209 protein-coding genes, 12 pseudogenes and 1 riboswitch (1 of these 222 running past the window's edge) are annotated in these 224,443 nt (G+C 71.6%); of the genes and pseudogenes, 116 read left to right on the top strand and 105 right to left on the bottom strand.

Going from position 1 to position 224,443, the window contains the following annotated elements:
* Positions 1–654, top strand: partial view of a fucose isomerase gene (locus QFZ74_RS00505; RefSeq protein ID WP_307618778.1) — the end only. The gene continues 987 nt to the left of window position 1, outside the view; 654 of the gene's 1,641 nt are visible here — the last part of the coding sequence; the start codon falls outside the window, past its left edge; the stop codon is at positions 652–654.
* 170 nt (positions 655–824) lie between these two features.
* Positions 825–1,496, top strand: a complete 672-nt coding sequence (locus tag QFZ74_RS00510) for a 1,4-alpha-glucan branching protein (RefSeq protein WP_307618780.1) — start codon at positions 825–827, stop codon at positions 1,494–1,496.
* 20 nt (positions 1,497–1,516) lie between these two features.
* On the opposite strand, the gene QFZ74_RS00515 is transcribed toward QFZ74_RS00510, so the two are convergent.
* Positions 1,517–2,413, bottom strand: a complete 897-nt coding sequence (locus tag QFZ74_RS00515; protein ID WP_307618781.1) for a PhzF family phenazine biosynthesis isomerase — start codon at positions 2,411–2,413, stop codon at positions 1,517–1,519.
* A 233-nt stretch (positions 2,414–2,646) separates the two neighbouring features.
* Here QFZ74_RS00515 and QFZ74_RS00520 point away from each other — a divergent pair, with 233 nt between their 5' ends.
* Entirely contained in the window at positions 2,647–4,128 is a 1,482-nt protein-coding gene (locus QFZ74_RS00520; RefSeq protein WP_373462329.1) for an MFS transporter, read from the top strand.
* Positions 4,129–4,141: 13 nt separating this feature from the next.
* On the opposite strand, the gene QFZ74_RS00525 is transcribed toward QFZ74_RS00520, so the two are convergent.
* From QFZ74_RS00525 to QFZ74_RS00535, 3 genes are read right to left on the bottom strand one after another with little or no spacing between them, the layout of a single operon-like run.
* On the bottom strand, positions 4,142–5,350 hold the full coding sequence (locus QFZ74_RS00525) for a CHAT domain-containing protein (protein ID WP_307618782.1): 1,209 nt from the start codon (positions 5,348–5,350) through the stop codon (positions 4,142–4,144).
* Between the two features lie 21 nt (positions 5,351–5,371).
* The gene (locus tag QFZ74_RS00530; protein ID WP_307618783.1) at positions 5,372–7,345 is read right to left on the bottom strand and encodes a hypothetical protein; all 1,974 of its coding nucleotides are present in this window, start codon (positions 7,343–7,345) and stop codon (positions 5,372–5,374) included.
* Positions 7,346–7,376: 31 nt separating this feature from the next.
* On the bottom strand, positions 7,377–8,345 hold the full coding sequence (locus QFZ74_RS00535) for a hypothetical protein (protein WP_307618784.1): 969 nt from the start codon (positions 8,343–8,345) through the stop codon (positions 7,377–7,379).
* 80 nt (positions 8,346–8,425) lie between these two features.
* Between QFZ74_RS00535 and QFZ74_RS00540 the strand changes: the two genes are divergently transcribed.
* Both QFZ74_RS00540 and QFZ74_RS00545 read left to right on the top strand, forming a co-directional pair.
* A complete protein-coding gene (locus QFZ74_RS00540; RefSeq protein ID WP_307618785.1) occupies positions 8,426–8,788 on the top strand; it encodes a hypothetical protein in 363 nt (120 codons plus the stop codon).
* Positions 8,785–9,666: a hypothetical protein gene (locus tag QFZ74_RS00545; protein ID WP_307618786.1), complete on the top strand. Its 882-nt coding sequence runs from the start codon at positions 8,785–8,787 to the stop codon at positions 9,664–9,666. The genes QFZ74_RS00540 and QFZ74_RS00545 overlap by 4 nt, the downstream gene beginning before the upstream one ends.
* Before the next feature lie 86 nt (positions 9,667–9,752).
* Here QFZ74_RS00545 and QFZ74_RS00550 read toward each other — a convergent pair whose 3' ends face one another.
* From QFZ74_RS00550 to QFZ74_RS00560, 3 genes and pseudogenes are all read right to left on the bottom strand, one after another.
* Positions 9,753–11,255 carry an FG-GAP repeat protein gene (locus QFZ74_RS00550; protein ID WP_307618787.1) on the bottom strand — a complete coding sequence of 501 codons (1,503 nt, stop codon included), beginning with the start codon at positions 11,253–11,255 and terminating at the stop codon, positions 9,753–9,755.
* Positions 11,256–11,399: 144 nt separating this feature from the next.
* Positions 11,400–11,777, bottom strand: a pseudogene (locus tag QFZ74_RS00555) (methyltransferase type 11); the annotation flags it as partial.
* Positions 11,778–11,808: 31 nt separating this feature from the next.
* Positions 11,809–12,711, bottom strand: coding sequence for an aminoglycoside phosphotransferase family protein (locus QFZ74_RS00560; protein WP_307618788.1), 903 nt, complete (start codon positions 12,709–12,711; stop codon positions 11,809–11,811).
* 61 nt (positions 12,712–12,772) lie between these two features.
* On the opposite strand from QFZ74_RS00560, the gene QFZ74_RS00565 reads away from it, so the two are divergent.
* Complete coding sequence (locus tag QFZ74_RS00565) at positions 12,773–12,898, top strand: hypothetical protein (RefSeq protein ID WP_307618789.1); 126 nt, start codon at positions 12,773–12,775, stop codon at positions 12,896–12,898.
* On the opposite strand, the gene QFZ74_RS00570 is transcribed toward QFZ74_RS00565, so the two are convergent.
* Together QFZ74_RS00570 and QFZ74_RS00575 are read right to left on the bottom strand one after the other, a co-directional pair.
* Complete coding sequence (locus QFZ74_RS00570; RefSeq protein ID WP_307618790.1) at positions 12,879–13,280, bottom strand: PPOX class F420-dependent oxidoreductase; 402 nt, start codon at positions 13,278–13,280, stop codon at positions 12,879–12,881. The genes QFZ74_RS00565 and QFZ74_RS00570 overlap by 20 nt on opposite strands.
* Positions 13,281–13,542: 262 nt before the next feature.
* Entirely contained in the window at positions 13,543–14,460 is a 918-nt protein-coding gene (locus QFZ74_RS00575; RefSeq protein WP_307618791.1) for a serine hydrolase, read from the bottom strand.
* A gap of 388 nt (positions 14,461–14,848) precedes the next feature.
* Between QFZ74_RS00575 and QFZ74_RS00580 the strand changes: the two genes are divergently transcribed.
* The 4 genes from QFZ74_RS00580 to QFZ74_RS00595 all read left to right on the top strand — a co-directional run bounded on the left by QFZ74_RS00580 (position 14,849) and on the right by QFZ74_RS00595 (position 19,393).
* Positions 14,849–15,424, top strand: coding sequence for a hypothetical protein (locus QFZ74_RS00580; protein ID WP_307618792.1), 576 nt, complete (start codon positions 14,849–14,851; stop codon positions 15,422–15,424).
* A complete protein-coding gene (locus tag QFZ74_RS00585) occupies positions 15,421–16,584 on the top strand; it encodes a hypothetical protein (protein WP_307618793.1) in 1,164 nt (387 codons plus the stop codon). Before QFZ74_RS00580 ends, QFZ74_RS00585 begins: the two co-directional genes overlap by 4 nt.
* A gap of 68 nt (positions 16,585–16,652) precedes the next feature.
* Positions 16,653–17,918 (top strand): MAB_1171c family putative transporter, encoded by a 1,266-nt coding sequence (locus tag QFZ74_RS00590; RefSeq protein WP_307618794.1) that lies wholly within the window; start codon positions 16,653–16,655, stop codon positions 17,916–17,918.
* A gap of 32 nt (positions 17,919–17,950) precedes the next feature.
* On the top strand, positions 17,951–19,393 hold the full coding sequence (locus QFZ74_RS00595; protein ID WP_307618795.1) for an NAD(P)/FAD-dependent oxidoreductase: 1,443 nt from the start codon (positions 17,951–17,953) through the stop codon (positions 19,391–19,393).
* Between the two features lie 119 nt (positions 19,394–19,512).
* Here the strand turns inward: QFZ74_RS00595 and QFZ74_RS00600 are convergent, their stop codons facing one another.
* Both QFZ74_RS00600 and QFZ74_RS00605 read right to left on the bottom strand, forming a co-directional pair.
* Positions 19,513–20,055, bottom strand: coding sequence for an MOSC domain-containing protein (locus QFZ74_RS00600; protein WP_307618796.1), 543 nt, complete (start codon positions 20,053–20,055; stop codon positions 19,513–19,515).
* A gap of 117 nt (positions 20,056–20,172) precedes the next feature.
* Positions 20,173–20,328 carry a hypothetical protein gene (locus tag QFZ74_RS00605; RefSeq protein WP_307618797.1) on the bottom strand — a complete coding sequence of 52 codons (156 nt, stop codon included), beginning with the start codon at positions 20,326–20,328 and terminating at the stop codon, positions 20,173–20,175.
* A gap of 125 nt (positions 20,329–20,453) precedes the next feature.
* Between QFZ74_RS00605 and QFZ74_RS00610 the strand changes: the two genes are divergently transcribed.
* Both QFZ74_RS00610 and QFZ74_RS30365 read left to right on the top strand, forming a co-directional pair.
* Complete coding sequence (locus QFZ74_RS00610; RefSeq protein WP_307618798.1) at positions 20,454–21,029, top strand: IS607 family transposase; 576 nt, start codon at positions 20,454–20,456, stop codon at positions 21,027–21,029.
* Positions 21,022–21,195, top strand: a pseudogene (locus QFZ74_RS30365) (IS200/IS605 family accessory protein TnpB-related protein); the annotation flags it as partial. The gene QFZ74_RS00610 and the pseudogene QFZ74_RS30365, both read left to right, overlap by 8 nt.
* Before the next feature lie 102 nt (positions 21,196–21,297).
* On the opposite strand, the gene QFZ74_RS00620 reads toward QFZ74_RS30365, so the two are convergent.
* Positions 21,298–21,666 carry a hypothetical protein gene (locus tag QFZ74_RS00620; RefSeq protein WP_307618800.1) on the bottom strand — a complete coding sequence of 123 codons (369 nt, stop codon included), beginning with the start codon at positions 21,664–21,666 and terminating at the stop codon, positions 21,298–21,300.
* 359 nt (positions 21,667–22,025) lie between these two features.
* On the opposite strand from QFZ74_RS00620, the gene QFZ74_RS00625 reads away from it, so the two are divergent.
* Both QFZ74_RS00625 and QFZ74_RS00630 read left to right on the top strand, forming a co-directional pair.
* Positions 22,026–22,466: a VOC family protein gene (locus QFZ74_RS00625; protein ID WP_307618801.1), complete on the top strand. Its 441-nt coding sequence runs from the start codon at positions 22,026–22,028 to the stop codon at positions 22,464–22,466.
* Positions 22,467–22,885: 419 nt separating this feature from the next.
* Positions 22,886–24,970 carry a SpoIIE family protein phosphatase gene (locus tag QFZ74_RS00630; protein WP_307618802.1) on the top strand — a complete coding sequence of 695 codons (2,085 nt, stop codon included), beginning with the start codon at positions 22,886–22,888 and terminating at the stop codon, positions 24,968–24,970.
* A 93-nt stretch (positions 24,971–25,063) separates the two neighbouring features.
* On the opposite strand, the gene QFZ74_RS00635 is transcribed toward QFZ74_RS00630, so the two are convergent.
* Together QFZ74_RS00635 and QFZ74_RS00640 are read right to left on the bottom strand one after the other, a co-directional pair.
* Positions 25,064–25,306, bottom strand: a complete 243-nt coding sequence (locus QFZ74_RS00635; RefSeq protein ID WP_307618803.1) for a hypothetical protein — start codon at positions 25,304–25,306, stop codon at positions 25,064–25,066.
* Between the two features lie 89 nt (positions 25,307–25,395).
* Positions 25,396–25,947, bottom strand: coding sequence for a MarR family winged helix-turn-helix transcriptional regulator (locus QFZ74_RS00640; protein WP_307618804.1), 552 nt, complete (start codon positions 25,945–25,947; stop codon positions 25,396–25,398).
* 65 nt (positions 25,948–26,012) lie between these two features.
* On the opposite strand from QFZ74_RS00640, the gene QFZ74_RS00645 reads away from it, so the two are divergent.
* Together QFZ74_RS00645 and QFZ74_RS00650 are read left to right on the top strand one after the other, a co-directional pair.
* Entirely contained in the window at positions 26,013–26,738 is a 726-nt protein-coding gene (locus QFZ74_RS00645; RefSeq protein WP_307618805.1) for an SDR family NAD(P)-dependent oxidoreductase, read from the top strand.
* 86 nt (positions 26,739–26,824) lie between these two features.
* Entirely contained in the window at positions 26,825–27,652 is an 828-nt protein-coding gene (locus tag QFZ74_RS00650) for an SAM-dependent methyltransferase (RefSeq protein WP_307618806.1), read from the top strand.
* A gap of 25 nt (positions 27,653–27,677) precedes the next feature.
* Here QFZ74_RS00650 and QFZ74_RS00655 read toward each other — a convergent pair whose 3' ends face one another.
* From QFZ74_RS00655 to QFZ74_RS00670, 4 genes are all read right to left on the bottom strand, one after another.
* The gene (locus tag QFZ74_RS00655) at positions 27,678–28,520 is read right to left on the bottom strand and encodes a GNAT family N-acetyltransferase (RefSeq protein ID WP_307618807.1); all 843 of its coding nucleotides are present in this window, start codon (positions 28,518–28,520) and stop codon (positions 27,678–27,680) included.
* Between the two features lie 153 nt (positions 28,521–28,673).
* Positions 28,674–30,029 carry an MFS transporter gene (locus tag QFZ74_RS00660; RefSeq protein WP_307618808.1) on the bottom strand — a complete coding sequence of 452 codons (1,356 nt, stop codon included), beginning with the start codon at positions 30,027–30,029 and terminating at the stop codon, positions 28,674–28,676.
* Between the two features lie 195 nt (positions 30,030–30,224).
* A complete protein-coding gene (locus QFZ74_RS00665; protein ID WP_307618809.1) occupies positions 30,225–30,932 on the bottom strand; it encodes a FadR/GntR family transcriptional regulator in 708 nt (235 codons plus the stop codon).
* A gap of 225 nt (positions 30,933–31,157) precedes the next feature.
* Positions 31,158–31,625: a phospholipase A2 gene (locus QFZ74_RS00670; protein ID WP_307618810.1), complete on the bottom strand. Its 468-nt coding sequence runs from the start codon at positions 31,623–31,625 to the stop codon at positions 31,158–31,160.
* Positions 31,626–31,964: 339 nt separating this feature from the next.
* Between QFZ74_RS00670 and QFZ74_RS00675 the strand changes: the two genes are divergently transcribed.
* The gene (locus QFZ74_RS00675) at positions 31,965–32,732 is read left to right on the top strand and encodes an enoyl-CoA hydratase/isomerase family protein (RefSeq protein ID WP_307618811.1); all 768 of its coding nucleotides are present in this window, start codon (positions 31,965–31,967) and stop codon (positions 32,730–32,732) included.
* Positions 32,733–33,017: 285 nt separating this feature from the next.
* Here the strand turns inward: QFZ74_RS00675 and QFZ74_RS00680 are convergent, their stop codons facing one another.
* Positions 33,018–33,242 carry a hypothetical protein gene (locus QFZ74_RS00680; RefSeq protein ID WP_307618812.1) on the bottom strand — a complete coding sequence of 75 codons (225 nt, stop codon included), beginning with the start codon at positions 33,240–33,242 and terminating at the stop codon, positions 33,018–33,020.
* 41 nt (positions 33,243–33,283) lie between these two features.
* On the opposite strand from QFZ74_RS00680, the gene QFZ74_RS00685 reads away from it, so the two are divergent.
* On the top strand, positions 33,284–33,814 hold the full coding sequence (locus QFZ74_RS00685; protein WP_307618813.1) for a dihydrodipicolinate synthase family protein: 531 nt from the start codon (positions 33,284–33,286) through the stop codon (positions 33,812–33,814).
* A gap of 8 nt (positions 33,815–33,822) precedes the next feature.
* On the opposite strand, the gene QFZ74_RS00690 is transcribed toward QFZ74_RS00685, so the two are convergent.
* Positions 33,823–34,380, bottom strand: a complete 558-nt coding sequence (locus QFZ74_RS00690; RefSeq protein ID WP_307618814.1) for a carboxymuconolactone decarboxylase family protein — start codon at positions 34,378–34,380, stop codon at positions 33,823–33,825.
* 100 nt (positions 34,381–34,480) lie between these two features.
* Here QFZ74_RS00690 and QFZ74_RS00695 point away from each other — a divergent pair, with 100 nt between their 5' ends.
* Positions 34,481–34,822 carry a helix-turn-helix domain-containing protein gene (locus QFZ74_RS00695; protein WP_307618815.1) on the top strand — a complete coding sequence of 114 codons (342 nt, stop codon included), beginning with the start codon at positions 34,481–34,483 and terminating at the stop codon, positions 34,820–34,822.
* A gap of 19 nt (positions 34,823–34,841) precedes the next feature.
* Here QFZ74_RS00695 and QFZ74_RS00700 read toward each other — a convergent pair whose 3' ends face one another.
* From QFZ74_RS00700 to QFZ74_RS00720, 5 genes are all read right to left on the bottom strand, one after another.
* A complete protein-coding gene (locus tag QFZ74_RS00700) occupies positions 34,842–35,309 on the bottom strand; it encodes an HIT family protein (RefSeq protein WP_307618816.1) in 468 nt (155 codons plus the stop codon).
* An 80-nt stretch (positions 35,310–35,389) separates the two neighbouring features.
* A complete protein-coding gene (locus QFZ74_RS00705; RefSeq protein WP_307618817.1) occupies positions 35,390–35,866 on the bottom strand; it encodes a (2Fe-2S)-binding protein in 477 nt (158 codons plus the stop codon).
* Positions 35,867–35,874: 8 nt separating this feature from the next.
* Entirely contained in the window at positions 35,875–38,172 is a 2,298-nt protein-coding gene (locus tag QFZ74_RS00710) for a molybdopterin cofactor-binding domain-containing protein (protein ID WP_307618818.1), read from the bottom strand.
* Positions 38,173–38,411: 239 nt separating this feature from the next.
* Positions 38,412–38,876, bottom strand: a complete 465-nt coding sequence (locus QFZ74_RS00715) for a DUF5990 family protein (protein ID WP_307618819.1) — start codon at positions 38,874–38,876, stop codon at positions 38,412–38,414.
* Between the two features lie 53 nt (positions 38,877–38,929).
* Complete coding sequence (locus tag QFZ74_RS00720) at positions 38,930–40,384, bottom strand: WGR domain-containing protein (protein ID WP_307618820.1); 1,455 nt, start codon at positions 40,382–40,384, stop codon at positions 38,930–38,932.
* Positions 40,385–40,533: 149 nt separating this feature from the next.
* Between QFZ74_RS00720 and QFZ74_RS00725 the strand changes: the two genes are divergently transcribed.
* Positions 40,534–40,947 carry a RidA family protein gene (locus tag QFZ74_RS00725; RefSeq protein ID WP_373462330.1) on the top strand — a complete coding sequence of 138 codons (414 nt, stop codon included), beginning with the start codon at positions 40,534–40,536 and terminating at the stop codon, positions 40,945–40,947.
* Between the two features lie 1,117 nt (positions 40,948–42,064).
* Positions 42,065–43,009 (top strand): CAP domain-containing protein, encoded by a 945-nt coding sequence (locus QFZ74_RS00730; RefSeq protein ID WP_307618822.1) that lies wholly within the window; start codon positions 42,065–42,067, stop codon positions 43,007–43,009.
* Positions 43,010–43,091: 82 nt separating this feature from the next.
* On the opposite strand, the gene QFZ74_RS00735 is transcribed toward QFZ74_RS00730, so the two are convergent.
* Positions 43,092–43,247 (bottom strand): DUF6131 family protein, encoded by a 156-nt coding sequence (locus QFZ74_RS00735; protein ID WP_307623995.1) that lies wholly within the window; start codon positions 43,245–43,247, stop codon positions 43,092–43,094.
* Between the two features lie 271 nt (positions 43,248–43,518).
* Complete coding sequence (locus QFZ74_RS00740; protein ID WP_307618823.1) at positions 43,519–44,214, bottom strand: type 1 glutamine amidotransferase domain-containing protein; 696 nt, start codon at positions 44,212–44,214, stop codon at positions 43,519–43,521.
* Between the two features lie 301 nt (positions 44,215–44,515).
* On the opposite strand from QFZ74_RS00740, the gene QFZ74_RS00745 reads away from it, so the two are divergent.
* The 3 genes from QFZ74_RS00745 to QFZ74_RS00755 are packed head-to-tail and all read left to right on the top strand — an operon-like array spanning position 44,516 to position 46,205.
* On the top strand, positions 44,516–45,379 hold the full coding sequence (locus QFZ74_RS00745; protein WP_307618824.1) for a Rieske 2Fe-2S domain-containing protein: 864 nt from the start codon (positions 44,516–44,518) through the stop codon (positions 45,377–45,379).
* Between the two features lie 51 nt (positions 45,380–45,430).
* Positions 45,431–45,643: a DUF2945 domain-containing protein gene (locus QFZ74_RS00750; protein ID WP_307618825.1), complete on the top strand. Its 213-nt coding sequence runs from the start codon at positions 45,431–45,433 to the stop codon at positions 45,641–45,643.
* A gap of 31 nt (positions 45,644–45,674) precedes the next feature.
* Positions 45,675–46,205, top strand: a complete 531-nt coding sequence (locus tag QFZ74_RS00755; protein ID WP_307618826.1) for a DUF488 family protein — start codon at positions 45,675–45,677, stop codon at positions 46,203–46,205.
* Here the strand turns inward: QFZ74_RS00755 and QFZ74_RS00760 are convergent.
* On the bottom strand, positions 46,180–46,590 hold the full coding sequence (locus tag QFZ74_RS00760) for a hypothetical protein (protein ID WP_307618827.1): 411 nt from the start codon (positions 46,588–46,590) through the stop codon (positions 46,180–46,182). The two genes, QFZ74_RS00755 and QFZ74_RS00760, sit on opposite strands and share 26 nt — an antisense overlap.
* A gap of 203 nt (positions 46,591–46,793) precedes the next feature.
* On the opposite strand from QFZ74_RS00760, the gene QFZ74_RS00765 reads away from it, so the two are divergent.
* Positions 46,794–47,990, top strand: a complete 1,197-nt coding sequence (locus tag QFZ74_RS00765) for an AI-2E family transporter (RefSeq protein WP_373462457.1) — start codon at positions 46,794–46,796, stop codon at positions 47,988–47,990.
* Positions 47,991–48,019: 29 nt separating this feature from the next.
* On the opposite strand, the gene sbnA is transcribed toward QFZ74_RS00765, so the two are convergent.
* The 5 genes from sbnA to QFZ74_RS00790 all read right to left on the bottom strand — a co-directional run bounded on the left by sbnA (position 48,020) and on the right by QFZ74_RS00790 (position 57,206).
* Positions 48,020–49,114, bottom strand: coding sequence for a 2,3-diaminopropionate biosynthesis protein SbnA (sbnA, locus tag QFZ74_RS00770; protein ID WP_307618829.1), 1,095 nt, complete (start codon positions 49,112–49,114; stop codon positions 48,020–48,022).
* 32 nt (positions 49,115–49,146) lie between these two features.
* Complete coding sequence (gene sbnB, locus QFZ74_RS00775) at positions 49,147–50,217, bottom strand: 2,3-diaminopropionate biosynthesis protein SbnB (RefSeq protein WP_307618830.1); 1,071 nt, start codon at positions 50,215–50,217, stop codon at positions 49,147–49,149.
* On the bottom strand, positions 50,214–51,218 hold the full coding sequence (locus QFZ74_RS00780; protein WP_307618831.1) for a TauD/TfdA family dioxygenase: 1,005 nt from the start codon (positions 51,216–51,218) through the stop codon (positions 50,214–50,216). Before QFZ74_RS00780 ends, sbnB begins: the two co-directional genes overlap by 4 nt.
* Before the next feature lie 71 nt (positions 51,219–51,289).
* On the bottom strand, positions 51,290–54,586 hold the full coding sequence (locus tag QFZ74_RS00785; RefSeq protein WP_307618832.1) for an amino acid adenylation domain-containing protein: 3,297 nt from the start codon (positions 54,584–54,586) through the stop codon (positions 51,290–51,292).
* A gap of 13 nt (positions 54,587–54,599) precedes the next feature.
* On the bottom strand, positions 54,600–57,206 hold the full coding sequence (locus QFZ74_RS00790) for a Pls/PosA family non-ribosomal peptide synthetase (RefSeq protein ID WP_373462331.1): 2,607 nt from the start codon (positions 57,204–57,206) through the stop codon (positions 54,600–54,602).
* 335 nt (positions 57,207–57,541) lie between these two features.
* Here QFZ74_RS00790 and QFZ74_RS00795 point away from each other — a divergent pair, with 335 nt between their 5' ends.
* From QFZ74_RS00795 to QFZ74_RS00805, 3 genes are all read left to right on the top strand, one after another.
* The gene (locus tag QFZ74_RS00795) at positions 57,542–57,979 is read left to right on the top strand and encodes a Fur family transcriptional regulator (protein WP_307618833.1); all 438 of its coding nucleotides are present in this window, start codon (positions 57,542–57,544) and stop codon (positions 57,977–57,979) included.
* 50 nt (positions 57,980–58,029) lie between these two features.
* Positions 58,030–60,267 (top strand): catalase/peroxidase HPI, encoded by a 2,238-nt coding sequence (gene katG, locus QFZ74_RS00800; protein WP_307618834.1) that lies wholly within the window; start codon positions 58,030–58,032, stop codon positions 60,265–60,267.
* Positions 60,268–60,489: 222 nt separating this feature from the next.
* Positions 60,490–62,904, top strand: coding sequence for a SpoIIE family protein phosphatase (locus QFZ74_RS00805; protein ID WP_307618835.1), 2,415 nt, complete (start codon positions 60,490–60,492; stop codon positions 62,902–62,904).
* A 46-nt stretch (positions 62,905–62,950) separates the two neighbouring features.
* On the opposite strand, the gene QFZ74_RS00810 is transcribed toward QFZ74_RS00805, so the two are convergent.
* Complete coding sequence (locus tag QFZ74_RS00810) at positions 62,951–63,532, bottom strand: thioredoxin domain-containing protein (RefSeq protein WP_307618836.1); 582 nt, start codon at positions 63,530–63,532, stop codon at positions 62,951–62,953.
* A gap of 285 nt (positions 63,533–63,817) precedes the next feature.
* Here QFZ74_RS00810 and QFZ74_RS00815 point away from each other — a divergent pair, with 285 nt between their 5' ends.
* The 4 genes from QFZ74_RS00815 to QFZ74_RS00830 all read left to right on the top strand — a co-directional run bounded on the left by QFZ74_RS00815 (position 63,818) and on the right by QFZ74_RS00830 (position 69,993).
* Positions 63,818–64,951, top strand: a complete 1,134-nt coding sequence (locus QFZ74_RS00815; RefSeq protein ID WP_307618837.1) for a PP2C family protein-serine/threonine phosphatase — start codon at positions 63,818–63,820, stop codon at positions 64,949–64,951.
* Between the two features lie 60 nt (positions 64,952–65,011).
* On the top strand, positions 65,012–65,989 hold the full coding sequence (locus QFZ74_RS00820; protein WP_307623997.1) for an NADPH:quinone reductase: 978 nt from the start codon (positions 65,012–65,014) through the stop codon (positions 65,987–65,989).
* Between the two features lie 240 nt (positions 65,990–66,229).
* The gene (locus QFZ74_RS00825; RefSeq protein ID WP_307618839.1) at positions 66,230–67,171 is read left to right on the top strand and encodes a Dyp-type peroxidase; all 942 of its coding nucleotides are present in this window, start codon (positions 66,230–66,232) and stop codon (positions 67,169–67,171) included.
* Between the two features lie 185 nt (positions 67,172–67,356).
* On the top strand, positions 67,357–69,993 hold the full coding sequence (locus QFZ74_RS00830) for an ATP-dependent Clp protease ATP-binding subunit (RefSeq protein ID WP_307618840.1): 2,637 nt from the start codon (positions 67,357–67,359) through the stop codon (positions 69,991–69,993).
* A gap of 105 nt (positions 69,994–70,098) precedes the next feature.
* Here the strand turns inward: QFZ74_RS00830 and QFZ74_RS00835 are convergent, their stop codons facing one another.
* The 8 genes from QFZ74_RS00835 to QFZ74_RS00870 form a co-directional block, all read right to left on the bottom strand.
* Entirely contained in the window at positions 70,099–70,587 is a 489-nt protein-coding gene (locus QFZ74_RS00835) for a GreA/GreB family elongation factor (protein WP_307618841.1), read from the bottom strand.
* A gap of 351 nt (positions 70,588–70,938) precedes the next feature.
* On the bottom strand, positions 70,939–72,075 hold the full coding sequence (locus QFZ74_RS00840; RefSeq protein WP_307618842.1) for a GNAT family N-acetyltransferase: 1,137 nt from the start codon (positions 72,073–72,075) through the stop codon (positions 70,939–70,941).
* A gap of 103 nt (positions 72,076–72,178) precedes the next feature.
* A complete protein-coding gene (locus tag QFZ74_RS00845) occupies positions 72,179–73,117 on the bottom strand; it encodes a PfkB family carbohydrate kinase (protein WP_307618843.1) in 939 nt (312 codons plus the stop codon).
* A gap of 68 nt (positions 73,118–73,185) precedes the next feature.
* Positions 73,186–74,424: a cytochrome P450 gene (locus QFZ74_RS00850; protein WP_307618844.1), complete on the bottom strand. Its 1,239-nt coding sequence runs from the start codon at positions 74,422–74,424 to the stop codon at positions 73,186–73,188.
* 12 nt (positions 74,425–74,436) lie between these two features.
* The gene (locus QFZ74_RS00855; protein WP_307618845.1) at positions 74,437–75,828 is read right to left on the bottom strand and encodes an NAD(P)/FAD-dependent oxidoreductase; all 1,392 of its coding nucleotides are present in this window, start codon (positions 75,826–75,828) and stop codon (positions 74,437–74,439) included.
* Positions 75,818–76,093, bottom strand: a complete 276-nt coding sequence (locus tag QFZ74_RS00860; RefSeq protein ID WP_307618846.1) for a ferredoxin — start codon at positions 76,091–76,093, stop codon at positions 75,818–75,820. Before QFZ74_RS00860 ends, QFZ74_RS00855 begins: the two co-directional genes overlap by 11 nt.
* A 159-nt stretch (positions 76,094–76,252) precedes the next feature.
* Positions 76,253–76,423 (bottom strand): hypothetical protein, encoded by a 171-nt coding sequence (locus QFZ74_RS00865; protein ID WP_307618847.1) that lies wholly within the window; start codon positions 76,421–76,423, stop codon positions 76,253–76,255.
* Between the two features lie 83 nt (positions 76,424–76,506).
* Complete coding sequence (locus tag QFZ74_RS00870; RefSeq protein WP_307618848.1) at positions 76,507–77,181, bottom strand: class I SAM-dependent methyltransferase; 675 nt, start codon at positions 77,179–77,181, stop codon at positions 76,507–76,509.
* 159 nt (positions 77,182–77,340) lie between these two features.
* On the opposite strand from QFZ74_RS00870, the pseudogene QFZ74_RS00875 reads away from it, so the two are divergent.
* A pseudogene (locus tag QFZ74_RS00875) lies at positions 77,341–78,451 on the top strand (PP2C family protein-serine/threonine phosphatase); the annotation flags it as partial.
* A 305-nt stretch (positions 78,452–78,756) separates the two neighbouring features.
* Positions 78,757–79,332, top strand: a complete 576-nt coding sequence (locus tag QFZ74_RS00880) for a histidine phosphatase family protein (RefSeq protein ID WP_307618849.1) — start codon at positions 78,757–78,759, stop codon at positions 79,330–79,332.
* A 69-nt stretch (positions 79,333–79,401) separates the two neighbouring features.
* Here the strand turns inward: QFZ74_RS00880 and QFZ74_RS00885 are convergent, their stop codons facing one another.
* Both QFZ74_RS00885 and QFZ74_RS00890 read right to left on the bottom strand, forming a co-directional pair.
* The gene (locus QFZ74_RS00885; RefSeq protein WP_307618850.1) at positions 79,402–80,169 is read right to left on the bottom strand and encodes a CbtA family protein; all 768 of its coding nucleotides are present in this window, start codon (positions 80,167–80,169) and stop codon (positions 79,402–79,404) included.
* A gap of 21 nt (positions 80,170–80,190) precedes the next feature.
* Entirely contained in the window at positions 80,191–80,412 is a 222-nt protein-coding gene (locus QFZ74_RS00890; RefSeq protein WP_307618851.1) for a CbtB-domain containing protein, read from the bottom strand.
* 59 nt (positions 80,413–80,471) lie between these two features.
* Positions 80,472–80,554: riboswitch (cobalamin riboswitch) on the bottom strand.
* 170 nt (positions 80,555–80,724) lie between these two features.
* On the opposite strand from QFZ74_RS00890, the gene QFZ74_RS00895 reads away from it, so the two are divergent.
* Both QFZ74_RS00895 and QFZ74_RS00900 read left to right on the top strand, forming a co-directional pair.
* A complete protein-coding gene (locus QFZ74_RS00895; protein ID WP_307618852.1) occupies positions 80,725–81,612 on the top strand; it encodes a hypothetical protein in 888 nt (295 codons plus the stop codon).
* Positions 81,613–81,637: 25 nt separating this feature from the next.
* Positions 81,638–82,504 carry a fructosamine kinase family protein gene (locus tag QFZ74_RS00900; RefSeq protein WP_307618853.1) on the top strand — a complete coding sequence of 289 codons (867 nt, stop codon included), beginning with the start codon at positions 81,638–81,640 and terminating at the stop codon, positions 82,502–82,504.
* A gap of 9 nt (positions 82,505–82,513) precedes the next feature.
* On the opposite strand, the gene QFZ74_RS00905 is transcribed toward QFZ74_RS00900, so the two are convergent.
* Both QFZ74_RS00905 and QFZ74_RS00910 read right to left on the bottom strand, forming a co-directional pair.
* The gene (locus QFZ74_RS00905; RefSeq protein ID WP_307618854.1) at positions 82,514–84,883 is read right to left on the bottom strand and encodes a helix-turn-helix transcriptional regulator; all 2,370 of its coding nucleotides are present in this window, start codon (positions 84,881–84,883) and stop codon (positions 82,514–82,516) included.
* A complete protein-coding gene (locus tag QFZ74_RS00910) occupies positions 84,880–85,299 on the bottom strand; it encodes a hypothetical protein (protein ID WP_307618855.1) in 420 nt (139 codons plus the stop codon). The genes QFZ74_RS00905 and QFZ74_RS00910 overlap by 4 nt, the downstream gene beginning before the upstream one ends.
* Positions 85,300–85,487: 188 nt before the next feature.
* Between QFZ74_RS00910 and tgmA the strand changes: the two genes are divergently transcribed.
* Positions 85,488–85,679, top strand: a complete 192-nt coding sequence (tgmA, locus tag QFZ74_RS00915) for a putative ATP-grasp-modified RiPP (RefSeq protein WP_307618856.1) — start codon at positions 85,488–85,490, stop codon at positions 85,677–85,679.
* Between the two features lie 14 nt (positions 85,680–85,693).
* Entirely contained in the window at positions 85,694–86,671 is a 978-nt protein-coding gene (gene tgmB / locus QFZ74_RS00920) for an ATP-grasp ribosomal peptide maturase (protein ID WP_307618857.1), read from the top strand.
* A 60-nt stretch (positions 86,672–86,731) separates the two neighbouring features.
* On the opposite strand, the gene QFZ74_RS00925 is transcribed toward tgmB, so the two are convergent.
* Positions 86,732–86,941 (bottom strand): hypothetical protein, encoded by a 210-nt coding sequence (locus tag QFZ74_RS00925; protein ID WP_307618858.1) that lies wholly within the window; start codon positions 86,939–86,941, stop codon positions 86,732–86,734.
* Between the two features lie 139 nt (positions 86,942–87,080).
* The gene (locus QFZ74_RS00930) at positions 87,081–87,563 is read right to left on the bottom strand and encodes a hypothetical protein (RefSeq protein ID WP_307618859.1); all 483 of its coding nucleotides are present in this window, start codon (positions 87,561–87,563) and stop codon (positions 87,081–87,083) included.
* A 286-nt stretch (positions 87,564–87,849) separates the two neighbouring features.
* Between QFZ74_RS00930 and QFZ74_RS00935 the strand changes: the two genes are divergently transcribed.
* The 10 genes from QFZ74_RS00935 to QFZ74_RS00980 all read left to right on the top strand — a co-directional run bounded on the left by QFZ74_RS00935 (position 87,850) and on the right by QFZ74_RS00980 (position 96,568).
* Entirely contained in the window at positions 87,850–88,071 is a 222-nt protein-coding gene (locus QFZ74_RS00935; protein WP_307618860.1) for a DUF397 domain-containing protein, read from the top strand.
* A gap of 194 nt (positions 88,072–88,265) precedes the next feature.
* Positions 88,266–89,186 (top strand): helix-turn-helix transcriptional regulator, encoded by a 921-nt coding sequence (locus QFZ74_RS00940; RefSeq protein WP_307618861.1) that lies wholly within the window; start codon positions 88,266–88,268, stop codon positions 89,184–89,186.
* A gap of 97 nt (positions 89,187–89,283) precedes the next feature.
* A complete protein-coding gene (locus QFZ74_RS00945) occupies positions 89,284–90,384 on the top strand; it encodes a PP2C family protein-serine/threonine phosphatase (RefSeq protein WP_307618862.1) in 1,101 nt (366 codons plus the stop codon).
* Between the two features lie 211 nt (positions 90,385–90,595).
* Positions 90,596–91,072, top strand: coding sequence for a hypothetical protein (locus tag QFZ74_RS00950; protein ID WP_307618863.1), 477 nt, complete (start codon positions 90,596–90,598; stop codon positions 91,070–91,072).
* 165 nt (positions 91,073–91,237) lie between these two features.
* A complete protein-coding gene (locus QFZ74_RS00955) occupies positions 91,238–92,734 on the top strand; it encodes an ATP-binding protein (RefSeq protein WP_307618864.1) in 1,497 nt (498 codons plus the stop codon).
* Positions 92,731–93,156, top strand: coding sequence for a roadblock/LC7 domain-containing protein (locus QFZ74_RS00960; protein ID WP_307618865.1), 426 nt, complete (start codon positions 92,731–92,733; stop codon positions 93,154–93,156). Before QFZ74_RS00955 ends, QFZ74_RS00960 begins: the two co-directional genes overlap by 4 nt.
* A complete protein-coding gene (locus QFZ74_RS00965) occupies positions 93,153–93,515 on the top strand; it encodes a DUF742 domain-containing protein (protein ID WP_307618866.1) in 363 nt (120 codons plus the stop codon). Before QFZ74_RS00960 ends, QFZ74_RS00965 begins: the two co-directional genes overlap by 4 nt.
* Positions 93,487–94,095: an ATP/GTP-binding protein gene (locus QFZ74_RS00970; RefSeq protein ID WP_307618867.1), complete on the top strand. Its 609-nt coding sequence runs from the start codon at positions 93,487–93,489 to the stop codon at positions 94,093–94,095. Before QFZ74_RS00965 ends, QFZ74_RS00970 begins: the two co-directional genes overlap by 29 nt.
* The gene (locus tag QFZ74_RS00975; RefSeq protein WP_307618868.1) at positions 94,092–95,336 is read left to right on the top strand and encodes a cytochrome P450; all 1,245 of its coding nucleotides are present in this window, start codon (positions 94,092–94,094) and stop codon (positions 95,334–95,336) included. The genes QFZ74_RS00970 and QFZ74_RS00975 overlap by 4 nt, the downstream gene beginning before the upstream one ends.
* On the top strand, positions 95,327–96,568 hold the full coding sequence (locus QFZ74_RS00980; RefSeq protein WP_307618869.1) for a cytochrome P450: 1,242 nt from the start codon (positions 95,327–95,329) through the stop codon (positions 96,566–96,568). Before QFZ74_RS00975 ends, QFZ74_RS00980 begins: the two co-directional genes overlap by 10 nt.
* Positions 96,569–96,724: 156 nt before the next feature.
* On the opposite strand, the gene QFZ74_RS00985 is transcribed toward QFZ74_RS00980, so the two are convergent.
* On the bottom strand, positions 96,725–98,254 hold the full coding sequence (locus QFZ74_RS00985; RefSeq protein ID WP_373462332.1) for a helix-turn-helix domain-containing protein: 1,530 nt from the start codon (positions 98,252–98,254) through the stop codon (positions 96,725–96,727).
* Positions 98,255–98,359: 105 nt separating this feature from the next.
* Here QFZ74_RS00985 and QFZ74_RS00990 point away from each other — a divergent pair, with 105 nt between their 5' ends.
* The 3 genes from QFZ74_RS00990 (at position 98,360) to QFZ74_RS01000 (ending at position 101,348) form a co-directional block, all read left to right on the top strand.
* The gene (locus tag QFZ74_RS00990) at positions 98,360–98,980 is read left to right on the top strand and encodes an L-threonylcarbamoyladenylate synthase (RefSeq protein ID WP_307618870.1); all 621 of its coding nucleotides are present in this window, start codon (positions 98,360–98,362) and stop codon (positions 98,978–98,980) included.
* Between the two features lie 235 nt (positions 98,981–99,215).
* Positions 99,216–99,971: a dienelactone hydrolase family protein gene (locus QFZ74_RS00995; protein WP_307618871.1), complete on the top strand. Its 756-nt coding sequence runs from the start codon at positions 99,216–99,218 to the stop codon at positions 99,969–99,971.
* Between the two features lie 228 nt (positions 99,972–100,199).
* Entirely contained in the window at positions 100,200–101,348 is a 1,149-nt protein-coding gene (locus tag QFZ74_RS01000; protein ID WP_307623999.1) for a glycoside hydrolase family 64 protein, read from the top strand.
* A 61-nt stretch (positions 101,349–101,409) separates the two neighbouring features.
* Here the strand turns inward: QFZ74_RS01000 and QFZ74_RS01005 are convergent, their stop codons facing one another.
* The gene (locus QFZ74_RS01005) at positions 101,410–103,734 is read right to left on the bottom strand and encodes a M4 family metallopeptidase (protein ID WP_373462458.1); all 2,325 of its coding nucleotides are present in this window, start codon (positions 103,732–103,734) and stop codon (positions 101,410–101,412) included.
* Positions 103,735–104,097: 363 nt separating this feature from the next.
* Here QFZ74_RS01005 and QFZ74_RS01010 point away from each other — a divergent pair, with 363 nt between their 5' ends.
* Complete coding sequence (locus tag QFZ74_RS01010) at positions 104,098–105,600, top strand: metallophosphoesterase (RefSeq protein WP_307618873.1); 1,503 nt, start codon at positions 104,098–104,100, stop codon at positions 105,598–105,600.
* A 27-nt stretch (positions 105,601–105,627) separates the two neighbouring features.
* On the opposite strand, the gene QFZ74_RS01015 is transcribed toward QFZ74_RS01010, so the two are convergent.
* Positions 105,628–106,599, bottom strand: a complete 972-nt coding sequence (locus QFZ74_RS01015) for a TauD/TfdA family dioxygenase (RefSeq protein WP_307624000.1) — start codon at positions 106,597–106,599, stop codon at positions 105,628–105,630.
* 173 nt (positions 106,600–106,772) lie between these two features.
* Here QFZ74_RS01015 and QFZ74_RS01020 point away from each other — a divergent pair, with 173 nt between their 5' ends.
* Entirely contained in the window at positions 106,773–107,603 is an 831-nt protein-coding gene (locus QFZ74_RS01020; RefSeq protein ID WP_307618874.1) for an aldo/keto reductase, read from the top strand.
* A gap of 83 nt (positions 107,604–107,686) precedes the next feature.
* Positions 107,687–108,292: a DNA polymerase ligase N-terminal domain-containing protein gene (locus QFZ74_RS01025; RefSeq protein ID WP_307618875.1), complete on the top strand. Its 606-nt coding sequence runs from the start codon at positions 107,687–107,689 to the stop codon at positions 108,290–108,292.
* A gap of 28 nt (positions 108,293–108,320) precedes the next feature.
* Here the strand turns inward: QFZ74_RS01025 and QFZ74_RS01030 are convergent, their stop codons facing one another.
* Both QFZ74_RS01030 and QFZ74_RS01035 read right to left on the bottom strand, forming a co-directional pair.
* A complete protein-coding gene (locus QFZ74_RS01030) occupies positions 108,321–108,788 on the bottom strand; it encodes a peroxiredoxin (RefSeq protein WP_307618876.1) in 468 nt (155 codons plus the stop codon).
* Positions 108,785–109,165, bottom strand: coding sequence for a DoxX family protein (locus QFZ74_RS01035; protein ID WP_307618877.1), 381 nt, complete (start codon positions 109,163–109,165; stop codon positions 108,785–108,787). The genes QFZ74_RS01030 and QFZ74_RS01035 overlap by 4 nt, the downstream gene beginning before the upstream one ends.
* Before the next feature lie 135 nt (positions 109,166–109,300).
* On the opposite strand from QFZ74_RS01035, the gene QFZ74_RS01040 reads away from it, so the two are divergent.
* From QFZ74_RS01040 to hemC, 4 genes are all read left to right on the top strand, one after another.
* Positions 109,301–109,930, top strand: coding sequence for an HAD-IA family hydrolase (locus tag QFZ74_RS01040; RefSeq protein ID WP_307618878.1), 630 nt, complete (start codon positions 109,301–109,303; stop codon positions 109,928–109,930).
* 98 nt (positions 109,931–110,028) lie between these two features.
* The gene (locus tag QFZ74_RS01045; protein WP_307624001.1) at positions 110,029–111,009 is read left to right on the top strand and encodes an RNA ligase family protein; all 981 of its coding nucleotides are present in this window, start codon (positions 110,029–110,031) and stop codon (positions 111,007–111,009) included.
* A gap of 106 nt (positions 111,010–111,115) precedes the next feature.
* Positions 111,116–111,892 (top strand): NPP1 family protein, encoded by a 777-nt coding sequence (locus QFZ74_RS01050; protein WP_307618879.1) that lies wholly within the window; start codon positions 111,116–111,118, stop codon positions 111,890–111,892.
* A 36-nt stretch (positions 111,893–111,928) separates the two neighbouring features.
* A complete protein-coding gene (gene hemC / locus QFZ74_RS01055) occupies positions 111,929–112,870 on the top strand; it encodes a hydroxymethylbilane synthase (protein WP_307618880.1) in 942 nt (313 codons plus the stop codon).
* 16 nt (positions 112,871–112,886) lie between these two features.
* Here hemC and QFZ74_RS01060 read toward each other — a convergent pair whose 3' ends face one another.
* Entirely contained in the window at positions 112,887–113,411 is a 525-nt protein-coding gene (locus QFZ74_RS01060) for a hypothetical protein (RefSeq protein ID WP_307618881.1), read from the bottom strand.
* Between the two features lie 359 nt (positions 113,412–113,770).
* Here QFZ74_RS01060 and QFZ74_RS01065 point away from each other — a divergent pair, with 359 nt between their 5' ends.
* Together QFZ74_RS01065 and QFZ74_RS01070 are read left to right on the top strand one after the other, a co-directional pair.
* A complete protein-coding gene (locus QFZ74_RS01065; protein ID WP_307618882.1) occupies positions 113,771–114,562 on the top strand; it encodes an RNA polymerase sigma factor SigF in 792 nt (263 codons plus the stop codon).
* 132 nt (positions 114,563–114,694) lie between these two features.
* On the top strand, positions 114,695–115,495 hold the full coding sequence (locus tag QFZ74_RS01070) for a VOC family protein (protein WP_307618883.1): 801 nt from the start codon (positions 114,695–114,697) through the stop codon (positions 115,493–115,495).
* Positions 115,496–115,509: 14 nt separating this feature from the next.
* On the opposite strand, the gene glgX is transcribed toward QFZ74_RS01070, so the two are convergent.
* Complete coding sequence (gene glgX, locus QFZ74_RS01075; protein ID WP_307624002.1) at positions 115,510–117,639, bottom strand: glycogen debranching protein GlgX; 2,130 nt, start codon at positions 117,637–117,639, stop codon at positions 115,510–115,512.
* Positions 117,640–117,662: 23 nt separating this feature from the next.
* Positions 117,663–118,166: a pep a2 gene (locus QFZ74_RS01080; RefSeq protein ID WP_307618884.1), complete on the bottom strand. Its 504-nt coding sequence runs from the start codon at positions 118,164–118,166 to the stop codon at positions 117,663–117,665.
* Positions 118,167–118,513: 347 nt separating this feature from the next.
* Between QFZ74_RS01080 and QFZ74_RS01085 the strand changes: the two genes are divergently transcribed.
* The 10 genes from QFZ74_RS01085 (at position 118,514) to QFZ74_RS01130 (ending at position 133,427) form a co-directional block, all read left to right on the top strand.
* Complete coding sequence (locus QFZ74_RS01085) at positions 118,514–118,813, top strand: DUF5133 domain-containing protein (RefSeq protein WP_307618885.1); 300 nt, start codon at positions 118,514–118,516, stop codon at positions 118,811–118,813.
* 94 nt (positions 118,814–118,907) lie between these two features.
* Positions 118,908–120,902 carry an alpha-1,4-glucan--maltose-1-phosphate maltosyltransferase gene (locus tag QFZ74_RS01090; protein ID WP_307618886.1) on the top strand — a complete coding sequence of 665 codons (1,995 nt, stop codon included), beginning with the start codon at positions 118,908–118,910 and terminating at the stop codon, positions 120,900–120,902.
* Positions 120,899–122,617 (top strand): maltose alpha-D-glucosyltransferase, encoded by a 1,719-nt coding sequence (treS, locus tag QFZ74_RS01095; protein WP_307618887.1) that lies wholly within the window; start codon positions 120,899–120,901, stop codon positions 122,615–122,617. Before QFZ74_RS01090 ends, treS begins: the two co-directional genes overlap by 4 nt.
* Positions 122,618–122,649: 32 nt before the next feature.
* Positions 122,650–124,014 (top strand): maltokinase, encoded by a 1,365-nt coding sequence (locus QFZ74_RS01100; RefSeq protein ID WP_307618888.1) that lies wholly within the window; start codon positions 122,650–122,652, stop codon positions 124,012–124,014.
* Between the two features lie 5 nt (positions 124,015–124,019).
* Positions 124,020–126,227, top strand: a complete 2,208-nt coding sequence (glgB, locus tag QFZ74_RS01105; RefSeq protein ID WP_307618889.1) for a 1,4-alpha-glucan branching enzyme — start codon at positions 124,020–124,022, stop codon at positions 126,225–126,227.
* A gap of 114 nt (positions 126,228–126,341) precedes the next feature.
* Positions 126,342–128,264: a long-chain fatty acid--CoA ligase gene (locus tag QFZ74_RS01110; protein ID WP_307618890.1), complete on the top strand. Its 1,923-nt coding sequence runs from the start codon at positions 126,342–126,344 to the stop codon at positions 128,262–128,264.
* Between the two features lie 93 nt (positions 128,265–128,357).
* The gene (locus QFZ74_RS01115; protein ID WP_307624003.1) at positions 128,358–128,795 is read left to right on the top strand and encodes an ATP-binding protein; all 438 of its coding nucleotides are present in this window, start codon (positions 128,358–128,360) and stop codon (positions 128,793–128,795) included.
* 148 nt (positions 128,796–128,943) lie between these two features.
* On the top strand, positions 128,944–130,317 hold the full coding sequence (locus QFZ74_RS01120; protein WP_307618891.1) for an NAD(P)/FAD-dependent oxidoreductase: 1,374 nt from the start codon (positions 128,944–128,946) through the stop codon (positions 130,315–130,317).
* A 76-nt stretch (positions 130,318–130,393) separates the two neighbouring features.
* On the top strand, positions 130,394–132,715 hold the full coding sequence (locus tag QFZ74_RS01125) for an FUSC family protein (protein WP_373462333.1): 2,322 nt from the start codon (positions 130,394–130,396) through the stop codon (positions 132,713–132,715).
* 256 nt (positions 132,716–132,971) lie between these two features.
* Entirely contained in the window at positions 132,972–133,427 is a 456-nt protein-coding gene (locus QFZ74_RS01130; RefSeq protein WP_307618893.1) for a cyclic nucleotide-binding domain-containing protein, read from the top strand.
* Between the two features lie 24 nt (positions 133,428–133,451).
* Here QFZ74_RS01130 and QFZ74_RS01135 read toward each other — a convergent pair.
* Together QFZ74_RS01135 and QFZ74_RS01140 are read right to left on the bottom strand one after the other, a co-directional pair.
* A pseudogene (locus QFZ74_RS01135) lies at positions 133,452–133,631 on the bottom strand (MFS transporter); the annotation flags it as partial.
* 77 nt (positions 133,632–133,708) lie between these two features.
* Entirely contained in the window at positions 133,709–134,452 is a 744-nt protein-coding gene (locus QFZ74_RS01140; protein ID WP_307618894.1) for a TetR/AcrR family transcriptional regulator, read from the bottom strand.
* A 175-nt stretch (positions 134,453–134,627) separates the two neighbouring features.
* On the opposite strand from QFZ74_RS01140, the gene QFZ74_RS01145 reads away from it, so the two are divergent.
* The 3 genes from QFZ74_RS01145 (at position 134,628) to QFZ74_RS01155 (ending at position 136,631) form a co-directional block, all read left to right on the top strand.
* On the top strand, positions 134,628–135,848 hold the full coding sequence (locus QFZ74_RS01145; RefSeq protein WP_307618895.1) for a saccharopine dehydrogenase family protein: 1,221 nt from the start codon (positions 134,628–134,630) through the stop codon (positions 135,846–135,848).
* A gap of 103 nt (positions 135,849–135,951) precedes the next feature.
* On the top strand, positions 135,952–136,212 hold the full coding sequence (locus QFZ74_RS01150; RefSeq protein ID WP_307618896.1) for a WhiB family transcriptional regulator: 261 nt from the start codon (positions 135,952–135,954) through the stop codon (positions 136,210–136,212).
* A 68-nt stretch (positions 136,213–136,280) separates the two neighbouring features.
* Positions 136,281–136,631 (top strand): DUF488 domain-containing protein, encoded by a 351-nt coding sequence (locus QFZ74_RS01155; RefSeq protein WP_307618897.1) that lies wholly within the window; start codon positions 136,281–136,283, stop codon positions 136,629–136,631.
* A 1-nt stretch (position 136,632) separates the two neighbouring features.
* Here the strand turns inward: QFZ74_RS01155 and QFZ74_RS01160 are convergent, their stop codons facing one another.
* The 4 genes from QFZ74_RS01160 to uvrB form a co-directional block, all read right to left on the bottom strand.
* A complete protein-coding gene (locus tag QFZ74_RS01160; protein ID WP_307618898.1) occupies positions 136,633–138,306 on the bottom strand; it encodes an FAD-binding dehydrogenase in 1,674 nt (557 codons plus the stop codon).
* A gap of 19 nt (positions 138,307–138,325) precedes the next feature.
* A complete protein-coding gene (locus QFZ74_RS01165) occupies positions 138,326–138,967 on the bottom strand; it encodes a TetR/AcrR family transcriptional regulator (RefSeq protein ID WP_307618899.1) in 642 nt (213 codons plus the stop codon).
* A gap of 108 nt (positions 138,968–139,075) precedes the next feature.
* Entirely contained in the window at positions 139,076–139,843 is a 768-nt protein-coding gene (locus QFZ74_RS01170; RefSeq protein ID WP_307618900.1) for an SDR family oxidoreductase, read from the bottom strand.
* Positions 139,844–140,041: 198 nt separating this feature from the next.
* Complete coding sequence (uvrB, locus tag QFZ74_RS01175; RefSeq protein ID WP_373462334.1) at positions 140,042–141,979, bottom strand: excinuclease ABC subunit UvrB; 1,938 nt, start codon at positions 141,977–141,979, stop codon at positions 140,042–140,044.
* A gap of 137 nt (positions 141,980–142,116) precedes the next feature.
* Here uvrB and QFZ74_RS01180 point away from each other — a divergent pair, with 137 nt between their 5' ends.
* Together QFZ74_RS01180 and QFZ74_RS01185 are read left to right on the top strand one after the other, a co-directional pair.
* Positions 142,117–142,677, top strand: a complete 561-nt coding sequence (locus tag QFZ74_RS01180) for a TetR/AcrR family transcriptional regulator (RefSeq protein ID WP_307618901.1) — start codon at positions 142,117–142,119, stop codon at positions 142,675–142,677.
* A gap of 61 nt (positions 142,678–142,738) precedes the next feature.
* Complete coding sequence (locus QFZ74_RS01185; RefSeq protein WP_307618902.1) at positions 142,739–143,485, top strand: MBL fold metallo-hydrolase; 747 nt, start codon at positions 142,739–142,741, stop codon at positions 143,483–143,485.
* A 31-nt stretch (positions 143,486–143,516) separates the two neighbouring features.
* On the opposite strand, the gene QFZ74_RS01190 is transcribed toward QFZ74_RS01185, so the two are convergent.
* Positions 143,517–144,389, bottom strand: a complete 873-nt coding sequence (locus tag QFZ74_RS01190) for a universal stress protein (RefSeq protein WP_307618903.1) — start codon at positions 144,387–144,389, stop codon at positions 143,517–143,519.
* Positions 144,390–144,513: 124 nt separating this feature from the next.
* Between QFZ74_RS01190 and QFZ74_RS01195 the strand changes: the two genes are divergently transcribed.
* The 6 genes from QFZ74_RS01195 to QFZ74_RS01220 all read left to right on the top strand — a co-directional run bounded on the left by QFZ74_RS01195 (position 144,514) and on the right by QFZ74_RS01220 (position 150,624).
* Positions 144,514–144,864 carry a UBP-type zinc finger domain-containing protein gene (locus QFZ74_RS01195; protein ID WP_307618904.1) on the top strand — a complete coding sequence of 117 codons (351 nt, stop codon included), beginning with the start codon at positions 144,514–144,516 and terminating at the stop codon, positions 144,862–144,864.
* A 227-nt stretch (positions 144,865–145,091) separates the two neighbouring features.
* Positions 145,092–146,330 carry a serine hydrolase gene (locus QFZ74_RS01200; RefSeq protein ID WP_307618905.1) on the top strand — a complete coding sequence of 413 codons (1,239 nt, stop codon included), beginning with the start codon at positions 145,092–145,094 and terminating at the stop codon, positions 146,328–146,330.
* A 90-nt stretch (positions 146,331–146,420) separates the two neighbouring features.
* On the top strand, positions 146,421–147,098 hold the full coding sequence (locus QFZ74_RS01205) for an AIM24 family protein (protein WP_307618906.1): 678 nt from the start codon (positions 146,421–146,423) through the stop codon (positions 147,096–147,098).
* An 87-nt stretch (positions 147,099–147,185) separates the two neighbouring features.
* Complete coding sequence (locus QFZ74_RS01210; protein ID WP_307618907.1) at positions 147,186–148,145, top strand: threonine/serine dehydratase; 960 nt, start codon at positions 147,186–147,188, stop codon at positions 148,143–148,145.
* 137 nt (positions 148,146–148,282) lie between these two features.
* Positions 148,283–149,872: a serine/threonine-protein kinase gene (locus QFZ74_RS01215; protein ID WP_307618908.1), complete on the top strand. Its 1,590-nt coding sequence runs from the start codon at positions 148,283–148,285 to the stop codon at positions 149,870–149,872.
* A gap of 92 nt (positions 149,873–149,964) precedes the next feature.
* Complete coding sequence (locus QFZ74_RS01220) at positions 149,965–150,624, top strand: DUF2238 domain-containing protein (RefSeq protein ID WP_307618909.1); 660 nt, start codon at positions 149,965–149,967, stop codon at positions 150,622–150,624.
* On the opposite strand, the gene QFZ74_RS01225 is transcribed toward QFZ74_RS01220, so the two are convergent.
* The 5 genes from QFZ74_RS01225 to QFZ74_RS01245 form a co-directional block, all read right to left on the bottom strand.
* A complete protein-coding gene (locus tag QFZ74_RS01225; protein WP_307618910.1) occupies positions 150,609–151,094 on the bottom strand; it encodes a DUF6328 family protein in 486 nt (161 codons plus the stop codon). The two genes, QFZ74_RS01220 and QFZ74_RS01225, sit on opposite strands and share 16 nt — an antisense overlap.
* 93 nt (positions 151,095–151,187) lie before the next feature.
* On the bottom strand, positions 151,188–152,171 hold the full coding sequence (locus QFZ74_RS01230; RefSeq protein ID WP_307618911.1) for an aldo/keto reductase: 984 nt from the start codon (positions 152,169–152,171) through the stop codon (positions 151,188–151,190).
* A gap of 115 nt (positions 152,172–152,286) precedes the next feature.
* Positions 152,287–152,661: a VOC family protein gene (locus QFZ74_RS01235; protein WP_307618912.1), complete on the bottom strand. Its 375-nt coding sequence runs from the start codon at positions 152,659–152,661 to the stop codon at positions 152,287–152,289.
* A 253-nt stretch (positions 152,662–152,914) separates the two neighbouring features.
* Positions 152,915–153,595, bottom strand: a complete 681-nt coding sequence (locus QFZ74_RS01240; RefSeq protein ID WP_307618913.1) for a ribonuclease H — start codon at positions 153,593–153,595, stop codon at positions 152,915–152,917.
* 42 nt (positions 153,596–153,637) lie between these two features.
* Positions 153,638–154,432, bottom strand: coding sequence for a VOC family protein (locus QFZ74_RS01245; protein ID WP_307618914.1), 795 nt, complete (start codon positions 154,430–154,432; stop codon positions 153,638–153,640).
* Between the two features lie 240 nt (positions 154,433–154,672).
* On the opposite strand from QFZ74_RS01245, the gene QFZ74_RS01250 reads away from it, so the two are divergent.
* The 5 genes and pseudogenes from QFZ74_RS01250 (at position 154,673) to QFZ74_RS01270 (ending at position 159,217) form a co-directional block, all read left to right on the top strand.
* Positions 154,673–155,680, top strand: a complete 1,008-nt coding sequence (locus QFZ74_RS01250) for a zinc-binding alcohol dehydrogenase family protein (protein ID WP_307624005.1) — start codon at positions 154,673–154,675, stop codon at positions 155,678–155,680.
* A 414-nt stretch (positions 155,681–156,094) separates the two neighbouring features.
* A pseudogene (locus QFZ74_RS01255) lies at positions 156,095–156,169 on the top strand (hypothetical protein); the annotation flags it as partial.
* A gap of 53 nt (positions 156,170–156,222) precedes the next feature.
* Complete coding sequence (locus QFZ74_RS01260; protein WP_307618916.1) at positions 156,223–157,275, top strand: family 2 encapsulin nanocompartment cargo protein terpene cyclase; 1,053 nt, start codon at positions 156,223–156,225, stop codon at positions 157,273–157,275.
* Between the two features lie 50 nt (positions 157,276–157,325).
* A complete protein-coding gene (locus QFZ74_RS01265; RefSeq protein ID WP_307618917.1) occupies positions 157,326–158,207 on the top strand; it encodes a geranyl diphosphate 2-C-methyltransferase in 882 nt (293 codons plus the stop codon).
* A 125-nt stretch (positions 158,208–158,332) separates the two neighbouring features.
* Complete coding sequence (locus tag QFZ74_RS01270; protein ID WP_307618918.1) at positions 158,333–159,217, top strand: aminoglycoside phosphotransferase family protein; 885 nt, start codon at positions 158,333–158,335, stop codon at positions 159,215–159,217.
* Between the two features lie 55 nt (positions 159,218–159,272).
* Here the strand turns inward: QFZ74_RS01270 and QFZ74_RS01275 are convergent, their stop codons facing one another.
* Positions 159,273–159,758 (bottom strand): VOC family protein, encoded by a 486-nt coding sequence (locus tag QFZ74_RS01275; RefSeq protein ID WP_307618919.1) that lies wholly within the window; start codon positions 159,756–159,758, stop codon positions 159,273–159,275.
* Between the two features lie 331 nt (positions 159,759–160,089).
* On the opposite strand from QFZ74_RS01275, the gene QFZ74_RS01280 reads away from it, so the two are divergent.
* Positions 160,090–160,959, top strand: a complete 870-nt coding sequence (locus tag QFZ74_RS01280) for an RNA polymerase sigma factor SigF (protein ID WP_307618920.1) — start codon at positions 160,090–160,092, stop codon at positions 160,957–160,959.
* Positions 160,960–161,111: 152 nt separating this feature from the next.
* Here QFZ74_RS01280 and QFZ74_RS01285 read toward each other — a convergent pair whose 3' ends face one another.
* On the bottom strand, positions 161,112–161,564 hold the full coding sequence (locus tag QFZ74_RS01285; protein WP_307618921.1) for an ATP-binding protein: 453 nt from the start codon (positions 161,562–161,564) through the stop codon (positions 161,112–161,114).
* Between the two features lie 544 nt (positions 161,565–162,108).
* Here QFZ74_RS01285 and QFZ74_RS01290 point away from each other — a divergent pair.
* Complete coding sequence (locus QFZ74_RS01290; protein ID WP_307618922.1) at positions 162,109–162,282, top strand: hypothetical protein; 174 nt, start codon at positions 162,109–162,111, stop codon at positions 162,280–162,282.
* On the opposite strand, the gene QFZ74_RS01295 is transcribed toward QFZ74_RS01290, so the two are convergent.
* The 3 genes from QFZ74_RS01295 to QFZ74_RS01305 all read right to left on the bottom strand — a co-directional run bounded on the left by QFZ74_RS01295 (position 162,255) and on the right by QFZ74_RS01305 (position 166,399).
* The gene (locus QFZ74_RS01295; RefSeq protein WP_307618923.1) at positions 162,255–164,600 is read right to left on the bottom strand and encodes an FHA domain-containing protein; all 2,346 of its coding nucleotides are present in this window, start codon (positions 164,598–164,600) and stop codon (positions 162,255–162,257) included. The genes QFZ74_RS01290 and QFZ74_RS01295 overlap by 28 nt on opposite strands.
* 123 nt (positions 164,601–164,723) lie before the next feature.
* Entirely contained in the window at positions 164,724–165,143 is a 420-nt protein-coding gene (locus QFZ74_RS01300; RefSeq protein ID WP_307624006.1) for a hypothetical protein, read from the bottom strand.
* Between the two features lie 263 nt (positions 165,144–165,406).
* Positions 165,407–166,399, bottom strand: a complete 993-nt coding sequence (locus QFZ74_RS01305; RefSeq protein WP_307618924.1) for an aldo/keto reductase — start codon at positions 166,397–166,399, stop codon at positions 165,407–165,409.
* A gap of 110 nt (positions 166,400–166,509) precedes the next feature.
* On the opposite strand from QFZ74_RS01305, the gene QFZ74_RS01310 reads away from it, so the two are divergent.
* Both QFZ74_RS01310 and QFZ74_RS01315 read left to right on the top strand, forming a co-directional pair.
* Positions 166,510–167,427 carry a LysR substrate-binding domain-containing protein gene (locus QFZ74_RS01310; protein ID WP_307618925.1) on the top strand — a complete coding sequence of 306 codons (918 nt, stop codon included), beginning with the start codon at positions 166,510–166,512 and terminating at the stop codon, positions 167,425–167,427.
* A 27-nt stretch (positions 167,428–167,454) separates the two neighbouring features.
* On the top strand, positions 167,455–167,964 hold the full coding sequence (locus QFZ74_RS01315; RefSeq protein ID WP_307618926.1) for a DUF664 domain-containing protein: 510 nt from the start codon (positions 167,455–167,457) through the stop codon (positions 167,962–167,964).
* 6 nt (positions 167,965–167,970) lie between these two features.
* On the opposite strand, the gene QFZ74_RS01320 is transcribed toward QFZ74_RS01315, so the two are convergent.
* From QFZ74_RS01320 to QFZ74_RS01335, 4 genes and pseudogenes are all read right to left on the bottom strand, one after another.
* On the bottom strand, positions 167,971–169,041 hold the full coding sequence (locus tag QFZ74_RS01320; protein WP_307618927.1) for an adenosine deaminase: 1,071 nt from the start codon (positions 169,039–169,041) through the stop codon (positions 167,971–167,973).
* Between the two features lie 40 nt (positions 169,042–169,081).
* Positions 169,082–169,476: pseudogene (locus tag QFZ74_RS01325) on the bottom strand (VOC family protein).
* Between the two features lie 157 nt (positions 169,477–169,633).
* Positions 169,634–170,572 carry a M56 family metallopeptidase gene (locus QFZ74_RS01330; RefSeq protein ID WP_307624007.1) on the bottom strand — a complete coding sequence of 313 codons (939 nt, stop codon included), beginning with the start codon at positions 170,570–170,572 and terminating at the stop codon, positions 169,634–169,636.
* A gap of 16 nt (positions 170,573–170,588) precedes the next feature.
* The gene (locus tag QFZ74_RS01335) at positions 170,589–170,957 is read right to left on the bottom strand and encodes a BlaI/MecI/CopY family transcriptional regulator (protein ID WP_307618928.1); all 369 of its coding nucleotides are present in this window, start codon (positions 170,955–170,957) and stop codon (positions 170,589–170,591) included.
* Between the two features lie 215 nt (positions 170,958–171,172).
* On the opposite strand from QFZ74_RS01335, the pseudogene QFZ74_RS01340 reads away from it, so the two are divergent.
* Positions 171,173–171,281: pseudogene (locus QFZ74_RS01340) on the top strand (aminoglycoside phosphotransferase family protein); the annotation flags it as partial.
* Here QFZ74_RS01340 and QFZ74_RS01345 read toward each other — a convergent pair.
* A pseudogene (locus tag QFZ74_RS01345) lies at positions 171,280–171,558 on the bottom strand (decarboxylase); the annotation flags it as partial. The pseudogenes QFZ74_RS01340 and QFZ74_RS01345 sit on opposite strands and share 2 nt — an antisense overlap.
* Between QFZ74_RS01345 and QFZ74_RS01350 the strand changes: the two are divergent.
* The 3 genes and pseudogenes from QFZ74_RS01350 to QFZ74_RS01360 all read left to right on the top strand — a co-directional run.
* Positions 171,556–171,865: pseudogene (locus tag QFZ74_RS01350) on the top strand (MFS transporter); the annotation flags it as partial. The pseudogenes QFZ74_RS01345 and QFZ74_RS01350 sit on opposite strands and share 3 nt — an antisense overlap.
* Positions 171,866–171,985: 120 nt before the next feature.
* Positions 171,986–172,444: a pyridoxamine 5'-phosphate oxidase family protein gene (locus QFZ74_RS01355; protein ID WP_307618929.1), complete on the top strand. Its 459-nt coding sequence runs from the start codon at positions 171,986–171,988 to the stop codon at positions 172,442–172,444.
* 244 nt (positions 172,445–172,688) lie between these two features.
* The gene (locus QFZ74_RS01360) at positions 172,689–173,315 is read left to right on the top strand and encodes an RNA polymerase sigma factor (protein WP_307618930.1); all 627 of its coding nucleotides are present in this window, start codon (positions 172,689–172,691) and stop codon (positions 173,313–173,315) included.
* A 68-nt stretch (positions 173,316–173,383) separates the two neighbouring features.
* Here the strand turns inward: QFZ74_RS01360 and QFZ74_RS01365 are convergent, their stop codons facing one another.
* On the bottom strand, positions 173,384–174,412 hold the full coding sequence (locus tag QFZ74_RS01365; protein ID WP_307618931.1) for a cytochrome d ubiquinol oxidase subunit II: 1,029 nt from the start codon (positions 174,410–174,412) through the stop codon (positions 173,384–173,386).
* Complete coding sequence (locus tag QFZ74_RS01370; protein ID WP_373462459.1) at positions 174,413–175,843, bottom strand: cytochrome ubiquinol oxidase subunit I; 1,431 nt, start codon at positions 175,841–175,843, stop codon at positions 174,413–174,415. It lies immediately after the preceding gene.
* A 283-nt stretch (positions 175,844–176,126) separates the two neighbouring features.
* Between QFZ74_RS01370 and QFZ74_RS01375 the strand changes: the two genes are divergently transcribed.
* Both QFZ74_RS01375 and QFZ74_RS01380 read left to right on the top strand, forming a co-directional pair.
* A complete protein-coding gene (locus tag QFZ74_RS01375; RefSeq protein WP_307618933.1) occupies positions 176,127–177,644 on the top strand; it encodes an SDR family oxidoreductase in 1,518 nt (505 codons plus the stop codon).
* A 100-nt stretch (positions 177,645–177,744) separates the two neighbouring features.
* A pseudogene (locus QFZ74_RS01380) lies at positions 177,745–177,871 on the top strand (deoxyribodipyrimidine photo-lyase); the annotation flags it as partial.
* A gap of 32 nt (positions 177,872–177,903) precedes the next feature.
* On the opposite strand, the gene QFZ74_RS01385 reads toward QFZ74_RS01380, so the two are convergent.
* Both QFZ74_RS01385 and QFZ74_RS01390 read right to left on the bottom strand, forming a co-directional pair.
* Positions 177,904–178,929 carry a MerR family transcriptional regulator gene (locus QFZ74_RS01385; protein WP_307618934.1) on the bottom strand — a complete coding sequence of 342 codons (1,026 nt, stop codon included), beginning with the start codon at positions 178,927–178,929 and terminating at the stop codon, positions 177,904–177,906.
* A 70-nt stretch (positions 178,930–178,999) separates the two neighbouring features.
* Positions 179,000–179,767 carry a metalloregulator ArsR/SmtB family transcription factor gene (locus QFZ74_RS01390; RefSeq protein ID WP_307624008.1) on the bottom strand — a complete coding sequence of 256 codons (768 nt, stop codon included), beginning with the start codon at positions 179,765–179,767 and terminating at the stop codon, positions 179,000–179,002.
* A gap of 173 nt (positions 179,768–179,940) precedes the next feature.
* Here QFZ74_RS01390 and QFZ74_RS01395 point away from each other — a divergent pair, with 173 nt between their 5' ends.
* A complete protein-coding gene (locus QFZ74_RS01395) occupies positions 179,941–180,204 on the top strand; it encodes a GlsB/YeaQ/YmgE family stress response membrane protein (RefSeq protein ID WP_307624009.1) in 264 nt (87 codons plus the stop codon).
* Between the two features lie 73 nt (positions 180,205–180,277).
* On the opposite strand, the gene QFZ74_RS01400 is transcribed toward QFZ74_RS01395, so the two are convergent.
* The gene (locus tag QFZ74_RS01400; RefSeq protein WP_307618935.1) at positions 180,278–181,132 is read right to left on the bottom strand and encodes a GNAT family N-acetyltransferase; all 855 of its coding nucleotides are present in this window, start codon (positions 181,130–181,132) and stop codon (positions 180,278–180,280) included.
* Between the two features lie 208 nt (positions 181,133–181,340).
* The gene (locus QFZ74_RS01405) at positions 181,341–182,036 is read right to left on the bottom strand and encodes a chaplin (protein ID WP_307618936.1); all 696 of its coding nucleotides are present in this window, start codon (positions 182,034–182,036) and stop codon (positions 181,341–181,343) included.
* Between the two features lie 336 nt (positions 182,037–182,372).
* Here QFZ74_RS01405 and QFZ74_RS01410 point away from each other — a divergent pair, with 336 nt between their 5' ends.
* The 3 genes from QFZ74_RS01410 to QFZ74_RS01420 all read left to right on the top strand — a co-directional run bounded on the left by QFZ74_RS01410 (position 182,373) and on the right by QFZ74_RS01420 (position 187,267).
* Positions 182,373–184,052, top strand: coding sequence for an alpha/beta hydrolase (locus QFZ74_RS01410; RefSeq protein ID WP_307618937.1), 1,680 nt, complete (start codon positions 182,373–182,375; stop codon positions 184,050–184,052).
* 19 nt (positions 184,053–184,071) lie between these two features.
* The gene (locus QFZ74_RS01415) at positions 184,072–185,514 is read left to right on the top strand and encodes an FMN-binding glutamate synthase family protein (RefSeq protein ID WP_307624011.1); all 1,443 of its coding nucleotides are present in this window, start codon (positions 184,072–184,074) and stop codon (positions 185,512–185,514) included.
* A 361-nt stretch (positions 185,515–185,875) separates the two neighbouring features.
* A complete protein-coding gene (locus QFZ74_RS01420) occupies positions 185,876–187,267 on the top strand; it encodes a SpoIIE family protein phosphatase (RefSeq protein WP_307618938.1) in 1,392 nt (463 codons plus the stop codon).
* 12 nt (positions 187,268–187,279) lie between these two features.
* On the opposite strand, the gene QFZ74_RS01425 is transcribed toward QFZ74_RS01420, so the two are convergent.
* Positions 187,280–188,773: a hypothetical protein gene (locus QFZ74_RS01425; RefSeq protein WP_307618939.1), complete on the bottom strand. Its 1,494-nt coding sequence runs from the start codon at positions 188,771–188,773 to the stop codon at positions 187,280–187,282.
* Between the two features lie 297 nt (positions 188,774–189,070).
* On the opposite strand from QFZ74_RS01425, the gene QFZ74_RS01430 reads away from it, so the two are divergent.
* Positions 189,071–190,210 (top strand): aminoglycoside phosphotransferase family protein, encoded by a 1,140-nt coding sequence (locus QFZ74_RS01430; RefSeq protein ID WP_307618940.1) that lies wholly within the window; start codon positions 189,071–189,073, stop codon positions 190,208–190,210.
* Positions 190,211–190,506: 296 nt separating this feature from the next.
* The gene (locus QFZ74_RS01435; protein ID WP_307618941.1) at positions 190,507–192,480 is read left to right on the top strand and encodes an N-acetylmuramoyl-L-alanine amidase; all 1,974 of its coding nucleotides are present in this window, start codon (positions 190,507–190,509) and stop codon (positions 192,478–192,480) included.
* Positions 192,481–192,500: 20 nt separating this feature from the next.
* Here the strand turns inward: QFZ74_RS01435 and QFZ74_RS01440 are convergent, their stop codons facing one another.
* From QFZ74_RS01440 to QFZ74_RS01450, 3 genes are all read right to left on the bottom strand, one after another.
* A complete protein-coding gene (locus QFZ74_RS01440) occupies positions 192,501–192,998 on the bottom strand; it encodes a hypothetical protein (protein WP_307618942.1) in 498 nt (165 codons plus the stop codon).
* Positions 192,999–193,342: 344 nt separating this feature from the next.
* The gene (locus QFZ74_RS01445; RefSeq protein ID WP_307618943.1) at positions 193,343–193,585 is read right to left on the bottom strand and encodes a DUF397 domain-containing protein; all 243 of its coding nucleotides are present in this window, start codon (positions 193,583–193,585) and stop codon (positions 193,343–193,345) included.
* A gap of 97 nt (positions 193,586–193,682) precedes the next feature.
* Positions 193,683–194,546, bottom strand: a complete 864-nt coding sequence (locus QFZ74_RS01450) for an alpha/beta fold hydrolase (protein ID WP_307618944.1) — start codon at positions 194,544–194,546, stop codon at positions 193,683–193,685.
* 162 nt (positions 194,547–194,708) lie between these two features.
* Here QFZ74_RS01450 and paaK point away from each other — a divergent pair, with 162 nt between their 5' ends.
* Entirely contained in the window at positions 194,709–196,004 is a 1,296-nt protein-coding gene (paaK, locus tag QFZ74_RS01455; protein WP_307618945.1) for a phenylacetate--CoA ligase PaaK, read from the top strand.
* Positions 196,005–196,079: 75 nt separating this feature from the next.
* Here paaK and QFZ74_RS01460 read toward each other — a convergent pair whose 3' ends face one another.
* Positions 196,080–197,510, bottom strand: a complete 1,431-nt coding sequence (locus tag QFZ74_RS01460; RefSeq protein WP_307624012.1) for an LVIVD repeat-containing protein — start codon at positions 197,508–197,510, stop codon at positions 196,080–196,082.
* Between the two features lie 205 nt (positions 197,511–197,715).
* Here QFZ74_RS01460 and QFZ74_RS01465 point away from each other — a divergent pair, with 205 nt between their 5' ends.
* Positions 197,716–198,393 carry a DUF305 domain-containing protein gene (locus tag QFZ74_RS01465; RefSeq protein ID WP_307618946.1) on the top strand — a complete coding sequence of 226 codons (678 nt, stop codon included), beginning with the start codon at positions 197,716–197,718 and terminating at the stop codon, positions 198,391–198,393.
* A 27-nt stretch (positions 198,394–198,420) separates the two neighbouring features.
* Here the strand turns inward: QFZ74_RS01465 and QFZ74_RS01470 are convergent, their stop codons facing one another.
* The gene (locus tag QFZ74_RS01470; protein WP_307618947.1) at positions 198,421–199,923 is read right to left on the bottom strand and encodes an acyl-CoA synthetase; all 1,503 of its coding nucleotides are present in this window, start codon (positions 199,921–199,923) and stop codon (positions 198,421–198,423) included.
* Positions 199,924–200,032: 109 nt separating this feature from the next.
* Between QFZ74_RS01470 and QFZ74_RS01475 the strand changes: the two genes are divergently transcribed.
* Both QFZ74_RS01475 and QFZ74_RS01480 read left to right on the top strand, forming a co-directional pair.
* Positions 200,033–202,432, top strand: a complete 2,400-nt coding sequence (locus QFZ74_RS01475; protein WP_307618948.1) for a penicillin acylase family protein — start codon at positions 200,033–200,035, stop codon at positions 202,430–202,432.
* A gap of 138 nt (positions 202,433–202,570) precedes the next feature.
* Positions 202,571–204,364 carry a serine hydrolase gene (locus QFZ74_RS01480; protein WP_307618949.1) on the top strand — a complete coding sequence of 598 codons (1,794 nt, stop codon included), beginning with the start codon at positions 202,571–202,573 and terminating at the stop codon, positions 204,362–204,364.
* Between the two features lie 103 nt (positions 204,365–204,467).
* Here the strand turns inward: QFZ74_RS01480 and QFZ74_RS01485 are convergent, their stop codons facing one another.
* Both QFZ74_RS01485 and QFZ74_RS01490 read right to left on the bottom strand, forming a co-directional pair.
* Positions 204,468–206,072, bottom strand: a complete 1,605-nt coding sequence (locus QFZ74_RS01485) for an NAD(P)/FAD-dependent oxidoreductase (protein ID WP_307618950.1) — start codon at positions 206,070–206,072, stop codon at positions 204,468–204,470.
* Between the two features lie 161 nt (positions 206,073–206,233).
* Positions 206,234–206,608: a ferredoxin gene (locus QFZ74_RS01490; RefSeq protein WP_307618951.1), complete on the bottom strand. Its 375-nt coding sequence runs from the start codon at positions 206,606–206,608 to the stop codon at positions 206,234–206,236.
* Between the two features lie 117 nt (positions 206,609–206,725).
* Between QFZ74_RS01490 and QFZ74_RS01495 the strand changes: the two genes are divergently transcribed.
* Positions 206,726–207,091: a DUF6479 family protein gene (locus QFZ74_RS01495; protein WP_307618952.1), complete on the top strand. Its 366-nt coding sequence runs from the start codon at positions 206,726–206,728 to the stop codon at positions 207,089–207,091.
* A gap of 43 nt (positions 207,092–207,134) precedes the next feature.
* Here QFZ74_RS01495 and QFZ74_RS01500 read toward each other — a convergent pair whose 3' ends face one another.
* Positions 207,135–207,611 (bottom strand): RpiB/LacA/LacB family sugar-phosphate isomerase, encoded by a 477-nt coding sequence (locus QFZ74_RS01500; RefSeq protein WP_307618953.1) that lies wholly within the window; start codon positions 207,609–207,611, stop codon positions 207,135–207,137.
* A 134-nt stretch (positions 207,612–207,745) separates the two neighbouring features.
* Positions 207,746–208,375 carry a LysE family translocator gene (locus QFZ74_RS01505; protein ID WP_307618954.1) on the bottom strand — a complete coding sequence of 210 codons (630 nt, stop codon included), beginning with the start codon at positions 208,373–208,375 and terminating at the stop codon, positions 207,746–207,748.
* Between the two features lie 266 nt (positions 208,376–208,641).
* On the opposite strand from QFZ74_RS01505, the gene QFZ74_RS01510 reads away from it, so the two are divergent.
* Entirely contained in the window at positions 208,642–210,096 is a 1,455-nt protein-coding gene (locus tag QFZ74_RS01510) for a cytochrome P450 (RefSeq protein ID WP_307618955.1), read from the top strand.
* Between the two features lie 147 nt (positions 210,097–210,243).
* Positions 210,244–210,804 (top strand): DUF664 domain-containing protein, encoded by a 561-nt coding sequence (locus tag QFZ74_RS01515; RefSeq protein WP_307618956.1) that lies wholly within the window; start codon positions 210,244–210,246, stop codon positions 210,802–210,804.
* Between the two features lie 12 nt (positions 210,805–210,816).
* On the opposite strand, the pseudogene QFZ74_RS01520 reads toward QFZ74_RS01515, so the two are convergent.
* Positions 210,817–211,193 (bottom strand): annotated as a pseudogene (locus tag QFZ74_RS01520) (response regulator transcription factor).
* A 256-nt stretch (positions 211,194–211,449) separates the two neighbouring features.
* On the opposite strand from QFZ74_RS01520, the gene QFZ74_RS01525 reads away from it, so the two are divergent.
* Entirely contained in the window at positions 211,450–211,638 is a 189-nt protein-coding gene (locus tag QFZ74_RS01525; RefSeq protein WP_307618957.1) for a hypothetical protein, read from the top strand.
* 126 nt (positions 211,639–211,764) lie between these two features.
* Here QFZ74_RS01525 and QFZ74_RS01530 read toward each other — a convergent pair whose 3' ends face one another.
* From QFZ74_RS01530 to QFZ74_RS01545, 4 genes are all read right to left on the bottom strand, one after another.
* A complete protein-coding gene (locus QFZ74_RS01530) occupies positions 211,765–212,106 on the bottom strand; it encodes a hypothetical protein (protein ID WP_307618958.1) in 342 nt (113 codons plus the stop codon).
* Positions 212,107–212,221: 115 nt separating this feature from the next.
* On the bottom strand, positions 212,222–212,665 hold the full coding sequence (locus QFZ74_RS01535) for a hypothetical protein (RefSeq protein ID WP_307618959.1): 444 nt from the start codon (positions 212,663–212,665) through the stop codon (positions 212,222–212,224).
* A gap of 33 nt (positions 212,666–212,698) precedes the next feature.
* Positions 212,699–213,391, bottom strand: a complete 693-nt coding sequence (locus tag QFZ74_RS01540; protein WP_307618960.1) for a hypothetical protein — start codon at positions 213,389–213,391, stop codon at positions 212,699–212,701.
* A gap of 13 nt (positions 213,392–213,404) precedes the next feature.
* Complete coding sequence (locus tag QFZ74_RS01545) at positions 213,405–213,821, bottom strand: hypothetical protein (RefSeq protein ID WP_307618961.1); 417 nt, start codon at positions 213,819–213,821, stop codon at positions 213,405–213,407.
* Positions 213,822–213,918: 97 nt separating this feature from the next.
* Between QFZ74_RS01545 and QFZ74_RS01550 the strand changes: the two genes are divergently transcribed.
* Entirely contained in the window at positions 213,919–214,863 is a 945-nt protein-coding gene (locus QFZ74_RS01550; RefSeq protein WP_307618962.1) for a hypothetical protein, read from the top strand.
* A complete protein-coding gene (locus QFZ74_RS01555; protein ID WP_307618963.1) occupies positions 214,860–216,539 on the top strand; it encodes a hypothetical protein in 1,680 nt (559 codons plus the stop codon). The genes QFZ74_RS01550 and QFZ74_RS01555 overlap by 4 nt, the downstream gene beginning before the upstream one ends.
* A gap of 17 nt (positions 216,540–216,556) precedes the next feature.
* On the opposite strand, the gene QFZ74_RS01560 is transcribed toward QFZ74_RS01555, so the two are convergent.
* Complete coding sequence (locus QFZ74_RS01560) at positions 216,557–217,066, bottom strand: NUDIX hydrolase (RefSeq protein ID WP_307618964.1); 510 nt, start codon at positions 217,064–217,066, stop codon at positions 216,557–216,559.
* A gap of 104 nt (positions 217,067–217,170) precedes the next feature.
* Here QFZ74_RS01560 and QFZ74_RS01565 point away from each other — a divergent pair, with 104 nt between their 5' ends.
* Entirely contained in the window at positions 217,171–217,260 is a 90-nt protein-coding gene (locus QFZ74_RS01565) for a hypothetical protein (RefSeq protein ID WP_307618965.1), read from the top strand.
* 459 nt (positions 217,261–217,719) lie between these two features.
* On the opposite strand, the gene QFZ74_RS01570 is transcribed toward QFZ74_RS01565, so the two are convergent.
* Positions 217,720–218,361 carry a TetR/AcrR family transcriptional regulator gene (locus QFZ74_RS01570; RefSeq protein ID WP_307618966.1) on the bottom strand — a complete coding sequence of 214 codons (642 nt, stop codon included), beginning with the start codon at positions 218,359–218,361 and terminating at the stop codon, positions 217,720–217,722.
* Positions 218,362–218,442: 81 nt separating this feature from the next.
* Between QFZ74_RS01570 and QFZ74_RS01575 the strand changes: the two genes are divergently transcribed.
* The gene (locus QFZ74_RS01575; protein ID WP_307618967.1) at positions 218,443–219,996 is read left to right on the top strand and encodes an FAD-dependent monooxygenase; all 1,554 of its coding nucleotides are present in this window, start codon (positions 218,443–218,445) and stop codon (positions 219,994–219,996) included.
* A 120-nt stretch (positions 219,997–220,116) separates the two neighbouring features.
* A pseudogene (locus QFZ74_RS01580) lies at positions 220,117–220,329 on the top strand (MerR family DNA-binding transcriptional regulator); the annotation flags it as partial.
* 39 nt (positions 220,330–220,368) lie between these two features.
* Here QFZ74_RS01580 and QFZ74_RS01585 read toward each other — a convergent pair.
* Positions 220,369–220,758 carry a VOC family protein gene (locus QFZ74_RS01585; RefSeq protein ID WP_307618968.1) on the bottom strand — a complete coding sequence of 130 codons (390 nt, stop codon included), beginning with the start codon at positions 220,756–220,758 and terminating at the stop codon, positions 220,369–220,371.
* A 233-nt stretch (positions 220,759–220,991) separates the two neighbouring features.
* Here QFZ74_RS01585 and QFZ74_RS01590 point away from each other — a divergent pair, with 233 nt between their 5' ends.
* Positions 220,992–221,876 carry a LysR family transcriptional regulator gene (locus QFZ74_RS01590; RefSeq protein ID WP_307618969.1) on the top strand — a complete coding sequence of 295 codons (885 nt, stop codon included), beginning with the start codon at positions 220,992–220,994 and terminating at the stop codon, positions 221,874–221,876.
* A 346-nt stretch (positions 221,877–222,222) separates the two neighbouring features.
* Here QFZ74_RS01590 and QFZ74_RS01595 read toward each other — a convergent pair whose 3' ends face one another.
* The 3 genes from QFZ74_RS01595 to QFZ74_RS01605 all read right to left on the bottom strand — a co-directional run bounded on the left by QFZ74_RS01595 (position 222,223) and on the right by QFZ74_RS01605 (position 224,375).
* Complete coding sequence (locus QFZ74_RS01595) at positions 222,223–222,705, bottom strand: SPW repeat protein (RefSeq protein WP_307624013.1); 483 nt, start codon at positions 222,703–222,705, stop codon at positions 222,223–222,225.
* A gap of 188 nt (positions 222,706–222,893) precedes the next feature.
* Entirely contained in the window at positions 222,894–223,616 is a 723-nt protein-coding gene (locus QFZ74_RS01600; RefSeq protein ID WP_307618970.1) for a YqjF family protein, read from the bottom strand.
* Positions 223,617–223,712: 96 nt separating this feature from the next.
* Positions 223,713–224,375 (bottom strand): class I SAM-dependent methyltransferase, encoded by a 663-nt coding sequence (locus QFZ74_RS01605; protein ID WP_307618971.1) that lies wholly within the window; start codon positions 224,373–224,375, stop codon positions 223,713–223,715.
* Positions 224,376–224,443 lie beyond the last annotated feature (68 nt).

Genomic DNA, 224,443 nt, shown 5'->3' on the forward strand with positions numbered 1-224,443 from the left:
AACAACGTCCAGCGGCCGCCGGTCCGCAGCCGCGACGGTGCGCGCGAGCTGTACGCGGGCGCTCCGCTCCCCCACTTCAACGAGGTGGACGAGGGCGTGGCCGTCGACGCCCTCGTGACCAATCGGGTGTGGACCGCGATGGGGCTCGACCCCGCCACCACCCTCCACGACATCCGCTGGGGCGAGCAGTACGGCGACGACTTCGTCTGGGTGTTCGAGATATCCGGCGCCGTTCCCGCCTCGCACAACGGCGGATACGAGAAGTCGTACAGCATGCGCCAGCCGCCCATGTACTTCCCGCTCGGCGGCGGCACGCTGAGCGGGGTGTCGAAGCCGGGCGAGATCGTCTGGTCGCGGGTGTTCATCATGGACGGCGCCCTGCACGTCGACCTCGGCCGCGGGACCGTGCCGGAGCTTCCTCCGGAGGAGACCCGGCGCCGCCTCGACGCCACGACGCCGCAGTGGCCGATCATGCACGCGGTGCTGCACGGCGTCGACCGCGACCAGTTGATGGCACGCCACAAGGCCAACCACCTCAACGTCGCCTACGGTCCGGACGCGCGGACTGCGGACAAGGCCCTTGTGGCGAAGGCCGCGATGTTCGACGCGCTCGGGGTGCGCGTGCATCTGTGCGGTGACGTGCCCCTCGGCTGAGGACGCCGACCGGCGGCCCTGGCGAGACGACCGGCTGGCCTGACGTGACGACTGGCAGACCTGACGTGACGACCGACGTGCCTGGCGTGCGGACCGGCGCGCCTGACGCCCTGTCGGGCACGCCGATTAGGGTGGCCACGCTACGCAGGCTGACAGAAGGGTTGCCGGTCATGGCCATGATCCACCGCACGACGATGAACCCCACCAAGCTGGAGCTTCTTCAACCGTGGCTGCCCGCGCAGCCCTGGTACGTCGGCCAGGGCGGGCGTCCGGTGCTGAGCAGGGTCGGCGGTTTCCGGCTCGACGACCCCGAGGGCGAGGTCGGCATCGAGTTCATGGTGGTCGCCGACGAGTCCGGTGACGAGCCGGTCGCGTACCACGTCCCGCTCACGTACCGCGCGGCACCGCTCGACGGAGCGGATGACGCTCTGCTCGGGACGTCCGAGCACGGGGTCCTCGGGACCCGTTGGATCTACGACGGCACCCACGACCCGGTCCTCGTCGCCACACTGTTCGCTCTCCTCCAGGGCGACGCCGAACCACAGGCCCAGGGAGTGTCCGACACCCCGGATCCGTCCGTGACCTGGCACTTCGCCCCCGCCGGCGGTCGCCCCTCGCTCAAGTCCTCGATCACGACCCACGGGAGCGAGGGCACGGAGCTGCGCTTGGAGACGATCGCCGACGGCGAGGCCGGCAAACTGATCGCCCGGGTGACGCGCGTGCTGCGCCCCGACGCCGGTGCGCCGGGTGCCGTCGGGCAGGTCACCACCGGCTGGCGCCTGCCCGACGGCACGGAGCAGCGCGGCGCCTTCGTCGTCGTACACGACGCATCGGCGGCATAGCGCGCACGCCGGGCCCTGCCCTAGACGGTGATCGGCACCGCCTGCCCCGTGACCCGTGTCCGCGCGTCCTGCGGATCCACGTCGATCCGCAGGACGCTGGGGCGGCCCATGTCCTCGCCCTGGCGGATCACGACCGTGGCGGGAGGGGTGACAAGGCCCAGCGTGCGGAGGTATCCGCCGAAAGCCGCGGCCGCCGCTCCGGTCGCCGGGTCCTCCACGACGCCCCCGACCGGGAACGGGTCGCGGGCGTGGAATCGCTCCGGCGACTCGCGCCACACGAGGTGGACGGTGGTCCAGCCGTGACGCCGCATCACCTCGGCGAGGCCTTCGAAGTCGTAGTCGAGGTCGGCCAGACGCGCTCGGGACGCCGCGGCGAGCACCAGGTGGTCGTTCCCGCCGAACGCCACGTGCGGCGGGAGGGCCGGGTCCAGGTCACCGGGAGCCCAGCCGAGGGCCGTGAGCACCGCGTCCGACTCGGTGCTCAGGGCGGGGCGGGAGCGGGTCGGGACGCTGGTGAGGGTGGCCAGCACCGCGCCGGCGCCGTCCACCCTGGTGGCCACGGGGATCTCGCCCGCGGGCGTGTCGAGGACGATCTCGCCGGGGCCCAGTCGTTCGGCGAGGGCCACGGCGAGAGCCACGGTCGCGTGCCCGCAGAAGGCCACTTCGGCGAGCGGGCTGAAGTAACGGACGCGGAAGCGGCGCGACGCCTCGTCGTGATCGGTGACGAAGACCGTCTCCGAGTAGCCGACCTCGGCGGCGATGGTGAGCATCGCCGCGTCGTCGAGCGCCGAGGCGTCCAGCACGATCCCGGCAGGATTGCCGCCCGCCGGGTCGTGGGTGAAGGCGGCGTAGCGCAGGGGCTCGGCAGGCGGCCGCGGGAAGGTCACGGGACTCGTCCCGCTCACGTCGGTGGTCATGGTGCGTCAGGCTGCCACCTGGCGCCCATCACGTCCACCTTCCGTCCTCCCCGCCGAGCCCATCGGCCCAGGACGGCAACGGCCCGGCCGTCGGCCCGAGTTCGGCCGTCGCCGCATCGGTCGGCGCAGGAGGTGCCGGCCCCGATCAGCAGCGCGTCGTCCTTATCGGAGAGCCACCCTGATCTAGCATGTTGATCACTCGGGGATTCCGTGGTCAGAACGGAGTTGGCGGCGTGCCCTTCGCGGAGTCGGAGCCGGATTCGGTCGACGGTGGCGACGGCGGTGGCGGCGGCCCCGGATCTCCTGAGCCGAGTGCGGACGGGCGGCGCCCCGCCGCCTCTTCGGCACCGCTACTGGCCGTGTGCGCCGGGTACTTCATGGTCATCCTGGACGTCACGATCATCAACGTGGCGGTCCCCGTCGTCGGCCGTGACCTGTCGGCCTCGCTCACCGGCATCCAGTGGATCACGGACGGATACACCCTGGTCTTCGCCGGGCTCCTGATGACCGGTGGCGCGCTGGGCGACCGGTTCGGTAACCGGCGCGTCTTCTGCGCGGGCGTGGTGGTGTTCACGCTGGCCTCCGCCGCGTGTGCCTTCGCGCCGAGCGCCTCCTTCCTCGTCGGCGCCCGGCTCGTCGAGGGGCTCGGCGCGGCGCTGATCGTCCCCGGCTCGCTCGCCCTGCTCCAGGAGGCCTATCCGGCACCGGCGGCACGCTCGCGCGCCTTCGGGCTGTGGGGCTCGATGGCCGGCATCGCCGCCTCCGCCGGGCCCCTGCTCGGCGGCCTGCTGGTCTCGACGGTCGGCTGGCGCTGGGTCTTCCTCATCAATCTGCCGGTCGGAGTGGTCTGTCTGGCCCTGACGCTGCGGTACGTCGCTCCGTCGCCGCGTCACGCCGACCGGTCCCTGGACTGGCCGGCCCAGTGCGCCGTGTTGGCGGCGGTGGCCCTGCTGACGGCGTCCCTGAACGAGGCCGGACGGCGCGGCTGGTCCGACCCCGCCGTGCTCGCCGGGCTGGGCCTGACCGTGGTGGCCGCCGCCGCGTTCGTGCTGCGCGAGCGGCTGGCCCGGTGCCCGGCTCTGCCGCCGCGTCTGCTGCGCCGACGCGCGATGAGCGGCGCGGCCGCCGCGGGCCTGCTGTTCAACTTCGGCTTCTACGGCATGGTGTTCACCGCCAGCCTGGACTTCCAGCACCAGCGCGGCCTCAGTGCCCTCGAAACGGGGCTGGCCCTGTTCCCGGCGGTGGCGGTGACCATGTTCGCCTCCGTTCTGTCCGGGCGGCTGAGCCGTCGCACGGGGGACCGCCCACTCGTGGTCACCGGCATGCTCCTGGGCGCCGCGGGCCTGGCCGGCTGGGCGGCGGCCGGCTCCGAGCCCGCGTACCCGCTGCTGGTGGCGCCGATGATGGCCGCCGGGTTCGGTACGTCCTTCGCGCTCACCGGCGCGACCGCCACCGTGATGGGTGCCGCTCCCCCGGCGTACGCGGGAGCCGCCTCCGCCCTGTTCAACACGGCCCGCCAGATCGGCAGCGCGACCGGCGTGGCCCTCGGCGGCAGCCTCCTTGCCTCCAGCGCCGACTACGCCACCGGCGTGCGGGTCAGCATGGCCATCGGGGCCGTCGCCTACCTGCTCGCGGCGGTCATCGCGTGGCGGTGCGTGCCGGAGAAGGCGGGGAGGACGAGGAAGGCGGACAGGGCGGACGTACGGAGCCGGTGAGGACGTACGAGGCTCACACGCCCGTGTGGATGTGGGCCGCCCAACGAGTCGGCAGGAGCGGGTCGGTGGCCCGGGCCTCGCGGACCGCTCGGTGCAGGGCCAGGGCGGTGTCGCCGGAACCGTGCTCGGCGTAGAAGGTGCGCGCCATCCGGGCCGCCGTGTGGTCGTCGACCTGCCACAGCGTGGCGATCACATGACGGAAGCCGACGAGTCGGAACGCGGAGCCCAGGTGGATCGACTCGCCGGCGAACTCGCCTGTGCTGCGGGCCGTCGAGCAGGCGGAGAGATAGGCGAGTTGGGCGTGGGAGGCCCGCAGGCGGTGCAGATCCGTGATCGTCAACGGCTGGTCGTGCAGGACGAGATGGCTGCCCGACGGATGGGCCGGGTCGTGATGGGCGTGGCAGGCGAAGTGCGCCCACCGGCTCGACGGGAGTACGTCGGCCACCGCGGCCCTGGTGGCCTGGGGACCGAGGAGGAGCCGCGCCCCGGCGGCGTGTCCGAGGTCCGTGGCCTCGGTGAGCGTGGCCGGGAGGGGCGCGTGGCCCGGGGTGTCCGGGATGGCGACGACCAGGGGGCGGCCGACGGGGGCGGCGGCGTCCGGGGTCCTCGGCAGGGCGCGGATCGTCGGGGTGTACGACGAGACGACCCGGTCGAGCACCGTCGCGGCCCCCTCGTCGAAGTGCCCGGCGGCGTGCAGGGGAAGGCCGCCCAGCGCACCGGTCGGTGACCACCACACCCTCGGCCAGGTGCCACCGTCCGGCGGCGCGCTCGTGTGCCCCAGGACCTGGAGAACCGGGGCGGCCACCGTGTCCCAGAGCCAGCCGAGGGTCTCCCGGGTCGTGGCCTGGGCCTTGAGGCGGTCGACCAGCTTCAGGCGCGGGTTCTCCGCCACGGCCGCCGCCGCACCGAACTCCGTTGTCCGACGGTCGAGTTCGTCGTGACGCAGGTTGGGCAGCGGCACCACACGCAGGCCGTTTCGGCGGTCGAGGACGAGGGCGTCGCAGCGGTGCCGGCTGACGTTCACGGTCACCACGGAGCCCTGCTGCGGGACCAGCGCGCGCAGTTGATCGGCCTCCGGGGCGTCGAGGAAGTCCTCGAGTCCGGGAAGGCGGCGGATCTCGCGCAGCGTCCGCTGCCACTGGATGCCCAGCGCGTGTCGGCGGTCGGGATCCGGGGAGGGTTCGGCGAGCGCCGCGCGGACGGCATCGAGGTTGGCCGCCAACTGCGGTGCGGTCGCGCCGAGTTAGGCCAGTTCGCGGTCCACTTCGAGAGCGGCGGACAACAGCACGGACCGTCCGTGCTCCAGGAGTTCGAGGGCTGTCTCTGAACGGCCGTCCTGGAGGGCGACCGCGGCCGCGTCGCCGGCCAGCTGGAACCGCCGGGACAGCAGCCGCTCCTGGTCGGCCGGGCGCAGATGGAGCGGGACGAGCTCGGGCAGCCGGGCGATGGCCGCGCGGTAACCGGCCAAGGACTCGGGCCAGTCCCCGAGCGAGGCGGCCCACTCACCCCACAGCGTCGCGTCCGCGATGCGCTGGTCGGTCGTCGCGCCGGGCGCGGAGGCGGCGGTGCGCATCACGCAGATCGCCTCGCGCAGCGCGGCGGGGTCGTGGCGTTCGCGGGAGAGCTGGGCGAGTCCGTGTGCGAGGTTGTGCAGCGAAGTGACGTGCCCGGAGGGCAGATCGGGCGCGGCGACCGCTTGGCGGTAGCAGTCGATGACCGCGTCGAGGGCGTCGGGGGTCTCCGGCCGGCCGTGCCAGGTGGCGAGGGCGGCGCCCAGGTTGTTCAGCAGCTCGGCCCGTCGGGACGCGGCCGGGTCCGCCAGCTCCCGGCGCAACAGGCCGATGGCCTCCTCCAGCGGCTCCGGGTCGGCGGCGTCGCCCTCGAGTTCGTCGTGCGCGCGGTAGGTCAGGAGGAGGGCGGCGGCGAGATCCCGGCGATCCCCGGAGTCGTACGCGCGCCCCGGTTCGGCGGATTCGTAGGCGCGCCCCGGTTCGGCCTCGGCGGCGGCGACCTGCTCGCGCAGGATCCGGACGGCATCGAGGAGGTGGCCCACCATTCCGTCGTGCCGGAACTGGACCATCAGGGCACGGGCGAGTACGGGGCGGGCGGTGCGGAGCAGTCCGGGATCTCCTTCGGCGAGGTCGACGGCCTCGCTCGCGTGGGCCACGGACTCGTGGAGGGAGTCGGTGTCGGAGGTGTTCTGGTAGCGCTCGCGCAGCATGACGCTCAGCTGGGTCAGGTGGCCGACGCGGGGGCGGTGCCCGAGGGAGCGGCCGACCCGGACCGCGGTGCGTACGGCGGTGATCGCGTCGCTGAGGGTGGCCCGGTCGGGGGCGGCCATGTGGCGGGCGTAGCAGGCGTCGGCGAGCAGGGCCCAACGAGCGGGCAGGCTCGGGTCGTTGACGGGGACGCTGCCGATCCCGGCCCTCAGGAGGGCGACCGCCTCGTCCAGTTCCGCCGGGTCGCCGTCCTGCGAGCCGCGCTGGTAGAGGGCCTCACCGAGCATCCGGCGGGCCTGGTCGAGGTCGGCGGGCGCGGTGCGGTCCTGGGCGGCGCAGCGCAGCCGGGCGATGGCGCGGTCGAGGTCGGAGCGGTTTGCGGTGTGCTGGGCGCGGAGTTGGAGCGCCATGGTCAGGAGCAGGTCGGCGGACCTGTGCGTGCCGTCGCCGGGTGGCGTGACCGCGAGCACGTGGTAGAGGGTGTCGACGAGATGGTCCAGAGTGGGCCGCGCCGTGGCGGACGCTGCCCGATCGAGGCTTCGCAGCGCGTTGTCCGGCAGGTCGTCGCGCTCGCGGGGCGAGGTCGTCCGGGCCGCCTCGGCCATCAGCTCCTCGCCGGCGCGGAGCAGGGCCGCGTGCGGGTCCCGGCGTACGGCCGCCGTGCGGCGGAACAGGTCGTCCACCTGCTCGGGTACGTCCTTCGGGCGGCGCCGGTGGGCGACGGCGAGGTGGGAGAGCGCGGTCACGTACGGACTCTCGGCACCGGCGGCGTCGCCCTGCCGCAGCAACGCGAGATGGCCGTACCAGCGCAGCAGGCCCAGCGCCAGGAAGGCCTCGACGTCGGGCCGGCCCCAGCGGTCCTGCAGGGGTGTGCGGACCAGGCGCGCCGCCTCCAGGTCGGCGTCGGGTGCGAGCACCAGCTCCGGGTCGCCGGTACGACGGAAGGCGTCGATGCGGGCCTGGACGGCGGCGACGGCCGCCCGTCTGTCGTTCCTCATCCGTCACCGCTCACCGCTCACCGCTCGTCGCTCAGCCGTCATGGGGCGGCGACATCAAGCGGAAGAACATGTCACTGAACCGCTGGGACCCCTTGATCGTGTGCGGCCGCTCCGCGCTGCCCATGCCGTCGGCGATCGCCGCCTTCCAGTCCGGGATCACGACGGTCTCCAGCACACCGTCCGACCACCAGAACAGTTCCTCGCTCAGCCGCCGTTCCGACGCCTCGGGAAGGTCGCGGAGCTTGCCTCCGTACTTCTGGAGGTACGGCCCGGCCGTGAGGAGATCGGGGCCGTTGATGATCCAGAACACCAGGCCGTCCGTACGCGGCACCACGACCAGGACGCCGTACGGGGCGGGCCGTCCGATGAGCTCGTCCAGCCGCAGCACCTGCGCGGCCGTGTGCTCGCCGGTGCCGAGCACCACGCAGAGCGGGGAGTCGCCGGCGACCGCCTCGTGGATGTCGCAGGGCTCACGCCGGAGGTTGGCCATCGCGGCCGACCACACCTCGGCGGGCGACACGTCCCACCGTCGCGTCTGCTCGGTGTCGATGGTCAAGTCGCCGTACTCACCCTTGAGTTGCACCTCGGCTACCAGCCCGCCGCCGACGACCCGGGTCATCGCGTCCAGCCGGTGGTTCCCGTACCCCTCCGCGAGTCGCACGACGGGCAGGAGCGCGCCGCGAGCCGACGCGTAGGGCATGGCCCGCTGTTCCTGTGCTTCCCGCTCCGCTTCAGCGCACCACTGCGGGTACTGCTCCACCGTCGTACGCCACTGCTCGGGAGGCTCGTTCCTCAGCCACAGGGCGAGTTGTACGAGGTCCAGCTCGGGAACCGGGCTCCCGCCCGCCGCCGGCCAGGCGATGCGCGGCGCCCCGGCGTAGTCGGGCGCGAGGCACGCGCGGACCAGCTCCTGGAAGACCGCCCACTCCTCGGCACCGAACCAGGAACACCAGCCCGGCGGGGACGAGTGGTTGGGCCTCGATCGCCGGAAGAGCGCCATGACACCCAGGGTACGATCACGCTTACTCTCTGAACAGACTTCAGAAACTGCGGGTCGCTGCGAGGGGCGGGACGTGACTGATGACGGCTGAGGAACTGGCGCGCTTCTGCGCCGAGTTGCCCGACCTCCGTGCCGCCTTGCGCGGCTCCCCGCGGCAGCTCGCGCTCCTCGACCAGGCCGAGCACGCGGTCCGCGAGGGCGAGCCCGTGGCGCCGCTGCTGCGGCAGTTGGGGATCGCGGTGAGCAGCGAGGACAGTCCCCTCACCCGGCGGGACGCGTCGGCCACACGAACTCCGGTACGGGGCAACCCCCATGTGGTGACGGGTACGTATCTGTGCCCGCGCCGCACATGCCTGCGGGCCGAGGTCCGGCGCACCGGCGAGGGGCTGCCGGTCTGCCATGTGTACGGCGACGCGTTGCGCTTCGTACCGGACGGACGATGAACGGCATCCTGACGGAGCTCGGCCGCCGACTCCCCGACCGGCTGCTGGCGTTCGTCGTCCTGCCGGGGCTGCTCTACGTCGGCGGTCTGCTGGCAGCGGCGTCGCTCGGCGGCGTGAGCCTGGACGGAACCGGCCGTACGGTAGGCCACGCGGTCGCTCCGATCACCACTGCCGTCGGCTCCCGGCCCACGCCGGCCGGGCTGTCCGCCGCGCTGCTGCTGGCCGTCGTCGTGCTCGCCGCGGCCGCGGCCGGGCTGGCCGCGCAGGCTGTCGGCGCGGCGGTGGACCGGGTGTGGACGGGACCCTGGCCCGGCTGGGCGGAGCGGGTCGCCGGCCGCTGGACGGCGCGGCGGACCCGCGCCTGGGAGACGGCCGACCAGCTCCGCTCCGGCACGACGGGCGCTGAACTCGACGCGCGCACGGCCCGGCGCGACCGGATCGGCCTGCAACGGCCGTCCGGACCGACGTGGATGGCCGACCGCCTGCGGGCCGCCGACTCCCGCGTATGGCAGGAGTACGGGATCGACCTCGCGGTCTCCTGGGCCCGGCTGTGGCTGGTGCTCCCCGACACCTCCCGGGCCGCCGTGCGGTCGGCGCGCGAGCGGCTGACCGCCACGATGCTCCTGGCCGGATGGGCCGTCCTGTACGCACTGCTCGGCGCGCTGTGGTGGCCGGCCGTGCTCGTCGGTGCGGTCATCGGTGTGACGGCCTGGCGGCGGGCGCGCGCGGCGGTGGACACGCTCGCCGAGCTCGTCGAGGCGGTCGTCGACGTCCACGGCCACGAGCTGGCGACGGCGGTGGGGGTGCCGGTCCCCAACCAGCGCGTCGTGCCGCCGGTCGGGCACGTGTTGACGGAGCGGTTCCGGAAGTCCTCCTGAGGCGAGGGCTCGGAGCGTGGGCCTCCCGACTTCCGGCGACTCGTCCCGTCCCGTCGCCGTCTCGTCCCGTCTCATCAGACCGCGCGTCACTCATCAACAGCGGCCCCGAACTGAGCGCCGGCCGCCGATGCACCGAGGCGTGTCCCGTCGTACGTCCATGTACCCTTGGCGAGCAGGCCGGACGACGAGGCGGGCATGACCCAGACGAAGCCGTCGTCGGTGTTCTCGCCGGGGGCCGCGGCGAGCAGGCCGAAGAGGCCGTCCTTGTTGGCGTCGAGCAGGCGGAGCTGGGTGCCCCAGTGGTCCGCGGTCTCCGCGGTACCGGGGATGTCGGCGTGGTTCTGGTCGAAGCTGCGCGCCCCCGTCGCGGTGAGGCCGTCGCGTGCTCCGCGCAGTGTCCAGACCGCGCCCGCGTCGCGGACGGAGCCGATGTCCTCGCCGGGTGCGCCGATGGCGAGGTCGGGGAGGTGGTCGCCGTCGGTGTCACCGGAGGACATCTCGGCGCCCCACCGGTCGCCGGACTCGGCGGTGCCGGGGACGCCCGGGGAGTCCTGCGTCCAGGTCTGGGCCGCGGTCGGGTCGAGCCCGGAGAGGTCGCCCTTGCCGAGGTACACGGAGACGGCTCCGCCGGTGGGCGCGCCGGTGCCTGTGTCGCCGATGGCGAGGTCGTCCTGACCGTCCTGGTTGAAGTCGCTGGATACGACGGCCGGGCCGCCCTCGAACGCGCTGCCGTCGCTCAGCGCCTCGGCGCTGGGGGCGCCGTACAGCACATGGGTGACGCCGCTGCCCGGCCGGTCGCCGCCGGTGGTCACCCCGGAGACGGCCAGGTCCGCCCAGGAGTCCTCGTTGTAGTTGCCGTGACTGAGGCTGCGCGGCGCGAAGTCGCCCTCCCGCGCGCCGACTTGGACCTTCTCACCGGCGACCTTGAGCTGCGGGGTGCCCGTCGTTCCGGGCGGGGCGGTGAAGAACAGGAGCGTGTCGTCGTCCAGGACGGCGATGCTGTCGCGGAGGTGGGCGTCAGGCTCGGCCGGGTCTGGGGCGAAGTACCGGGCGGCTTCGATCGCCCGCCCGAAGTTCGCGCCGTTCCGCGGTCCGCCGGGGTCCTGGAGCCAGGTGCTGTCGGCGCCGTGCAGCCCGGTCGGTGAGCCCCAGAAGACAACGATCGCACCCGTGTCGGACACCCCGTCGAGGTCCTCGCCGGGGGCGCCGACGATCGCGTCGTCGTAGCCGTCGTTGTCCAGGTCCCCGGACGCCACCGCCTTCCCGAAGCCGTCGCCGGCCTCGGCGCTCCCGGCAACACCCGAGGTGTTCTGGTGCAGGACGCTCTTCCTGGTGGTACTCAGGCCGCCGGAAGCGCTGTACTGCACGGTGACGTACCCGGCCCCCTCGGCGCCGCTCACCGTGGCGCCGGGCGCGCCGATCAGCACGTCGTCGTAGCCGTTGCCGTCGTAGTCACAGTTGCGCTGCTGCCAGCCGATGGAGGGGAAGGGCACCGGGTCGGCCTGTGCGACGGAGGAGACTGTCGTGGCGCCGCCGGTGAGGGTGAGGAGGGTGGCGGCGGTGAGGGCTGTTCTGGTGAGGGGGCGCACGGGGGACCTCCCTGAAGCGGTGGGGCGGTGCCGGTCTGCCCTGTAGACACGGGGAGTTGGTGGAGGGTTGTACGCCGGGGTGGGACGGGACGGCAGCCGCTCCCTCCTGCTGTGGTGCGGCAAGGTGGCGCATCCCACTCGCCGTCACCGAGGCTTGTAGGCGGTGGCCAGCACGGAGACGGTGACCCGGTCGGGCAGGAGGCCGTCGTCGCTCAGGTCCGCAGGGCTCAGGTGGCGGGCGCTCGGTGTCATCCCCACCAGGTCCAGGGCCTCCAGCCCGGCAAGGGCCATGGGGTACTCGACCTGTTCGGTGACGACGGCCTCGAAGTACGGGTCCAGCGCCCGCTGCAGACGCTGTTCCTTGACCGGATCGACGGTGACCATCGCCGGCCCCCGGCTGCGCAGCTCGGCCAGGTGCCGCCCTGTGGGACGGACCACGATCAGCCGCCCGGCCGGGCGGAGCACTCGGCGGAACTCGGCCGGATTGCGCGGGGCGAACACGTCCAGCACCACGTCTGCCACGCAAGCCCCGCAAGCGCGCCGGAGTGTTTGGTCACTGGTGGACCGATGCGGTGAGGCGTCGCAGGGCGGCGTGGGCGGGTGGGCCCCAGGTGGGCTTGCCTCCGGGGCGGCCGTGGACGCCGGCGAGGGCGCGCAGGACCGCCCAGCCGCGGGCCCGGCGCAGGCTCGCCGTGTCCGGGCTTGGCCGGTAGGCCGCGTGGAAACGGTCGACGGCGCCCTCCGGCAGCAGGATCCAGGCGGCGGCGAGGTCGCAGGCAGGGTCGCCGGCGAAGAGGTCGCCGAAGTCGATCACCCCGGAGAAGGCGCCGTTCGCGGTCAGGATGTTGGCCGGATGCAGATCGCCGTGGAGCCAGAGACGTGGGCCTGCCCATTCCGGCGCGGCGGCGGCGTCTTCCCAGACCGCGCGGACGGCGTCCGGGTCGCGGATCAGCCCGCGCTCGGCTGCCGACGCGAGCGCTTGGCTGAAGTGTTCGGCGGTGCCGGTCAGCGGTCCCCCGCGGTCTCGGCCTGCGGGCGCCTCGTCGGGAGCGGGGCGATGAAGAGCGGTCAGGAAAGCGGCCAGGGTGACGGCCGCTTCCGCGGCGCGCGTCGCGGGGGCGCGGTCGGCGGGCTCACCCGGTACCCAGGTGGTGACGAGCCAGGGCCGCGGAAACCGTTCGGAGGGCTCACCAAGACGCTGCGGGACGGGAACCTGGAGAGGAAGGTGCGGGGCGAGGAGGGGCAGCCAGGCGTGTTCCTTGCGCAGCAGTGCGTCCGCGGACGGCGTCGCCCAGGGCAACCGCACGGCGAGGTCGTCGCCGAGCCGCCACACCTGGTTGTCCCAGCCGAGCGCTCCGAGCTTCAGCGGGCGACCCACGAGGTCGGGGTGCTGCTCGCGCAGCAGCTCCCGGATCAGGTCCTCTGTGATGTCCGTGTCCGTCTCGGTGGCCGTCATGCGGTGCACAGTAGTTCGCAACAGCGGTCGGGGAGCGGCCCGCCCGGATTCCGGCGGATCCGTGTCAACGCCGGGCGAACACCGTGGCGGCCACTACGCGCGCACCGAAGTCCTCACCCTCCACGTCGACGAGTCCGCGCGCACCGCCGTCAGCGGTGTCAGCGGCATCAGCCCCGAGGGCTGCTGATCCGCTCCGGCTCGATCACGAAGAGAACCCGCACCTGGTCACGGCCGCCGAACCACGGGTAGGGCCCGCCGAGGTACTTCTGCGAGAGCGCCTCGATGTGGTCGACCGCTCCCTCCGTCGTCACCCGGACCACGCGCCCGCGGATCTGGACGTAGGAGAACGGGTCCGCGGGATCGGAGACTGCGACGGCCACCCTCGGGTCGCGCTCGATGTTCCGCGTCTTCTGGTGCGTCTCGACGCTGTTGATCAGGACGTGCTCGCCGTCGGTGTCGACCCAGGTCTGCGTGAGCTGAGGCGAGCCGTCGGGCATCGTGGTGGCGAGGTAGCAGGTGCTGGGGCTGCGCAGCAGCGCGACCAGTTCGTCGCCGAGAGGTACGGTCACGGAGGTTCTTGTCCAAGGGCTCGGTGCGGTCAGGTACCGGGCCACGATAATCACGCCGCGATCCGTGAGCGCGGGCGGGGCGCCGTACGGCCGGGCCCGGACCCGTGTGGCCGAAGACAGACATGGCTGCGCCAACTGGCGTCAGCCGTACGGGTGTTGCTCCACAGGGTGTCAGCCACCCTGCGGGCGGCGAGCTCGCGCCAGACGGTGGTCACCGATGAACGTCACGTGCCGGCCGGTGGGGACTGGGCCAGGGGAGCTGTCAGTGGGCTTTCGCCGACGACACGGCCGCCCGCGCCGCGTGTTCCACTCGCGCGATGCCGTCCTTCATCGACGGGTTGCCGTCGGAGAGCACGGCCACGAGATAGCGGTGTCCGCCGGCCTTGACCTCGCCGACGCTGTTGACGTCCCACAGTCCGGTCGTGCTGCGCGGCAGCCAGCCGTTCTTCAGCGCCCAGCGGGAGCCGTCGGCGGCGGCCGCCGAGACACCCCACGCCTGCTCGCCGGCGATGCGGGTCATCAGCGTGCGCATCCAGGTGCGCGACGCCTTGCTGAGCGGCTGCGGCTTCCCGGGACGCGTGGCGCGGGTGTCGAACACCGCGCGCAGGAGTCGTATCTGGTCGCTCGGGGTGGTCCGCGTGAGCCCCCACTTGGGGCCGGGACCGCCTCGGGTCTCGCTCAGGCCCAGCCGCTTGTTCGCCGCCTGAAGGCCCGGCGCCTTGCCGATACGCCGCCACAGGACGTTCGTCGCCGCGTTGTCGCTGCGCTCGATCATCGCCTCCGCCTGGGCCCGCGTCTTCGCGCCGAGCGGGCGTCCGGCATCCTGCGCCTGGAGCAGCGCCGCGGCCAGGATGTCGACCTTGACGATGCTCGCGGTGTCATAGGTGCCGTCCGCGCCGTACACCGTGGGCGTACGGCCGCTGCCGTCCAGGTCGAGCACCGCGGCCGTCACTCGCGCCCGGCCCTTCGACTGCTTCGCGTCACCTCGGTCGTCCGCGACGTCACCGGGCCGCGGTGCGTCCGTGGCCGCGGAGGCCGGGACCGCGGCGAGCGGGCCGCTGCCGCAGAGCGGCGCCACCACCGCGAGGAGGGCGCCGGCACAGACCGCGGCGCCCCTGCGGCCGGGCCCGCGCCGCCCGGCGCGCGCCGGAGGCGGCGGGAGGAAAGGTCGGAAGTGCATGGTGTGCTGCCTCGGTAGTTCGTGAGGAGGTGCGTGCAGAGGTACGTGGTGAGGGCCGAGAGGCGGGACAGAGCACTGGCGAATGTAAGCAAAACGCCCGCGCGACGGCATGACAGACGTCACGAGGGCAGCCCTTTCCACCGGTTTTGTGGGCAATGCCACATAAGCGAAGCGCTTGCCGAATGCCTCAGTCGATCACTGGCTGAAGCTGCACATCGCCGCAGACGGCCCTTACCTTTTCCCGACAACCAGGGGCGGTTGCCGATAGCCTGAGCCAGTTCCGCCTCTGGTCAGCACAACGTTCGGTCTTGTCGCAGCCGCGGCTCCACCCTTCGCGCCGCAAAGGCAGGTTATGAGTCTCCATGCACGGCTTCGCCGGTGGAAGCGGATGCGGGACCGCGACAGGGAGATGCGCCAGTTCGCCGAGACACTGATCGGTCCCGTACGCGAGAGGCTGAGCGCCGCCTCCGGCGGAGGCCACCCCGACTCCGCCGGGGAGCCGCCGGCCGATCCCGAAGCGCTGTTCCAGGACCTGGTCGACTCGGTCAGGCGATGGCGCGGCGATCGCAGGATCGAGGTGCACCGCGTGCACATCCCGCGGCAGTTCCGTGCCACGGGGATGTGGCTGGAGCGGGCGGACCGGGACGACGTCGTCATCGAGCAGGACGCCGAGATCTGGCACCAGGCGCAGATCCTCGGCCATGAGCTGTGGCACATCCGGGAGAAGGACGGCTTCGCCTCGGAACAGTTGGCGGCCTGCGCCGACCTGGGGCCGATGGATGTGCACGACGCCCAGCCGGCCGCCGCACGGTCCCGGTTCGACGAGGACTGCGAGAAGGAGGCCGAACTGTTCGGGATCCGGCTCGGTCAGCAGATGCGTGCATTGATGGAGCGCGACGTGATCACCGGCGAGACGGCGCGCCGCATCGCGGATTCTCTCAACTACCGGGGAAACCGGAGATGAACGGGTCGATCAACTACCTGTGCTGCGGCCTGCTCTGGCTCGGGCTCCTGGTCAAGGTGCCCGACCTGATCCGCCGTTGGCGCGAGCCGTCCCTGCGAGCCATCAACGGCGTGCTGGCACTGGCGTCGCTGTGCTTCCTTCTCGGGGCGCCGGGTTCCGTGGGGCTCATCAACCGTCTCAGCGGCGTGCCCAACCTGGCGGCCCCGCTGACCTACGCCTCCATCGTCGCCTACAGCGCGGCGCAGTTGGTGCTCATCGCCTGCTGGCGCGGTGGCCCGTCGACGCGGCGGACGACACGCCTCTGGATCGGCGGGTACGCCGCTGTTCTCGCCGGCGTCGCGATCCTGTTCAGCGTGGGGAGCGCCGCGGCTGAGCGGCGAACCGACTTCGACACGTACTACGCGTCGACGCCCTGGATCGCCGAGATGATCGTCCTGTACCTCGTCGCTCATCTGACGGCGGTGAGCGTCAGCGCCGTCTGGTCGCTGCGCTGGGGCTTCGAGACGGAGGTGCGCAAGCGCCCCTGGCTGCGGGCCAGCCTCATGACCATGGGCGTCGGCACCATCATGAGTGCCGGTTACAGCGTCACCAAGCTCGTCGCCGTCGCCGGGCAGTGGTCCGGCCGGGACTGGGCGGCTCTCGGGAGTTCCGTCCCGTCGCTGTGCGCTGCGGTGGGCGCGTTGCTGACCGTGACAGGGGTGCTTCTTCCGGTGGCAGGCCACCACCTTTCGGCCTGGCGGGACTTCTTCCGTCTGGCGCCGCTCGACGCCGTACTCGACGCCGTTCTCAGGGACCGGGCTCTCCGTGTCGAGCGGCCCTGTTCCCCCTTCCTGTGGAGCACTTGGCGCCGGAGCACCATCCTGAACGGTCTCCACGCGATCGAGACGCTGCTGGACAAGAGGCTGTACGACGCGACGCACGACGCCGAGTTGAAGCGGACGGGCGACAGGGACGAAGCGGCGTCCGCCGCTTGGGCGGCCACCATCGCGGAGGCGGCCCGGCGCGGTACTCGGCCCGCACTCGAAGCCGTCGGGGAGCGGCCCCCGCTGTCGTTCCCGCGGGACTCCAAGACCCTGGTTCGGATCGCCGGTGCCGTGAGGAGGTTCGAGCGCGAGGCAGCGGTCGTCACGCTCAGCCTCGACGGGGCCGGATCGAGGTGACCGCGGATGGGATGACACCTGGTGCCCTGCAGCCCTGCAGCCGACAGCCCTGAACGGAGTCCCCCTACATGAGTCTTGTCGTGTATATAGCGGCATTCCTGCTGGCCATAGCGGCCATGGTGCTTCGCCGCCCACGCACGACGCCCCGGACGCCCCTCACCGTCCCCACGCGTGTCTCCGTCGTCCTGGGCGCCGCGTGCTTCTTCTGCTCGGCCCCGATGACGCTGGCGGCGGTCAACGAGGCCACGCGCACGCCCAACATCGGTGCTCCGCTGACCTACAGCGTGATCTCCGCCTACAGTTGCTCGCTGATCATTCTGCTGATCCACTGGAGGGGCGGCCCGAGGGAGCGGATCCGCCGGATGGTCCGGATCAGCGTCGCGGTCTACGGTCTGCTGATCATCGCCATCATCGTGCTGTTCGCCCTCGCGGACGCCGACACCGAGCGGCTCAACGACCTGGACACCTACTACGCGAACACCCCGTACATGCGGGAGATGATCGTTCTCTACCTGGTGGGGCATCTGACCAGCACCACCGTGCTGAGCGTCGTCTGTCTGAAGTGGGCGCAGGACGAGGTCACCGGTCTTCTCCGCCTGGGACTCCGGTTGATTCTCGCGGGCCTGCTCCTCGACGTGCTGGGGTTCGAGCTCACCAAGGTCGTGGCGATCGTCGCACGCTGGCTCGGGTACGACCTCGACGTGCTGTCGACCACGGTCGCACCGCCCGCGGCCTCGCTGGGCGGCCTGATCTACTCCGCCGGATTCGTCCTGCCCCGGGTCGCATCCGCCATCGCCGCCGAGAAGCAGAGCCTGGTCAACTACCGTGCGTTGAAGCCCCTGTGGGCGGCCGTGAAGGGCGCGGCGACGGCCCCGGACGCGGAACCGACCTGGTGGCAGGCGACGTGGCAGTTGCCCAGCGGCCGTCTGTACCTGCTCGAAGCCAAGATCCGCGACGCGTTGCTGCAACTGTCGGCGCACTTCGACCACCACGTCGGCCAGGCCACGTACGCGGCCGCTGTGGACCGCGGCGAGAGCTCGGACCGTGCACGCGTCGCCTCGGAGAAGGCGATGATCATCGATGGGATACTCCGTGCGTCGGGCAAGGGAGTCGCCGCCTCAGACACTGAGGCCGCGTCAGGCAGCGGGATCGCGTCAGGCACTGAGGCCGCGTCAGGCACTGAGGTCGCCTCAGGCAGCGGGGTCGCGCCGGACAAGGGCGACGTCCCGGCGAGTCCGCCCGGAGTTTTCCGCATCACCATTGACCTGGTGGATCTGTCCCACGCGGTGAACCATGTTCACACGGGGGCGTCAGGGCGGTTGAGCACCCAGTGAAGATGTCTCATGGTCGCAGCAGGGAGAGCCAGTTGTCGCAGAAAGCCATCGTCGTCGGAGCCGGCATAGCGGGGCTGCTCGCGGCGGCGGCCTTGTCCCAGGCCGCACCCGAGGCAGAGGTGCTCGTCCTGGAGCGGGACGCCCTTCCCGAGACCCCCAGGAATCGGCGGGGTGTCCCCCACGGACAGCATGCGCACCTGCTCATGGCAGGCGGCCTCGCCGCCATGGAGGACCTCTTCCCGGTGAGCGTGCGCGATCGCCTTGTGGCCGCAGGGGCGCACCAGATCCCCTTCAGCAACGGCACGGCGATCCGCACCGCGGACGGCGGCTGGTTCCCCCGTTGGAAGCGGAACAGCCCCCATGTGATCACCTGCACGCGTGCCCTGCTGGAATGGGTGCTCCGGCAGCTCCTGCTCGAGAGCGGGGACAACGTCACGATCCGGCAGGCCGGCGTGGAGGGGCTCCTGGGCAGCGCCGAGCGTGTGCACGGCGTGCGCGTCAGCGGACCGGACCCCGCCTCCGCCTCCGAGCTGGAAGCCGACATCGTCGTCGACGCGACTGGCCGGGGCTCCCGCAGTCTGCGGTGGCTCGAGGACATCGGTGTCAACGGCGTGACGGAGGAGAAGATCGACTCCGGCCTCACCAACGCGACTCGGATCTACCGCGTCCCGGCGGGTGCCGAGTCGTTCCCGCTGACGGTGGTCCAGGCGAACCCCTACAGCGCTCGGCCCGGCAGGAGTGCCATGGTGCTCCCGATCGAGGGCAACCGGTGGATGGTCAGCGCCGCCGGCACCCGAGGCGGCGAGCCCCCTCAGGACCCCGAGGGCTTCCTCGAGTACGCCCTCGGGCTGCCGCACCCGATCGTCGGGCAGCTCATCAGCGGTGCCGAGGCCCTCACGGACGTGGCGGTCAGCCGCAGCACCAGCAACGTCCGCCGATACCTGGAGAAGGCCCCGCACTGGCCCGAGCGGTTCGTCGTGCTCGGTGACGCGTTCGCAACCTTCAACCCCGCCTACGGGCAAGGAATGTCCGTAGCGGCTCTCGGCGCCCGGGAATTCGCCCAGGAACTCCAGCGGAACGGCCTCGCAGGCCCGGGGCTTTCCCGTCGGGTTCTCCGCAGGGCGGCCAAGCACGTCGACTCGGCATGGGCCACCGCCGTCGCCATGGACATCCTCTACCCGGACGTACGAGGAGACAGGAACCCCACTGCGGCCGATCGGCTTGCGGCCTGGTACTCGCGCCGGCTGACCCGAGCGGCAACCGGTTCGTTCGATGCCGCGCTGGCCCTGTGGGAGGTCACGGGACTGCAGGCGCCTGCGACGCGGCTGTTCCGTCCGAAGGCGCTCCTGGCCGCTCTGACCGGGCCTCTCGTCCGGCAGAGTTCCGAGCCGCCCCTGACGCCTTCGGAACTGCAGATCCTCGACGGGCTCAGGACCGCAGCCGCCGCGTCGACCACGACGGAAGCGCCCCAGTAGGCGGTCGCCTCACACCGACCCCGCAGGCTCGGGCAACGCCGTCACGGCCGTGTGCCCGGCCGGGGCGATGGGCCGCGGTGCAGTCGGCCGCGCGGTCGGCCATCGGAGACGTCGAGGCGTCAGACCCGCTCCAGCGGCCGGTGCGGTCCGCTCGGGAGTTCCGCCCTGATCGTGTCGCCCGGGCGTACGACGCCGCCCTGCCTCACGATGCTCATGATCCCCGCCTTGCGTACGACGTTCCCGGCCTCGTCGCGTCCGACGACCTGCTTCAACAGGCCCTGCTGGAAGTTGTCGATCTGCAGGCAGGGGTTGCGCAGTCCGGTCACTTCCACCACCGCCTCGTCGCCGATGCGCAGCAGCGTGCCGACCGGCAGGCCGAGGAGATCGATGCCGCTGGTGGTGATGTTCTCGCCGAGGGCGCCGGGCTCCACCTTGAACCCCTCGGCGCCGACCTCCGCGAAGAGTTCTTCTTGGATGAGGTGGACCTGGCGCAGGTTCGGCTGAGTGGGGTCCTGGGCGACCCGCGAACGGTGCTTGACGGTCACGCCGGCGTGGACGTCCCCCTCCACTCCCAGCCCGGCGAGCAGCGTGATGCTGTCCCGGTTCGGCTTGGTGAACGAGTACTCCCCGTTGCTGCTGACCGCCGCCACCATCCCGCTCATCCTCGGACCCCCTCCTCAGCGACCATGATCGTCCCTGACCTTATCCCCGGTCCTCGCTACGCGACAGCCCCGATTCCGGCGAGACATAGGCGTTGGACGTCCTGGCGGCGACGCGGCTCACGGGGTCTCCAGCCACTCGGTGTACCAGGTGCGAAATCCCGGGCTCACCCGTACGAAGCCACCCCAGACCGGGTCGGTCTGCCAGACCTCGCCGGTACGCGGGCCGTTCAGAACCAGCCGGTAGAACATGCCGCAGCCCTGCTCGGCCAGCATGAGCGTGCCAGGTGTCAGCGTCTCGGTCCGCGCACCGATCGGGCCGGGCAGGGGTCTCCACCTGCTGGTCCTTGAAGTCGGGTGAGTGAGCGTAACCATGTATGAGTGAGTGTCGTTGTCAGAGCGTGAATCTGACGGAATGGGCGAAGACGCAGGGCGTGCATCCACAGACCGCGTATCGCTGGTTCCGTGAGGGGATATTGCCGGTCCCGGCTCAGCGGGTCGGGCCGCGTACGATTCTGGTGAACATTGACGCGAACACCACGCCCGAGGTCATCGGTGGTCTGGGCCTGTATGCCCGGGTGTCTTCGCACGATCAGAAGACCGATCTGGAACGCCAGGTCACACGGCTGTCGGCGTGGGCGGCGAAGGCCGGTCACCGAATCGTTCGTGTTGAGGCGGAGATCGCTTCCGGGATGAACGGCTGCCGTTCCAAGGCCCGGCGTCTGCTGGCCGACCCGAACGTGACCTGCGTGGTGGTGGAGCGCAAGGACCGGCTCGGCCGGATGAACGTCGAGCTTGTCGAGGCCGCCTTGTCCGCGACGGGCCGTCGGCTGCTGGTCCTGGACGACCGTGAGGTCGAAGACGACCTGGTGCGGGACATGGTGGAGGTGCTGACCTCGTTCTGTGTCCGCCTGTACGGGCGCAGGTCGGCGAAGAACCGCGCCCGCAAGGCGCTGGAGGCCGCCGAACATGGCTGACCTCCGCCCGATCGCCGCGCCGTTAGTTGCCCTCGGGCCATCCGGTGTGGCGATTCGCGACCGCCTCAAGGGCCTGACACCCGCCGACGAGAAGGTGCTGCGAGTGGTAGGCGCGCACCTCGGGTCGCTTGCCTCCCGCGATCTCAAGGCCCGGTGCGCGGACGGACCACGGACACGATCCGTGCAGCCGGACGCGGCGAGTACGCGGGCGACCAGGACACCCAAAACCGTTCGGGATGTCCGCAGTGACCAGGTATGGGCCCAAGACTCACTCCTGCTCACTGATTAGGAACGGTTCGGTGAGACGGAACGGCTCGGCCAGACGGCCCGGTTGGCGGTCCTCCGCCCATTCCTCGTCCACGGCCCACTCCTCGTCGGCTTCCGGTCGGGCGGCCGTCAGCGGCATCAGCCCGTGGCAGGGTCCGGCGGGGCCGTTGCCCACTTCCGCGACGAAGGAGCGGTACTCCGCCGGGAGTTCGATGCCGTGGGTGTGCTCGAACGTCCGGATCTCCGCCTCCGGCAGGGTGGGCGCCAGCTCGTAGCGATGCGTGTCCGCGCCGAAGCGCCGCCGGTCCAGGTCCCGTACCGCCATGTCCCGTAGCCGTGCCCGCACACGGCTCGCGTCCCAACTTCCCACCCGGTGACCGTAACAACGCTGCCGGGCCCTACCGCGCGATCGAGCGGCTGCGGTCCGCCGACCTGGTCGCCGTCCGCCACACCGAACGCGACCAGTTGTGCTGGCGGACCCCGAGTTCCCTGCCGCGCTCTCGTACGTACTCCTGCCGACGCCCTCCGAGGCTCGGGACGTGCTGCACCAGCGCCTCGACCGGCTGACGGAGACCGGAACAGCTCTCGAAGCGGCCCTCGCCGCCGAGACCGAGCAGGGGCTCCCCCGGGTGACCACCCCCTCGCTGAGCCGCCCGGATCCGCCCGGATCCGCCGTGACGCTAGCGTTACCGCTGGACCAGCATCTCCTACCGGCGCCGGAGGCCACACATGAACCAGCAGCTGAACCTGGTGACTTTGGGGGTCGCGGACCTGGAGACCAGTCGTCGGTTCTACAGCGACGGCCTGGGCTGGACGCCGCTGCTCGACCTGGACGAGATCGTCTTCTACCAGATCGGCCACGGACTGGCGCTGGCCCTCTTCCCGCTGGCCGACCTCGCCGCCGACACCGGGCGCCCCGCGACCACCGGGACGCCCTTCACTCTGGCCCAGAACCTGGACTCCCCCGCCGAGGTCGACGAGGCCGTACGGCGGGCCCGTGCCGCCGGGGCGACCGTCCTCAAGGAGCCGCAGCGCGCAGCGTTCGGCGGCTATCACGGCTACTTCGCCGACCCCGACGGCCACCGCTGGGAGGTGTGCCACAACCCCGGCTGGTCGGTCGCGGAGGACGGCACCGTGTCCCTGACGGCGGTCGACCCGGGCGCGGCCTGAGTTACCGCTAAGTTACCGCTTGGAGACCACGAGTGGCCTGCTGCGACAGCGGCTTCACCGTGCACGGCGGCCGGGTGCCGCCGGACGGCGTCCCACGGACTCGCTTCGATCGCGTGATGGACCTACGCGCGAGGAGCGATTCGGAGGCCGCTCATTCCGTCGGCGCGCGACGGCGGCCTATCGGTGGGATATGGAGGCCGCATGCGACACGTACGGCCAGATGGGGCGCGTCCCCCCGCGGGCAGGCGTCACCGCGACGGCGTCCCGAGCAACGCGTAAGGTCGAAAGCAAGTGAGGCAGGAGGGACGCGTCACCGCTGTGGTCTGCGGTGAATGATCACCGGCACAGGTCGTCTGTGCTTGGCCGGGCCGGACGGACGGGTCAGGGCGATCGATATGAGTGCCGAGAACCTCGACAGCATGAGTGGCGACGACTTCCGCGACCGGGCGTGGAGCCTGGACGGGGAACCGGCCGTCGGCGGGCCCGGCGGGCTGCTGGACCTGCTTGGTGTGGCGGTGGTCGTCACGGACGCCGAGGGCCGCATCGTGCTGTGGGGTCCGGGGGCCGAGCGGCTCTTCGGCTACAGCGCCGCTGAGATGCTCGGCGAGCAGGCCACGTTCCTGGTCATCCCCGAGGACCTGACATCCGCCGACTCTCCCCTCGGCCAGGTCCGTGCCGGTGAGGCCACCGAGGGCATCGTCCCGGCCCGCTGCAAGGACGGCTCGCAGCGGCGCATGGAGTACCGCGTGATGCGGCTGCACGACGCCGAAGGCCGGACGCTCGTCCTGGGCCTCTTCGCCGACGCGGAGACCACCCGCAAGGTGGAGGACCGGCTCGTCCTGTCGGATCTGCTCATCCACCAGTCACCGATCGGCCTCGCCGTGTTCGACCCCCAACTGCGCTGGCTCGCGGCCAACCCGGCCCTGACCAACGCCAACGGCACGAGCGAGCAGGCGCTCAAGGGGCGCCGTCTGAAGGACACGCTGCCGCTGCTGGACGTCGAGGCGATCGAGTCGGCGATGCGGCGGGTGCTGGAGACCGGTGAGCCGGTGCTGGACCAGCAGACCGTCGGCCGCGCGCCCGCCGACCCGGAGACCGACCACGTCTGGTCGGAGTCGTACTACCGGATCAACGACCTGCGAGGACGTCCGCTGGGCGTGGCGGTGTCCGTCATCAACGTCACCGAGCGGCACCAGGCCGCCGCCGAGCTCGCCGAGGCCCATGCGCGGCTTGCGATCATTGCCCAGGCCAGCACCCGGATGGGCACCACGCTGGACCTCCATCACACGGCCCGGGAGCTGGCCTGCGCGGCGGTCCCCGAACTCGCCGACCTGGTGGCCGTCGACGTCCTGGAGTCCGTGGCCGCCGGGAACGACACCCCCCTGCTGCCGTCCGACGACGGCAGCGCCCGCTTCTGCGCCCTCGCGGTGGCCTCCGGATATCCGACGGACGCCATCGACGCGGCCGACCCCGTGGACGAGACCGCTCTCTACGAGCCGTTCCGGACGATCACCCGGAGCGTGCGGGAAGCCACTCCCATCCTGCTGCCGCGTGTGGGCGGCGCGGAGCTGCGGCAGATCGCCCGGAACGAGGAGGCCGCCGCCAGGTTCAGCCGGGAGGGCGTGCACAGTTACCTGGCGGCGCCGCTGATCGCGCGGGGCCAGGTCCTCGGCACGCTCAGTCTCTACCGCACCCGCAACCCCAAGCCGTTCGACGAGCAGGACCTCCAGCTGGCCTGCGAGCTGGCCAACCTCGCCGCCCTCTACATCGACAACGCCCGCCTCTATCACCGCGAGCGCGACACCGCCGTCACCCTCCAGCACAGCCTGCTGCCCGAGAAGCCGTCCCGGATCGAGGGCATGGAGGTCGCCTCCCAGTACCGGCCGGCACGCATGGCCGCGGAGGTCGGCGGCGACTGGTTCGACGTGCTGCCGCTGAGCGACGGCAAGGTCGGGCTGATGGTCGGCGACGTGATGGGCAGCGGGGTGCGGGCGGCGGCCATCATGGGCCAGTTGCGCACCACGACCCGGGCCCTGGCCCGCCTCGACCTGCCTCCCGCCGAGCTGCTCGCCCATCTCGACGACGTCGCCTCCACGCTCAGCGACTCCTTCGCCACCTGCGTCTACGCCGTGGTCGACCCGCAGGACGGCACCTGCACGTTCTCCTCCGCCGGGCATCTTCCTCCGGTGGTGGCGCGTGCCGACGGCACCTGCCAGATCGTGACGATCCCGCCCGCCCCGCCGCTCGGCGTGAGCGGGATGCCGTTCGAGACGCTCCGGCTCGAACTCCCCCGGGGCAGTGTGCTGGCCCTCTACACCGACGGACTCGTCGAGAGCCGCAACGCCCCGATCGACGCGGGCATCCGCGCCCTGTGCCGTACGTTGCAGGGCCCGCCCCGCCCGCTGAAGGAGACCTGCGACACCGTCCTCAACACCCTCTACCGACACTCCGAGGACGACGTGGCCCTTCTTCTCGCCCGCCTCACGGAACTGGATCAGCCCTGAGCCTGCCCCGCGTCCAGAGCAGTCGACGGCACGAGGCCGGTCGATCACGCAGGCACGATCGCGGACGGGCGGGCGCCGGGGCCGCACGTCCGGTCACTCCACGGCGGGGTCTTCCTGAGCGTGCCGGACCGCCGCCTTGACCGCCTGCTCCAGCTCGTGCCGGCTCCGGCCGGTCGCCGTCGCCAGCGCGGCGATCGCGGCCTGCACGGCGTTCGAGGCCGTGTACCAGCGACGCCACTGCGTGTCGTACTCGGCACCGCTCAGGCCGGCCAGACGAGCGCGTTCGATCTCGGCGGATCGCTCCAACGCGATCAGGTCGTCGGGTATGTCTGCCACGAGTGGATCGTAAGCCGCCGAAGGACGACGCGCGCCCCGGAGGTGAGACCGGAACGTACCGGACTCCTCGATCGGCAGGCTCACGGGGTTCAGCTCGGTTCGCCGGCCGTGCGTCGCCGGACGTCGGCCATCAGTTTGTCCAGCAGCGAGGTGAGCGCGGTGCGTTCGTCTTCCGAGAGGGAGCGGACGAGGCTGGCCTCCCGGCCGAGCACGGCGTCGACGGAGCGCTCGATGAGCGCGTGTCCTTCGGCCGTGAGCTCGACCAGGACGGTGCGGCGACCGGTGGTACCGGGTGTCCGCCGGACCAGGCCGTCGCGTTCGGCTCGGGCGACGCGCTGGGAGATCGCTCCGGCGGTGACCAGCGTCCGCTGGGCGATCTCGCGGGTGCCGAGGACGTAAGGCGGTCCGGATCGGCGGAGGACGGACAGCAGGTCGAGGGTCGCCGCGTCGATCCCCGCCTCGCGCAGCACGCGGCCCCGGTCGTCGGCGAAGAGCTTGGCCAGCCTCCAGATGGGGGTGACGATCTCGATGGACTCGGTGGGAGTGCCCGGTCGCTCCCGCTGCCAGGCCGCGGCGATGCCCGCGGCGGAGTACGACGACGAGTACGACGACTCGGGACTCTCTTGCGCTGCGTCCGTCATGGTGCGATTCTCTGTCATCGTCGATCATGTTTAGACCTAAACGTATCAGTGAGCAGGAGGATCCCTTGGCCCGCACCGTGCTCGTCACCGGAGGCACCAGTGGCATCGGCCGCGCCGTCGCCGCGCTGTTCGCCGCCGACGAGGCCGAGGTCGTCATCACCGGTCGGCATTGCGACACCGTCGAGCCGGCCGCCGAGGAGCTGGGGGTGCGCGGTGTGGTCTGCGATGCGACCGACCCCGGGCAGGTGGCGGCGCTCGCCGACCAGCTGGGCGAGTTGGACGTCCTGGTCAACGCCGCCGGCGGGTTGCCCGAGACCGGGTCCGGTGACGCCGGCAGCGGATCGGCTCTGGACGGGCTGCTCGCCCAGTGGCACTCCAGCCTGGCGCAGAACCTGCTCACCGCGGTGCTGACCACGTCCTCGGTCCGGTCCCAGCTCGTCGCCGGCGGTTCCGTCATCAGCATCGGCTCGATCGGCGCCGAGCGCCGGGGCGGATCCTACGGTGCGGCCAAGGCCGCGCTGGCCGCCTGGAGCGCGTCCCTGTCCGGCGAACTGGCCCCCGAGGGCATCACCTGCAACGTCATCTCCGCGGGCTACATCGCCGGCACCAACTTCTTCCACGGTCAGATGAGCGACGAGCGTCATCGTGCGCTGGTGGAGGAGACGCACAACAAGCGCGCGGGCGCAGTCGACGACATCGCCCAGACGGCCCGCTTCCTCGCCTCCCCCGGCGCCCGGCACATCACCGGCCAGACCATCCACGTCAACGGAGGCGCCTTCACCACGCGGTAGAGCCCGCGGCCGAACGGTCCCGGCGATGAATTTCGCCCGCTTCAGGATTCCAAACCGATAGTCAGCGGGCGGCGTTGCGGGGGAAAATGATCGCCATGACGGATGACGGCTCCTCCATCGACCCCACCAAGCCCAGCATCGCCCGCGTCTACGACTATCTGCTCGGCGGCAAGGACAACTACGCCGTGGACCGGCAGATCGGCGACGTGTTCAAGCGCGACCTTCCCGGCTCGGTGGCCATCGCGTTCGCCAACCGCGCGGCCCTGATCCGGGCGGTCGGCGAGATCGCGACGACCACGGACGTACGGCAGTTCATCGACCTCGGCAGCGGCCTTCCGACCGCCGACAACGTCCACCAGGTCGCGCAACGGCACGCTCCGGAGTCCCGGGTCGTGTACGTCGACACCGACCCCCAAGTGCTGGTCCACGGACGGGCGTTGCTGGAGGAGAACGACCGGACCCGGGTCATCGCGGCCGACGTACGCACTCCCGAAGCCATCCGCAACCACCCGGACACCCGGGAATTGATCGACTTCGACCGCCCCGTCGCCGTCATATTCAGCGCCATCCTCCACCACGTCAACGACGAGGAGGACCCGGCCGGAATCGTCCGCTACTGGCTCGACCAAGTTCCCTCCGGGAGCTACTTCTTCGTCAGCCACTTCCGTTCCGGCGACAACGCGGAGACGGCCGAGGCCGAGAGGGTCCTCCAGAAGACGTTCGGCCGCGGCCGGTGGCGCACCGGCGCGGAGATCGAGTCCCTGCTGGAGGGTCTGGAGATCCTCGCCCCCGGGATCGTCCCCGCGTCCCTGTGGCGTCCCGAGGTGAGCGACACTCCGTTCAACGGCGGTGGCGAACGCGAACTCACCGTCTGGGAGCGCCTGATCGCCGCCGGGCTGGCCCGGAAACCCTGACGAGTCCTCTCGGCGGGATGCCCCCTCAACCGGCTTCTGCTGTGTCGTAGGTGAACTTGTACCCGCCGAATTCGGCGAGTGGGACGTAACCGATGCGCTGGTAGAGGGCGTTGCTGGTGGGGTTGGCCGGGTCTGCGAACAGGACGACGTCCGTCGCGCCCGCGGCCAGGGCGACCCTGCTCACCTCGACCGTGACGGCGCCCGCGTAGCCGCGGCCACGGAGGTGGGCCGGGGTGTAGACGGGGTCCACCCGGATCATGCCGCCGGCCATCGCGGTCGAGCCTGCCATGGAGACGGGCGTGCCGTCCGGGGTCTCCCAGAACGTGAAGCGCTTGTCGGCGAAGCGCGAGCCGGCCCAGTCGTCGGCCTCGATGGTGGGAGCCTCTCCGACGGCGGCGACGAACTCACCGCACCAGCGCAGGAGTTGCTCATGGTCCTGCGCACCCAGAACACGGCCCCGGCCCTCGGGGCGCTGCTCCGGTGGCGTGAGCGTGCCGGGACGGTAGAGGCGGGCCCGCCAGTCGGGTACCGGAACCGCGCCCGCGTGCCGCTGCCATGCCTCGGCGAATGCGGTGGCGGTGTCGTCGTCCGAGTTGACGCCGGCGGCGGAGTGCCCGAGGTCGGCCAGGCGGGCAGCGAGGGCGTCGGCCTCCTCGGGGGTCACGGTGGTGAGGTTCAGGCGTCGGCGCGGCGGCCGGTAGCAGATGGCGCGGACCTCGCCTTCGGACTCCAGCCGGCCGAAGAGGGGGGCTTCGGTACCGGACGCGTCCGTACCGTCCGTGCGCAGCTTCTCGATCCCCGTCAGCGGCGTGGTGTGCAGGGCGGGACGCGAACGCAGGAAGTCCCCGGCCAGGGGTGAGGAATTCATCGACGTCGTGGGTGAAGTACCAGTCCTCCGAGCGCATGATTCATGATCCCTGAGGAGCTCGGCTCAGAGGAACACTTTCCGAGGAGAGCCCGCACGGCGATGGCGCCGGATCTCCCGATCCGACGCCATCCCCTTTCCCACTCCTGGCGCGGGTCAGGCCTCCCCCGCCGAAGGTGCCGCGTCCGTACGGGCTGGAGTCGTGTCCGGTGCCGTCTCGACCGCCGGGACCTGGCGGGGCATGAAGAGCAGGGCCGCCATGGAGACGACGCAGCAGGCGATGATGTACCAGCTGATCCCCGTGCTGGAGCCGGTGTGTTCGAGGATCGCGGCCGCGATGAGCGGTGCCGGACCGCCCGCGATGACCGAGGCGAGCTGGTAGCCGAGGCCGGCGCCGCTGTAGCGGACGTTCGTCCCGAAGCCCTCGGCGATCAGGGCGGCCTGGGGGCCGTACTGGATGTCATGGAAGATCAGCGAGACCACGATCGCGACGAGCACGAGACCGGAGCTCTTCGTGTCGAGCAGGGAGAAGTACGGGAACGCGAACAGCGCGACGCACACGATGCCGACGCCGTACACCCGACGCCGTCCGTAGCGGTCGGAGAGGTGGCCGAAGAGCGGGACGCTGACCAGACCGACGGCCGCCGCGACGAGCGTGTAGTCGAGCAGGTCGCCCTTGGGCAGGCCCAGCTTCTCCGTGCCGTAGGTGAGCACGAAGGTGATGAAGAGGTAGAACGGCGCCTGCTCCGACATGCGGACGAAGGCGGAGGTCAGCACCGTGCGCCACTGGTGCCGCAGCACGCTCCACACCGGCTGGCGCACCACGACCCGCTCCTCCTTCACCTCGGTGAAGGAGGGGCTCTCCATGACGCGCATCCGCACGTAGAGGCCGATGCCGATGAGCACGGCACTGGCGAGGAACGGGATCCGCCAGCCCCAGTTGTCGAAGCCGTCCCCGGACACCGAGTTCGTCAGCTTGACCATGCCGGTCGAGACGAGCAGGCCGAGGGGGACGCCGAGTTGGGGCCAGCTGGCCATCAGGCCGCGACGGCGCTGGTCGCCCCATTCCATCGACATCAGGACCGAACCGCCCCACTCACCGCCCACGCCGATGCCCTGCGCGACACGCAGCACGACGAGCAGGAGGGGCGCGGCCAGGCCGAGCGAGGAGTAGCCCGGCAGCAGGCCGATGAGGAACGTGCTGATCCCCATCAGCATGAGGGTGGTCACGAGGGTGGACTTGCGGCCGATCCGGTCCCCGATGTGCCCGAAGATCGCGGCGCCCAGCGGACGGGCCGCGAAGCCGACGAACTGCGTGCCGAACGAGGCGATCACCCCGATGTACGCGTTTTCGCCGGGGAAGAACACGTGCGGGAAGACCAGCGCGGCGGCGGTGCCGTACAGGAAGAAGTCGTACCACTCGATGGCGGTGCCCACCGTGCTGGCGACCACGGCTCGGCGGCGGTGTCTGTGCATCGCCTCGGGGGCGGCAGAGGGCTCGGTTGCGGTCATGGCGACTCCCGGCGAGTGGTTGAACCACTGGACCAATGAACGAATTGCGGTGAGCGTGCTACCCCGCCGGGAGCGTGTCAAGAGAATGCGCAAGCACGACCGCAAGAGGGTTTACGGTCATGAGGTCAGGGGCGGACATTTCTCCGCAACCGCCGCTCAGACCGACGGACTTCGGGACGCGCGCGACTCCTCGGATCAGTCCGTTTCCTCGTCCCGCCAGTCCAGCAGCTTCACGTCGCCGACGGTCGCCACGTGGTGGTGCATCGCGCGCGCCGCCGCTTCCTGGTCGCCCGCGTGTATCGCGGCGGCGATGTCCCTGTGCTGCGCCAACGACAGTGCGGGACGGCCGGGTTGGCGCAGCGACTCGGCGCGGCTCTCCGCGATGGGCACGGCGATCTCGCCCATGAACGCGGCGAGCAGCGGGCTGTGGGCGGCGGTGGTGACGGCGGCGTGGAAGCGCTTGTCCTCCGCGACACCCAGTTCGCCGCGTTCGACGGCCCCGGCCATGGCCGTCAGCGCCGCGTCGATCTCCTTCAGGTCCTTGCCGGTACGGCGTTCGGCCGCGAGCGCGGCGAGCTTGGTCTCCAGCGCGTCCCGGGCGTCGAGGACGTCCGGGAGCCGGCGCCGCCGGTCGATCATCGTCTCCAGGGATTCGGCGTCGAGCCGGTCGCGCAGCAGGTACGTCCCTCCCCCGTGGCGCACCTCGACCAGGCCCTGCACCTCCAGCGCGACGATGGCCTGCCGTACCGAGGTCCGGCTGACGCCGAGCCGCTCGGCGAGTTCACGCTCCGGGGGCAGGTTGTCCCCCGCGTGCAGGTCTTCGTGCTCGACGTACTCCCGCAGTCTGGCGACCACCTGCTCGTAGAGCCGGGGTCGTGAAAGCGGACGCAGCGACTCGGTCACAGGCGCAGGCCCCTTCCCGGAGAAGGTCCGTCGATCCTCAAGTCTGCCCGCATGGCAGCCTGTTGTCGTACGGACCCGGCTGAACCACTCTAGTCCACCGGTCTAGTGGCCCAGTGGTCCGTCCAATCCACCCACGGGCCGGAAAGTGGCTCACCGGGCGCCGGTATCTGACTCGATTCGAGCGGGGACGGACCTTGGCGGCGGTCAGTGCCGAGGCCGGGCGGCTCAGCCGAAGAAGGCGCGGTCGCCGCCGATGCGGACGGCGGCGTAGTAGGCCTCGGCGGCGTTGTCACAGCCGGCGTGGGTCAGCGGGAGCGTGTACGTGTTGTCGCAGACGCGGTGCATCTCGGTGCGGAAGCGGCCGTCGATCCACTCCTTCGCCGACCGGGTGGGGTCGAGCTTCAGCTCCCAGCGGGCGCCGTAGTTGCGGTACCCGAAGTCGTGCTGCACACAGGCCGGTTGGAAGACCCTGCTGTACGGGGCGAAGCCGGTGGGGACGCTGCAGCCGTCGGTGGTCCAGTTGAACGGCGGTACGTGGGCTGCCGCGTTGAACTGCTCGTACGGCAGGTTCATCAGGACGTCCGCCTGTTCGCGCACGGTGGGTTCCGTCGCGGACGACGGTGCGGCGGTGCCCGCGACTCCGGTGAGGGCCAGGACGGTGGTGGCGAGTGCGGACGCGAGCTTGTGACGCATGGGGCCTCCGAGGCGACAGGGGTGAGGGAGGTGACCGGTGGTCGAGTGGCCGGTTCCAGCGGATTCGATCTTGCTGACAAAGCGGGAGCAACCGCAATGAGCAGGGCTGATCCGTCTGGGGCGTGATGGTGTACGTCTCCGGCGCGCACGGCTCACCTGTCACCACCTGCGAGTCGCGCTCACCACCCACGCCTCTGGCGCCCTTGACAGCGCTCCAACCCCGACTGAGGCTCTAGCTTCCATGGGAACCCCGCAATTGCCCGCAGCTGGAGTCGGATTCGGAGTCGGAACCAGAGCCGGAGTCAGAACCGGAGCAGGAGCCGGAGCCGGAGCCGTCCAGTGACCGCCGGGGGCTCGGTCGGCGTCCGGCACGACGGTCCGATCGCGACCGTACGAGTGGGATCCGGACGGCGGGCCAATGCGCTGACCACCTCCGACTGGCTGGCCCTGGCCGCCCTCTGCGACGAGCTGGCCGCGGATCGGGACCTGCGTGCCGTGGTCGTCTCCGGATCGGGCGATGGTGCGTTCAGCGCCGGCTCGGACATCCGCGAGTGGCTCTCCGTGCCGCCCGCCGACATCGACTCCGCCTTCGCCGCGATGGAGAACGCGTTCACCGCGATCGAGCGGCTACCCGTCCCCGTCGTGGCGGCCGTCCGGGGCACGGCGGCCGGCGCGGGCTGCCAACTCGCCTGCGCCTGCGATCTGCGCGTCGTCGCCGAGGACGCGCGACTCGGCATGCCCATCGCCCGCTGGGGCATCCTGGTGCCGCCCGCCTTCGCCGCGCGGCTGGCGCTGCTCACCGGACCGGCCGCGGCCCGCGACCTGCTGTTCACCGGACGCCTGGTCGACGGGCCGGAAGCATTGCGCCTCGGACTCGCCAGTACCTGCGTCCCCGAAGCCGAACTCGACGACGCCGTCGCCGCCCTCGTCGCGTCCATCACCGCTCACCCGCCGGCCGCGATCCGCGCCGCGAAGCGTTCCGTCGACGCGCTCCTCACCCCCGTACGCGAACGCCTCCACACCGCCCCGCCCGGTCCAGCCGCCGACTACCCGAGCATGCAAGCGGCCCTGCGCACCTTCCTCTCCCGCGTCACCGGCACGACCTGAGCCTGTCGTTCAACCTCGACCGGCTACAGAACGCCACATGCGTGATCGAAGTGTTGAGGGATTTTCCGTGTTGGAGCTGGTGTCGGACGATGATTCGCTGGGCGGCATGCGCCCGCTCCTGGACGGGGACGGGGCCGTCTTGGGCTACGAGCCTCAGGAGGGTTTCCCTGATCGCTGCTGAGTTCTGCACGCCGTCACGGTGGGAGGGCGGCGGGTCCGGTGGGACGACCGACGTGCTGACGCAGGCCGGCAAGCACCTGGAGGACTGGCCGTGCACCCTCTCCTTCATGGTCTTCGAGGGGCTGGACCTGCCACCGTGCTCGGCGTCTTCGGCGAGGCCGCGCGACTCTCGGGCGAGGAGCGGCGCAGGTGCTCCAGATCGTCGCCGAGGCGGTCGACCTGCCCCTGGTCACCGGCGTCACGGGGCTGGCCACGGCGCCGGTCCTGGAGGAGGCACGACTGATCCGCGACGTGCTCGGGGAACGCCTCGCGGGCCTCATGGTCGGTCAACTCGCCGGATCCCCGCGATCGTCGCCGACCACCTCGACATCGTGCACGAGGCGACCGGGGCGGGCATCGTCGTACAGGACCATCCGGAGACCAGCAAGGTCGCCATTAGTACCGCCGACCTGGTCCAGGTCGTACGCGCGGTGCCCTCCGTGGTCGGGGTGAAGGCCGAGGCACCTCCGACCCCGGCCGCGGTGGCCGACCTCACCGCCGAACTCGACACCCCGGTGTTCGGCGGCCTCGGCGGACTGGGCCTGCTGGACGAGCTCGCCTCCGGGGCCACCGGGGCGATGACCGGCTTTTCCTGCCCGGAGGGCCTGCTCGCGTGTGTCCAGGCGTGGCGCACCGGCGGCTACGACGCGGCCCGCGAGGCCTACCTCCCCTATCTGCCGCTGATCAACTTCGAGGCGCAGGCCAGGATCGGGCTCGCCGTCCGCAAGGAGGCCATCCGGCGGCGCGGGCTGATCGATGAGTCATCGCTACGTCCGTCGGCGGCGCCGATGCCCGGGGCCGTTGGGTCCGCAGTTGGAGCGACATCTGGCAGCGTTGAAGGCGTGAACGCCCCCGAACACTGACGACTTGATCATCGCGCCGGAAAGGGCGTCGCCCAGCCTTCCTCCTCCAGGAGGAGGCCGTTGGCCAGGTAGCTGATGGTGCGGTACCAGCCTGTCAGCACGAGAAACTCCAGCAGTTGCGCGTCTTCGTAGTGCGCGTGCAGGGCATCCCAAGCGGGCTGCGAGAGTCGAGCCGTGTCGTGCAGCTCGTCCACCGCGTCGAGCAGTGCCGTATGGCGTGGCGACCACCGAACACCGGCTGGGTGAGGGTCGGTGGTCGCGCGTAGCTGTTCCAGGTCCAGGCCTGCCTGCTGCGCGAGGGTGGCGGCGTGGACGCCCCACTCGTAGGCGCACCCGGCGCGTGCGGTCACTCGGGCGATGACGATCTCGCGGTCGACGGCAGGCAGCAGACCGTGGCTCAACAGTCCGGCTCCCAGGGCGAACATGCGTGATGCCAGCTCGGGGTGGCGATGCAGAACCCGGAACAGGGTGAGCGGCTCGTGCGGCACTCCGGGAGGCATCCATCGACGGAGCGCCCGGTCGACGGGGTCGGGGTACGGCGGGTCGAGCGGTTCGATGCGTGTCATGTCTCATACGCCTCCTGCTTCGATTTCCGCATCACTATGATGCTTCGAAGACCGAAGCGCAAGGGCAGCGGGAAGTGGCGGAGAGGCGGGCAGGGCAGGTATGGAATCCAGAACGCCTCAGCCGGGCGTACCCGTACGAGGGTCCACGTCCGGCCGTCCGGTCATGGCCGCGCTCGATCTGCTCGGGCGGCGCTGGACCATGCGCATCCTGTGGGAGCTGAGCCAGGCCCCGGCGGGCTTCCGCGAGCTGCAGCGCCGGTGCGAGCGCATGTCCTCCAGCGTGCTCAGCACCCGGCTCGGCGAGCTGGCCGACGCCCGCGTGCTCGCGCTGCGCGGCGACGCGTACCACCTCACCCCGCTGGGCGAGGAACTCGTCGACGCGCTCAGCCCGCTGAACGCCTGGAGCCGTCGGTGGGCGGAGGAGATGGGCCTCACTGAGTGACCGCGCAGGCTGAACCGGGTCAGCCGAGCACGTCCCTCAACCGGTCGCAGACCCGCTCCACTTCCGCCGCCTCGGGGAAGCACTCCGCGGCGCCCATGGCCACCTGAAGTGCCGGACCGAAGGCGTCGAAGCGGGCCATGTCCACCTTGCCGGCCGGCTGCACCACGAAGTGAATGTGGCCGGGGACCCCACCGGCGTGCGACCACAGGCACACATAGACCTGCTCCGGCGCCATCACCTCCGTGACGGCGACGCTCACCCGATGAAGCAGGGGCCCCAGTTCAGCCGACTCCCGCGCCGTCAGCTCCGCGACGTGCACCACGTGCCGGGCCGGCTTGACCACGAGGGTGCCGAGCCCCAGCGGCCCGACACAGTGCTCGACGACCCACGACTCGGTCCGCAGCACGGTCCCGCCCGGCAGCGGAGCCTCCCGCAGCATGAGATCGCACGCCAGACAACCGCCGTTCATCCCGGTCCCCTCAGCCATCGGCACTTCCCCACCCTCGACAGATCCGTAGCTCCGTAGCTCCCGCTCAGTATTTGATCACGGGATCATCCTGTACGCCCTCAGTACTTCTTCGCGCCCGCCTGTATCGCCTCGCGGATGCGGTGGTAGGTCCCGCAGCGGCAGACGTTGCGGATCTCGTCCAGGTCGGCCTCGGTGATCTCGCGGCCCTCCTCCCGGGCCTGGTGGACCTTGGCGACGGCGGTCATGATCTGGCCGGGCTGGCAGTAGCCGCACTGGGCGACGTCGTACTCCAGCCAGGCCTCCTGCATGGGGTGCAGGTCCTTGCCGACAGTGGCAGGGAGGCCCTCGATGGTGGTGACCTCGTCGTCGGGGGCGAGGTCCCGCACCGGCACCGAACAGGGGTTGAACGCCTTGCCGTTGATGTGGCTCGTGCAGGCCTGGCACACGCCGAGACCGCAGCCGTACTTCGGCCCCGTGACGCCCAGGACGTCGCGGAGCACCCACAGCAGCCTTACGTCGTCCTCGATGTCGACGGTCACGGGCTTGCCGTTGAGGATGAAGGTGTGTTCGGGCACGGGGGCTCCTAGAAGGCGCGGCCGAGGCCGTCGGTGGGGGACTCGGGGATCGGCGGGGTGGTGGGCAGCGGTTCGAAGCCGAGCGGTTCGGTGTGGTTGATGGGGAAGGTCGTCGGCATGGTGCCGGTGGCGCGGCCGTAGGCGCAGGCCACGGCCGCCATGGCGCCCGCGACGGCCAGCTCCCCCGCACCGCCGGGCTGTCCGGTGGTCGGCGGCATGACGACGATCTCCAGCTCGGGCGGGGTGTTCCACTGGCGGGTGTAGAAGTAGTTGTCCCAACTGCCCTCGGCGAAGTGACCTTTGTCGAGGTGGAGGCCGGAGGTGAGGGTGATGGCGATTCCGTCCATGATGCCGCCCATCATCTGGGCCTTCAGACCGCGCGGATTGACGGCCAGCCCGACGTCGACGGCGCAGACGACCTTGGTGACGCGCGGGCCGGTATAGGCGTCGCGTATCTTCCGCCCGGTGGTCTCCGGGCGGCAGTCGATCTCGGCCAGGACGGCGACGTACCCGTGGTACTCCGGGTGCAGCGCGATCCCCTGTGCCGTGCCGGCGGGCATGCTCCGGCCCCAGTGGCCGACCTCGGCGACCTTGTCGAGGGCCGCCCGTGCGCGCTCCTCCTTCAGGAAAGCGCGCCGGAACGTGTACGGGTCCTTGCCCAGCCGTTTCGCGAGCTCGTCCACGACCAGCTCCTGCGCGCACCGCACGTTGGGCGAGTAGATGTTGCGCATCGAGCCGGTGTGGAAGCTCTTGTCGGTCTCGCTGAGCAGCTGGGTGACGACACCGAAGTGGTACGGGGTCTGCTGGGTCAGCGCGAAGATCGTCTCGGAGAAGGTGAGGTCGCCGACGGGCAGCCGGGCCGCCTCGGCGGTGATGATCTCGCCGACGCCGTGGCCGAAGTCGGTGGCGAGGGAGGTGTGCCGCTGGTCGTAGGTGAGGACGTTGCCGAGCGCGTACGTCGCCCGGACCCGGGAGGTGGACATCGGGTGCGTGCGGCCGTGCCGGAAGTCGTCGGTTCGATGCCACATCAGCCTGACCGGCTTGCCCATCGCCTTCGAGATCTCTGCGGCCTCGGCGGCCGCGTCGTGGAACAGCTTGCGGCCGAACGAGCCGCCGCCCTCGGTGACATGGACCTTCACCGCGGTCACGGGCAGTCCGAGCTCCTGCGCGATCTGCTCCTGGGCGACGATCGGGGACTTGAGGCTCGCCCAGATCTCCGCAGAGTCGGACCGTACGTCGGCGACAGCGCAGTTGGTCTCCAGCGGGCTGTTGCTCGCGAAGTGGAAGGTGAAGCGGGCGTCGACGGACTTGGTCAGCAAGTCCAGAGCGGGGAGCGGGAGTTCGGCTCGGCGCAGCTCGTCCCGGATGGAGTCGTCGTCGGCGTCGTCGGCCGTCCCCGGACCCCAGGTGACGTGCAGCGCGCGCACGGCGTCGATGCACTGGCCGAACGTACGGCCCCGGACGGCGACGCCGGTGGAGACCTGCACGACGTCCGTGATGCCGGGCATGGCGCGCACCTCGGCGAGGTTCTCCACCGCACGCACCGTGCCGTTGATGGTCGGCGGACGGCACACCATGGCCGGCAGGGCGCCGGGTATGTGCAGGTCCATGGCGAACTTCTTGCGCCCGGTGACCGCGTCGAGGGCGTCGACCCGCCGCTGGGCGGTCCCGATGATCTCGAAGTCGGCGGCGTCCTTGAGCGTGACCGACTCCTGGCTGGTGGTCACCGAGGCGGCGTTCTCGGCGAGTTCGCCGTAGGTGAGGCTCTTTCCCGTCACCGAGGAGGTGATGACCCCGGACTTGGCGGTGAGGGTGGCGAGGGTGTCCCCCAGTTCGAGCGCCGCCGCCTTGAGGAGCCGGCCGCGGGCGACGGCGGCCGCGACGCGGATCGGCGTGTAGGTGGAGATGGTGGTGTTGGAGCCGCCGGTGAGCTGGTTGAAGAGCAGTTCGGGGCGGGCGTCGGCGAGGGTGACCCGGATCCTGTCCAGCGGCAGGTCCAGTTCCTCGGCGATCAGCATGGCGCTGGAGGTGGTGATGCCCTGCCCGACCTCCGCCCGGGGGAGCGTGAACGAGGCCGTGCCGTCGGGGTCGATACGGATGGTGATCAGGTTCGCCGTCGGGAGTGCGGCGTGGGTGAGCATGTCGTTGAGGTCGTAGATCTCCGCCGGTCCCGGCGCGGACGGTACCGCCGCGGCCGCCTCCGTGGGGGAGACGGCCGCCTCGCCGAGCTGGGCGGCCACGGTGAGCGTCGAGGCGCCCAGGACGTAGCCGAGGAAGCGGCGGCGGCCGATCCCCTCCTCCGTCATGGAGGCCGGTACGCGTTCTGACGGGCCTGACGGGCGCCCCTGAGTTTCCATCGACTGTCCTCCGGCGACACGAGATCCACGGCTGGCGGGTGCCGGCCATGGTGTGGCGGGCCCCGCCACGAGATCCTCCTCGCTGACGGCGCCTCCGAACCCCTGGATGACCTAGGCCTTCACGTCTTCCCCATGTCTCTCGTGCGGCACGCCCACCACCAGGCCCGCCCGCGCTGCCCCCGGATGTGTCAGGCCCCGGGTTCAGCGGTCCAGTTGATGGCCGGAGGGACGACGCGGGCGCACAGCGGCATGCCGCAGGCGTCGGTCAGCCCCAGCCGTCCGGTGAGCAGGCCGCTGCCTGTCGCGGCGGCCATCACCTCGGCCGGGACCGCGTCCAGCAGGAGCTTGGCCCGGCGGAACATGGTGAAGGTGCCCGCGTCGTCGACGGTCCCCCAGGACAGGTAGACGAACCGGCCGCCCGGACGGCCCTGGACGTAAGGGCCTTTGATGTCCATGCCGTTCGGCGTCGCCGTGGCGGTGCACTCCAGCTCCCAGGACGCCGACGGGCCGTCGCCCGGCTGGAGTCCGAGCAGCTCGCCCGGGCGCTCGCGGCGCTGCACGGCGACATGGATGCCGGCGTAGGCCTCGGCACCGGCGGCGGGCGACGGACAGGTACGGCCGGGCAGGTCGACGGCCTCGATACGGATCCGCATGGCGGCCGTCGCCCCTGCACCCACCCCGGCCGTCATCCCTTCCCCCGCCCGCGTCACAGCAGCCGCCGGATGTCGCCGCGGACCCGGTAGAAGCCGCCGGCCGCCGGGTGCAGCGCGTCCACGACGTACCGCGCCCCGGGCTCCCGTATCGCGCGCGGGAACTGGACGTTCCACGAGGCGTCGTAGCCGTCCGACACCACCTGCACGCGCAGGCGTCCGCTCTGCTGGACGCACTCGACCACGATCGCGCCGGCCGGGGCGTGGGCCACGGTCGACACCGCGCCCAGGGTGGTGGCCGGTGCGTACGTCGGCAGGGCCGCCGCGAGCTTGACGTCGCGTGCCACGGGCACCGTGCCCTGCTGGGCGGCGGTGATGGCCGCCTCGCTCGCGTCGACGCACACCAGCGAGCCGTCCGTGGTGACCAGGTACAGCCGCTCGTCGTGGTACTGCATCGACAGTGCCGAGCCGCTGCCCGTGCCGAGCTTCCACAGGCGCGTACCGTCCTGGTCGAAGCAGTAGACGGAGGAGGCGGAATCTCCGGCGAAGACGAACCGGCCACCGGGCGAGGTGGCGCACGCGTACACCGCGCTGTCGCAGGTGTAGGTGGCCTCGATCGTGCCCGTGTCCTTCGACAGGCGCTGGACCACGCGGTGTCCCGTGCCCGCGTACACGGCGTCGTCCTCCTGCCAGCCGAAGAGCACCGCGCCCTGGGTGGGCGTGTGCCACAACTGCCCCGTGCCGCCGGGCGCGTAGGCCGTCACCCCGCGCCGGTGGCCGTGGTAGACGCCGCGGTCGTCGGCGCGCACCATCCAGGCGGACTGGCCCTCGCTGCGGCGCGACCACTGGTGCTCGTCCTCGTGGTCGATGACGGTGAGTCCGCCCTGGCGGTCCGAGACGTTCAGGACGCCCTGGTGGATGTCCAGCCAGAAGATGTCGACGTCCGCGGCGATGGTGTACGCGGCGAACGGGAGCTTGGAGGAGAGGTCGTAGACGCTGCCGTCGTCACAGCCCGCATAGATCCAGAACTCGTCGGCGACCAGGCACTTCACGTCGTCCGGCAGGCTGAAGCGGGCGAGGACGTCGCCGGAGTGGTCCAGGGTGTAGACGTCGCCCGCCTGGTTGCCGACCCAGCAGCGGTCGTCGTCGACGTGGATCCCGAAGGCCGCCGAGCCGGTGCGGAACCGCCACAGCACGGGGGCGACGCCGCGTGCGGTGGACGGCGCCGACGTCACCTGGCGCCGGGTCACCGCACGCGGGGCACGCTGTCCACGCACGGCCGGGGCGTAGCCCTTGCGGACCTTCTCCCCCACCTTCTTCGCGGCGGCGGTGTGCGCCTTCTCGGGCGTCGGGAAGGTCGTCGTCTGCGTCTGCCCGGCGGCTCCGATACGCCCGTACCGCACGGTCACCGTGTGCCCGTCGACCGTGACCTCGTAGTACTTGTGCGCTCCACCGCTCTCCTGCGACAGCTCCAGGTACGTCGACGTCGACACCGCGGACCCCATGGACATGGCACACCCCTCCCCCACGACGGACCTGCCGCTTCATCGGCAGCTCCCACTGCTCAAACCGTAAGAGGGACCACTGACAATCGCCGGAGCCCGAAGGAGCCCGAGCGAACGACTGCCGCGGTCGGGCCCGCTGGAGCAGAATGGCGCCCGTGATCGAAGCCATCCGCACCGAGAACGCCCCCTTCGCACGCTTCCCGGACGGGACCGAGCCGCCGCTGTCGCAGGCGATCCGTGTCGACGGGTTGGTCCTCACGTCCGGGCAGGGCCCCTTGGACCCCGCGACGAACGCGATACCGGACGACTTCGCCGCCCAGGTCCGGCAGGTGCTGCACAACCTCGTCGCCGTCTTCGTCGCGGCGGGCAGCCGGAAGGACCTGATCGTCAAGTGCACCTGCTACCTCGGCGACCGGGCGGACTTCGGGACCTTCAACCGGGTGTACCAGGAGTTCTTCGCGGACTGTCCGGTGATGCCCGCCCGGACGACGGTCGTCGCGCAACTCGTCCGCGAGGGCGTCCGCGTGGAGATCGACGGTGTGGCCGCCGTCGACACCGCCGGGGAGTAGCGAGGGACCTGCTCGTCATGACCGGCCGGCGCAGGCCGGCAAGGCGACGGGCCTGATCGGGCCGTCGCCCGGGAGAGGGACCGGGACAGGTCGCGGCGTACGAGCGAAGTGGTCGTCGGTCGCGGCGGCCATGCGGGGGCAGCTCCCCCACTCGCCCCCGATGACGACCATGGGGGGATCCGCCAGGGCCACGGCCGCCGCGAGGACGGCGCGCACCCGGTCCGCCCGCTCGCCGTCGCCTTCCAACAGCGTCCGCAGGGCCGGGCGTCGATCGCGGTGGACGGTGGAGGCCGGGCGGCGTAGACCGAGGGCGGAGAAGACCTCCGTGAAGGGGACGGCCGGGCCGTCCGGGCCCGCCGTGCAGAGGTGGGCGACCTCGCCGACGAAGCCGTGATGCCCCCGGCGCGCGGTGCCGTCGTTGACGACGACGCAGCGACCCCGTCACCGAGGTGCAGGTGGACGAAGTAGTCGACGCCCGTCGCGCAGCCGTTGTGGCGCTCGGCGCGGGCGGCCCAGTTGATGTCGTTGTCGACGAGGACGGGCCCGGTCAGGAGTTCTCACCTTTCATGGAACCGGGCGGGCGAGCCACGGTACGGCTCGCCTCGCTCGACACGAGCACCGGACGGTCGCCAGTGCGGCGGTGGTTCTGGACGTTCGGCGTCGCTTGCCCTGGTCAGGGCGATTTGACCGCGGTCGACCGGAATGGGAACGCGCGACTTCGTGACGTCCGCCACATCGAAGGCCAGAACCAAACCCGCCAGGCGGCGAACTCCCTCCGGGGACATATGAGATTTGTCCAACTTGGCGCCATTCTGCGTCGCGCCGGAGTCGGCGGTAACAGCCTCGCGGCAAACGTTCACTCATCCTTCGAAAGGCGTGGGTTTTTGACGGGGCGACAGCACGACGCGCGGGCCGGAAAAGCCCGGTAATCACGCCTCGCGGCGCTCGGTTATAGGCCTCCGAAATCTGAGAAGGGTCCGCCTCGGAGCCCTTTGCACCGTGTGGCAAGCTGCCCTAAGAATGACGATCCGCAGGTCATCTCCGCACTTCAGGGGCGAGGTCTGCACAAAAGCCAGCCACACAAGGAGCGCTCGGCGATTACCGAGTGAGGTCACGCATGGGAACGCATCGCAAGAAGCCGCACTACCGCCGGATAGTCGTCGCCGCTGCCGTCATAAGCGCGGTGGGCGTGCCGTCCATAGCCATGGCCTGCGCCAACTGGCAGGACAACGCGGAACACCGCCTTTCCGGCGCCGGAGTGAACGCCGGAAATCAGTGGAACAAGGCCGACTGGTACGGCGACTGGGATCGTCACTGGAACAGTGAGGGGAACTTCGAGCCGGCCTCAGCCGCGTCGAAGACGTCGAAGACTCCGACCGCCTCCGCGCACCCCACGAGACACCACACCGCGTCGCCGAAGCCCCGGGCCACCGCCTCTCACCACAAGGCCACGACGCCCGCGCAGCACGCGCACCACCCGAGGACCGCGTCCCCCAAGCCCCGGGCCACGACGCTCTCCGCGCCCCCGAAGCCCACCGCCTCGGCCGCCGCTTCCGCTTCCGCCACCGCGACCGCCCCGCGTCCGAAGAGCACGCCCAGCGCGCCGAACCCGACGAGCACACCTACGGCCACCGCCTCGGCGTCCACAAGCGCTGCCACGGCCACGAGTACGTCCGCGAACTCGTCGTCGACGATCGCCCGCATCGTGGAACTCGTCAACATCGAGCGCAGCAAGGTCGGTTGTCAGGCCGTGACCCTCAACTCGACCCTGAACAAGGCCGCTCAGGCACACAGCGCGGACATGGCGGCTCACCAGAACATGTCGCACACCGGCTCCGACGGGTCCTCCCCGGCCGACCGGATCACGCGCGCCGGATACGCCTGGAGCGCATACGGCGAGAACGTCGCCTACGGGTACTCCACTCCCGATCAGGTCATGGCGGGCTGGATGTCCAGCCCCGGTCACAAGGCCAACATTCTCAACTGCTCGTTCAACGAGATCGGTGTCGGCCTCGCGCAGCCGGGCAGCTACTGGACCCAGGACTTCGCCACCGCTCGGTGATGCCACCAGCCGGTGACGCGACCGCCGATGAGCGGCCACGTCACCGGAGCGGACATACGTGTCACAGTCACAGCAGGCCGCGTCACCAATAGTGACGGCGACCGCCGACAGCGTGACCGATCAGGCCGAGGATCCAGAGGATCAGGCCGATGACCAGCAGGATGATTCCGATCGTCCACAGGACGCCGATCCCCGTGACAAAACCGACGACCAGCAGGATGATCCCGAGAATGATCATTGTTTCCTCCAGGCAGGGAAGCACCACGCTGACGAACAACCCGTCGGACCGACCGTCCACGAGGTCGTGGCACGTCCACATCACTGCGAGTACCCAGGTCGCGGCGAATCAGCCCTGCGACACCGTCAGCCCGGGGGCTCGCGACCGGCCTCGAGCCCCCGGGGCCTAGCGCCTCGGGCACAGGACCCGCGCGGCTCCGGGCAGGCCTCGGGCATGAAGCGGCCCGGCCGCTCGGGCCCGGAGGCCGGACGGCTCCGGGCCAGCCCCCGTCTCACCCCAGCTTCTTGAGCATCTCGGCGGCGAGCGGCGCGGAGGAGGCGGGGTTCTGGCCGGTCACCAGGTTTCCGTCGACGACCACGTGCGGAGCCCACGGCTTGCCGTCCTGGACGTCGACTCCCTCGTCCCGGAGACGGTTCTCCAGCAGCCACTTCGCCTTGTCCGCGAACCCGACCTGGTCCTCCTCCGCGTTGCTGAAGGCGGCGATCTTGCGGCCGGCGAAGGCGTTGGTCCCGTCCTTCTTCTTCGCGGCCAGCATCGCGGCGGGACCGTGGCAGACGATGCCCAGCGGCTTGCCCGAGGCCAGGGCGTCGGTGAGGAACTTGCCGGAGACGGGATCGACGGCGAGGTCCTCCATGGGGCCGTGACCGCCGGGGTAGTAGACGGCGTCGTAGTCGTCGAGGTTCACGTCCTGCAGCGCGACCGGGTGCTGGAGGCCGGTCATCTCCGCCAGCGTCTTCACGATCTTGTCGGCGCCCTCCTGGCCGCCGTTCATCTCGGGCGCGAGGCTGCCCTTGTCGACGGTGGGCAGGACTCCGCCAGGCGTGGCGACGACGACCTCGTCACCGGCGTCCTTGAAGGCGCGGTACGGGGCGACGACCTCCTCGGCCCAGAAGCCGGTGGGGTGCTTGCTCCCGTCGGCGAGGGTCCAGTGGTCGGCACCGGTGATCACGAAAAGGATCTTGGCCATGAGGTTTGCTCCGAGGGGTGCGGGGCGCCCGTAGGGGGCCGTGAGGTCGTCTCGAACATAGGCCCGCGTCCCCGGCGTTTCAAACGGAGACCGCCCGCATCCCGCGGGTTCCGCATGATCGCTCTCGCCAGGGTGAGAAGAACAGAACCGGCAGCGCACAGTGGCCGCACTGGGCAGCGAACTCCCTGTTCAGCGCGGTGACATGCGCGAAGTGGCTGGGCTCTGGGCCCCGTGAGAACATGGGCTGGCAGTGCCCAGGAAGCCACTCCTCCTGTCCATTCCTCGACGAGGAGCGACCCCCATGCGGAAGCTGATTGAAGACGCTATCCGGCAGATCGACGACATGCGCGCGCTCGACGGCATCTGTGGCAAGGCCGCAGGTCTGGTGAACCGCGCGACGCAACCCGAACTGATCAAGAACACCCTGTCGGGCACATGGCTCGGGCATGCGCTGCATCCCGTCCTCACCGACCTGCCCATCGGGGCGTTCGTCATGGCTTCGGCCCTGGACGCCACCGCCGGCCGGGCGGGCGCGACGGCAGCGCGTCGTCTGATCGGGCTGGGGGTGCTCACCACGGTCCCGACCGCGCTCAGCGGCGCCTGCGACTGGTCCGACACCTACGGTCCCACGCAGCGCGTCGGCTTCGTGCACGGCGCGGGCAACGCGGCGGCGACCATGCTGCAGGCGGCGTCCTGGCTGGCCCGCAAGCGCGGCCGCCACGGGACGGGAGTGGCCCTGAGCACCGTGAGTCTCGGACTCACCGTGTGCACGGCCTACCTGGGCGGCCACTTGTCGTACGTCCGGGGCATCGGCGTCAACCACACCGCGTTCCAGGAGCCCGTCACCGACTGGACGGACGTCGCGTCGCTGTCCGAGCTGAGCGAGGGTTCGCTCCACCGCGTCACGGCCGGCGGGGTGCCGGTGGTGCTGGCGGTCAAGGACGCGAAGGTGTACGCGCTCTCCGCCACCTGCACCCACGAGGGCGGCCCGCTCGACGAGGGCAAGATCGTGGACGGCGACTGCATCCAGTGCCCGTGGCACGGCAGCGTCTTCCGGCTCGAGGACGGCGCGGTCGAGCGCGGACCGGCGTCCGTCGAGGAGCCGAGCTGGGAAGTGAAGGTCGACAGCGGCCGGGTGTTCATCCGGTCGGCGACGGCTTCCTGACCACGACAGAGCCCCGAGTTCATCAACTCCCCTCGAACCCCGGGAGCGGCGATGGTGCAGCAGCAGTTCGCCGTCGGAGACCACGTGCGGTGGAACTCCGAGGCCGGATACGTCGAAGGCGTCATCACCAAGAAGCACACCAAGGACGTCGAGTTCAAGGGCTACACCCACCACTGCAGCGCGAGCGACCCGCAGTACGAGATCAAGAGCGACAAGACCGATCACATCGCCCTGCACAAGGGGAGCGCGTTGACCAAGGTGTAGGGCGGGTGACCCGGGGCTGCGAGGCGGCAGGATGACGAACCGTATCTGTACGGTGGGGCATTCGACGCGCGACTTCGACGAGTTGCTGGAGATGCTGCGCAACAACGACATCACGTGTCTCGTCGACGTCCGCTCGTTCCCCTCGTCCCGCAAGTTCCCGCACTGGAACCAGGCGGAGCTGGTCGACGCGCTGCCGTCCGACATCGGGTACCGGTGGATCCCGAAGCTGGGCGGCCGCCGGCACACACCCAAGGGAGTGCCGACCGAGAACGGCGCCTGGCAGGTCAAGGCCTTCCGCGACTACGCCGACTACATGGCGACCGACGAGTTCGCCGAGGGCCTGGACGAACTGCTCGAACTGGCCGAGCACGAACGGCCGGCCATCATGTGCAGCGAGGCTGTGCCCTGGCGCTGCCACCGCAGGCTCATCACCGACGCGCTGCTCGTGGCTGGCGCGGACGTCGAGCACATCATGTCGCCGACGGTGACGAAGCCGGCGGTCCTCAACCAGAACGCGTGCGCCCACGAAGGACACCTCACCTACCCGCCGCCGCAGGCCTGATCCGGCTGCCTCGGCGTACGGGTCCCCTACACGACCTCGACGCGACCTTGATGCAACCCGCCTTGCGCTCCCCCGTGCCGAAGTCGTAGATGCGCCGGGCTCCTTCGGTCAGCAGCCGGCGGCCCGGTCCGGTCAGCGCCCAGCGCACCCGGCGGCCTTTGCGCTCGGAGGCCGGCCGGCCCTCCTTCGCCGTGCGGGCGAGCGCCTGGCAGGCGGACTTCTCCTCGACGCCGAACAGGGCCAGCGCGTCGACCAGCGCGGACGTCCATACGGGGGTGCCCTTGGGCAGGACGTACTCGCCGAGCAGGGTCATCAGCAGCGACCGCGCGCTGACCTCGCCGACCTCCCGGCGCCTGCTCAGCGCGGGCCCTGTGTCCTCCGCCATGGGTCGTCCTTCCCCCCCGGATCCCTCACGCAGCACGCACCGTAGACAAGGCAATCGCGTCCCGCCCCACTTTTGTAGACCCCCGGCCGCGCACGGGCGCTCACTCGTTCAGCGCGTTGCAGCCGGTACGCCGCCCCGCTTGCCCATACCGTGCTTAGACGTGACTGGCCGTGAGGCCGTGAGGGACGGAGACGGGCGACGTGGTGGGCAAAGGGGGCGATCCGGCGGAGGGGCGGGTGGGTGGGCGACGGCCGGGCGGTGCGGTCCTCGGCAGCCGGCCGGGGCGTCCGGTACGGATCCCGTCGACCAGCCGCTCGCAGCGTGACGCGGCGCGCGCCCTGGTCTCCGCGGCCACGGTGGCGGAGCGGACGGTGCCGTGGCTGCGCGTCGCCGCGGCCTACGCGTGGCGGCTCATCCTCGTCGGCGTCGTCGTCTACGGCATCTTCGCCATCCTCGGCCGCTTCCATCTCATCGCCGTGGCGCTGTTCCTGGCGCTCGTCATCACCTCGGTGCTGCACCCGGTCGCCGACGTGCTGGACCGGGTGATGCCGCGCTCGCTGAGCGTCGCCGTCGCGCTCGTGGGCAGCATCGTGCTCCTGCTGGGGCTGCTCGCTCTCGTGGGCAACGTGGTGGCGGGCGAGACGGCGCAACTGGCGAGCCAGTTCCGCGGCGGCATCCACCGGATCGAGCTGTGGCTGCAGAATCCGCCGTTCCGGCTCAGCCCCGGCAAACTGTCCGATCTGCAGCGCCAGGTGACGGACTATCTCGGCAGGCACCGGGCGAACCTGCTCAGCAGCGCCCTCAGCGGTCTCGGCAGGGCCATCGAGCTGATCACCGGTGCCGTGCTCGCGCTCTTCTCGTCCGTCTTCTTCATCCACTCCGGCGAGCGCCTGTGGGACTGGGTGAGCGAGGAACTGCTGCCCAAGCGGGCCGCGCCGGTCTGGGACCGGGCGGGACGGGTGGCCTGGAACACGTTCGCCGGGTACACCCGGGGCATCATCATCGTGGCCGCCACCAACGCCGTGCTCGTGGGTGTCGCCCTGCTCGCGCTGCGGGTGCCGCTCGCGCTCCCGCTGGCGCTGCTGGAGTTCTTCGCCGCGTTCATCCCGCTGGTGGGCTCACCGGTGGCCCTCGCGGTGGCCACGGTGGTCGCCCTCGCCGGGCGGGGTCCGCTGACGGCCGCCGCCGTGATCGTGCTCATCATCGTCATCGGCCAGATCGAGGGGCATGTGCTGCACCCGCTCGTGATGAGCTGGGCTGTGCGGCTCCACCCGCTCGTCGTCGCCCTGTCCGTCATCGCGGGCAGCATCGTGGCCGGTGTCATCGGCGCCGTGGTGGCGGTGCCCTTCGTCTCCGTCGCCTGGGCGGTGCTGCGCACCCTGCGCACAGCACCGACGTGACACCACGCGTCCGGCTGCGTACGCCGTCCCTACGACCGCCGCTGGCGGCTGGACGCCCGCGTCACGGACTCGGCCTCGTCGGGGACGACGGGCAGCTGACCGGCGCCGGCGTCCGTGTCCATGTCCGTGCCCGTGTCCGTGCCCGTGTCGAGGAGGACGCCGGTGTCCGGGGCGAGGATGTGGTCGCCGTACAGGTCCTGGAGCCAGTTGACCTGGTAGATGGTGTCGAGGTAGCGCTCGCCGAGGTCGGGGGCGATGGCCACCGCGGTGAGCGCGTCGGAGTCGGACTGCCGCTCCAGCCAGTCCATCGCCCCGCTGACGACCGTGCCGGTGGAGCCGCCGAACAGGAAGCCGCGGCGGGCCAGCCGGTGGCAGGTGCGGATGGTGTCCGCCTCCTCGACCCGGACCACCTCGTCGACGTACGACTCGTCGAGGAGCGGCGGGCGCATGCTCATGCCGAGGCCGGGGATCATCCGGCGTCCCGGCGGCCCGCCGAAGGCCACCGAGCCCACGCTGTCCACGGCGACGATCCGCACCGGCCGGTGCCACTCGCGGAAGTAGCGCGCGCAGCCCATCAGGGTGCCGGTGGTGCCGGCCCCGATGAACAGCACGTCCAGGCGCGGGAACTGGACCGCGATCTCCGGGGCCGTCGTGCGGTAGTGGGCCCGCCAGTTGCCGGCGTTGGTGTACTGGCTGAGCCACACGTAGCGGTCGTCGGAGGCGCACAGCGAGCGGACGTAGTCGATCCGCTTGCCGAGGAAGCCGCCGTTGGCGTCCAGGTCGGCGATGATGTGCACCTCGCTGCCCAGCGCCTCCATCAGCAGCCGGGTCGAGAGGTTGCAGCGTGAGTCCGTGACGCACAGGAACCGGTAGCCCTTGCTCGCGGCGATCATGCTCAGGGCCACACCCAGGTTTCCCGAGGAGGACTCGACCAGGATCGAGTCCGGTGTCAGGGTTCCGTCGCGCTCGGCGGTCTCCACCATCTCGGTCGCGGCCTTCAACTTGATGGAGCCGGCGAAGTTGAAACCCTCGCACTTCAAGTAGAGACGGCGCCCGAAGATCGGGTGGAGGTCGACGTAGAGCCGGCTCTCGTTGAACGCATGGGGGGTGGATATGACGGGCACGGGGGCCTCCTGATACCAAGGCTGGGGGGACGTCAGCCGTACCGGCGCAGGTCGTGGAAGAAGTCGTCGATGAGGTGGAGCTGTCCCGCCCGTGCCGCTTCGTCGTAGACGTACTTGCCGACGGCGAGGTCGAGGACGCCGAGCCCGAAGGGCGAGAAGATCACCGTCCGCTCGTCCGGGACGCTCGCCCGTCCGGTCATGACGTCGTCGAGCGTGCCGTCGAGGAACGCGCGGCCGCCGGTGAGCTGTTCGGCCAGGTGCGGGGAGGTGTCGGCCTTGAGGCAGTGCTCGACGTCGTCGACGAAGTTGGCCGAGTCGAGCAGGATCTCGGGGGCGAGGTCCCGCAGGGACACGTGCAGGACCAGTGGGTGGTGGTCGAACCACGCCGGGTCGGTGACGTGCGGCTTGCCCGCGACGGTGGCGAAGACCACCAGGTCACTGGAGCGGATCAGGTCCTCGGCGCTGTCGTGGACGACGATCTGTCCCGCGGCCCCGGACTGCTCCAGGTAGCCGGAGAAGCCGGCGGCGGACTCGGCGGAGACGTCGTGCACGCCGACCGTGTCGAACGTCCAGCCGGTGCCGGCCAGGAAGGTGTGGATGTAGCGGGCGATCAGGCCCGTGCCGAAGAAGCCGACGCGGGTGGGCCGGGTCCGGTTCCGGCTCAGCCGGTCCGCGGCCAGCGCGGCCGACGCCGCGGTCCTGGTCGCGCTGATGATGGAGCTCTCCAGGCAGGCGAACGGGTAGCCGGTGCCCGGATCGTTGAGGATGAGGACCGCGGAGGCGCGGGGCAGGCCGTCGGCCACGTTGTCCGGGAAGCTGGAGATCCACTTCAGTCCGTCCACGTGGACCGACCCGCCGATGGAGGCCGGCAGGGCGATGATCCGCGAGGTCGGACGGTCGGGGAACCGCAGGAAGTACGACGGCGGGTTGACCGAGTCCCCGGCGCCGTGCAGCCGGTAGGTGGCCTCGACCAGCTCCACGAGCTGCTTCTCGCGCCCGCGGAGCGCGTCCTGCACCTGGGCGCCGGAGATCACCGCGAAGCCCGGCACCGGGGAGTGGGAGGTCGTGGCCCGCCCGCCTGCGGGTGACAGGAGATCGCTCATCGTCGGCTCGCCTCCGCAGGCGGGCAGCAGTCGGCCGTGTTCAGGGGCTCGGCCATGGCGACGATCACCTGGCGGTCCCCGGTGTACGGCTCCCTGCTGTGGGCGGTGCGGATGTTGTCGACGAGCATCAGGTCGCCGGCCTGCCAGGGCTCGCGGCGGGTGTGCTCCTCGTAGGTGGCGTTGAGCAGCTGGACGACGTCCTCACCGATCGGGGTGCCATCGCCGTAGCGGGTGTTGAACGGCAGGCCGTCCTCGCCGTACTCGTCCACCAGGTACTCGCGGACCTCGGGGGCGAGCGTCCACTGGTTGAGGAACGCGACCTGGTTGAACCAGCAGGGCCGGCCGGTGACCGGGTGCGGCAGGACGGCGCTGCGGCGCTGCCGGGTGCGCAGGGACCCGTCGGGCTGCCAGGTGAAGTCGATGGCGTTCTCGCGGCAGTAGCGCTCGATGGCGGCGGGGTCGTCGGTGCCGAACGACTCCTCCAGGGAGGCCCCGATCTCGTCGTTGTAGCTGCGGGTCAGCAGCCAGCCCTCGCGCGCGAAGCGCTCGGTCAGCTCGGCGGGCAGCGCGCGGAGCACCTGTTCCGCGTCGGCGACCGCCGTGGCGCCGCCATCGTCGGGCGCGGTCAGACACGCGAACAGCATGAGGCCGGGCACCTCGAGGGTGTAGCTCAGCTCGTGGTGCATGCACATCGGCTGGTTGGCCGGCCAGGTGGTCGACGAGTACAGCCCCGGCCCGTGGCTCTCGCGGGGCGCGAACGCCTCCCGCTCGGCCATCAGAGCATCGGTGAGCGCCGCGAAGACGGCTCCGGCCTGGGCGGTGTCGCGCAGTTCCAGGCCGCGGACGAGCAGCGCGCCGCGCTCGGCGACCTGGGCGCGCAGGGCCTCGCGGTGCTTCTCCGCCCAACTCGCCGCATCACCGGGAGACTCGACGTGCACGACCGGGGGACGGTCCGGCCGGAGCTCCACGTCGAGCGGAGGTGCCAGGGACGAGGACGACATCTCGGTTCCTTTCGGTCGCTGCGCCGGAGCAGCGGACTGCTCCGCCGGAGGGCGGGGTGGGGTCGGTTCGTTCAGGAGGACGCCAGCGGTTCGGTGGCGCCGAGAGGTTCGACGGCGGCGAGGACGGCCCGTGCGGCTTCGGCGGGGCGCGTGCGCAGGAAGTGGTGGCCGCCGTCGGGGAGTTCGTGCAGCTCCACCTGGTCGGCGAACAGCCGCCAGTCGCGGTGGCGTTCGGCGTAGCCGGACGTGTGGGGGTCGTCGGCAGCGGCGATCACCGTGACCGGCGCGGTCAGCCGTACCGCGGGCGGAGTGTGCAGGGCGTCGCGGAAGTAGCGGTGCGCCAGGACGCAGTCGTGCCGGTAGGCGGCGCCGACGTGCTCGGCGTGCTGGGCGTTGAGTTCCGCGAGTTCGGTGTAGCCGCTGTCGGCGGTGAGCCGGGTCGCGATGTCGGCGTCGCTGCGGCCGGTCAGCTCGGTGAGCGCGGCGTCCCGGTCGGCGGCGGTGCCGAGCAGCTGGGCGGCGAGGAACAACCGGGTGACGTGCACGCCGAGTTGCTCGAGTTTCCGGGCCGTGGCCACGGCGGGCGCGCACCCCGAGGAGTGGCCCCACACCATGACCCCGGTCAGGCCACGTGCGGTGATCTCGGCGGTGACCTGCTCCACGACCTGCTCGATCGACGCGAACGGCTCGTTGCGCGTGGCGAGGTCGTGTCCGGGCAGGTCCACGGCGTACACCGCGATGCCGCTGTCCGCCAACGCGCTGGCCATCGGCTGGTAGTTGACCGCGTTGCCGCCCGCGTAGGGGAAGCAGACCAGGGCGCGCTCGGCGGCGGCGCCGGTGTCCGACAGCGGCTGGAGCAGCTCGGGGCGCTGCCGGGCGCTGCCGTCGAGGAGTTCGGCGAGGTCGGCGAGGACGGGGTGCCGGGTGATGTCCTTCAGGGACACGGCGCGGTCCAGGGCGATGGTGAGCTTCACCGCGGTCAGGGAGGTGCCGCCGCGCTCGAAGAAGTGGTCGTGCCGGCCGATGCGGTGCTCGGGGATGCCGAGCAACTCGGCCCAGACGGCGGCCAGTCGGCGCTCGCCCGGAGTGAGCGGTGTGCCGTCGGACGTGCCGGCGGTGTCCTGCTCGGGTGGCGGCGTCCGCTGGGCCTGTGCGGTCAGGGCCTTGCGGTCGATCTTGCCGTTGGCGGTCAGCGGCAGGTCGTCCTGCCAGTGGAAGGCCGAGGGGACCATGTAGGCGGGCAGGACGGCGGCGAGCGCGTCGTGCAGCTCGTCCGCCTGCTTGCGGTCGCCGCTGTAGAAGGCGACGAGGTGCTTGTTGTCGCCGGCCTGCTCGGCGATGACGACCGCGGCGTCGCGTACGCCGTCCACGCGCAGCAGGGTGTTCTCGATCTCGCCGGTCTCGATGCGGAAGCCGCGGATCTTGACCTGGTTGTCCCGGCGGCCGAGGAACTCCAGCTTGCCGCCGGGGTGCCAGCGTCCCCAGTCGCCGCCGAGGTAGAGCCGTTCGCCGGGCCGGTAGGGGTCCTCGCGGTACGCCTCGCGGGTGCGTTCGGGGTCGTTGACGTAGCCCCGCCCGACGCAGACGCCGGAGAAGGCGATCAGACCGGGGGCGCCCAGCGGGACCAGGGCCAGTTGTTCGTCGACGACGTACACGCGCACGTTGCCTACGGCCCGGCCGAGCAGGACGCGTTCGGGCACCGCGTCCATGACCTCGTGGTTGGTGTCGTCCGACGTCTCGGTCAGGCCGTAGGCGTTGACCAGCTTGATGCCGGGCTGGATCGCGAACCAGCGCTGGACCAGCTCCCGTTTGAGCGCCTCGCCGGTGACGGACACGCAGCGCAGGTCGGGCAGGTCGCGGGGGTGCTTCTCCAGGTAGGAGACCACCACCTCCAGATAGGAGGGGACGACCTGGACGACGCCGGCCCGTTCGCGTACGAGCGTGTCGACGAACCGCTCCACGTCGGTGATGACGTCCTGCGCGATCAGGAGGGTGCGCCCGCCGACCAGCAGCGCGGAGATCAGCTGCCACAGGGAGATGTCGAAGCACTGCGGGGCCGTCTGCGCCACCACGGTCCCCCGGGTGATGCCCAGGTCGTCGATCTTGGCGTGGAGGTGGTTGAGCATGCCCGCGTGCTCGCACATGGCGCCCTTGGGCGCGCCGGTGGAGCCGGAGGTGAAGTAGATGTAGGCGAGCTGGTCGGCGCCGACCCGCACCCCGACGTCGCCGTCCGCGTGCTGCTCCGCGTACGCCTCGCCGATCAGGACCCGGCGCGTCTGGGGCAGGGCGTCGAGGGCCTGGTCGAGGGTGTCGGTGCTGCCGGGTTCGCTCAGCACGACGCGGCATCCGGCCCGCGACAACGTTGCCTCGATGCGGCCCGCGGGGAAGTGCGGTTCGATCGGCAGGTAGACGGCGCCCGCCTTGAGGACGGCGAGCGTCGCGGCCAGCCAGTCGAGGCCGCGTTCGGTGACCACGGCGACGACGTCCTCGCGGCCGACGCCCCGCTCCAGCAGCGCCCGCGCCAACCGGTTGGCGCGCGCGTTGAGTTCCTGGTACGTCCACTGCCGCGTGCCGTGCACCGCGGCGAGGGCCTGCGGGTGCTCGCGTACCCGCTGCTCGAACAGCTCGTGCGCCCGCACCGGGGGCAGTGCCCGGTGGGGACCGGCGAGCCCTTCGAGCTGTTCGCGCACCTCGTCGGCCGAGAGCAGGCTCTGCCGGGAGTGGTCGGCGTCGACGTCGGCCGCCATCGAGCGCAGCGCGGCCACGTGGTAGCCGCCGATGCGGGCCACGCACTCGGCGTCCAGCACCTGCCTGCGGTAGCGCAGCCGCATCACCAGCCGGCCGCCACCGTCGCTCCAGCCCACGCCGAGCGCGGCGTCGTCGACGAGCCCGCGCTCGTTGCCGGCCGGGTCGAACTCGATCTCGTACGAGGGCCCCGACACGCCCAGTTCGCGGCGCAGTTCGTCCACCGGGCACTCCTGGTGCTCCAGCAGCTCGGACTCGACGCGGTCGGCCTCGGCGACCAGCGCGCGCCAGGAGCCCGGTTCGACGGTGAGCCGGCAGGGCAACGGGCGGCTGCGGCTCCCGGCGGCGTAACCGGTGACGACCTCCTGCTCGCCGGAGAGCGCGGCCAGCACCCTGGCGTGGGCGGCCAGCAGCACGGAGCTCACGGGTACCCGCAACTCCCGTGCCAGTTCGCGTACTTCGCCCGCGACGTCGTCCGGCACGGCCGCCTCGTACTCGGCCACGCGGGGCACTCCGGCCGCTGCCGCCACCGGCTCGCGCACCCACCGTGGCGCCGCGGTGAACCCGCCGGCGGTCAGCACACGGCCCCAGAACTCCCGGTCCGCTTCCACACGCGCTCCCATCGAATGGCCCTCCTCAACTCAGCGACGCCGCGGCGCCGTCGGGCTGGGTCAGGGGTGTCGCTCTTGCCGCCTTCGCCGCCGGCCCGGCGGCGAGAGCCTGCTCCGGGGCGTCCGGCAGATCCGCGGCGGGGTTTCCGCCCCACCATGCGTCCGGGGGGACCTCCTCGCCCTTCATCAGGAAGGAGTCGGGTGCCAGGACGGCCCGGTCGCCCATCGTCACGCCGTAGTGCACATGCGAGCCGACGCCGAGCGTGCAGCCGTCGCCGAGCGTGCTGGCGTCGGACTTGAAGGTGCCGTCCTCCTGCGAGTGGCACTGGATCTTGCTGCCGGCGTTGAGGGTGCACTCGTCGCCGATGGTGGTGAGTGTCCGCTCCGTGAGGTAGCAGCCGTCGTCGAACACCCTGGCGCCGATGCGCACGCCCAGCAGCCGCCAGATCAGGCTTTTGAAGGGGGTGCCGTTGTACAGGTTGAAGTGCTCGTCCGGGATCTTCCACAGGCGCTCGTGCCACCAGAAGTACGGCTCGTAGATGGAGCACAGCTTCGGGCTCAGCCGGCGGAAGGAGGCGATGGCGCGTTCCAGCAGGACGTAGTAGAGGGTGGAGAACGCGAGCGTGACCGCGAGGTACGCGGCGATGACCACGTTGCCGACCACGCCGTACAGGTCGACGCAGGCGAGGGCGAACAGGGTGAGCGCGAAGGTGTGCAGCCAGCGCGCGCACAGCATCACGGCCATCGAGCGGAGGTTGTAGCGGTTCTTCGCCGCGAGCCGGCGGCGCAGGGTGTCGCCGGCCCTGAGGTCGTCGAACCGGGTGTCGCGCTCCACCGTCCGCGGGATCTCGAAGCAGGGCGAGCCGAGCAGTCCGACGCCCTCGCGGATCTCGCCGTCGAGCGGGACCATCACCTTCGTCGCGAGCAGGCAGTTGTCGCCGGTCCTGCCGCCCGCCGGGTAGGCGATGTTGTTGCCGAGGAAGCTGTGCGAGCCGATCGAGGTCCGCGAGAGGCGGAAGGAGGTGCTGGAGAACTCGGCGTTCATGACGGACAGTCCGTCGGCCACCATCGTGCCCCGGCCGACCGAGACCAGGTAGGGGCTCTCGTGCTGCACCTCGGTGCCGAAGTTGGAGCCGGTCTGCTCGACGTGGGACAGGTCGTAGCCGAGGCCGCGCAGGTAGTAGACGATGTAGGAGCTGTCGCCGAAGAGCCAGGCGAAGAACTTGATGTTCGTCATGCGCGCCACAGCCCGCTGCACCGCGTAGTGGAACCCGTAGAGCGGGTAGACCCGGTCGGGCTCGATGACCAGGTTCATCAGCCGCGGGAGGGTGAACAGCGCGGCGAGGCCGAGGATCACGAAGCCGAAGAAGAGCACGGCGGACAGGATCAGGGCGTCGTCGATCAGCGCCCACGCGGTGAGTCCGGCCGCGCCGGGGCCCAGCCGGTCGCCGACCGCCGGTACCTCGGTGAACAGCATGTACATCCCGCCGACGCCCAGCGGCACGTACAGCAGGAGAAGTTGGAGCAGGGTGCCCAGGGCGAACCAGGTCCGGCGGGCGCCGCCGCAGCTCGCGGGCGCGACCCTGACGTAGTCGACCTGCGTGGGCTCGGCCGGGCAGCCGTGCCAGTGCTCGCCGGCCGGGACCCGCTGGCCGCGGTACAGGGCGGAGGAGTGGCCGAGCTGGGCTCCGTCGCCCATCCACGTGTCGATGTCGAGGACGGTCTTCTCCCCGATGAACACGTCGCGGCCGAGCGTGATCCGGCCGGTCTGGATCCGTCCCGCGTGCGCCCGGTAGCACAGGAGGAACGAGTCCTTGCGGATCACCGTGCCGGAGCCGATCGTGAGCAGGTCGGTGCAGACCGGGACGGTGTGGGTGAGGATCGTGACGCCCTTGCCGACGCGCGCACCCAGGGCCCGCAGGTAGAGCACGTACAGCGGGTTGCCGATGAACAGGATCATCGGGTTGGCGTGGATCAGGACCTTGACGAGCCAGAACCGCATGTACGCCACTCCCCAGACGGGGAACACGCCCGTCTTCCAGCGGCCCACCAGCAGCCACTTGGCGAGGACGGGGAACACGCACAGCGCGACGAACCCGACGCTGCCGAAGAGCAGCGAGCGCAGGTAGATGTCGAGCGCGCCCGAACCGGCGGCGACCCATGCGTACCCGCGTGCGGTGACCAGTCCCGCCGCACCCGAGTAGGCCAGGAACGCGAGGAGTTGGAAGGTTCCGCAGAGGACGTACGCCAGCCGTCTCGACGTCGGGGCCGGGGCCTCGGGTGTCGTCGGCGCGGCGGGCTGTGCCGGGCGTGCCGGGTCCGCGGCGGTCGCGGGGGTTGTCGCGGGCGTCGTCGCCGCGAGCGCGGTCGCGAGGCTCCGGATCGTGGGGTTGCGGTAGATGTCCTTGATGGACGGGGACGGCAGGTCAGGACGCTTCCGCAGCCGTGCGCAGAACTGGGCCATCACCAGGGAGTTGGCACCGAGGTCGTCGAAGAAGTGGCTGTCGACGGGGACCCGTTCGACGCGGGTCACGTCGGCCAGGACTTCGGCGAGTTTTTCGCCGACGGCTTCGTCCGGCCCGGAAACGGTCTCGTCCGGCCCGGATATGTGGACCTCGGAGGGGTGCTCCACCGTTCGACCTCCTGGAGGGCGTTTGCGGCGACCAGTCACGGGACTGAGCGCTCTTCCCTGATCACGAACCGCGGGTTTCAGTGTCGGCCGACCGCCGTCGGGGTGCCACTCCGAGCCGATCACGGTGCGCGACCCCGGTGCCGACGGGCCGGGAATTGCCTGGCTCCGCGCCGGGCGGGGGCGTCGCAGGGATCACCCGTATGGCGGGCCGGCCCGGCCCGGTGGGGCCTCTGCGCCGCCGCCGGGATCAAGGACGGCGTTTCGCTTGCGCGCCACAGACTTGAATGATTCGCTTTTTTATACCGTTCGGGTGTCGAGGGGAGTAGGTTCGGGACATGACCGCAGACCAGACTCCGACCACTGCCGAGGAGCTGCGCGGTGCAGGCCTGCGAGTGACGGCCGCTCGTGTCGCGCTGCTGGAGACCGTCCGGGGCGGTGACCACCTCGGAGTCGAGGCGATCGCCTCCGGGGTGCGCGGCCGCGTCGGCCACATCTCGCTCCAGGCCGTCTACGAGGCCCTTCACGCGCTGACCGCGGCGGGGCTCATACGCCGCATCGAACCGGCCGGCAGTCCGGCCCGCTTCGAAGGACGCGTGGGCGACAACCACCACCACGTCGTGTGCCGCTCCTGCGGCGCCGTCACGGACGTGGACTGTGCGATCGGACGGGCCCCCTGTCTGACCCCGTCCGAGGACCACGGCTTCTCGATCGACGAGGCCGAGGTCACCTACTGGGGCACCTGCCCCGGATGTTCCACCCCTCAAAGTTCCTGAGCAACAAGTTCCTGAGCAACGTGTGATCTGCCCCGTTCGGAAGGATTCCCATGTCTGAGAACCATGAGGCGATCGTCGAGAGCGACACGACGACGGAGGGAGGTGGCTGCCCGGTCATGCACGGGCGCATGCCCTATCCGACACAGGGCGGCGGCAACCGTCAGTGGTGGCCGGACCGGCTCAACCTGAAGATCCTCGCCCAGAACCCGGCCGTGGCCAATCCGCTCGCCCCGGACTTCGACTACGCCGAGGCTTTCAACACGCTCGATTTCCCGGCGGTCAAGCAGGACATCGCCGAGGTGCTGACGACCTCGCAGGAGTGGTGGCCGGCCGACTTCGGCCATTACGGTCCGCTGATCATCCGCATGGCCTGGCACAGTTCGGGCACCTACCGGATCGGCGACGGCCGTGGTGGCGGTGACACGGGCCAGCAGCGCTTCGCCCCGCTCAACAGCTGGCCGGACAACGCGAACCTCGACAAGGCCCGCCGCCTGCTGTGGCCGGTCAAGAAGAAGTACGGCAACGCCCTGTCCTGGGCCGACCTCATGATCCTCGCCGGCAACGTCGCCCTGGAGACGATGGGCTTCAAGACCTTCGGCTACGGCGGCGGCCGCATCGATGCCTGGGAGTCCGACGAGGACGTCTACTGGGGCCCCGAGACCACCTGGCTCGGCGACGAGCGCTACACCGGCGACCGTGATCTGGAGCAGCCGCTCGCGGCCGTCCAGATGGGCCTCATCTACGTCAACCCGGAGGGCCCGAACGGCAACCCGGACCCGATCGCCGCGGCCCGCGACATCCGGGAGACGTTCCACCGGATGGCGATGAACGACGAGGAGACCGTCGCCCTCATCGCGGGCGGCCACACCTTCGGCAAGACCCACGGCGCGGCCCCCGACAGCTACCTCGGCCCGGCCCCCGAGGCGGCCCCGCTGCAGGAGCAGGGCCTGGGCTGGAAGAACTCCTACGGCACCGGTGACGGCGACGACACCATCACCAGCGGCCTGGAAGGCATCTGGAACTCCACCCCGGTGACCTGGGACAACGGCTTCTTCAAGACGCTGTTCGGCTACGAGTGGGAGAAGTTCAAGAGCCCCGCGGGCGCCTGGCAGTGGCGGCCGAAGGACAACGCCGGTGCGGGCACGGTCCCCGACCCGCACAACCCTGACGTCCGGCGCTATCCGGTCATGCTCACGACCGACCTGTCGCTGCGCTTCGACCCGATCTACGGGCCGATCTCCCGGCACTTCCTGGAGCACCCCGAGGAGTTCGCGGACGCGTTCGCCCGCGCCTGGTTCAAGCTGACCCACCGCGACATGGGCCCGATCGTGCGCTACCTCGGCCCGGAGGTCCCGGCCCAGCCGCTGCCGTGGCAGGACCCGCTGCCGCCGCGGACGTTCGAGCTCATCGACGACCAGGACATCGCGACGCTCAAGGAGCGGGTCCTCGCCTCGGGCGTCCCGGTGTCCCGGCTGGTGTACACGGCGTGGGCGTCGGCCTCCTCGTTCCGCGGCAGCGACAAGCGCGGCGGCGCGAACGGCGCGCGCGTCCGGCTGGAGCCGCAGCGCGGCTGGGAGGTCAACGAGCCCGACGAGCTGGCCTCGGTGCTGCGCGTCCTGGAAGGCATCCAGCAGGACTTCAACGCCGCCCAGACCGGCGACAAGCGGGTCTCGCTCGCCGACCTGATCGTCCTCGCGGGCGCCGCGGCCGTCGAGCACGCGGCCAAGGCCGGCGGCTTCGGCATCCAGGTGCCGTTCACGCCGGGCCGCGTCGACGCGACGCAGGAGGACACCGACGTGGCGTCCTTCGAGCCGCTGGAGCCGCGCGCCGACGGGTTCCGCAACTACGTCGGCAAGGGCACCCGGCTCCCGGCCGAGTACCTGCTGGTCGACCGCTCGAACCTGCTGACGCTGAGCGCCCCCGAGATGACGGTCCTGGTCGGTGGCCTGCGCGTCCTGGGCGCCAACTACCAGCAGTCCTCGCTCGGTGTGCTGACCGAGACCCCCGGGGTCCTGACCAACGACTTCTTCGTCAACCTGCTCGACATGGGGACGAAGTGGGAGCCGACCTCGCAGGACGAGCACACCTTCGAGGGTCGGGACGCCGCCACGGGCAAGGTCAGGTGGACCGGCAGCCGCGTCGACCTCGCCTTCGGATCGAACTCCGAGCTGCGCGCGCTCGCCGAGTTCTACGCCTGCGACGACGCGAAGGAGAAGTTCGTGAACGACTTCGTCGCGGCGTGGCACAAGGTCATGAACCTCGACCGGTTCGACCTGCACCGGGACTGACGAGGACCGGCGATCGGGTTCTGAGGATCTGACCGACGCATCCGGGCCGGCCCCCGCCGCGGGCCGGCCCGGACGTGTCCGCTCGTGCGCATGCGGGTCTGTGCCGTGTGCGCGAACTGGTGCTCCGTGCCGCCCCGGACGATGCTGGTCAGTAGACCTCTGGTCGCACCGGTCCCCGCCGGGATCGGGCAGGACGAACCAGCAAGGGCGAGATGAGCGGCGATGGAGCGACCTCCCACCCCTCCCGGCAACCGTCCGGACCAGCCGGAAGCGTCCCCCGCCGAGCCGCCCGGCACCGCCACGGCCACGATCAGTGACCAGGGCGTCGTGACGGGCTGGAGCGACGGTGCGCAGCGGCTGCTCGGCTACGCGGCCCCGGAGATCGTCGGCCGCCCCGCGACCACGCTGCTCGCGGACGGTGCCGAGGACACGGCGGCCTGGCGGGCGAGCGCGGGGCAGGACCGCCGCTGCGGCACCGTGGCGCTGCGCCACCGGGACGGCCGCAGGCTGAAGCTGGGCGTGCTCGCGCACCGCCGGACCCGCGACGGCGCACCGGCCGAGTGGCTCCTGGTGTCCCCGGTGCCCGGGACCCGCCGCTCACCGGTCGACACGGCGCTCCAGGAGTGGACGTTCAGCCAGTCGCCGTGCCTCCAGGCGATCTTCGACACGGGCCTGCGTCTGGTACGGGCCAACGCGGGGATGGAGCACGCGCTGTCCCTCGCCGAGGCCGCCATGCGCGGGCTGCTCCTCTCGGACATCGCGCCCGGCCGGGCGAACGAGGAGACCGCCCGGCAGCTGCGCCGGGCCCTGGAGACCGGCGAGCCGCAGCGGGCCACGGCACGCTTCCACCCCGCGGACGGCGGCCCGGTGCAGGACTGGCCGGCGTACCTCACCCCGCTCAAGGACACGGACGGCCAGGTGCGCGCCGTCTCCCTGACGGCGCACCACGCCCCGCAGGAGCCGGGCCGCCTCCTCGCCGAGACCCGTACGCGCATCGGCACCACCCTGGACCTGGGCCGCACCGCGCAGGAGCTCGCCGACCACACCGTGCCCCGGCTCGCGGACTTCACGGCCGTCGACCTGCTCGACTCGCCCCGGCCCTCGGAGGAGACCTCCGCCCCGGGTCCGGTGGCCCTGCGCCGGGCCGCGGTGCGCGCGCTCCCGGAGGACGTCCTGTCCTCGGTGGCGGGTGTCGGCGAGCCCACCTCCTACCCGGCGCACTCCCCGCCCGCGGAGTGTCTCGCCTCGGGCCGGTCCATTCTGCACCGCGCGTCCGACGACGCGGTCACCCGGTGGATCGCCGAGGGCCCCAGCGCCGGGTGGCTGCGCGCGTCCGGGACGCACTCGGTGCTGGTCGTGCCGATGCGGTCCCGGGGCGCCACGCTCGGTGTGGCGCTCTTCGCCCGCACCGGCGAGCGCGAGCCCTTTGACGCGCGGGACGTGGCCCAGGCCGAGGAGCTCACCGCCGAGGCGGCCGCCGCCATCGACAACGCCCGCAAGTACACCCGCGCGCACACCACGACCATGGCGCTCCAGCGCAGCCTGCTCCCGCAGACGCTGCCCGAGCAGGAGGCGCTCGACATCGGCTCCCGCTATCTGGCGGCCGGTTCCCGGGCGGGCGTGGGCGGCGACTGGTTCGACGTGATCCCGCTGTCCGGGGCGCGGGTGGCGCTCGTCGTGGGCGACGTGGTCGGGCACGGCGCCCGCGCCTCCGCCACGATGGGCCGGCTGCGCACCGCGGTCCGCACCCTGGCCGACGTCGATCTGCCTGCCGACGAACTGCTCGCCCACCTCGACGACCTGGTCCTGCACCTCTCCGCCGAGGAGGGCGGCACGGACCCGGCGAGCGAGGCGGCCGGGGGCATCGGCTCCACCTGCCTGTACGCGGTCTACGACCCGGTGTCGCGCCGGTGCACGCTCGCCCGCGCCGGCCATCCGCTGCCCGTCGTGGTCACACCCGACGGCCGCGTGCGCTTCCTCGAGGTCCCGGCCGGTCCGCCGCTGGGCCTCGGCGGCTTCCCCTTCGAGTGCGCCGAGACCGAACTGCCCGAGGGAAGCCTGCTCGTCCTCTACACCGACGGCCTGCTGGAGGCCCGCGACCACGACATCGACGAGGCGCTGGACAAGATGTTCGCGGCGCTCGCCCACCCCGCACCGACGCCGGAAGCGGTCTGCGACCGGGTGCTGACGGCCCTGCTGAGCCACCAGCCCGACGACGACGTAGCCCTGCTCGTGGCGCGTACCCGGGCGCTGCACCCCGAGCACGTCGCGACCTGGGATCTGGACGGCGATCCCTCGGTCGTGGGCCGCGCCCGCAAGCACGCCGACGACCAACTGCGGGCCTGGGGGCTGGAAGACGCCACCTTCGTCACCGAACTCGTCGTCAGCGAACTGGTCACCAACGCCATCCGCTACGGCCGGGCCCCGATCCAGCTGCGGCTGATCCACCAGAACAAGACGCTGATCTGCGAGGTCTTCGACTCCAGCAGCACCAGCCCGCACATGCGGCGCGCCCAGACCTTCGACGAGGGCGGACGCGGCCTGCTGCTGATCGCCCAGCTCGCCCGGAGCTGGGGCACCCGGCACGACCGCATCGGCAAGACCGTCTGGGCCGAGTTCCCGCTCGGGGAGGACTGAGGAGGCGGAGGAAAGACCAGTGGTCGGCGGCGGAGCCGGCCGCCCGTCACTTGAGCGCGGCGAGGAACTCCTGCGGAGTGATGGCGGGGCCGCCGTCGATCTTCACGACGGGAATGTTCTCGCCGTCGTGCCAGATGACCGGCGCACCCACGACCCCGAACGAGCCGAAGTTGCCGATCGCTTCGCCGGCCCAGGTCATGTACGAGTTGTCCGTGACCTTCTTGTCGAAGTCGGCGGAGCGCAGCCCGTCGACGTTGCCGGCCAGGGACAGCAGGAACGACGTGTCGGAGAACTTGTCCTCACCGGGCGGGAAGGGCTGGTTGTCGAACATCGTGCCCAGGTACTCGATGAACTGCTTCTGTCCGACGTCGCTCGCCGCACCGAGCGCGCTCAGGCCGGTCTGCGAGCCGGTGCCGCCGACCGTGTCGTCCATCGTCCCCGCGAAGTGGAACTTGACCACGAACTTGCCGTCGTCGGCGCCTTGGCGAATGGTGTCGAGCAGGCTCTCGATCATCCGGTAGCTCGGGCGGTCACGCAGTTCCAGGAACACCTGGAGCTCGTGGGAGTTCTTGGGGTCGCCGTAATACAGAGTGGTGCCGTCGGCACCAGTCGTGTTCGCGGGAGTCATGGCACGAGCTTGGCACAGATGGGACGAGTGGGCATCGTGAGGACTTTTCGGGCGTTGAACGGGGCGGCTCTGACATGCCGTTGAGTGGAGCAATCCCCGGTGTGCCCGGATCGGCCGCTCCAGGCTGTATCTCTTGTCGAGACCGCCGGGTGCCAGGAGTTACGTGTGTGGAGGCGTCGCCAGTCGGGCCGGATGAGGCGGGCGAGCAGCGCCACCGGGAGCGGCCGCCGGGAGTCTGCCGCGGACGGGGATGACCGGACGCGGCCGCCCGCCGCTCCGACGTGGATGCGCTGGATTCCGGTCTGTTACGTCGTCGGAGTCCTGCTGATCGAACCGTTCACGCCCGTGCAGTGGCCGGTGAGCTTCCTGCTGATCGCACTGCCGTTGGTGACCGCGTTCGCCTACGGGCCCGTGGTCGTCGCCGCCGTCACCGTACTCGCCGTCGTCCTGGAAGGTGTCCTGGCCGGCACCCCGTGCTGCGCGGGCCGCGTCGTCGGCTACCAGTGGGACCGGCACTACGTGGCCGCGTACGTCTGCACCGCGCTGGTGGGGACGCTCGGCACGATCCTGGCGGTCGGCCGGACGCGCCGGGAGCGGACGCTGGCCGACGTGCGCTTCGTCGCCGAGATCGCGCAGCACGTGCTGCTCCGGCCGGTGCCGCGCCGGATCGGGAACCTCCTCGTGGAGAGCTTCTGTCTCTCCGCCGCCGCGGAGGCGCGCATCGGCGGCGACCTGTACGAGGCGGTTCCCACCCCGTACGGGGTGCGTCTCCTCATCGGCGACGTCCGCGGCAAGGGCCTGCTCGCGGTGGAGACGGCCGCGACCCTGCTGGGCGCGTTCCGCGAGGCCGCGCACGACGAGCCCGACCTTCCGGCCCTGGTCGCCCGGGTGGAGACCAGCATGATGCGCAGGGCCGCGCAGCTTCCGGGGAGCGATGTGAGCGAGCGGTTCGTGACCGCCGTCTTCGCGGAGATCCCGAGCGACAGCCATGTGGTCCGCATCGTCAACTGCGGCCATCCGCCGCCCCTGCTCATCCGCCCCGCCGAGGTGCGCGAGCTGGACACCGGCCGCTCCGCGCCGCCCCTGAACCTGGGCATGCTCGTCGGGGACCCGTACCACGTGGACGCCCGTCCCTTCCGGCCCGGCGACCAGATCCTGCTGTACACGGACGGCATCACGGAGACCCGCGATCCGGACGGCTCCTTCTATCCGCTCGCCGACCGCGTCCGCTCCTGGGGCCGGCTCCGGCCGCGCGAGCTGATGGAACGGCTCCATCAGGACCTCGTCGAGTACAGCCACGACCACCTCCACGACGACACCGCGGCCCTCACCGCCAGTCTTCTCCCGGATCCGCCCGACGTTCCCGACGAACCCGACGGCCGGTCGGAGGCCTGGGAGAGCCGTTCCGACGCACGGTGACTCCGACGCACTGGCATCCCGGCGCGCGGGTACGGCGCCGGGATGCCAGAGTCGGTGTCCATGCGCGCCGCCTACATCACCGAGCTCGGTCCCGCCGAGGCCATCCGTCTGGGCGAGCTGCCGCCGCCGCTCCCCGGTCCCCATGACGTGCTGGTGGACGTCGAGTTCAGCGCCGTCAACTCCGTGGACACCTTCGTCCGTTCCGGGGCGTACGGCACGCCGATGCGGTTCCCGTTCGTCGTCGGCCGCGACCTGGCCGGGACCGTGGCCGCCGTCGGTTCCGCGGTGTCGGCGTTCCGCCCCGGCGACCGGGTCTGGTGCAACAGCCTCGGTCACGCGGGCCGGCAGGGCGCGGCCGCCGAGCAGGCGGTCGTGCCCGCGGACCGGCTCTACCACGTGCCCGACGGCGTGGATCTCCTCGACACCGTCGCGCTGGCCCACTCGGCGGCGACGGCGCATCTCGCGCTGTTCCCGCACGGGCGGTTGCGGGCCGGCGAGACCGTCGCCGTGCTCGGCGCCGCGGGCAACGTGGGCAGCGCGCTGGTGGTGCTCGCGGCCCAGGCGGGCGCGCGGGTCGTCGCCGTCGCCTCGGCGCGCGACGCGGCGTACGTACGCTCGCTCGGCGCGGACCACGTCGTCGACTACCGCTCCCCCGACGCCGTCGAGGAGATCAGGGCCGCCGCCCCCGACGGCGTCGACCTGCACATCGACACCTCGGGACGCAACGATCTCGAGGTCGCGCTGAACCTCCTCGCGGACCGGGGGCGGATGGTCGTGATGTCCGGGCTGCACACGCGGCCGGTGCTGCCGGCGGGCGCGCTGTACGCGCGGGACCGGTCGATCCGCGGGTTCGCCATCTCCAACGCCGACACCACCCAGCTCGCCGAGGCCGCCCGGCGCCTCAACACGCTGCTCGCGGAGGGCCGGATCCGGCCCCGCGCCGTCGAGGTGCTGCCGCTGAGCGCGGCGGCCGAGGCCCACCGCCGTGTCGAACAGCGCGAGGCGCGCGGCAAACTCGTGCTGCGCGTTGAGGACTGAACGGATGAACGGAATTCTTCCGCGGCTGCCGCGTCCCGCGTACACCCCAATGGCCCGGAACCGGTTCCGCTTGTCGCCGGGTGCGGCTTGCCCGGCGACAAGGCACTGGGGAAGCTAATATCCGAAAGACGCCCTCTCTCCGTCGGCGTGCGGGGCGTTGGGCCATAGCCGCTCATAATCGCTCATGGTCCGCTCATGAACGGCTCATAGCTGCCGCGACAGGGTAGGAGGCAGGTTTAGGTGATTCAATCACAGTCGGTGATCGTCACCCCCGCGAGAGACGCCATTTTCCTCGTCTACACCATCGCCAACGGCGGTGAGTCCACCGTCCGGGACCTGCTCCACGATGTGCCGTCGCTGCTGCATTCCGTCGGCTTCCGCATTCCCGAGGCCGAGCTCACCTGCGTCGTCGGAATCGGCTCCCAGGCCTGGGACCGGCTCTACGACGGGCCGCGCCCGCGCGATCTGCATCCCTTCGAGCCGCTGGCGGGCGAGGGTCACCAGGCGCCGTCCACGCCCGGCGACATCCTCTTCCACATCCGCGCCCTGCACCGGGACATCTGTTTCGAACTGGCCGCGCAGATCGCCCGCCGTATGCAGGGCGCCGCGACCGCGGTCGACGAGGTGCACGGCTTCAAGTTCTTCGACGACCGCGACCTGCTCGGTTTCGTCGACGGCAGCGCGAACCCCACGGGCAAGGAGGCCGTCGCCTCGGTGTACGTCGGCGACGAGGATCCCGGCTTCAAGGGCGGCAGTTACGTCATCGTCCAGAAGTACCTGCACGACCTCGCCAAGTGGAACGCGATGACCGTCGAGGACCAGGAGATGGCCATCGGGCGCACCAAGCTGCCCAATATCGAGCTGCCCGACGACGTCAAGCCGCCGAACTCACACGTCGCGCTCAACACCATCTACGACGCGGACGGCCAGCAGCTCCAGATCGTCCGCGAGAACAAGCCCTTCGGCCGGGTCGGGGACGCGGAGTTCGGCACGTACTTCATCGGCTACGCGCGCACGCCCGCGGTGACCGAGCACATGCTGCGGAACATGTTCCTCGGGACCAAACCGGGAATGCACGACCGGATTCTCGACTTCTCGACGGCGGTCACCGGTTGTCTTTTCTACGTGCCGACCGTCGAATTCCTCAAGAACCAGCCGGCGATGCCCGGCAGCACCTCCTAGACGTCTCCTCCGATTCGTCGTCCTTCCTGCCTTGGCAGTCGTACGCGACCGCCAAGGCAGATTTTTTGGGTGCCGCCCCCGGGGCCGCCCTTGTGTCCTCCGCTTGCGAAGGCCTGGGTCTCGGGTTTGAGTGTTCAGTGCCTCTCCGGTGAGTGTTCAGTTTCCCTCCGGCACCAGGAGCTGCCATGTCGATGTCGTTCGGTTCCGCTTTCGGCTCGTCCGATCCGTTCAGCGATCTGCTGAGCCGGTTCTTCGGAATGTCGCCCGCGTCGTCGCCGCCGGCGGTCCAGCGGGTACCGATCGGCCGCCTCCTGACGCAGCCGGCGCACGATCTGCTCAACCGTGCCGCCCGGCGGGCGCTGGAGGACGGTACGTCGGACCTCGACACCGAGCACCTGCTGTGGGCCGCCGCCAAGGTCGACCCCGCGCGAAGCCTCCTGGCCCAGGCGGGAGTCGACCCCGACACGCTGGCGGACAAGATCGCCGAGGTGCTGCCCCGGGAGGCCGGCGAGACGCCGAGCGAGCCGAACCTGACCCCGGCCGCCAAGCGCATCCTCGCCGACGCGTACATCCAGTCCCAGGAGGCCGGCGTCTCCTACATCGGTCCCGAGCACATCCTCGGCGCCCTGGTGTCGGACCGTGACACCGACGCCAACCGTCTGCTGCGCGCGGACGGGGCGGACGTCAATCGGTTGCGCGGGGTGACGGAGCAGGCTGCTCGATCGGAGGGTGGTGCCATGGCTGACGGCAAGAAGGGAACGTCCACGCTGGACGAGTACGGGCGGGACCTCACCGAGGAGGCCAAGGCCGGCAAGCTCGACCCGGTCGTCGGTCGCGCCGGGGAGATCGAGGAGACCGTCGAGATCCTGTCCCGGCGCTCGAAGAACAACCCGGTGCTCGTCGGTGAGCCCGGCGTCGGCAAGACGGCCATCGTCGAGGGCCTCGCCCAGCGCATCGTAGCGGGCGACGTCCCCAACACCCTCAAGGACAAGCGGGTGGTGGCGCTGGACCTGTCGGCGATGATCGCCGGGTCCCAGTACCGCGGTCAGTTCGAGGAACGGCTGAAGAAGGTCATCGAGGACGTCAAGGAGTCCCACGGCGACATCATCCTGTTCATCGACGAACTCCACACCGTGGTCGGCGCCGGTGCCACCGGCGAGGGCTCGATGGACGCGGCGAACATGCTCAAGCCGGCGCTGGCGCGCGGTGAGTTGCACGTCGTGGGCGCGACGACGCTGGACGAGTACCGCAAGTACATCGAGAAGGACGCGGCGCTGGAGCGGCGGTTCCAGCCGGTGAAGGTGCCCGAGCCGAGCGTCGACGAGACCGTGGAGATCCTGGAGGGTCTGCGGGACGCGTACGAGGCGCATCACGGCGTCCGCTTCACCGACGGCGCGCTCGCCGCGGCCGCCGAGCTCTCCGACCGGTACATCAGCGACCGCTTCCTGCCCGACAAGGCCATCGACCTCATGGACCAGGCCGGTGCCCGCGTACGCCTGCGCGCCGCCAGCCCCTCCCCCGAACTGACCGACCGCGAGGAACACATCGCGCGCCTGCGCCGCGAGCTCAACCAGGCTGTCGCGTCCGAGGACTTCGGCAAGGCGTCCGAGCTGAAGAAGGACATCGCGAAGGCCGAGAGCGAGCTCGAAGGCATCGAGGAGGAGCGCGAAGGTGTGGTGACCGTCGACGCGAAGGACATCGCCGACGTCGTCTCGCGCCGCACGGGTATCCCCGTCTCGCAGCTGACGGAGAGCGAGAAGGAGAAGCTCCTCAACCTCGAAGAGGACATGCACACCCGCGTGGTCGGCCAGAACGAGGCGATCGCGGCCGTCTCCCAGGCGGTACGCCGTAACCGCTCCGGCATGGGCGACCCCGACCGGCCCGTCGGCTCGTTCCTCTTCCTCGGCCCCACCGGTGTCGGCAAGACCGAGGTCGCCAAGACCATCGCGGACAAGCTGTTCGGCAGCGAGGACAAGCTGGTCCGCTTCGACATGAGCGAGTTCCAGGAGAAGCACACCGTCGCCCGGCTGGTCGGCGCCCCTCCCGGGTACGTCGGCTACGAGGAGGCCGGGCAGCTCACCGAGAAGGTGCGCCGGAACCCGTACTGCGTCGTCCTGTTCGACGAGATCGAGAAGGCGCACCCCGACGTCTTCAACGCACTCCTCCAGGTGCTCGACGACGGCATCCTCACCGACGCCCAGGGCCGCACGGTCAACTTCCGGCACTGCGTCATCATCATGACGTCCAACATCGGCGCCCAGCTGATCATCGACCACGAGGGCGATGTCTTCGAGATCAAGGGCGAGTTGATGGACCTGCTGCGGGGCTTCTTCCGCCCCGAGTTCCTCAACCGCATCGACGACATCATCATCTTCAACGGCCTCACCGAGAAGGACCTGGAGCAGATCCTCGACCTCCTCCTGGCCAAGACCAGGAAGCGCCTGGAGACCCAGGGGCTCAGCTTCGAGATCACCGAGCCGGCCAAGAAGCTCCTGATCGAGCAGGGTTACCAGCCCGAGTTCGGCGCGCGTCCGCTGCGCCGGACCATCCAGACCGAGCTGGACAACCGCATCGCCACGCTCCTGCTGAGCGGCGACGCCGAGCCCGGTGAGACCGTCATCGCCGACGTCCGCGACGACAAGCTGCACGTCACCGTCCGCGGCAAGGAGTCCCACCACGAGAAGAAGGGCCACGGCGAGTCGGAGAAGTCCGACAAGGGCGGGACCAGGGCGAAGAAGACCGCCGAGAAGTCCGCTCCGGACGACAACAAGAAGAAGCCGCCGCGGAAGTCGGCCAAGTCGAACGGCGACGATGGCTCCTGACGGCGGCACCGGCACACACACGTGGCTCCCGGCCCTCACCCGAGGGACCGGGAGCCACGTCGTGTTACGCGTGGTTCTCTGCGAGCACGAGCGTCCTGGCCCTCGTCAGCCCTTGCCGTCTCCGTCGCCGTCGCCGTCGCCGAGCGAGACGACCACGGCCGTCGACTGCCCCTCGGGCGTGGTGTAGCTGACGGTCTCCCCCGCGCGGCGGCCGAGCAGCGCCCTCCCGAGCGGGCTGTCGGCGGTGACCAGGTCGGGGTCCGACGCCTCGGCGATCTCGCCGATCTCGATCGTGGACTGCGTGCCGTCGAAGAACCGTACGGTCACGGTGCTGCCCATGCCGACCACGTCGGTGGGCGGCGGGCCAGAGCGGTCGGCCCCCTGGAGCCGCACGGTGACCTCGGAGATGCGCTGGTCGAGGCGGCCGAGCTCGGTGGCGCGCTCCAGCTCGTCGGCCTGGTCGGCCCGGGTGCCGGGCTCGTCCGTGTCCTTGAGGGTCTTGGCGACCGCGTCCCGTTCGGTGCGCAGGTCGGCGAGTTCCCGTTCGAGCGCGCGACGGGCGTCGGCGCCGATCGGTCCCGGATCAGTGGTCATGGCTGCTCCCGTCGTGACGGCCGGAGAGTACACAAGCGATCATTCACCACCGTAACAGGGCAATTCACCCTCGGTGCGTCGGAGGAGTACGGGGCGGGCCGGAGCCGCCCGGCGAACGGTGGGGGCGGGCCGTTCGCCGGGCGGGACCGGGGTCAGGGGCAGAGCCGGGGGTCCCCCCGACGCCAGCCACGCCGTGTTCAGCGCACCGGCGAGGCCCGATCCTGGGGACCGGGATGGAGCCGGAGGCCATCTCGGCCTACCAGCAGGTCGTCGGCGGTGCGTTCCTGGCGGTGGTCGTGGTGGCCCAGACGTGGCTGGGCCACCGGCGCCGGGTGGGGTGAGGGCCGGGCGTCAGCCGCGGGGCGTACGGGAGGAGGCGGCGTTGGTGCGGAGCGTGCCGACCGTCCTCAGGAGGCGGTCGGCCGGTTCGCGCAGCCGGGGGTGGGCGAGCACCGTGTTGCGCAGACCGCGGACCGGCCGGCGCCACAGGCGGTGCGCGGCCGCCATCGGATGGGGGCGCGCGGCGAACCCCTCCCCCACACGCAGCTCACGGGTCTTGAGCCACTCCTTGTACTCCTTGTCCCCGCGCCCCAGGTCGAGGAGTGTCACCCCGCTGCGGGCCGCCCCCTCGGTCAGCCTGAGGTGCATCAGCAACCCGGGTGAGTAGTAGTGGAGTTCGGGGTCGTACGCGGTGAACCAGGCGGCGAGCACCGTGCTCGATCGCGGGCCGAAGCGGGCGGCCACGGGCCGGTCCCCGGCGTAGAGCACGGACAGGACGCCGGTGAAGTGCTCCTCCTGGAGGCGGAACAGATGGTCCACCAGATCGACGATCCAGGGGCGGGAGAACCGGTCCATCCGCCCCGTCCTGCGGTACTGGGCGGACTTCCACCGCATGAGCCGGCGCAGCATGCGCGGGTCGCGCTCGTCGAAGACGAACCGCACCTCGCCGACGTCCCGCCCGATGCGGCGCTCCTTCTTCAGCGTGGTCTTGCCGAGTCCGGGGTACGCACCACGCAGCCACTCGGCGTAGGTGCCGTCCGCGGGCTTCACGTCGATCACCGGTGAGGCGAAGGTTCCGGTGACGTGGGCGCCGAACGGCCGCTGCTCCTCGACGAGATGATCGAACTCGAAGATGGACAGCCCACAGGCGTGCAGGAGTTCACCGGCGTCCCAGGTGAACCCGGGCCGGTGGACGAGCGCCTGGCAGTCGGACAGTCCGAGGCCGATGGCCCGGCCGACGCCCAGGGTGCCCCGTTCGTAGGGGAAGAAGCCGACCGGTTCGCCTCTCTCGTGCAGGACCGCCACCCGCGCCCCGCGGCGGTGCCTGCCGATGCCGATCGCGAACTCCGGCGCCAGAAAGGGGTTGGCGTACTCGGATGACTCGTCCATCGCCCGGTGCCAGGCCCCAAGCTGCGCCGCGGTCAGTTCGCCGGGTCTGTGGACGGTGATGTCCGCCTTCGTGCGTGGACCCTCGTTCATGGATCGCATGGGCGACCGCTCCCCTCGAGGACGCCTGGCCGCGTCCTGCACCACTTCGGTCCGGCTCGTCGTTCCGTGAGGGGTCAAACGTCGCGAAACAGTACGCACGCTGTCAAGAGTTCCGGAGGGAGCGGGAGGGCAGCCAGGCACGCGTACCGAACTCGGCGCAGGACCGCGACGCCACCTCGGTCGCCCGGGCGAGCGCCGCGGTGAAGGCGGCGGTGTCGGCGCGCGGGGCCCGCGCCCAGTGGTGGGCGAACGCCCCGTGCAGCGCGTCACCGGCGCCGAGGGTGTCCACCACTTTCGTCGGCGGCACGTCGACAACTCCCTTGCCGCCAGGGCCCGACCACAGCAGGGGTTCTCCGCCACGGCTGACGGCCGCCCAGGTCACTCCGCGATCGTGCAGGTACGTCAGCACGTCCTCGGGGGTCCGCGTCCCGGGCGGGTGGAAGTCGGCCGAGCAGACGGCTACGTCGACGGCGGGGAGCAGCTTGTCGGTGCCGTCCTTCCAGCTGCCGCCGTCCAGCAGGGTGGGGCGGCCGATCGCTCGGGCCAACTCGGCGGTTGCGAGCGCCAGTTCCCGGTGGTGGCCGTCCAGCTCCACGATGTCGCAGGCGGCCACGAGGGCGTCGAGGCCGTCCGGCGGGGCGAGTTGGTGGCGCCCGGCGTTGGTGGAGGCGACCGCGCGCCGGCCGGTCGCGGCCGTCACGAGGATCGAGGAGACGGCGGGCGGCTCGGTCACACCGGCCGCCAGGTCCGTCACCGTCACGCCCAGGCCCTCCAGATCGGCCCGGGCGCTCAGCCCCAGCGGGTGACGGCCGATGCCGGTGAGGAGCGTCGCCCGGCCGCCCAGGGCGCTGAAGACGGCGGCCGCGTTGGCGGCGGGACCGCCCGCGGCCACGACCTGGTCATGAGCGGTCAGCTTCTCGTCGTACTCCGGTACGTGGTCCACCAACTGGATGACGTCCAGGGTGCACAGGCCGACGAACAGGCCCCGAGGCCCCTGGGAGCCCTGAAACCCCTGAGGGCGTTCCTCCGCCACCGGTCGCACGCGCCAGTACCCCCTTGGCCACGGTCGGTTCTTCAGTGTACGGCGGTGGCCGTCGGTGCGGGCCGGTGTCAGGAACGCAGGCCGTCGAAGCCGATGTCGAGGTGACGCGGGCCGCGCAGGACGGCGTTCTGCCGGTAGGGCGGCGGGTCCTCGATCAGGCGCGGGTTCTCCAGGCGGCGGGCCAGGGCGGCGAGGGCGATCTGCGCCTCCAGCCGGGCCAGCGGGGCGCCGAAGCAGCTGTGGATGCCGCTGCCGAAGCCGAGGTGCTGGATGTCCCCGCGGTCCGGGTCGAACCGGTCGGGGTCGGTGAAGCGCTCCGGGTCCCGGTTGCCCGCGGCGAGGACGAGCCAGATGCGCGAGCCCTTGGGGATGGTGACGCCGCGCACCTCGATGTCAGCGATGCAGGTGCGCTGCGGCACGAGCTGCACCGGGGGCTCGTAACGCAGCAGTTCCTCCACGATGCCGACGGCCAGCTCCGGGTCCTCACGCAGCCGCTCCAGGATCTCGGGGTGACGCAGGAGCGTGAGCATGCCGTTGGTGATGAGGTTGACCGTCGTCTCGTGTCCGGCGACGAGCAGCAGGACGGCGGTGCTGAGGGCCTCCATCATCGTCATGGCGCCGTCCGCGCCGTGGGCGGTCACCAGGTCGGACAGCATGTCGTCGCGGGGTTCCCTGACGCGCTGCTCGATCAGTCCGGCGAGGTACATGCCGAGCTCCATCCGCGCCTGCTGCACCTGCTGCGCGAAGTCGGGGCCGGCCGCCTCCCGCGTCTCAGGGTCAAGGCCCGCGACGATCGGGTCCACCCAGGCGCGGAAGCGCGGCTCGTCCTCGCGGGGCACGCCGAGCAGCCGGCAGATGACGGTCACCGGGAAGGGGTAGGCGAACTGGTCGACCAGGTCGATCTCCCGCGCGTCCCCGAATCCGTCGATCAACTCCTCAACCAGCGCGTCGAGTTCGCCGCGCATGGACTCGATGCGTCGCGGGGAGTGGGGCGGCCCGAAGGAGGTGTTGGCGATGCGGCGCAGCCGGTCGTGCTCGGGCGGGTCGAGCCGGATGAAGCTCGGCGGCAGCCCGCCCGACTCGTCGGCGGGCAGTTCGTCCTCCCCCGCCGCCGCGAGGTTGACCGCGTCGGAGCTGATCCGCGGGTCGTGGAGGAGGCCCTCGATGTCCCAGTACCGGCTGATGACGTACGGCCCGTCCTCGTCCTCGTGGAGCACGGGTGTCCGGCGCAGCTCCTCGTAGAGCGGGTAGGGGTCGGCCCGGTTGGCGAAGTCGGTGATCCGGCCGACGAGCGAGTCTTGCGTCATGGGAGGTCCTTGTCAGTGGCGCGCCGGGGTGAAGACCATGCGGCGGTCGGCCGGTGAGTACCCGGTGAGGGTGACGGTCGGGCCGTGCGTCGGCAGGGAGGGATCGGGGAAGTCCGACGGCATGGGCTGGGCGCCCTCGGGGCGGCGGTCCACCGTCGGGTACTCCACCGGGAAGGGCGCGCCCCGCTCGATCTCCCGGGCGTAGAACTCCAGCCAGCGGGCGTTGTCGAAGCTGACGGCGGCGATGATCCGGCCCTGGTAGCCGTAGACGGCGACGAAGCGGCGCTCGGCGAGCGAGCCCTGCGTGATCATGAGCTGGTCGCCCATGGACGGTACGCCGACCGACTTGATGTTGACCCCGAACTGCGCGGACCAGAAGGCGGGCACGTACAGGTGCGGGCGCCGCTCGGAGCTGGGGCTGATCATGTTGTGGGCGGCCGTCCGCGCCTGGGCGACGGCGTTGCCCCAGTGTTCGAGGGAGAGGAACTGGTAGCCGAACAGGGCGTTGGGGGAACGGGCGACGTCGCCCGCGACGAAGATGTCGTCGGTGACGATGCCGCTGATGTCGAAGGCGCGGCAGCCGGCGTCGCAGGCGATGCCCCGCGGTCCCGCGCCGAGTCCGGATCCGGTCAGCCACTCGGTGTTGCGCAGCGAGCCGAGCGAGACGACCACGAGGTCGGTCTCGACGACGCTCTCGTCGGAGAGGTGGGCGGCGCGCACCCGGCCCGCCGCGTCGCCCTCCAGGGCGGTGACCGTGACGCCGGTGCGCAGGTCCACCCCGTTGTCGCGGTGCATCCCGGCGGAGACGGCGCCGACCACCCCGCCGACGGCGCCCACCAGCGGGGCGCCCGCGCGTTCCGCCACGGTGACCTCCAGGCCCCTCTCCCGGCAGGCGGAGGCGACCTCGGAGCCCGCGAACCCGGCGCCGATGACGAGCACGCGGCGCGGCCTGGCTTCCAGGTGCCGGTACAGGGCGGCCGCGTCGTCGCGGGTGCGGAGCACGAACACGCCGTCCAGTTCGGCCTCCGCCTGCTTCGGCCAGGGCCGGGCGCGGACGCCGGTGGCGATGAGGAGGCGGTCGTACTCGACCTCGTCGCCGTCGGCCAGCCGTACCCGCTTGGCCGTCATGTCGAGGCCGCTCGCCGGGACGCCCAGGCGCCACTTGGCGTCGATGTCGCGGGTGCGGGGCAGTTCGGTGTGGTTCGCCGACGCCTTGCCGAGCAGGACCGCCTTGGACAGCGGCGGCCGGTCGTAGGGCTCGTACTGCTCGTCACCGATCAGGGTGAGGGAGCCCTCGAAGTCCTCGGCGCGCAGGGTCTCGGCGGCGGTGAGGCCCGCGAGCGAGGCGCCCACGATCACGATCCGGCCCTCGCGGCGGAGCCGGTCCACGTGGTCAGTGTCCATGGAAGCTCTCCTGCGCGCGGCGAAGGCCCTCGCGGGCGCGGGCGGAGGACTCGGGGGGCGAGCCGCCCGGTCCGTCGAGTCCCTCGACCGTGATCGCCTGTACGGGGCAGGCGGCGACGGCGCGGGCGACCGCCTCGCGGTGTTCGTCCGCGGCCCGTGGGTTGTAGACGAGGGCCTCGTCGCCGTGCATGGTGAAGACGTCCGGCGCGAGGAACGCGCACTGGGCGTATCCCTGGCATCTGTTGAGATCGACGACAACCCTCATCGACGCTCCGCCCTTTCGGCGGCCAGGTCCGTGCTGCGCCACGTCTTCGAGGGGCACCCCGGACGGCGGTCATCTTCCCCTGGCCAGCATGCGAGCGGCGGTGGTGGCGCCGCGCGCGGGAGCCCGCCGATGGAGTGAGCCGGCAGTCCGTGTCGCCGGTCAGCGCACCTCGGCGAGGCCGGCCCCGCGTCGGCCGCCCACGACGAGGATGCAGCCGCTGATCACCAGTGCCCAGCCCGGGAACGCCAGCTCGGCCCAGGGGACGTGCGAGGAGACGCCCCGTCGGCTGCATGGGCGGCTCGTTTCCTCTCCGGCGGCGCCTGCCGGCACCTGGCACCAGCAAGCCGCCGCGACGAGAGCGCCGCCACCGGGAGGCGGCCGAACGGCACACTCCCGCAAGGGGTCGGACCTGGTCAGTCGGCGATCTGTGTGATCCGCCAGAGGCGGCGCGGGAGGGCGCCCTCCTCGAAGGCGTGGACGTCGACGAGGTCCCAGCCCTCGGCGAGGGCGTCGACCAGGGTGCGCGGGAAGAAGTGGACGGCGAAGCCCCCGTGTTCGTACGTGTCGTCGCCGTGTGCGATGCCGTCGCCGTAGTGGGCGTCGCCGGTGTGCCGCACGGTGTAGACGAAGGCGCCGCCGGGACGCAGCACGCGCCGGACCTCGCGCACGAGGGCGTGTATCTCCTCCGTCGACAGGGCCATGCACAGCAGCATGTGCGCGAAGACCGCGTCGACCGAGGCGTCGGCCGCGGGGAGCGGGTCGCGGACGTCGTGCACCGTGGTCGTGACCCGCTCGGCCGGTGACTCGGCGCGGGCGGCGGCGTCGAGCTGGTCCAGGCCGGCCCGGCTGAAGTCGGTGGCCCGCACGGTGAAGCCCTCGCGGGCGAAGTACAGCGCGTCCCGTCCGTGCCCGGCCCCCAGCTCCAGCACGTCCTTGGCCCCGACCCGCCGGAACACGTCGGCGGCGTGCACCGCGGGCGCGGAAGGCCGCTCGCCGTACATGCCGGGATGCGTGGTGTACGTGCTCTGCCAGTGATCGTGCTGCCCCGCCGCGAGGCTCCGGCTCCGACCGCCGTCCCGGACCTGCATGACGCCCTTACCCGCTCCTCTTGAGCGCTCCCGCACGTGGGACGGGCTCCGGAATGATTGTCTCATTCGGCGGAACGGGCAGGGCCGACGGCCCGTGGGACCCATATCGGATACGTCCGTAAATAGCCGGTATGTTCCGCTTGGGGCACGCTGGATGCCATGAGGCGGCGGCAGGGCTCGGGTGGGTGGCAGCAGCCGGGGCGGTCCGGTCGCGCACTGCTGTTGCTGCCGATCGCGCTCATCGTGGCGATCACGGTGGTGGACATCCGCTTCCCCGAGGACATCCACCTGGGGCCCGCGCTCGTCATCGCGCCCGCGCTCACCGCCTCGTTCGCCGGGCCCCGGACGACCGCGGCGATCGGCGCGCTGACGGTGGGGGCGCAGGCGGTCATCGCCGCGCTGCACGGCGGACTGGGCACCCCCAACCACATCGTGCAGCTGGTCACCCTCACCCTCCTCTCGGCGCTGATCGTGGTCTACTGCGCGGTCCGCGACCGCCACCGCGCGCAGCTGGACCAGGTCAGATCGGTCGCCGAGGCCGCCCAGCAGGTCCTTCATGGCACCGCTGCCCGAACGCATCGGCCCGCTGCGGACCGCCTCCCTGTACCTGGCCGCGGAGGACGAGGCCCAGATCGGCGGCGATCTCTACGCGGCCGCGCGAGCGGACAGCACCGTACGCGTGCTGATCGGCGACGTACGCGGCAAGGGACTGCCCGCCGTCGGCGAGGCCGCGCTGCTGCTCGGCGCCTTCCGGGAGGGCGTCCACCGGCACACCTCGCTGCCGGACCTGGCCGCCACGCTGGAGCAGAGCGTGACCCGGTACGCCGCCGACTCCGAGCCGCCCGAGGAGGCCGGTGAACGGTTCGCCACCGCCCTGCTCGCCGAGATACCCGACGGCGCCCCGGTCGTCCGGATGACCAGCTGCGGCCATCCCCCGCCCCTGCTGCTGCGCCCGGGGCACTCGGTCAGCGTCGCCGACCTGCATCCCTCGCCGCCGCTCGGGGTGCACGGGACCCTGTCGGCAGACCACACCCTGGACGTGGTCGCCTTCGAGCCCGGCGACACCGTGCTGCTGTACACGGACGGTGTCGCCGAGGCCCGCGACACCGAGGGGCGCTTCTATCCGCTCGCCGAGCGCGTCGCCCAGTGGAGCGGCGCGAGCCCCGAGGCGCTCATGCACCACATCCGGCGCGATCTCCTCGCGTACTGCGGCGGCCGACTGGACGACGACGCCGCCCTCGTGGCCCTGCACCGCGCCCCCACCGCCCACCGGCGCTCGCACGGGCGGCGGATCCGGGACGGCGACCGCCAGGTTGTCGCGGACGAGTTGGATGGCGTGACCCAGGAACGGCAGCGAACCGGCGGCCCTGGGTATGAGGGGAGGCGCCATGAACATCACGAGGGTCCTGCTCCCTTCACGAATGATCAAAACGCCCTGACACTTCCCATCCATTCCGCCACACCCATCCAGCCACTTCTGTGGCCCGCACCACGTGATCTCCGGCGCCCAGGAGGCGGTTCCGTACGGCAGGGTGGGTAGGTGCACGTCCCGTACGGCATGAGGAGGAACCGCCCGTGACCAGCCGCGTCACCCTGGTGTCGCCCGCCATGAACGCGTCGCTGCGCGAGGCGCGGTTCGACGACGGCGCCCCGCTGGACGCGCGCGGTGCGGCGGCGGCCCGCGCGGCCGCGGGAACCCTGCGGGCGGCCCGCCGGGTGCTGGTCGCGCCGACCGTGCGCTGCCGGGAGACGGCGTCGGCGCTCGGGCTCGGCGAGGCCGCGGAACAAGGGCAGTTGGGGGGACTGGACATGGGGCGCTGGCGCGGTCGCACGCTCGACGAGGTCGCCGGCGCCGAACCCGAGGCGCTCGCCGTGTGGTTGGCCGATCCGGAGGCCGCGCCGCATGGAGGGGAGCCGGTCAGTGCCCTGTGCGCGCGGGCGGGGCTCTGGCTGGAGAGGGTGCGGGAGTGCGAGGGCGGGGTCCTCGCGGTGGTGGAGCCGGAGTTCGTACGGGCCGCGGTCGTGCACGCGCTCGGTGCGCCCGAGACCGCGTTCTGGCGGCTGGACGTGGCGCCGTTGACGGCGACCGTCCTCAGCGGACGCGCGGGACGCTGGAACGTACGGCTCGGGCAGGCGCCCGACGAACGGTGAAGGGCCCACGGGATGATCCCGTGGGCCCTTCACTCGCGCTCGAACTGTGCGCTCGCGCGGCTGCGTTGATCAGCTCGGTACCGGAGCGGCCGGCCCCGCCGGGGCGGCTGCCGGTCGCGGGGCGAGCAGACGCTGGGCCAACTCACCGAAGAGCAGACCGAATCCGGACCACATCGTGACCTGGACGGCGAGCGCCGAGAGACGGAACCGCCACAGCAGCGTCGCCGAGAAGTCCTTCGGCACCTCGTCGACGGCGGGCAGGAAGGCGTACGCCAGCCCGATCGCCACGACGAAGAAGCCAACGGCGGCCACGGCGGCGTACCAGGTGCCGAGGCGGGGTGCCAGCCGCTTGCCGAGGATCACGGCGGCGACGGCCAGCAGCACGCCCAGCAGCATCATCAGGAAGTACAAGGCCGTGCGCCTGCCGATGGTGTCGGCGTCACCGACGGACGGCGGGTTGGCCGGGTACTTCAGGAACGGGACGACGTACACCGCGAGCAGCGCCGCGCCGGACAGCAGCAGCGCGGTCGCCCGCGGGGTGAGGCGACCGACGCGGCCGAGCGCGAAGCAGAAGGCGAGGGCGGCGATGCCGCCGAACGCCACCCCGTAGACCAGCACCCCGGTGGCGAGGCCCGCGGTGGACTGCAGGGAACGGGAGACGAGTTCGGCCTCGTGGCCGTGCACGTGGCCGTGCGCGGCGTGGGCTTCCTCGTAGCCGATGGCGTCGTCGACGCCGGGTTCCCCGAGGAAGTAGGCGACGAGCAGGGCGGGCAGGCCGGCACCGAGGCCGGCCAGCATGCCCCGCACGAGGAGGTTTCTGACGGTTGCGGAGTTCATGGGGGTGCGGCGTCCCTGTCGTCAGTGGCAGGGGAAGCCGAGCAGATGGCGTCCGTCGTGGAGCCACTCGTGGATGTCCTCGCCGGACACGGCGGAGGTGGCGCCCTGCTCGGCGCCGACGAAGTACAGCAGGACCAGCATCAGGATGCCGAAGAAGACCGCCCAGGGGACGATCGCGCCGATCGGCAGCTTGGCGGGAAGGGCGGGGGCAGTGGTAGTCGGCTGGGCGACGTGCTGCGCCATGGCAGACCTCCTCGGGAGTTCGCGTCCCATCTCGGTGGTGCACAGGACGAGGGCTGCGGGTCTGACTCACGGGCGCCCCGGCCGCGAGGGCCGGTGCTACCGCTCACAGTGGCGCGACCGTGCCGGATTCTCACCGGCTTCCGCCATACCGTCGTCGATAACGTGGTCGACCGTATCGTGTGCCGGGGGGCGCGGCCAAGACCGGGCGGTCCCGCGTGACCGTCGTCTCACGGCCTTCAACTGCCGTGACGTACAACGGTTCCGGGGTTGTCATCACGGTCTTCAGCGCTCAACCTGTTACGGGAGGGGAGCATGACGAAACGGGAGGCCGGAGTGAACACCGTGTGGTCGCGGATGCTGTGGGAGCGGTACGAGCCGGTGCACGACCTGATCTACTTCACTCCCGAGGCGCGGCAGGCCACCGACGAACTCGGTCTGCGCGGCTACTGGATGGGGTACTTCGCGATGCGCGCGGCCCCGCTCGGCGCGGCGTCGCCGGCCGTGGTCACCAGCAGCTTCTACACCTTCCACCCCGACCAGGTGGCCCGGGCGCTGCCCGACGCGTGGGACCGCGCGGCTCCCGCCGACGTCCTCCTGGCGCGTGAGCGGGCCATGGACGCCGCGATGACGCGGCTGTTCGGGAAGGACACCGTCACCTCTCCGGAGGTGGCCGAGGCGGCGGACCTGGCCTGGGAGGCGGCGCAGGCCGCGGACACCGTGGGCCGGGTGCTCGGCGCCGCGAACCAGGCCCTGCCTCGTCCGGACCAGCCGCACGTACGGCTGTGGCAGGCGCTGACCACGCTGCGCGAGCACCGCGGCGACGGGCACTTCGCGGTCCTGGTGAGTCACGGTCTGGGGCCGGTGGCGGCGATGGTGCTGAAGGCGGCGTCCGGCGAGAGTGACGCGGCGTTCCTGCGGGAGATCCGGCAGTGGGACCTGTCGGCGTGGCAGGCGGCCGAGGCCGAGCTGCTGGACCGCGGATGGCTCGGCGAGGACGGGAAGTTGACGCCGCTCGGCGAGGACGGGCGGGCTGCCGTGGAGGGACAGACCGACACCGCCGCCGAACTCCCGTGGACCGCGCTGGGCCCGGAGGCCTCCGCCCGTCTCGCCCACCTCCTCGAACCGCTGGCCAGGACGGTGCAGGAGTCCGGGATGCTGCCGGCCACCAACCCGGTGGGGCTGAGCGGCACGAAGCGCTGACCGGCGGCCCCGTACCCTGGTGGACGTGGTGAACCGCGACGAGAGTCCGGGCGCGGCGGCGTCCCGGCTCACCGGACGACCGGCGACGCACACGCGCCCGCTGTCCGGGACGCTGGCCCAAGTCGCCCTCGACAGCGGCCCGGTGGTGGTCAAGCGCGCCGACGCCGCTCGTGCCGTTCCGGCCGAGGTGGCCGGGCTGCGCTGGCTGGCCGACGCCGGTGCGGTCCGCGTCCCGGCCGTGCTCGGCCACGACGAGCGGTGGATGGTCGTGGACCACGTACCGAGGGGGCGGCCCGACGCCCGGGTGGCCGTCCGGTTCGGCCATGAGCTGGCCGCTCTGCACGCCGCCGGGGCGCCCGCGTTCGGTGCCGCGCCGCCCGGCGGTCCGAAGGACGCGTACATCGGGCTCGCGCCGATGCGCAATGTCCCCGGCGCCGACTGGCCGCGCTGGTACGCCGAGCACCGGGTGCTCCCCTATCTGCGCCGCGCGGTCGACGACGGCACGCTGGAGCGCCGCGAGGCGGCCGTGGTCGAGCGGGTCTGCGAGCGGCTGCCCGAGCTGGCCGGTCCCGCCGAGCCGCCCGCCCGGCTACACGGCGACCTGTGGAACGGCAACGTGCTGTGGGGCGCCGACGGCCAGGTGCGGCTCATCGACCCGGCCGCGCACGGCGGCCACCGGGAGACCGACCTGGCGATGCTGCACCTCTTCGGCTGCCCCCACCTCGACCGGGTGCTGGACGGCTACCGGGAGGCGGCGCCCCTGGCCGACGGCTGGCAGGACCGCGTCGGCCTGCACCAGCTGTTCCCGCTGCTGGTGCACGCGGTGCTGTTCGGCCGCGGGTACGCGGAGCAGGCCGTCGCGGCGGCCGGGCGCGCCCTCGCACCCGGGTGAGCCGCCCGGCTACGCCCCCTCGTCCGGAGCGTTCGTCCGCCCGGACTTGATGTAGCGGGCCAGGTTGAGGTGGTCGCCGTGCTCCTCGCGCAGGCCCTCCGCCCACAGCACGCTCTGCGTGCCCTCGTGCTTGACCATGCCGGGGCTCACCCCGATCCGGAAGCCGCCGGGCAGCGGCTTGCCGTCCCGGTAGGGCAGGAAGTCGAGCGGGGTCGGGCCGTCGGAGGCGTACACCGCGCAGTCGGAGAGGACCGCGACCGGGTACTGGCCGATCGCGCGGGCCGTGTTGAGCATCTTGCGGTGCATGTTGACGCGCGCCTTGGAGATGACGGCGGCGCGGATGTCGGGCCGCCACGTCGCGCGCTCCAGCGCCGGCCAGCGCTCCCCCGGCCGCCATCCGGTGCGGGCCCGCTCACGCAGCTTGCCGATGCCGCCCTTGACGGTGGCCTTGATCGCGGCGAGCACGAGCGCGAGCTGCGGGTCGCGCGCCTGGTGGCCGTCCATCGCGGCGAGGAACTCCTCGGGCTTCATACCGGTGCTCACCCCGAGGTCGCCCATGGTGGCGATGTACGCGTCCCGCAGCCGCGTGTACCAGGCGTCGAGGTACGCCCCGTGCTCGGGACGGACGTACGCCTCCAACGGCGCCACCTCGAAGCCGAGTTCGACGGCGTACGCCACGGTCGGCGTCGCGTACCAGGCGGGGCCCTCGGGCGGCTCGCCGTCCGGGGTGAACGGACTCGGCAGGCGCGGGTCCAGCCGGATGTGCGTGAGGTCGACCAGCCAGGAGCCGGGCATGGCGGCGTCGAAGGCGGGGCCCTGGACGTGGACCGGCGCGCCGAGGCCGACCACCGTGCGGTTGGCGGCGGCGGCGAAGGCCATGTTGACGTCGATGCCGACGAGGTACGGCTTCATGCACTCGTCGTCGCTCATCGGCCGGGCCCAGTCGTACGCCTCCTCGCGCAGCACCTCGTCCGGAGTGCGCTGGTGGAAGCGCGGCAGGTGGGCGAGGAGGGGGTGGCCGTCGGGCGCCTCGCAGGGGGCGCAGTCGACGGCCTCGGTCAGGGAGCCCGGGTTGGGGGCGGACACCCACTGCCCCTGGTCGTCCTTGACGGCACGGGTCGGCGGGTGCAGCGCGGTCATCAGCTCCAGGCCGGTGACGGCGGTGGAGCCGCGCGGGGTGAGCACGCGGGTGGCGTACGTGCCGAGGACGCGGGCGAGTTCGGCCGGCGGCAGGTCGGCGGCGTCGCCCCAGTACCGGGTGTCGAGCGCGTGCCAGGACGGCAGGCAGAGCTGGACGCAGCTGCGCCGGCCGCCCTGCGCGGGCCGGTAGACGCGCGCCCACGGCCCGAAACCGCGCCGGGTGAGCTGCCATTCGGCCTTCTTCAGCTGCCGGACCACCTTGTGGGAGTCCGGGATCCGGCCCGCGAGCCGCTCCTCGTCACTGAGTCGCGTGGGCAGGCCGTACCGCTCACAGGCGGCCGCGGTCAGCACGACGAGCGGGTCCGCGTCCTTGCCCGAGCGGTGCAGCCGGGCCTGACCCAGCCGCGCCTCGGACAGGGTCCACTCCACGAGCGCCGGCAGCGACTTCGCGGGCACGTCGAGGACGAGCCCGCAGACGCAGTACGCGGTGACCTCGCCGTCGGCCGCGTCGACCACGGCGAGGGGGCCGTGGGCGAAGCGGTCGTCGAGGGGGTCGGTGGCGGAGGCAGCGGAGGCGCGGCGGGCGGGCGCGGGGGCGCGGCGGGCCTCGGGGGCAGTGCGGACCTCGGGGGCAGTGCGGACCTCGGGGGCAGTGCGGACCTCGGGGGCAGTGCGGACCTCGGGGGCGGTGCGGACCTCGGGGGCGGTGCGGGGGGCGTCGTCGTCTCCGCCCTCGGCCGGCGCGGACGCAGGGGGGTCAGGCGCCTCGGGAGCCACCGGTGCCACGGGGGTCACGGCCACCTCGGGGGCCACGGGCACCTCGGAGGCCACCGACGCCACGGGGGTCACGGCCACCTCGGAGGCCACCGACGCCACGGGGGTCACGGCCACCTCGGAGGCCACGGTCACCTCGGAGGCCACGGTCACCTCGGCGGCCACCGGTGCCACGGGAGTCACGCTCCCGGCCTCCCCGCGCGGCGCCGGATAGCGCCGGGCCAGGCCCTCCAGCAGTCTGCGGTACGCCTCCAGGCGCTCGCCCTTGGGCTCGGCGCGGCCGGCCTCCCAGGCCTGGATGCTCGGGACCCGGACCCCGAGGGCCTGGGCGACGGCGGCCTGGGTCAGCCCGGCCGCCTCACGGAGCCTGCACCGCTCCTCGGGGGTGGGCAGCACGCTGCCGTCGTCGACGGCGGCGAGCAGGGAGTCGACTGCCGCGAACAGTCCGTCAGGCTGATCCGTCATGTCCGCTTCCGTCCCTCTCCCTGGCCGTCGCCCTGCCCCTGCCCGCCCCGCGGGCGGACGCCCTGGCGGATCTCCTCCAGCCGGGTCGTCAGCCGCTGGTGGCGCTGCGAGGCGGCCTGGGAGGAGTTCAGGCCCTGGTGCAGGGCGATCCGCCGCCAGTCCATGCCGCGCCGCCGTGCCTCCATGACCACCCGGCTCTCCAGGCGGTCGAGTTGGAGGCGCAGTTCCTCGAAGAGGCTGAGCGCGGCGCCGACGTCCTCCGCCGACAGCTCCGCCTCTCGCTCCGCCGCCGCCAGGAGCCGGCCGAGCAGCTGGGCGTCCCGCGCGACCTGATGCGCGGGAGCGGAGTCCGCGGCCGCGGGCTCGGTCAGGACGGCCAGCCGGCGGCGTGCGTCGTCGTGGGCGTCATGGGACATGCGGGCATGCTATCCCAGCGCCCCAACGGAACAACGTTTCGTTGTCCCGTCGGTCGTCCCGCCGGTCCGCGCCAGGGTGCGCTCCGAGACCCCCTCCCGAAGATTGGGGCAAGGGATCACACAGCGTAAGGAACCCAACCGTGCGTTCGGTTCGTATAAGTGCATGGAACCCGACACAGGGAGAGACCATGCAACCGTTCACGCTCAACTATGCGCGGCCGGCCGTGGAGTCGGAGGAGAACCCTCCCTATGTGTACGACTCCGGACTCCAGTTGAACGTGCTCCCCGACGGCCGGATAGCCGCCACGGACCACGACGTACTGAAAGCCGTGGGCACGACGACCTCCACGGCGGGCTCCAAGACGCACTTCGACGACTGAGCGCGGCGCCGACGATGACCGTGCTCATCCTGACCTGTGAAGAGGACGTGACCGCGGACATGGTGGTCCTGCGCCTCGACGAGGCCGGCGTGCCCGTGGTCCGGCTCGACCCCGCCGATCTCACCGGTGGGGTCGCCCTGTCCGTCGAGTACGGGGTGCGGGGCGTCAGCCGCGGGCATCTGGCCGTCGCGGGCCGTCTGGTGAGCATGGACGGCCTGCGCTCCGTGTGGGTGCGCAGGCCGGGCGTCGCCGCGTCCCGGGCCGCGCAGCCGTCCGCATGGCTGACCGAGGAGTCCGCCCAGGCGCTGTACGGAATGCTGCGCGGCACGGGCGCGCGCTGGATGAACCACCCCGACGCCGCCCGGCGCGCGCGTCACAAGCCCTGGCAGCTGCGGCTCGCCCAGCTCTGCGGGCTGCCCGTGCCGCCGACCCTGATCACGACCTTTCCGCAGGCCGCCCGGGACTTCGCGGAGCGGTTCCCGGATCTGGTGGTCAAGGCGGTCTCCGGGGCTCATCCTCAGAACCCGCCGCGGGCGGTGCCGACCAGCCGGGTCGCGCCGGGCACCGACTTCACGGCCGTGACGTTCGGCCCGACACTCTTCCAACGGCGGATCGACAAGCGGGCCGACATCCGGCTGACGGCCGTGGGCGACCGATTGATGGCGGCTCGCAAGGAGGTAGCGGCGGACGCGGACCCGGACCACGTGGACGTCCGCTTCGCCCCGTCCCTGGCGCCCTGGCTTCCCGTGGACGTGCCCCCACGGATGGCGACGGCCGTCCACACCTATCTGAGGGAGGCCGAACTCGCCTACGGTGCCTTCGACTTCGCCGAGGACGCGGACGGGATCTGGTGGTTCCTGGAGTGCAATCAGTCGGGTCAGTTCGGGTTCGTGGAACTGGACACGGGCCAGCCGATCGCGCTTGCGATCGCGCAGTGGCTGGCGTACGAGGGGACGAGCGCGGGGAACGGCTCCGAGCCCTCGATGGGGTGATGAGACGCCGGGCGCATGATCACGCACCCGACGACGTCACACCGCGCGGAACGCCACGCCTCAGGGAAGCTCGGGACGGCGCTGCTGCTGCCAGTCCGGCCTCGCTTGAGGCGGCGGACTGTGCGGAGCGGAGCTGTGGCCGTACGACTGAAGCGGCATCATGGCCACCTCCAGCTCTCTGCGCACTCGGTCTGCCTCTCTCCGCACTCCTGCGGGTACATCGCCACGTTCCGCGACAAGCCGGTCGTAAATGGGGGAATCCTGGAACACCCGTCAATGCGCCTTTCCGAACAACGGCCCATGGTCATGGGCACGGTTGACGAGTGTAAGGAGGGGCCGGGGGCCAGGTCGCACTTCCCCCGTTGCCCTTGACACCGGCCCCTCGACGGGACCCGGCGCCCGGTCGACCTCAGTCACCCAGTGCACGGACCAGCTCCTTCGTGGCTCGGGCGATCTCGGCGCTCTCGCCCACCGCGAGCCGGCAGACGAGGGCCCGGCGGGACTGTACGGCCTCGCGGGCCGCCCGCTCCCACACCACGTGGTTCTCACGGTGGTTGAGCAGTTTGGGATAGACGGCCGCCGTGTCCTCCCACTGCCGGGCCGCCGCGATGCTGCCCAGCAGCTCGATGATCTGGGCGCGGCAGGTGACGCGGGGCGACTGGGCCAGCTCCCACAGGAAGGGGACGGTGGCGGCGGTGGCCTGTTCGACGATGAAGCCGTACTGGCAGATACGTTCCCGCAGCTCGGCCAGAGCCCTTCGGGCCGCGTGCTCGTCACCCCAGGCGATGGTGTGGAGCAGCAAGGGGATGCCCTCCGCCGACCCCGTGGAGTCCTTGAACTCGTGCCACGGCACCTGTCCCACGGAGCTCAGCGGCGGACCTCCGGCGGCCATGAGCCGCACGGTGGCACGTTCCGTCCGTGGCGTGCCGGACTGCTTCGTCCGATGCGCAAGCGACGACACGACATCTCCCTGAGTAGACGTCAGGTGGTGACGCCAGCAACTGGGTTGACGTCACCGCTATTATCCACGCCGTCAGCACTCTCATGCAATTGCACGGGAAATTGCGCGAGAATGGGGCATGCGACAAACATCCGCGCGAGGCGGCAGGCGCGGCCCGCGGGACGCCGGTTCCGTGTGCGCGGGAACGAGAACGAGCAAGGAGGCTGCGGTGTCACCGATGGCGAACGGAGTGCGGGCCAGCTCGCTGGACGCCCGCTGGATCAAGAGCCGGCACAGCAACGCCGAGGGCAACTGTGTGGAGGTGGCGACCCTGGTGGACGGGGCCGTCGCGCTGCGCAACTCGCGCGACCCCGACGGTCCCGCGCTGGTCTACGCGTCGGCGGAGGTGGCCGCGTTCCTGGCGGCGGCGAAGGGCGGCGAGTTCGACCACTTGCTCTAGAGCGACCGGAACGGGACGCCGGCAGGAGCCCGGAGCCGGCGGAGCGTGCTCCGCCCCTGCTGAAGCTGGCTGAACCCGCACGATCCACTCATGCGGCCTAAACACCAACACCGCATGCATGTGGGAGAGATGGGCACCGAACGCCCCTGTGCGATAACCTGGCGGTCAATTCCACCGGTCTGCTGGGAGCCAGGATGTCAGTCGAGTCCCATCGCGTCTCCCGCCTCGAACCTTACCTGGACCGTCCCGAGCCCGCGCCGACTTTGCTGAAGATGCTGGTCGGCGTGCAGCTCGCGGGCTTGCGCGAGGACGCCGGACTCGCGCAGGACCAGGCGGCGAAGGCGCTCGGCTTCAGCGCGGCGAAGCTCTCGCGGATCGAGTCCGGCAAGGGCCGCCGGCCCCCGGCCGAGAGCGACGTCCGTGCGCTGCTGGAGCTGTACGGCACGCAGGCGTACGAGTCCTCGGTCCTGCTCAAGCTCCTGAAGCGAGCCGGTGAGCCCGGCTGGTGGCAGCGCTACGACAAGCGGCTGATGCCCGAGTGGTTCGACCGGCTCGTGGGACTCCAGGAGGCGGCCGCCTCGATCCGTACGTTCGAGATCCAGTACGTACCGGGCCTGCTCCAGACCCCCGACTACACCCGCGCCGTGGTGAAGCGGGGCCTGCCGATCGCGCCCGAGAGCGAGGTGCGCCGACGCGTCGAACTGCGCAACCGGCGGGCCGATCTGCTGAAGCGTCCGGACGCACCCCAGCTGTGGGCGATCATCGACGAATCGGTCCTGCTGCGGGTCCTCGGCGGACCCGACGTGATGCGCGCGCAGCTCGAGTACCTGCTGGAGATGGCGGGGAAGTCCCACGTCACGCTCCAGATCGTCCCGCTGGACGTGACCAACGCGTCGGCTCCCGCGATCCCCATCACGTATCTGCGTTTCGGCGGGCTGGATCTGCCGGACGTGGTCTATCTGGAGCACATCCGCAGCGCCAACTTCCTCGAGGACCAGGACGAGACCGAGGAGTACCGCCTGGCCCTCGACCGACTGGCCGACGAGGCCCTGCAGCCCCGCCAGTCGGTGGAACTGCTGCGCCGCATCATGGAGGAGCGCTACCCGGCTGCCTGAGGCAGGGGATGCGCTGCGTCTCTCCGGGCGTCGTGTCACACGGCGGGCGGGCGTCGGCCGGTTTTCGGGTCGGGCCTCGTCTCGTTAGCGTGGGGATGTGAGAACGGTGGGCGACCGGCGCCGGGAACCGGACGAGCGCGGCTGGCTGCGGGGCGCACCGCCGCCGCGGTGGGTGCGGGTGCTTCCCGTCGTCCTGCTGGTCGCGGTCGTCGTGGCCGAGCTGGTCAGTCCCGACCGCCTCGACATCGGGTTCCTGCTGGGAGCCATCCCTCCGCTGGCCGTGCTGTCGTACGGGCCGCTCATGACGGCGCTGCTGGGTGTGCTGGTGGTCGTCGCGCTGACCGTGCCCGCGCTGCGGCTGGACCGGCCCGGCGACACCGATCTGCTCACCGTCGCCTTCGTGGCCCTGCTGAGCGTGTTCGTGTCCTTCGTACGCAGTCACCGTGATGCCCAGCTGGACACCGAGCGGACCGTGGCGGAGGCGGTGCAGTGTGCCGTGGTGCCGCCGCTGCCGGAGCGGGTCGGGACCATCGCGTGCACGGGGCTGTACCGGGCGGCGGAGCGGGGGACGCTGGTCGGCGGGGACTTCTTCGACGTGCGCGAGGGGCGCCACGGGGTGCGGGCGGTGATGGGGGACGTCCAGGGGCACGGGCTCGGGGCCGTCGCCACGGTCGTGTCGCTGCTCGGGGCGTTCCGGGAGGCGGCGCTCGATCTGCCGGAGCTGAGCGCGGTCGCGTCCCGGATGAACCGCCGGCTGGTGGTGGACTCCGCGGGCGTGCGGCATGCCGAGCTGTTCGCCACCGCCGTGCTGCTGGAGTTCTCCCCCGACGCGCGCTCGGTGCGGATCGTGGCGTGCGGTCACGCGGGTCCGGTGCTGCTGCGCGGCGGGCAGGTGACGGAGATCGGCGTTCCGGTCGGGGTGCCGCTGGGACTCGGCCTGGGCGTGGGCGGTCCGCCGAGGGAGACCACCGTGACACTGGGGCCGGGTGACCGGCTGTTCCTGGCGTCGGACGGGGTGTGGGAGGCGCGGGACGCGTCCGGTTCCTTCTATCCGTTGCTCGCGCGGCTGACCGAGTTCGCCGAGGAGGAGCCGGCGGCGCTGAACCAGCGGATCTGGACAGATCTCGAACAGCAGTGCGGGCCGGTCGGGGACGACGTCACCATGCTCGTCCTCACCCCCTCCCCCACGGCCGCCTGAGCGGCCCCGTCACGCTCGCTCGTCCGCTCGCCCTCCGAACTCCCGCTCGACATCCGAGCGTTGAGAAGCAATCGCCACGCCGCGCCACCTCTTCCGCAGCATAGAAATATCTACGAGGATGCATATGCCGGGTTAGCGTGCACGCGCACCGAGCTCCCGGCGACGGAGCTCGCGCGCGCCGCGCGAGGCGGCGGATCACCCGGAGCAGCACATGGCGGACACGATGTGGATGCGGAGCGTCGAGTGGCTCGCGGCGGCCGCGTCGGACCCCCGGGCCTGCAAGTGGGAGTGGGACCACGGCATCGGTGTCTCCCTGCTGGAGGCGGGCCGCTACTGGGACGTGCTCAGCGTCCCCGACGAGCTGGGGCTGCTCACCCTCGACCTGCTGTGGCGGCCCTCGCTGCCCGCGCCGGGACCGACGCTCGTCGACGTCGGCGCCCGTCGCGTCGGCTTCTTCCTGCCGCCCGACCCGGGCAGCCGCTGGATCGGGGCGGGGGTGCGGCACACGAGCCGGGGCGCCTGGGTCGCCGTACCGCCGCCGTACCGGTCGGCCGGTCTGCTGGAGTGGCTGGTCCCGCCGGACGGATCGGGCCGGCTGCACCCGCCGACCACGCTGGAGCTCGCCCTGCGTCAGGCGAACGGCACGCTGGCGGTGCTCACGCCGCAGGCCAACTCACGTCTCCAGTAAGGCATTTCCGACACTCGGCGCAGAAGTCGCCCGAGCTTGATCGTTTTCTGAAGAAGTTCGCGCACAACAAGTGCGGGATTGATCAACGACGGTGTGTACTGTGCACCAACACCTCGCGAGACGGTCACGGAATCCCCCTGCCTTCCCTCCCTTGGAATCCATCGAATGATCGAATCACCGGACCTGGTGACCGGCGGTCTGGCCGCCGGCACGCTGTCCGCGCTGGCCCTCGGCGGCGGTCTGCTGCGGTCCCTGCGCCGGCAGGCGGCGCTGCGCGCCGAGCTGAGCACGCTACGCGCGCAACTGGACAGCACCCGGGGCGCGTTCACCGCCGAGGCGGAGCATCTGGCGGCCCAGCGTGTACCGGCCGCCGCCCGGCAGCTCGCCCATCCGCATGTGACGGTGCCCGGCCCCACGCAGGCCGAACTCGCCGGAACGCCCGCGGGCATCGCGCTGGAGCGCGTCCTGCTCGCGCTGCGCGCCGAACTCACGGCGCAGCGCACCCGGATCGACGCCGCCGCGCAGGCCGGACTGCGCGGCGCCACCCGGGAGATCCAGGCGGCCCTGTACCGGCTCCAGGACGCCCTGCGCGGTCTCCAGGAACGGTACGACGACCCGGAGTTGACGCAGACCCTGTTCGAACTCGACCACGAGAACGAGCAGTCGCTGCGCCGGGCACAGGTCGCCGCCGTGGTGTGCGGGGCCTGGGTGGGTCTCGCCCGTGAGGAGTCCCACCTGGTCGACGCGGTGACCGGCGGCCAGGCCCGGCTCGCGGGCTACCACCGGGTCAAGGTCCACAACCATCTGGAGCCGGGCACCGCCCTGGTGTCGCACGCCGTCGAGCCGGTCGCGATCATCGTCGCCGAACTCCTCGACAACGCGCTGCGCCACTCCGCGCCGGACACCGACGTCGTGGTCAACCTGGAGCATGTCCACCACGGGGTCTGCGTCACCGTCGACGACGCGGGTCTCGGCATGAACCAGGACGAACGCGCCCGCGCCCAGCGGCTGGTGGCCGGCAGCGACCCGATCCTGCTCACCGACCTCGGCGACCCACCGCGCATGGGCCTGGCCGCGATCGGCCAGCTGACCCGGCAGTTCGACCTGGAGGCCGACCTGTCGTCCCCGTCACCGTACGGCGGCGTGCGCGCGGTGCTCCGCGTCGAGAGCCATCTGCTCAGCCGCATCGACCCGGCCGAGCGGCCGCCCGCCGCCAGCGCCCCGCGCTCGACCCGGCCGGCACCCGCCCCGGACGACGCTGCCCCGGCCCGGACGGCGAAGGCACCGGCCGCCGCCGAGGACGTACCGGCGGACCAGGACTCGGGTCACGGCTACGGGGTCGAGCCCGAAGGCACCGCCCTCGCGTCCGGCCACCAGGGTCCGCGCGACTCCGCCGGTCTTCCGCAACGGCGGCGGCGCACCCGCACCGAGACACCCGCCGCGGCCGCACCGGTCGCCGCGGCCCGCCGCCCGGAGGACTCCGCCGCGGCACTGGGCGCCCTCCAGCAGGGAACGACGGCGGCCCGCTCGCCGCGGCAGGCGGACGCTCCGGACACCGGTCCGGCAGTCGACGAAGCAGTCGGCGAATCAGTCGACGAATCAGTCGACAACGCTGCCAACCAAACCGAACAGAATCATCACGAAGGGGGAGCGGCTCGATGACCAGCAGTCGCGAAGCAGGCGACACGGCGTGGGTGCTCGACCCCATCCTGGAAGTCCCGCACGTCACCGCGGCCGTCCTGCTCACGAGGGACGGACTCGTGACGGGCTACACCGACGCGCTGACGCAGCCGTCCGCCGAGCGGGTGGCCGCCATCACCAGCACCGTCCAGGGCGCCTGCCGCACCGCGGCGGCCGCGTTCGCGGACCGGGAGCGGGTCGAGATACGTCAGGTCGTCATCGAGTCCGACCACGGCTACGTCCTCATCGTGCCGACGGACCACGGCACCTGTGTCGCCGCCTGCGGCGACCCCGAGGTACGCCTGGACCTGCTCGCGCACCGGGTCCACTCCCAGGTCGCACGGCTGGGCGAGAAGGCGATGGCGGCGGCGCCCCGAGGCGGCGACGGAGGCGCGCCGGCATGACCGGCCGCAGGGGCGGCCGTCCCCTGGTTCCCGCGTATCTGTCGACCGGGGGCGTCGCTCGGCCGAGCCGCCCCCACCTGGAGCGGCTGTCGGTGCTCAGCGCCCACGGCCGGCCCGCCCCCGACGGCCTGCCCGCCGCCCAACTGGCCCTGCTGGATCTGCTGGACGGCGGTGCGCTGACGGTGACCGAGGCCGCGGCCCTGCTGAAGCTGCCGGTCTCCGCCGTGCGGGTGCTGGCCGCCGGACTGCTCGATCTGGACCTGGTCCTCGCCCGCGCGCCGATCCCGCCCGCCGAACGGTTCGCCCCCGACCTGCTGAAGAGAGTGGCCGATGGCCTCCGCGCCCTCAAGCACAACTAGCGGCATCCACCTGCCCGACACCGCCCGCGACCTGGTGAAGATCCTCGTCACGGGACCCTTCGGAGTGGGCAAGACGACCCTGATCGACTCGGTCTCCGAGATCCGCCCCCTGCACACCGAGGAACAGCTCACCCAGGCCTCCGCGCAGGTCGACGACCTCGACGGGATCCGCGAGAAGGCGACGACCACCGTCGCCATCGACTTCGGCCGGATCAGCCTGCCGGGCGACGTGGTGCTGTACCTGTTCGGCACGCCCGGCCAGGAGCGGTTCCGGTCTCTGTGGGAGGACATCGCCTACGGGGCGCTCGGCGCGCTCGTGCTGGTCGACAGCCGCCGGATCGACGCCTCCTTCGACGTCCTCGGCCTGGTCGAGGAGAGCGGGCTGCCGTACGCCGTCGCCTTCAACGCGTTTCCGGACGCGCCGCGCCACTACACCGAGGAGCAACTGCGCTCGGCGCTCGACCTGGAGCCGCACACCCCGATGGTGACGTGCGACGCCCGGGACACCGGCTCCTCCATCGACGCCCTGCTCGCCCTGGTCCAGCACCTCATCGACCGTCACGCCCCGGAGAGCCGGTGACCACCTATCCCCCTGCCCAGCACGCCTTCTCCCGCTCGGCGCCGGTGCGCCTGTGGGAGGACGGGTTCGCGCTGGACCCGTACCGCTACTACTCCGCCCTGCGCGACCAGGGCGCGGTCGGCTGGGCCGAACTCGCCCCGGGCGTACCGGCGTACGTCGTCACGGACCGGCGCGCGGCGCTGGACCTGCTGAACGACACGGAGACGTTCTCGCACGACCCTCGCCCGTGGGAGGCGACGGTCGCCGACGACTGCTCGCTGCTCGGCATGATGCGCTGGCGGCCCAACGCGCTGTTCGCCGACGGCAAGGCCCACGCCCGCTACCGCACCACGCTCATCGACGTGTTCGACCAGATCGAACCGCACGACCTGCGGGCCCGGGTGCACCGGGCGGTACGGGTGCTCGTGGACCGCGTCGGGCCGAACGGCGAGGCCGACCTGGTCACCGAGTTCGCCCGGCCGCTGATGGCGCTGGTGTTCAACGACCTGTTCGGACTGCCGGACGAGGCGGGCGACCGGCTCAACGAGGGCCTCGCCAAGATGATGGAGGGCGGCGCCCAAGCGGCCGAGGGCGAGGCGGAGTTCGGCGGCTACGTGCTGGCGCTGATCGCGGCCAAGGCCGAGCGGCGCGGCGAGGACCTGCCGAGCCGGCTGCTCGACCATCCCGCCGGGCTGAGTGCCGAGGAGGTCACCTGGCAGGTGTTCCTGACCCTCGGCGCGGGCCACGAGCCGACCGCGAACCTGGTGTCCAACGCCCTCTCCCGCATCCTCGGCAACCCGGCCTACTACTCGACGCTCACCAGCGGCGCCCGCCCGGTGATGGACGCCGTGGTGGAGGTCCTGCACCACGAGACGCCGCTGGCCAACTACGGGATCCACTACGCCCGTCGGCCCGTCTCCTTCCACGGGGCGTGGATCCGGGCCGCCGTGCCGGTCGTCATCTCCTACGGCGCGCTGGCCCACTTCGCGGAGCAGGAGGCTGAGGGCCGCCGCAGTGCGCGGGACGCCTCGCACCTGTCCTGGTCGTCGGGCCCGCACGGCTGTCCCGTCAAGCAGCACGCGCTGCTCATCGCCACGGAGGCCATCGAGCGCCTCACCCAGTGGCTGCCCGACCTCCAGCCCGTCCTCCCGCGCGAGCGCCTCAGCTGGCGGCCCGGCCCCTTCCACCGCTCGCTGACATCCCTGCCCGTCCGGTTCAGCCCCCGATGCCCCCGCCGCTCAGGAGAGTTGCCATGCCCGTGACCGAAGACCTCGACCGGTACCCCATCGACCCGTTCGGCTCCGACATCCCCGCGGAGAGCGCCGAGCTGCGGGCCCTCGGCCCGATCGTCCCCGTCGAACTGCCCGGCGGCATCCCCGCCTGGGCGCCCACGAGTTACGACGTCCTCAAGGAACTGATCCTCGACCCGCGGGTCAGCAAGGACCCCCGGCTGCACTGGCGGCTGTGGCCCGAGGTGGGCCAACACCCCTCGTGGGGCTGGATCCTGGGCTGGGTGGGTGTGGTCAACATGCTCTCCACCTACGGCCCGGACCACGCGCGGCTGCGCAAGCTGGTGGCGCCGAGCTTCACGCACAAGCGCACCGAGGCGATGCGCCCGCGCGTCGAGGCCATCACGGCGGAGCTGCTCGACGCGCTGGAGAAGGCTGGTGCCGACGGCCAGGTGGTGGATGTCAAGGAGTACTTCGCGCACCCGCTGCCGATGCGGATCATCTGCGAACTGTTCGGTGTCCCGGACGAGTTGCGCGAGGACGTCGCCCAGCTCATCGCGGCCATCATGGACACCTCCGACCCGACGCCCGAGCACGCCGCGTTCGTGCAGGAGCGCATCGGGACGGTGCTCGGCAGCCTCATCGCGCACAAGGCGGAGCACCCGGGCGACGACATGACCACGGAGCTGATCCGGGTCCGCGACGAGGACGGCGACCGGCTCAGCGACGAGGAGCTGCTGTACACGCTGCTGCTGGTGATCGGCGCCGGGTTCGAGACCACGGTCAACCTGATCGGCAACGCGGTCGTCGCCCTGCTGCGCGACCCCGCCCAACTGGCCGCTGTGCGCTCCGGTGAGATCTCCTGGGACGCGGTGGTCGACGAGACACTGCGGGTGCACCCGTCGATCGCCTCGCTGCCGCTGCGCTTCGCGGTCAGCGACCTCAAGGTCGGCGACGTCACCGTCCCGGCCGGGGACGCCATCATCACGACGTACGCCGCGGCGGGGCTCGACCCGTCGCACTACGGGGAGAACGCGCAACGCTTCGACGCCGCCCGCGGCGTGGACGACCACATGGCGTTCGGTATCGGCGTGCACCGCTGCATCGGTGCCCCGCTCGCCCGGCTGGAGGCCCTGACCGCGCTGCCCGCCCTGTTCGACCGTTTCCCCGGCCTGACGGCCGCCTTCGAGGGCGACGAGCTGCGCCAGGTCCCGTCGTTCATCGCCTTCGGCTGGCGGCAAGTGCCGGTCCGGCTCCGCGCATAGGAAGTCCGGCGCGGGAGCGCGACCGGTCCCCCGTTCCGGTCGTGCCCCCGCGGACTGCTGAACTTACGTGCGAGCTGTGACGTTCGGTAGCGCGTCGGTGCCCGCTCCGGCACGCCGGGCACTCACCCGTGCACAGGTGCGTCCGATTGGCCCGCTTCAGTACTCCACCGGGCGGCCGAGGGCGGGCCCGGCGAGCTCGCCCACGGCGAGATAGGCGAGGACGACCTCGTAGAGGTCGGTGCCGCCCGCCAGCAGCTGGCGCTCCAGGACGGGTTCGGCGCTGCGGACGTGCTCGCGCACGGTCTGGGCGTGGACGCCGATCTCGTGTGCCGCCCGTTCGGCGTTGCCGCCGGCCGCGATCCACGCGCGGAGCGTACCGCGCAGGTCCCGTCCGTCGCGGGTCAGGCGGCCGACGAGGTCCTGGGCCCAGGCGCGGATCGCCCGCCCGGCGAGCAGGTCGGCGGCGGGGACGGCGCGCGCCGGGTCCGGCGGTTCGCCTTCCGTGCGTCCGGCCTCGGTGTTCAGCGCCAGGTGGACGACGGCCCGGGCGGCCAGGTCGGTGAAGTCGGCGCACAGCAGCGCTTCGACGCGGTCCATGCGGGCACGGACGGTGTTGCGGCTGACGCCGAGGACCTTGGCCGCGCTGACGGCGGTGAACTCCAGGCCGAGGCGGGCGGTGGCGAGCAGTTCGGCGCGGGTGTGGTGGGGCAGCGTGTCGAGCGGGCGCAGCAGATCGGCGGACCAGGCGCGCAGCGCGGCCGGGTCCATCAGCCGCTCCGGGTGGGTGCGTTCGGCGTAGACGGCCGCCTTCTCGGGACGGAAGTGGGCGACGGCGAGGGCGCTGATGGCCTGGCTGTAGGCGGTGGCGGTCTGCGCGAGGCTCTGCCGGGCGCTGCCGCCGAGGAAGACGCCCGGTCGCCGGCCGGCAAGGGAGCGCAGGCGCTCTCCGACGGCGGCGACGGGGCTGACGACGATGACGTGCCCGTCCATGGCGGGACACCGCACGACGAGTGCCTGACCCTCGGTCATGGCCAGGCACTCCTCGGCGATCCGGCCCCGGTCCGCCGCGGCTCCCTCGACGACGTAGACCCGCGCCGTGTCGGTGTCGAGCAGACCGGGCCACAGGCCGGCCGCGACGCGCCGGGCCGAGACGGTGTCCTCCACCATCAGCAGTTGCAGGATCGCGAGCCGCAGATCGGCGGTGGCACGCCGCAGCCGCTCCCCCGCGATCGCCAACTCGCGCTCTCCGAGCAGCACTTCGACCACTGCGGCGGTCCGGCTCACGATGTCCGCCGTCCCCCGGTCGAAGGGGGTGTCGCGGGCGACGGCCAGTACGGCCGCGGACGCCGCGTGCGGGCCCGGCTGGCGTACCGCGACCAGCCGGATGTGGCGGCCTCCGCCGTCCACCGCGGCGGCGGAGATCCGGCCCGTGGCGACGTCCGCGACGGGCGCGTCGTCGAGCGCCGGCCGCTCACCGGCGAGGACGCTGCCGTCGGCGTCGAGCAGGCAGACGTCGCCGCTCACGGTCTGCGCGAGCCAGGCGGCCACCCGGTGCAGGTCGCGGCCGAGCGGGCGCAACTGGTCGAGGAGTTCCTCGGCCCACGTCTGCTCCGGGCTCGGTGGCGTGTGCGCGTCCGCATCGCGCTCCGGGTGTGCGTGCGGCCCCTGGTCCACTCGGCCAGCCACGTCGGCCTTCCCCTCGTCCATCCCGTTGACCTCGGTGTATGGAAGGGACGTTACCTGACAGAGGGGGTGATGCCGGCGAGGCCGCCGACGGCATAAGCTCGACGGATGGCGAAGTACTTCGACGTGCACCCGGAGAATCCGCAGCCGCGCGGCATCGGCCAGATCGCCGACACCGTCCGCTCCGGAGGACTCATCGCATACCCCACCGACTCCTGCTACGCCCTCGGCTGCCAGATCGGCAGCCGTGACGGCATCGACCGGATCCGCTCGATCCGCAAGCTGGACGACCGGCACCACTTCACGCTGGTGTGCCGGGACTTCGCCCAGCTCGGCCAGTTCGTGCACGTGGACAACGACGTGTTCCGCGCGGTCAAGGCGTCGACGCCCGGCAACTACACCTTCATCCTCCCGGCGACCAGGGAGGTGCCGCGCAAGCTGCTGCACCCCAAGAAGAAGACCGTCGGCGTCCGCATCCCCGACCACGTCGTCACCCAGGCACTGCTGGCCGAGCTGGGCGAGCCGCTGCTGTCCAGCACGCTGCTCCTGCCGGACGAGGCCGAGCCGCTGACCCAGGGCTGGGAGATCAAGGACCGCCTCGACCACGTGGTGGACGCGGTGGTGGACTCCGGGGACTGCGGCACCGAGCCGACCACGGTGGTCGACTTCTCCAGCGGGGAGGCGGAGATCGTCCGGCGGGGCGCGGGAGACACGTCGCGCTTCGAGTGAGCGGGCGGAGGGCGGAGCGGGGGCGGACGAACGTGTCGGGGACAGGCCGGCACGGGACCGGACGGACGTATCGGGGCGGAGGCCGGCACGGAACCGGACGGACGTATCGGGGCGGAGGCGGCCTCCAGGGGGCGCTCCGCCGTGCGGCGGCCGTCGTGCCACCATGATCGGGACACACCGCGCCGCGGCCGTCGCTGCGCGGCCCCGGCGCCGATCCGCAGAGAGGCACGTGGTCATGACCGCCGTAAAGGGAACCGCCGTCGACATCCCGACCGAGGACGGCACCGCCGATGCCTACTTCGTCCACCCCGCCGACGACCGCCCCCGTCCGGGCGTCCTGCTCTACCAGGACGCCTTCGGGCTGCGCCCCCATCTGAGGGCGATGGCCGACCGGCTCGCCGCGGCCGGCTACGCGGTCCTCGTGCCCAACGTGTTCTACCGTCACGGGCACGCGCCGGTCGTGGAGTTGCCCGAGTTCATCGACCTCGACGCGCGCCCGGAGCTGTTCGGCAAGATCGGTCCGATCATGCAGGCACTGACCCCCGACCTCGCGATCCGGGACGCGGGCGCCTATCTGCGCTGGCTCGCCGACAACCCCCTGGTCACCGACGGCCCCATCGCGGTGACCGGCTACTGCATGGGCGCCCGGCTGGCCCTGCTGACGGCCGGCGCCTACCCGGACCGGGTCGCGGCCGCGGCCGGCTTCCACGGCGGGCGGCTCGCCACCGACGCCCCGGACAGTCCGCACCTCGTCGCCGGCAAGGTCACCGCCGAGGTGTACTTCGGCCACGCCGACGAGGACGCGTCGATGCCCCCGGAGCAGATCCAGCGGCTCGACGCCGCGCTGGCCGCGGCGGGCGTACGGCACCGCAGCGAGGTCTACGAGGGCGCGCACCACGGCTACACGCAGGCCGACACCGCGGAGTACGACCGTGCGGCCGACGAGCGGCACTGGGCCGCGCTGCTCGACCTGCTGGACCGCACCTTCTGATCTCCCTCTCCGATCTCTCTCCGATCTCCCTCTCCGGTGCCCGTCTCCGGGCGGGCACCGAAGTCACTCCTTCCCCGTCCGTTGACATGTGCGCCGCGCGGCGCAACGCTGAGAGCGCTCTCACACAGGTACGGACCATCGGTCCGTACGACCCCGACCCCCACACGGAGGCGGAGAGTGCTCTCACAACTCACCCGTTTCGTCGTGCCGTTAGCGACGGCGGCCACGCTGGTCGGCGCTCCGGCGGCCGTACAGAGTCAGGCGTCGACCGCCGCGGCGGTGCCCGACACGATCCCCCTGAAGATCACCAACAACTCCGGCCGTGGTGAGGCGCTGTACGTCTACACCCTCGGCACCGAGCTCTCCTCGGGCCGGCAGGGCTGGGCCGACGCCGGTGGCGCGTTCCACGCGTGGCCCGCGGGCGGCAACCCGCCGACCGACGCACCGGACGCGTCCATTCCCGGCCCCGGCGCCGGGCAGTCGGCGACGATCCGGATCCCGAAGTTCTCCGGACGGATCTACTTCTCCTACGGCCAGAGGCTCGTGTTCAAGCTGACCACGGGCGGGTTGGTGCAGCCGGCCGTGCAGAATCCGAACGATCCCAACCGCGACATCCTCTTCAACTGGTCGGAGTACACACTCAATGACGCCGGCCTGTGGCTCAACAGCACCCAGGTGGACATGTTCTCCGCGCCGTACGCGGTGGGCGTGCAGCGGGCCGACGGCGGCGTGAGCGAGACCGGACACCTCAAGTCGGGCGGCTACAACGGAGTGTTCGACGCGCTGCGCGGTCAGTCGGGCGGCTGGGGCGGTCTGATCCAGACCCGGTCCGACGGCACCGTGCTGCGCGCGCTCGCGCCCGGCTACGGACTGGAGACCGGCGCCCTGCCGGCCTCCGTCATGTCCGACTACATCGACCGGGTCTGGCAGAAGTACGCGACGTCGACGCTGTCGGTGACGCCGTTCACCGACCAGCCGAACACCAAGTACTTCGGCAAGGTGTCGGGGAACGTCATGAACTTCACTGACGGCTCCGGATCGGTGGTCACCGCCTTCCAGAAGCCGGACGCGGACAGTGTGTTCGGCTGCCACAAGCTGCTCGACGCGCCCAACGACGCGGTGCGCGGCCCGATTTCACGCACTCTCTGCGCCGGGTTCAACCGCTCCACCCTGCTCACGAACCCGAACCAGCCGTCCACCGACCCGGCCGGGTTCTACCAGGACGCCGTGACCAACCACTACGCCCGGGCGGTGCACGGGCAGATGGCCGACGGCAAGGCGTACGCGTTCGCCTTCGACGATGTCGGTAACCAGGAGTCGCTCGTCCACGACGGCAACCCGCAGCAGGCGTACCTCACGCTGGATCCGCTGAACTGAACGCGCGACGTCCCGCACGCGGATTGCCTCCGCGTGCGGGACGCCTCGTGAGTACGGTGGGTCAGCTGGTCGTCAGGGCGGTGTCGTCCACGACGAAGCTGGTCTGGAGGGAGGAGTCCTCCACACCGGTGAACTTCAGCGTGACCGTCTGACCGGCGAAGGACGACAGGTCGAAGCTCTTCTGGGTGTAGCCGGCGGCGGCGTTCAGGTTCGAGTACGTCGCCAGGTTGGTCGAGTTGGCGGCCACCGTCAGCTTGTCGTACTGCGAGCTGGTGGTGGTCTCCGCCGTGTCGACGTGCAGGTAGAAGGTGAGGGTCGCGCGGCAGCCGGCCGGGATCGTCACCGCCTGCGAGAGTGTGTCGGTGTGCGCCGAGCCGTAGCCGTCGAGCCACGCCTTGTACGAACCGCCGTGCGCCGCCTCACCGGTGTCGTTGGTGATGACGCCGGTGCTGGCCGTCCAGACGGTGTTGCCGGACTCGAAGCCCGGGTTGCCCAGCTGCTGCGCCGCGGTGCAGCCGCCACCGGTCGAGCTGACGGTCCAGGTGAAGGTGGCCGTGCCCTTGGCACCGGTCGAGTCGGTCACCGTGACGGTGGTGCTGGAGGTGCCCGCGGTGGTGGGCGTGCCCGTGATCAGACCGGTCGAGCTGTTGATGGACAGACCGGCCGGCAGACCGGACGCCGCGTACGTCAGGGCACCGGAGTTGGTGCTGCTCGCCGAGATCTGCAGGCTCACCGCGGTACCCACGGTCGAGGACTGGTTTCCCGGGTTGGTGACCGTGACGCCGCTCGCCGGCGGATTGATGTGGCTGCCGACGCCGATGCCGGCGAAGGCGTTGCCCACCCCGGCGTACTGGGCGGAGTTGGTGCCGTACAGGGCGGCGGCCGCGTTGAGGGCGGCGGTGCGGGCACCGGCGTAGTTGGTGCTCGACGTCATGTACGTCGTCAGCGCCTTGTACCAGATCTGCAGGGCGGCGGCCCGGCCGATGCCGGTGACGGCGACGCCGTCGGCGGTGGGGCTGTTGTAGGTGACGCCGTTGATGGTCTTGGTGCCGCTGCCCTCGGAGAGCAGGTAGAACATGTGGTTCGCGGGGCCCGAGGAGTAGTGCACGTCGAGGTTGCCGACGCCGGAGTACCAGTTGTCCGCGGAGCCGCCGTCCTTGCTCGGCTTGTCCATGTAACGCAGCGGCGTGCCGTTGCCGTTGATGTCGACCCGCTCGCCGATGAGGTAGTCACCGGGGTCGGAGGAGTTGTTGGCGTAGAACTCCACGCCGGTGCCGAAGATGTCGGAGGTCGCCTCGTTCAGGCCGCCCGACTCACCGCTGTAGTTGAGTCCCGCGGTGTTGGAGGTGACGCCGTGGGTCATCTCGTGCCCGGCGATGTCCAGCGAGGTCAGGGCGTGGGTGTTGCTCGTCCCGTCGCCGTAGGTCATGCAGAAGCAGGTGTCGTCCCAGAAGGCGTTGACGTAGGCGTTGCCGTAGTGGACCCGCGAGTAGGCGGCGACGCCGTCGTTGCGGATGCCGCTGCGGCCGAACGTGTTCTTGTAGAAGTCCCAGGTCGTCTGGGCGCCGTAGGCGGCGTCGGTGCCCGCGGTCTGGGTGTTGGAGCCGGAGCCGTTGCCCCAGACGTCGTCGGCATCGGTCATCAGGCTGCCGGTGCCGGACGTACCGCCGTTGAGGGAGTACGTCTTGTGGCCACCGCGCGTGGTGTCGTTCAGCTGGTACGTCGAGCCGGACAGCGTGGTGGAGAGGCTGACCGAGCCGCTGTACTGAGTGTTGCCGGTGCCGTTCTTCACCGCCTGGTAGCGGTAGAGCTCGGCGCCGGTGGAGGCGTCGGTGATGACGTGCAGCTCGCTGGGCGTGCCGTCGTCCTGGAGGCCGCCGACCACCGTCTCCCAGGCGAGCTTCGGGGTGCCGCTGCCGGCCCAGATCACCTTGCGGGCGCTGTCGGTGCTGGGCTTCTTGGCGTCGAGGGCCTTGGCGGCCTTCAGTGCCTTGGTCTCGGCGGCCGACTTGGCGAAGGTCGCGGTGGTGGAGGCTACCTTGACGGCGCGCTTGTTGTTGAAGGTGGTGCTCACCGTGCCCCGGGCGCGGGAGGCGGGAGCGGTGTGCACGACGAGGTCGCCGCCGAGGACGGGCAGGCCGTCGTAGGTGCGCTCGTAACGAGTGTGCACGGTGCCGTCGTTGTCCTTGACGACGCCCTTGACGACGAGCTTCTCCTTGGCGCCGAGGCCGAGGGTGCGGGCGGTCGTGGCGGCCCGGTCCTTGGCGCTCTTGATCAGCGCGGAGCGCTGGGCCGGGGAGAGCTGGGCCTGGAGGCCGCCGGTGCGCAGGGTGCCGGGGTGGGGGGCGGCGGCGGTGGGCTGGGCGCTCGCCGGGACGGACTGCATGCCAACGGCCAGGAACGCGGCGGCGGAGACCAGGGCGGCTCCGACCGTGGACCGTCTGTGGGGAAGGCGTCTCACTCGTACTCCTCCTGCTGCGGCCGCTGGGGCGACCGGTGACAGAGACCGGTCAGACGGGGTGTGCTGACCGGGAACTGCGGGTCCGGCCGTGCTGGGACGGGCGGACCGGGAGAGGGGCTCTGCGACTGTCGGGGGGAGAATGACAGTCGTTGACCAGTCCATGCCACTAGCTGACTCGCATTCGAGGGTTTTCCCCATGCCATTGGTCAAACCACTGTGTTCACCTGGTCAAACAACCTTATGGAGCCCCTGAATTGACGCTCCAGTGATCGTTGCTACGGTGCACCGATGTCTGACTCCTCACGCGACACCGCAGAAGGCGCCGGCTGGGGCGCCGCCGAACGGGGCGGCTACCGGCGGCTGATGCCGGGCCACGTCGAGAAGCTGTCCTGGCTCAGCCCGAAGACGCTGTGGGCCGCCCGCAACGGGGTGGTGGCGTCCTGGTTCGGCGATCCGACGGGACACACCCGCGGCCGCTGGGTGGCGCAGCGGGCCGCGGCGGGCGCCCCCGCCGACAAGGTCATCCGGCGCGCCGCCGCTGACCGCTTCTCCTTCCTCGTCATCGGGGACACCGGCGAGGGCGGGGACCCCCAGTATGCCGTCGTGCCCGGCCTGTTGAGAGTGGGTCAGGACACCGACTTCGCCGTGCTCGCCAGCGACGTGATCTACCCGGTCGGCAGCGCCGACGACTACGGCACCAAGCACTTCCGCCCGTACCGGGACTACCGGGCGCCGATCTACGCGATACCCGGCAACCACGACTGGTACGAGGACCTCGGCGCGTTCATGCGCGTCTTCTGCGGCGACGCCCCGCCCCTCGCCCCCGAACCCGCCCCGCGCCCGCTCTCCCGCGCCTGGTGGCGCGCCCTGCTCTGGCACCGGCCGCGTCCAACGGACGGTCAACGCCTGGACGCAGATCGGAAGTTGAGGTCGGCGCCGGAGCAACAGGCCGTCCAGCCGGGCCCGTACTGGGCGATCGACGCCGGACCGATCCGGATCATCGGCATCGACACGGGCCTGCTCGGCACGATCGACGCCGAGCAGGGCGCGTGGCTGCGCGAGGTGTCGCGGGGGCCCCGCCCGAAGATCCTGGTCACCGGCTCACCGCTGTACGTCGACGGGGAGCACCACCCGGGGCCCGTCGAGGGCGGCGGCACGGTCGACGACATCGTGCGCGACCCGGCGCACCACTACGTGGCGGCGATCGGCGGCGACATCCACAACTACCAGCGCTACCCGGTCGACGTGGACGGCCGCACCCTCCAGTACGTCGTCTCGGGCGGCGGCGGGGCCTTCACGCACGCCACCCACACCATCCCGCGCGTGGCGATCGCGAACGTCACGGAGCCGGACTTCCGCTGCTATCCGCTGCGCGGCGACTCGCTCGCCTTCTACAGCGGGCTGTACGGCCGCCGTCTGGGCCTGCGCCGCTTCTTCACCCTCACCGAGGCCGAGGCGACGGCCGTCATCGCCGAGCGGCTCGGTATCGAGCCCGGCCGCGCGCCGGGCCCGGGCACCCGGGTCACCTGGCGCACCCGGCTGGTGGCGAGCCTGCTCGGCGCCGGCGGGCGGCCCGACCGCACCTCGCGGTTCCGGCTGCCCGTGCGCAAGGCGTACACGCGGCTGTTCTCGCCGGGATCGGCGACGTACACGCCGCCCTTCTTCAAGAGCTTCCTGCGTCTGGACGTCACCCCGGAGGCGATCCGCCTGCGCTGCTTCGCGGCGACGGGCAACCTCGCGCAGGAGCTCCACCCGCCGGTGGAGGACGACGTGGTCATCCCGCTGGGCTGATCAGGTGCGCGCCGTCCGGGACCAAGCTCACCAGCGGCCGGCCTCCGTGCCGGTGACGGCCTCCGACGGCCTGCCGTCCACGCCGGCCGGCACGTCGCCGGCGAGCATCACGCGGTGCATGACGCGCGGGAAGCCGAGGTGGGCGCTGTCGCCGGGGGCGAGGTGGATGGTGGCGCGGTTGTCCCAGAAGGCGACGCTGCCCGGCTCCCAGCGGAAGCGGACGGTGTACTCGGGCCGCACGGCCTGCTCGAGCAGCATCTCCAGCAGTGCCGCGCTCTCCGGCCGGGAGACGCCTTCGATCTGCTCGACGTAGTAGCCGTTGACGAACAGCACCCGCTCGCCGGTCTCCGGGTGCACGCGTACCAGCGGGTGCACGGAGGCGACCTGGTGGTCCAGGAGGTGGCGCAGGTAGGCGTCGTCTCCGGGGCGGGGCTGGTAGCCGACGCCGAGCCGGTGCTCGGCGCGCAGCCCGTCGACGAAGGCGCGCACCGGCGCGGACAGCCCGGCGTAGGCGGCGGCGAGGTTGGACCAGGTGGTGTCGCCGCCGTACGGCGGGACGGTGTCGGCGCGCAGGATGGTCGCGGCGGGCGGGTCGACGCGGGCGCCGTGGTCGCAGTGCCAGCCGCGCAGCAGGGTGTGCCGGCGCCGTGCCAACCACTCGTCGTGCTCCATGCCGTACCGTCCGCCGAGCTCCAGCCGGTCGGCGGTCGTCTCCACCTCGGGGAAGTCCGCCGGGGACGCGCTCCCGCGCCGCCCGAGCACGACCGGCTCGCCGAACCGGCGGGCGAAGGCGACGTGCCCGGCGTGGTCGAGCGACTGCCCGCGGAAGAACACCACCTTCCAGCGCAGCACCGCCTCCCTGATCAGGGCGACGACGGCGTCGTCGAGGTCGGCGGCGAGGTCGACGCCGGTGATCTCGGCGCCGATGCGCCCGGCGACGGGCCGCACATCGATCCCCACGACGGGCTCGGACTGCTGCGTGTACGCCGTGTGCTCCATCTGCTCCGTCTCCTCCGTCGTCACCTGGTCGCCGTACCGGCCCCAGGGAGATCGTGTCAGCGATCGCGCTCCCCGGCGACAGGGCGTCGCGCAAGACACCCACCAGCGGTTGATCACTGCCGCCCCTGTCCGTGAGGCTGGGCGTACGACACAGCCGAGGGGAAGGTCCCACCGTGATCAGCATTCCCGCGCACAGGCTCAACGACGGTACGACGCTCCCCGCGATCGGGCTGGGCACCTGGCCGATGGACGACGCCGGGGCCGAGGAGGCGGTACTCGGCGCGCTCGACCTGGGTTACCGGCTGATCGACACTGCGGTGAACTACCACAACGAGAGGGGCGTCGGCCGGGGCGTGGCCGACAGCGGCGTCCCCCGCGAGGAGGTCGTCGTGACGACGAAGCTCCCGGGCCGCGACCACGGGTACGAGGAGACCCTCGCGTCCTTCGAGAACTCCCGGCGGCGCCTCGGCCTGGACCGCGTCGACCTGTACCTGATCCACTGGCCGCTCCCCCGCGTCGACAAGTACGTCGACTCGTGGAAGGCGATGATCAAACTCCGCGGGGACGGCCTCGTGCGCTCCATCGGCGTCTCCAATTTCACGCAGCGGCACATCGAGCGGCTGGAGCGGGAGACGGGCGTGCTGCCCGCCGTCAACCAGATCGAGCTGCACCCGCTGTTCCCGCAGGAGGAGCTGCGCGCCTTCCACGCGGACAAGGGCATCGTCACCGAGAGCTGGAGCCCGCTGGGCCGCGCCCGTCAGCCCCTGCACGACCCCGTCGTCCTCAAGATCGCCGAGACGCTGGACGTCACCCCGGCCCAGGTGGTCCTCCGCTGGCATACCCAGCTGGGCGCGGTCCCCATCCCGAAGTCGTCCTCCCCGGAGCGCCGGCGCGAGAACCTGGACATCTTCGGCTTCGAACTGGACCCGGCCCAACTGGCGGCGATCTCCGGCCAGGTCCGCCGCCGGCTCGGGGGAAACCCGCAGACGCACGAGGAGTTCTGAGGCGGCCGGGGGTCGGTGGTGGCCGGGCGGGGTACTCGGGGGCCGTCGAGGGGCACGTGGCCCGCGCGCGGAAGGAGTCGCAGGTGGGTGATGACGAGCGGCTGCGAACGTATCGCGGCAAGCGTGACTTCGGGCGGACACGGGAGCCGGCGGGGGAAGGGGGTGCCGGCGAGGGCGAGCCGCGGTTCGTGGTGCAGATCCACGACGCGCGGCGGATGCACTTCGACTTCCGGCTGGAGGTGGGCGGGGTGCTGAAGTCGTGGTCGGTTCCCAAGGGGCCGTCCGGCGATCCGGGGGACAAGCGGCTGGCCGTGCCGACCGAGGACCACCCGCTGGAGTACGAGGACTTCGAGGGCGTGATCCCGAAGGGCGAGTACGGGGGCGGCACCGTCATCGTCTGGGACCACGGGACGTACGAGCCGCTCAGCCACGACCGCAAGGGGCGGCCGGTCGACTTCGAGGAGTCGCTGGAGCACGGGCACGCGACGTTCCGCCTGCACGGCTCCAAGCTGCGCGGCGAGTACGCCCTGACCCGGTTCCGCGGCCGCGACGGCGAGGACGCGTGGCTGCTGGTGCGGAAGGGGCCTGGGCGGTCGGGCGGGCACGGCACGCCCGACCCCCGTCGTGCCCGCTCCGTCCGCACCGGGCGCACGCTCTCCCAGGTCGCCGCGGACGCCGCCGAGAAGTGACGTACGCCGGTGGCGGCCCGGCGGCGGTTCAGCCCTGGTGGGCGCGCAGGGCGGCCAGGGCGCGGTCCGCGTGGGTGTTCATGCGCAGTTCGCTGCGGACGACCTCCAGGACGGTGCGGTCCTCGGCGATGACGAAGGTGACCCGCTTGGTGGGCGCGAGGGAGAACCCGCGCTTCACCCCGAACCGTTCGCGGACCTCGCCGTCGGCGTCGGACAGCAGCGGCATGCCGAGCGTGTGGCGGCCGGCGAACTCCTGCTGGCGGTCGACGGAGTCACCGCTGATCCCGACCGGCCGCGCGCCGACCGCCGCGAACTCCGCGGCCAGGTCGCGGAAGTGGCAGGCCTCCACCGTGCAGCCGGGCGTCAGCGCGGCCGGGTAGAAGAAGAGCACCACCGGGCCGTCGGCGAGCAGTTCGCTCAACTGGCGTGTCGTGCCCGTCTCGTCCGGCAGGGCGAAGTCCTCGACCTTGTCACCGATGTTCACGTTCTCCGTCACGTCTGACCCTCCTCGTTCCGGGCGACACCGCGCGCCCACAGCACCAGGGGCACCTGGAGCGGCAACCGCGCGAGGGCCGCCGTCTTCAGCGGTGCCGGGCGGTCCTGCCAGTCCAGGGCCATCTTCACGTTCGCCGGGAACACCCCGACGAAGAAGGCCGCCGTGGCCCGCGCGGCCGCACTCCGGGTCCGCGGCAGGGCCACGCCCGCCGCCAGGGCAAGCTCCACGGCCCCGCTCGCGTACGTCCAGGTCCGCGGCGATCCGGGGAGCACCCGCGGGACGATGGCGTCGAACTGCCGCGGCGCGGCGAAGTGGGCGACGCCGGCCGTGGCCAGCAGGCCGGCGAGCAGCAGGGGTGAGCGTTTGGACCAGGACACCGTTTCTCCTCTGACGACCTGCCGCCGGATATTACTCGACGGTAGACGAAGTGGCGTGCGCGCGGCCCCACTTGACCTTCTCCCAAGGGAAAGCCCGACGGTACACACACAGAACGGAAGCCGAGCGGAGGCCCTGTGAACGAACGCTGCCTGATCCTGGACATCGGCGGGGTCCTGGAACGGACACCCCGCACGGGCTGGACCGACCGCTGGGAGGACCGGCTGGGCCTGCCCCGGGGAACGGCGGGCCGACGACTGGCCGACGTGTGGGCGGCCGGAGCCGTCGGCGCGGTCACGACGGCCGAGGTGCACCACGAGATCGGCGCCCGCCTCGGCCTCGGCCCCGCCGACGTGGACGCCTTCCTGTCCGACCTGTGGCACGAGTATCTCGGCACCCCGAACACGGAGCTGATCGACCACGTCGCGGCCCTGCGCTCCCGGTGCCGCCTGGGCATCCTGAGCAACAGCTTCGTGGGCGCGCGGGAGCGGGAGGCGGAGCGGTACGGATTCGACACGCTGGTCCATGAACTCGTCTACTCGCACGAGATCGGCGTCGAGAAGCCCGACCCGGAGGCGTACGCGATCGCGGTGCAGCGTCTCGGCGTCCGCGCGCGGGACTGTCTCTTCGTCGACGACGTCGCGCGCAACGTCGAGGCCGCTCGGGCGGTGGGGATGGCCGGTCACCCCTTCGAGGGCAACGCCGGGACGCTGGCGCGTGTCGCCGGCCATCTCGACGGGGGCCATCACCGGGTGAGAAGCCACTAGCCAGTCAGGGGGAACCCGTGCCGCATGGTGCGTGAGGGAGGCGGGCCCGGTCGACATGTTCAGCCGTGACGCCCACCGACTCCTCCCGGTCCCTGCCCCTGCCCCTGCCCCTGATCCCGCCGATGCTCGCCACGCCCGGCGCGTTACCGCCCGCCGCGCAGGACGATCGCTGGGCCTTTGAGACGAAACAGGACGGCCAGCGGGTGATCGTGTATCTGCCCGGTGACGGGAGCGTGCTTCTGCGTGCCCGCTCCGGGGAGGACATCACCGGCGCATATCCCGAACTGCGGCCCTTGGGCGCCGCATTGGGGACGACTCCCGCGATCCTGGACGGCGAGGTGGTGGCGCTGGACGAACGGGGGCGGGCCGACTTCCAGTTGCTCCAGGGGCGGATGGGGCTCGCCCACGCTCCGGCGCGGGCCGCGCGGATGGCGGGGCGGACGCCGGTCCACCTCGTCCTGTTCGACGTACTGCACCTGGCGGAACCCGTCCTCGCGCTCCCCTACGCGCGCCGCCGGGCGCTGCTGGACGAACTGGGGCTCGCCGGGCCGCACTGGTCGACCCCGGGCGCCGTGTTCGGGCACGGGGCCGAGGCGCTGCGGGCCACCCGCGAGCACGGTCTCGAAGGCCTGGTGTGCAAGCGGCTGGACTCCGTGTACGAGCCCGGCGTCCGCTCCCGCGCGTGGATCAAGATCCGGAACATGCGCAGCGAGGACGTGATCGTGGGCGGCTGGCTGCCCGGCAAGGGACGGCTCACCGGCCTGCCCGGCGCCGTGCTGGTCGGCCAGCGCGCCGCCAACGGCGGTCTGCGCTACGTCGGCCGGGTGGGCACCGGCTGGAGCGAGGCGGAGCGCACGGAGCTGGCCGCGCTGCTGCGGGCCGGCGCGACGGACGTCTGCCCCTTCGCCCCGGTGCCGTCGGCCCCCGGCGCCCACTGGGTGCTTCCCCGGCTGGTGGGCGAGGTCAGCTACAGCACCCGCACCCGGACCGGCCTGCTCCGCCAGCCGTCCTGGCTGCGGCTGCGCCGGGACCTCACCCCCGAGGAGTCGGCGGCCGATCTTCCCGAGGGGCTCGGATGAGTCGCGTGGCGAGACTTCACCGCCGCGACACCTGTGACGTCTTGGCAACACACACATCGACCGGGATGCTGAACTGCCTTGTCTGCCAAAGCGGTTGGAGGAGTCAATGTCCTCACGGACGTTACGCATCCGGTCCCGGAGATGGCTCACCGGCCTCGCCGGTGCCGCCGCACTCGTCGTCGCCTTCCCCGCCGTCGCCTTCGCCGCCCCGCCCCCGGCCCTTCCGGGCAACGCCGAGGCCGCCGAACGGACGTACCAGCCCGCCTTCGACTACGACACGGACGGCTGCTACCCGACACCCGCCATCGGCCCGGACGGGACCATCAACCCGGGCCTCAACCCGACCGGCGCCCTGAACGGCAACTGCCGCGACGCCTCCGACCTGGACAACACCAACAGCTACTCGCGCTACAAGTGCAACAACGGCTGGTGCGGCTATCTGTACGGCCTGTACTTCGAGAAGGACCAGGCGATACCCGGCAGCAGCCTCGGCGGCCACCGGCACGACTGGGAGCACGTCGTGGTGTGGGTACAGAACGACCAGGTCAAGTACGTCTCGACGTCCAACCACGGCTCGTTCACCGTGCATCCGGTCTCCGAGGTCCGCTTCGAGGGCACGCACGCGAAGGTCGTCTACCACAAGGACGGCATCTCCACGCACTGCTTCCGGCTGGCGAACACCAATGACGAGCCGCCGGAGAACCACAAGGGCACCTGGCAGTTCCCGCCGCTGGTCGGCTGGAACGGCTACCCCGCCGGTCTGCGCGAGAAGCTGGCCTCGTACGACTTCGGCAGCGCCCATTTCGGCCTGCGGGACGACAGCTTCGCCTCGCACCTGGCCTCCGCCGAGCCGTCCGGTATCCCGTTCGACCCGAACGCCTGAGCCCGTCCGTCACCGTGTGCCGGGACGGTCTATCGTGTGCGCATGGCCGTCCCGGAACTGATCCGTATCGTCTCCCGTGACTCACCGATGGCACTGGCCCAAGTCGAGCGCGTGCGCGCCGAGTTGGCCGCCCTGCATCCACAGGTGCGCACCGAGGTCGTGCCGGTGAGGACCACCGGGGACAAGTGGCTCGGCGACCTGTCCCAGGTCGAGGGCAAGGGGGCGTTCACCAAGGAGGTGGACGCGGCCCTGCTGGCCGGGGAGGCGGACCTCGCCGTGCACTGCGTCAAGGACGTGCCCGCGGACCGGCCGCTGCCCGCCGGTACGACGTTCGCCGCGTTCCTGAAGCGGGACGACATCCGCGACGCCCTCGTCCATCCGGGTGGAGTGACCCTGGACGAGCTCCCGGCCGGCACCCGCGTCGGCACCTCCTCGGTGCGCCGCGTCGCCCAACTGGCCGCCACGCACCCGCACTTGGAGTGCGTGCCGTTCCGCGGTAACGCCAACCGGCGGCTGGCGAAGCTGACGGCCGGGGAGGCGGACGCACTGCTGCTGGCGGTGTCCGGGCTGGAGCGGATCGGCCGGCGCGACGTGATCAGCGAGCTGCTGTCGCCGGAGACGATGATGCCGCCGATCGGCGCGGGCATCCTCGCCCTGCAGTGCCGCGAGGACGACACCGAGCTGATCGACGCCGTCAGCGACCTCGGCGACCCGGACACCCACCGGGAGACGACCGCGGAACGCATGTTCCTGCACGTGCTCCAGGGGCACTGCAACAGCCCGATCGCCGGGTACGCGCGCGTGGACCGTGGTGGCGAACTGTCCCTGCGGGCCTGCGTGTTCACCCCGGACGGCAAGACCCGGCTGAACGCCCACGAGTGGGCGGGCCGGCTGGACCCCGCCACGCTCGGCATCTCGGTCGCCGTGTCCCTGCTGCGGCAGGGCGCCCGCGAGCTCATCGATGCCATCGCGCACTGAGCCCGCCGCCGGGCGGTCAGGCGCCGCCCGGCTCCGGCTGGTCCTTCAGGAAGGCGCTCACCTGGTGGGCCAGCCCGCCCGCCGCGGCCCCCGTGGGCGCGAGCGCGACGGGCTCGTCCGCCGCGCCGAGGCCGCCCACCCACAGCCGGCGGTCGGCCCACTCGTCGTCGACGCGCAGCTGGACCTGGACGTCGACCAGTCCGAGTGAGTCCTCGGGGCCGGCCGCGAAGAGGACGGCGGTGGCTCGGCGCAGCGGGTGGACGTCGAAGCCCTCGATGAACTGGGAGTTGCGCCAGTCGATGAAGGCGCCCTCCCCGTCGGGGCCGACCCGGACGTCGATCTGGCCGTCCTCGAGGTGGACGCAGACGGGCCGGGCGCCGCGGTTCTCGACGGTCACGCGGACGCTGAAGTACGTGAGCCCGGCAGCGGCGTCGTCGCGTCCGCGCGGTGGCTCCGCGGTCTCCAGTCGATGGACGCGGACCCGCAGACCGGCATGCTCGTCGTACTCCTGCCAGTCACCGACCACGTTCGGCTCGTCCACGATGCCCCTCTCGACCTCGGAGAGCTGCTGTCTATCTGTGCGCTCAGGGCAGTGTCAAATGCGCGGAATGGGGTGTGGCCAGGGCGTTCGCGCCCTTTGATCAGCGATCAAGCCCTGCCCAGCGGGAATCCCGCCGACGGGCTCGCCCCCGGATTCCCACGGGTGCCGCACATCACGTCGCAGCACGGCGTACGCACGCCTCACACAGAGTGACGCGGATCCCGCGAGCCACCGGGAGATCCCGGCGTGCGCGGCAACAGCAGACCGCGCTAACGTCGTCATATCGGGTGAATTATGTGGACAGCGGGTGCCGGGAAGCGGCACCTCAGCGCCCGGCGCCTGCTCCAGGAGGTGCGGCGATGCCCGTCACACGCAGATCCAGGCCCCATCCGCACGACGACGCGCCCGACACGGCCGAGGCCTTCGAGCGGCTCGCGACGCTGCCCGAGGGGCCGGAGCGCAGGGCACTGCGGGACGAGCTGGTGGGGCTGTGGCTGCCGATGGCCGAGCGGATCGCCGTTCGGTTCCGGGGCCGCGGCGAGGCGCTGGAGGATCTCTACCAGGTGGCCGCGCTGGGCCTCGTGAAGGCCGTCGACCACTACGATCCGGCGCGCGGCCGGGCCTTCGAGGCGTACGCCGTGCCCACGATCACCGGCGAGATCAAGCGGCACTTCCGTGACCACATGTGGACCCTGCACGTGCCACGCCGCGTCCAGGACCTGCGCAACCGCGTCCGCCGGGCGGCGCGCGAGCTGGCGCAGCAAACCCCGGGCCGGACGCCGACCGTCGCCGAGATCGCCGCGGAGGCGGAGCTGACCGAGACGGAGGTACGGACCGGTCTGGAGGCCCTGGAGTGCTTCACGGCGCTGTCGCTGGACGCGGAGACGCCCGGCAACGACGGCCACTCCCTCGCGGACACTCTCGGCGGACCCGATCCCGGCTTCGACCTGGTCATCGACCGCGCGGCCGTCAAGCCCTGTCTCCAGGCGCTCCCGGAGCGTGAGCGCACCATCCTCTATCTGCGGTTCTTCCGGGGGATGACGCAGAGCCGGATAGCCCACCAGCTGGGGATCTCGCAGATGCACGTGTCCCGGCTGCTCAGCGGCTGCTGCGACCGGCTGCGTGAGGAACTGCTCGCCGAGGTCGGCTGACCCCTGCGGGCACCCGTACGGGCCGTCGCGTACCGCCGGCGGGTCGTCTCGACAGGCACCTCGGCGGCTTCGGGTTGGACACTGGGGGAAGGCCGGTGGCCACCGTGCCTTCGAGACCAGGACGCGACAGCCATGAATCAGGACAGCACTTTCCCCGGCGCGCCGGACGTCGTCTCCACGCGCTCCGTCTTCGGCTCCCCGTGCTGGGTGAGCCTCACCAGCCGTGACCTCCAGGCCACGCAGGACTTCTACGGGGCCCTGCTGGGCTGGCAGTGGCGCAACGTGAAGCTCGGCGACCACTTCCGGATCGCGCTGGCGAACGGCGTGCCGGTCGCCGGGATCGCCGCCGTCGCCTCGATGTGGCAGATGGCGGTGGCGTGGACGCCGTACTTCGCCGTGCCGGACGCGGACGTGGCCGCGGCCCGGGCGCGGGAGCGCGGCGGCACGGTGGCCGTGGGTCCGCTGTCCTTCCCGCCGGGCCGGGCTGCGCTGCTCGCCGACCGGGACGGCGCCACGTTCGGGATCTGGGAGGGCAAGCTCGTCTCCAACTGGGAGGCGTGGCGGCAGGCGGCCCCGACGTTCATCCGGCTCCACACCCGCAACGCCTTCGACTCGGCGATCTTCTACGGCGAGATTCTGGAGTGGGCCTCGGGGCTGCCCGGGTGCTGCGAGGTGGAGTACGAGGGCGGTGAGGTCGTGCTGCGCAGCCGGGGCGACGTGGTGGCGCGCATCGATTCGGGGGCCGTGGAGTCGGCCCCCGATCCGTCGGTCCGGCCGCACTGGCAGATCCACTTCGCCGTGGACGACGTGACGGCGTGCGCCCGCACGGCGGAGAAGCGCGGGGGCAGCGTGCTGCGCGAGGACGAGAACGAGGCCATCCTGCGCGATCCGGACGGCGCGCAGTTCACGGTGACCTCGCGCAGCGAACGCTGAACCCCTGTTCGCTACTACCCGTTCCTCTTGCCTCCGCCCCGCGACGGCCGGGACAGCAGCACCAGGCTGCGGGCCTCGACGCGCAGCCGGGTGCCGGCTTTGCGCTCGCGCTCGTCCGGGACGCCCTCGGGGTCCGCGGTGTCGATGAGGGTGGTCCAGCGCTCGCCGTAGGTGTCGTCGGGCAGGCGGAAGTCGACCGGCTCCCAGTAGCTGTTGAGAAGCAGCAGGAAGGAGTCGTCGACGACGCGCCGCCCGTACGGGTCGCGTTCGGCGATGGCGTCGCCGTTGAGGAAGACGCCGACCGAGTGGGCGTCGGCGCGCTGCCAGTCCCGGTCGGTCATCTCGCGCGCGTCGGGCAGCAGCCACACCAGGTCGGGCAGCGGCTGCCCGGCGCTGATGGCGGTCTCGCCGCGGAAGAAGCGGCGCCGGCGCAGTACCGGGTGGGCGGCGCGCAGCCCGATGACGTACCGCGTGAAGTCGGCGAGCGTGCGCTGCTCGTCGGTGAGCCGCCAGTCGACCCAGGACAGTGCGCTGTCCTGGCAGTAGGCGTTGTTGTTGCCGCGCTGGGTGCGTCCGAGTTCGTCGCCGTGGCTGAGCATCGGGATGCCCTGCGACAGCAGCAGGGTGGCGAGGAGGTTGCGCTGCTGGCGGGCGCGCAGCTCCAGGATCGCGGGATCGGCGGTGTCGCCCTCGGCGCCGCAGTTCCAGGACCGGTTGAACCTCTCGCCGTCCCGGTTGCCCTCGCCGTTGGCCTCGTTGTGCTTGTCGTTGTACGACACGAGGTCGCGCAGGGTGAAACCGTCGTGCGCGGTGACGAAGTTGACGCTCGCGCGCGGCCGGCGCCGGCTGTGCTGGTAGAGGTCGGAGGAGCCGGTGAGCCGGGAGGCGAACTCGCCGAGGGAGCCCGGCTCGGCCCGCCAGAAGTCCCGTACGGCGTCGCGGTACTTGCCGTTCCACTCCGACCACAGGGGCGGGAAGTTGCCGACCTGGTAGCCGCCCTCCCCCACGTCCCAGGGTTCGGCGATGAGCTTGACCCGGCTGATCACCGGGTCCTGCTGGATGAGGTCGAAGAACGCCGACAGCCGGTCCACCTCGTGGAACTGCCGGGCGAGCGTGGCCGCGAGGTCGAAGCGGAAGCCGTCGACGTGCATCTCGGTGACCCAGTACCGCAGCGAGTCCATGATGAGCTGGAGCACGTAGGGGTGCCGCATCAGCAGGCTGTTGCCGGTGCCGGTGGTGTCGTAGTAGTGCGCCCAGTCGCCGTCCACCAGGCGGTAGTACGAGGCGTTGTCGATGCCCCGGAAGGACAGCGTGGGGCCGCGTTCGTTGCCCTCGGCCGTGTGGTTGTAGACGACGTCGAGGATCACTTCGAGTCCGGCCGCGTGCAGCGCCTTGACCATCGCCTTGAACTCGTTGACCTGCTCTCCGCGGGTGCCGAACGCGGCGTAGCCGTTGTGCGGGGCGAAGAAGCCGATCGTGTTGTAGCCCCAGTAGTTGGACAGCCCGCGGTCGCGGAGCACGCCGTCCTGCGCGAACTGGTGGACCGGCATCAGCTCGACGGCGGTCACGCCCAGCGTGGTCAGGTGCTCGATGACCGAGGGGTGCGCGAGGGCGGCGTACGTGCCGCGCAGCCGGGGCGGGACGTCTGGATGGGTGCGGGTCAGGCCCCGTACATGGGCCTCGTAGATCACCGAGTCGGAGTACTGCCGCCGCGGCGGGCGGTCCTCGCCCCAGTCGAAGTACGGGTCCGTCACGACGCCGAGCATGGAGTGGCCGGCGCTGTCGGCCGGGGCGGGCCCGCGCGCGGCGCGCTCGTAGAGCGAGGGGTCGTTGTCCATCTGCCCGTCGACGGCCTGCGCGTAGGGGTCCAGGAGCAGCTTCGCCGGATTGCACCGGTGGCCGAGGTCGGGCGCCCAGGGGCCGTGGACGCGGTAGCCGTAGCGCTGGCCGGGCCCGATGCCGGGCAGGTAGCCGTGCCAGACGAAGCCGTCGACCTCGGTGAGCGGGACGCGGACCTCACCGCCGTGGTCGTCGACCAGGATGAGGTCGACGCGTTCGGCGACCTCGCTGAAGAGGGCGAAGTTGGTGCCCTGGCCGTCGAAGGAGGCACCCAACGGGTAGGGGTGCCCGCTCCACGCGGGCACCCCTTTCCGGGACTGTCCTGCCGTCACCGGACGCCCTCCAGGACCAGGTCCGTGGCGGCGGCTCGGGCGGCGGCCGGCAGTTCGCGCGGCACCTGGCGCATATGGCGCAGGCTCGGCCGCGGAACCGTCGGGACCAGCGGGACGCGCTCACCGGAGCGAGCCCGCTGCGAGAACCAGATGATCTTGCCGCCGGTCTCGGTGGCGCAGCATCCCCAGCCGTCGCTCGTCGCCGCGAGGTGGGCCAGGCAGCCGCGCAGGTCCTGGTCGGGCCGCAGGTCGCGGTCGTCGTCGCCGATGGCCGTGATCAGGTGCTGGCCGTTCCACCACATCTCGATCGACATGTGCTTGTCCGAGGCGTGCTCGTCGATGGCGCGCAGCAGCAGTTCGGCGGCGCGGCAGACGGGTTCCACGAGGTTCTCGAGGTCCCAGTAGCGGAGATGGGCAGCCAGGATGCGGCTGACGTGTCCCACCCGTTCCGGGCTGACCTCCACGTCCACGTGGTAGTAGCAGGGCCTTGCGGTCTTCATCGTCGCTTGCTCCTCACCGGTGAAGCTCTCGCTCGTTCTCGCCCCCGCGAACCTTCGACTCCGGTCACGGAGTGTTTCCACCCGATCACTGCGGAGTCAGATCAACAGTGCGGCCGCTACGCCATTCGTGCAACACGAGCACGCCAGTGGGGCGATCGAGGCAGGTGGGACGAGGTAGTTGAGAAGCCAACAAGACGCTGAGTGGTCATACGTGCACCATGAGTGAAAGTGCCTCGATCGCCGCAACGGCTCCGTACCTCCGCGAGCGCGCAGAATCGGCCTGCGCGGAGACCATCCGACCGTCGGGAGGCGCCCCTACTCGACCGCGTCGGAAGGTGAACAGGGCCATGCTGCTACCTGCGAAGGCCGAAGTGGCCCGGCAGTTGCGGCGGTACCGGGCGTGGGAGCGGGCGATGCTCGCCTCCCCGGCGGACCGCACCATACGGGCGACGTTCGAGGACTCGGGCTACACGCTGTGCGTGCTGCTGGGCAAGCGCTGTGCCCGGGAGGCCGCCGACGCCGCGGAGCGCTATCTGCGCAGCGGTCTCGGCGGCTATCTCCAGGAGCACGCGGGCCGGCCCCACGGCAGCCGCGCGGTGCGTCGGGGTCCGCCCGCGAAACCGCGCCCCGTCGCGGAAATGCACTGACGTTTCCCCCAGCAGTCCCCCATCAGTTCCCCCCAACCAATCGAATCCGAGCCGGGCCCCGGGCCCGGCTTCGCGCACGGCGGAGGTGAGACCCATGAGTTCGACTCCGGCCATCGGCCGCGTCCCGGTACGCGATGTCCGTCCGGCCGTGGAATGCGGCAGGCGACCGGCGAAGGCGGTCGCCGGGGAGACGTTCCAGATCTCCGCCACCGTGTTCCGCGAAGGCCATGACGCCGTCGGCGCCAACGTCGTGCTGTACGACCCGCGGCGCCGCCCCGGTCCCTGGACGCCGATGCGGGAACTCGCCCCCGGCTCCGACCGCTGGGGCGCCGACGTCACCCCGGACGCGACGGGCCGCTGGACCTACGTGGTGGAGGCCTGGAGCGACCCGCTGACCACCTGGCGCCGTACGGCCGCCGTCAAGATCCCGGCGGGCATCGACACCGGGCTGGTGCTGGAGGAGGGCGCCGACCTCCTCACCCGCGCGGCCGACGGGGTGCCCGAGGGACCGGAACGCGACCTGGTCCTGACGGCGGCCCTCACCCTGGACGACGACTCCCTCTCCCTCCAGACCCGTCTGGCGGCGGCGCTGGCGCCGGAGGTGGCCGAGATCCTCGGCCGGTATCCGCTGCGTGAACTGGTCACCGCTTCCGATCCGTTGCCGTTGCTGGTGGAGCGGGAGAGGGCCCTGTACGGCTCGTGGTACGAGTTCTTCCCCCGCTCCGAAGGCACGGAAGAGCAGCCGCACGGCACGTTCCGGACGGCGGCCCGCCGCTTGGACGCCATCGCGGACATGGGTTTCGACGTGGTCTACCTCCCGCCGATCCACCCGATCGGGACGACCTTCCGCAAGGGCCGCAACAACACCCTCACGGCCCGTGCGGACGACGTCGGGGTGCCGTGGGCGATCGGCTCCCCGGAGGGCGGTCACGACGCGATCCACCCCGACCTGGGCACGCTCGAGGACTTCGACCACTTCGTGGGCCGGGCGACGGAGTTGGGCATGGAAGTCGCGCTGGACTTCGCGTTGCAGTGCTCCCCTGACCACCCGTGGGTGCACAAGCATCCGGAGTGGTTCCACCATCGCCCGGACGGGACGATCGCGTACGCGGAGAACCCGCCGAAGAAGTACCAGGACATCTATCCGGTCGCGTTCGACGCGGACATGGACGGTCTGGTCGCCGAGACGGTGCGGATCCTGCGGCACTGGATGGCGCACGGCGTGCGGATCTTCCGGGTCGACAACCCGCACACCAAGCCGGTCCTGTTCTGGGAGCGAGTCATCCGGGAGGTCAACCGCACCGATCCGGACGTGATCTTCCTGGCGGAGGCGTTCACCCGCCCGGCGATGATGCACACGCTCGCCCAGATCGGCTTCCAGCAGTCGTACACGTACTTCACCTGGCGCACCAGCAAGCAGGAACTCACCGAATACCTGACGGAGTTGTCGGGGGACGCGGCGGCCTACATGCGGCCGAACTTCTTCGCCAACACCCCCGACATCCTGCACGCCTACCTCCAGGACGGCGGCCGCCCCGCCTTCGAGGTCCGTGCCGTCCTCGCGGCCACCCTCTCCCCCACCTGGGGCATCTACAGCGGCTACGAACTCTGCGAGAACTCCGCACCGCACGAGGGCAGTGAGGAGTACCTGGACTCCGAGAAGTATCAGCTGAAGCCCCGGGACTGGGCCGCCGCCGAGCGCGAGGGCCGCAGCATCGCGCCCCTCGTCACCCGGCTCAACACCATCCGGCGGCAGCACCCCGCCCTGCACCACCTGAGGAACCTGCGCTTCCACTCGACCGACAACGACGCCGTGATCGCGTACAGCAAGCGCACGGGCGACGACACGGTGCTGGTGGTCGCCAACCTCGACCCCCACCACACCCAGGAGGCCACGGTCTCGTTGGACATGCCGCAACTCGGCCTGGACTGGCACGACGCCCTGTCCGTGCACGACGAACTGACGGGTGAGACCTACCACTGGGGCAGGACCGACTACGTGCGCCTCACACCCGGCCGGGCGCCGGCACACGTGCTCCACGTCCAGCGATCGTCCACCCCGCAGAACGGAGGGTCCAGAGCGTCATGACCGTCAACGAGCCCGTCCACGACACCTTCGAGGACACCCCCGCCAGAGACCGGGACCCGGATTGGTTCAAGCGCGCCGTCTTCTACGAGGTCCTGGTGCGCTCCTTCCAGGACAGCAACGGCGACGGCATCGGCGACCTCAAGGGCATCACGGCCAAACTCGACTACCTCCAGTGGCTCGGCGTCGACTGCCTCTGGCTGCCGCCCTTCTTCAAGTCCCCTCTCAAGGACGGCGGTTACGACGTCTCCGACTACACCTCGGTCCTGCCCGAGTTCGGTGACCTGGCCGACTTCGTCGAGTTCGTGGACGCCGCCCACCAGCGCGGCATGCGCGTCATCATCGACTTCGTCATGAACCACACCAGCGACCAGCACCCGTGGTTCCAGGAGTCCCGCAAGAACCCCGACGGCCCCTACGGCGACTACTACATGTGGGCCGACGACGACAAGCAGTACCAGGACGCCCGGATCATCTTCGTCGACACCGAGGCCTCCAACTGGACCTTCGACCCGGTCCGCGGCCAGTACTACTTCCACCGTTTCTTCTCCCACCAGCCGGACCTCAACTACGAGAACCCCGTGGTCCAGGAGGAGATCCTGGCCGCGCTGAAGTTCTGGCTCGACCTCGGCATCGACGGGTTCCGGCTGGACGCCGTCCCCTATCTCTACGCCAAGGACGGCACGAACTGCGAGAACCTGCCCGCCACGCACGACTTCCTGAAGCGGGTCCGCCGGGAGATCGACGCGATGTACCCGGACACGGTCCTCCTGGCGGAGGCGAACCAGTGGCCGGAGGACGTCGTCGACTACTTCGGCGACTACCAGTCCGGCGGCGACGAATGCCACATGGCGTTCCACTTCCCCGTCATGCCGAGGATCTTCATGGCGGTGCGCCGCGAGTCGCGCTACCCGGTCTCCGAGATCCTCGCCAAGACGCCCTCGATCCCGTCGGGCTGCCAGTGGGGCATCTTCCTGCGCAACCACGACGAGCTGACCCTGGAGATGGTCACCGACGAGGAACGCGACTACATGTGGGCCGAGTACGCCAAGGACCCCCGCATGCGCGCCAACATCGGCATCCGCCGCCGCCTCGCACCCCTCCTCGACAACGACCGCAACCAGATCGAGCTGTTCACCGCCCTGCTGCTCTCCCTGCCCGGCTCACCGATCCTCTACTACGGCGACGAGATCGGCATGGGCGACAACATCTGGCTCGGCGACCGCGACGCCGTCCGCACACCCATGCAGTGGACACCCGACCGCAACGCGGGCTTCTCCTCCGGCGACCCCGGGCGGCTCACCCTCCCCACGATCATGGACCCGGTCTACGGCTACCAGGTCACCAACGTCGAGGCGTCGATGTCCTCGCCCTCGTCGCTGCTGCACTGGACGCGCCGCATGATCGAGATCCGCAAGCAGAACCCCGCCTTCGGACTCGGGACGTACACCGAACTGCCCTCGTCCAATCCGGCCGTTCTCGCCTTCCTGCGCGAGTACGAGGACGACCTCGTCCTGTGCGTGCACAACTTCTCCCGCTTCGCCCAGCCCACCGAACTCGATCTGCGGGAGTACGACGGACGGCATCCCGTCGAGCTGATCGGCGGGGTCCGCTTCCCGGCGATCGGTGAACTGCCGTATCTGCTCACCCTCGCGGGCCACGGGTTCTACTGGTTCCGGCTCTCCCGAGTCGCCTCCCGCATCGGCCGACGACGCTGACCACGCGAACGCCGAGGAAAGGACGCGTGACCATGCTGAAGACCGCTTCGCTCCAGCCGGGGGCCATGACCGCCCTCGACCGGCCCATGGCCTCGCTCGCGCCGCTGCTGCGGCAGTGGCTGCCGCGCCAGCGCTGGTTCGCCGGCAAGGACCGGCCGGTCACGGACCTGTCCCTGCTGGCCCTGACCGAGCTGTTCCCAGGCTGTCTGCATCTTCTGGTGCACGCGGGGCACGGGGGCGTTCCCACGCCCGGCAACACTCCCCCGTCGGGCGACTGTTACCAGTTGCTGCTCGGTGTGCGGGACCATCCGGTGCCGCAGCTCGACCGGGCCTTCATCGGCCGGGCCGAGGACGGCCCGCTGGCGGGTCTCGCGGTGTACGACGCCCTGTACGACCCGCGCGCGGCCGAGCTGCTCCTGGAGCGGCTGCGCCGGCCCGGCACGGCGGGCCCGCTGCGCTTCGAGGCCAATCCCGACGTGCGGGTGCCGGAAGGGCTCGCGCCCCGGCTGCTGGACGCCGAGCAGTCCAACTCCTCGCTGGTGTACGGGGACGCGTACATCCTGAAGCTCTTCCGGCGCATCCAGCCCGGGATCAACCCGGACCTGGAGGTGCCGGGGGCGCTGGCCGCGCAGGGATGCGCCCGGGTGCCCGCGCCGATGGCGTGGTTCCGGACGGCCGAGCCGTGGCCGGCCACGCTCGGCGTGCTCCAGCCGTTCCTGCCGGACGCGACCGACGGCTGGACACTGGCCCTGCGCGCGCTCGCGGCGGGGGACGACTTCACGCTGAAGGCGCATGAGCTGGGGCGGGCGACGGCCGAGGTGCATCTGGCGCTGGCCGGCGCCTTCCCCTCCGGGGGCGACGGCGAGAACGGCCGTACGGCGGCGGCGATGACGGCACGGCTGGAGGCCGCCGCGCACTCCGTGCCCGCGCTCGCGCCGTACGTCCCCGGTCTGCGCACCGCGTTCGGCGCGCTCGCCACCTGCGAGGCCGGGCCGCCGGCCCAGCGCATCCACGGCGACCTGCACCTCGGGCAGGTGCTGCGCGCCGACCACTCGTGGTTCGTCATCGACTTCGAGGGCGAGCCGTCCCGTCCGCTCGCCGAGCGGCGCGGCCTGCAGTCACCGGTGCGGGACGTGGCCGGGATGCTGCGGTCCTTCGACTACGCGGCCCGGCAGCGCCGCCCGTGGCGCCCGGAGTGGGCCCGCCGCTGCCGGGACGCCTACTGTGCGGGCTACGCCACCCGGGCCGGGTGGGACCCCCGAAGGACGCACGCCCTGCTGCGTGCGCACGAGACGGACCGCGCGGTGTACGAGGTCCTGTACGAGGCCCGGCACCGCCCCGACTGGCTGCCGGTACCGATGGCCGCGATCGAGCGGCTTGCGATCAAGGGAGGCTGAACGACATGGCACTGCGCGAGACCTCGCTCCCCGAGCCGTCGGGACCACTCCCGCCGGTGGCGGTTCCCCTCGACGCCGCTGAGCGCGAGCGCCTGCTGGCGGGCGCGCATCACGACCCGCACGCCCTCCTCGGTGCCCATCCGGCGCCCGGCGGGACCCTGTTCCGGGTGCTGCGCCCCTTCGCCCGCGCGGTCAGCGTCGTCATAGACGGGACGCGCAACACGCTGCACTCCGAGGGCGACGGCCTCTTCGCCGCCGTGCTGCCCTACGCGGACATCCCCTCGTACACACTGCTGGTGACGTACGAGGGCGGCGAGCACGAGGTGGACGACCCGTACCGCTTCCTGCCCGCGCTCGGCGAGCTCGACCTGCACCTGATCCGCGAGGGGCGCCACGAGCAGCTCTGGAAGGCCCTCGGCGCCGAGCCGATGACGCACCAGGGGGTGGCCGGCACCCGCTTCGCGGTGTGGGCGCCGAACGCCCAGGGCGTGCGGGTGGCCGGTGACTTCACCTTCTGGGACGGCACGCAGTTCCCGATGCGCTCGCTCGGTGCGTCCGGGGTGTGGGAGCTGTTCCTCCCCGGCATCGGCGAGGGCGCCCGGTACAAGTTCGAGATCACCTCCCGCTACGGCGAACGGTTCCTGAAGGCCGACCCGATGGCGCGCCGCGCGGAGGTGCCGCCCGACACGGCCTCGATCGTGACGGCCTCGCACTACGAGTGGGGCGACGAGGACTGGCTGGCGCACCGCGCCGACACACCGGTGCACGAGGCGCCCTTCTCGGTGTACGAGGTCCACCTGCCCTCCTGGCGCCCGGGACTCGACTACCGCCGGCTGGCGGAGGAACTCCCGCGCTACGTCAAGGACCTGGGCTTCACCCACGTCGAGCTGATGCCGGTCTCGCAGCACCCGTTCAGCGGCTCCTGGGGCTACCAGGTCACCGGCTTCTACGCGCCGGCGGCCCGCCTCGGCGGCCCCGACGACTTCAAGTACCTGATCGACGCCCTTCATCAGGCGGGCATCGGCGTCATCATGGACTGGGTCCCGGCCCACTTCCCCAAGGACGACTGGGCGTTGGCCCGCTTCGACGGGGATCCCCTGTACGAGCCCGGGGACTCGCGGCGGGCCGAGCACCCGGACTGGGGGACGTACGAGTTCGACTTCGGCCGTACCGAGGTGCGCAACTTCCTGGTCGCCAACGCGGTGTACTGGTGCGAGGAGTTCCACATCGACGGGCTGCGCGTGGACGCGGTCGCCTCGATGCTCTACCTCGACTACTCGCGTGACTCCGGTCAGTGGACGCCCAACGTGTTCGGCGGACGCGAGGACCTGGACGCGGTGGCGTTCCTGCAGGAGATGAACGCGACCGTCTACCGCCGCTGTCCGGGTGTCGTCACGATCGCCGAGGAGTCGACGGCCTGGGACGGGGTGACGCGGCCGACCGACAGCGGCGGTCTGGGGTTCGGGCTGAAGTGGAACATGGGCTGGATGCACGACTCGCTGGAGTACATCCAGCACGAGCCCGTGCACCGCAAGTACCACCACCACGAGATGACGTTCTCGATGATCTACGCCTACAGCGAGAACTACGTGCTGCCCATCTCCCACGACGAGGTCGTGCACGGCAAGCAGGCCCTGGTGTCGAAGATGCCCGGCGACTGGTGGCAGCGGCGGGCGAACCACCGCGCGTACCTCGGCTTCATGTGGGCCCACCCGGGCAAGCAACTCCTCTTCATGGGGCAGGAGTTCGCGCAGGGCGGCGAGTGGTCGGAGCCGGAGGGCCCGGAATGGTGGCTCCTTGACCCGGACTACGTGGCGCAGGCCGACCACCGCGGTGTGCGGGACCTGGTCCGCGACCTCAACTCCGTGTACCGGCGCACTCCGGCCCTGTGGCAGCGCGACACCGATCCCGGCGGGTTCCAGTGGACGATCGGGGACGCGGCGGATGACAACATCTTCGGCTTCCTGCGCTACGACGCCGAGGGCAGCCCGCTGCTCGCCCTGTCCAACTTCTCGCCGGTCGTCCGCCACGACTACGAGGTCGGCGTGCCCAAGGACGTGGGCGCCTGGCAGGAGATCCTCAACACGGACACCGCCTGCTACGGAGGCGGCGACGTCGCGAACGAGGGGCCGGTCACCTCTCGGGACGGCCGGATCCGGCTCACGCTGCCGCCTCTCGCGACGGTGTGGCTGACCCCGTCATCCTCCCTCTGACGCACACCAGTTCCCCGATCTCTCCACCAACAGCACGCACCTGGGCTACATTCGGCCCCGTCGACAACGGATCCGAGCGGCGGGGTCACCCTCCGTACACCTCAGGAGCAGTGCATGAGCGACGCGGCTCCCGCTCCAGCGGCCGCCCCGGCACTGAGGGGCGGACTGGCCGACAGCGTCTTCGACCGGGCGGAGCAGAACCCCACCCTGCCGGTGCTCTCCTACCGTCCCGACCCCTCCTCCGCCACGTGGGAGGAGGTCACGGCCGTCGAGCTGCGGGACCAAGTGACGGACGTGGCCAAGGGGTTGGTGGCCTCCGGGATCTCGCCCGGCCACCGGGTGGCCGTCATGGCGCGCACCCGGTACGAGTGGACGGTGCTCGCGCACGCGCTGTGGGCGGTGGGCGCGGAGATCGTGCCGATCCACGCGACGTCCTCGCGCGAGCAGGTCGCCTGGATCCTCGGGGACGCCGGCTGCGTGGCCGTGCTGGTGGAGGACGAGCAGGGCGCGATGACGGTGGGGACCGTGTGCACGGGCCTGCCCCGGCTGCGGCACGTGTGGCAGCTGGACGCGGGGGCGCTGGAGCAGTTGACGGAGCGGGGTGCGCTCATCCCGGCCACCACGGTGGACTCCCTGCGCCGGATCGTGCTGCCGGACTCGACGGCGGCCATCGCCTACACCTCGGGGACGTCGGGCCGTGCGATGGGCTGTGCGCTGAGCCACCGGGGCCTGGCGTACCCGTGCGACACGCTGCTCGCGGGCTGGGGGCACACCGCGGCGGCGCCCGGGGAACAGCCGTCGGTCCTGGCCTTCCTGCCGTTCTCGCACGTGTACGGGCTGATGGTCCAGGTGCTGTGCGTGCGCGGCGGCATCCTGCTGGGCCATGAGGCGGAGATGACGCAGGAGGCGCTGGCGTCGGCGCTGCGGACGTTCCGGCCGACGTACTTCTACGGTGTGCCCTCGGTGTTCGAGAAGCTCTACAAGACGTTCCTGCGGACGGCCCAACGGGAGGGCCGCAGCGGGCTGTTCGGGCGGGCGGCGCAGACGGCGCGCGAGTTCGCCGCGGCCACCGAGCGGCAGCGGCTGGGCGCCGGTCCGGGTCCCGGGCTCGACCTGCGCATGCAGCACGCGCTGTACGAGCGGACGGTGTACCGCAAGCTGCGCGCAGCGCTGGGCGGCCGGGTGCTGCGGGGCACGTCCGGCGGCACGTCGCTGAGCCGGGACCTCACCCTCTTCTACGAGGGCATCGGCGTCTACGTCCACGACGGCTACGGCCTGACGGAGACCGCCGGCGGGATCACCATGCAGCCGCTGGGCCGGGAGAAGTCCGGGACCGTGGGGCTGCCGCTGCCGGGCACGCTGATCCAGGTGGCCGACGACGGGGAGATCCTGGTGCGCGGCCCGTCGGTCTTCCAGGGCTACGTGGGTGACGAGGCGGGGACGCGGGCGGCGCTGTTCGGGGACTGGCTGGCCACGGGCGACATCGGGCGGGTGGACTCCGAGGGCTATCTGACGATCACCGGCCGCAAGAAGGACGTCATCGTCACCAGCGGCGGCAAGAGCGTGGCACCGGCCCCGCTGGAGGAGCGGCTGCGGATGCATCCGCTGGTGCACCAGGCGGTGGTCGTCGGCGACGGCCGGCCCTGTGTGGGCGCGCTGATCACGCTCGACCCGGACTTCCTCGCCCACTTTCGGGGCAGCACCTCGTTGCGGGAAGGCGACGCGGCGGGGCGTGATGCGCGGGAGGAGAGCGCGCTGCGGGAGGAGATCGCGCGGGCGGTCGCGTGCGCCAACAGCGCGGTGTCCCGCTCCGAGTCGATCCGGGTCTACCGGGTCCTGCCCGAGCCGTTCGACCCCGCCAACGGGCTGCTGACGCCCTCGATGAAGCTGCGCCGGGAGGCCATCGCCCAGCACTACGCCGCCGAGATCGACGCGATGTACGAGTCCCGGTCCCCGGCGGCCCGCCGCCCGGCGCCCCCGGAACCGGCCGACTGGGACGACACCGACAGCGTGTTCGGGGCGGCGGGGTACGCGTAGCCTGCCCGCCCCAGGGAACCCGCAGCCGTGAGAGAGCTGATCCACGACCTCCACGACCTCACCCCTGCGAGGACACGGAACCGGGACGACACGATGGCGACGGGGCCGCGTTGGCGCGGCAGCACACCGCTTCCGGAGGAGACGTACCGCCGTACGGTCTCCTTCCCGGGCGACGTGTGCGACGTGACGAACGCGCGCCTGTCCGCGCAGGACTTCCTCGGCGGGCTCGCCCGGGTGGCGCCGCCCTCGGCGCCGGACCGCTGGGACGACATCCTGCTGGTCGTCACGGAACTGGCCGCGAACGCCGTGCAGTACGCGCCCGGCCGGTTCGGCCTGACGATGCGCCGCACGTACGACGGAGTGCACGTCACCATGCACGACACGAGCACCGTACGGCCCGAGGCGCGGCCCTTCAGTCCCCGCACCGGCGGCCGCGGCATCGGCTGGCGGCTCGTGCAGACGCTGTGCGACCAGGTCAGCGTCATCGTCACCGCGAACGGCAAGGACATCCATGTGTTCCTGCCCTGGTGAGGGCGGCGGGGCGGCCGCCCACTGGCGCGTCGGACCGGAACACGGTGAGATCGGTGTGGTGCGAAGCGGTGATCCAGGGCAGTCGAACGAGAACGATCCGGGCCGCCCGGAGCCCCAGAACCGCCAGTCGCAGAAAGGACCGAACACCGTGACACGACCCAGGATCCTGGTGGTGGGCGCAGGCTTCGCAGGTGTGGAGTGCGTGCGCCGGCTCGAACGCAGGCTCTCCCCGGACGAGGCCGACGTCACCCTGGTGACCCCGTCCGCCTACCAGCTCTATCTGCCCCTGCTCCCCCAGGTCGCCTCGGGCATGCTGACGCCCCAGTCGATCGCCCTGTCGCTGCGCCGCAGCCGGAAGTACCGCACCCGGATCATCCCGGGCGCGGCGATCGGCGTGGACCTCGAGGCCAAGGTCTGCGTCATCAAGATGATCACCGGTGAGGTCGTCAACGAGTCGTACGACTACATCGTGCTGGCGCCCGGCAGCGTCACCCGCACCTTCGACATCCCCGGGCTGACCGAGCACGCCTTCGGCATGAAGACGCTCGCCGAGGCGGCCTATCTGCGCGATCACGTCATCTCGCAGCTCGACCTCGCCGACGCCAGCAACGACCCGGCGGAGCGCGCGGCCCGTCTGCAGTTCGTGGTGGTCGGCGGCGGGTACGCCGGTACCGAGACCGCCGCGTGCCTGCAGGAGCTGACGCACGAGGCCCTGGAGCGCTACCCGCGGCTGGACCGCAGCCTGATCAAGTGGCATCTGATCGACATCGCGCCGAAGCTGATGCCGGAGCTCGGCGACAAGCTCGGGCACAGCGCGCAGGATGTCCTGCGCCGGCGCGGCATCGAGATCTCGCTGGGGGTGTCCATCGCCAAGGCGGGCCCCACGGAGGTCACCTTCACCGACGGCCGGGTGGTGCCCACCCACACGCTGATCTGGACGGCCGGGGTGGCCGCCAGCCCGCTGATCGGCACGCTGGGCGCGCCGACCGAACGGGGCCGGCTCACGGTCACCCCCGAGATGACCGTGCCGGGCCACGACGGCGTCTTCGCGCTCGGTGACGCGGCCGCCGTCCCGGACCTGGCCAAGGGCGAGAAGGGCGCGGTGTGCCCGCCGACCGCCCAGCACGCGATGCGTCAGGGGAAGGTGGTCGCCGACAACGTCATCGCGACGCTGCGCCACCAGTCGCTGCGCCCGTACGTGCACAGGGACCTGGGGCTGGTCGTCGACCTCGGCGGCAAGGACGCCGTGGCCAGGACGCTGGGCGTCGAACTGCGCGGCGTGCCCGCCCAGGCGGTCGCCCGCGGCTACCACTGGGCCGCGCTGCGCACGAACGTCGCCAAGACCCGCGTCCTGACCAACTGGACGCTGGACGCGGTCGCGGGCGCCGACTTCGTGAGCACCGGCTTCCAGTCGGGCCGCTCCCCGCGGCTGAAGGACTTCGAGCACACCAACGCGTACCTGAGTCCCGAGCAGGTGCGTGAGCAGGTGGCCGCACATCCCGCGGACGGTACCGCGTACTGAGCCAGGGCGCCGCGGGCCCCGGCCACCAGGGGTATGCGGCCCCGTGGCGGCAGTGCCGGGGCGCTGCGGGCGTGCCATGCTGGATGAGATCACGGCGGGACACGGGAGAGAGCACAGCGGCGTGCGGACAGCGGATCGGTCGGTACGGGCGAAACTGTGGGACCGGATCGCGGCCTCCGACCCCGGGTTGCTGCGACTGACCACGGCCCTGCGCATCGTGATGTCCGTGGCCCTGACCCTGGCCGTGCTGGCGTTCCTGCGGGTCGACGTGTCCCATCTGGTCGCCGGGGCGATGACGGCGATGGCGGCCACGTACGGCGTCCGGGACAAGCAGCGGGGCCCGCAGGCGCTGACGCTGGCGCTGGGGCTGCTGGTGGCGCTGGTCTCGGTGTCGCTGGGCGCGCTGCTGAACCCGCTCGTGGTGGTCGGCGACCTGTTCTTCGTCGCGCTGATCTTCGGCGCCGTGTACAGCCGCCGGTTCGGCGAGCGCGGCACGGGGCTCGGGGTGATCGCCTTCCAGCTCTACTTCATCTCCGTGTTCGTGCACGTGACGCCCGAGACGCTGACGGCGATGTACGGCACGATCGTCATCGCGTTCGCGTGCAGCACGGTGGCCCGGTTCGCCCTCGCCCCGCACTCGCCCGAGGGCATCCTCGAGCGGCTGCGGCAGGCCTTCCGGGCGCGGCTCGCCCAGCTCATCGACGCGCAGATCGAGCTGCTCGACGCGGGTCCGGACGACGTGGACGACGTACTGGAGGATCTGCGGGTCAGGACCGCCCGGCTGGACGAGACGGCGCTGATGATCCAGGGACGGCTGGAGGACGGGACCCCGGATCCGGCGGTGGCGCGGCAGTTGCAGCGCCGCATCGCGGACGCGGAGATCGCCGCGGAGCGGCTGGGGCTGCTGCTGCTGACCGCGCGCAGCGCCGAGCAGGCGAAACAGGCGGACACGCTCACCCTGCACCTGCCGGGCGCGCATCTTCCGCCGGGCGCGGAGCTGCCGATGCGCGACGCTCCCACCGCCGCGCTGCGCCGCGATCTGGAGTCGCTGCGGCTGCTGGTGCTGCGGCCGGCCAGGGAGAGCACGGGGATGGCCCTGGCGCACGTGCGCAACCGGCTGCTCGGCTACCGGGAGGACGAGAAGCTGCCGGACGCCTCGCCCGCCGTGCAGGACGTCTTCCGCGGGCTGGGTGAGGCGACGCGCGCCGTCGTGGGTCTGCGGACCGCGCTGGACGGCCCCCAGGACGAGTCCGACGACTCGCCGGCGACGACGCGCTCGCGCGAGGAGCTGGAGGCGGAGGACGCCGTGATCCGGGGCACGGAGGAGGCCACCGAGACGGAGCCCACGGGTCTGCGGCGGGGCACCACGCGTGCGGCGGTGCAGGTGTCCGTCGGGTCGGCGCTCGCCATCGCGGGCGGCGAGCTGCTGTCCGGTCAGCGCTGGTACTGGGCGGTGGTCACCTGCTGGCTCGTGTTCATCAACACCTCGTCCACCGGGGAGATCCTGGTCAAGGGCTACCGCCGGGTGCTGGGCACGGTGCTCGGCGTGGTGGCCGGTGTCGGGCTGGCGGGGCTGGTCGGCCCGCGCTCCTGGACGGCGTTCGTCCTGGTGCTGCTGTTCATCTTCGCCATGTGGTACTTCGCGCCGGTGTCGTACACGCTGATGTCGTTCTTCGTCACGGGCGCGCTGGGCATGCTGTACACGCTGCTGCACACCTACAGCGTGGACGTCCTGGTGCTGCGGATCGAGGAGACGGTGCTGGGTGCGGCGTGCGGGGTCATCGCGGCGGCGTTCGTGCTGCCGGTGCACACGGACTTCCGTACGAACGAGCTGCTCGCCGACGTCCTGGACCGGCTGGCCGACGTCACGCGGGCCGCGGTCGACCAGCTGAGCGGGGGGCCGCCGACGGATCTGCTCGACATGGCCCGCGAGCTGGACCAGGCGCTGGCGGACCTGCGTGAGTCCACGCGCCCGCTGACCCACCCGATCTCGCCGCAGCGCTCCCGCCGCAACACGGCGCGCTATGTGGTGGCGCTGCTGGAGACGTGTGCCTATCACGCGCGCGCCCTCGCGGCCACGGCCGAACTACTGCCGCTGAAGCCCTCGATCGCGGCGGATCCGCGGCTGCGTGAGGTCGGGAGCCGGATCGTGCGGAACATCGAGGCGATCGCCGCGCACGTCACCGACCCGCATGCCAAGACCGAGGTCATGACCGGGCCGTCCATCGCCTCGCTGCTGAAGCCCGGCACTCTGGCCACCCCGCGCTGGGGCCAGGTGACCGACCGCGTCCTGCGGCAGCTGCAGCGGCTGGACGAGGCGGTGCTGGGTCTGGCGCGGCCGCTGCGGGTGCCGGTGAACCGGGGCCAGGACGAACCGGCAGTGAAACCCGTCACGTGAGGGGCTCCCGGGTACACGGAACACCGGAAGGTGGTTTACGGTTCACCAATACGTGGCCTCGGAGTCGACCGTGCGTGTCCTCCCTGAGCCACCGTCTACGGCCCTGGCTGGCCTCCCCCGTCCAGCCAGGGCTTTTTCATGCCCACGCACGTCCTGCTCCAAGGCCTCGGCACCGTCGAGGTGCCCGGGGCGGCCGGAGCGGCTGAAATGGGCGTAGGCACACCACCGCCCTCTCGCCGGCGAGGAGCCCCGCGTCATGACCAAAGCGATAAAACTGCTGACCGCTCTTCCGCAGCCCCAGCGCGAGCGTCTGATGGAGCTGGCGCGGGAGGTGTCCTTCCCGGAGGACACCAGGATCTTCGAGGCGGGCGGCACCGCCGACCGTTTCTGGGTGATCCGGTCCGGCGCGGTCAACCTCGACCAGCAGGTCACCAGCCAGCAGCGGGTCACGGTCGCCAGCCTCGGCGCCGGGGACCTGCTCGGCTGGTCATGGCTCTTCCCGCCGTACAGCTGGGACTTCGGCGCGGTGGCCTTCAGCCAGGTGCGTGCCTACGAGTACGACGCGGCGGCGGTCCTCGGCCTGTGCGTGGAGGACCCCCTGCTCGGGCTGTCCGTGGTCCGCACCGTCGCCGAGATCCTCGCCAACCGCCTGGAGATGACCCGGGGCAAGCTGCTGGAGCAGTACTCCTCGGGGCGGCGCAGTCCGTTGTAGGGAGCGCCGCCCTTCGGCGCCGGGTCAGATCCGGTAGCGCCGCAGTGCCGGGACCGTCGCCGCGAGGATCAGAGTCACAGGCACGACGAGCAGGCCGCCGCCCGCCACGGCGGCCCTGGGGCCGAAGGCGGCGCCGGCGGTGCCATGGGCGATGTCGGCGAGGCGAGGGCCGCCCACGACGACGACCGTCATGACGCCCTGCATGTAGGTCTCGGCCGCCATCTGCGGGAACAGGGCGCGGGGCGTTGCGGGCGGGGCGTCGGTTCCGGCTCGATGGGCGTTCACTGTCCCGGCGACTCCTGTGAGGGACCCGCGGGTTGTCGGAGGTCTCCGGTCAACTGCCGCTCCGCACTGTCCAGGAGCATGTCCAGGGCGGTCGGGTAGGCGCTGTCGAGCATGAGGGTGGTCAGCAGGGGGGCCGCCTCGGCGATGCGGGGGTGCGTGCTGCGGGGCAGGCGGGCGTAGGTCGAACGCCACTGCGCCTCGTCGGCTCGCCGGGAGGCCCGCGGCAGGGTCAGGGAGGCGGCGTCGAGGGCGGCGAAGCCGAGCGTCTGGTCGATGAAGGCGTGGTAGACGCGCACGGTGTCCGGCAGCGAGAAGCCGGCGGTGCGCAGCACGTCCAGCACGGCCTCGTCGGCGGCGAGTTCGTGCGCGCGCCCGGTCACCCGGCTCACGGTCAGCACCGCCGCCTGGGGGTGTTCCACGTAGGCGCCGTAGATCCGCAGCCCGATGGCCCGCAGGTCGGCGCGCCACTCCCCCGTCGGCTCCCATCCGTCGAGCGCCTGCCCGATGAGCGCGTCGCCGATCGCCAGGGTGAGGTCGTCCATGCCGCGGAAGTACCGGTACAGGGTGCTGGGGTCGCAGTCGAGGGCCAGTCCGAGGCGGCGCGCGGTGAGCCCGGCGCTGCCGTGTTCGCGCAGCATGCGCAGCGCGGTCTCGACGATGAGCGGCTCGGACAGCACGGTGCCGCTCTTGGTGGGACGCCTGCGCCGCCGCCTCTCCTCGGGCACCACCTGCTTCGGCACGACGTCTCCCTCCGGTTGGACCCGCCCCTTATGCCAACGCCATTGACCTTACGCGGCGCCGCGCCGTTGTATTGCCTGCCTGGGCGCGCCCTGTCCTCGATTTCGACGATTTCGACGATTCCGATGAGTTCGATGAGTTCGATGAGTTCGATGAGTTCGACTAGGGAGATACGTCATGCGTGTGCTGCTCGTCGGAGCGGGCGGTGTCGGTACCGCCATCACCCGGATCGCGGCCCGGCGTTCGTTCTTCGACCTGATGGTGGTCGCCGACTACGACGTCGCGCGGGCCGAGGCCGCGGTGGCGGCCCTCGGCCCGGACGAGACCCGGCTACGCGCCGAGCGCGTGGACGCGGGCGACGAGGCCGCGGTGGCCGCCCTGCTGGCCCGCCACGGCTGCGACGTCCTGCTCAACGCCACCGACCCGCGCTTCGTGATGCCGCTGTTCCGCGCGGCCCGCACCGCCGGCGCCACCTACCTCGACATGGCGATGTCCCTGTCGCGCCCGCACCCCGGGCGCCCCTACGAGGAGTGCGGGCTCAAGCTGGGCGACGAGCAGTTCGCCCAGGCCGCCGAGTGGGAACGGGCGGGCGCGCTCGCGCTCGTCGGCATGGGCGTGGAGCCCGGTCTGTCGGACGTGTTCGCCCGGTACGCCGCCGACGACCTCTTCGACGAGATCGAGGAGATCGGCATCCGCGACGGCGCGAACCTCACCGTCGACGGCTACGGCTTCGCCCCCTCGTTCAGCATCTGGACCACCATCGAGGAGTGCCTGAACCCGCCGGTCGTCTACGAGGCGGACCGCGGCTGGTTCACCACGGCGCCGTTCAGCGAGCCGGAGGTGTTCGACTTCCCCGAGGGGATCGGGCCGGTGGAGTGCGTGAACGTCGAGCACGAGGAGGTGCTGCTGGTCCCGCGCTGGGTGGACGCGAAGCGGGTCACCTTCAAGTACGGGCTGGGCTCGGAGTTCATCGACAAGCTGCGGACCCTGCACGAGCTGGGTCTGGACGGCACCGCACCGGTGAGCGTGCCCGGCACCGGCGGGACGGTGCAGGTGTCCCCGCGGGACGTCGTCGCCGCGTGTCTGCCGGACCCGGCGACGCTGGGCGAGCGCATGCACGGCAAGACCTGCGCGGGCACCTGGGTGCGCGGCACCAAGGACGGCGCGCCGCGCGAGGTGTACCTGTACCACGTGGTCGACAACCGGTGGTCCATGGCGGAGTACGGCAGCCAGGCCGTGGTGTGGCAGACGGCGGTCAACCCGGTCGTCGCGCTCGAACTCCTGGCCACCGGCGCCTGGTCGGGCGCGGGCGTGCTCGGCCCGGAGGCATTCCCGGCCCGCCCGTTCCTGGACCTGCTGAGCGAGTACGGCTCGCCCTGGGGCCTGCGCGAGCAGTGAACTCCCGCACCCTGACCGGGCTGTGCCGTTTCAGCCGCGTCCGACCGGTGACCCGTACCCGGACACAGGCGCACGACGACACAGCCGAGGGGTGACAACACACGTGAATACGACGGTCGATTGGCGGCAGCAGGCGCGCTGCCGCCACGAGGATCCGGACCTCTTCTTCCCGATCGGCGGCGCCGGCCCGTCGCTGTCGCAGATCCGGCAGGCGAAGTCGGTCTGCCGCCGCTGCCCCGTCCGGGAGCCGTGCCTGCGCTGGGCGCTGGAGATCGGCCAGACGTCGGGCATCTGGGGTGGTGCCACCGAGCACGAACGACGCGCGATGGCCCGGCGCACGCCCGCGCGCTCGTCACGGCAGTAGGCTCACGGGACCGGCCGCGGCCCACGTGCGGGAGCGGCACCGTCCGCGACCCGAGAGGGACCCCGCCCGTGAGCGTCCGCCTGCGCCGGATCTACGACACCCCCGAACCGGACGACGGACTGCGCGTCCTGGTCGACCGGCTCTGGCCGCGCGGCGTGTCCAAGGAGGAGGCGCACCTGGACGAGTGGCCCAAGGGCCTCACCCCGTCCACCGAACTGCGCCGCTGGTACCACGAGGGCGACGCGTCGTTCGACGAGTTCCGCCGCCGCTACGAGGCGGAACTCGCCGAGCCCGAAGCCGCCCAACTCGTGGCCGCACTCCGGGAGTCGGCCCGCAAGGGACCGGTCACGCTCCTCACCGCCTCCAGACATACGGAGCAGAGCCACGCCTCGGTACTGGCGGCACAACTGCGGCACTGAGTCAGCCGGTCTGCCGGGCCGCCGCCCGCCCGGCCGCCCGCCCGGAGAACAGACAGCCGCCGAGGAAGGTGCCCTCCAGAGCGTTGTAGCCGTGGACGCCTCCGCCGCCGAAGCCGGCGACCTCGCCCGCCGCGTACAGGCCGCCGATGGGCCGGCCGTCGGTGCCGAGGGCGCGGGAGTCCAGGTCGGTCTGGATGCCGCCGAGGGTCTTGCGGGTGAGGATGTGCAGCTTGACGCCGATCAGCGGTCCGGCGGCCGGGTCGAGGAGGCGGTGCGCAGTGGCGACCCTGCCGAGGCGGTCACCGAGGTAGCGGCGGGCGTTGCGGATGCCCTGGACCTGGGAGTCCTTGCTGTAGGGGTTGGCCATCTGGAGGTCACGGGCCTCTATCTGGCGGCGTACGCCGGGCGCGTCCAACAAGGGCTTGTCCGTGAGCCGGTTCATCTTCTCGACCAGCGCTTCGAGGGTGCCCGCGGTCACGAAGTCGGCGCCCTTGTCGAGGAAGGCCTGCACCGGGCCGGGGGCGCCCTTGCCGAGGACACGGTCGCGCAGCACGGCCTTTCGGTCCTTGGCGGTGATGTCGGGGTTCTGCTCGGACCCCGACAGCGCGAACTCCTTCTCGATGATCTTCCGGGTGAGGACGAACCAGGAGTGGTCGTGCCCCGCGAGGTCCTCGGCGGTGCGCAGATGCCGGAGCGTGCTCAGGGTGTCGTAGCCGGGCAGGCAGGGGTCGGGCAGTCGGCGGCCGAGGGCGTCGAGCCAGATCGAGGAGGGGCCGGGCAGGATGCGGATGCCGTGGCCGGGCCAGATGGGGTCCCAGTTCCGCACGCCCTCGGTGTAGTGCCACATACGGTCCCGGTTGACCAGCCGTACGCCCGCCTCGGCGCTGATGTCGAGCATCCGGCCGTCGACGTACGCCGGGACGCCGGTGATCATCTCGGCGGGCGGGGTGCCCATGCGCTCGGGCCAGTAGCGGCGGACGATGTCGTGGTTGCCGCCGATGCCGCCGCTGGTGACGATCACGGCCTGGGCGGTGAGTTCGAAGTCGCCGATGCGATCGCGGTTGGTGCGCACGCCGCGCGGTGCGTCGTCGGCGGCGAGGACGGTGCCGCGCACACCGCGCATCTCGCCGTTCTCGACGACCAGTTCGTCCACCTGGTGGCGGTGGTGGAAGGTCAACAGGCCGTCGCGCTGAGCCTGCCGGGCGTAACGCGCGAACGGTTCGACGACGCCGGTGCCGGTACCCCAGGCGATGTGGAAGCGGGGTACGGAGTTGCCGTGCCCGTCGGCGCGCAGGTCGCCGCGTTCGGCCCAACCGACCGTGGGCAGCAGGGAGATGCCGTGGCCCTCCAGCCAGGACTGCTTCTCCCCTGCCGCGAACTCGACGTAGGCGCGGGCCCAGCGCACCGCCCAGGAGTCCTCGTCCTCGGTGCGGTCGAACCGCGCGCTGCCCTGCCAGTCGTTCCAGGCGAGGTCGAAGGAGTCCTTGACGCCCATGCGGCGCTGCTGGGGCGAGTCGACCAGGAAGAGACCGCCCAGGGACCAGAACGCCTGCCCGCCGAGGTTGGCCGCGTTCTCCTGGTCGACCAGGGCGACGCGCCGTCCCCGGCTGGTGAGTTCGTGCGCCGCGACCAGACCGGCGAGGCCCGCTCCGACGACTATGACGTCCGCGTCCATGGCGACCGTGTCCCTTCCCTCAGGCTGGTGGTGGGGTGGCTCGTGGGGTGGCTCGTACGGGGGTGCCGCTGCCGTCGGTCAGCAGGGCGGTGAGCAGCTGCTTGAGCCAGGCCCGCGCGTGCTCCACGTCCCGGTCCAGCAGGAGTTGGGTGGTCACCCCGTCGTAGGCGGCGACGACGGCGTGGGCGGCGGCCTCGGAATCGCCCAGGACGGCGGGGAGTTCGGCCCGGCAGAGGCGCTCGGCGACGGCGCCGCGCAGGCGCGCCCGGTGGTCGAGCAGGGCCTCGGCGACGTGCGGGGCGCGGGCGGCGTGGACCAGGAAGTCGGTCTTCACCAGCAGCCAGTCCACGTCGAGGAGCAGTACCTCGGTGACGCGGTCCACGGAGGCGGTGACGTCGAGGGCGGGGCCGTCGTGGGCGAGCGCGTTTGCCACCTGGGCGGCGATGAGGTCGGCCCGCTCCCGGTACAGGGCGAAGAACAGCTCGTCCAGGGTGGCGAAGTTCGAGTAGAAGGCGCCCCTGCTGAAGCCGGCGGCCTCGCAGACCTCCTCGATCGAGACGCGCCCGAAACCCTTGGCGGCGAACACGGTGAACGCGGCGTCCAGCAGCTTCGCCCGGGTCCGGACCCGGCGTCTGGTGACGCGCTTGACCGGCTGCTCCACGCCGCCCCCCGTTCCCTTGACCGCCCGTTCGATACGCGAATGTATCCGATGCGTTCGTGTACCGAAAGGGCGCGGAGCGAGGAGTTCCAGGTGTCGCACGGTGTGGGATCAGAGGATGCCGAGCTCCGTGAGGTCGTCGCGGACACGCGCGGGTTCCTCGTCGAGGGGGAGGTTGGTGGCGTCCCGGACGGCGTCGAGGGCGCCGGGGGCGTCCGGCTGGGCCTCGACGAACAGGGCGCCGAAGTCGGTGGTGGCGGGGCCGGGGCCGGAGAAGACCTCGAAGGTCTTGCCGGTCGCGTTGGTGTCGAGCAGGGCCTGGACGAGCAGGGAGGCGACGGCGGCGCGGCTGGCGTTGTCCTCGCTCGTGTCACCCTGCTCGATGCGCAGATGGTCGCCCTTGGCCCCGGCGTCCAGCCAGCCGGGCCGCACGATCGTGTAGGGGGCGCCGCTGAGCCGTACGACGCGCTCCGAACGGCGCTTCCAGTCCAGGGCCTGGCCGACCTCGTTGAAGGGGTGGTCGCGGCGTGTGACGAAGATCGTCGTCTGGAGGGCGATCCGGGGGCGTCGGTCGCCGAGCGCGCGCAGCACGTTGACGACGCCGCCGTAGTCGACGCGCTCGTACGAGTCGGAGCGGGGGTCGTCGCCCGAGCCGTGCACGAAGATCACCGCGTCCACGTCGCGCACGGCGTCCGTGAGGGAGTCCGGCTCGGTCAGGTCACCGACGACGATCTCGGTGGCGTTCGGCAGGCCGCTCGCGTGGGAGGCGTCCCGGACGAGCGCCACCGGTGTGAGCCCGTGGTGGACGGCCTCCACGACGACATGCCGGCCGGTGCGACCGGTGGCGCCGACGACGAGAACCCGGTCGATGACGGCCATGGACCCCACTCCCTTCCTCCACGGGACACGTACGTCCTCCACGGGGGCACGTACGTCCTCCACGGGGCACCTACGGACAAATCTCTCCTTAGTACCCAAGGTGCCCCTCGGCAAGGCGGGACGCCACGAGCGCGGACGCGCCCCCGGCGATCCAAGGGCACGCACGTATGACCGCTGTCGGCTTACCGATGCCGGCGCTCAACCGTTCCGCGCGCCTGTCGCCATCCTGCGGTTGTAGGACGTGCCGGTGGTCGGGTGATGCGCCTGCGGGTACTGGGCGGGCACCGTGTTCTCGATCTTCTTACGCAGGGCGGTCGGGCGTATTCCGTGCGTCCGGTTGTGGGCCGCCTGCAGCATCCGGCGCCGGTCGGTCTCGTCGATGGCGCGCTGCATCGAGGGCGTCATCCGATCCGCGTACATGTGCACTTCGCCGTTGACGTTGCGTGCCGCGCGGCCGATCATCTGGACCAGCGCCGTGTCCGAGCGGAAGACTCCGTCCTGGTCGGCATCGAGGATCGCGACCAGCGAGACCTCCGGCAGGTCGAGTCCCTCACGCAGGAGGTTGATGCCGACCAGCACGTCGAAGTCGCCGCGGCGCAGTTCGGCGAGCAGTTCGACGCGGCGCAGGGTGGTGACGCCGGAGTGCAGGTAGCGGACGCGGACTCCTTGCGACTCGAGGTAGTCGCTCAGCTCCTCCGACATCCGCTTGGTCAACGTCGTCACCAAGGTCCGCTCGCCACGGGCGGACCGTTCGCGGATCTGCGCGAGCAGGTCCTCCATCTGGCCGGCGCTCGGCTTGACCATCACCTGCGGATCGAGCAGTCCGGTCGGCCGGATGATCTGCTCGACGACCGCGCCCCGGGCGGCGGTCAGCTCGAACCTGCCCGGGGTCGCGGACAGGTAGACCCGCTGCGGGCATCGCGCGGCGAACTCCTTCCACGTCAGGGGACGGTTGTCCAGCGCGGAAGGCAGCCGGAATCCGTGGTCGACCAGGATGTTCTTGCGCGCCGCGTCGCCCTGGCTCATACCGGACAGCTGCGGCACCGTCACGTGTGACTCGTCGATGACCACGAGCATGTCCTCGGGGAAGTAGTCCAGGAGCGTGGACGGGGGATCGCCGGGGGCGCGCCCGTCCAGGTGCCGGGAGTAGTTCTCCATCCCGGAGGCGACCCGGGTGTGCCGGATCAGTTCGATGTCGTGTTCCGTCCGCGTCTGCAGACGGTCGGCCTCCAGCAGCTTGCCGCCGCGGCGCAGCTCCGCGACCCGCTGCGCGAGCTCGGCCTGGATCGAGTCGGCTGCCGCGCGCATCCGCTCGGGGCCGGCGGAGTAGTGGGTGGCGGGGAACACGCGCATCCGGTCCACGGCCTCGCGCACCTCGCCGGTCTCCGGGTCGGCGACGGTGAGCCGTTCGACCGTGTCGCCGAACATCTCCACCCGCAGCATCGTGCGGTCGTAGGCGGGGTGGATGTCGATGGTGTCGCCGCGGACGCGGAAACCGCCCCGGGTCAACTCGGAGTCGGTGCGCGTGTACTGGATATCGACGAGTGCCGCGAGCAGTTCCTCCCGATCGAGGGTGTCGCCCACCGCCAGCTCGAACGAACGGTCGAGGTAGGACTGAGGCGTGCCGAGGCCGTAGATGCACGAGACGGACGCCACGACGATCACGTCGCGGCGGCTGAGCAGCGACCAGGTCGCCGAGTGCCGCAGCCGGTCGACCTCCTTGTTGGAGACCGACTCCTTCGCGAAGTACGTGTCGGTGCTCGGGGCGTACGACTCGGGCCGGTAGTGGTCGTAGAAGGAGACGAAGTACTCCACCGCGTTGTGCGGGAACAGCTCACGCAGCTCGTTCGCGAGCTGGCTGGCGAGCGTCTTGTTCGGCGCGAGCACGAGCGTGGGCCGCTGCAGCTTCTCGATGAGCCAGGCGGTCGTCGCGGACTTGCCGGTGCCCGTGGCACCGAGGAGCACCACGTCGCTCTCCCCGGCCCGGACGTGCGCTTCCAGCTCGGCGATCGCCTGCGGCTGGTCGCCGGCCGGACTGTGGCGGGAGACCACCTGGAACGGCCGGCCGGCGCGGATGACCTCGTCGACGGTGTGGTCGGCGAGCGTGATGCGCCGGTTCTCGGAAGGGAATGCCACGGGCTGCTCCTGGACTCGATGTAACCGCACAGAAGCGGACAAACACTAACTAGTCAGCGTCTAGTTTGTGTCATCATCGTAATCTTGTCAATGACTAGTATCTTGTCAGTGACCAGTCCGGGCGATAGGGTGCCGCCGTGACGCCGTACCACCACGGAAACCTGCGCGGCCAGGTCCTGGCGACCGCCGCCGAGCTCGTCGCCGCCGCCGGCCCGGACACGCTTTCGCTGCGGGACCTGGCACGCCGGGCGGGCGTCTCGCATGCCGCGCCGACGTACCACTTCAAGGACCGCAGGGGGCTGTTCACCGCACTGGCGACCCAGGGCTTCGACCTGCTCGCCGCCGCCCTCAGTGCCTCAGAGGCAGGCGGCCGCCTGGACAGGGCCGCCGGAACCTACGTCGGATTCGCGATCACACACCCCGGCTACTACGCCGTGATGTTCCGCCTGGACCTGGTCCACGACACCGACGCCGCCTTCCGTGCCGCGCGCCGGCACGTGTTCGACCTGCTCACGGCCAGGCTCGACGCAGACGGCCCCCCGACTGACGGGGCCGGCCGCACCGCGACCAGTGAGGCGGTGTGGTCCCTCGTCCACGGAATCGCGGCCCTCACCCTCGCGGAGGCGCTCAGCACGCCGGACCCCATCGCCCTGGCCCGGTCCACCGCACTACGGCTGGCCGACGCGTACGCCCCATAGAAGTGAGCGTGTCTGGTTGGGTGTTCCGTACCGGGCCGGAACCTCAGGAGGCGGGGAGAACATGCGGGCAGAGGTACGCCAAGTCGCCGACGGTACCTACCTGGTGCACGGCGGTCACACCAACTGGGTGATCCTCACGGACGGGGAGGCCGTCACGCTGGTGGACACCGGCTACCCCGGCGACCGGCCGGGGCTCCTCGATTCGCTGGCGGCGGTGGGCAGTTCGCCGGAGGCGGTCGCGGCCGTGCTCATCACCCACGCGCACAACGACCACCTCGGCTCGGCCGAGTACCTGCACCGGACGTACGGCACCCCGGTCTATCTGCACGAGGCCGAAGTCCCGCACGCGCGCCGCGAGTTCCTCCAGCAGGTGTCGGTGGGCGCGGTGCTGCGCAACATCTGGCGGCCGGGCACCGTCCCGTGGCTGGCGCACGTGCTGCGCTCGGGCGGCACCGAGCAGCATCCGGTCACCGCGCCGGAGCCGTTCCCGAGCGAGGGCGAGCTCGATCTGCCGGGGCACCCCGTCCCGGTGCACACCCCGGGCCACACGGACGGGCACACCGTCTACCACCTGCCGGACCTGGGCATCGTCATCTCCGGCGACGCCCTGGTCAGCGGCCACGCCCTCTGCCGCATGGAGGGACCGCAACTGCTGCCCGACATGTTCCACCACGACCGCGCGCGGACGGTCGCCTCGCTGGAGCTGATCGCCCGCCTCGACGGCGACATCCTGCTCCCGGGCCACGGCCCCGTGCACCACGGCTCGGTACGCCGGGCCGCCGAGCGGGCGCGCGAACGGGCGGCCTGACGACAGCGGGCGGTCCCGGCGGCGACGGCCGTCAGTCGTGCGGGACCACGGCCACCGGGCAGTCAGCGTGGTGCAGCACCCCGTGGGCCACGGAGCCGATGCGGGCGCCGACCGCGGTGCGGTGGGCGCGGCGTCCGACGACCATCAGCTGGGCCCGTCCGGCCACCGACAGCAGCACCTGGCCCGCGCTGCCCATCTCCACGTGCTCGGCCACGCGCACGCCCGGGAACCGCTCCCGCCACGGCTTCAGCGCCTCGGCCAGGGCCCTCTTCTCGTACGGCTCCAGGCCGCCGGCCTCGTCGAGGAACTTCAGCGAGCCCGGGCTGTAGGCGAAGACGGGCGGCAGGGTCCAGGCCCGTACGGCCCGGACACCCGCGCCACGGGCCGCCGCCGCCTCGAACGCGAAGCGCAGCGCGGCCGCGCTGTCCTGCGGGCTGCCCTGCTGTCCCACGACGATCTCCCGCCCGGCCGCCTCCCCCGCGGGCCGGTCCCCCGCCCGCACGAGGACGACGGGCCGCGTGGCCTCGGCGATCACCTGCTGGCCGACGGAGCCGAGCAGGAACCCGACCACCGGCCCGTGCCCGCGCGAGCCGAGCACCAGCATCTCCGCGTCGGCGGCAGCGGTCACGAGCGACTCCACGACCGGCCCCTCGAGGACGTCGACGGACACCGCGAGTTCCGGATGGCGCTCGGTGACGGCGCGCGCCGCCCGCGTCACCACGTCCCGTGCCCACGCGCCCTGCGTCTCCCGGTCCGTCCCGCCGAACTCCTCGTACGGCTGGAACCGCCACGCGTGCACCAGGCGCAGGGGCAGCACCCGGCGTACGGCCTCCCGGGCCGCCCACGCCAGAGCGGCCACGCTCTCCTCCGTGCCGTCCACCCCTGCCGTGATCGGGCGTCTCATGTGTCCGGCCTCCTTCTGGCTCCGCTTCCAGGACCAGTCTTCACCAGGTGGGCCCCACCATGCGTGCCTGAGCGAAGCCGGGCGGACGCCCCTACGATGGACCGCGGAGCGAGGAGGAGGCGCCATGACCATCGACTCCGCGATCGACCCGAGCGTCCCGCCGAGCGGCAACGGCTGCGTGGAGTGCGACGCGACCGGCGGCTGGTGGTTCCACCTGCGGCGCTGTGCCCAGTGCGGGCACATCGGCTGCTGCGACAGCTCGCCGTCCAAGCACGCCACCGCCCACTACGAGGCCACCGGCCACCGGGTGATGCGCAGCTTCGAGCCGGGCGAGGGCTGGTTCTGGGACTTCGACACGGGCGAGCTGTACACCGGCGGGCCCGAGCTGGCTCCCCCAGCCAGTCACCCCGCCGACCAGCCGGTCCCGGGGCCGGCGGGAAGGGTGCCGGAGAACTGGGCCGACACGATCCGCTGACGTCCCCGAGAGCCCGCTGACGTCCCGAGAGTCCGAAGTCCGAACGCCCCGCCCACATGGCGGGGCGTTCATCTGTTCGCACCGGCTCCGCGGTTGACTCCACCGAGTGACGCGCGGATCGCCAACTGTGTGTCAGCTCTTGAGAAGTGACGGGAGGCGAGTAGGTTCCCACGCCGGAACGTGACCGGTCTCGTACCGGTTCCGGCGGAGATGGGAGTGGGAACCGAATGGTCTCAGCAACGGTGGGCAGAAGCGCGGTCCTCGGAGCGGTCGTCCTGTCGCTCCTCGCGGTGCCCGCGCAGGCCGCGCCCGGCACCGCGCACACCAGGGCGGCCGCCGCGCTGCCGGCGCCCGACACGGCGGGGCTGCGGAGCGTGCTGCGCTCGGCGGTGGCGCAGGGCGCGCCGGGCGCCATGGCCCGGGTCGACGACCACGGCACGGTCTACAAGGAGGTGCGGGGCCTCGCCGACCGCGGCACCAGGCGGGGCATCGGCACCGGGGACCGCTTCCGCGTCGGCAGTGTCACCAAGAGCTTCTCGGCCGTCGTCCTGCTGCAGTTGGCCGACGCCCACAAGCTCAGCCTGGACGCCCCGGTCAACCGCTACCTCCCGGGGCTGCTGCCGGACGACCGCATCACCGTGCGGCACGTCCTGAGCCACCGCAGCGGGCTGTACGACTACACCAACGACATGTTCGCCAAGAGCGTGTCCGGCTTCGAGGCGGTCCGCGACAAGGTCTTCACCTACCGCCAGTTGGTGAACCTCTCGCTGAAGAAGAAGCGCACCAACGCGCCCGGCGCCGCGTACGCGTACTCCAACACGAACTTCGTGGTCGCCGGGATGCTCATCGAGAAGCTCACCGGGCACTCGGTGCGGACCGAGTACCAGAACCGCATCTTCAAGCCGCTCAAGCTGAACGACACCTTCTACGTCCACCCGGACACCAAGCTGCCGGGCACGTACACCCGCGGCTACCTCACCCCCGACACCAAGGGCGCCGCCCTGGTCGACTCGACCCGGCAGACGGTCTCCTGGGCCCAGAGCGCGGGCGCGATCATCTCCAGCGCCCACGACCTGAACACGTTCTACTCGGCACTGCTCGGCGGGCGTCTGATGTCCTCGGCGCGGCTCGCGGAGATGGAGCGCTGGACGAAGGTCAACAGCACGACGGCGTACGGGCTCGGGCTGCGCCGCCGCACCCTGTCCTGCGGCACCTCGGTGTACGGGCACACGGGCACCGTCCAGGGCTACTACACGTACGCCTTCACCAGCAAGGACGGCAAGCGCAGCCTCACCGCGGTCGCCAACACCTCCAACAACGCCACCGTGCTCAACACGATGGCGGGCACGCTGGAGTCGGCGTTCTGTGGCAAGAAGAAGGCGAGCGGGACCACGCGGGAGCGGACCGTCTCCGAGCGGCACTTCGAGCGGTACGAGGACATCGCGCCGTCGGTGGCGCGCGACTGATCGCGCCTCGTCGGCCGGGAAAGGGCGGTCCAACGGGCCGCCCTTTCCCCGATCTTGGCGGAACCAGGTACTCCGGGACAAGATGCCCGCATGAAGGGTGATCTCTTTTCCAGTCAGCACATGGTCCAGCCGGCCGTCGAGCCGGGCCTGTCCGTCGAGAACGCCAAGTGCCTCAAGTACACGGTGAACGGCGAGATGTTCGCCCGGCAGGGCGCGATGATCGCCTTCCGCGGCGATCTGCGGTTCGAGCGCAAGGGGCAGGGCGTCGGCGGCATGCTCAAGCGCGCGGTCACCGGCGAGGGGCTGCCCCTGATGACGGTGCGCGGGCAGGGCGAGGCGTGGTTCGCGTACGAGGCGCAGAACTGCTTCGTCGTCGAGGTCGAGCGCGGCGACCAGTTCACCGTCAACGGCCGCAACGTGCTGTGCTTCGACGCCTCGCTGTCGTACGAGATAAGGACCGTCAAGGGCGCGGGTATCGCCGGGGGCGGCCTGTTCAACAGCGTCTTCACCGGGCACGGCAGCCTCGGTCTGGTCTGCGAGGGCAGCCCGCTCGTCATCCCCGTCTCGCCCCGGCAGCCGGTGTACGTCGACACGGACGCGGTGGTCGGCTGGACCTCCGCGCTGCAGACCTCGCTGCACCGGTCGCAGTCCATCGGCTCGATGCTGCGCGGCGGTTCGGGGGAAGCGGTGCAGTTGATGCTCCAGGGCGACGGGTACGTCGTCGTGCGCCCGAGCGAGGCGACGCCGCAGAAGGCCCAACAGCACTGACGGACACGCGGTGTTGACCGTGGGACTCCACGGGTAGGGCTGCGAACGGCGCGGACTCCCACCCCCGCGCCGGAGGGGTGAACTGCCTTGATCGGCATCACGGACATCGAAGCCGCGGCGGAGCGCATCGCGGGACACGTCGTACGTACCCCGACCGTGCCGAGCCCCGGGCTGTCCGCTCTGCTCGGCGTCCCGGTCACCACGAAGCTCGAACTGCTCCAGCGCACCGGCTCGTTCAAGGCGCGCGGGGCGACGGCGAAGCTGCTGTCGCTCAGTGACGCCGAGCGGGCCGCGGGTGTGGTGGCGATGAGCGGCGGCAATCACGGGGTCGCCGTCGCGACGATGGCGGCCGCGCTGGAGGTGAAGGCGATGGTCGTCATGCCCCGTACGGCGCCCGCGCGTTCCATCCAGGCCGCACAGGACGCCGGGGCGTCGGTGCAGTTGACCGACGACATGGCGGGCGCCTTCGACCTGGTGACCCGGCTGCGGGACGAGGGGCTGACACTGGTCCACCCCTTCGACGATCCGGTGGTGATCGCCGCGCAGGGCACCGTGGGTCTGGAACTCACCGATGACGCCGATGAGTTGACGGACGTCCTCGTCAGCGTCGGCGGTGGTGGCCTGATCGCCGGTGTGGCCGCCGCGCTGCGTGCCCGCCGCCCGGGGGTGCGGGTGTGGGGCGTGGAGCCGGAGGGCGCGCAGGCCATGGCGGCGGCGCTGGCGGCGGGCGGCCCGGTTCCGGTCGAGGTGTCGTCGATCGTCACCACGCTGAGCGCCCCGTCCGTGTCCCGGCTGACGTACGACCATGCGTCCGCGCTGGTCACCGAGGTTCTCACGGTCTCCGACCGGGAGGCCGTACGCGGCTGCCTGGACCTCGCCGACCACGCCAAGGTGTGGGCGGAGCCCGCCGCCGGCTGTCTGCTGCCCGCGGCCCGGCGGGTTCTGGAGCGGGTGGGCGAGAGGGCACGGCTCGGGCTGGTGGTGTGCGGGGGCAACGCGACGCCTCGCGAAGTCGCGGGCTGGACGGAGCGGTTCGGGCTGAGCTGAGCGGGCTGAGCTGACCGGCCGACGGCGTGCCGGCCACCTGAAAAGCCAGGCACTTTCAGGGAGTTGGGAATCCGTTGAACACACTGCGTGGCGTCCCGCGTACTTCCGGGAAGGCAACGGCAGCGTTTCAGCGAGGGATGGTCATGACCGAGGCGCACGTCTCCGCACACGAGTGGGTCGCCGGACGCTACCGACTGCTGGAAGTCGTCCACCGCGAGACGAACCGGGTGTGCTGGCGTGCCGAGGACGTCCACGCGCGGCGGCCGCGGCTGCTGACCGGGATCACGCTGCCCGGCCGCGCGGCGGGCGACACCGGACACCGGACCGTCGCCCGCCTCGTGCGCGCCGGCGAGGTGCTGGGGCTGCTGCGGCCGGGCCGGGTGGCCACGCTGATCGACGCGGTCGAGGAGGCGGGCACGCTGTGGACCGTCGCGGACTGGATCGACGGCACCCCGCTCGGTCAACTCCTCGCCGAGCAGGGCGCGTTCCACTACGTCCGCGCGGCCCGGATCGGCCTCGAACTGCTCGACGTGCTGGAGGCCGCGCACGCCGAGGGCCTCACCCATGGCGAACTCAGTCCCGGCCAGGTGTTCGTCCGCCCCGAAGGCCCGCTCGTCGTCGCCGGGTTCGGGCTGGCCGGGGCGACCCTCGCGCCGCGGGTGACGGCGCCGTCGTACGCCTCGCCCGAGCAGGCCCGGGACGAACGCCTCGGTCCCGCCGCGGACTTGTGGGCGCTCGGCGCGATCCTCTACACGATGGTCGAGGGGCGCCCGCCGTTCCGTGACCGGGGCCGGCTCGACGCGACCCTGAAGGGCGTGGACCGGCTGCCGCTGCGCACCCCGCTGCGCGCCGGTCCGCTGACGCAGACCGTGCAGGGGCTGCTGCGCAAGAACCCCCGGGAGCGGCTGACCCGCCCGGTGGTGCGCGACGCCCTGCACCGGGTGCTGACGGACGACGCGGCGGCCGGCTCGCGGGGCGCCTGCGCGCTGCCCCGGCTGCGCGTGGCCTACGCCGGTGCCCTGAACCTCGGGCGCCGCTGGAGCCGGCGGACCATGGTGGCCGGGACCGTGCTGGCCGTCGTCACCGTGTCGGTGGCCGTCCTCGCCGCCACCCAGGGGCTGCCCGGGTCCGACACGACAGCGAGCCCGCCCCCTCGCCCGCCCGCCACGGCCGGCCCGCCCGGCAGCGCCCCGACGGCCCGCCCCTCCCTCTCGCGCTCGCCCTCGCCCTCGCCCTCCGCCTCCCGCTCCGCCTCCGCGCTACCGGCCGGCTTCCGCCGCTACACCGCCCCGGAGGGCTTCTCCCTCGCCCTCCCCGCCGACTGGCGGCGCATCCGCACCGCCCGCGACGACGACGCCTATCGCGTCACGTTCGGGCCGGACGGGGGCGACGCGCCCCTCCTCGCGGTCACCTACAGCGAGAGCCTCGGGCCGGACCCGGTCGCCGTGTGGCGGGACGACGTCCAACCGGCGCTGGAGCGGCTCGACGGCTTCCGGCGGATCGGGGGGATCGACGCGACGACGTACCAGGGGAACCGGGCCGCCGACATGGCCTGGCTCTCGGGGACCGGGGACGACCGCGTGCGCACCTTCGGGCGCGGCTTCCTGATCGGCGGCCGGCGCGGCTACTCCCTGCGCTTCACGACCCCGGCCGACGCCTGGAACGACGCCGGCAGCCGGCTCACGCTGAAGACCGTCCTCGCCACGTTCCGGGCGCCGGCTGTCTGAGAGCGGCGCATCGGCACGGGCTGAGTAGCCGTACTCATGCCGCCGCTCCGGCGCGCCCCCATCATGGGCCTCCCCACCACAAGGAGCCCGCCATGACGACAGTCCCCCCGGCCCCGCGCCGAGCCCCGCGCCCGACCGTGCCCGTCCTGGCGGCCGGGGTGGTGGTCGTGGGGACGGCCGTGTCGGCTTGGGGTGTGCGGGATCGTACGACCTGGTTCCTGGAGACGATGTGGGTGCTGATCGGGCTGCCGCTGATCGTCGTGACCTGGCGCCGGTTCCCGCTCACCGGGCTGCTGTGCGGACTGCTGGCGGCGCACGCGCTGGTGCTCGCGGTGGGCGGCCATTACACCTACGCGCGGGTGCCGTTGGGCGACTGGGTGCGCGACACGTTCGGCCTGGACCGCAATCCGTACGACCGCTTCGGCCACCTGATGCAGGGCTTCGTCCCGGCGATCCTGGTGCGGGAGCTGCTCAGCCGCACCTCGCCGCTGCGCGGCAGCCGCTGGCTGGCGCCGCTGACCGTGTGCGCCTGCCTCGCCTTCAGCGCGTGCTTCGAGCTGCTGGAGTGGGCCGCGGCCGTGATCGGCGGGCACGGCGCGGACGCCTTCCTCGCCACTCAGGGCGACGTCTGGGACACCCAGTGGGACATGTTCTGTGCCCTGGTCGGGGCGGTCCTGTCACTCCTGCTGCTCAGCCGGGTGCACGACCGGCAGCTCGCTGCGCTGGGGGGCGCGGCTCAGCGCCGCATGTGACCGCGCCGGGCCCACAGGGGCACCAGGTACCAGCACACCAGGTACCAGACGACGACGATCGCGACGATCCACGGTACGAAGCCGTCGTGGGTGGCCACCCGGAGCACCAGCAGCAGTGAGGCGGTCATGGTGGCGAGCAGCAGGGCGAGTCCGACGAAGGTCATCCGGGACGCCCAGCGCACCGCGTAGGGCTTCACGCGCCGTCCGGAGACCATCCGGTGCAGGGACACCGGGCCGACGAGGGCGCCGGTCGCGGACGCGCCGAGGACGACGGTCACGATGTAGATGATCTGGTCGCTGCGGGCCAGGTCGTCGTACTTCGGGGTGAAGACGACGGTCAGCAGGAAGCCGAACAGGATCTGTACTCCGGTCTGGGCGACGCGGACCTCCTGGATCAGCTCGCCCCACATGCGGTCGGCCCGCTCCTCCACGGACTCGTCGCGCCCCGTGCGTCTCACCGGCTCCGTCATGCAGTGTCGGATAACCCTCCCGGCGGCCGTTCAAACGGCCCGGTGCGGCCACCGGGAGCGGCGGGGGCTCCGCCGCTCCCGGCCGCCCCCGCTCTACCAGCGGCTCTCGACCTGGTCCTTGATCCGGCGGTCGTAGAGGCCCCGGACGGCGTCGAGCGTCCCGTCCGTGAGCGGCGGCAGGCCGGCAGCGGCCGCGTTGGCGCGGGCCTGCTCCGCGGTGCGGGCGCCGGGGATCACGGTGGTGACGCCGGGCTGCTCGATGATCCAGCGCAGGGCGAGCTGGGCCGGGGTGCAGCCCTCGGGGGCGAGGGCGGCGAACTTCGCGGCCGCCTCGACGCCGGTGCTGTAGTCGACGCCGGAGAAGGTCTCGCCCTGGTCGAAGGCCTCGCCGTGCCGGTTGAACGTGCGGTGGTCGTCGGGGGCGAAGACCGTGTCCTTGGTGTACCGGCCAGAGAGCAGGCCCGAGGCCAGCGGCACGCGGGCGATGATGCCGACGCCCGCCTCACGGGCGGCCGGGAGCACCTCGCGCAGGGGCTTCATGCGGAAGGGGTTGAGGATGATCTGCACGCTGGCCACGTTCGGCCGGGCGATCGCGGTGAGCGCCTCGGCGCAGGTCTCCACGCTCACGCCGTACGCCGCGATGCGCTCCTCCTCGACCAGGGTGTCGAGGGCGTCGTAGACCGCGTCGGACGAGTACACCGGCGTCGGCGGGCAGTGCAGCTGGACCAGGTCGATCCGCTCGACACCGAGATTGCGGCGCGAACGGTCGTTCCAGGCGCGGAAGTTGTCGAGGACGTAGTTCTCCGGGAGCTGGTCGGCCCGGCGCCCCATCTTGGTGGCCACCAGCACCTCGAGCTCCGGCCTGCCGCGCAGGAAGGCGCCGATGGTCTGCTCGCTGCGCCCGTCGCCGTACACGTCGGCGGTGTCGAAGAACGTCACTCCGGCCTCGGCCGCGGCCTCCAGCACGGCGAGAGCCTGCTTCTCCTCGACATCGCCCCAGTCGGCGCCGAGCTGCCAGGTGCCGAGGCCCACGACCGATGCCCGCTGCCCCGACCTGTCGATAACACGTTCGTCCATGCCGGTCAGTCTGTCATCCCACGCCGACGGTTCCTCAATGGCCGGCCAGGGGACGACGAGGGCCGTCCGGCCGGGCGCCGCGCACCCGGCCGGACGGCTCTCCCGGCTACCGGTGTTACAGGTAGGGGCGGGTGATCAGCTCGATCGCGTGACCGGACGGGTCCTTGAAGTAGACGCCCCGGCCGCCGTGTTCGTCGTTGGTCTCGCCGGGGCGCCGCATCTGCGGATCGGCCCAGTGCTCGATGCCGCCGTCGCACAGGCGCCGGTACGCCCGGTCGAACAGCTCGTCGTCGATCAGGAACGCGTAGTGCTGCATCTGGATGTCGACCGGCGGCTCGGCGAACTGCAGCAGCACGCCGTCGTGGAGCTGGATGTTGGTGAACGGGCCCCAGGACGGCGCCTCGGGAAGTTCCAGCAGGTCCCGGAAGAACCGGGCGGACTCGTCACGGTCCTTGGCGGCGATGATGGTGTGGTTGAAGCTCACGGGCATACGGATTTCCTCGCTGTCGCTCGGCACGGAGAACGGGTTCGCGGTGCACGAGCGCGGGGAGGTCCGCGTGACGACGGGCGGGGGTGGCTGGAGCTCACCCACCGTGCGGTCAGCCCTCCACCGGATGACCGATCCGTGAATGGCGTGGCGCCGGTCCGGTGTTCACGTCGGGTGACCTTACCGGACGGGCCCGGCCGTCACAACGGCCGGGCGATCTCCCGTCCGCCGAGGCTCACTTGCCGTGTCGGAAGAGTCAGTCCGCGGCCGTACGGCACTCCGGGTGGCCCCAGCCCTGAGGGTTCTTGGCGATGGACTCGCCGGCCGCGTAGGAGCGCCCGCACACGCAGCGGCCGGCGAACTTGGCCTTGAGCGTGCGCGAGGAGGAACCCGAACCGGCCTTGGCGCGGGGCGACTTGCGGCGCGGGGCGGCGGCCGGGGTGTCCGGGGAGGGGGGCGGAACCGGGGAGCCGAGGGCGCTTCCGGCGGACTCCTGGACCGAGGCGGCCTGGCTGGCGGCGCGGTCGGCGAAGTCGTTCAGCGGGTCGCCGTCGACCTGGTGGGCGGCGACGTAGCGGAACTCGACGGAGCGGCCGTCGAGCAGCTCGTCGATGCGCACGACCAGTTCCCGGTTGGCGACGGGCTTGCCCGCGGCTGTCTTCCAGCCGTTGCGCTTCCAGCCGGGCAGCCAGGTGGTGACGGCCTTCATGGCGTACTGCGAGTCCATCCGGATCTCGATCGGCACGTCGGGGTCGGTCGCCGTCAACAGCTGTTCCAGCGCCGTCAGTTCGGCGACGTTGTTGGTCGCCCGGCCGAGCGGCCCCGCCTCCCAGCGGGAGGGAGTCCGCTCGTCCTCGGAGACGACCCAGGCCCAGCCCGCCGGTCCGGGGTTTCCCTTCGAAGCCCCGTCGCACGCGGCCACAACACGTTCACGCATACGACGATCATGCCATGGCCCCAGGGGCCGCCCGGCAGCCGGTCAGACGGGCCGGGTGGCCGGCATCTCGCCCTCGGTGGTGGTGATGTCGATGACCGAGAAGTTGGCGCCCTGGGGGTCGGTGAGCGCGGCGAACCGGCCGAAGGGGGTGGTGACCGGCCCGAACCGCAGGACGGCGCCCTGCCCGGTCGCCTTGGACACGGCCTCGTCGCAGTCGTCGACGGTGAAGTACACGTTGATGTAGGAGGGCACCTCGGGCGGGAACTCGTCGGTCATCCTCATCCGGCCGAGGACCGTCTCGTCGCCGACGTCGAAGATCCGGAAGTCGACCGCGTCGTCCTCCATCTGCTTGGCCGTGTAGGGGAAGACCTCGGTGAAGAACGCGTCCGTCTTCTCGGGTTCGCGGGTGAACACCTCGGCCCAGCAGTACGCGCCCGGCGTTCCCTTGGCCTCGAAGCCCTCGTGGGTGCCGGGCTGCCACACGCCGAAGACGGCGCCGCTGGGCTCCCGGGCCAGGCACATGGTGCCGAACTCGCCGACCTCCATCGGTTCCATCAGGACCTCGCCGCCGTGCTCACGGATCTTCGCGGCGGTCGCGGCGGCGTCCGGCGACGAGAAGTACAGGCACCACTGGGACTGGCCCTCCTGGCCGGGCATCGGCGGGACCACGGCCGCGACCGCCTTGCCGTCCACCGAGGCCTCGGTGTAGTTGCCGTACTCCGACGCCGCTCCGCCGAAGTCCCAGCCGAGGACGTCGCCGTAGAAGCGTTTGGCTCCGTCGATGTCGGTGAACATCGCATCGGCCCAGCAGGGGGTTCCTTCAGGTTGTACGGCCATGGTGCGACCCTCTCCCGTTCGACGGACTGTCCGAATCATCACGCTAGTCACCCGGGCGGCGGCCCGCGCGCCGAACATCCGGAGGCGCCCCGGGGCCGGTCGGGCGGGGACGCCGGACACTGGGAGAGAGAGGGAGGGAGGGATGGACGGATTGCGGCGCGAGGGCGCGCGGTCCTCCGCAGGATGTCTTCCACGGGACGGGGACACGGTATGGCGGGCTCGACGACGGCGGGGACGACGATGCGCGCGTGGACGGTGTGGCAGCCCGCCCCGGTCGAGGAGGATCCGCTGCGCCTCGTCGAGCGGCCGGTGCCCGTCCCCGGCCCGGGCGAGCTGCTGGTCCACGTCCGCGCGTGCGGGGTGTGCCGTACCGACCTGCACGTCGCCGAGGGGGATCTGCCGGTGCGCCGGGAGGGGGTCACGCCCGGGCACGAGGTGGTCGGGGTGGTCGCCGGGCTCGGGGCGGGCGTCGAGGGCTTCGCCGAGGGCGACCGGGTCGGCGTGGCCTGGTTGCGGCACACCGACGGCACGTGCGCGTACTGCCTGCGGGGCGCCGAGAACCTGTGCCCGCGCTCGGAGTACACCGGCTGGGACGCCGACGGCGGTTACGCGGAGTACACGACCGTCCCGGCGGACTTCGCCTACCGGCTGCCCGGCTCCGTGGACGACGTGAGCCTGGCGCCGCTGCTGTGCGCGGGGATCATCGGCTACCGCGCGCTGCGGCGCACGTCGCTGCCGCCGGGCGGCCGGCTCGGGCTGTACGGCTTCGGGGGGAGCGCGCATCTGTGCGCGCAACTGGCGCTCGCCGAGAGCGCCACGGTGCACGTCCTGACGCGCGGCGCGGCCGCCCGGCGCCTGGCCCGCGCGCTGGGCGCGGCCTCGGCGCGCGACGCGTACGACGCGCCACCGGAGCCGCTGGACGGCGCGATCCTGTTCGCGCCGGTCGGCGACCTGGTCCCGCTCGCCCTGCGGGCGCTCGACCGGGGCGGGGTACTGTCCGTCGCCGGTATCCATCTGAGCGACGTACCGCCGCTGCACTACGAGAGCGACCTCTTCTACGAGAAGGAACTGCGCAGCGTCACCTCCAACACGCGCGCGGACGGCCGTGAGTTCCTGGTGCTCGCCACGCTCCACGGGGTGCGGGCGACGACCCACACGTACCCGCTCTCCCAGGCGCTTCAGGCCCTGAAGGACCTCAAGGCGGGCCGTTTCGACGGTGCCGCTGTGCTGGTCAACGATCTTTCCTGAGATCAAACCCCGCGGGGACCCGGGCGCGGAAGCGGAGGACCGGCGCGTGATCACGCGCGGCTCCGCGTGCTCCTCCCGATCACGGGTTTGTCCACCCACGGCATGAAACCGCCCCCTTCGCGCTGTACCCCCTCCTCGTCCCGGCTGTTTGGCTTGTCCCAGCACACCCCACTTGTCCACTCACAACGATCCGGTCACCCGTGTTCTCCTCCCGGGAGGGAATGTGTCCGCTCCGGACAGTGCCACCGGTTCCGCCGTCGACGACCCCGCCCCCGGTCCCGCGCCCGACGCCCCGGGCAACGGACAGCTCACCGGCAGAGCAGTCCGATGAACCGCACGGGCGAGGAGAACAGACGCTGCCGGGCGGGTACGTCGACTACGGCCGGCGCGTCAGCACGTTCACCGGACCGCCGACACCAGGCCGGCCTGCCCGAGGAGTACCAGCCCGGCCTGAACGTGCGCTTCATGGGCATCGACACGGCCGCGATCACCAACGAACGTCCAGCTCGGCCGGACGGCCGACTGACGGTGTGGAGCGACGCATGACTGCACCCCCCAACACCTACACGCTGCCCGGCCCGCCGAACCTGGCCCGCAGCCTGCGGCCCGAGCGGCGCACCGGGGCGATCCCCGGGCTGCTGTACCGGCCCGCGGTCCCCGCCGACGCGGAGAAGGTTCGGGAGATCGATGTCCGGCTGGAGGCCTGGGCCCGCGAGCTCGACCTCTTCCCGGCCGCCTGGCAAGGGGACTTCGCGGGCTTCCAGTTCGGCCGGGCCGTGGTGCTCCAGCATCCCGGGGCGCTCGACCTGGACCGGCTCACGGCCGCCGGGAAGCTGCTGCTGGCCGAGAACGTCGTGGACTCCTGCTACTGCGAGGAGGACGAGGGCCGGGGCGGGGCGCGCCGGGGCCTGGGCGGCCGGCTGATCCTGGCCCAGTCGGCGATCGATCCGTACCACGGCGTCCCGGAGTTGGAGGAGGAGTGGCGCGAGGGCATGCGGGCGGACGGTCCCTTGCGCTCGTACCACTTCGCGCTCCAGGACTTCTCCTCCTTCGCCACGCCCAGCCAGACCGACCGGTTCGTGCACGACATCGCCCGGCTGCACCTGGGCTATCTGGCCGAGGCCGCGTGGGCGGAGACCCGGTACGTGCCGCGGGTCTGGGAGTACCTGGTGATGCGGCAGTTCAACAACTTCCGTCCCTGTCTGTCGATCGTCGACGCCGTGGACGGCTACGAACTGCCCGAGCAGGTCTACGCCCGGCCGGAGATCCAGCGGATCACCGCCCTGGCCTGCAACGCCACCACGATCGTCAACGACCTGTACTCCTTCACCAAGGAGCTGGCGAGCGACCCGGACCATCTCAATCTGCCGCAGGTCGTCGCCGCCAACGACCGGTGCGGGCTGAAGGGCGCGTATCTGAAGGCCGTCGAGATCCACAACCGGATCATGGAGGCCTTCGAGGAGGAGTCCGCCCTCCTGTCCGCCACCTCGCCTCTCGTGGAGCGCTACGCCCGGGGGCTCGCCGCCTGGGTGTCGGGCAACCACGAGTGGCACGCCACCAACACCCATCGCTACCACCTGCCCGACTACTGGTGAAAGAACCAGCTTCTCCGAAACACCGTCAGATGCAGAACGAGGAGTCACTGTTGACCACCGCCCCCGTCGCCGCCCGGTCCGCGACCGCACCGGTACCGACCCAGTCCACGTATCAGAACCGCGTCGCGGACTACTGGAACGCCGAGGAAAACCCGGTCAACCTCGAACTCGGACAGATCGACGACCTCTACCACCACCACTACGGCGTCGGGGAGGCCGACTGGTCGGTGCTCGACGAGGCCGACCCCGCCCTGCGCCGGGATCGGATCACCGCCGAACTCCACCGTCTGGAGCACGCCCAGGCCGAACTGCTCGCCGCGCACCTCGGACCGCTCACGCCGGCCGACCGCGTCTTCGACGCCGGCTGCGGGCGCGGCGGCGGCAGCATCACGGCGAACCTGCGGTACGGCTGCCACGCCGACGGCGTCACGATCTCCGCCAAGCAGGCCGACTTCGCCAACGAGCAGGCGCGCAGGCGGGACGTCGCCGACAAGGTGCGCTACCACCTCCGCAACATGCTCGACACCGGCTTCGAGACCGGCGCGTACGCGGCCTCGTGGAACAACGAGTCCACGATGTACGTCGAGTTGGACCTGCTCTTCGCCGAGCACGCCCGGCTGCTGCGCCGCGGCGGACGCTACGTCACGATCACCGGCTGTTACAACGACACCTACGGCCGGGCCTCGCGCGAGGTGTCGCTCATCAACGCCCACTACATCTGTGACATCCACCCCAGGTCGGAGTACTTCCGGGCGATGGCCCGCAACCGCCTGGTGCCCGTCCATGTCGAGGACCTCACGGCGGCCACGATCCCGTACTGGGAACTGCGCAAACAGGCCGACCACCTGGTCACCGGCGTCGAGGACACCTTCCTCGACGCCTACCGCAACGGCAGCTTCCAGTACCTGCTGATCGCGGCCGACCGGGTCTGACGGGTGGGAGCGGGGGGCGGTGCCGTGGCGGCGCCGCCCCGTCGCCGTGCGGTACTGCCGCCGTGCCGCGCTGCCGCCGGGAAATCCGGTCGACAGCAGGGGAGCGGACCGCTGCAATGGCTCGCATGTGTGCCCAGAAGATGCGCCCCGACGAAGTGGACATAGACCCCGCGCTCGTCCACCGGCTCATCGCCGCGCAGTTCCCCGTGTGGGCGTCGCTGCCCGTGGAGCGGCTGGATTCGTCCGGTACGGAGAACGCCATGTTCCGGCTGGGCGCCGATCTGGTGGTACGACTGCCCCGCTATCCCGGGGCTGTGGCGGACGTGGCTCACGAGCAGCTCTGGCTGCCCCGGCTGGGGCCACTGCTGCCGGTGGCGACGCCCGAGCCGCTCGGACGGGGCGAGCCCGGCGAGGACTTCCCGTGGCCGTGGTCCGTGTACCGGTGGCTGGAGGGACGGAATCCGGTCGCCGGGGCGGTGGAAGAACCCGAGCAACTGGCCAAGGAACTGGGGGCGTTCGTCGCTGCCCTGCGCCGGATCGACCGGCACGGCGCCCCGGCGAACCACCGGGGCGTCCCCCTCGCCACCCGGGACGCGGAGACCCGCGAGGCCATCGCCCGGCTGGACGGACGCATCGACACGGCCGCGGTCACCGCGCTGTGGGAGGAGGCCCTGCGCGTACCGGAGCACACCGGCCCGCCCGTGTGGGCGCACGCCGACCTCTCCCCCGGCAATGTGCTGGTCGCGGCGGGACGGCTCGGCGCCGTCATCGACTTCGGCACCGCGGGCGTGGGCGACCCGGCCGTCGACCTGATCGTGGCGTGGAACCTGCTGCCGGCTTCGGCCCGGCCCGCCTTCTGGGAGGCGGTGGGCGCGGGCGACGCCGAGTGGGCGCGCGGCCGGGGCTGGGCGCTGTCGATCTCACTGATCCAGCTCCCGTACTACTGGGACACCAACCCCCGGCTGGCGGAGAACTCACGGCATGTGATCGGCGAACTCCTGGCCGAGTGAGCTGAATGACTCCTGGCCGAGTGAGCTGAATGAGCCGAGTGAGCCGAGTGGCCGCTCACGCGCCCGCGTACGCCTTCCTCAGCTCGGCGATGTCGAGCTTGCCCATCGACATCATGGCCTGGGTAGCGCGGAGCGCCTTCTGCGGGTCCGCGTCGCCGATCATCTCGATGAGGCCCTCGGGGATGACCTGCCAGGACACGCCGTACTTGTCCTTGAGCCAGCCGCAGGGGCCGCCCTCGCCGCCGTTCTCGGTGAGCTTGTTCCAGTAGTAGTCGACCTCCTCCTGGTCGGCGCAGAAGATCTGGAACGAGATCGCCTCGGTGAACTTGAACTCCGGGCCGCCGTTGAGGCCGACGAACTTCTGCCCGTTCGCCGTGAACTCGATGGTCAGCACGGAACCGGGGGCGCCCATGGTGGCCTCGTTGTGGCGCTCGATCCGGCCGATGCTGGAGTTCTTGAAGACCGACACGTAGAAGTGGGCGGCCTCCTCGGCCTGGCCGTCGAACCACAGGCACGTGGTGAATCCGTCGGTGCTGCTCATGGGTTCCTCCTCGATCAGGGAACGCGGGATCGCGGTTCATCTGTACCGACCGGTCCGCGCCGCGAATCTCATCGGTCGGGCGGCTGCTTCATCCGGACGAGCGAGCCGGGCCCGGCGCCCCGCCGCTCGCGGGGCGCTCGTCGGGCATGTCGGATTCCGCCCTACTGGCCCTGGCCACAAGGGAGATGAATCGCGCCACTGAGCGTTCCGTCGCGACGAGTCAGGCATGGACATCGGGGTTCCGGGTATCCGGCCAGCCACGAAACCTGGACAGGGGCCGGCACTGAGCGGCCGTGGAGGCAGACGTCGAACCATGACATTGGGAGAGGCAATGACAACCGCCGGGATCCGGCAGGGAACAGTGGTCGCCGAGTCTGAGCAGAACGCGCTGCCAGGAATCAAGGACCCCAGCACCATCGCTCCACGGGACGCGAGGCAGTTGTCCCGCCAGTTCTTCAAGCGGCTGGACGAGCTGGAGGAGGGCACCCACGAGTACCAGTACGCCCGCCACACGCTCATCGAGATGAACATCTCCCTCGTGCGGTTCGCGGCCGGACGGTTCCGGGGCCGCGGTCACGACATGGAGGACATCGTCCAGACCGGCATGATCGGTCTGATCAAGGCGATCGACCGGTTCGAGCTGTCGCGCGAGGTGGAGTTCACGTCGTTCGCGCTGCCGTACATCGTCGGCGAGATCAAGCGGTTCTTCCGTGACACCACGTGGGCCGTGCACGTCCCGCGGCGGCTTCAGGAACTGCGGGTCGAACTGGCCAAGGCACGCGACGAGCTCTCCAGCCGGCTGGACCGCGAGCCGACCGTCGCGGAGCTGGCCACGCTGATGGACATCACCGAGGACGAGGTGGTCGAGGGCCAGCTGGCCGCCAACGGGTACAACTCCTCGTCGCTGGACGCCGCGCTCACCGGTGACGGGCCCCAGGACGGAGAGGCGGTCCTGGCGGACTTCATCGGAGTGGAGGAGCACGGGCTGCGGCTCGTGGAGGACTTCCAGTCCCTGGCCCCGCTCATGGCCGAACTCAGCGACCGTGACCGGGAGATACTCCGACTGCGGTTCGTGGAGGAGGCCACCCAGACGGAGATCGGCGAGCGGCTCGGCTGCTCGCAGATGCACGTCTCGCGGCTGATCAAACGCATCATCAGCCGGCTGCGCAAGGGCATGCTGGGCGAGCTCGGCTGCGCGTGAGAGGTGAGGGACGAGGCGGCGCCGGAACGCGGCGCCGCTCCCCCGCCGCTCCGCGGCCCCCACGGCTCACGGCGTGGGGGGCCGCGCGGGGCGGCGCGCGGCCTGGCGGGCCGGTGGGCTCGTACTCGTAGGTGGGCTGCTCGTAGGTCGGCTCAGTGCGCGAGGGCCATCATCGCGCGGACGCGCTTGCCCACGGGGACGCGCTCGGCGATGACCTCCGAGGCGAGGGCGTGCACGATCTCCAGACCGTGCCGGCCGACGCGCTCGGGATCCCGCGGGAAGGCCCGGGGCAGCGCGACGCTGCTGTCGTAGACGGACACCGTGATCGCCGCGTCCGTGCCCTCCAGCTCCAGGATGTACGGGCCGTCGCTGTGCCGGTCCGCGTTGGTGACCAGTTCACTGACCACGAGGAGCAGCTCTCCGTCGGTCCGCTGGTCGATGCTGACGCCCCATTGGGTCCTGAGCTGGTCGAGGAAAAGCGAGGCGAAGGTCCGCGCCGCGGCGATGCTTCCCGGTTCGCCGGTGTAGTGCGCCGCCCGCCGAAGCGGTTCCACGGTCACATCGAAACCAGTCGGTATCACTGCCCCGTCCAGGTACTCGAACATGCTTTTCTCTCTCGAAGCCGATCTGGCCAGACACTGCTGCACCAGTGCACGTACCCCGAGCGGGGCCCCACAGTCCCGGTCGCGCGTTCGCGAACGCGCACACACGTGCCGCGGTGCTTGTCACCCGGACACGACGAGGGTATCGGAGCGGGTGGGGTGGGACAGCTCACACCAGGAGGAAGGGGAAGCGCCCGGCCAGCCCAGGGCTCCAGGGGCTGACCCGGGGCAGACGAGGGCGACGTCACGGTCCGCAGGGACGCCGACTGCGAGCCGGGGGCCGCCGGCAGCGGTTCCCAGTGGGACGCGAGCGTCAAAGGACGCGGGCTCGGCCTTGGGCACCCCGGGAACCCCGGCTCGGACGCCCACCGGACCGCTGCGGCTCGAGAGGAGGGCGACTCCTCCTTCGGCGGCTCCGAGGGCAGGCCTTGGCCGGGCCGCCGGGCGACTGGGGCGCCCCGGGCGACAGGCGCACCGGAGCCGGCTTCCCCTTGGGCGGCTTCACCGGGTCCACCCGGTGCTCCGGTCGCTGGGTGGGCTGGTCCTTGTGACCTTCGTCGCCCCGGTGCCGGTGGAACAGCAGCAGGTCCAGGGGCATGGTGGGCCAGGTGAGGCCGAGGTCTTCCAGGCCGGCAGCCCGGACCGGGGGCCGACGTGGGTGGGCCTCAAGCCGGGGCTCGTCAGCGCGCCGCTCTACTTCCGCGTCGCGGCGGGTTCGTAGAGGCGGAGCACGCGCGAGATCGCGAAGCCGTAGACGGCGGACAGGGCGGCGAGCATGCCCATGTTGCTCAGCCACGTCCCGGGCGAGTGCCGGAAGAACGGGTCGGCGGTCAGCGGGCCGGGGACGGTACGGGTCAGGTCGACGGTGCCGGCCATCGCGCCCAGGCCCCACCGCGAGGGCACCAGCCAGGACAGCTGCTCCAGGCCTGGCACGCCGTGCAGCTTGAGCAGGGCTCCGCAGAAGACGACCTGGACGAGGGTCAGCAGCACCAGAAGCGGTATCGTCGCCTTCTCCTTGCGGACCACGGCCGAGACCAGCAGGCCGAGCATCATCGAGGTGAAGGCGAGCAGGGCCACGGCGAGGGTGAGTTCGACGAGCGGTGGCATCAGCACGCCGCCGCGCGGGGCGTTGAGACCGACCCCGAGCAGGCCGACCAGGGTGAGCACCACCGCCTGGAGCACGGTGATCGCGCCGAGGACGACGACCTTCGACAGGAGGTACGCCGATCTGGGGAGGCCGACGGCCCGCTCCCGCTGGTAGATGACGCGTTCCCTGACCAGCTCGCGCACGGCGTCGGCGGTGCCGGTGAGCACGCCGCCGACGCACAGGGTGAGCACGACGTTCATCGCGGTCTGCGAGCTGAGGCTGCTCCCCGCGACGACCCGGGCCAGCGCGCCCATGACGAACGGCAGCCCGATGATGGTGGCGAGGAAGATCCGGTCGGCGCTGAGCGCCGCGGTGTAGCGGCGCACCAGGGTGCCGAACTGGGCGCCCCAGCTGCGCGGCCGGGGCGGTGGGCCCACCTCGACCGGGGCGGTGCGCGGCACGTGCGGCTGGGCGGCGGAGCCGACGACGTACTGCTGGTGGTACCGCGAGGCGCGGAACTCGCCGGCCCAGTCGCGGTCGCGGTCCTGCTCGAACGCCTCGAAGGCCTGCGGCCAATGGTCGAAGCCGAAGAAGGGGAGGGCCTCGTCGGGGGGACCGTAGTAGGCGACGCCGCCGCCCGGCGCCAGCACGAGCAGGCGGTCGCAGACGCCGAGGCTGAGCGCGCTGTGGGTGACGACGATGACGGTGCGCCCGGTGCGGCCGTCGTCGGCGAGGCCGCGCAGCATCTGCATCACCGAGTGCTCCATGTCGGGGTCGAGGCCGGCGGTCGGCTCGTCGAGGAAGAGAAGGGACGGTTTGGTGAGCAGCTCCAGGGCGACGCTGACCTGTTTGCGCTGGCCGCCGGAGAGGCTGTGCACGGGCTGCCGTATCCGTTCCCACAGCCCCAGTTCGCGGACGACCTCCTCGATCCGGTTCTCGCGCTCGGCCTTCGTGGTGTCCTCGGGGAAGCGCAGCTCGGCCGCGTGGTCGAGGGCACTGTGCGCGGTCAGCTGGACGTGCAGGATGTCGTCCTGGGGGACGAGGCCGATGCGCTGGCGCAGTTCGGCGTGGTCGCGGTAGAGGTCGCGGCCGTCGTAGAGGACGGTGCCGTGGTCGGCGGGCCGCTGTCCGGTGAGGGCGCCGAGCAGGGCGGACCTGCCCGCGCCGCTGGGGTCGACCACTCCGAGCAGGCACTTCTCCCCCACCGGGAAGGAGACGTGGTCGAGGAGGACCTTACGGCCGTGGTCGACGGTGACGGTGAGGTCCTGGACGTCGAGGGAGACCTCGCCGGTGTCGACGTACTCCTGGAGTCCGTCGCCGACGAGGCAGAACGCGGAGTGGCCGATGCCGATGATGTCGCCGGGGACGACGGGGGCGCGGGTGACGGGCCGGCCGTTGAGGAAGGTGCCGTTGTGGCTGCCGAGGTCGGCGATCTCGTACGTGCCGTCGGCGTGGGCGCACAGCTCGGCGTGCCGGCGGGAGACGAGCAGGTCGTCGACGACGAGGTCGCTGTCGGCGGCCCGGCCGATGCGGACGGTGCGGGTGGGCAGCGGCCGTACGGTGGCGGGCTTCCGGAAGGTCGCGGTCCGGGCGGGCATCGAGACGGCCGAGGGGCGCTCCGGGTCGGGGGCGGGGCAGGGGGCCAGCTGGGCGCGGGGGCCGTCGGCGGGGTTGCCGAAGCGCAGGACGCTGCCGGGTCCGATGTCGGAGGCGTTGACGCGGCGGCCGTCGGCGTAGGTGCCGTTGGTGCTCTGCTCGTCCTCGATCAGCCAGTGGCCGTCCGCGGGCCGCAGCACCGCGTGGTGCCACGAGACCCGGGCATCGTCGAGGACGATGTCGCTCAACGGATCGCGTCCGACGTGGTAGTCGCGGCCCGGACTCATGATCGTGGAGCCCCTGTCGGTCTCCAGGACGAGTTCGGGCGCCGCCGGGGCGACCGACCGCTCCGCCATGGCCAGAATTCTACCGATTCGCTCAGATGTGCGCCGGGCGGACACGGAGAGCGGGAGCGGGAGCGGCCGTGGAAGCGAGGGGGCGGGCGGCAGATGCCAGATGCCAGATGCCAGTGTCAGATGTCAGGCCACGGGAACGATGAGCGCCGGCAGGGTGCGGTGCATGCGCTGCATCCGCAGGGCATCGACGGACTCCGCGAGGAGCTCGTACTCGGTGGTGTCGTCGCGGGTGGCGATCCGCACCAATCGTCCGCCGGCCAATTCCTCGGCGACGAGCCCTTGTTGGCCGACGTCGGCGCACCAGGCGCGCAGTTTGGCGGGCACGTCGGGCACGGTGTCGGCCACGGGGACGAGCACGCCGGTCGGTAAGTTCGAGGTCTCGGGGCTCGGGTCGAGGCGTTCGGCGATCCAGGAGGCGCGGTCGCGTAACCACCACAGCGCCAACGCCAGGGTCGGTGCCCGGTAGGTGCCGAGCGGTACCCCGATGCGCCGGCCGTCGCAGGTGCCGTACGCGGTGACGTGGCACAGGAATTCGTCGTGCACGCTCATCACTCCCCCGTCGCGCAGTTCGCGGGTGGCGGCTTGCCTCGCTTTCTGGTGGTTCCCGTGCGGCAAAATGCCCCCGGAGTTCGAGTATCTTCACTCTTGAAACACTGTCACCATGACTTTTTGGCCAGTCTCTTGACATATACGCCGACTGTGACGGCCGAAATGAATACGGTCGCCGCGGTGTGTCACCACGGCGACCGAGAGGCGCCTTGCATTACCTGAGGTAATCCGCCGGTTTCCGACGGCGGAGTTCGGGACTAACGTCCGATGATGGCGTCGATCCTGGCCAGTTCGTCCGCGTCGAAGTCGAGGTTGCGGATCGTGGCGACGCTGTCCTCGATCTGTCGCGCGCTGCTCGCGCCGACGAGCGCCGAGGTGACGCGGCCGCCGCGCAGCACCCAGGCCAGGGCGAGTTGGGCCAGGCTCTGGCCGCGGTCCTTGGCGAGCGTGTCGAGGGCGCGCAGCTTGTCCACCAGTTCCCCGGTCACCGCGTCCGAGGAGAGGAAGGGGCTGTCGCTCGCGGCGCGGGAACCCTCGGGGATTCCGTCGAGGTAGCGGTCGGTGAGCAGGCCCTGCTCCAGCGGGGAGTAGACGATCGAGCCGACCTGGAGTTCGTCGAGGACGTCGAGGACGCCCTCGTCCTCGGGGCGGCGGTCGAGCATCGAGTAGCGGGGCTGGTGGATGAGCAGCGGGGTGCCGAGGTCGGCGAGGATACGGGCGGCCTGGCGGGTCTGCTCCGCCGAGTAGTTGGAGAGGCCGACGTACAGCGCCTTTCCCTGCTGGACCGCGGTGTGCAGGGCCCCCATCGTCTCCTCCAGCGGAGTCCTGGGGTCCGGCCGGTGCGAGTAGAAGATGTCGACGTAGTCCAGGCCCATCCGCTTCAGGCTCTGGTCGAGAGAGGACAGTACGTACTTGCGCGAGCCCCATTCACCGTACGGGCCGGGCCACATGAGGTGGCCCGCCTTGGTGGAGATGACCAGCTCGTCGCGGTACGGCGCGAAGTCCGTGGCGAGCGCCTCGCCGAGGGCGGACTCGGCTGAACCGGGCGGCGGGCCGTAGTTGTTGGCCAGGTCGAAGTGGGTGACGCCGAGGTCGAAGGCGCTGCGCAGGATGGCCCGCTGCGTCTCGACGGGGCGGTCCGGGCCGAAGTTGTGCCACAGGCCCAGCGACAGGGCGGGAAGCTCGAGGCCGCTGCGGCCGCTGCGCCGGTAGGGCATATCGGCGTAACGGTCGGGGTGTGCGGTGTACAACGCGACTCCAGAGGGTTGGCACACGGTCTGACCCTGCCACTCTTCCCCGAGCCCGGTGCAGCGGTCCAACAGAAGAATCCGATGGAATTGTGCGGATAGGCTTCTCAATCATGGAACTGCGTCATCTCCAGCATTTCGTCGCGGTCGCCGAGGACCGGCACTTCACCCGGGCCGCCGAGCGGTTGATGGTGTCCCAGTCGGGGCTGTCTGCCTCGATCCGGTCGCTGGAACGGGAGTTGCGGGCGCCCCTGTTCGTCCGGACGACCCGGCGGGTGACGCTGACCGAGGCGGGGCGTGCGCTGCTGGCGGAGGCGGAGCGGATCCTGGCGCAGGTGCGGGCGGCGCACGAGGCGGTCGCGGCGGTGCAGGGCGTGCTGCGCGGGACGCTGTCGCTGGGCACCGAGCAGTGCATCGCCGGGGTGCGGGTGGCGCGGCTGCTGGCGGCGTTCCGGCGTCGTCATCCCGACGTGGAGATCCGGCTGCGGCAGGCGGGCTCGGGCGCGCTGGCCGAGGAGGTCGCGGCGGGCCGGCTCGACCTGGCCTTCGCCTACCGGATGCAGGACGACACCGACCAGTTGCGCTCGGTGGCGTTGACCAGCGAGCCGATGACCGTGCTGTGCCATCCGAGCCACCCGCTGGCCACGGCCGGTGAGCCGCTCACCCCGGACGCGGTCGGCGGCGAGGTCTTCGTCGACTTCCATCCCGACTGGGGCCCGCGCCGCATCACCGACGCCGCGTTCGCCGCGGCCGGGGTGCGCCGTACGGTCGCCCTGGAGGTCAACGACGTGCACGGTCTGCTGGACCTGGTCGACGAGAACCTCGGCATCGCCGCCGTGCCCCGGCACTTCCGCCACAAGCGGCCCTCGCTCACCGCGCTTCCCGTCCGGGGCGCACCCGGGGCGACGTACGAGTCGGTCGCCCTGTTGCCGCCCGCGCGGGGCACCAGCCCGGCGGCCCGCGCGCTGATCACCCTGCTGGAGACGCGGGACGGCGACACAGGGGGCATCGAGGCGAACGGGGGCGCGTGAGGGAGCGCGATGCCGGATGGTGGTCGTATGCACGCACGGGACATCCTCATCGACGGCTTCGGCCGCATCCAGGAAGAGGTCCAGGCGGTCGTCGACGGCCTGGACCCCGACGACCTCGCCTACCGCCCCGCGCCCGACGCCAACTCCATCGCCTGGCTGATCTGGCACCTCACCCGCGTCCAGGACGACCACATCGCCGACGCCTTCGACCTGGACCAGGTGTGGCTGTCACAGGGCTGGGACAAGCGGTTCGGTCTCGACCTGCCGCGCCACGACACGGGGTACGGGCACACCCCCGCCAAGGTCGCCAAGGTGCGGGTGGACTCGGGCGACCTGCTGACCGGGTACTACGACGCCGTGCACGAGCAGACCCTCGGGGTGCTGCGCGACCTCGCCGCCAAGGATCTCGGACGCGTCGTGGACGAGCGCTGGGATCCGCCGGTCACCCTCGGCGTACGGCTGGTCAGCGTCCTGTCCGACGATCTCCAGCACGTCGGACAGGCCGCCTATGTGCGTGGGCTGCTTCAGGGCGTGTGACCGGGTTCAGAGCGCGGCCGCGTACCCGGGCAGGATCACGTCCTCGATGAGGGCCTTGCGCTCGTCGAAGGGGATGAACGCGCTCTTGACGGCGTTCACTGTGACGGTGCGCAGGTCCTCGACCGTCCAGCCCGCCTCTTCGACCAGCAGCGACATCTCGCGGGTCATCGTCGTGCCGGAGACCAGGCGGTTGTCGGTGTTGAGGGTGACCCGGAAGCCCAGGTCCTTCAGGGCCGTGATCGGGTGCGCGGCGATCGAAGTGGCGCAGCCCGTCTGGAGGTTGGACGTGGGGCACATCTCCAGGGCGATCCGGCGGTCGCGCACCCAGCCGGCGAGGTGGCCGAGCTTGCCGTCGACGATGTCCTCGGTGATGCGCACGCCGTGGCCAAGACGCTGGGCGCCGCACATCTGGACGGCCTGGTGGATGCTGGGCAGGCCGTAGGCCTCACCGGCGTGGATGGTGAACGGCACGCTCTCATGGCGCAGGCGCTCGAAGGCGGCCAGGTGGTCGGCGGCCGGGAAGCCGTTCTCGGCGCCGGCGATGTCGAAGCCGACGACACCGGCGTCGCGGTAGGCGACGGCGAGCTCGGCGGCCTCGCCGACGCGGTCGAACATCCGCATGCCGCAGAGCAGGGTGCCGACGCGGACGGGCGTCCCGGCGGCGGCCGCCTTGGCCATACCGGCGGCGAGACCCTCCTGGACGGCCTCGACGACCTCGTTCAGGGTCAGCCCGCCGGTGGTGTTCAGCTCGGGGGCGTAGCGCACCTCGGCGTAGACGACGCCGTCGGCGGCGAGGTCCAGGACGTACTCCTCGGCGGTGCGCAGCAGGCCCTCGCGGGTCTGCATGACGGCGAGGGTGTGCTCGAAGGTGGCGATGTAGCGCACCAGGTCACCGGAGCCCGCGGCCTCGACGTACCAGGCGGCCAGCTCGTCGGGGTCGGTGGTGGGGAGCTTGTGCCCGACCTCGGCCGCGAGCTCGATGACGGTGGCGGGGCGCAGGCCGCCGTCGAGGTGGTCGTGCAGCACGGCCTTGGGGAGCCGGCGGAGGGTGTCGGTGTCGATGCGGGGCGCGGTCATGCGGGCATTCCTCAGCAAGTGGTGCGGTGGTGGAGGGCGGTCAGGCGGTGGCGGGCTGGAGCAGGTCCCAGCGGTTGCCGTACAGGTCCTGGAAGACGGCGACCGTGCCGTACGGCTCGTGCCGCGGCGCTTCCAGGAAGGTCACGCCGGCGGCGCTCATCCGGGCGTGGTCGCGGGCGAAGGCGTCGGTTGCAGGAAGAACCCGACGCGCCCGCCGGTCTGGTCACCGACGCGCGCCCGCTGCTCCTCGTCCTTGGCCCGGGCGAGAAGCAGCCCGGTGCCCTGCCCCTCGGTCCCCGGCTCGACCACGACCCACCGCGAACCGTCGGCCCGCGGCTCGTCCGCGACCAGCCGGAACCCAAGGGCCTCGGTGTAGAACCGGATCGCCTCGTCGTAGTCGTCGACGACAAGGGTGACCAGGGCGACGTGTCTCATCGGGGCCTTTCGGTGCTGCGCGCGGAGGCGGTGACGGTGCTGGTTAGCGCGTGAGGTTATACGTAAAACGAAGTGGACGCCAGTCGGTTGTGATAGGGGGCGTGACGAGGGGGCGCGTGGGGCGTGACAGCAACGGCGAGTGGCCGCGGCACAGAGGTCAGAACCAGTCGCCGCCCTCGCCCTGCGCGACCTCCACCTGATGGTGAACGTCGATCAGCCCGGCCGCCGACGCGACGCAGGACACCGCGGCGCACGCGGCGAGGACGAGCGCGATCCAGCGGGCGACACGACGTGGAGGAGCGGCGGCCCCCGACAGCAGCGCCTGGACGCGCTGCGGGACGGGGCCGGCGGTCGCGGCGGGGGCGAAGTCCGGGCGGTCGGGGCGGGCCGGGTGCATGGCGAGGGCCGCCCGGGCGATGGCGCGGGCGAGGAGGCGGCGGTCGCCGACGGAGTCGGCCGCGGTCTCGTCGGCGGCGCGTTCGACCGCGAGCCGGACCGTCGCGCGGACGGGGCGCAGCGCCGGGTGGCAGTGCGCGGCGAGTTCGGCGGCGGCCAGGAAGTAGTGGTGGCCGCCCTTGTTGTGCGCCCGTTCGTGCGCGAACAGCGCCTCGCGCTCGGCGGCGTCCAGGCTGCGCAGCATCGCGGTCGTGACGACGATCCGGTGCGGGCGACCGGGCAGCGCGTACGCGTCGGGGTGCGGCGAGTCCACCACGCACAGGTCCCCCACGGCGGGGCCGCGCCCGGCCTGCATACGGGCTACGCGGAACGCACGGGCCTGACGCAGCACCGAGCGGACGAACGTCCCCGCGCACACGGCGAGCACGCCGACGGAGAGCGCGGCGGCCGGGACGACGAAGTCGTCGGAGGCGGTGTGCAGGGAGTGGACGAGCTCACCGAGCGCGGCGAAGGGCGGCAGCTTCAGCAGCCCGATGAGGACGAACGTGCCGAACGCCGCCAGCGAGCAGCCCGCGAGGACGATGGCCGAGGCGGTGACGGCCCACAGCACGGTGACGGGCGCGAGCCGGTCCAGCGCACGGCGGGCCAGCGCTGGAAGGGCGAACGGCAGCGCGAGCGGCAGGAGCAGCAGCGCGATCATCACGGGCCGGCCTCCGTCACTCGTCGGATTCGAGCAGATCGCGCAGGACGCGCTCGTCGTCCGGGCTGAGCTGGGCGACGAAGCGGGCGAGCACCGTCTCGCGGTCGCTGTCGCGGTCGAGCTCGGTGTGCATCCGGCGGGCGGTGAGGCCCTGGGCGTCCTGGACGGGGAAGTAGGCGAAGCCCCGGCCCTGGCGCCGCCGGTCGACGATCCCCTTGTCGTGCAGACGGGAGAGGATCGTCGTGACCGTGGTGCGCGCGAGGCCCGCGCCGAGGCTCAGCTGCACCTGGCCGGGCGTCCGGGGTGCCCCGGCAGCCCAGAGCGCGGCCATGACGCTCGCTTCGAGCTCGCCGGCCGGCCGGCGTTCATCCTTCGAGTCGGCCATGGGAACGCTTCTCACCCCATCTTCGTCTACATTCCAGTAGACCGTCTACGCGATTGTAGTCATCCGGGCCATGGCCGTACGACGCGTACGACCGGCTGTGCGCGCGGCACGGCGCTGTGCCCGCACGCCCATTATGGAAGGAGCCACGACCGTGACCGCAGGCCACAGGGCGCGAGGCGGTCAGCCATGGCAGCAGCCTAATGATCACGACCACCTATCAGGCGTGGACCAGTCCAGAGCGGGTGCGACTTCCCGAGAGAGCCGGACGTGTGGCAGCGTGCCGTGGAGGTGATCCGCCGTCCGCCCCCGGCCTACCGGCCTTGCGGACGACGGATCCGGCCGCGGTCAGGGCCACAGTCTCGTCGTCGGGCGCCGACGCATCGGTGACGACGGCGTGCAGGGCGGCGGCCGGGGCGACGAAGGCCAGGGCCGTCCGGTGCAGCTTCGAGGCTTCGGTGACCGCGATCACGCGGCGGGCCGAGGCGATCGCGGCGCGCTTGACCGCGGCGTCGGCCAGGTCGTAGGCGGTGAGACCGTCGGCGGCGCTGAGGCCGCAACAGCCGATGACGGCGGTGTCGAAGCGCAGGGCGGCCAGGCCGGATGGGCACTGTTCGGGATCGGCCTGTCCGGCTCGCCCCCAACTGTTCAGCGCCGCAGGGCACTTCGAGCCCGGAACCGCCGCGACGAACGTGTCCCGCGTCGCGGGCCTCGGTTACCTCGGCATGCTCGCCGGGCCCGCTGTCATCGGACCGCTCACCCACCTTGCACCGCTCAACATGGTGCTCTTCCTACCCGTCGCCCTGTGTGTGGTCGCCACCGCCGCGGCCGGCGTCCTGCGCTCAACGTCCGACGCCCCACCACAGGTCGCCGCGCCTTTGAGCACCGAGGCGAGTGCGAGTCGCCGGTGACCTCCGAAGAGACAACAAGAAGAACCGGCAGGTCAGGAACAGGCACTAGGACGGAGGGCCGAGGAGCACCGGGGTCTCCGGTCCGAGGTGCGAGGGTGACGCGGCGGCTAGCGTCCCGCCATGAAGATCACCGAGCAGCCCCGCGGTCCTGAGCGGCGCCGGCAGGACGTACTGGCCCGGCTGGAGCGCGAGAGGGACGTCTGGGTGGCCACCGCCGACGCCGGCGGGCTGCCCTGCCTCGTCGCGCTGTGGTTCGTCTGGGACGGGGAGCACGTCTGGCTGTCCACGCGCCTCACCAACCCCACGGGCCGCAATCTGCGCGACGGGGCGCGGGCCCGGCTGGCGTTCGGCGACACCCACGACGTCGTGCTCATCGACGGCGACGTGGAGACGTTCACCGTGCAGGACGTACCGGAAGACGCGGCCGAGGCGTTCCGGGCGAGGACGGGCTGGAACCCCGGCCGGGACAGCCCGTCGTACGCATACTTCCGGATCCGTCCGCGCGCGGTGCAAACCTGGCGCGGCGAGCACGAGCTGCGCGGGCGGCACGTGATGCGGGACGGGGCGTGGACCACCTGAGAAACCGGCCGGCGAGGCAGAGAACGCCGAGGCTCGCCGACGAGCCGCGCCCAGCGGTCCGCAACGGTTCGCGACGATCCGCGAAGCAAAACAGTGCACGGACGATGCGAGTTGTCGCCCCGCGTCGGTGTGCCGGACGGTGGTCGCGACGGAGCGGCGGTACGTGACGGGTGGGAGCGCCATCCCCTCGGCACGCACCGGAACGCACCGGAACGCGCCTCCGTTCGAACCGGGAGTTGCCGCCATGACAGCACCGCGGAGAGTCCGCATCGAGGGCGGCGGTGTGCGTGCGCCCGCCTCTTCCCGGACGATCACGGAGCTGACCGACCGCTTCGTCGCCGGGGACGAGGACGCGCTCGCGCAGGTCTACCGCGCCTGGCGCCCGCTGATCCACACGATCGCGTGCCGCGCCTTGCGCGACACCGTCGAGGCCGAGGACGTCACCCAGAACGTGTTCCTCGCCGCCTGGCGGGGCCGTTCGGGCTTCGATCCCGGACGCGGCACGCTGGCCGCCTGGTTGACGGGCATCACCCGCCGCAAGATCGCCGACGCCATGCAGGCCCGCGCACGCCGGGCCGAGCTGGTCGCCACGGCGGGTTCCCTGCTCACGCTCGACGGCCGGCCCACGTTCTCGGATCCGCACGCCGTGCTCGATCACATTCTCATCGCCCAGTCGATGCAGGAACTCTCCGAGCCGCAGCGCACGGTCCTGAGCCTCGCCTTCTACGGCGACCTCACCCAGACCCAGATCTCCCAGGTGACCGGCTGGCCGCTGGGCACGGTGAAGAGCCATGCCCGGCGCGGGCTGCACCGGCTGGGCCTCCGTCTGGAGGAGCTGGAGGACAGCGCCTCCCTCGCTCACTCCGCGTGACACCGACGCGTGAACGATGCGTGAGCGATGCTCGGGGCCGGACTCCCGCGGTTCGGCGGAGCACCCGGTCACAGCATCCCGGCGGGCGGCGGATTGCGGTCGCCGCCGATGCCGACGCTGCCGCGGCCGCTGAGTCGGAACAGCAGCACGATGGACGGCAGGATGAGCACCACCGCCACGCAGGCGACCGCCACGAGCACGACGAGCGTCGCGTCGGGCGCGGCCGCCTCCGCGACCGAGAGGTGCGTGCCGAGGAGGTACGGGGACTGGGCGACGCCCCAGCCGGCCACGATCAGCGCGACCGCCGCGGCGGCCGTCTCCCGCAGGCCGCGGGTCCGCCGCAGGAACAGCAGGGCCAGGCCCGTCAGTCCACCGACACCGGCCAGCACGACCAGCGGGAGCGCGGGACCGCTGAGGCGGTCGAACAGCCGGGGCGAGTCCGCCTGGAGGACGAAGATGCCGGCGATGCTCACGGCGCCGGTGACCACGTCCATGGCCAGCGCCCGGTTGCGGAAGTACCGCAACAGGCTGTCGTCATGGCGGCGCCAGGCCTCCACGACCAGATAGGCGGCCGCGAGGTACGCGCAGGTCAGCACCGCGAGGATGCCACCGAGGATGCTCGTGGGGTTGATCCAGCTGGTGACGGCGTCCCCGTTGCCCTGCGTCGGCACGCGTCCGGAGGCCAGGCCGCCGGCGATGGCGCCGAAGCAGTACGGCGTCAGGACCGAGGACAGCGCGAACGCGGCACCGTACACGCGCTGTTCGGGGGTGCGGACCGTCGCCTTGCGGAAGGCGAAGCCGGCGCCGCGCAGCACGATGCCGAGGAGGGCGAAGATCAGGGGCAGGTAGAGGGTGGTCGTGATGGCGGTGAAGGCGGTGGGGAATCCGCTCCACAGCACCACCAGGATGTAGATGAGCCAGGTGTGGTTGGCCTCCCACACGGGGGCGAGGGACGCGTCGATCAGATGGCGTGGTGCGCGCCCGCGCCGGGCGCCGCCCGCGACGAGGTCCCAGAAGCCGGCCCCGAAGTCGGCCCCGCCGAGCAGGGCGTAGGCGACGACGCCGATGAAGAGGAAGACCGCCACGGTCTCGGGCATCTAGGACACCTTCCCTTCGGCAGCAGCCGGCTCGGACTCCTCGGACGGCCCGTAGGGCACCCGTACCGACTCGTCCCCCTGCTCGTGCCACCGTTTCGTCATGGACCGCAGCACCCACAGGGCGCCGGCGCCGACGGCCGTGTACAGGACCACCACCCCGCCGAAGCTCCACCAGAGGTTGCCCTGGGTCGTCACCGCGTCCCGGGTCAGGAGCAGGCCCACGACGGTCCACGGCTGGCGGCCGACCTCGGTGACCACCCAGCCGCTCTCCAGGGTGAGGATCGAGACGACGCCGCAGACGGAGGCGGCGCGCAGGAACCAGCGGTTGCTGTCGAGCGTGTTCCGGCGCTTCCACCACAGCCAGGCGAACCACACCGCCACGGCCAGCATGAGCATGGAGGTGCCGACCATGATGTCGAACGCCCAGTGCACGATGTTGACCTGCGCGGTCGTCGGTCGCACGGCCTCCGGGACGGCTTCCAGTCCCTGGATGGTGGTGGACGGTCGGTAACCGGCCAGGATGGAGGCGACGCCCGGGACGGGCAGGCCGTAGCGCACCTCTCCGTCGATGAGGACACCGCCGAGCACCTCGGGCACGTGGTCGCCCGTCTTCGGCAGCATCTCGATGGCCGCGAACTTCGCGGGCTCCTTGTCGAAGACCTGGCGGGCGATCAGGTCACCGACGAAGATCTGCACCGGCAGGGCGATCGCCGCGGTGACGAAGCTGATCAGGAAGCCGGTCCGGTGGTAGTGGTTGCGCCGCCCGCGCAGCATGCCGACGGTGTAGACACCGGCGACGACGAAGCCCGCGACGATGTAGGCGGCGAGCAGCATGTGCCAGAACTCCAGCCAGAACGCGTCGTTGAAGAACACCTTCGCCGGCTGGACGGCGACGACCTCGCCGCCCCGTACGGTGATCCCGCCGGGCTGGTTCATCCAGCTGTTCGCGGCGATGACGGCACCCGCGCCGCCGACGCTCGCCAGGGCGACCGGGACGCCGGACCAGAAGTGCGCCCAGGGCCGCATGCGGTCCCAGCCGTAGATGTAGATCGCCACGAAGATCGCCTCGAGGAAGAAGAACAGCCCCTCGATCGCGAACGGGAAGCCGAACGCCGCGCCGTACTTCTTCATCAGCCCGGGCCACAGCAGGCCCATCTCGAAGGAGAGCACGGTTCCGGTGATGGCGCCGACGGCGAAGAGCAGGGCGGCGACCTTCGACCACCGCTTGGCCAGCAGGATCGCGGCCTCGTCGCCCTTGCGCAGCCCCCTGTGGTTCGCGATCAGCATCAGGGTGGTCAGCGCCACCCCGAAGGGCACCAGGATGATGTGGAAGCCGAGCGTGAAGGCCATCTGCTCCCGGGCCGGCAGCAGCTGGTCGGGCTCCGCGGCGGCCAGGACCACAGGGGACCTGAGCAGGTCGATCGCCGTCATGAACATGGGATCTCCTCGCCGTCACCGGCCCATGGGCCGTGACCTCCTGTTTCCTTCACGCCTGTTTCCTTCACGCCTGTGAATTCCGCACGGGATCGGGGAACGGATGCGCGAAAGGGCGGATCCGTCTCGCCGCACGGCTGTGTCCGCACGACTGCATCCGCGACGGTCCTCCGCCCCGAAGCAAACGACGCACGGGCAGGACCGGGACGTGCGGGCAGGACCGACGCGGTCCGGGCCGTTCCGGAAACCGCTCGCAGGGAGTCCCGCGGAGGTGACGTGCATGAACGACGAACCGCTGCGCTGTCTGGTGACCGGCGCCACGGGCTACATCGGAGGCCGGCTGGCCCCCGAGCTGCTCGACGCCGGACACCGGGTCCGGTGCATGGTCCGCTCCCCCGACCGGTTGCGCGACCATGCGTGGGCCGAAGCGGCGGAGGTCGTGCGCGGGGACGTCACCGACGCGGACTCCCTCGCCCGAGCCCTGCGGGACGTGGACGTCGCCTACTACCTGGTGCACTCGCTGAACACCGGGAAGGGGTTCGAGCGCACGGACCGCAGGGCGGCCCGCCTCTTCGCCGAGCAGGCGCGGGCCGCGGGCGTCCGCCGCATCGTCTACCTGGGCGGGCTCACCCCCGTCGGCGTGCCGGAGGAGGAGCTCTCGCCGCATCTGCGCTCGCGCGCCGAGGTCGGCCGCATCCTGCTGGAGTCGGGGGTGCCGACGACGGTGCTGCGGGCGGCGGTCGTCATCGGCTCGGGCTCCGCATCCTTCGAGATGCTGCGCTATCTCACCGAGCGGCTGCCCGTGATGGTCACCCCCAGCTGGGTCGGCACCCGGATCCAGCCGGTGGCGGTCGAGGACGTCCTGCGCGCCCTCGTCGGCAGCGCCCGCATGCCCGCCTCCGTCAACCGCGCCTTCGACATCGGCGGCCCGGACGTCCTGACGTACCGGGAGATGATGCTCCGGTACGCGGAGGTCGCCCAGCTGCCGCACCGGCTGATCCTGTCCGTGCCGATGCTCACGCCACGGCTCTCCGCGCTCTGGGTGGGCCTGGTGACGCCGGTGCCCGCCTCCATCGCCCGGCCGCTCACGGAGTCGCTGCGCCACGAGGTCGTCTGCCGCGAGCACGACATCGCCGCCTACGTCCCCCGGGCGCCCGGGCACCCGATCGGCTTCGACGCGGCGGTACGGCTGGCCCTGCAGCGCGTGCGGGACGCCCAGGTCACCACCCGCTGGTCCTCCGCCTCCGTGCCCGGTGCCCCGAGCGACCCGCTGCCAACCGACCCGGAGTGGGCCGGCGGCAGCCTCTACACCGACTGCCGGGGGCAGGAGGTGGACGCCACTCCCGAGGCGCTGTGGGAGGTCATCGAGGGCATCGGCGGGGACACCGGCTGGTACTCCTCCCCGCTCGCGTGGAGCGTGCGCGGCTGGCTGGACCGGCTGATCGGCGGCGTGGGGCACCGCCGCGGGCGCCGGGACGCGCGGCGGCTGCGGGTGGACGACTCGCTGGACTTCTGGCGGGTGGAGGAGATCGTGCCGGGCCGGCTGCTGCGCCTGCGGGCCGAGATGCGGCTGCCGGGTCTGGCCTGGCTGGAGATGTACGCAGAGCCGGACGGCCGGGGCCGCAGCCGGTACCGCCAGCGCGCCCTGTTCCATCCGCGCGGTCTGCTGGGCCAGTTGTACTGGTGGAGCGTCTCACCGTTCCACGCCCTCGTCTTCGGCGGCATGGTCCGCAACATCGCACGCGCCGCGGAGCGCGCCCCGGCCGCTCCCGAGCGGAGGCGGATACCGGCGGGTTGACGTCCGGTGCGTCCGCCGGGGCGGCCGGGCCGGCAAGAGCTCACCGTACGCGCCGTCAGCCCGGACACCGTCCGCACCGTCAGCCCGGAGCCTCGCCATCATGCCTGCCACGAACGTCTCGGTCGTCCTGTTCACCTCCGACCTCCGCCTGCACGACCACCCGCCGCTGCGGGCGGCCCTGCGGGGATCGCGCCAGGTCGTGCCGCTCTTCGTGCGCGACACGGGCGTGCAGTGGACCTGTCCGACGGCCTGGCCCGCTTCAGGCGGGCGCGCGGGACGGACTGACGCGGGCGCCGGGTCGGCGCGGCTCGCCCGGCGGCGGGGTGCGCCGGAGCCCGGCCAGGACGTCGAGCGCGTCGCGCAGTCCGGTCGGGCGCAGCATCCCCCGCGTGGGGCGGCCGGCCCAGCCGGGGCCGCCGAGCACGACGAGGGGCGCGCCGCGCGCGCCCTTGACGCCCCACTCCGCGGCGGCGATGTACTCGGCCAGCGGCCGGCTCGCCGTGGAGCGGACCTGCGACCACAGGACCACGGCGACCGGGCCCAGCCGCCGCACGGCCGCCATGAGCGCCTCGGCGGGGACGGCGCCGCCGAACATCCGCGTGGGGAGCCGGAGTTGGGTCAGCCCGGCGTTGAGCGCCTCCAGCGGCAGGGTGTGGTGCTCGCCGGGCGTGCAGGCCAGCAGCACCGGGCCCGCGGCCGTGGCGTCGCCGGGCGGCACGGTGGGCAGGGTGTGGCGGCGCAGGGCGGTGGACACGTACCAGGACAGCATGTGCTCGACCTCGATGTACTGGTCGCCCGACGAAGCCCATCGGCGACCGACGGCGTGCAGCGCCGGCACCATCACGTCCTGCCAGGCGTCGACGAGGCCGTGGTCGGCCAGGGCGGCGGCGAGCCGCTCCTCGACGGCGGTGGCGTCGAGGCGTACGGCCGCGCGGGCCAGCCCCTTGCCCTCCTGGCGGGCATGGCTCGCGGGCGCCGGGCCGGGTGCCTGCGCCGCGGGCGTCGGCGCGTCGGCGGTCCGCCCGGGAGCGGCGTCCGCGGCCGGCGCCCGCTTCGCCACCCGGGCCGCCTCGGCGGTGGGTACGCCGGCCGAGGTCAGCCGGCACATCGTCTCGACCCTCGCCACGTCCCGCGGCGTCCATCGGCGGTGCCGGCCGTCCTCGCGCCGGGCCGGGCCGACGCCGTAACGGCGGTCCCAGGAGCGCAGGGTGGTGGGTGAGACGCCGAGCCTGCGGGCCAGTGCGCCCGTGGTCACTCCGGCGTCGGCGTGGGACGGCGTGGCCATGCAGCGACTGTACGACGCGGAATCGACGCAAGTCCGGTGTTCGCGGCGGCGACACCCCGCGCACGCGGGCTCAGCCGGCCGGCACCTGCCAGGGCTCCTGCGGCAGCGGACGGCCGGTTTCCAGGAACGACTTGAGGTTGGACAGCACCGCCGGCCAGCCACCCGACACCGCGGCGCGCTCGCCCTCGTCGCGCAGGTCCTCGTGGGTGACGGTCAGCCGGACGATGTCCTGGTGCGGCTGGATGTCGTACGTCACCCGGGAGTACTTGTCCTCCTGGCCCTCGTTCTCGGGCGCGACCCAGGTCGTCACGAGACGCCGGGGCGGCTCGCTCTCGACGACGGTGCCGACCACGTCGGAGATGCCCGACCCGTCGGTGCGCACGTGCTCCCAGCGGGAGCCGGGCTTCCAGTCGGAGACGTTGCCGTGGCCCCAGTAGACCGCCGTGAGGTCGGCGTCGGTGAGCGCCGCCCACACCTTCTCGGGCGTGCTGGCGATGTACGTGACGTACACGAAACTGGGCTTGTCGGTCATGGCTTCCTCGGCTCGTCGCTTCACGGCGCCGAGCGCGCGCAGGCGCGGGCACTCGAACTTGTCGATCCACCGCTCCTGGATCTCGTGGAGCGGCACGGGGTTGAGGTAGTGCAGTTTCTCCCGCCCCCGCCGCACGGTGCCGACCAGATTCGCCGCCTCCAGGACGGCGAGGTGCTGCGTCACCGACTGGCGCGTCATGGCGATGCGCCCGCACAGTTCGCTCAAGGTCTGTCCGTTGTCCTCGTGCAGATGGTCGAGCAACCGTCTGCGCGTCTCGTCGGCCAGCGCCTTGAAGACCTTGTCCATCCCGGAGTCGTCGTCTGATCGCACACTCAACGTTATGCAGGCGATTGCCTGCATGTCAATCGGATCAGGCCGAAGGCGGAGCCGATCGCGTCCGCCTTGCGCGTGAGAGGAGTGTCTCCGGATTCAGCGGGCAGATTCGACCTCAGGAGGATCCTGACGAAGAGGTGACGAACATGGAGATCTCCGGCATCATCAGCGCTGTCGTCATCGGCATCGTCATCGGCGTGCTGGGGCGGCTGGTCGTACCGGGAAAGCAGCGCATCGGCATCCTGTTGACGATCGTCGTCGGCATCGTGGCGGCGCTGATCGGCTCGGCGATCGCGGGCGCCTTCGGCGTCGCCGACACCGCGGGGCCCGACTGGATCGAGTGGTGCATCCAGATCGCCCTCGCCGCGCTGGGTGTGGCCGCACTGGACCGGGCCAGGGCGCGCCACTGACGCGGCGGGCCATGCCGTACGCATCCCGGTCGGCCGTCGCGACGAAACGGCCGGCCGGGATCCGTCGTGCGTGTCAGCCGAGTTCGAGCGTGGTGACGCCGAAGACGCGCTCCTCGGCGTACGCGCGCACCGGGCCGGTGTACATGCGGGCCGTCTCGAACGACGGGGTGAGTCCGGCGCGTTCGGCCAGCGCGTTGGCCGCCTTGTTCGGCTCGGGCACGTCGATCGCGATCTCGCGTCCGGCGGCCTCGGCGCTGAGCGCGGCGAACAGGGCCTGCGCGTCGTCGGGGGTGTCGGCGAACAGCGGGCCGACGCGCAGGCTGTCGCGGCCGGGGCGGATCACGCCGTACCCGGTGAGGCGCTCGCCGTCGTGGCGGACGAAGACACGGTGGCCGGGGGTGCCGAGCCACTCGGTGAGGAAGCGCGGACGGTCGGCCGGGGAGCAGGCGCTGTCGTACGCCGCGATGGCCGCGAGATCGGCGGGGCCGCCCGCGCGGACACCGGCCGGGACCTCGGCCTCGGGGGCGATTCCGGTGAACCGGGCGGTGCGGTAGGCGAGTTCGAAGCCGGACTGGCGGTAGTTGTCCTGCTGGGCCACGACGCCGTCCAGGCCGACGGTGCGCTCACCGGCGTGGGCCAGGGCGGCCTTCCAGGTGGCGAGCCCGTGGCCCTGGCCGCGCAGGTCGGGGCGGACCAGGTAGCAGCCCAGGAAGGCGTAGTCGGGGCCGTAGTTGACGACGGAGACGGCGGACACCGGCTCCCCGTCGATCCGGCCGAGGAAGAAGCCGTCCGGGTCCTGGGCGAAGAAGGCGAGGCCGTCGGAGAGGCCGGGGTTCCAGCCCTCGTCCGCGGCCCAGCCGCTGATCACCGGCCAGTCGTCGAGGGTGGCCTGCGTGACGACGAGATCCTGCGGGGCCGGAGAAGTCATGCGTGCGCTCCATTCCGTCGGTGCCGGGCGGCGGCGCGGCGCTCTGCCGCACCCGGAGCATCCTTCCCGATCTTGGCCGGATGCGCCACGACGAATCCTCTGGTCAACGAGCTTCAGCGAGGCGCTCGTTGACTCTCAGCCGTCCCTTCACAGCGCCGTCCCCACCGGCCGGATGCCGGTGGGGACGGTGTGGCGGGCGACGGTCGTGTCAGCGCTCCTGCCGCGGACGGAACCGGCGGAAGAGCACAGCCCCGGCCAGCAGCAGCGCGGCGCTTCCGGCGACGGCCGGCGCGGTCACGTCGGCACCGGTGTGGGCGAGGGGCACCGTAGCCGGCGGCTCGGCGTGCCGGGGCGTCTGAGGTGTGGGGTGCGCGGGCGGCATCGGCTCAGGCTCGGGGTGCGCCCGGGGTGGAGCCGCGGGCGGGGCCGGCGGCTTGGGCGTGGGGGTCGCCGGGTGGCCGGACGTGTTGACGGACTCGTTGCCCAGGACCGGGTTGAGCACCCCCACGACGTTCACGGAGTTGCCGCTCACGTTCACCGGCAGGTGCACGGGGAGCTGGACGCCGTTGCCGGAGATCACGCCGGGCGAGTCCTCAGCGGTCCCCCGTGCGCCGGACCCGCCGGACGAGGAGGATCCGCCGTTCCCGGCACCCGCACCGGAGCCGCCTTCGTTGGCGCACTTGTTGCCCGCGGCGGGGTTGAGCAGCCCCACCACGTTCACGGTGTTCCCGCACACGTTCACCGGTACGTGCACCGGGAGCTGAACGGTGTTGCCGGAAGCCACACCGGGCGAGTCCTTCGCGGCGCCCGCCGCGGAGGAGTCGGCGTGCGCCGGCATCGTGAGGGCCATCGCGCCGGAGGCGGCGGCGAAGGCGATCACACCGTTTCGGGTAACCCGTCTCATAGGTTCCCTGCCTTCCAGAATCATCGCGGGCACTCGCCCGCACCGGATAAAACGCAGACGAACCATCCGAGTTATGGCTTATCGGCCTTTCACCCCATCGAGTGACACCGCCCTCGAACTGGTTTCAAAGCGTTCACATGACCACCGACCACACATCGGACACCGTTCGGTAACCGATCGGACCATCAGATACCAGCAGACACCGACTACCGGCAGCCACCGTCTACGGGCGGACACCGACCGGGTCCTCCCTCCGGAGGCGTACGTCCCAAGCCCCGCTTAAGGTGATCGAGGGCGCTGTCCCCGGTCCGCAGCGGAACGCCCCCGGGAGGCTCGATGCCGGCCAAGCTGACCATGCGACCCGCTGTCCGGCGCTGCGCGAGCGCGGGAATCGTCGCGCTGGCCCTGCTGGGGGCCGGACTGCCGACGAGCGCGACGGCGTCCGCCGATCCGCCCCAGCCCGACCTCTCCCGCTTCTACCGCCAGAAGGTCACCTGGTCGGCGTGCCGAGGCGCCGAGATACCCAGGGACCTTCAGTGCGGGAAGGTGACGGTCCCCCTCGACTACGCCAGGCCCGCCTCGGGCACGCTCGACATCGCGCTCGCCCGCTATCAGGCCACCGGAAAGTCGCAGGGCTCCGTCCTCCTGAACTTCGGCGGCCCGGGCGCCGGAGGCATCAGCAGCCTCGCCGGCGCCGGCGGCAAGGACTACCTGGGCCTGACCAACGGCTACGACGTGGTCACCTTCGATCCGCGCGGCGTGGGCCGCTCCTCTCCCATCACCTGCGACGGGAACTCCGGCGGCTCCCCGGGCACCCCGGCCGAGGGCAGCGGGGAGCTCGACACCAGCGATCCGCGCGCGCTCCTCGACGCCCTGCGCAAGACGGCCGCCGAGTGCACCCGGTACTCCGGACCGGTCCTGGCCCACATGGGCACGGTGAACGCCTCCCGGGACATGGACGTCATGCGCGCCGCCCTCGGCGACAAGAAGCTGAACTACCTGGGCTTCTCGTACGGCACCCGGCTCGGCGCGGTGTACGCCGCCCAGTTCCCCGACAAGGTGGGCCGCATGGCGCTGGACGGGGTCGACACCCTGACCGAACCGCTGGCCGAGCAGGGGCTCGCCGCCACCGAGGCGCAGCAGACGGCGCTGGACGACTTCCTGGACTGGTGCGTGAAAGACATCGCCTGCCCGTTCGGTCAGGACCGGCGCAGGGCCGGGTCCCAGGTCCTGAAACTGGTGCACTCGCTGGACGCGAATCCGGTGCCCTCGAACTTCGGTGACCAGTTCACCGGCCAGGATCTGGTGGGCGCCTTGGGGCAGGGCCTGTACAGCAGGAAGCTGTGGCCGACGCTGGAGCGGTCCCTGGGCCAGCTGATCGGGGACGGGGACACCAGCGGGGTGGAGATCTTCGCGTCCGGCGGCCTGACGCTCCCCGGCGGCCTGGCACTCCCCGGCGGCCGCGCGTCCAGCGGCCACTCGTCCAGCGGTCGTACGTCCAGCGACCACCCGTCCGGCGACAGCCGTACGTCCAGCGGTGGTCTCGTCGACCAGGCCGACATCCCCGTCGACAACCTGCCCGCCGCGCTGCTGGCGATCAACTGCGCGGACGACCCGGACCGCGCCGACGCCGCCCACCTCACCCAGGACATCGAGCGGCTGCGCGGCCCGTACGAGCAGGCGTCGCCGGTCTTCGGGGAGTACCGGCTCACGCAGACGCTGATGTGTTACGGCCGCCCCAGAGGCACCGACTTCATCCGCACCCAGGTGAAGGACCTCGACACCTCGAAGATCCTCCTGGTGGGCACCCGCGGCGACCCCGCCACCCCGTACCGCTGGGCCGAGGAGACGGCCGCGCGGCTCGGCTCGGCGGCGGTGGTGCTCGACAACAAGGGGCCCGGCCACACCGGGTACACGTCGTCGACGTGCGTGCACCGCAAGGTCGACGACTATCTGCTGTACGGCTCCCTGCCGCCCGACGGAAGTTCCTGCGGGGCGGAGGGGGCCGACTGGTGAGGTGCGGGTGACCCGGGAGGTGCGCCGCTTCCTGCCGCTGCTGCTCGTCGTCCTCGGCGCGGCCGGGTCGCTTCTCCTGACGTACGCCGCCTCCGTGTGGTGGTGTGCGGCGGGACCGCTGCTGGCGCTGACCGGCCTCGGTGTGTACGACGTCGCACAACGGGGGCGGCCGGTCCGGCGCAACTACCCCCTGCTGGACCACGTACCGGCGCTGCGGCAGGGGCGCCGGGCCCCCGCACCGCGGTATGCGGTCGGCGACGCGTCCCTCGCCCCGCCCGCCGAGCCACCACGGGTCCGGGTGGGCGGACCGGACTGCAGCCGGCCGTACGACATGGCGCTCCTGAACATGTCCGGCCTGAGCTTCGGAGCGCTGTCGTCGCGGGCGGTGCTGGCACTCAACCGGGCGGCGGCGCTGGGGCGGTTCGCGCAGGACACCGGGGAGGGCGGGCTGACGGAGCACCATCTGCGCGGCGGCGGGGACCTCGTCTGGGAGATCGGTACGGGCTACTTCGGCTGCCGGACCTCCGACGGCGGCTTCGACGCGCGGGAGTTCGCGGACAAGGCGGCGCTGCCCGAGGTGAAGTGCGTGTCGCTGAAGCTGTCGCAGGGGGCGGGTGCGGGCGCCGCGGTGCTGCCCGCGGAGAAGGTGAGCGCCGAGGTCGCGCGGGCGCGGGGCGTCCTAGCGGGCCGGACAGTGGTCTCACCGGCGTACCACCAGGTGTTCTCGACGCCCCGCGAACTGGTCCGGTTCCTCGCCCGGTTGCGGGAGTCGGCGGGCGGCAAGCCGACCGGCCTCAAGCTCTGCGTGGGCTCGCGGCGGGAGTTCCTCGCGCTCTGCCGGGCGATGCTGGCGGAGGGCGTGGCGCCGGACTTCGTCGTGGTGGACGGCGCGGAGGGCGGGACGGGCGCACCGCCCACGGCCGCCTCCGACCGCCTCGGTCTGCCGCTCACCGAGGGGCTGGTCACCGTGCACAACGCCCTTGTGGGCTGCGGACTCAGGGACAGCATCCGCATCGGGGCGAGCGGCGGCATCACGACCGGCGCGGACCTTGTCAGGCGCCTGACGCAGGGCGCCGACTACACCAACGCGGGGCGGGCAATGATGACCGCCACCGGCTGTGTCCGAGCCGCCCGCTGCCACACCGGCACCTGCCCGGCGGGCATCACCACCCAGGACCCGTTGCGCACGTGGGCCCTGGACGTGCCCGAGGCCGCGGCGCGCGCCCACGCGTACCAGCGCGAGACGGTGCGCGACGCGCTGCGGATCATGGCCGCCATGGGCGTTCGGAACCCGAGCGCCCTCTCCCCTGCCCGCCTCGTCCGGCGTACGCCCCCGACCGCGGAGTCCTCCTCCGCGGCACCGCACGAATGGCTCGCCCCAGGCGTGCTGTTGGCCGAGCCCCCGTCCTCCTGGGCGGCGGACTGGGCGGCGGCCGACCCGGACTCGTTCGCGTCCTCCTAGGGTCGCCGCCCGACCTCACACGGGCCACCGTACGACGGTCGGACGCGCCCCACGTCCGGCCCTCCATGCCGAGCCCGCCACGTGACGTCGGACGGGGAACGCGCGCACGTCGAACACCTGCCTGGAGGTCGCGCGGGCGACCGCGTGAATGACTCAACTCGCGTACGTGCTCTACGACTTGCCGGGTTCAGCGCGTACGGTGTTCGCACCGCTGGGTCGCTCCGTGAAGACTCTGGCATATGTCAGAAGCACCGCCGTATCGTGTGTTGCCAAATCCCTTACAGGGCGTCGCGGGCTGTGCGACAGTCGTAACGGTCCCTCCCGTCCCTCTTGGCCGTACCGTCCCGCATCGGAGTGCGTCATGCCGTCCCACCTCTCTGCGGACCGCCCCGCCGCCCAGCCGCCAGGGCGCGGCTCGGTCGAGGCGCTCATCACGCAGACACGGCGGCTCAGGGGCGACGTGGACGCCGTACGACGGGACTCGCGGAACGACGGTTCGGACCCGCGGGACCGGTGGCAGCGCGCGCTGTACGACCTGGCGCTGCACCAACTCGACGACCTGGACGAGCACTTGTCGCAGCTGCGGGACGGGCCGCCACCGGCGTCCCCCGCGCCGGAGCCGCAGCCCGGCGAACCGGAAGCGGACCCGAGCGGCTCCCTGCTGAGCCGGGTCGGCAGCGCCGAGTGGAACCTGATGACGGACGGGGCCAGTTGGTCCGAGGAGCTCTACCAGATCCTGGGCCGCTCACCCGCCACTCCCGCGCTCACCCTCGACGAACTGCCGTCCCTGGTCCACGACGACGACCGGCCCAAGCTGACGGCGATGGTGACGGACTGCCTGGTCGACGCCCGGCCGATCGACGGCGAGTTCCGCGTCCTGCTGCCCGACGGCGCCGTACGGACCGTGCACATGATGGGCGAGCCCGTGCTCGACGCGGACGGCAGCACCACCTCGATGTGGGCGGTCGTGCGCGACGTGAGCGAACTGCACCGCAGCCGGCGCACGGTGCGCGACAGCCATGACTCCCTCCAGCGCCACCGTCGGCACACCGGGGCGCCGGACGCCGTACCGTCCCCGCGCCGCGGCTCGCTACGGCTCCCTCACCGGGAACCGCGGCCCCTCGAACTCGCCGTCCATCAGACACCGGACGGTGACGGCTGGTGCGACACCCTCGACCTGCCCGGCGGTGACACGCTGCTGAGCACCGGTGACCTCACCGGGCCCGGCGGCACCGGCATGACGGGCAGAGCCATGCTGCTGGGCGCCCTGCGCGGCATGGCGATGGCGGGCACCGAACCTGGGCAACTGCTCGCGTGGCTCGATCAGTTACTGGCGGCCGACTCCACGCACGCACCCCCGTCACTGGCCGGCGCCCTCTGCTGCCGCTACCGACCGGCGGACCGCATCCTGGCGTGGGCACGCAGAGGACGCCCCGCCCCGCTGCTGTTCCGCGACGGGACGGGGCGCCTGCTGGACGCACCGGACAGCACCCTGCTCGGGCCGGCCGCCTTGACTGCCGGACATGGGCAGGCCGAAGTGGCCCTCGAACCGGGCGACGTCCTCCTGCTCCTCACCGGCGGTCTGGTACCGGAGCGAGGCGTCATGGAGCGGATCACCGATCTGGCCTCGCGCTTCGCCACGGCCCCCACCGCGCAGGACTGCCTGCGGGCGGTCGTCGAGGAGTTCGGCGGCATCGAGTGCGAGGACCGCGCCGACGGCGCCTGCGTGCTCGTCGCCCGGGTGAACGCGTAGCCGGACAACCGCTCACGTCTGGGCGCTGGTGCCTCCCCTTCCCCTCTCCTTCGGCAGGGTGAGCTTGATCTCCTCCCTCAGCTCGTGGATCTTCGGGTAGCTGGAGTACTCGGCGGTGAGCCGGTACATCTCGCGCAGCCGGTCCCAGGTGCGGTGGGAGGAGTTCGATCCCATCGACATCAGGGCCAACCTCGCGTACCGGTCCGCCTGTTCGGGGTCGTCCATGATGAAGCAGGCGGACGCCATGGACAGGTAGTCGAAGATCTTCGACCGCTGGCGGCCGTCGACCCTCAGGGCCAGGGCCTTCTCCGCGTAGTGCTGGGCGTGCACGGCCGCGCTCGGCTCGTGCTCGGCCAGTGTGCGGTAGGCCAGGGCCTGCATGCCGTACAGGTCCTCCTCCTTGAACGTCTGCATCCAACTCGGCGACGGCACGTCGGCCTTGTCGGAGACGAAGAGGTCCTCGGCGCGGCCGAGGGTGCGGCGCATGGCCTGCCCCTTGCCCATCGACGCCTGTGCCCAGGCCTCGATGGTGTGGAGCATCGCCTGGGTGCGCGGCAGCACCTCGTCGCCTGAGCCGGACTGTGCGAGCTTCATCAGGTCGAGCGCGTCGTCGGGCCGGCCGAGGTGCACCATCTGGCGAGCCGCCCGGGAGAGCGCCTCCCCGGCGCGGGGCCGGTCACCGCCCTCACGGGCCGCGTGGGCGGCGATGACGAAGTACTTCTGGGCCGTGGGCTCCAGGCCGACGTCGTGTGACATCCAGCCCGCGAGGACGGCGAGGTTGGCGGCGACGCCCCACAGGCGCCGCTGGAGATGGTCGGGGTGTCGGTAGGCGAGCATGCCGCCCACCTCGTTGAGCTGGCCCACCACCGCCTTGCGCTGGAGTCCGCCGCCACGGGCGGCGTCCCAGGCCCGGAACACCTCGACCGAGCGCTCCAGTTCCTCGATCTCCTGGGATCCGATGGGGGCGGCCTCATAGCGGTCGAACCCAGCGGGGTCGGCGTGCAGGGGGTCGTCGGGGGCAGGGGTGTCGGCCTTCAGGACAGGGTCGGTGTGCAGCCAGTCGTACATGGCGCTGCTGAGTGCGGATCCCGCGGCGAGCGCGGCACCCGCGCCCACCAAGCCGCGTCGGTTGAGCATGAGGTCCATTCCCGTGAATTCGGTGAGGACCGCGGCAGTCCGTTCGGGCGCCCACGGCACGCCGTCGGGATGTTGCACACTCCCGCCGCCGGGCCGCTTCCCCGTACGCCCGTGCCGCACCAGACCGAGGTCCTCGATGGTCACGACACGGCCGAGACGCTCGGTGAACAGGACCGCCAGCACCCGCGGAACCGGATCGCGCGGGATCTCTCCCATGTCGATCCAACGCCGCACCCGGGAGGTGTCGGTCGCCAACTGGGGATGCCCGAGGGCCGCCGCCTGCCGGTTGACCAGCCTCGCGAGTTCGCCCTTGGACCAGCCGGCCAGGCCGAACAGGTCCGCGAGCCGGGTGTTGGGTTGTCCGCTCACGTCAAGCCCCCAGGTTCTCGGCTGAGTTGACAGTAGCCCGGTGGCGGTTGCCGAGCGAGTATTCGCCAGGGTTCGCCAGGGTGCGCCAGATGGTGTGCCACGGCCCATCGGGTGTCAGGTAGGAGTGCGCCATCCCGACCCGGTAGCCGAGGGCCACTCCCCAGGGTGTTCCCCGGGTGCCGGGGCCGGGCGGGCGCACAAAGACTTCGGCACAGAGCAACAGAGAGCAACAGAGCACTTCAGCAACAGGACTTAACAGGCAGGCACCGCAGGCACACGAAGGGATCTGTATCTCCCATGTACGCAGCATCATCCTCCGTGTCCGCCCCGCCCCGGCCGCTGCGTCCCCGCTCGGCGGGCGGCGGCCCCTATCTCGATCCCGCCGCACGCCCGGGGACCCTCGGGCGGGCGGGCCGGCTGCCCGGTTCCGTGGGGCCGGGTACCCAACCCCTCAGCGGGAGAGTCGACTTGTCCGGCCCCCAGGGCGCACAGCTGCGCACGGCCATCGCGTCGGTGCACCGGATCTGCCCGGAGTTCACTCCGGTGCAGGTGCTGCGCCGCAACGGGCGGTCGGTCCTCCTCGTCGGAACGACCGGACGCAGTACGGCCGTTGCCAAGTGTCTCCTGGACCACTCCCCCGCCTGGGCGGAGCGGATCCGCCACGAAATAGCGGCCTACCGCTCGTTCGTCCGGCACCGGCCGCCGATCCGGGTGCCGCGGCTGATCGCGGCGGACCCGGACAACGGCACCCTCGTCGTCGAGCGCATGCCGGGCCGGGTGGCGGCGCTCCAGCGGCACCCCTTGGAGGTCCCGTCGCGCGCGGACATCCGCGCGGCGCTCGGCGCGATCTGCCGGCTCAACGCCTGGCGTCCGCCGGTGGGGACGTTCGACGCGCCCCTGGACTACGCGGCCCGCATCTCCCGCTACCACGAACTAGGGCTGCTGACCGACCGCGACCTGGGCGACCTCCAGAAGCTGCTGCACGGCATCGCCCACGCGGCGGGACGCCAGGGCATGGGCCAGTTCTGCCACGGCGACGCGCTGCTGTCGAACTTCCTGCTCTCACCGGCCGGTCCGGTGCTGGTGGACTGGGAGCACGCGGGCTGGTACCTGCCAGGCTACGACCTGGCCACGCTGTGGTCGGTGCTCGGCGAGGCGCCCGCGGCCCGGCGTCAGATCAGTCAGATCGCCCAGTCGGCGGGCCCCGCCTCGCGGGACGCCTTCCTGGTGAACCTGATGCTCGTCCTGACGCGTGAGATCCGTACCTACGAGATGGCCGTCCAGCGTTCGATGCACGAGGCGACCACCGCGCCGTCGGAGGCGGCCCACCCGGGCGCCGTACCGTCCGGCGAGGAGCAACGGCTGCTCCTCAGGCGGCTGCACGACGACTGCCAGCTGGCCCGCCGGGCGGTACGCGCGGCGGTGGGCACGCGCTGAGGGGAGCGCAGGGCCGCGGTGCGCCGAGGACGACGACGGCGGCGCACCGCGGCCCTGCGCGTACGTGCACACGCGCACACACGCGTACGTGTCCTGGCCGCCCCTTGGTCATTGGTGTACTCCACTGACGCCCCGCAGGCCGTCGCACCTCCGCCACGAAAGTCACTTGACCCCCGCTTGACGTGGGAAATCGCCCTATCCTGGGCATGATTGACGGATCGTCGGCAAGCCGGTACCACTGAGCCCACGCTCAGCCCCGCACGCCCCGCCGCGCTCGATCGCCCCAGGAGGCCGCATTGCGAGGATCCGCCACCGACCCCACGTCCGTACCTGGCAGCAGACGCACACGCAGGACGGCCGGTGCCGTCGCCTCGGCGGCGCTGCTGCTCCCCCTGCTGGGGGCGGCACCGTCCCCCGGCGATCCCGGCCCCGCGAACGGCGAGCTCCAGCGCGCCTTCGCCGCGGCCGCCGCCGAGTACCAGGTACCGCAGAGCGTCCTGCTGGCCGTCTCCTACCTCCAGTCCCGCTGGGACGCGCACGACGGTGCGCCCAGCGTGTCCGGCGGCTACGGCCCGATGCACCTCACCGACGCCGGCGCCGCGCTCGCCTCGGTCCCGCACCACAGCGACGGCACCGAGGACGCCCGTGGCGACGACGCGCGCGCCGCCCTGCTGCCCGAGACGAAGGTGCCGCCGGACTCCGCGATCCCGGCCCGTCTGAAGACGCTGCCGAAGGCGGCCGAGCTGACCGGCATCCCGGCCGAGGAGCTGCGCGGCGACGCGGCGTCGAACGTGGCCGGCGGGGCCGCGCTGCTCGCCGCGACCCAGCGGGAGCTGGGCGAGCCGCTCAGCGCCGACCCGGCCGAGTGGTACGGCGCGGTGGCCAGCTTCTCCGGCGCCGACGACACGGCGACCGCGGCGGCGTACGCGAACGACGTGTACGACGTGCTGCGCTCCGGCGAGGAGCGCACGACGGACCAGGAGCAGCACGTCACGCTGGCCGCCCGGCCGGACGTCGCCGCCGACACCGCGCAACTGGATCGGACGGGGCTGCGCACGGTGGACGCGGACGGCGCGGAGTGCCCGACGTCGGTGTCCTGCGAGTGGGTCCCGGCGCCGTACGAGGAGTTCGGGGACAACGACTACGGCAACCACGACCTCGGTGACCGGCCGGCGGCGCAGGGCATCAAGTACATCGTCGTGCACGACACGGAGGGTGCCTGGGACGGGGTCATGAACCTCATCAAGGACCCGACCTATGTGTCGTGGAACTACACGATCCGCTCGACGGACGGTCTGATCGCCCAGCACGTCAAGGCGAAGGACGTGGCCTGGCACGCGGGCAACTGGTACGTCAACGCCAAGTCGGTCGGCATCGAGCACGAGGGTTTCCTCGCGTCGCCGGACGCCTGGTACACGGAGGCGATGTACCGCTCGTCGGCCAAGCTGGTGAAGTACCTCGCCGCGCGGTACGGCATCCCGCTGGACCGGCAGCACATCCTCGGCCACGACACGGTGCCGGGCCCGACGACCTCGACGGTCCCGGGCATGCACACCGACCCGGGGCCGTACTGGGACTGGCGGCACTACTTCGAGCTGATGGGCCACCCCTTCAAGCGCACGGCGGTCAGGTCGGACGGCATGGTCACGATCCTGCCGGACTACGCGTCGAACAAGCCGCAGTACACGGGCTGCACCAGCGCGGGCACGCCGTGCGCGGCGCACGGCTCCAGCGAGGTGCGGCTGTACTCCGACCACGACACGAGCGCGCCCCTGATCAAGGACATCGGTCTGGGCAGGGCGCCCACCACCGGGGTGAACGACCTGTCGTCGCGGGTCTCCACCGGTCAGCAGTTCGCGGTCGCCGACCAGTGGGGCGACTGGACGGCCATCTGGTATCTGGGCCAGAAGGCCTGGTTCCACAACCCGCCGGAGCAGCGGACGGCGGTGCCGGCGTCCGGACACCTGGTCACGCCGAAGGCGGGCGTGAGCAGCGTTCCGGTGTACGGCCGCGCCTACCCGGAGAAGGAGGCGTACCCGGCGGGGGTACCGGCGCAGGCCGTGTCGCCGCTGCCGTACAGGATTCCGGCGGACCAGAGGTACGTGGTCGGTGACCAAATGCCCGGCGAGTACTACTACGCGGTCACCTTCACCACCGGTTCGCACAAGGTCGTGATCGGCAAGGACCTGTACTACCAGATCCAGTACGGCCACCGGGTGGCGTACGTGCGCGCCGCGGACGTACGCGTGGTGCCGTCCCCGCCTCGGTAGCCGGGTACCCGGTAGCCGGGTCAGCCCTGCTGGAAAAGCTCCGCCGGGAGCGGCTTCAGCAGGGCGTACAGGTCGTCGGTGATGGGGCGGTCCCAGGCGGCGATGGTGACGAGGACGCCGTCGCTGCGGTCGAACTGGACGCAGGAGATCCGGCCCTCGGAGAGCTTCAGACGCCGCACGATCATGAGGTTGTCGCCCTGGAGCACCGGCATGTCCTCGACGCCGGTGACGGTGACCTCCTCGTCGTTCTCCAGCGCCAGGAGCAGCTGGGCCACCTCGAAGGGGATCTCTCCGTCGGCAACGTCGCGGGCCGGGGAGCCCTGCGGAAGGTTGCCGATGATCATGGCGGGACCGCGGCCGCCGAACAGGTCGTAACGCAGGAAGACGCCCTGGCACGAGCCGTCGGGGGCGGGCAGCAGGCCCGCGCCCAGATTGCCGGGCCAGTCGCCCGGGTCCATGGCCAGAACGTCGAAGTCGGGCCCGGCGGGGGTGGCACTGCGGCGGCGGAGGAACGACATGCCGCCATGGTACGTGCCCCACCGCGTTCGGCGACGCGCAGGAGCGTGGCCGGCAGTGGGCCCACTACACCTCGGTGCGGCCGGGCCGGTCGGCGTACGTGGCGAGCATACGCAGCCTGACCTGCGGGTCGCCGCTGAGCCGGACCTCGCGGGCGATGGCGGGCAGGGCACCGCGCCGACGCTCGGCGCGCTCACCCCCGTGACTCCGTCCGCGCCGGGCCGGTGAGTGCGGCCAAGGCTTCGTCCATCGCCGCGAGTTCACCCTCGCGCTCGAACAGAGCCTTCTTCTGACTCCGCACCATCCGCGGGTACGCCCCGGCAGGGGTGCGCGGCGTCGGCGGCCATCAGGTGAGATCGAACTCCCCCTCGCGTGCCCCGGAGACGAAGGCGCCCCATTCCGCGGGGGTGAAGATCAGGGAAGGGCTCTCCGGCCGGCCGCTGTTGCGCATCGCGATGAACCCCTCGACAAACGCGATCTGGACATCCCCGAGACCTCGGCTGCTGGAGCGCCAGTCAGCCCCGCTGAGGTCGAGTTCCGGCTTGTCCCAGCCCGTGAGCGGCTGCTGCTGGGTGGTGCTCTCGGCCACGTCCGTGCTCCTCCCGACTCCGTCGTCGCGGCCAGCCTAGCGACCGCTCGGGGTCGTCAACAGGCCACGTGAGGGGGACCTTTCGGGACCCGGCGCGCTAGCGCGGCGACGGCGGGAGGACGGGGCCCGCGCCGAGGAACGCGGTGACACGTTCCGTGAACCACTGCGGGTCGTCCAGCCACGGATAGTGTCCGGCGCCGGGCTGCACGACGCACTCGGCGTTCGGGAAGGCGTCGGCGGTGCGGCGGGCGAGGTCGGGGCCGGGGCTGCCGTCGAGGCCGCCCGCGAGGACGAGGACGGGGGCGGTCAGCCGCGCGAGGGCGGCGCGGGTCGCGTCCGGAGTGAAAGCGCCCGCGGCGGAGTAGATCTCGGCGGCCTCGTCGTTGGTCTGCTCGTCGGCGGCCTCGTCGTGGGCGGCGGCCTCGTCGTTCCAGCGGCCGTAGAAGAACGGGGCCATCGCCGGGTCGAAATCGCCCTCCCCGGCCAGCCATGCCTCCAGCGCGGGGAACGCTTTCTCGAACCAGGGCTCCCCTGCTCGCAGCCGCGCCGCCGCGAGCCGCTCCTCGGGCGTGGCGCGCAGTCCCAGGGCGGACGGGTTGGCGGTGATCAGCGCGAGGCGCCGTACGCGTTCGGGGTGGCGCGCGGCGTACAGCATCGCGAGGCTGCCGGCCGCCGAGTGGGCGAGCAGATCCATGTGGTCGAGCCCTATGTGGGCGCGCAACATCTCCACGTCGTCGACGAGCCGGTCGCAGCGGTACGTCGCGGGGTCGGCCGGCGTCTCGGAGTCGCCCGTCCCCCGCAGGTCGAGCAGGATCAGCCGACGGTGGGCGGTCAGTCCGCCCAGGTCGCCGAGGTAGACGGAGGCCCGCATGGCGCCGCCGGGCAGCACGACGAGGGGTTCGCCCTCGCCGCGTACGTGGTAGGCGAGCTGGGTTCCGTCGAGTGCGGTGAACGTCGGCATGGGGCTGATCATCGGATGAGGCCGGAGCCGCGCGCAATGACGTCAAGAAATCCCAGCACACCCCTTGCCTGGGCCACGATGGCCTGAATTACTGATGCCGGGCGGATCAACCGAATGATCGGTCGTCCGAATTGTTGCGTTAGGCGAGGGAGAGGTACCGCCATGGCGGAGGCGAGGCAGCTGCTCGACGCTGGGGAACTGCTCGACGCGGAGGCGCTGCGGGCGCTCCAGTTGGAGCGGCTGCGCACGACGCTGCGGCACGCCTACGACAACGTGCCCTTCTACCGCCGGTCGTTCGACAAGGCCGGTCTCCGCCCCGAGGACTGCCGCTCCCTGGACGACCTGGCCCACTTCCCCTTCACTACCAAGGCCGACCTCCGCGAGAACTACCCATACGGGATGTTCGCCGTTCCGCGCGAGCGGATCCGCCGCCTCCACGCCTCCAGCGGCACCACCGGGCGCCCCACGGTCGTCGGCTACACCGACAACGACCTCTCCATGTGGGCGGACATGGTGGCCCGCGCGATCCGCGCGGCGGGCGGCCGGCCCGGCGACACGGTCCATGTGGCGTACGGCTATGGGCTGTTCACCGGTGGACTGGGCGCGCACTATGGTGCCGAACGCCTCGGCTGTACGGTCGTGCCCGCGTCCGGCGGCATGACGGCCCGGCAGGTCCAGCTGATCCAGGATCTCCGGCCGGGGATCATCATGGTCACCCCGTCGTACATGCTCACGCTGCTCGACGAGTTCGAGCGGCAGGGCGTGGATCCGCGCGGCACGTCGCTGCGCGTGGGCATCTTCGGCGCCGAGCCGTGGACGGAGGAGATGCGGCGCGAGATCGAGGAGCGGTTCGCGATCGACGCCGTCGACATCTACGGCCTGTCCGAGGTGATCGGCCCCGGTGTGGCCCAGGAGTGCGTGGAGACGAAGGACGGGCTGCACGTCTGGGAGGACCACTTCTTCCCGGAGGTCGTCGACCCGATCACGGGCGAGGTGCTCCCGGACGGCGAGGAGGGCGAGTTGGTGTTCACCTCGCTCACCAAGGAGGCCATGCCGGTCATCCGCTACCGCACCCGTGACCTGACCCGGCTGCTGCCGGGCACCGCCCGGACCTTCCGCCGGATGCAGAAGATCACCGGCCGCAGCGACGACATGGTGATCCTGCGCGGGGTCAACCTGTTCCCGACGCAGATCGAGGAGATCGTGCTGCGCACCCCGGCCGTCGCCCCGCACTTCCAGCTGCGACTGGGCCGGGAGGGACGCCTGGACACCCTGACCGTCCGGGCCGAGGCGCGCCCCGGCGCCACACCGCAGGCACGGGCGGAGGCGGCCCGCTCCATCACCACGGCGGTGAAGGACGGCATCGGCGTCTCGGTCACCGTCGAGATCGTGGAACCGGAGTCGCTGGAGCGGTCGGTGGGCAAGATCCGCCGGATCGTGGACCTGCGCCCGCGCTAGCGCCCGACCGCCCGGCGGCACGCGTGTGCCGCCGGGCGGAGAATCCCCCGGCGGCACGACGGACACCCTCGGCGATCAGTCGCGGTCGTCGAAGTAGTCCGGCTGGGTCTGGACGTTGAGGCCGCTCAGCCGGACGGAGCCGGCCCGGTCGGTGCGCCGGTCGTGGATCTTCAGGACGTCGAAGCCCTTGGCGATGTCGTTCGCGTAGATGTGGCCGTTGTAGTAGTACGCGGACCAGACGCCGCCGGTCCTGAGCTCGGTCGTGGACAGCGGGCCGCGCTCGAAGTAGCCGATCTCCTTGGGCTGGGCGGAGTCGGTGAAGTCCCAGACGGAGACGCCGCCCTGATACCAGGCCTGGACCATGATGTCGCGGCCCTTGACCGGGATGAGCGAGCCGTTGTGGGCCACGCAGTTCTCGGTGTCCGCCTGGTAGCGCGGGATCTTGAAGTAGCTGCGGAAGACCAGCCTGCGCCCGTCGCCCTTGCCGACGATGTCGTAGATGCCGTCGGCACCGCGGTTCGGACCGACGGCCTCGTTGCAGGTGGCCGCTCCACCGCCGCCCAGCTCGTCGGTGAAGACCACCTTGTCGGCGTCCTGGTTGAAGGTGGCCGAGTGCCAGAAGGCGAAGTTGACGTCGTCACGGACCCGGTCGATGACCCGGGGGTGCTCGGGGTCCTTGATGTCCATCAGGATGCCGTCGCCCATGCAGGCACCGGCGGCCAGCTGCCGGGAGGGCAGCACGGTGATGTCGTGGCAGCCGGTGGTCTGCGAGACCTTCCCCGGGATGCCCGGGTTGCCGCCGTCCACCGGGGGCTCCGCCGGGAACAGCACCGGGAAGCTCACGACCGCGGCCTTCTCCGGAGCCTTGCGCGGCACCTTGATGACGGAGATCCCGTCGTGCGGCGGCTGGCAGTCGGGGAACTCCGCGCGCGGCGAGTACGAGGAGACGTAGATGTAGACGTTGTCGCCCTTGGGCACCAGCGAGTGGGTGTGCGAGCCGCAGAAGGTCTCGACGGCGGCGACGTACCTCGGGTTGGCCTTGTCGCTGATGTCGAAGACCTTCATGCCCTCCCAGGACGACTTGACGGCCGCCGACTGGGGGGTGCTGTTGCAGGAGTTGTCGGTGCGCGAGGAGTCGGTGGACAGGAACAGGAGGTTCCCGGAGACCGAGATGTCGTTCTGCGAGCCCGGGCAGAGCACCTGGGCGACCGTCCTCGGCTCGCTCGGCCGGCTGATGTCGAGGATCCGGAAGCCGTCGTAGTTGCCCGCGTAGGCGTACGTGCCCTGGAACGCGAGGTCGGAGTTGGTCCCCTGGAGCGCATCCTTGGGGATGTTTGCGAGGTGTTCGATGTTGTCGCTGTGGACGATCTCGTCCTGACCCGGCAGCGCGCCGTCGGCGATGTCCGCCCGGATCCCCTTGCTCACGTCCTGGGAAACCGAGTGGGGCGCCGCCGGGCTGTCCCCCGGGTCGGGGGTGGCGAGCGCGGGTCCCGCGGCGAGCAGCATGGCGAGCAGTCCCGCCGCGGCCGCGCCGATACCGCCGGCCCGTCTGAGCCGCACCTGTGTCGTGTGCACCTGCGTCCTCCCTTGTGTCCGTTCGCGGTTGAACGGGTGTCGGACCCCAGCAGTATCGCCCTGGACATGTACATCCCAATAGATGGCAACGACTATGTAATGCGAGCTTCCAGCGGGGAGGGTGAGGGAGTTGGAGATGACGATCCGTCGCAGAGCCCGTGATGTCCGGCGGTGGGCGACCGTGGTGACGGCGGCAGCGGCCGTCCTCGTCCTCGGTGCCTGCGACGGAGAGGGGCGGCAGCACACCGCGAAGGACAGCGGTCCCAGGACGGTGGTGGCACCGGGCAAGCCGGGCGAGCCCGCGAAGAAGCTGTCGGCGAACGAGGCCGCGAAGGCCGCCCGCACCGACACTCCCAACGACGCGGACGTGATGTACGCCCAGATGATGATCCAGCACCACGCCCAGGCACTGCTGATGAGCGAACTCGCCCCGAAGCAGGCGTCCGACAGCCGCGTCAAGCGCCTCGCCGGGCGCATCACCGCGTCCCAGGGTCCGGAGATGGGCGCCATGCGCGGCTGGCTCGCCCAGCACGGGGAGACGGAGCAGCCCGTCGGGCACATGCACGAGCACGGCCACGATCACGGCACGATGCCGGGCATGGCCACCGAGCAGCAGCTGGCCGAGCTGCGCGCCGCGAAGGGCAACGCCTTCGACGCCCTCTTCCTGACGCTGATGACCACCCATCACGAGGGCGCTCTCACCATGGCCGAGGACGTCCTGCGCAAGGGCCGGAACGCCCAGATCGAGGAGATGGCCACCGAGGTGATCGCGGTCCAGTCCGCCGAGATCAAACGGATGCGCGCGATGGGCTGACGGGCTCGCGAAGGGCGCCGACCGCGCCTACTCCTTCCCGCGGAACCGGTCCCGCAGCTCGCGCTTGAGGATCTTCCCGCTGGCGTTGCGCGGCAGCTCCTCCACGAACAGCACGCGCTTGGGCGCCTTGAAGGAGGCGAGCTTCTCCCGTGCGTGGGCGATCAGTTCGGCCTCGGTGAGCTCCCCGCGCGGGACGACGACCGCCGTGACGGCCTCGATCCACCGCTCGTCGGGCAGGCCGATCACGGCGGCCTCGGCGACGCCCTCGTGCGTGTACAGGGCGTCCTCGACCTGCCGTGAAGCGATCAGCACACCACCGGAGTTGATGACGTCCTTCACCCGGTCGACGACCGTGAGGTAGCCGTCGGCGTCCCGCACCGCGAGGTCTCCGGAGTGGAACCAGCCGTCGCGGAACGCCTCGGCGGTCTCCTCGGGCTTGTCCCAGTACCCCTCGCACAACTGCGGTGAGCGGTAGACGACTTCGCCGGGGGTGCCGTCGGGCACGTCGCGGCCGTCCTCGTCGACCACGCGCGCGTCCACGAACAGCACCGGGCGGCCGCAGGAGTCCAGCCGCCCCTCGTGCTCGTCCGGTCCGAGAACCGTGGTCAGCGGACCGGCCTCGCTCTGGCCGAAGCAGTTGTAGAAGGCCAGCCCGGGCAGCCGTGCCCGCAGCCGCTCCAGCACGGGGACCGGCATGATCGAGGCGCCGTAGTACGCCTTGCGCAGTCCGCCGAGGTCGCGGGTGGCGAAGTCGGGGCGGTTCGAGAGGGCGATCCACACGGTGGGCGGGGCGAACAGGCTGTCCACGCGGCCGGCCTCGATCAGGTCGAACAGCACGTCCCCGTCCGGCGCGTCGAGCACGATGTTGGTCGCGCCGATCGCGAGACAGGGCAGCAGGAACGCGTGCATCTGGGCCGAGTGGTACAGCGGCAGCGCGTGCGCGGGCCGGTCGCCCGGACTCATGTCGAGAGCCACGATCGCGCTCAGGTACTCGTGCACCAGGGCCCGGTGGGTCATCATCGCGCCCTTCGGAAGGGCGGTGGTGCCGGAGGTGTAGAGCAGCTGGACCAGGTCCTCGGCGCGCGGTTCGGGACCGTCGTACGGCGCTTTCCGCGCCAGCCGGTCCAGGAGCGAGCCGTCGGCGTCCCGCAGCGGCAACGCCGTGACTCCGTCCGGAAGTTGCCCGGCGAGGTCCGGGTCGGTGAGGACGAGGGCGCTTCCCGACTGGCCGATGATGTACACCAGGTCGTCGCCGGTCAGGTTCTGGTTCACCGGCACGTGCACGAGGCCCGCGCGGGCGCAGGCGAGGAAGGCGATCAGGTAGGCGTCGGAGTTGTGGCCGTAGGCGCCGACCCGGTCCCCGGGTGCCACGCCCTGAGCGAGGAGCACGGCCGCCGCGCGGGAGACGGCGTCGTCGAGTTCCTCGTACGTCCACGTGCGCGTGCCGTACTCCAGCGCGATGCGCGCCGGGGTGCGTCGGGCGCTGCGGCGCAGCACCCCGTCGACCGTGCTGGCGTGTCCCTGCGTCATGACACGTGATCCTCGGGCCACCACCGGCGGAGGTCAAGAACCCCGGTCCGGGACACATACCGGTTGGTACGCTCAACCGCCCCTTCTCTCAAGGATGTTGGGAGGCACGATGCGCATGCGTGTGAAACGGCTCGCCGTCCTGGCCGCCGCCCTGCTCACGGCCGGCTCGGCCCTGCCGGCGGCTGCCGCGCAGAGCCGGGACCGTCAGGAACACCCGTCCCACGGCGGCCTGTCCGCCGTCATCCGGTACACCGAGTACGGCATTCCGCACATCCTCGCCAGGGACTACACCGACCTCGGCTTCGGAACCGGCTGGGCCCAGGCCGCCGACCAGGTGTGCACGCTGGCCGACGGTTTCGCGACCGTCCGCGGGGAGCGGTCGCGATACTTCGGCCCGGACGGCGTCCCCGACGGGTCGCTGTCCTCGGCGACCAGGAACGTCAGCAGTGATCTGTACTTCCGCGGGGTGCGCGAGGCCGGCACGGTGGAGCGGCTGCTCGACCGGCCCGCTCCGGCCGGCCCCGGCCGCAAGGTCGAGGACCTCATGCGGGGCTTCGCCGCCGGGTACAACGCCTGGCTGCGCCAGAACCGGATCACGGATCCGGCGTGCACGGGCGCGGCCTGGGTGCGGCCGGTCACCGAGGTCGACGTGGCCGCTCGCGCCTTCGCGCTCGCCGTGCTCGCGGGCCAGGGCCGGGTGGTGGACAGCATCACCACCGCACAGCCCCCGGCGCCCTCCGCGCCACCGGCGAAGGCGCCGGACGCCGAGCGCACCGCGCGCGCCGCCCGCGACGTGTTCGCCACCGACAACGCCGACATGGGTTCCAACGCGGTCGCCTTCAGCGGGAGCACCACGGCGGACGGCCGCGGGCTGCTGCTGGGCAACCCGCACTATCCGTGGCAGGGCGGCCGCCGCTTCTGGCAGGCGCAGCAGACGATCCCCGGCGAGCTCGACGTGATGGGTGCCTCGCTGCTCGGCTCGGCGACGATATCCATCGGCCACAACGCCCATGTGGCCTGGAGCCACACCGTCGCGACGGGTGTCCCCGCCGACCTCCGCCAGCTGACGCTGGACCCGTCCGACCCGACCGTCTACCTCGTGGACGGCGTACCGGAGCGGATGACGCGGCGCACGGTCACCGTCCCGGTCAAGGACGGCACCTCCGTGACCCGCACCCAGTGGTGGACGCGGTACGGCCCGGTCGTCACCTCGCTCGGCCCCTCGGTCCCGCTGCCGTGGACGGCCTCGACGGCGTACGCGCTCGACGACCCGAACGCCACCAACCTGCGCGCCGCCGACACCGGCCTGGGCTTCAGCCGCGCCCGCAGCACGGCCGACGTCCTGGACACGCTCCGGCGCACCCAGGGCCTGCCCTGGGTCAACACCATCGCCGCCGACGCCCGCGGCCACACGCTGTTCACGCAGTCGCAGGTGCTTCCGCGCATCACGGACGAGCTGGCCCAGCGCTGCTCCACCCCGCTCGGCAAGGCCACCTACCCCTCGGCCGGGCTGGCGGTCCTGGACGGTTCACGCGGCGACTGCGCGCCCGGCAGCGACCCCGACGCCGTACAGCCGGGGATCTTCGGACCGGCGAGGATGCCGGTCCTCAAGGACGCGCCGTACGCGGAGAACTCCAACGACAGCGCCTGGCTGGCCAACGCGGACCGGCCGCTCACCGGCTACGAGCGCGTCTTCGGCACGGTGGGCACACAGCGCTCGATGCGGACCCGGGGTGCGCTCCAGGACGTGGCCGGGATGGCCCACCGCGGCGACCTGACCGTACGGGACCTCCAGCGGCAGCAGTTCGCGAACCGGGTGCCCGCGGGCGACCTGACCGCGAACGCCGCCGCCGAGGCGTGCGCCGCCCTTCCCGGCGGCACGGCAACCGGCGGTGACGGCAGGCCGGTCGACGTGTCGGAAGCGTGCCCGGTGCTCAAGTCCTGGGACCACATGGCCCGTACGAGCAGCCGGGGGGCGCTCCTCTTCGACCGGCTGTGGCGCAGGCTCCCCGCGAACCAGCTCTGGAAGGTGCCGTTCTCGGCGGCCGACCCGGTCGGCACCCCCAACACGCTCGACACCGACGCCCCCGCCTTCGCCACCGCGCTGGCCGACACGGTGGCCGAACTCCGCGCGGCGGGCATCCCGCTGAACTCCCCGCTCGGGGAGCACCAGTCGGTCCTCCGTGACGGCCGGCGCATCCCCGTCCCCGGCGGCACGGAGTCGCTGGGCGTGTGGAACAAGGTCGAGCCCGTGTGGGACGCGGCGAGCGGCGGCTACTCGGAGGTGACGACCGGCTCCAGCTACATCCAGGCGGTGGGCTGGGACGGCGGCCCGTGCCCGGTCGCCCGCACCCTGCTGACGTACTCCCAGTCCTCGAACCCCGACTCGCCGCACCACAGCGACCAGACGAGCCTCTTCTCCCAGGGGAAGTGGGTGACCTCGCGCTTCTGCGAGAAGGACATCCTGTCCTCTCCCGGACTGCGCAGGGTCCGCGTCTCGGAACACTGAGGACGACACGCACGGGTTCCAGCCGTAGCCCGCCCGGGCCGAACGTCCTGCACACCCGTTGACACACGCCCCGCCTGAAAGGAAAGTTTCACCGCGCAAGGCAAGCCCCGAAAGATACTTTCAGGTGGAGGCCTCACGATGACCAACGGCGCGGCGGACGGACGGGCGGGCGGGCCTACCCGTCGCCAACTGGGTGTGCACACACTGGCCTTGGGCGGGGCGCTGGCCCTCGCCTCCCTCCCCGCCGCGACGCGGGCCGTAGCGGCACCGGCCCGGTCCGGTGGTGCCCCGACCCTGCGTCACGGCTCACCGGAGCGCGCCGGACTGCTCGCCGCGCACCTCGACCAACTGGTCACGGACGCACGGGCGTTCCTCGGCCCCTCGCCCAAACACCCGTGGTACGCGGGCGCCGTGCTGCTCGCCGGCCGCGGCGGCACGGTCGCCCTGCACCAGCCCATCGGGATGGCGGTGCGCTACTCGGCGTATGACGAGAAGACCGACACGGGTGTGGAGTTCCCCGCCGACCAGCAGATCGCCATGGCCGAGGACACCGTCTTCGACCTGGCATCGGTGTCCAAGCTCTTCACCTCCCTGCTCGCCGTGCAGCAGATGGAACGCGGCGCGCTGGAGCTGGAGGCGACCGTCGCCTCGTACCTCCCGGAGTTCGGGGCGGCGGGCAAGCAGGACATCACCATCCGCCAACTCCTCACGCACACCTCGGGTTTCCGCGCCTGGATCCCGCTGTACAACGCGCCGACGTACGAGGAGAAGCTGCGGCTCCTGTGGAACGAGGCGCCCCTGAACTCGCCCGGCACGACGTACCTCTACTCGGACCTGAACCTGATCTCCCTACAGCTGGTCCTGGAGCGGATCACCGGCCGCAAGCTGGACGTGCTGCTCCGCGAGGAGATCACCGGACCGCTCGGGTTGGGCCGCACCCGCTACAACCCGCCCGCCTCCTGGAAGCCGAAGATCGCGGCGACGGAGGACGCGCGACGGCCCTGGTCGGGGCTGGACCGGGGGCTGGTCTGGGGCGAGGTGCACGACGAGAACGCCTACAGCCTGGGCGGAGTCGCGGGCCACGCCGGGGTGTTCTCGTGCGCGTGGGACCTCGCGGTCCTCGGCCGCGCCCTGCTCAACCGCGGCGTCTACGGCCGCGCCCGCATCCTGAAGCCCGAGTCGGTGGACCTGCTGTTCACCGACTTCAACACGGACTTCCCGGGCCACAACCACGGTCTCGGTTTCGAGCTCTACCAGCACTGGTACATGGGCGCGATGGCCACCCCGCGCACCGCCGGCCACACGGGCTTCACCGGGACCTGTCTCGTCCTCGACCCGACGACCGACTCCTTCCTCGTCGTGCTCGGCAACTCGGTCCATCCGGTGCGTAGTTGGCGCTCGGGCTCGGCTCCGCGGGTGGCCGCGGGCAACAACATGGCGCGGGCCGTGTCGGTGCGCCCGGCGCACGGGCGTACGGCCTGGTTCTCGGGCATGGCGAGCGCCACGACGGCGACGCTCGCCCTCCCGGCGCTCGACACCTCCGGCGGCGACGCGCGGCTGCGGTGCGCGCTGTGGTGGGACACCGAGCCGCAGGCGGACACCCTGGTCCTGGAGTCCACGGCGGACGGCGGCACCAGCTGGCAGCCCGTGCCGTTCACGACAAGCCGCCACGGCGAGGACCCGGAGACCCACCCGTCCGGATCGGCCACGGGCTGGTCGGGCCGCGTCTGGCACCGGCTCACCGCGGACCTCCCGGCCGACCGGCAGGTCTCCCTGCGCTGGCGGTACACCACCGACCGGCTGTACGTCGGGCGCGGCGCGTACGTCGACGCCCTGCGCGTCGAGGCGGGCGACACCGTGCTCTTCGACGGTGCACGTCCGGCGGACGCGGCACGTGTCGTGGCGGCGGGCTGGGAGCAGTCGGCCGACTGAGGCCGGGGACGGAGCGGAGGGCGGCGGGCCGGTGCGGGCCGCCGCCCTCGGGAGATCCGTCGCCCTCCGGAGATCCGTCGCCCTCCGCGGGTCCGCCGAGTGATCAGTCCTGTTCCAGCACCGCCATGGCCGCGTTGTGTCCGGGAACTCCGCTGACCCCTCCCCCGCGCACGGCGCCCGCCCCGCACAGCAGGACGCCTGCGTGCCGGGTCTCGACGCCCCAGCGGCCGGCCCCGCCGTGGGCGTAGGGCCAGGCGAGTTCGCGGTGGAAGATGTTGCCGCCGGGCAGCCGCAGGTCGCGCTCCAGGTCCAGTGGGGACTTCGCCTCGATGCAGGGGCGGCCGTCCGCGTCGGTGGCGAGGCAGTCGGCGAGGGGCTCGTCGAGGTGGGCGTCGAACTGGGCGAGGGTCGACTTCAGGAGTTCGTCACGTACCGCGTCGTGGTCCACCCCGTCCCCGCCGAAGAGCCGGGCGGGCGTGTGCAGTCCGAAGAGGGTGAGGGTCTGGTAGCCGCGCTCGACCAGCTCCGGCCCGAGGATCGTGGGATCGGTGAGGGAGTGGCAGTAGATCTCGGAGGGCGGCGCGCTGGGGAGCTCACCGGCGGCGGCCTGGGCGTGGGCGGCGGCCAACTGCTCGTATCCCTCGGCGATGTGGAAGGTGCCGGCGAACGCCTCGCGCGGGTCGACGGAGGTGTCGCGCAGCCTCGGCAGCCGCTTGAGCAGCATGTTGACCTTGAGCTGGGCGCCCTCGGCGGGCGTCGGGGCCGCGTCGCCGGTGAGGGCGGCGAGGGCCTGCGGCGAGGCGTTCACCAGGACGTGCCGGGCCGCGGCGACACCCTCGCCGTCAGCGGTCCGGTAGGTCACCTCTGCGGTCCGTCCGTCGGTGTCGATGCGTATGGCCTCGTGTCCGGTGACGATCACCGCGCCCGCGGCGCGCGCGGCGTCGGCGAGCGCGTCGGTGAGGGCGCCCATGCCGCCGACCGGTACGTCCCAGGCGCCGGTGCCGCCGCCGATGACGTGGTAGAGGAAGCAGCGGTTCTGCCGCAGGGAGGTGTCGTGGGCGTCGGCGAAGGTGCCGATGAGCGCGTCGGTGAGGACGACGCCGCGCACCAGGTCGTCGGTGAAGTTCTCCTCGACCGTGACGCCGATGGGCTCCTCGAACAGCGCCCGCCAGGCGTCCTCGTCGTCGACGCGGCGGCGCAGCTCGTCCTGGCTGGGCAGCGGCTCGGTCAGGGTCGGGAAGACGCGCTGGGCGACCCGCTCGGTCATCCCGTAGAACCGTTCCCAGGCGGCGTACTCCCGCTCGCCTCCGGTGAGCTTGGCGAAGGCCTCGCGGGTGCGCTGTTCGCCGCCGCCGACGAGGAGTCCGGTCGGGCGCCCGTCCCGTTCGACGGGGGTGTACGAGGAGATGGTGCGGCCGCGGACCTGGAAGTCGAGGCCGAGGTCCCGCACGATCTTCGGGGGCAGCAGGCTGACCAGGTAGGAGTAGCGCGACAGGCGGGCGTCCACGCCGGCGAACGGCCGGGTCGAGACGGCGGCGCCGCCGGTGTGCTCCAGCCGCTCCAGCACCAGCACGGACTTGCCGGCCCGGGCCAGATAGGCGGCGGCGACCAGGCCGTTGTGGCCACCGCCGACGATGACGGCGTCGTACGTACGGTGCGTCGCGAGTCCCGTTGGGAGTCCCGTTGCGAGTCCCTCGTATGCAGGCATGGCTATTCGTAGCACGCGATGATCTAGGCCGACCAGAGGCGGCGGGGCGATCGGCCGGGGGGGGCGGCTTGCGGACGCGTACGGGCGCCGTGACTCGACTCAGGTACGCGTGTACAGCGATGTGACTCGGCTCAGGTACGCGTACAGCGCTGTGACTCGGCTCAGGTCAGTGTCGCCATGAAGTCGGTGCAGGCGCGGGCGCACGCGCGGCACGCCGCCGCGCCCTTCTCGGCGCCCGGCCGTCCGTCGAAGGCGACGGCGCACTCGAGGCACACGGTCCGGCACCACTCCAGCTGGACCCGGATACCGCTCTCGTCCTGGCACCCCTGCTCGGACAGGAGCTGGGAGGTGGCGTCGCACACCTCCGCGCACATGATGCCCTGACGCCGTACGCGATCCTGCTCGTCCGTCCCGTCCGGATCCAGGGCACTCGCCCGCAGCGCACACGCCCGCGCACACTCCGCGCACGCCTGGGCGCATGCGAAGCGGTCCTCCAGAAACCGGTAGAGGTCCTCCTGGGAGGTCGTCCCTGTCACACGGTGCGGGTAGCCGGAGCGAATCGAATCAAACACGGTGCGCTGCTCGCCGAATGTCCAGCACCGGTCACCGAACGTGCCCTGTTCATCCGCTTATGGATGGGGTACCCCTGTGCTATGAGTACCGAATCGATGCAATTGGCCGCGTCGAGCGGCTTGCTCAGCCTTGTGCTCTTCCTGGTGGCCGTGGTGGTCCTGGCCCTCCTCGCCGGAAGCTTCTGGCTGGGCTCCCGGGTCAAATACCGTGAGCCCCCCAGGCCCCGCCCCGAAGAGCAGCCCCATCTGCCTCCTGAGGGCGCCGTCCACGAGATCCGCGAGAACCGGGAGTCGGAGGAGGTCCCCCAGACCCCCAAGGGCGGCCGCCCGCTCACCCCGTACGAGCTCAGCAACATGCAGACCCGCCCCAGCGCGTCCAAGGACCGGCCACGCTGGAGCCGGGGCAAGAGCGGGTCGTTCGGCGGAGGCGGCCTGGGCGGTCACTGACGACGCCGCCCGGATGAGCCGGGGACTCAGCCCCTCCTCAGCCTCAGCCTGCGCCCGCTTCGCCGAGGCCGGCATCACGACGCCCGTCGAGGCGACCGATGTGGGCCACGTTCCGCCGGTCCTCGTCGTCCTCGCTCGGCGTGGCCGCGAACCAGGTGTCGAGGATCTCCTTGAGCACCGGCTCGGACGTCAGCCGCAGGCTCAGCGCCAGTACATTGGCGTCGTTCCAGCGGCGCGCGCCGTCCGCTGTGTACGCGTCCGTGCACAGCGCGGCCCGTACGCCCGGCACCTTGTTGGCGGCGATCGAGGCCCCCGTACCGGTCCAGCAGCACACGACGGCCTGCTCGGCGGCCCCCTCGGCCACGTCCCGGGCCGCCGCCTCGGAACACACCGCCCACTGCGGGTCATTCCCTGCCTGGAGCGCCCCGTACGCCCGCACCTCGTGCCCCCGCCGCCGCAGCTCGGCGACGAGGAGGCGGGCGACGGGTTCGTCCATGTCGGAGGAGACGGAGATGCGCATGGGGGGAGGGTAGCTCTTGGGTGGGCGGGGGCGGGGCGCGATACGAGGGGAAGACCGGTCGGGTCGGCGACATCGGTCCGCCACCCCGACCTGACCCGCCTGGCCGTGGGACGTTCCCTACCGTCAGCCCGCAGTCACCTCACCGCCCCCACCGTGCGAATCCCCATCCCGACCAGCACCGAGCCCGCCACTCGACTCACCCCCCGCCGAAACCGAGGCGTGTCGACAGCCGTGCGCGCGGCCGCGACGAACGTCGTCCAGGACAGCAGCCAGGCAAGAACGACGGCGACGTGCGCGGCCGCCAGGGTGGCGATCTGCGGTGCGACCGGCCGGGCAGTCATGAGGAACTGCGGTACGAGGGTGAGGTAGACCGACGCCGCCTTCGGGTTGAGGACGTTGGACCACAAACCCTGCCCGAAGCAGCCTAGTTGGGCCCACGGCAAGCGGCGGCGCACACGCCTCGCCTCCGAGACGCCTCGCCGCGCCGAGCGCCATGTGCTCACGCCCAACCAGACGAGATACACGCCGCCCAGCAACTTCACCACCGTCAACGCCTGAGCCGACGACATGACCAGGGCCGACAGGCCGACCACCGCGAACGTCGCGTGCACCAGGAGCCCGCACGCCGAGCCGAGCGCGACGAGCACGCCGTCGGAGCGTGAACCGGCGATCACCTGCTGCGTGACGAGGGTCAAGCTCGTGCCGGGAACCAGCGTGAGGGGTGTTACCGCGGCCACGAAGCCGAGTACCTGATGCCACTCCACACGACGACCCTAGGCAATGCGGGCGCCCTCGACTACCCACGCCCCGCTGCGCCTTGGGTATCGCGCACGCTCCCCCGCGACCTCGCGCGCACCACACACGCACATCCTGCACCACTGCCCGACAAGTGAACACCTCACCCCCAAAACGTCGCTCCAACCTCCCCGAACATGTGACGCAGTGATCATTTTCTGGCCGCATTCCCCAAGATGATCTTGGGCATGCATCGAGCGCATCCCACCAGGTTCGATCAGGAGTCGCACCACACGTGAACACCCCCCATCGGGCAGCCATCCCCACCGCCACCGCCCCCGGCGGCCTTCCCCTGGTCGGCCACGGCCACCTGCTCGCCCGCAAGCCGCTGCCTTTCATCACCTCGCTGCGCGATCACGGCCGCGTGGTCCGTATCCGGATCGGGACCACCCCGGCCTACGTCGTCACCGACCCCAGCCTGACCCGCCGTGTCCTGGTGACCGACGCCGCGCACTACACCAAGGGCGGGAAGATCATCGACGCGCTGCGCGTCTTCTTCGGTGACGGCCTGGCCACCGTCGCCGACGGCGCGACCCACCGGCGCAACCGCCGCCTGATGCAGCCGATGTTCAACAAGGTGCACATCGCCCGCCGCGGCGACGCCATGATCGAGCAGGTGCGCGCGATGGTCACCGCGTGGCCGGCGAACCGTCCGCGCGACGTGTACGCGGACATGAACGAACTCACCCTGTCCGCCTTCCTCGTGGCCCTGTTCGGCGCGGACCTGCCGAAGCACCTGGAGGGCGAATTCACCGCGCTCATGCCCGAGATCATGAAGGGGACGATCCGGCAGACGATCCTCCCGAACTGGATCACGCGCCTCCCGTTGCCCGCCAACCGCGCCCATGCCGCCCGCGTGGCCCGCCTGCGTGCCCTCATCGACGAGGCGATCGACCACCGCGCCAACCGGCCCGACCGCTCCACGAAGGCGAAGGCGACGGCGAAGACCAAGGCGGTGGCGATGGCGGGCGCGGCCGCCGACGGCGGTGGCGGCGGCAAGCGCGCCATGGGATGCCCGCACGCGGCCGCCGCGCGCGAGGAGGAGGGGCTGTTCTCCACCCTGCTGAACGCCAAGGATCCGCTCACCCGTCAGCAGCTCCAGGACGAGGCGATCACCCTGCTGACCGGCGCGATCGAGACCACCGGCACGACGCTGGCCTGGACGCTGTACGAGATCTACCGCAACCCCGAGATCGGACGGCGGCTGCGCAAGGAGCTCGCCGCCGTGTGCGGTGACCGGCCGCTGCGGTACGAGGACCTCGACCAACTGCCCTACGCCCGCAGGGTTCTGCAGGAAGCCATCCGCAAGTACGGGCCGGCCTGGATGGTCACCCGCACCGCCGCCCGTGACATGAACCTGGGCGGCCACGCCATTCCCCAGGGCGCGGACGTCGTGTGGAGCCCCTACCTGCACCAGCACGACCCCGACTACTTCCCGGCCCCGGACACCTTCGACCCGGACCGGTGGGAGACGGATCGCACCCCGACCACACGGGATTCGTTCTTCGCCTTCGGCGACGGAAGCCGCAAGTGCATCGGTGAGAACTTCGCCTGGTCGGAGCTGCAGATCATCCTGGGGACCATTTTGCAGAACTGGCCCAGAATCCAGCTCACTTCACAACTCCCGCGCCCGCAGGCGGTCGTCACCGTCAAGCCCGACACCCTGACGATGACGTTCCACCGCTTCTGAGCGAGAGCGAGATCGGGGACCGGACCGGCGCCGACGCTCCGCCTCCGGTCCCCACTTTCGGGACATCGGCGCCGCTATCGCCGGACCGGTGCCCCGAAGCGATAACTCAGTGGCGCCCTTGGGCCGTCACGCCCGACCATGCAACGCATGACTGACGAACCCGCGCGCTGGACCCAGGCAACCGTCTACCCCGACATGTGGGTGGATCCCGACGACGACCCCCGCGACAGCGAGGGTCCCGGTCCGGACGGCGAGCTCGCAACCCTGCAGGACTACCTGACGAACTACCGCATCACGCTGCGGATGAAGTGCGAGGGTCTGGACGCGGAGCAGCTGGCCCGCCGGTCGGTTCCGCCGTCGACGATGTCGCTGCTCGGCCTGATCCGGCACCTCGCCGAGGTGGAGCGGGACTGGCGCAACTGGATCACCGACGGCGACCCGCTGCCGAAGCTGTACGGCAGGCGGGACGCGGACTTCGACGACGCGGTCGCCGACCCGGCCGTCGTCGAGGCGTCGTACGCCGATCTGGAGCGCGAGCAGGGCGCGACCGACGTCGCGCTGGCCGCGTACCCGGACCTGGGCCAGCGCGTGGGCAAGGACGGGCTGGCGATCCGGGAGCTGCTGGTGCACCGAGTCGAGGAGTACGCCCGCCACTGCGGCCACGCCGACCTGCTGCGCGAGTGCGTGGACGGCCGGGTGGGTCAGTGAACGGGCCGGCGTTCAGGGCTCGAGGCCGAGCTTCTGGAGGATGTTGGCGCGGTGGCGCTCGACGGTCTTGGGGCTGATGACGAGAAGGTCGCCGATCTCCTTCGAGGTCATCAGGACGCACAAACGGGCTCGGATGCAGGCGAGTTCGCGGGCGGCCTGGTGGCCGGTGGTGCGGGCATCGCGATGTCGAGGACGGCGAGGTTCAGGCCGGCATCCGCGCGCGCGGCGGCGAAGGCCTCGGCGCCGTCGCCCGCCTGGGCCACGACCTCCAGGTCGGGTTCGGCATCCAGAACGAGGCGTACGCCGCGCCGGACGAGCGCGTGGTCGTCGACGAGCCCGCTCGCGAGGGCGTACGTCCTTCTCCTCGTCGTCCGCTCACCGCCCGCCATACCGAGCCCGTCGCGACGTGGATGAGCGGCCGCCGGGCGAGCCGTACCCTGGCCGGCCGCGCCACCGGCCGTACACCGTGAGCCGGAACGCGCTGCCGCTCCACCGGATGCGGTCCGCCGCGTACGTCCTCCATGGCTCGGCCCATGTGCAGTGGGCCAGTTCCGTGTCCCCTGGCCTGCGGGGCGACATGTCCGCGCGGATCGGGGGCAGGCGCACAGTTCCGGGACGCTGCATCCACGCGGTCCGGCCGAGACGATGACGGAGGTGTCCGCCGCCATGAGCAGGAAGGTGCTGGAGCGATTCCCCGCAGGCTCTCCCCGGGGGTCATGGCCGGCGGAGGAGTACGCGGCCGCCCGCCGGGCGCAGGGCGTGGCCGCCACGGTGGTCATGGACCTACTCTCCGACGCCTTCCTCGTCGTGGTCGCGGACCGGGACGACGACTGACCCGACCGCCGTCAACTCTGACGGCTCGTCGCCTCACGGAGCAACAACTCGAGCATGACGCCGAGTTGTACGCCCCGACGGAGGCCTGCGATACCAACGCGGCCCCTCTCCTGTCGCGGCCGCCATTCATGGGATTGGGGGAAGGACTCCCAGACGGCCCTGCGCCACCGCATTCCCAACCGGATCACGCCGGCCAGGGTGATGATCCAGAGGAACACGAAGATCCAGACCAGAACTGGGGCTCGAGAAGGCCACGGCGAGGCCCAGCAGCGTGAGGGCGATCGCACCGAGGCCGAGCACGGCCAACACGAGCGTGTGCCGCCCCTCGTGGCGGGCCACGGAGGGCGGGAGGCGCAGGGCGCGCATCAGCCGAGGGCGTCGCCGGGACCGCGTCATGTCGCCGCCCAGCGTCTCCTCCATCTGCGCCAGGACACGCAACTCCCTCGGCGTGAGGTGGACCCCGTTCATCGCGCGCACCTCCTCTCAGCCCATTCCGACCACTGGTCGCTGCGGCTCGCCACCGCACCCTCCCCCACCAGTGCCCACCACGGCACCGCGGACTGCAGCGCGGCACGCTCGCGCGTCAGGCGAACCAGCGGTACCAGATGGGTGCGCTTGTACCTTCGTCCCAGCTCTGGTAGGCGGCACGGCGCTGTTCAGGCGTCGTCAGCGACTCCTCGTGGGCGAGCCAGTCGAGGTACCACTCCGCAAAAGTCGCGGCTTGGCGGTCGTCGTTCAACAGCGGGTTCAGGCGATCGCACGTCGCACGTCCGTCGAACCACATGGTTCCTCGCATGGGCCCGCTGACCACCAGAAGCGTGTAGAAGCCGCAGCCATCGTCGCAGAGAAAAATGGCCCCGGTAGCCCGAGCGTCTTCAGCCGCATCCGCGGCCTCTCGCCAAGCATCGTAGTCAGCTTGGTAAGCCGTGTCGGAGACGTAGTCCTCCCGCTTCGGCTCGTTCTCCCAGACAACTTCGCTCGCCGCGAGCGCGGAGTCATGGTCGGGGAAGGGGACGACGAAGATCACGATCTACGGCTGAAGTACCAGGCGGCCAGAGCGCTACGGCACAGCCGACGGCGTTGCCCGCACCGTGCTGCCCGCCGGGGTCAGTTTCCCGTGCGCGTAGCGCCAGTTGCTCTCGGCCTCTCCCGACGGGCAGCAGTTGGGGTCCGCCGACCCGTAGAAGTGCTCGGTGCCGCTGATGTTGCCGTGGCTGATCTTCTCGGCACGGAGCGAGTTCGGAATTTCGCCGCGGCGGGGCTGCTGGCTCAGGAGGGTGCCGATGAGGCGGAGTTGGCCGGTGGCGCCGTCGAACACCATGACGCCCATGGCCTGTTGGCCCGCGGCCGTCGAGTCGTGGTTGGCGCAGATCACCGGCAGCGCGGCCTCCCAGCGGCCGTCGCCGGTCAGGTCACCGTAGACCACTTCGCGGGTGAAGGCGCTGACGTCCTGGGGCATGTTCGCCTCGGGTCCGTCGAAGGTCGAGGACACGTCGGTCGCCGTACCGTCCCGCAGTTTGATGGAGCCCTGGTGGCGGCACAGGCCGCCGGGGATCGTCGCGTTGCGCCAGTCGAGGACTTCCAAGTCGAGCGGCTTGTTTCCCGGTCCCGAGCGCGCAGAACCGGCATCGTCGCGCGTCGACGCGCTGTCGTCAGCCCCGTACAGCCACCACGCCCCACCGGCGAGCAGCGCGGTCACCGTGACGAGGGCCGCGGCGAGCAGTGGGCCGCGGCGCTCGGATCCGTTCGCCATGGGGTCGCCGCCCTCACCGCGCCGAGGAGGACGGCGGTGGCGGAGGAAGGGGCATCCCGCTCACGTCCCGCCCCGCCTGAATCACATGACCGTGGACGGTGCTGCCGTGGACGCTGTTCAGCACGTCGGGATCGGCCTCGACCGCCGTGCTCGCTTCGTCCGCCCACTCCCGCAGCCCCTGGCGGAACCCCGCGTCCATCGCGGCCCGTACGGCCAGGGTGGTGCTCAGCGCGTGGGCGTGGTCGGTGTTGGCGGGGTCGTCGCCCAGAGCCCTCAGTTCGACCTCGCCGGTACTCGTCGCGGAGCCGTCCGGCAACGCCGGGGCGGGGCGCCGTACCAGAGCCGACAGTCCGGCCCACGCCTGGCGGCCGATCTCACCGCCCGCACCGCCGGCGAGAGCCACCAGCAGTCCCACGGACACAGGATCCATGCGAACACCCCCTGAATCGACTCGGTCACCCCTAGTGGACATCGTATGGCGCGTTCTGGTTCCATCGGTGCGAAACGGGGGTTTCGGGGGGCGGGCGATGGCTCATCAGGCGGATCAGGCCGAAAGCCGGGACGGCAGACGCCGCGACGCAGCGGCGGCACAGGACCGGGTCGGCACGCGGCGCAACGTGATCGACGACTCCGAGATCCATGGACCGGTCGCCCAGGGCGGCAACGACGTCACCCAGATCGGCAACATCGTCCTTCTGGTCCGCAACGGCTTACGAAGAGCCGAGGCCGTCTGGGTCGTCTGCGCGGCACTGTTCACCGTCCTCGCGATCGTCGGCGGCCTGCTGGTGACGCACGCGTTCGACGACGACCGTCCCGCGACCGGCGACGCCCGGTCCGCACCGGCCAGACCGCTGGCCGACGCCGACACCACCGCCTGGGACTGCAGGGAGTCGGCCGTCGTCCCGGGAATGAAGTTGCCGGCGCAGGGCATGGCACCGCTGCCGTCCTTTCCCCGCGGCGGGATCCGTGCGTCCGGCAGCAGCATCAGCATCGTCCTCCAGGGCACCAGCAGCGAGGAGTTGCTCCTCACCGGCGCACGAGCGGAGATCGTCGCCCGGCACCGGCCGGCACACGGCGTCCACGTGCTCAACCCCTGCGGCTCCGACACGCGCAGACGAATCTTCACCGTCGATCTCGACCAGAAAGCTCCCGCGCTCAAGGCGATCCCGGACCAGAGCACCGAGCAGACCGCACACGAGTTCCGATCCTGGCCCTACGCCATCAAGCAGGGCGACGCGGAGTACTTCGTCGTCCTCCCTCAATCCTCCAAGTTCGACACGGAGTTCCGTCTCGTCCTCTTCTGGAGCAGCGGTGGCCACAAGGGCCGGCTGACGGTGCCCGACCACGGCAGTAAGCCCTTCCGCATCACCGCCACCTCCGCGGCCACGCCCACGTGCGTCACCGTCCGCGAGGGGAGCGGGTACTGGCTTATGCCCGGCGACTCCAAGACCTGCTCCGAGGACGCCGGATGAAGAGCCTGTCACTCGCGCCCGCGTACGCGTCCACGCGCCACAGCCGATGGCGCTTCGCCGGGCTGTCCGTCCTGCTCCTGGCCTGCACCACGATGTGCCAACACGCCTCCGGTGACGGCGGCTCCGACGACAGCCCGCCGCCGTCCTCCGTCCAGTGGAGCATGGTGCCGAGGGCCCAACTCCCGGCCGCCTTCCTCGACTTCCAGCCCCGTCAAGTGCTGGCTACACAGGACGAGTTCGTCGTCTCCGGGCTGTCGGAGAGCCGGGGGGTCACTGTGTACGGCTCGAAGGACGGAAGCTCCTGGTACCGGGCGCAGCCCAAGGAGGGGATTCCCGAGTATCTGGCCGCCCGCGAGGACCGGTTGACCCTGGCGGGCACGTGGAGCAATGGCGGCAACCTGGTGCCGGCCGTGTGGCGGACGAAGGACGCCCGCCACTGGAAGCGGCCGGAGATCCTGCCGGGCGGTGTCGCCTCGGACCAGGTCCTCGCCGTGTCGGACGGCCCGGAAGGCACGGTCGTGGTGACGCACGACGGCGGCCCCTTCTCCGAAAGCGGTACGAGCACCGACGCCTCAGCCTACCGGGGGGAGTCGCTCCGGCTGTGGACGGCGCGCCCGGACGGCCCCTTCGGCCAGCCGCGCGACGTACCCTGCCCGGCCTACCCGACCCACGAACCGCAGGTGTCCGCCGTGGCCGACGCAGCCGGTTTCGTGGTGACGGCGGCCTGCACCAACGAATCCCCGTACACCAAGCGGCTCGTCGTCATCTCGCGCGACGGAACTCACTGGAGCGGCGGGCCCACCCAGTTCAAGCAGCAGACGTCCGTGACGAGCGCGTCCGGCGAACAGGGAAGCGTCCTGGTGACGCGTACGGAGGGCAGCCAGGCCGGTCCCGATGAGTTCATGTCCGCGTTGTGGAGCCGTACGAAGGGGGCCGACGCATGGACACGCGGCCGTCCGCTCGACGTCGGACGCGTCCCCGACACCGGTGTGGCGCCCCGCGACGAACAGGCCCTCAACGCCGTGAGCGTCGTACCCGGCGGATTCGTCGCGGCGGGCCACTCCAGGGACCTGCACCTGGGTCCGGTTGGTGCGCTGTGGGCTTCGCCGGACGGACGGCAGTGGACCAAACAGCCCACGAAACGCAACCACTTCGACCAGGTCTTCGATCTGTACGGGGCAGCGGGTCTCCATGGCCGCTACATCCTGCTGGGGCGGGGCGAGCCCGAGAAGCGGGAGAACACCCGGCCCGGCGCCCGCTTGTGGCTCGGCCGCAGCGGCAGCCCGCCCACGTTCCAACAGGAAGCCGGCGTCGCCTCCTTCGCCCGCACCTGGACCTGGGGGCACGGTTCCCTGACCATCGACAGGAAGGGCCACTTCACTTATCGCTGGCGGCTCTTCCGCTACTGCGGCACCGATCCGGCGCCGTGCGACACCTCCACCGTCTGGGGCGGCAAGGCGACCGGCACCCTCAGCGCCACCGGGGACACCGGCACGCTGCGCGGCCGGCTCGACACCACGAACACTCCCAAGGACCGGTCGTACCGCAAGGGCGCGACGATCGAGGTGAAGCGGATGCCGTACAGCGCCGTCTCCGTACGCGTCGACGGCAAGGACCATGGCTTCTTCTGCGCCACGGGACCTGAGGACTCGCGCTGCCTCGCACCTGACGAGTAGGCGCGACGAGACACCCCCTAGGGCCGGCGGGGGCGACCCTGGACGGCCGTGGCTCGTGCGATGAGGTCGTGGATCAGGAACTGCCCGGGTTCACGGTTCTCTTTGAGGGGGTCGAGGTTGTCCGGGCCGAACCAACCGTAGGCCGAGTGCTTGGACCATTCCAGAACGGGATGGTCCAAGTCGCCTTCCACCTCGACGAGATAGTCCGCCTCGTGACGGACTCCAGCACCGTCGTCCCCGTCCCAGGTGGCAATGCCCAGAAACTGCCGCACACGGCGGAGGCGCCAGCCGGTCTCTTCCTCGATCTCGCGCGCGAGAGCCTTGAGGAGGGTCTCCTCCGGCTCGACATGACCGCCGACGATGTCCCACGTATCGGGGAAGAGGCGACGATGCGGGCCACGCTTCTGGGCGAAGGCTTCGCCATCGTCATTGAGGATGATCGCACCGACGGTCCAGAGCTCGCCGGGTGCGGGAAGGGGCAGTTCGACGTCGTGGTCAACACTGAACGGCTGGTTGTGTACGGGCATGGGCGACAGCGTAGGCGGGGCGGCCCGGACGCCCCGCTGCTGGAGGGATCGCCCTCCCCACGGGTGACCCGCCTGCGGGCAAACTGGGCATCGACCGCACCACGATGGTGGCCCTCGTGGACGCCTTGGAGGACAAGGAACTCGTCGAGCGGCGCCGCAGCCCCCAGGACGGCGCAAGAACATCGTCCAGCTGACGCCGGCCGGGCAAGAGTGCCTGCACCACGCCGAATTCGCCCGCCAGGAGATGGAACGCCGCTTCCTCGCGCCGCTCTCCAGCACGGACGCCACGCACTTGACCCGCGCCTTGCAGTCCCTCATCGGCGCCCGGACGAGCGCCCGCCAGGCGTCCGACTCGGCGTGACTGACGGTAGGTGACGGTGCCCCGCGTCCGCAGACCTCGGTCATGAGCAAGACGGGTCTACAGCCACTCACGAGTAAGACGGCGTGAGCCTCGGGTTGTTCGACGCGACGGCCGTGTTCGAAGCGAGCTCCGGCGCGGACGAGGGCGACGAGGGCGACCGCTTCGCGCCGTAGAGCTGCGCGACCGTCTTGAGGGCCGCCCGCGCATGCTGTTCAGCCGCCGTGTTGCCCATGCCTAGGGTCGCCTTGACTGGAGAACGGCTCAGCGCGGAGACACACCCAGAAGCCACCAGTCACAGCGGCGGCGTCAGCTGCCGCAACCCGTTCTCCAGCAGCGCGAACGCGTGCTCCGCGTCGGCCACCGCCCCCGGGAACCGTGTGTCGGCTAGCTCCCCGTGCGCCAGACGCGCGGCATTGTCCTGCGCCAACGTCCATTGGATCGCGACGATTTGGACGGCGGCCAAGCGCGCGGTGAGCTCCGGAGTGTCCGCGGTTTCCTCCAACGCCTGGGCAAGCGCACGTTCGGCGCCGGACTTGAACCGTTCCATGCGGGCCACCAGCGAGGGCGCGTCGAGGATCATCCGGGTGAGTCTCAGCACCTGGGGATGATCATTGAGGCCGCTGATCGGGTCCCGCTCGCGCAGCCCGGCGAGGAAGTGCTCGCGTACGGCGGTCAGCGGGGTGGTGTCTGGCGGGCGACTCCGTACGACGCGCGCGAGTTCGGTCTCGTGGTCGGCCAGCCGATGCACCACGAGGTCTTCCTTGGTCGGGAAGTAGGCGAAGAGCGTGCGCTTGGACACCTCGGCCGCCTCGGCCACCTGGGCCACCGACACCTGGTCGAAGCCGCGCTCGAGGAACAGCCCGATCGCCGCATCGGAGATCGCCGCATGGGTCCGCTGCTTCTTTCGCTCCCGCAGCCCTGGCTTGCCGTCCACGGCACACACCGTAACAGATAGCTAACCTCAGAGCATTTTTGCACCTGGTATACATTTACTCCAGGTGCGAGATGAGAGGAAGTGGAGACGTTGGCCGAGATCAAGACCGAGACCGAGACCGAGGTCGAGGTCGAGGTCGTCATCGCGGGCGCCGGCCCGACCGGACTGATGCTGGCGTACGAACTGACCCTGGCCGGGGTCGAGACCCTGGTGCTGGAGAAGCTGCCCCAGCGCGTCGAGCAGGTGAAGGGCGGCGCGATCCAGCCCCGTACCGCCGAACTGCTGGAGTCGCGCGGGCTGCTGGAACCGCTGCTGCACCGGGTCACGTCGCGTGATCCGGCCGGCGGACACTTCGCGATGTTGCCCGTGCCCCTGGACTGCACACCCTGGCGGACCCGGCACCCGTACACGATCGGGATTCCCCAATGGGAGATCGAGGAAGTGCTGGAGAACCACGCGACCGCCGCCGGCGCGCGGATCCTGCGCGGCATCGCCTTCTCGGGGGTCGAGTCGTACGACGACGGCGTGATCGTGAAAGCGGAGGGACTGAAGGTGCGCGCACGCTACCTGGTGGCGTGCGACGGCGGGCACAGCACGGTGCGGAAACAGCTCGGCCTGCCGTTCCCCGGTCGGCCCGGGACCCATCAGGCGGTACTGGCCGACATCCGCCTGTCCGCCGCCTCGTCACTGGTGCCGCAGCAGACGGGCCACATCAGCACCCTGACCCGCCGGGCGGGCAGCTACTGGTCCATGCTGGTCCCGCTCGGCGACGACCGTTACCGGTTCACCTTCGGACGCACTGACGAGACCGACCAGACCGATCACACCGACCACACGAGCAACGACCGCGACGCCCCGATCACCCACGCGGAGATCGCTGCCGCGCTCCAGGCGGTGTACGGCGATGAGACCACCCTCTGCGCCGTGGACAACTCCTCACGTTTCAGCGACGCCACGCGACAACTGGAGAACTACCGCGCGGGCCGCGTCCTGTTCGCGGGCGACGCCGCGCACATCCACCCGCCGCTGGGCGGCCAGGGCCTCAACCTCGGCATACAGGACGCCTTCAATCTGGGGTGGAAGCTGGCCGCAGCCGTCCAGGGCCGCGCACCGAGCAACCTCCTGGACAGCTACCACGCCGAACGGCATCCGGTCGGAGCCCAGGTCCTGCACCACACGTCGGCGCAGCGCGTCCTGGCAGACCCGAACCCGAGCGAGGACGTCGCCGCGCTGCGCGACATCTTCACCGACCTGCTGCGCCTGCCGGACACCAACCGTCACATGGCAGGCCTGATCTCCGGCCTGTCACTGCGGTACGCCCTGCCCGGCGAGCACCCACTCACCGGACAGCGCATGCCGGACACCGATCTGCTCACCGAAGCCGGCCCCGCGCGTTTGTCGGCGCTGCTCACCTCAGGGCACGCCGTCCTGCTGGACCTGGCCAAGGCGGTCCCGGCCGACCTCCGTCTCCCACCACAAGTCGACTTCGTCCGAGCCACCTGCCCTGACGACGTGGGCGCCACTGCCGTGCTCATCCGCCCCGACGGCTACGTCTGCTGGGCCACGAGCGGCTCCACCGCAGACGACGATGCCCTACTCGCCGCAACCACCAGCACCCTCACTACCGTCCGCTGAGCCGGAACACCACCGCCCGATGGCCAGCGCGCGATCGGCGGCCTCACCCGACGTACGACGTGAGGCCTGTGCGTTGCAAACGGTCTCGCCGCCAGTCTGCGTGGACGCCGGCCGACCACCGTGCCGTCAACTCCTGCTCGAGGAGCACCTGGTGGGCAAGCCGGGCACGCGGGCGACGCCTACGACGACCAGGACCAGGATGAAGACGAGCAGGACCGTCCAGGGTGGATCGCATTGCGGATCGGGGAGCTTTCGCAGCGCACAGGAACCTCGCGGCGCATGCTCCGCTATTACGAGGGAACAGGGCCCGTTCGTCCCGTTCGTCTCCAGCCGCGAGGCCAACGGGTACCGGGACCAGGTTCGTCCGAACCGTCAGGCGTCCTTCGGATACCAGCGCAGCTCCACGGTGTTGCCGTCCGGGTCCAGCACGTAGAGGGAAATCGCGGTGCCTCGGGCGCCGAACCGCTCGCCGGGACCGTCCACCACGGTGAAGACGCCGGAGTCGATGACCTCCTGCCAGTCGAGCGGCTCGACCACCAGGCAGATGTGGTCGACGTTGGAGCCCTCCGGCCGCGCGGCGCGCGTCTCGAGCAGGTCGATGATGGTGGTGGGGCTGACCCGCACGGACGGGAAGGAGACCTTGCCCGCCCGCCACTCCTCCACCCGTACCGGCTCCAAGCCCAGAGGGCCGGTGTAGAAGGCGAGCGAACGCTCGATGTCGGCGACGTTCAGGACGAGGTGGTCGAAGTCGATCACGTGCACGGTTGTCTCCGAGGGGTCGGGGCGCTCGGCGCGCCATGGGTGATGCGGGATGCGGTACGACGGAGGCCGACGGAGGGTGACGGCTGAAGACCTCGTCGGTCCCCTACGGCCGGCGCCAACTGCCGCGTCCTGCCATCCGCCCCGCCTGCCTCCGTCTTGAGCATCGCCGAGCTGGCATCCATGAGTCCAACGCATGTTTGTCATCCGATCCATCGTGTTTCACGATGGATCGGATGGACCTCCAGCAGATGCGTTACGTCCTCGCGGTCGCGGAGACCGCGAGCTTCACCCGCGCCGCCGAGCAGTGCCACGTCGTCCAGTCAGCGCTCAGCCACCAGGTGGCCCGGCTGGAGAAGGAACTGGGTGCCCGGCTGTTCGATCGGACCAGCCGCCGGGTGCGGCTGACCACGGCCGGAGAGGCGTTCCTGCCCGCCGCCCGCCAGGCCCTCGAAGCAGCCGAGCGGGCCCGGGCGGAGGTGGCCGCGGCCACCGGTGAGATACGGGGCACGCTGACCGTCGGATCGATCCCCACCGTGGCGGCCGTCGATCTCCCCGCAGTGCTCCGGGACTACCACCAGCGCTACCCCCAGGTACGCATCCGTCTCCGGGCAGGCTCCAGCGAGCGGCTCGTCGAGCAGGTACGCGACGGTGGCCTGGACGCGGCGTTCCTGGGGACGCAGCCCGGGTTCGAGCCGCAGGGCGTGCGCGACAAGGAACTTGCCCAAGGGCAGCACGTCGCGGTGGTCGCGCCGGGCCACCCCTTGGCCGCGCGGCACCAGGTGGACCTGGGCCTCCTCGCCGACGAGGCATTCGTCGACTTCGCCGACGGCAGCGCCGCCCGCGCCCAGTCGGACCAGGCGTTCGCGGCGGCAGGCCTGCGCCGCGAGGTCGCCTTCGAGGTGTCCGGCGTCGAACTCATGGTCCGGATGGTCCGCCAGGGACTGGGCATCGCCCTGCTGCCCTCGACGTACACCGCCGAACTGCACGGACTGCGGTGCGTGCCGGTCGTCAACGGACCGATACGGGTGGAGCGCCTCGTCTGGAGCCGGTTCACCCCGTCGCCCACGGCCGTCGCCTTCCTCTCCCTGCTGGGCGTCCGCACGGCGCCCAGCGCCTGACGCCATGGGGCACCACCCCGAAACTGCGTCGGCCTACGGCCGCGACTGCCCCGGCCGTAGGCCGACGCTCGTATGAGAGTCGAGCGCCCGGGCCGACCGGAGGGTGAAGGATGCGGACGATGCTGGTCCGCTCCCGGCCGGCCAGGGCAGCCGCGCCTTGTCAGGCTAGGACGACCAGGTCGTGGCCGACAGATGCCACACCGGGAGCTGCCCCTGCAGCACTCTCGGAAGATGCTGAGCAGTACCGCCGGGGTCTCCGCGACGCGGCGTCGACGCGGCGTCATCTGTGGATGCGCGGCCTGGGCATCAGGCTGCGTCCACGAGAACGGCCGGACCTACGGCCATGTCAGTACGAGCGTTGATCACCAGGTGGCCGCCGCTGAAGTCCGCTTGGGTCGCCGTGCCCGAACCTCGGTGTCTGTGGGCGACCGGCGGCGGCGCTGGCCGCCACGCCCAGAAGCAGCCCGATGGCGCCGACGACGACGTTGTTCACGATGGTCCTGGTGGTGCTGACATCACCGGCGACGACCCAGGGGGCGATGATGGTCCACACCCCCAGTGCGCACGCGGCCCACGCCATGCTGTGCGTGCGCTCGTACGCGCGGCCGAAACCGCCGCTCATCAAGAGGGCGTAGGCGATGCCGACGATGAGGTTGTTGACCGCCAGCGTCGACACGGTGCTGAACCCTGCGATCCATGGGGAGGCCGCCAGGTAGACCCCTGCGAGGAACGCCAGCGCTTCGATGGCTTGGGCCCTGGGAGTACTGGTGGCGCGCTCCGCCATCTCGTGACGGTTGCGCATGGCGATGATGTCGGGATGGGTTTCCATCGACGGCCTCGGGGAGGTTGTCACCTCCATCACCTCCGATAGTTCGGTCCGATATACAGTTCGGTCGGATATAAGGCGACCAACGGGTACCCCCGCTGCGGAACGATTCACCAGCCCAGCCCACCGGCCAGCGCACGGCCACCCTCCCGCCCTGCGCTGCGGCGCCCGCGGCTCTCTTGCGACCCGGATCAGGAACGGCCCGGCCGGGACAGCGGACGGGACACGCCCAGGCGGACGTCCCGGACGCCCTGGGAGAAGTGCACCACCGGCTCGCCGAGAGGGCCGGGGAGGCCCACTGCGGCGGTCAGTGTCTCCTCCAGCGTCTCGACAGCGGCGGCGGCCAGCGGCCATGGTTCGTGTTCCACGGGCGTCGCCCAGAGAACGCCCATGCTGTGCGTGTACGCCCGCCAGCGCGAGGTCAGCCACACGTCCCGCTCCGTCGGTTCGATCGGCTTGCCGACGTGAACGTCCAGGCGGTAGGAAGCCCGGCCGGTCCACCGCGAGCCGGTGTACGCGACGGTGTCCCCGTCCGCCAGGACGCGCAGGGTCCCCGGATGGTACGGCGCCCCGATGACACGGGCGCCCAGCATCAACGGGCAGGAGACCTCGAGGGACAGGAACCACAACCCGTCCTGCCCGTCCCCGTGCCTGACGTAGGTCCGCAGGTTGGTCTCGGCGACGGTCGGGAGCCCGGGCAGCGTGGGGGGCACGCCGGGAGGGCGCACGCCCGTCATGACAAACGGGGTGAGGCACACCCAGGCGCACCCGTCGTACTCGTCCACGACCAGTCCCTCCGGCAGCAGAGCCTGGACGGACTCCGTCCGACAGGGCCAGTTGACGAACGTCTGCGTCAGCCAGTCGGCGCGCAGCATCGGCGCGCGCACGTGATGCTCCGCTGCGTACGACACCATGGTCGGCGAGTCCCCCTGTTCGACCTGTGGAAACAAGGGATCGTGCTCGGATGGCGCACAGCGCGCTCCAGTCCGACTTCGGACTTGCTCAATCGTCTAGCGTCTGGTCGCCCTGATGCGTTCCACCGTGCCGGCCTTGAGGCGTTCGGTCTCCTCGACCTCGAAGCCGGCCGCTTGCAGCAGGGGCAGTTGGCGTCGGGTGAAGTGCTCGCCCGCCGTACGAGCGGTGATCTGTTCCAGCAGCCACTGCAAGGCATAGACAGGCGGCCAGGTGCTGTTGATGTGGTCGAGCAGCAGGAGGGTGCCGCGGGGTCTGAGTACGCGGGCCATCTCGCGCAGGGCCTCGGCCGGCTCCGGGATACTGCACAGGGCGAGGGCGCAGACGACGGTGTCGAAACTGCCGTTCTCGAACGGGAGCGCCTGGGCGTCCCCTTCCAGCAGTTCGGCGTCGATGCCGAGGTCCGCGGCGCGGCGGCGGGCGATGCCGAGCATCGCCGGGCTGAGATCGATGCCGGTGATCCGTGTGCCGGGCGCGTAGTGGGGCAGACTGCGGCCGGTCCCGACGGCCACCTCCAGCACACGGCCCGTGGCACGCGCGCCGATCCACTCACGGCCGCCGCCGAACTGGACGCGTTCGAAGAAGGCGATCTGCCGGTCGTATTCCGGCGCCATCCTGTTCCAGACGCGGACCTGCCGCGCGGTCGCTCTGTCGCGCGCCGTCCCGCCCGTGACGCCCGTGTCGCCAGGTCGTCTGGTCATCGGTTGGCCCTCCTTCCCCGCCTGCCGGGACTCTTACGGCCGGCAGCACGGGCCATCTGTAGCCTGCC

This window comes from Streptomyces sp. V3I7 (assembly GCF_030817495.1).
Taxonomy (GTDB): domain Bacteria; phylum Actinomycetota; class Actinomycetes; order Streptomycetales; family Streptomycetaceae; genus Streptomyces.

Bases quoted from the DNA above. Each gene is read 5' to 3' on its own strand.
- QFZ74_RS01090 (WP_307618886.1), top strand. From the start codon at position 118,908: ATGAGTTCGACTCCGGCCATCGGCCGCGTCCCGGTACGCGATGTCCGT.
- QFZ74_RS00650 (WP_307618806.1), top strand. From the start codon at position 26,825: ATGATCGCCATGACGGATGACGGCTCCTCCATCGACCCCACCAAGCCC.
- QFZ74_RS01550 (WP_307618962.1), top strand. From the start codon at position 213,919: ATGGCTCATCAGGCGGATCAGGCCGAAAGCCGGGACGGCAGACGCCGC.
- QFZ74_RS01230 (WP_307618911.1), bottom strand. From the start codon at position 152,171: ATGGACGAACGTGTTATCGACAGGTCGGGGCAGCGGGCATCGGTCGTG.
- QFZ74_RS00740 (WP_307618823.1), bottom strand. From the start codon at position 44,214: ATGGCCAAGATCCTTTTCGTGATCACCGGTGCCGACCACTGGACCCTC.
- QFZ74_RS00940 (WP_307618861.1), top strand. From the start codon at position 88,266: ATGTCAGTCGAGTCCCATCGCGTCTCCCGCCTCGAACCTTACCTGGAC.
- QFZ74_RS01590 (WP_307618969.1), top strand. From the start codon at position 220,992: ATGGACCTCCAGCAGATGCGTTACGTCCTCGCGGTCGCGGAGACCGCG.
- QFZ74_RS00660 (WP_307618808.1), bottom strand. From the start codon at position 30,029: ATGACCGCAACCGAGCCCTCTGCCGCCCCCGAGGCGATGCACAGACAC.
- QFZ74_RS00560 (WP_307618788.1), bottom strand. From the start codon at position 12,711: ATGACGGCCACCGAGACGGACACGGACATCACAGAGGACCTGATCCGG.
- QFZ74_RS00960 (WP_307618865.1), top strand. From the start codon at position 92,731: ATGACCAGCAGTCGCGAAGCAGGCGACACGGCGTGGGTGCTCGACCCC.
- QFZ74_RS01525 (WP_307618957.1), top strand. From the start codon at position 211,450: ATGACGGAGGTGTCCGCCGCCATGAGCAGGAAGGTGCTGGAGCGATTC.
- QFZ74_RS01275 (WP_307618919.1), bottom strand. From the start codon at position 159,758: ATGAGCAGCACCGACGGATTCACCACGTGCCTGTGGTTCGACGGCCAG.
- QFZ74_RS00795 (WP_307618833.1), top strand. From the start codon at position 57,542: ATGACCGCAGACCAGACTCCGACCACTGCCGAGGAGCTGCGCGGTGCA.
- QFZ74_RS00980 (WP_307618869.1), top strand. From the start codon at position 95,327: ATGCCCGTGACCGAAGACCTCGACCGGTACCCCATCGACCCGTTCGGC.
- QFZ74_RS00580 (WP_307618792.1), top strand. From the start codon at position 14,849: ATGCGGGACCGCGACAGGGAGATGCGCCAGTTCGCCGAGACACTGATC.
- QFZ74_RS01050 (WP_307618879.1), top strand. From the start codon at position 111,116: ATGTCCTCACGGACGTTACGCATCCGGTCCCGGAGATGGCTCACCGGC.
- QFZ74_RS01010 (WP_307618873.1), top strand. From the start codon at position 104,098: ATGTCTGACTCCTCACGCGACACCGCAGAAGGCGCCGGCTGGGGCGCC.
- glgB (WP_307618889.1), top strand. From the start codon at position 124,020: ATGGCACTGCGCGAGACCTCGCTCCCCGAGCCGTCGGGACCACTCCCG.
- QFZ74_RS00895 (WP_307618852.1), top strand. From the start codon at position 80,725: ATGACGAAACGGGAGGCCGGAGTGAACACCGTGTGGTCGCGGATGCTG.
- QFZ74_RS00810 (WP_307618836.1), bottom strand. From the start codon at position 63,532: ATGACTCCCGCGAACACGACTGGTGCCGACGGCACCACTCTGTATTAC.
- QFZ74_RS00955 (WP_307618864.1), top strand. From the start codon at position 91,238: ATGATCGAATCACCGGACCTGGTGACCGGCGGTCTGGCCGCCGGCACG.
- QFZ74_RS01240 (WP_307618913.1), bottom strand. From the start codon at position 153,595: ATGCGTGAACGTGTTGTGGCCGCGTGCGACGGGGCTTCGAAGGGAAAC.
- QFZ74_RS00815 (WP_307618837.1), top strand. From the start codon at position 63,818: ATGCGCTGGATTCCGGTCTGTTACGTCGTCGGAGTCCTGCTGATCGAA.
- QFZ74_RS00840 (WP_307618842.1), bottom strand. From the start codon at position 72,075: ATGCGATCCATGAACGAGGGTCCACGCACGAAGGCGGACATCACCGTC.
- QFZ74_RS01005 (WP_373462458.1), bottom strand. From the start codon at position 103,734: ATGCAGTCCGTCCCGGCGAGCGCCCAGCCCACCGCCGCCGCCCCCCAC.
- QFZ74_RS01555 (WP_307618963.1), top strand. From the start codon at position 214,860: ATGAAGAGCCTGTCACTCGCGCCCGCGTACGCGTCCACGCGCCACAGC.
- QFZ74_RS00745 (WP_307618824.1), top strand. From the start codon at position 44,516: ATGCGGAAGCTGATTGAAGACGCTATCCGGCAGATCGACGACATGCGC.
- QFZ74_RS01130 (WP_307618893.1), top strand. From the start codon at position 132,972: ATGACCAAAGCGATAAAACTGCTGACCGCTCTTCCGCAGCCCCAGCGC.
- QFZ74_RS00950 (WP_307618863.1), top strand. From the start codon at position 90,596: ATGGCGGACACGATGTGGATGCGGAGCGTCGAGTGGCTCGCGGCGGCC.
- QFZ74_RS00695 (WP_307618815.1), top strand. From the start codon at position 34,481: ATGGAATCCAGAACGCCTCAGCCGGGCGTACCCGTACGAGGGTCCACG.
- QFZ74_RS01085 (WP_307618885.1), top strand. From the start codon at position 118,514: ATGCTGCTACCTGCGAAGGCCGAAGTGGCCCGGCAGTTGCGGCGGTAC.
- QFZ74_RS00935 (WP_307618860.1), top strand. From the start codon at position 87,850: ATGGCGAACGGAGTGCGGGCCAGCTCGCTGGACGCCCGCTGGATCAAG.
- QFZ74_RS00700 (WP_307618816.1), bottom strand. From the start codon at position 35,309: ATGGCTGAGGGGACCGGGATGAACGGCGGTTGTCTGGCGTGCGATCTC.
- QFZ74_RS01065 (WP_307618882.1), top strand. From the start codon at position 113,771: ATGCCCGTCACACGCAGATCCAGGCCCCATCCGCACGACGACGCGCCC.
- QFZ74_RS00965 (WP_307618866.1), top strand. From the start codon at position 93,153: ATGACCGGCCGCAGGGGCGGCCGTCCCCTGGTTCCCGCGTATCTGTCG.
- QFZ74_RS00540 (WP_307618785.1), top strand. From the start codon at position 8,426: ATGACGGCTGAGGAACTGGCGCGCTTCTGCGCCGAGTTGCCCGACCTC.
- QFZ74_RS00590 (WP_307618794.1), top strand. From the start codon at position 16,653: ATGAGTCTTGTCGTGTATATAGCGGCATTCCTGCTGGCCATAGCGGCC.
- QFZ74_RS00575 (WP_307618791.1), bottom strand. From the start codon at position 14,460: ATGCACTTCCGACCTTTCCTCCCGCCGCCTCCGGCGCGCGCCGGGCGG.
- paaK (WP_307618945.1), top strand. From the start codon at position 194,709: ATGGCGGAGGCGAGGCAGCTGCTCGACGCTGGGGAACTGCTCGACGCG.
- QFZ74_RS00805 (WP_307618835.1), top strand. From the start codon at position 60,490: ATGGAGCGACCTCCCACCCCTCCCGGCAACCGTCCGGACCAGCCGGAA.
- QFZ74_RS01430 (WP_307618940.1), top strand. From the start codon at position 189,071: ATGTACGCAGCATCATCCTCCGTGTCCGCCCCGCCCCGGCCGCTGCGT.
- QFZ74_RS01295 (WP_307618923.1), bottom strand. From the start codon at position 164,600: ATGGCGGAGCGGTCGGTCGCCCCGGCGGCGCCCGAACTCGTCCTGGAG.
- QFZ74_RS00625 (WP_307618801.1), top strand. From the start codon at position 22,026: ATGAACCAGCAGCTGAACCTGGTGACTTTGGGGGTCGCGGACCTGGAG.
- QFZ74_RS01145 (WP_307618895.1), top strand. From the start codon at position 134,628: ATGCGTGTGCTGCTCGTCGGAGCGGGCGGTGTCGGTACCGCCATCACC.
- QFZ74_RS01600 (WP_307618970.1), bottom strand. From the start codon at position 223,616: ATGGTGTCGTACGCAGCGGAGCATCACGTGCGCGCGCCGATGCTGCGC.
- QFZ74_RS01015 (WP_307624000.1), bottom strand. From the start codon at position 106,599: ATGGAGCACACGGCGTACACGCAGCAGTCCGAGCCCGTCGTGGGGATC.
- QFZ74_RS00710 (WP_307618818.1), bottom strand. From the start codon at position 38,172: ATGACGGAGGAGGGGATCGGCCGCCGCCGCTTCCTCGGCTACGTCCTG.
- QFZ74_RS01460 (WP_307624012.1), bottom strand. From the start codon at position 197,510: ATGCTGCTCGCCGCGGGACCCGCGCTCGCCACCCCCGACCCGGGGGAC.
- QFZ74_RS01595 (WP_307624013.1), bottom strand. From the start codon at position 222,705: ATGGAAACCCATCCCGACATCATCGCCATGCGCAACCGTCACGAGATG.
- QFZ74_RS01310 (WP_307618925.1), top strand. From the start codon at position 166,510: ATGGAACTGCGTCATCTCCAGCATTTCGTCGCGGTCGCCGAGGACCGG.
- QFZ74_RS00655 (WP_307618807.1), bottom strand. From the start codon at position 28,520: ATGAATTCCTCACCCCTGGCCGGGGACTTCCTGCGTTCGCGTCCCGCC.
- QFZ74_RS01540 (WP_307618960.1), bottom strand. From the start codon at position 213,391: ATGGCGAACGGATCCGAGCGCCGCGGCCCACTGCTCGCCGCGGCCCTC.
- QFZ74_RS01115 (WP_307624003.1), top strand. From the start codon at position 128,358: ATGGCGACGGGGCCGCGTTGGCGCGGCAGCACACCGCTTCCGGAGGAG.
- QFZ74_RS00530 (WP_307618783.1), bottom strand. From the start codon at position 7,345: ATGAGGAACGACAGACGGGCGGCCGTCGCCGCCGTCCAGGCCCGCATC.
- QFZ74_RS01170 (WP_307618900.1), bottom strand. From the start codon at position 139,843: ATGGCCGTCATCGACCGGGTTCTCGTCGTCGGCGCCACCGGTCGCACC.
- QFZ74_RS01385 (WP_307618934.1), bottom strand. From the start codon at position 178,929: ATGGCCACGCCGTCCCACGCCGACGCCGGAGTGACCACGGGCGCACTG.
- QFZ74_RS01110 (WP_307618890.1), top strand. From the start codon at position 126,342: ATGAGCGACGCGGCTCCCGCTCCAGCGGCCGCCCCGGCACTGAGGGGC.
- QFZ74_RS01320 (WP_307618927.1), bottom strand. From the start codon at position 169,041: ATGACCGCGCCCCGCATCGACACCGACACCCTCCGCCGGCTCCCCAAG.
- QFZ74_RS01355 (WP_307618929.1), top strand. From the start codon at position 171,986: ATGAAGATCACCGAGCAGCCCCGCGGTCCTGAGCGGCGCCGGCAGGAC.
- QFZ74_RS00690 (WP_307618814.1), bottom strand. From the start codon at position 34,380: ATGACACGCATCGAACCGCTCGACCCGCCGTACCCCGACCCCGTCGAC.
- QFZ74_RS00545 (WP_307618786.1), top strand. From the start codon at position 8,785: ATGAACGGCATCCTGACGGAGCTCGGCCGCCGACTCCCCGACCGGCTG.
- QFZ74_RS01195 (WP_307618904.1), top strand. From the start codon at position 144,514: ATGACCATCGACTCCGCGATCGACCCGAGCGTCCCGCCGAGCGGCAAC.
- QFZ74_RS00995 (WP_307618871.1), top strand. From the start codon at position 99,216: ATGACCGCCGTAAAGGGAACCGCCGTCGACATCCCGACCGAGGACGGC.
- QFZ74_RS00730 (WP_307618822.1), top strand. From the start codon at position 42,065: ATGGGAACGCATCGCAAGAAGCCGCACTACCGCCGGATAGTCGTCGCC.
- QFZ74_RS01190 (WP_307618903.1), bottom strand. From the start codon at position 144,389: ATGAGACGCCCGATCACGGCAGGGGTGGACGGCACGGAGGAGAGCGTG.
- QFZ74_RS01410 (WP_307618937.1), top strand. From the start codon at position 182,373: ATGCCGGCCAAGCTGACCATGCGACCCGCTGTCCGGCGCTGCGCGAGC.
- QFZ74_RS00780 (WP_307618831.1), bottom strand. From the start codon at position 51,218: ATGTCGTCCTCGTCCCTGGCACCTCCGCTCGACGTGGAGCTCCGGCCG.
- QFZ74_RS01220 (WP_307618909.1), top strand. From the start codon at position 149,965: ATGACGACAGTCCCCCCGGCCCCGCGCCGAGCCCCGCGCCCGACCGTG.
- QFZ74_RS00510 (WP_307618780.1), top strand. From the start codon at position 825: ATGGCCATGATCCACCGCACGACGATGAACCCCACCAAGCTGGAGCTT.
- QFZ74_RS01330 (WP_307624007.1), bottom strand. From the start codon at position 170,572: ATGATCGCGCTGCTGCTCCTGCCGCTCGCGCTGCCGTTCGCCCTTCCA.
- QFZ74_RS01100 (WP_307618888.1), top strand. From the start codon at position 122,650: ATGCTGAAGACCGCTTCGCTCCAGCCGGGGGCCATGACCGCCCTCGAC.
- QFZ74_RS00535 (WP_307618784.1), bottom strand. From the start codon at position 8,345: ATGGCGCTCTTCCGGCGATCGAGGCCCAACCACTCGTCCCCGCCGGGC.
- QFZ74_RS01395 (WP_307624009.1), top strand. From the start codon at position 179,941: ATGGAGATCTCCGGCATCATCAGCGCTGTCGTCATCGGCATCGTCATC.
- QFZ74_RS01225 (WP_307618910.1), bottom strand. From the start codon at position 151,094: ATGACGGAGCCGGTGAGACGCACGGGGCGCGACGAGTCCGTGGAGGAG.
- QFZ74_RS00860 (WP_307618846.1), bottom strand. From the start codon at position 76,093: ATGAGGGTTGTCGTCGATCTCAACAGATGCCAGGGATACGCCCAGTGC.
- QFZ74_RS00750 (WP_307618825.1), top strand. From the start codon at position 45,431: ATGGTGCAGCAGCAGTTCGCCGTCGGAGACCACGTGCGGTGGAACTCC.
- QFZ74_RS00760 (WP_307618827.1), bottom strand. From the start codon at position 46,590: ATGGCGGAGGACACAGGGCCCGCGCTGAGCAGGCGCCGGGAGGTCGGC.
- QFZ74_RS00785 (WP_307618832.1), bottom strand. From the start codon at position 54,586: ATGGGAGCGCGTGTGGAAGCGGACCGGGAGTTCTGGGGCCGTGTGCTG.
- QFZ74_RS00600 (WP_307618796.1), bottom strand. From the start codon at position 20,055: ATGAGCGGGATGGTGGCGGCGGTCAGCAGCAACGGGGAGTACTCGTTC.
- QFZ74_RS01500 (WP_307618953.1), bottom strand. From the start codon at position 207,611: ATGCGCATCTCCGTCTCCTCCGACATGGACGAACCCGTCGCCCGCCTC.
- QFZ74_RS01560 (WP_307618964.1), bottom strand. From the start codon at position 217,066: ATGCCCGTACACAACCAGCCGTTCAGTGTTGACCACGACGTCGAACTG.
- QFZ74_RS00885 (WP_307618850.1), bottom strand. From the start codon at position 80,169: ATGAACTCCGCAACCGTCAGAAACCTCCTCGTGCGGGGCATGCTGGCC.
- QFZ74_RS01185 (WP_307618902.1), top strand. From the start codon at position 142,739: ATGCGGGCAGAGGTACGCCAAGTCGCCGACGGTACCTACCTGGTGCAC.
- QFZ74_RS01215 (WP_307618908.1), top strand. From the start codon at position 148,283: ATGGTCATGACCGAGGCGCACGTCTCCGCACACGAGTGGGTCGCCGGA.
- QFZ74_RS00585 (WP_307618793.1), top strand. From the start codon at position 15,421: ATGAACGGGTCGATCAACTACCTGTGCTGCGGCCTGCTCTGGCTCGGG.
- QFZ74_RS00755 (WP_307618826.1), top strand. From the start codon at position 45,675: ATGACGAACCGTATCTGTACGGTGGGGCATTCGACGCGCGACTTCGAC.
- QFZ74_RS01160 (WP_307618898.1), bottom strand. From the start codon at position 138,306: ATGGACGCGGACGTCATAGTCGTCGGAGCGGGCCTCGCCGGTCTGGTC.
- QFZ74_RS00970 (WP_307618867.1), top strand. From the start codon at position 93,487: ATGGCCTCCGCGCCCTCAAGCACAACTAGCGGCATCCACCTGCCCGAC.
- QFZ74_RS01365 (WP_307618931.1), bottom strand. From the start codon at position 174,412: ATGCCCGAGACCGTGGCGGTCTTCCTCTTCATCGGCGTCGTCGCCTAC.
- QFZ74_RS01440 (WP_307618942.1), bottom strand. From the start codon at position 192,998: ATGTCGTTCCTCCGCCGCCGCAGTGCCACCCCCGCCGGGCCCGACTTC.
- QFZ74_RS01070 (WP_307618883.1), top strand. From the start codon at position 114,695: ATGAATCAGGACAGCACTTTCCCCGGCGCGCCGGACGTCGTCTCCACG.
- QFZ74_RS01400 (WP_307618935.1), bottom strand. From the start codon at position 181,132: ATGACTTCTCCGGCCCCGCAGGATCTCGTCGTCACGCAGGCCACCCTC.
- QFZ74_RS01450 (WP_307618944.1), bottom strand. From the start codon at position 194,546: ATGCCGACGTTCACCGCACTCGACGGAACCCAGCTCGCCTACCACGTA.
- QFZ74_RS01390 (WP_307624008.1), bottom strand. From the start codon at position 179,767: ATGGACAAGGTCTTCAAGGCGCTGGCCGACGAGACGCGCAGACGGTTG.
- QFZ74_RS01235 (WP_307618912.1), bottom strand. From the start codon at position 152,661: ATGCCCGTGAGCTTCAACCACACCATCATCGCCGCCAAGGACCGTGAC.
- QFZ74_RS00640 (WP_307618804.1), bottom strand. From the start codon at position 25,947: ATGACGGACGCAGCGCAAGAGAGTCCCGAGTCGTCGTACTCGTCGTCG.
- QFZ74_RS00905 (WP_307618854.1), bottom strand. From the start codon at position 84,883: ATGACGGATCAGCCTGACGGACTGTTCGCGGCAGTCGACTCCCTGCTC.
- QFZ74_RS00855 (WP_307618845.1), bottom strand. From the start codon at position 75,828: ATGGACACTGACCACGTGGACCGGCTCCGCCGCGAGGGCCGGATCGTG.
- QFZ74_RS00830 (WP_307618840.1), top strand. From the start codon at position 67,357: ATGTCGATGTCGTTCGGTTCCGCTTTCGGCTCGTCCGATCCGTTCAGC.
- QFZ74_RS01485 (WP_307618950.1), bottom strand. From the start codon at position 206,072: ATGCCTGCATACGAGGGACTCGCAACGGGACTCCCAACGGGACTCGCG.
- QFZ74_RS01480 (WP_307618949.1), top strand. From the start codon at position 202,571: ATGACCAACGGCGCGGCGGACGGACGGGCGGGCGGGCCTACCCGTCGC.
- tgmA (WP_307618856.1), top strand. From the start codon at position 85,488: ATGCAACCGTTCACGCTCAACTATGCGCGGCCGGCCGTGGAGTCGGAG.
- QFZ74_RS00850 (WP_307618844.1), bottom strand. From the start codon at position 74,424: ATGACGCAAGACTCGCTCGTCGGCCGGATCACCGACTTCGCCAACCGG.
- QFZ74_RS00990 (WP_307618870.1), top strand. From the start codon at position 98,360: ATGGCGAAGTACTTCGACGTGCACCCGGAGAATCCGCAGCCGCGCGGC.
- QFZ74_RS01515 (WP_307618956.1), top strand. From the start codon at position 210,244: ATGACTGACGAACCCGCGCGCTGGACCCAGGCAACCGTCTACCCCGAC.
- QFZ74_RS01495 (WP_307618952.1), top strand. From the start codon at position 206,726: ATGAGTACCGAATCGATGCAATTGGCCGCGTCGAGCGGCTTGCTCAGC.
- QFZ74_RS01545 (WP_307618961.1), bottom strand. From the start codon at position 213,821: ATGGATCCTGTGTCCGTGGGACTGCTGGTGGCTCTCGCCGGCGGTGCG.
- QFZ74_RS01125 (WP_373462333.1), top strand. From the start codon at position 130,394: ATGCTGGATGAGATCACGGCGGGACACGGGAGAGAGCACAGCGGCGTG.
- QFZ74_RS01245 (WP_307618914.1), bottom strand. From the start codon at position 154,432: ATGGCCGTACAACCTGAAGGAACCCCCTGCTGGGCCGATGCGATGTTC.
- QFZ74_RS01605 (WP_307618971.1), bottom strand. From the start codon at position 224,375: ATGACCAGACGACCTGGCGACACGGGCGTCACGGGCGGGACGGCGCGC.
- tgmB (WP_307618857.1), top strand. From the start codon at position 85,694: ATGACCGTGCTCATCCTGACCTGTGAAGAGGACGTGACCGCGGACATG.
- sbnB (WP_307618830.1), bottom strand. From the start codon at position 50,217: ATGAGCGATCTCCTGTCACCCGCAGGCGGGCGGGCCACGACCTCCCAC.
- QFZ74_RS00890 (WP_307618851.1), bottom strand. From the start codon at position 80,412: ATGGCGCAGCACGTCGCCCAGCCGACTACCACTGCCCCCGCCCTTCCC.
- QFZ74_RS00670 (WP_307618810.1), bottom strand. From the start codon at position 31,625: ATGCGTCACAAGCTCGCGTCCGCACTCGCCACCACCGTCCTGGCCCTC.
- QFZ74_RS01270 (WP_307618918.1), top strand. From the start codon at position 158,333: ATGTGTGCCCAGAAGATGCGCCCCGACGAAGTGGACATAGACCCCGCG.
- katG (WP_307618834.1), top strand. From the start codon at position 58,030: ATGTCTGAGAACCATGAGGCGATCGTCGAGAGCGACACGACGACGGAG.
- QFZ74_RS01205 (WP_307618906.1), top strand. From the start codon at position 146,421: ATGAAGGGTGATCTCTTTTCCAGTCAGCACATGGTCCAGCCGGCCGTC.
- QFZ74_RS01260 (WP_307618916.1), top strand. From the start codon at position 156,223: ATGACTGCACCCCCCAACACCTACACGCTGCCCGGCCCGCCGAACCTG.
- QFZ74_RS00910 (WP_307618855.1), bottom strand. From the start codon at position 85,299: ATGTCCCATGACGCCCACGACGACGCACGCCGCCGGCTGGCCGTCCTG.
- QFZ74_RS01530 (WP_307618958.1), bottom strand. From the start codon at position 212,106: ATGAACGGGGTCCACCTCACGCCGAGGGAGTTGCGTGTCCTGGCGCAG.
- QFZ74_RS00835 (WP_307618841.1), bottom strand. From the start codon at position 70,587: ATGACCACTGATCCGGGACCGATCGGCGCCGACGCCCGTCGCGCGCTC.
- QFZ74_RS01335 (WP_307618928.1), bottom strand. From the start codon at position 170,957: ATGGCCGACTCGAAGGATGAACGCCGGCCGGCCGGCGAGCTCGAAGCG.
- QFZ74_RS00720 (WP_307618820.1), bottom strand. From the start codon at position 40,384: ATGTCCATGGGGTCCGCGGTGTCGACGTCGACGTACCTGGAGCTGTCG.
- treS (WP_307618887.1), top strand. From the start codon at position 120,899: ATGACCGTCAACGAGCCCGTCCACGACACCTTCGAGGACACCCCCGCC.
- QFZ74_RS01080 (WP_307618884.1), bottom strand. From the start codon at position 118,166: ATGAAGACCGCAAGGCCCTGCTACTACCACGTGGACGTGGAGGTCAGC.
- QFZ74_RS00870 (WP_307618848.1), bottom strand. From the start codon at position 77,181: ATGCAGGTCCGGGACGGCGGTCGGAGCCGGAGCCTCGCGGCGGGGCAG.
- QFZ74_RS01420 (WP_307618938.1), top strand. From the start codon at position 185,876: ATGCCGTCCCACCTCTCTGCGGACCGCCCCGCCGCCCAGCCGCCAGGG.
- QFZ74_RS01405 (WP_307618936.1), bottom strand. From the start codon at position 182,036: ATGAGACGGGTTACCCGAAACGGTGTGATCGCCTTCGCCGCCGCCTCC.
- QFZ74_RS00735 (WP_307623995.1), bottom strand. From the start codon at position 43,247: ATGATCATTCTCGGGATCATCCTGCTGGTCGTCGGTTTTGTCACGGGG.
- QFZ74_RS00715 (WP_307618819.1), bottom strand. From the start codon at position 38,876: ATGCGGATCCGTATCGAGGCCGTCGACCTGCCCGGCCGTACCTGTCCG.
- QFZ74_RS01465 (WP_307618946.1), top strand. From the start codon at position 197,716: ATGACGATCCGTCGCAGAGCCCGTGATGTCCGGCGGTGGGCGACCGTG.
- QFZ74_RS01285 (WP_307618921.1), bottom strand. From the start codon at position 161,564: ATGTTCGAGTACCTGGACGGGGCAGTGATACCGACTGGTTTCGATGTG.
- QFZ74_RS01475 (WP_307618948.1), top strand. From the start codon at position 200,033: ATGCGCATGCGTGTGAAACGGCTCGCCGTCCTGGCCGCCGCCCTGCTC.
- QFZ74_RS01360 (WP_307618930.1), top strand. From the start codon at position 172,689: ATGACAGCACCGCGGAGAGTCCGCATCGAGGGCGGCGGTGTGCGTGCG.
- QFZ74_RS01315 (WP_307618926.1), top strand. From the start codon at position 167,455: ATGCACGCACGGGACATCCTCATCGACGGCTTCGGCCGCATCCAGGAA.
- QFZ74_RS00930 (WP_307618859.1), bottom strand. From the start codon at position 87,563: ATGGCCGCCGGAGGTCCGCCGCTGAGCTCCGTGGGACAGGTGCCGTGG.
- QFZ74_RS01370 (WP_373462459.1), bottom strand. From the start codon at position 175,843: ATGACGGCGATCGACCTGCTCAGGTCCCCTGTGGTCCTGGCCGCCGCG.
- QFZ74_RS01375 (WP_307618933.1), top strand. From the start codon at position 176,127: ATGAACGACGAACCGCTGCGCTGTCTGGTGACCGGCGCCACGGGCTAC.
- QFZ74_RS01200 (WP_307618905.1), top strand. From the start codon at position 145,092: ATGGTCTCAGCAACGGTGGGCAGAAGCGCGGTCCTCGGAGCGGTCGTC.
- QFZ74_RS01280 (WP_307618920.1), top strand. From the start codon at position 160,090: ATGACAACCGCCGGGATCCGGCAGGGAACAGTGGTCGCCGAGTCTGAG.
- QFZ74_RS01250 (WP_307624005.1), top strand. From the start codon at position 154,673: ATGCGCGCGTGGACGGTGTGGCAGCCCGCCCCGGTCGAGGAGGATCCG.
- QFZ74_RS00820 (WP_307623997.1), top strand. From the start codon at position 65,012: ATGCGCGCCGCCTACATCACCGAGCTCGGTCCCGCCGAGGCCATCCGT.
- QFZ74_RS00630 (WP_307618802.1), top strand. From the start codon at position 22,886: ATGAGTGGCGACGACTTCCGCGACCGGGCGTGGAGCCTGGACGGGGAA.
- QFZ74_RS01470 (WP_307618947.1), bottom strand. From the start codon at position 199,923: ATGACGCAGGGACACGCCAGCACGGTCGACGGGGTGCTGCGCCGCAGC.
- QFZ74_RS00515 (WP_307618781.1), bottom strand. From the start codon at position 2,413: ATGACCACCGACGTGAGCGGGACGAGTCCCGTGACCTTCCCGCGGCCG.
- QFZ74_RS00605 (WP_307618797.1), bottom strand. From the start codon at position 20,328: ATGCTGGCCGAGCAGGGCTGCGGCATGTTCTACCGGCTGGTTCTGAAC.
- QFZ74_RS01565 (WP_307618965.1), top strand. From the start codon at position 217,171: ATGGTGGCCCTCGTGGACGCCTTGGAGGACAAGGAACTCGTCGAGCGG.